General features: G+C 66.5%; 205 protein-coding genes, 4 tRNA genes, 2 pseudogenes and 1 riboswitch (1 of these 212 running past the window's edge). Of the genes and pseudogenes, 109 read left to right on the plus strand and 102 right to left on the minus strand.

The features are described 5' to 3' along the window. On the minus strand, positions 1 to 301 hold the 5' portion of the coding sequence (locus tag AC2FAN_RS03615; RefSeq protein WP_485172738.1) for an ATP-binding protein. Its footprint begins 1,409 nt before the window's first position; the window shows 301 of its 1,710 coding nt (coding positions 1-301); its start codon is at positions 299 to 301; its stop codon lies beyond the left edge, outside the window. Positions 302 to 528: 227 nt separating this feature from the next. Between AC2FAN_RS03615 and AC2FAN_RS03620 the strand changes: the two genes are divergently transcribed. Further along, positions 529 to 1,281, plus strand: a complete 753-nt coding sequence (locus tag AC2FAN_RS03620; protein WP_485172739.1) for a pyridoxine 5'-phosphate synthase — start codon at positions 529 to 531, stop codon at positions 1,279 to 1,281. Positions 1,282 to 1,343: 62 nt separating this feature from the next. Beyond that, the gene (acpS, locus tag AC2FAN_RS03625) at positions 1,344 to 1,760 is read left to right on the plus strand and encodes a holo-ACP synthase (RefSeq protein WP_265052790.1); all 417 of its coding nucleotides are present in this window, start codon (positions 1,344 to 1,346) and stop codon (positions 1,758 to 1,760) included. Positions 1,761 to 1,835: 75 nt separating this feature from the next. Here acpS and aqpZ read toward each other — a convergent pair whose 3' ends face one another. Then, the gene (aqpZ, locus tag AC2FAN_RS03630) at positions 1,836 to 2,561 is read right to left on the minus strand and encodes an aquaporin Z (protein ID WP_485172740.1); all 726 of its coding nucleotides are present in this window, start codon (positions 2,559 to 2,561) and stop codon (positions 1,836 to 1,838) included. Between the two features lie 231 nt (positions 2,562 to 2,792). Here aqpZ and lepB point away from each other — a divergent pair, with 231 nt between their 5' ends. From lepB to AC2FAN_RS03655, 5 genes are all read left to right on the plus strand, one after another. After that, the gene (gene lepB, locus AC2FAN_RS03635) at positions 2,793 to 3,560 is read left to right on the plus strand and encodes a signal peptidase I (protein WP_485172741.1); all 768 of its coding nucleotides are present in this window, start codon (positions 2,793 to 2,795) and stop codon (positions 3,558 to 3,560) included. Further along, on the plus strand, positions 3,557 to 4,288 hold the full coding sequence (gene rnc, locus AC2FAN_RS03640; protein ID WP_265052787.1) for a ribonuclease III: 732 nt from the start codon (positions 3,557 to 3,559) through the stop codon (positions 4,286 to 4,288). The genes lepB and rnc overlap by 4 nt, the downstream gene beginning before the upstream one ends. Next, the gene (era, locus tag AC2FAN_RS03645) at positions 4,281 to 5,198 is read left to right on the plus strand and encodes a GTPase Era (RefSeq protein ID WP_265052786.1); all 918 of its coding nucleotides are present in this window, start codon (positions 4,281 to 4,283) and stop codon (positions 5,196 to 5,198) included. Before rnc ends, era begins: the two co-directional genes overlap by 8 nt. A gap of 18 nt (positions 5,199 to 5,216) precedes the next feature. Beyond that, complete coding sequence (locus tag AC2FAN_RS03650) at positions 5,217 to 5,789, plus strand: sugar O-acetyltransferase (RefSeq protein ID WP_485172742.1); 573 nt, start codon at positions 5,217 to 5,219, stop codon at positions 5,787 to 5,789. A 176-nt stretch (positions 5,790 to 5,965) separates the two neighbouring features. Further along, positions 5,966 to 6,598 (plus strand): LabA-like NYN domain-containing protein, encoded by a 633-nt coding sequence (locus tag AC2FAN_RS03655; protein ID WP_265052784.1) that lies wholly within the window; start codon positions 5,966 to 5,968, stop codon positions 6,596 to 6,598. 11 nt (positions 6,599 to 6,609) lie between these two features. Here the strand turns inward: AC2FAN_RS03655 and smpB are convergent, their stop codons facing one another. Genes smpB through dapA form a run of 3 tightly spaced genes read right to left on the minus strand, consistent with a single transcriptional unit; the run spans position 6,610 to position 8,675 of the window. Beyond that, a complete protein-coding gene (gene smpB, locus AC2FAN_RS03660) occupies positions 6,610 to 7,083 on the minus strand; it encodes an SsrA-binding protein SmpB (RefSeq protein WP_265052783.1) in 474 nt (157 codons plus the stop codon). Further along, positions 7,080 to 7,727, minus strand: coding sequence for an FMN-binding negative transcriptional regulator (locus AC2FAN_RS03665; RefSeq protein WP_485172743.1), 648 nt, complete (start codon positions 7,725 to 7,727; stop codon positions 7,080 to 7,082). Before AC2FAN_RS03665 ends, smpB begins: the two co-directional genes overlap by 4 nt. Positions 7,728 to 7,781: 54 nt before the next feature. Then, positions 7,782 to 8,675 carry a 4-hydroxy-tetrahydrodipicolinate synthase gene (gene dapA / locus AC2FAN_RS03670; protein WP_485172744.1) on the minus strand — a complete coding sequence of 298 codons (894 nt, stop codon included), beginning with the start codon at positions 8,673 to 8,675 and terminating at the stop codon, positions 7,782 to 7,784. 169 nt (positions 8,676 to 8,844) lie between these two features. On the opposite strand from dapA, the gene AC2FAN_RS03675 reads away from it, so the two are divergent. The 5 genes from AC2FAN_RS03675 (at position 8,845) to AC2FAN_RS03695 (ending at position 15,036) form a co-directional block, all read left to right on the plus strand. Continuing rightward, positions 8,845 to 10,923 carry a lytic transglycosylase domain-containing protein gene (locus AC2FAN_RS03675; protein WP_485172745.1) on the plus strand — a complete coding sequence of 693 codons (2,079 nt, stop codon included), beginning with the start codon at positions 8,845 to 8,847 and terminating at the stop codon, positions 10,921 to 10,923. A gap of 254 nt (positions 10,924 to 11,177) precedes the next feature. Continuing rightward, a complete protein-coding gene (locus AC2FAN_RS03680; protein WP_485172746.1) occupies positions 11,178 to 12,332 on the plus strand; it encodes an amidohydrolase in 1,155 nt (384 codons plus the stop codon). Beyond that, on the plus strand, positions 12,329 to 13,624 hold the full coding sequence (locus AC2FAN_RS03685; protein ID WP_485172747.1) for an MFS transporter: 1,296 nt from the start codon (positions 12,329 to 12,331) through the stop codon (positions 13,622 to 13,624). The genes AC2FAN_RS03680 and AC2FAN_RS03685 overlap by 4 nt, the downstream gene beginning before the upstream one ends. A gap of 11 nt (positions 13,625 to 13,635) precedes the next feature. Beyond that, positions 13,636 to 14,061, plus strand: a complete 426-nt coding sequence (locus AC2FAN_RS03690; RefSeq protein ID WP_476806762.1) for a MarR family winged helix-turn-helix transcriptional regulator — start codon at positions 13,636 to 13,638, stop codon at positions 14,059 to 14,061. An 81-nt stretch (positions 14,062 to 14,142) separates the two neighbouring features. Continuing rightward, entirely contained in the window at positions 14,143 to 15,036 is an 894-nt protein-coding gene (locus AC2FAN_RS03695; protein ID WP_476806763.1) for an alpha/beta fold hydrolase, read from the plus strand. 79 nt (positions 15,037 to 15,115) lie between these two features. Here AC2FAN_RS03695 and AC2FAN_RS03700 read toward each other — a convergent pair whose 3' ends face one another. The 5 genes from AC2FAN_RS03700 to AC2FAN_RS03720 all read right to left on the minus strand — a co-directional run bounded on the left by AC2FAN_RS03700 (position 15,116) and on the right by AC2FAN_RS03720 (position 26,686). Then, positions 15,116 to 15,820: a hypothetical protein gene (locus AC2FAN_RS03700; RefSeq protein WP_476806764.1), complete on the minus strand. Its 705-nt coding sequence runs from the start codon at positions 15,818 to 15,820 to the stop codon at positions 15,116 to 15,118. A 9-nt stretch (positions 15,821 to 15,829) separates the two neighbouring features. Then, positions 15,830 to 18,175: an OmpA family protein gene (locus tag AC2FAN_RS03705; RefSeq protein ID WP_485172748.1), complete on the minus strand. Its 2,346-nt coding sequence runs from the start codon at positions 18,173 to 18,175 to the stop codon at positions 15,830 to 15,832. Between the two features lie 274 nt (positions 18,176 to 18,449). Then, complete coding sequence (locus tag AC2FAN_RS03710) at positions 18,450 to 19,823, minus strand: porin (RefSeq protein ID WP_485172749.1); 1,374 nt, start codon at positions 19,821 to 19,823, stop codon at positions 18,450 to 18,452. A gap of 405 nt (positions 19,824 to 20,228) precedes the next feature. Next, positions 20,229 to 24,518: a translocation/assembly module TamB domain-containing protein gene (locus tag AC2FAN_RS03715; RefSeq protein ID WP_485172750.1), complete on the minus strand. Its 4,290-nt coding sequence runs from the start codon at positions 24,516 to 24,518 to the stop codon at positions 20,229 to 20,231. Positions 24,519 to 24,673: 155 nt separating this feature from the next. Next, positions 24,674 to 26,686 (minus strand): autotransporter assembly complex protein TamA, encoded by a 2,013-nt coding sequence (locus AC2FAN_RS03720; RefSeq protein ID WP_485172751.1) that lies wholly within the window; start codon positions 26,684 to 26,686, stop codon positions 24,674 to 24,676. A gap of 239 nt (positions 26,687 to 26,925) precedes the next feature. On the opposite strand from AC2FAN_RS03720, the gene AC2FAN_RS03725 reads away from it, so the two are divergent. After that, a complete protein-coding gene (locus AC2FAN_RS03725; RefSeq protein ID WP_265052770.1) occupies positions 26,926 to 28,194 on the plus strand; it encodes a GGDEF domain-containing protein in 1,269 nt (422 codons plus the stop codon). Positions 28,195 to 28,243: 49 nt separating this feature from the next. On the opposite strand, the gene AC2FAN_RS03730 is transcribed toward AC2FAN_RS03725, so the two are convergent. Further along, positions 28,244 to 28,999: a hypothetical protein gene (locus AC2FAN_RS03730; RefSeq protein ID WP_485172752.1), complete on the minus strand. Its 756-nt coding sequence runs from the start codon at positions 28,997 to 28,999 to the stop codon at positions 28,244 to 28,246. Positions 29,000 to 29,168: 169 nt separating this feature from the next. Between AC2FAN_RS03730 and AC2FAN_RS03735 the strand changes: the two genes are divergently transcribed. The 3 genes from AC2FAN_RS03735 to AC2FAN_RS03745 all read left to right on the plus strand — a co-directional run bounded on the left by AC2FAN_RS03735 (position 29,169) and on the right by AC2FAN_RS03745 (position 30,665). Then, a complete protein-coding gene (locus AC2FAN_RS03735) occupies positions 29,169 to 29,657 on the plus strand; it encodes a DUF4142 domain-containing protein (RefSeq protein WP_265052768.1) in 489 nt (162 codons plus the stop codon). Positions 29,658 to 29,757: 100 nt separating this feature from the next. Beyond that, entirely contained in the window at positions 29,758 to 30,006 is a 249-nt protein-coding gene (locus AC2FAN_RS03740) for a hypothetical protein (RefSeq protein ID WP_485172753.1), read from the plus strand. Positions 30,007 to 30,026: 20 nt separating this feature from the next. Continuing rightward, the gene (locus tag AC2FAN_RS03745; protein ID WP_485172754.1) at positions 30,027 to 30,665 is read left to right on the plus strand and encodes a VOC family protein; all 639 of its coding nucleotides are present in this window, start codon (positions 30,027 to 30,029) and stop codon (positions 30,663 to 30,665) included. Positions 30,666 to 30,711: 46 nt separating this feature from the next. Here AC2FAN_RS03745 and AC2FAN_RS03750 read toward each other — a convergent pair whose 3' ends face one another. Continuing rightward, positions 30,712 to 30,942 (minus strand): hypothetical protein, encoded by a 231-nt coding sequence (locus AC2FAN_RS03750; protein WP_485172755.1) that lies wholly within the window; start codon positions 30,940 to 30,942, stop codon positions 30,712 to 30,714. 450 nt (positions 30,943 to 31,392) lie between these two features. Between AC2FAN_RS03750 and AC2FAN_RS03755 the strand changes: the two genes are divergently transcribed. The 6 genes from AC2FAN_RS03755 (at position 31,393) to AC2FAN_RS03780 (ending at position 37,480) form a co-directional block, all read left to right on the plus strand. Beyond that, a complete protein-coding gene (locus AC2FAN_RS03755) occupies positions 31,393 to 32,529 on the plus strand; it encodes an ABC transporter substrate-binding protein (RefSeq protein ID WP_265052767.1) in 1,137 nt (378 codons plus the stop codon). A gap of 162 nt (positions 32,530 to 32,691) precedes the next feature. Next, positions 32,692 to 33,570 (plus strand): branched-chain amino acid ABC transporter permease, encoded by an 879-nt coding sequence (locus AC2FAN_RS03760; protein WP_485172756.1) that lies wholly within the window; start codon positions 32,692 to 32,694, stop codon positions 33,568 to 33,570. Beyond that, on the plus strand, positions 33,567 to 34,574 hold the full coding sequence (locus tag AC2FAN_RS03765; protein ID WP_485172757.1) for a branched-chain amino acid ABC transporter permease: 1,008 nt from the start codon (positions 33,567 to 33,569) through the stop codon (positions 34,572 to 34,574). Before AC2FAN_RS03760 ends, AC2FAN_RS03765 begins: the two co-directional genes overlap by 4 nt. Further along, positions 34,571 to 35,314, plus strand: a complete 744-nt coding sequence (locus AC2FAN_RS03770; RefSeq protein ID WP_485172758.1) for an ABC transporter ATP-binding protein — start codon at positions 34,571 to 34,573, stop codon at positions 35,312 to 35,314. The genes AC2FAN_RS03765 and AC2FAN_RS03770 overlap by 4 nt, the downstream gene beginning before the upstream one ends. A gap of 100 nt (positions 35,315 to 35,414) precedes the next feature. Then, a complete protein-coding gene (locus AC2FAN_RS03775; protein WP_485172759.1) occupies positions 35,415 to 36,152 on the plus strand; it encodes an ABC transporter ATP-binding protein in 738 nt (245 codons plus the stop codon). Positions 36,153 to 36,355: 203 nt separating this feature from the next. Next, a complete protein-coding gene (locus AC2FAN_RS03780) occupies positions 36,356 to 37,480 on the plus strand; it encodes a zinc-dependent alcohol dehydrogenase family protein (RefSeq protein ID WP_485172760.1) in 1,125 nt (374 codons plus the stop codon). Between the two features lie 162 nt (positions 37,481 to 37,642). Here AC2FAN_RS03780 and AC2FAN_RS03785 read toward each other — a convergent pair whose 3' ends face one another. Beyond that, positions 37,643 to 39,076, minus strand: coding sequence for an aldehyde dehydrogenase family protein (locus AC2FAN_RS03785; protein WP_485172761.1), 1,434 nt, complete (start codon positions 39,074 to 39,076; stop codon positions 37,643 to 37,645). A 204-nt stretch (positions 39,077 to 39,280) separates the two neighbouring features. Here AC2FAN_RS03785 and AC2FAN_RS03790 point away from each other — a divergent pair, with 204 nt between their 5' ends. After that, positions 39,281 to 40,426 carry a CaiB/BaiF CoA transferase family protein gene (locus AC2FAN_RS03790; RefSeq protein ID WP_485172762.1) on the plus strand — a complete coding sequence of 382 codons (1,146 nt, stop codon included), beginning with the start codon at positions 39,281 to 39,283 and terminating at the stop codon, positions 40,424 to 40,426. Between the two features lie 10 nt (positions 40,427 to 40,436). Here AC2FAN_RS03790 and AC2FAN_RS03795 read toward each other — a convergent pair whose 3' ends face one another. Next, on the minus strand, positions 40,437 to 41,063 hold the full coding sequence (locus tag AC2FAN_RS03795; protein WP_485172763.1) for a glutathione S-transferase family protein: 627 nt from the start codon (positions 41,061 to 41,063) through the stop codon (positions 40,437 to 40,439). Positions 41,064 to 41,177: 114 nt separating this feature from the next. Here AC2FAN_RS03795 and AC2FAN_RS03800 point away from each other — a divergent pair, with 114 nt between their 5' ends. The 4 genes from AC2FAN_RS03800 to AC2FAN_RS03815 all read left to right on the plus strand — a co-directional run bounded on the left by AC2FAN_RS03800 (position 41,178) and on the right by AC2FAN_RS03815 (position 47,246). After that, a complete protein-coding gene (locus AC2FAN_RS03800) occupies positions 41,178 to 43,148 on the plus strand; it encodes a bifunctional 2',3'-cyclic-nucleotide 2'-phosphodiesterase/3'-nucleotidase (protein WP_485172764.1) in 1,971 nt (656 codons plus the stop codon). A 154-nt stretch (positions 43,149 to 43,302) separates the two neighbouring features. Beyond that, entirely contained in the window at positions 43,303 to 45,219 is a 1,917-nt protein-coding gene (locus AC2FAN_RS03805) for a putative bifunctional diguanylate cyclase/phosphodiesterase (RefSeq protein WP_476807037.1), read from the plus strand. Between the two features lie 42 nt (positions 45,220 to 45,261). Beyond that, entirely contained in the window at positions 45,262 to 46,302 is a 1,041-nt protein-coding gene (locus AC2FAN_RS03810) for an aspartate carbamoyltransferase (protein ID WP_265052756.1), read from the plus strand. Beyond that, the gene (locus AC2FAN_RS03815; RefSeq protein WP_265052755.1) at positions 46,299 to 47,246 is read left to right on the plus strand and encodes a hypothetical protein; all 948 of its coding nucleotides are present in this window, start codon (positions 46,299 to 46,301) and stop codon (positions 47,244 to 47,246) included. Before AC2FAN_RS03810 ends, AC2FAN_RS03815 begins: the two co-directional genes overlap by 4 nt. On the opposite strand, the gene AC2FAN_RS03820 is transcribed toward AC2FAN_RS03815, so the two are convergent. The 5 genes from AC2FAN_RS03820 to ccrA all read right to left on the minus strand — a co-directional run bounded on the left by AC2FAN_RS03820 (position 47,218) and on the right by ccrA (position 52,844). Next, positions 47,218 to 47,958, minus strand: a complete 741-nt coding sequence (locus AC2FAN_RS03820) for an SIMPL domain-containing protein (protein WP_265052754.1) — start codon at positions 47,956 to 47,958, stop codon at positions 47,218 to 47,220. The two genes, AC2FAN_RS03815 and AC2FAN_RS03820, sit on opposite strands and share 29 nt — an antisense overlap. A gap of 134 nt (positions 47,959 to 48,092) precedes the next feature. Further along, the gene (locus tag AC2FAN_RS03825) at positions 48,093 to 49,781 is read right to left on the minus strand and encodes an acyl-CoA dehydrogenase family protein (RefSeq protein WP_485172765.1); all 1,689 of its coding nucleotides are present in this window, start codon (positions 49,779 to 49,781) and stop codon (positions 48,093 to 48,095) included. A 77-nt stretch (positions 49,782 to 49,858) separates the two neighbouring features. Further along, positions 49,859 to 50,740, minus strand: coding sequence for a DMT family transporter (locus AC2FAN_RS03830; RefSeq protein WP_485172766.1), 882 nt, complete (start codon positions 50,738 to 50,740; stop codon positions 49,859 to 49,861). A 104-nt stretch (positions 50,741 to 50,844) separates the two neighbouring features. Next, positions 50,845 to 51,504: a glutathione S-transferase family protein gene (locus tag AC2FAN_RS03835; protein ID WP_485172767.1), complete on the minus strand. Its 660-nt coding sequence runs from the start codon at positions 51,502 to 51,504 to the stop codon at positions 50,845 to 50,847. Positions 51,505 to 51,572: 68 nt separating this feature from the next. Then, positions 51,573 to 52,844: a crotonyl-CoA carboxylase/reductase gene (gene ccrA, locus AC2FAN_RS03840; protein ID WP_485172768.1), complete on the minus strand. Its 1,272-nt coding sequence runs from the start codon at positions 52,842 to 52,844 to the stop codon at positions 51,573 to 51,575. A gap of 204 nt (positions 52,845 to 53,048) precedes the next feature. On the opposite strand from ccrA, the gene AC2FAN_RS03845 reads away from it, so the two are divergent. After that, entirely contained in the window at positions 53,049 to 53,351 is a 303-nt protein-coding gene (locus AC2FAN_RS03845; protein WP_485172769.1) for a hypothetical protein, read from the plus strand. Between the two features lie 43 nt (positions 53,352 to 53,394). Here AC2FAN_RS03845 and ubiG read toward each other — a convergent pair whose 3' ends face one another. Beyond that, the gene (ubiG, locus tag AC2FAN_RS03850; protein WP_485172770.1) at positions 53,395 to 54,150 is read right to left on the minus strand and encodes a bifunctional 2-polyprenyl-6-hydroxyphenol methylase/3-demethylubiquinol 3-O-methyltransferase UbiG; all 756 of its coding nucleotides are present in this window, start codon (positions 54,148 to 54,150) and stop codon (positions 53,395 to 53,397) included. A gap of 143 nt (positions 54,151 to 54,293) precedes the next feature. Between ubiG and AC2FAN_RS03855 the strand changes: the two genes are divergently transcribed. From AC2FAN_RS03855 to AC2FAN_RS03865, 3 genes are all read left to right on the plus strand, one after another. Then, the gene (locus AC2FAN_RS03855; protein ID WP_265052747.1) at positions 54,294 to 55,532 is read left to right on the plus strand and encodes an aspartate kinase; all 1,239 of its coding nucleotides are present in this window, start codon (positions 54,294 to 54,296) and stop codon (positions 55,530 to 55,532) included. Positions 55,533 to 55,643: 111 nt separating this feature from the next. Continuing rightward, on the plus strand, positions 55,644 to 56,054 hold the full coding sequence (locus AC2FAN_RS03860) for a thiol-disulfide oxidoreductase DCC family protein (protein ID WP_485172771.1): 411 nt from the start codon (positions 55,644 to 55,646) through the stop codon (positions 56,052 to 56,054). After that, positions 56,054 to 57,730 (plus strand): saccharopine dehydrogenase family protein, encoded by a 1,677-nt coding sequence (locus tag AC2FAN_RS03865; RefSeq protein WP_265052745.1) that lies wholly within the window; start codon positions 56,054 to 56,056, stop codon positions 57,728 to 57,730. The genes AC2FAN_RS03860 and AC2FAN_RS03865 overlap by 1 nt, the downstream gene beginning before the upstream one ends. 9 nt (positions 57,731 to 57,739) lie before the next feature. Here AC2FAN_RS03865 and AC2FAN_RS03870 read toward each other — a convergent pair whose 3' ends face one another. The 3 genes from AC2FAN_RS03870 to AC2FAN_RS03880 are packed head-to-tail and all read right to left on the minus strand — an operon-like array spanning position 57,740 to position 62,559. After that, the gene (locus AC2FAN_RS03870; protein ID WP_485172772.1) at positions 57,740 to 60,874 is read right to left on the minus strand and encodes an efflux RND transporter permease subunit; all 3,135 of its coding nucleotides are present in this window, start codon (positions 60,872 to 60,874) and stop codon (positions 57,740 to 57,742) included. Then, positions 60,871 to 62,067 carry an efflux RND transporter periplasmic adaptor subunit gene (locus AC2FAN_RS03875; RefSeq protein ID WP_485172773.1) on the minus strand — a complete coding sequence of 399 codons (1,197 nt, stop codon included), beginning with the start codon at positions 62,065 to 62,067 and terminating at the stop codon, positions 60,871 to 60,873. The genes AC2FAN_RS03870 and AC2FAN_RS03875 overlap by 4 nt, the downstream gene beginning before the upstream one ends. Positions 62,068 to 62,082: 15 nt before the next feature. After that, positions 62,083 to 62,559, minus strand: coding sequence for a MarR family winged helix-turn-helix transcriptional regulator (locus AC2FAN_RS03880; RefSeq protein ID WP_485172774.1), 477 nt, complete (start codon positions 62,557 to 62,559; stop codon positions 62,083 to 62,085). 200 nt (positions 62,560 to 62,759) lie between these two features. Between AC2FAN_RS03880 and AC2FAN_RS03885 the strand changes: the two genes are divergently transcribed. From AC2FAN_RS03885 to AC2FAN_RS03895, 3 genes are all read left to right on the plus strand, one after another. Continuing rightward, positions 62,760 to 63,851 carry an NADH:flavin oxidoreductase/NADH oxidase gene (locus AC2FAN_RS03885; RefSeq protein WP_485172775.1) on the plus strand — a complete coding sequence of 364 codons (1,092 nt, stop codon included), beginning with the start codon at positions 62,760 to 62,762 and terminating at the stop codon, positions 63,849 to 63,851. A gap of 169 nt (positions 63,852 to 64,020) precedes the next feature. Continuing rightward, positions 64,021 to 65,514 (plus strand): carboxypeptidase M32, encoded by a 1,494-nt coding sequence (locus tag AC2FAN_RS03890; RefSeq protein ID WP_485172776.1) that lies wholly within the window; start codon positions 64,021 to 64,023, stop codon positions 65,512 to 65,514. A 133-nt stretch (positions 65,515 to 65,647) separates the two neighbouring features. Then, positions 65,648 to 65,962: an Rdx family protein gene (locus tag AC2FAN_RS03895; protein WP_265052739.1), complete on the plus strand. Its 315-nt coding sequence runs from the start codon at positions 65,648 to 65,650 to the stop codon at positions 65,960 to 65,962. A 165-nt stretch (positions 65,963 to 66,127) separates the two neighbouring features. Here AC2FAN_RS03895 and AC2FAN_RS03900 read toward each other — a convergent pair whose 3' ends face one another. Genes AC2FAN_RS03900 through thiO form a run of 4 tightly spaced genes read right to left on the minus strand, consistent with a single transcriptional unit; the run spans position 66,128 to position 68,702 of the window. Beyond that, entirely contained in the window at positions 66,128 to 66,736 is a 609-nt protein-coding gene (locus AC2FAN_RS03900) for a thiamine phosphate synthase (protein ID WP_485173047.1), read from the minus strand. 14 nt (positions 66,737 to 66,750) lie between these two features. After that, on the minus strand, positions 66,751 to 67,524 hold the full coding sequence (locus tag AC2FAN_RS03905; RefSeq protein WP_485172777.1) for a thiazole synthase: 774 nt from the start codon (positions 67,522 to 67,524) through the stop codon (positions 66,751 to 66,753). Position 67,525: 1 nt separating this feature from the next. Continuing rightward, on the minus strand, positions 67,526 to 67,723 hold the full coding sequence (gene thiS / locus AC2FAN_RS03910) for a sulfur carrier protein ThiS (protein ID WP_265052737.1): 198 nt from the start codon (positions 67,721 to 67,723) through the stop codon (positions 67,526 to 67,528). Then, positions 67,707 to 68,702 carry a glycine oxidase ThiO gene (thiO, locus tag AC2FAN_RS03915; RefSeq protein ID WP_485173048.1) on the minus strand — a complete coding sequence of 332 codons (996 nt, stop codon included), beginning with the start codon at positions 68,700 to 68,702 and terminating at the stop codon, positions 67,707 to 67,709. Before thiO ends, thiS begins: the two co-directional genes overlap by 17 nt. 82 nt (positions 68,703 to 68,784) lie before the next feature. After that, positions 68,785 to 68,886: riboswitch (TPP riboswitch) on the minus strand. Between the two features lie 210 nt (positions 68,887 to 69,096). Between thiO and AC2FAN_RS03920 the strand changes: the two genes are divergently transcribed. Both AC2FAN_RS03920 and AC2FAN_RS03925 read left to right on the plus strand, forming a co-directional pair. After that, positions 69,097 to 69,187 (plus strand) — tRNA-Ser (locus tag AC2FAN_RS03920). Positions 69,188 to 69,601: 414 nt separating this feature from the next. Beyond that, positions 69,602 to 69,886, plus strand: a complete 285-nt coding sequence (locus AC2FAN_RS03925) for a hypothetical protein (RefSeq protein WP_485172778.1) — start codon at positions 69,602 to 69,604, stop codon at positions 69,884 to 69,886. Between the two features lie 129 nt (positions 69,887 to 70,015). Here AC2FAN_RS03925 and cls read toward each other — a convergent pair whose 3' ends face one another. The 4 genes from cls to AC2FAN_RS03945 all read right to left on the minus strand — a co-directional run bounded on the left by cls (position 70,016) and on the right by AC2FAN_RS03945 (position 74,438). Then, on the minus strand, positions 70,016 to 71,350 hold the full coding sequence (gene cls, locus AC2FAN_RS03930; RefSeq protein ID WP_485172779.1) for a cardiolipin synthase: 1,335 nt from the start codon (positions 71,348 to 71,350) through the stop codon (positions 70,016 to 70,018). A gap of 541 nt (positions 71,351 to 71,891) precedes the next feature. Then, complete coding sequence (locus AC2FAN_RS03935; RefSeq protein ID WP_485172780.1) at positions 71,892 to 72,170, minus strand: hypothetical protein; 279 nt, start codon at positions 72,168 to 72,170, stop codon at positions 71,892 to 71,894. Positions 72,171 to 72,244: 74 nt separating this feature from the next. Then, positions 72,245 to 72,670 (minus strand): DUF1236 domain-containing protein, encoded by a 426-nt coding sequence (locus AC2FAN_RS03940; RefSeq protein WP_265052713.1) that lies wholly within the window; start codon positions 72,668 to 72,670, stop codon positions 72,245 to 72,247. Between the two features lie 496 nt (positions 72,671 to 73,166). Continuing rightward, the gene (locus tag AC2FAN_RS03945) at positions 73,167 to 74,438 is read right to left on the minus strand and encodes an NAD(P)/FAD-dependent oxidoreductase (protein ID WP_485173049.1); all 1,272 of its coding nucleotides are present in this window, start codon (positions 74,436 to 74,438) and stop codon (positions 73,167 to 73,169) included. A 144-nt stretch (positions 74,439 to 74,582) separates the two neighbouring features. Here AC2FAN_RS03945 and AC2FAN_RS03950 point away from each other — a divergent pair, with 144 nt between their 5' ends. The 5 genes from AC2FAN_RS03950 (at position 74,583) to AC2FAN_RS03970 (ending at position 80,532) form a co-directional block, all read left to right on the plus strand. Beyond that, on the plus strand, positions 74,583 to 75,461 hold the full coding sequence (locus tag AC2FAN_RS03950) for a MurR/RpiR family transcriptional regulator (RefSeq protein ID WP_265052711.1): 879 nt from the start codon (positions 74,583 to 74,585) through the stop codon (positions 75,459 to 75,461). 53 nt (positions 75,462 to 75,514) lie between these two features. Further along, the gene (locus AC2FAN_RS03955; protein WP_485172781.1) at positions 75,515 to 77,083 is read left to right on the plus strand and encodes an ABC transporter substrate-binding protein; all 1,569 of its coding nucleotides are present in this window, start codon (positions 75,515 to 75,517) and stop codon (positions 77,081 to 77,083) included. A gap of 135 nt (positions 77,084 to 77,218) precedes the next feature. Further along, complete coding sequence (locus tag AC2FAN_RS03960) at positions 77,219 to 78,151, plus strand: ABC transporter permease (protein ID WP_485172782.1); 933 nt, start codon at positions 77,219 to 77,221, stop codon at positions 78,149 to 78,151. Positions 78,152 to 78,161: 10 nt separating this feature from the next. Continuing rightward, on the plus strand, positions 78,162 to 79,007 hold the full coding sequence (locus AC2FAN_RS03965) for an ABC transporter permease (protein ID WP_485172783.1): 846 nt from the start codon (positions 78,162 to 78,164) through the stop codon (positions 79,005 to 79,007). A gap of 43 nt (positions 79,008 to 79,050) precedes the next feature. Next, positions 79,051 to 80,532 carry a M81 family metallopeptidase gene (locus tag AC2FAN_RS03970; RefSeq protein WP_485172784.1) on the plus strand — a complete coding sequence of 494 codons (1,482 nt, stop codon included), beginning with the start codon at positions 79,051 to 79,053 and terminating at the stop codon, positions 80,530 to 80,532. A 62-nt stretch (positions 80,533 to 80,594) separates the two neighbouring features. Here the strand turns inward: AC2FAN_RS03970 and AC2FAN_RS03975 are convergent, their stop codons facing one another. From AC2FAN_RS03975 to AC2FAN_RS03990, 4 genes are read right to left on the minus strand one after another with little or no spacing between them, the layout of a single operon-like run. Continuing rightward, positions 80,595 to 81,236 carry a CDP-alcohol phosphatidyltransferase family protein gene (locus AC2FAN_RS03975; RefSeq protein WP_485172785.1) on the minus strand — a complete coding sequence of 214 codons (642 nt, stop codon included), beginning with the start codon at positions 81,234 to 81,236 and terminating at the stop codon, positions 80,595 to 80,597. Positions 81,237 to 81,239: 3 nt separating this feature from the next. Next, complete coding sequence (locus AC2FAN_RS03980; protein ID WP_485172786.1) at positions 81,240 to 81,641, minus strand: hypothetical protein; 402 nt, start codon at positions 81,639 to 81,641, stop codon at positions 81,240 to 81,242. Then, the gene (locus tag AC2FAN_RS03985) at positions 81,626 to 82,576 is read right to left on the minus strand and encodes a phosphatidate cytidylyltransferase (RefSeq protein ID WP_485172787.1); all 951 of its coding nucleotides are present in this window, start codon (positions 82,574 to 82,576) and stop codon (positions 81,626 to 81,628) included. The genes AC2FAN_RS03980 and AC2FAN_RS03985 overlap by 16 nt, the downstream gene beginning before the upstream one ends. Next, entirely contained in the window at positions 82,573 to 83,211 is a 639-nt protein-coding gene (locus AC2FAN_RS03990; RefSeq protein ID WP_476806852.1) for a lysophospholipid acyltransferase family protein, read from the minus strand. Before AC2FAN_RS03990 ends, AC2FAN_RS03985 begins: the two co-directional genes overlap by 4 nt. A gap of 579 nt (positions 83,212 to 83,790) precedes the next feature. Between AC2FAN_RS03990 and AC2FAN_RS03995 the strand changes: the two genes are divergently transcribed. The 3 genes from AC2FAN_RS03995 (at position 83,791) to glgX (AC2FAN_RS04005) (ending at position 89,451) form a co-directional block, all read left to right on the plus strand. After that, complete coding sequence (locus AC2FAN_RS03995; protein WP_476806816.1) at positions 83,791 to 84,540, plus strand: SDR family NAD(P)-dependent oxidoreductase; 750 nt, start codon at positions 83,791 to 83,793, stop codon at positions 84,538 to 84,540. Between the two features lie 423 nt (positions 84,541 to 84,963). Continuing rightward, entirely contained in the window at positions 84,964 to 87,435 is a 2,472-nt protein-coding gene (locus AC2FAN_RS04000; protein ID WP_485172788.1) for a glycogen/starch/alpha-glucan phosphorylase, read from the plus strand. Between the two features lie 60 nt (positions 87,436 to 87,495). Next, positions 87,496 to 89,451, plus strand: a complete 1,956-nt coding sequence (glgX, locus tag AC2FAN_RS04005; protein ID WP_485172789.1) for a glycogen debranching protein GlgX — start codon at positions 87,496 to 87,498, stop codon at positions 89,449 to 89,451. Positions 89,452 to 89,674: 223 nt separating this feature from the next. Here the strand turns inward: glgX (AC2FAN_RS04005) and glgX (AC2FAN_RS04010) are convergent, their stop codons facing one another. Then, entirely contained in the window at positions 89,675 to 91,762 is a 2,088-nt protein-coding gene (gene glgX / locus AC2FAN_RS04010; RefSeq protein WP_485172790.1) for a glycogen debranching protein GlgX, read from the minus strand. A gap of 220 nt (positions 91,763 to 91,982) precedes the next feature. Here glgX (AC2FAN_RS04010) and glgA point away from each other — a divergent pair, with 220 nt between their 5' ends. Continuing rightward, positions 91,983 to 93,515: a glycogen synthase GlgA gene (gene glgA / locus AC2FAN_RS04015; RefSeq protein WP_485172791.1), complete on the plus strand. Its 1,533-nt coding sequence runs from the start codon at positions 91,983 to 91,985 to the stop codon at positions 93,513 to 93,515. A 95-nt stretch (positions 93,516 to 93,610) separates the two neighbouring features. Here glgA and AC2FAN_RS04020 read toward each other — a convergent pair whose 3' ends face one another. Beyond that, a complete protein-coding gene (locus AC2FAN_RS04020) occupies positions 93,611 to 93,871 on the minus strand; it encodes a DUF2934 domain-containing protein (protein WP_485172792.1) in 261 nt (86 codons plus the stop codon). Positions 93,872 to 94,059: 188 nt separating this feature from the next. Between AC2FAN_RS04020 and glgB the strand changes: the two genes are divergently transcribed. After that, entirely contained in the window at positions 94,060 to 96,276 is a 2,217-nt protein-coding gene (glgB, locus tag AC2FAN_RS04025; protein WP_485172793.1) for a 1,4-alpha-glucan branching protein GlgB, read from the plus strand. A gap of 15 nt (positions 96,277 to 96,291) precedes the next feature. After that, positions 96,292 to 98,340 (plus strand): 4-alpha-glucanotransferase, encoded by a 2,049-nt coding sequence (malQ, locus tag AC2FAN_RS04030; protein ID WP_265052696.1) that lies wholly within the window; start codon positions 96,292 to 96,294, stop codon positions 98,338 to 98,340. 114 nt (positions 98,341 to 98,454) lie between these two features. On the opposite strand, the gene AC2FAN_RS04035 is transcribed toward malQ, so the two are convergent. Both AC2FAN_RS04035 and AC2FAN_RS04040 read right to left on the minus strand, forming a co-directional pair. Then, complete coding sequence (locus AC2FAN_RS04035; protein WP_476806824.1) at positions 98,455 to 99,480, minus strand: ABC transporter substrate-binding protein; 1,026 nt, start codon at positions 99,478 to 99,480, stop codon at positions 98,455 to 98,457. 177 nt (positions 99,481 to 99,657) lie between these two features. After that, positions 99,658 to 100,323 (minus strand): TetR/AcrR family transcriptional regulator, encoded by a 666-nt coding sequence (locus AC2FAN_RS04040; protein WP_485172794.1) that lies wholly within the window; start codon positions 100,321 to 100,323, stop codon positions 99,658 to 99,660. Positions 100,324 to 100,455: 132 nt separating this feature from the next. Between AC2FAN_RS04040 and AC2FAN_RS04045 the strand changes: the two genes are divergently transcribed. The 4 genes from AC2FAN_RS04045 to AC2FAN_RS04060 are packed head-to-tail and all read left to right on the plus strand — an operon-like array spanning position 100,456 to position 104,478. Beyond that, positions 100,456 to 101,238: a cyclase family protein gene (locus tag AC2FAN_RS04045; protein WP_485172795.1), complete on the plus strand. Its 783-nt coding sequence runs from the start codon at positions 100,456 to 100,458 to the stop codon at positions 101,236 to 101,238. Positions 101,239 to 101,261: 23 nt separating this feature from the next. Beyond that, positions 101,262 to 102,188, plus strand: a complete 927-nt coding sequence (kce, locus tag AC2FAN_RS04050) for a 3,5-dioxohexanoate:acetyl-CoA acetone transferase (protein ID WP_485172796.1) — start codon at positions 101,262 to 101,264, stop codon at positions 102,186 to 102,188. Positions 102,189 to 102,196: 8 nt separating this feature from the next. Continuing rightward, entirely contained in the window at positions 102,197 to 103,216 is a 1,020-nt protein-coding gene (locus tag AC2FAN_RS04055) for an SMP-30/gluconolactonase/LRE family protein (protein ID WP_485172797.1), read from the plus strand. Between the two features lie 53 nt (positions 103,217 to 103,269). Continuing rightward, positions 103,270 to 104,478: an ABC transporter substrate-binding protein gene (locus AC2FAN_RS04060; RefSeq protein WP_485172798.1), complete on the plus strand. Its 1,209-nt coding sequence runs from the start codon at positions 103,270 to 103,272 to the stop codon at positions 104,476 to 104,478. 42 nt (positions 104,479 to 104,520) lie between these two features. On the opposite strand, the gene AC2FAN_RS04065 is transcribed toward AC2FAN_RS04060, so the two are convergent. Then, positions 104,521 to 105,531: a LysR substrate-binding domain-containing protein gene (locus AC2FAN_RS04065; protein WP_485172799.1), complete on the minus strand. Its 1,011-nt coding sequence runs from the start codon at positions 105,529 to 105,531 to the stop codon at positions 104,521 to 104,523. Positions 105,532 to 105,689: 158 nt separating this feature from the next. On the opposite strand from AC2FAN_RS04065, the gene AC2FAN_RS04070 reads away from it, so the two are divergent. The 7 genes from AC2FAN_RS04070 to AC2FAN_RS04100 are packed head-to-tail and all read left to right on the plus strand — an operon-like array spanning position 105,690 to position 112,281. Further along, complete coding sequence (locus AC2FAN_RS04070) at positions 105,690 to 106,271, plus strand: VOC family protein (RefSeq protein WP_265052688.1); 582 nt, start codon at positions 105,690 to 105,692, stop codon at positions 106,269 to 106,271. A 24-nt stretch (positions 106,272 to 106,295) separates the two neighbouring features. Continuing rightward, positions 106,296 to 106,718, plus strand: a complete 423-nt coding sequence (locus tag AC2FAN_RS04075; protein ID WP_485172800.1) for a nuclear transport factor 2 family protein — start codon at positions 106,296 to 106,298, stop codon at positions 106,716 to 106,718. A 59-nt stretch (positions 106,719 to 106,777) separates the two neighbouring features. Next, positions 106,778 to 107,662 (plus strand): fumarylacetoacetate hydrolase family protein, encoded by an 885-nt coding sequence (locus tag AC2FAN_RS04080; RefSeq protein WP_485172801.1) that lies wholly within the window; start codon positions 106,778 to 106,780, stop codon positions 107,660 to 107,662. Between the two features lie 40 nt (positions 107,663 to 107,702). Beyond that, positions 107,703 to 109,364 carry an FAD-dependent monooxygenase gene (locus AC2FAN_RS04085; protein WP_485172802.1) on the plus strand — a complete coding sequence of 554 codons (1,662 nt, stop codon included), beginning with the start codon at positions 107,703 to 107,705 and terminating at the stop codon, positions 109,362 to 109,364. Positions 109,365 to 109,409: 45 nt separating this feature from the next. Beyond that, positions 109,410 to 110,438 (plus strand): TRAP transporter substrate-binding protein, encoded by a 1,029-nt coding sequence (locus AC2FAN_RS04090; protein ID WP_485172803.1) that lies wholly within the window; start codon positions 109,410 to 109,412, stop codon positions 110,436 to 110,438. Further along, positions 110,435 to 110,977 (plus strand): TRAP transporter small permease, encoded by a 543-nt coding sequence (locus tag AC2FAN_RS04095; protein ID WP_265052683.1) that lies wholly within the window; start codon positions 110,435 to 110,437, stop codon positions 110,975 to 110,977. Before AC2FAN_RS04090 ends, AC2FAN_RS04095 begins: the two co-directional genes overlap by 4 nt. Next, positions 110,974 to 112,281, plus strand: coding sequence for a TRAP transporter large permease (locus AC2FAN_RS04100; RefSeq protein ID WP_476806831.1), 1,308 nt, complete (start codon positions 110,974 to 110,976; stop codon positions 112,279 to 112,281). Before AC2FAN_RS04095 ends, AC2FAN_RS04100 begins: the two co-directional genes overlap by 4 nt. A 60-nt stretch (positions 112,282 to 112,341) precedes the next feature. On the opposite strand, the gene AC2FAN_RS04105 is transcribed toward AC2FAN_RS04100, so the two are convergent. The 4 genes from AC2FAN_RS04105 to AC2FAN_RS04120 form a co-directional block, all read right to left on the minus strand. Continuing rightward, positions 112,342 to 113,142 (minus strand): amino acid ABC transporter ATP-binding protein, encoded by an 801-nt coding sequence (locus AC2FAN_RS04105; protein ID WP_485172804.1) that lies wholly within the window; start codon positions 113,140 to 113,142, stop codon positions 112,342 to 112,344. Further along, a complete protein-coding gene (locus AC2FAN_RS04110) occupies positions 113,139 to 114,053 on the minus strand; it encodes an amino acid ABC transporter permease (protein ID WP_485172805.1) in 915 nt (304 codons plus the stop codon). Before AC2FAN_RS04110 ends, AC2FAN_RS04105 begins: the two co-directional genes overlap by 4 nt. 14 nt (positions 114,054 to 114,067) lie before the next feature. Further along, positions 114,068 to 114,913, minus strand: a complete 846-nt coding sequence (locus AC2FAN_RS04115) for an ABC transporter substrate-binding protein (RefSeq protein WP_485173050.1) — start codon at positions 114,911 to 114,913, stop codon at positions 114,068 to 114,070. Between the two features lie 96 nt (positions 114,914 to 115,009). After that, entirely contained in the window at positions 115,010 to 115,990 is a 981-nt protein-coding gene (locus AC2FAN_RS04120; protein ID WP_485172806.1) for a substrate-binding domain-containing protein, read from the minus strand. A 97-nt stretch (positions 115,991 to 116,087) separates the two neighbouring features. Here AC2FAN_RS04120 and AC2FAN_RS04125 point away from each other — a divergent pair, with 97 nt between their 5' ends. Next, positions 116,088 to 117,419 carry an aminotransferase-like domain-containing protein gene (locus tag AC2FAN_RS04125; RefSeq protein WP_485172807.1) on the plus strand — a complete coding sequence of 444 codons (1,332 nt, stop codon included), beginning with the start codon at positions 116,088 to 116,090 and terminating at the stop codon, positions 117,417 to 117,419. A gap of 42 nt (positions 117,420 to 117,461) precedes the next feature. Here AC2FAN_RS04125 and AC2FAN_RS04130 read toward each other — a convergent pair whose 3' ends face one another. The 5 genes from AC2FAN_RS04130 to AC2FAN_RS04150 all read right to left on the minus strand — a co-directional run bounded on the left by AC2FAN_RS04130 (position 117,462) and on the right by AC2FAN_RS04150 (position 124,381). Continuing rightward, the gene (locus tag AC2FAN_RS04130) at positions 117,462 to 119,759 is read right to left on the minus strand and encodes a glycoside hydrolase family 31 protein (RefSeq protein ID WP_265052677.1); all 2,298 of its coding nucleotides are present in this window, start codon (positions 119,757 to 119,759) and stop codon (positions 117,462 to 117,464) included. 188 nt (positions 119,760 to 119,947) lie between these two features. Further along, the gene (locus AC2FAN_RS04135; protein WP_485173051.1) at positions 119,948 to 121,030 is read right to left on the minus strand and encodes an ABC transporter ATP-binding protein; all 1,083 of its coding nucleotides are present in this window, start codon (positions 121,028 to 121,030) and stop codon (positions 119,948 to 119,950) included. Continuing rightward, positions 121,027 to 122,079, minus strand: coding sequence for a carbohydrate ABC transporter permease (locus AC2FAN_RS04140; protein ID WP_476806837.1), 1,053 nt, complete (start codon positions 122,077 to 122,079; stop codon positions 121,027 to 121,029). The genes AC2FAN_RS04135 and AC2FAN_RS04140 overlap by 4 nt, the downstream gene beginning before the upstream one ends. After that, complete coding sequence (locus tag AC2FAN_RS04145) at positions 122,076 to 123,098, minus strand: carbohydrate ABC transporter permease (RefSeq protein WP_485172808.1); 1,023 nt, start codon at positions 123,096 to 123,098, stop codon at positions 122,076 to 122,078. Before AC2FAN_RS04145 ends, AC2FAN_RS04140 begins: the two co-directional genes overlap by 4 nt. Before the next feature lie 5 nt (positions 123,099 to 123,103). Further along, positions 123,104 to 124,381: an ABC transporter substrate-binding protein gene (locus AC2FAN_RS04150; protein WP_485172809.1), complete on the minus strand. Its 1,278-nt coding sequence runs from the start codon at positions 124,379 to 124,381 to the stop codon at positions 123,104 to 123,106. Between the two features lie 167 nt (positions 124,382 to 124,548). On the opposite strand from AC2FAN_RS04150, the gene AC2FAN_RS04155 reads away from it, so the two are divergent. Beyond that, positions 124,549 to 125,595 carry a LacI family DNA-binding transcriptional regulator gene (locus AC2FAN_RS04155; RefSeq protein ID WP_485172810.1) on the plus strand — a complete coding sequence of 349 codons (1,047 nt, stop codon included), beginning with the start codon at positions 124,549 to 124,551 and terminating at the stop codon, positions 125,593 to 125,595. A gap of 19 nt (positions 125,596 to 125,614) precedes the next feature. Here the strand turns inward: AC2FAN_RS04155 and AC2FAN_RS04160 are convergent, their stop codons facing one another. Further along, the gene (locus tag AC2FAN_RS04160; protein WP_485172811.1) at positions 125,615 to 126,457 is read right to left on the minus strand and encodes a hypothetical protein; all 843 of its coding nucleotides are present in this window, start codon (positions 126,455 to 126,457) and stop codon (positions 125,615 to 125,617) included. Between the two features lie 377 nt (positions 126,458 to 126,834). On the opposite strand from AC2FAN_RS04160, the gene fdnG reads away from it, so the two are divergent. From fdnG to AC2FAN_RS04210, 10 genes and pseudogenes are all read left to right on the plus strand, one after another. Next, on the plus strand, positions 126,835 to 129,918 hold the full coding sequence (gene fdnG / locus AC2FAN_RS04165) for a formate dehydrogenase-N subunit alpha (RefSeq protein ID WP_485172812.1): 3,084 nt from the start codon (positions 126,835 to 126,837) through the stop codon (positions 129,916 to 129,918). A 10-nt stretch (positions 129,919 to 129,928) separates the two neighbouring features. Continuing rightward, a complete protein-coding gene (gene fdxH, locus AC2FAN_RS04170; RefSeq protein ID WP_265052669.1) occupies positions 129,929 to 130,849 on the plus strand; it encodes a formate dehydrogenase subunit beta in 921 nt (306 codons plus the stop codon). Then, positions 130,833 to 131,528, plus strand: coding sequence for a formate dehydrogenase subunit gamma (locus AC2FAN_RS04175; RefSeq protein ID WP_485172813.1), 696 nt, complete (start codon positions 130,833 to 130,835; stop codon positions 131,526 to 131,528). The genes fdxH and AC2FAN_RS04175 overlap by 17 nt, the downstream gene beginning before the upstream one ends. A 65-nt stretch (positions 131,529 to 131,593) precedes the next feature. Further along, positions 131,594 to 132,514 carry a formate dehydrogenase accessory protein FdhE gene (fdhE, locus tag AC2FAN_RS04180; RefSeq protein WP_485172814.1) on the plus strand — a complete coding sequence of 307 codons (921 nt, stop codon included), beginning with the start codon at positions 131,594 to 131,596 and terminating at the stop codon, positions 132,512 to 132,514. Between the two features lie 174 nt (positions 132,515 to 132,688). After that, the gene (selA, locus tag AC2FAN_RS04185; RefSeq protein WP_485172815.1) at positions 132,689 to 134,095 is read left to right on the plus strand and encodes an L-seryl-tRNA(Sec) selenium transferase; all 1,407 of its coding nucleotides are present in this window, start codon (positions 132,689 to 132,691) and stop codon (positions 134,093 to 134,095) included. A gap of 49 nt (positions 134,096 to 134,144) precedes the next feature. Continuing rightward, a complete protein-coding gene (locus AC2FAN_RS04190; protein WP_485173052.1) occupies positions 134,145 to 134,822 on the plus strand; it encodes a tetratricopeptide repeat protein in 678 nt (225 codons plus the stop codon). Between the two features lie 3 nt (positions 134,823 to 134,825). Continuing rightward, positions 134,826 to 136,643, plus strand: a pseudogene (gene selB, locus AC2FAN_RS04195) (selenocysteine-specific translation elongation factor); the annotation flags it as partial. A gap of 105 nt (positions 136,644 to 136,748) precedes the next feature. Continuing rightward, a tRNA-Sec gene (locus AC2FAN_RS04200) sits at positions 136,749 to 136,844 on the plus strand. 15 nt (positions 136,845 to 136,859) lie between these two features. After that, a complete protein-coding gene (locus tag AC2FAN_RS04205) occupies positions 136,860 to 137,327 on the plus strand; it encodes a hypothetical protein (protein ID WP_485172816.1) in 468 nt (155 codons plus the stop codon). After that, complete coding sequence (locus AC2FAN_RS04210) at positions 137,314 to 137,694, plus strand: hypothetical protein (protein ID WP_485172817.1); 381 nt, start codon at positions 137,314 to 137,316, stop codon at positions 137,692 to 137,694. Before AC2FAN_RS04205 ends, AC2FAN_RS04210 begins: the two co-directional genes overlap by 14 nt. Before the next feature lie 140 nt (positions 137,695 to 137,834). Here the strand turns inward: AC2FAN_RS04210 and selD are convergent, their stop codons facing one another. From selD to AC2FAN_RS04225, 3 genes are read right to left on the minus strand one after another with little or no spacing between them, the layout of a single operon-like run. Continuing rightward, complete coding sequence (gene selD / locus AC2FAN_RS04215) at positions 137,835 to 138,911, minus strand: selenide, water dikinase SelD (protein ID WP_485172818.1); 1,077 nt, start codon at positions 138,909 to 138,911, stop codon at positions 137,835 to 137,837. Between the two features lie 55 nt (positions 138,912 to 138,966). Then, the gene (locus tag AC2FAN_RS04220; RefSeq protein WP_485173053.1) at positions 138,967 to 140,061 is read right to left on the minus strand and encodes a transglutaminase-like domain-containing protein; all 1,095 of its coding nucleotides are present in this window, start codon (positions 140,059 to 140,061) and stop codon (positions 138,967 to 138,969) included. Between the two features lie 31 nt (positions 140,062 to 140,092). Beyond that, positions 140,093 to 140,578, minus strand: a complete 486-nt coding sequence (locus tag AC2FAN_RS04225; protein ID WP_485172819.1) for a TlpA disulfide reductase family protein — start codon at positions 140,576 to 140,578, stop codon at positions 140,093 to 140,095. A 251-nt stretch (positions 140,579 to 140,829) separates the two neighbouring features. Between AC2FAN_RS04225 and AC2FAN_RS04230 the strand changes: the two genes are divergently transcribed. From AC2FAN_RS04230 to AC2FAN_RS04240, 3 genes are all read left to right on the plus strand, one after another. Continuing rightward, positions 140,830 to 141,027 (plus strand): hypothetical protein, encoded by a 198-nt coding sequence (locus tag AC2FAN_RS04230; RefSeq protein WP_485172820.1) that lies wholly within the window; start codon positions 140,830 to 140,832, stop codon positions 141,025 to 141,027. Further along, the gene (locus AC2FAN_RS04235; protein WP_485172821.1) at positions 141,027 to 141,527 is read left to right on the plus strand and encodes a hypothetical protein; all 501 of its coding nucleotides are present in this window, start codon (positions 141,027 to 141,029) and stop codon (positions 141,525 to 141,527) included. Before AC2FAN_RS04230 ends, AC2FAN_RS04235 begins: the two co-directional genes overlap by 1 nt. Positions 141,528 to 141,681: 154 nt before the next feature. Beyond that, positions 141,682 to 141,757, plus strand: a tRNA-Phe gene (locus tag AC2FAN_RS04240). 609 nt (positions 141,758 to 142,366) lie between these two features. Here the strand turns inward: AC2FAN_RS04240 and AC2FAN_RS04245 are convergent. The 5 genes from AC2FAN_RS04245 to AC2FAN_RS04265 form a co-directional block, all read right to left on the minus strand. Next, on the minus strand, positions 142,367 to 142,651 hold the full coding sequence (locus AC2FAN_RS04245) for a hypothetical protein (RefSeq protein ID WP_485172822.1): 285 nt from the start codon (positions 142,649 to 142,651) through the stop codon (positions 142,367 to 142,369). A 12-nt stretch (positions 142,652 to 142,663) separates the two neighbouring features. Then, positions 142,664 to 142,930 (minus strand): hypothetical protein, encoded by a 267-nt coding sequence (locus AC2FAN_RS04250; protein WP_265052650.1) that lies wholly within the window; start codon positions 142,928 to 142,930, stop codon positions 142,664 to 142,666. A 55-nt stretch (positions 142,931 to 142,985) separates the two neighbouring features. After that, positions 142,986 to 143,189: a DNA gyrase inhibitor YacG gene (gene yacG / locus AC2FAN_RS04255; protein ID WP_485172823.1), complete on the minus strand. Its 204-nt coding sequence runs from the start codon at positions 143,187 to 143,189 to the stop codon at positions 142,986 to 142,988. Next, positions 143,182 to 144,003 (minus strand): SDR family NAD(P)-dependent oxidoreductase, encoded by an 822-nt coding sequence (locus AC2FAN_RS04260; RefSeq protein ID WP_265052648.1) that lies wholly within the window; start codon positions 144,001 to 144,003, stop codon positions 143,182 to 143,184. The genes yacG and AC2FAN_RS04260 overlap by 8 nt, the downstream gene beginning before the upstream one ends. 94 nt (positions 144,004 to 144,097) lie before the next feature. Beyond that, positions 144,098 to 144,706: a Maf-like protein gene (locus tag AC2FAN_RS04265; RefSeq protein ID WP_265055056.1), complete on the minus strand. Its 609-nt coding sequence runs from the start codon at positions 144,704 to 144,706 to the stop codon at positions 144,098 to 144,100. Positions 144,707 to 145,006: 300 nt separating this feature from the next. Between AC2FAN_RS04265 and AC2FAN_RS04270 the strand changes: the two genes are divergently transcribed. Continuing rightward, on the plus strand, positions 145,007 to 145,390 hold the full coding sequence (locus AC2FAN_RS04270) for a hypothetical protein (RefSeq protein ID WP_265052647.1): 384 nt from the start codon (positions 145,007 to 145,009) through the stop codon (positions 145,388 to 145,390). Between the two features lie 36 nt (positions 145,391 to 145,426). On the opposite strand, the gene AC2FAN_RS04275 is transcribed toward AC2FAN_RS04270, so the two are convergent. Together AC2FAN_RS04275 and AC2FAN_RS04280 are read right to left on the minus strand one after the other, a co-directional pair. Further along, a complete protein-coding gene (locus AC2FAN_RS04275) occupies positions 145,427 to 146,272 on the minus strand; it encodes a CDP-alcohol phosphatidyltransferase family protein (RefSeq protein WP_485172824.1) in 846 nt (281 codons plus the stop codon). 79 nt (positions 146,273 to 146,351) lie between these two features. Then, positions 146,352 to 147,095: a phosphatidylserine decarboxylase gene (locus AC2FAN_RS04280; protein ID WP_265052645.1), complete on the minus strand. Its 744-nt coding sequence runs from the start codon at positions 147,093 to 147,095 to the stop codon at positions 146,352 to 146,354. Between the two features lie 188 nt (positions 147,096 to 147,283). Here AC2FAN_RS04280 and AC2FAN_RS04285 point away from each other — a divergent pair, with 188 nt between their 5' ends. Then, positions 147,284 to 148,273, plus strand: coding sequence for an SDR family oxidoreductase (locus AC2FAN_RS04285; protein WP_485172825.1), 990 nt, complete (start codon positions 147,284 to 147,286; stop codon positions 148,271 to 148,273). A gap of 24 nt (positions 148,274 to 148,297) precedes the next feature. Here the strand turns inward: AC2FAN_RS04285 and AC2FAN_RS04290 are convergent, their stop codons facing one another. Beyond that, complete coding sequence (locus tag AC2FAN_RS04290; RefSeq protein WP_265052643.1) at positions 148,298 to 148,786, minus strand: hypothetical protein; 489 nt, start codon at positions 148,784 to 148,786, stop codon at positions 148,298 to 148,300. Positions 148,787 to 148,909: 123 nt separating this feature from the next. Next, on the minus strand, positions 148,910 to 150,823 hold the full coding sequence (locus tag AC2FAN_RS04295) for an ABCB family ABC transporter ATP-binding protein/permease (RefSeq protein WP_485172826.1): 1,914 nt from the start codon (positions 150,821 to 150,823) through the stop codon (positions 148,910 to 148,912). A gap of 174 nt (positions 150,824 to 150,997) precedes the next feature. Here AC2FAN_RS04295 and AC2FAN_RS04300 point away from each other — a divergent pair, with 174 nt between their 5' ends. Next, positions 150,998 to 151,339 carry a hypothetical protein gene (locus AC2FAN_RS04300; RefSeq protein WP_265052641.1) on the plus strand — a complete coding sequence of 114 codons (342 nt, stop codon included), beginning with the start codon at positions 150,998 to 151,000 and terminating at the stop codon, positions 151,337 to 151,339. 123 nt (positions 151,340 to 151,462) lie between these two features. On the opposite strand, the gene cimA is transcribed toward AC2FAN_RS04300, so the two are convergent. Further along, positions 151,463 to 153,061: a citramalate synthase gene (cimA, locus tag AC2FAN_RS04305; protein ID WP_265052640.1), complete on the minus strand. Its 1,599-nt coding sequence runs from the start codon at positions 153,059 to 153,061 to the stop codon at positions 151,463 to 151,465. Between the two features lie 103 nt (positions 153,062 to 153,164). Next, positions 153,165 to 154,628 (minus strand): cysteine--tRNA ligase, encoded by a 1,464-nt coding sequence (cysS, locus tag AC2FAN_RS04310; RefSeq protein WP_485172827.1) that lies wholly within the window; start codon positions 154,626 to 154,628, stop codon positions 153,165 to 153,167. Positions 154,629 to 154,957: 329 nt separating this feature from the next. Between cysS and AC2FAN_RS04315 the strand changes: the two genes are divergently transcribed. Beyond that, complete coding sequence (locus AC2FAN_RS04315; RefSeq protein WP_265052638.1) at positions 154,958 to 155,287, plus strand: hypothetical protein; 330 nt, start codon at positions 154,958 to 154,960, stop codon at positions 155,285 to 155,287. A gap of 12 nt (positions 155,288 to 155,299) precedes the next feature. Here AC2FAN_RS04315 and AC2FAN_RS04320 read toward each other — a convergent pair whose 3' ends face one another. Next, positions 155,300 to 155,815 (minus strand): CreA family protein, encoded by a 516-nt coding sequence (locus AC2FAN_RS04320; RefSeq protein WP_485172828.1) that lies wholly within the window; start codon positions 155,813 to 155,815, stop codon positions 155,300 to 155,302. A 130-nt stretch (positions 155,816 to 155,945) separates the two neighbouring features. On the opposite strand from AC2FAN_RS04320, the gene AC2FAN_RS04325 reads away from it, so the two are divergent. Beyond that, positions 155,946 to 156,497, plus strand: a complete 552-nt coding sequence (locus tag AC2FAN_RS04325; protein ID WP_485172829.1) for a GNAT family N-acetyltransferase — start codon at positions 155,946 to 155,948, stop codon at positions 156,495 to 156,497. Here AC2FAN_RS04325 and AC2FAN_RS04330 read toward each other — a convergent pair. The 3 genes from AC2FAN_RS04330 to AC2FAN_RS04340 all read right to left on the minus strand — a co-directional run bounded on the left by AC2FAN_RS04330 (position 156,478) and on the right by AC2FAN_RS04340 (position 158,703). Further along, entirely contained in the window at positions 156,478 to 157,011 is a 534-nt protein-coding gene (locus AC2FAN_RS04330) for a hypothetical protein (protein WP_485172830.1), read from the minus strand. The two genes, AC2FAN_RS04325 and AC2FAN_RS04330, sit on opposite strands and share 20 nt — an antisense overlap. Positions 157,012 to 157,105: 94 nt before the next feature. Next, on the minus strand, positions 157,106 to 157,684 hold the full coding sequence (locus tag AC2FAN_RS04335; protein ID WP_265052635.1) for a DinB family protein: 579 nt from the start codon (positions 157,682 to 157,684) through the stop codon (positions 157,106 to 157,108). Positions 157,685 to 157,692: 8 nt separating this feature from the next. Then, positions 157,693 to 158,703, minus strand: coding sequence for a fumarylacetoacetate hydrolase family protein (locus tag AC2FAN_RS04340; RefSeq protein WP_485172831.1), 1,011 nt, complete (start codon positions 158,701 to 158,703; stop codon positions 157,693 to 157,695). A gap of 62 nt (positions 158,704 to 158,765) precedes the next feature. Between AC2FAN_RS04340 and AC2FAN_RS04345 the strand changes: the two genes are divergently transcribed. Together AC2FAN_RS04345 and AC2FAN_RS04350 are read left to right on the plus strand one after the other, a co-directional pair. Then, a complete protein-coding gene (locus tag AC2FAN_RS04345) occupies positions 158,766 to 159,851 on the plus strand; it encodes a TRAP transporter substrate-binding protein (RefSeq protein WP_265052633.1) in 1,086 nt (361 codons plus the stop codon). A 19-nt stretch (positions 159,852 to 159,870) separates the two neighbouring features. After that, the gene (locus tag AC2FAN_RS04350) at positions 159,871 to 160,371 is read left to right on the plus strand and encodes a MarR family winged helix-turn-helix transcriptional regulator (protein ID WP_485172832.1); all 501 of its coding nucleotides are present in this window, start codon (positions 159,871 to 159,873) and stop codon (positions 160,369 to 160,371) included. A 134-nt stretch (positions 160,372 to 160,505) separates the two neighbouring features. Here the strand turns inward: AC2FAN_RS04350 and AC2FAN_RS04355 are convergent, their stop codons facing one another. Then, a complete protein-coding gene (locus AC2FAN_RS04355; protein ID WP_485172833.1) occupies positions 160,506 to 161,456 on the minus strand; it encodes a phosphoribosylaminoimidazolesuccinocarboxamide synthase in 951 nt (316 codons plus the stop codon). A gap of 277 nt (positions 161,457 to 161,733) precedes the next feature. Here AC2FAN_RS04355 and AC2FAN_RS04360 point away from each other — a divergent pair, with 277 nt between their 5' ends. Together AC2FAN_RS04360 and AC2FAN_RS04365 are read left to right on the plus strand one after the other, a co-directional pair. After that, entirely contained in the window at positions 161,734 to 162,888 is a 1,155-nt protein-coding gene (locus AC2FAN_RS04360) for a DUF2865 domain-containing protein (RefSeq protein WP_485172834.1), read from the plus strand. A gap of 189 nt (positions 162,889 to 163,077) precedes the next feature. Further along, positions 163,078 to 164,400 carry an MFS transporter gene (locus AC2FAN_RS04365; protein ID WP_265052629.1) on the plus strand — a complete coding sequence of 441 codons (1,323 nt, stop codon included), beginning with the start codon at positions 163,078 to 163,080 and terminating at the stop codon, positions 164,398 to 164,400. Between the two features lie 119 nt (positions 164,401 to 164,519). On the opposite strand, the gene gltX is transcribed toward AC2FAN_RS04365, so the two are convergent. Beyond that, positions 164,520 to 165,872, minus strand: coding sequence for a glutamate--tRNA ligase (gene gltX, locus AC2FAN_RS04370; RefSeq protein ID WP_485172835.1), 1,353 nt, complete (start codon positions 165,870 to 165,872; stop codon positions 164,520 to 164,522). Positions 165,873 to 166,024: 152 nt separating this feature from the next. Between gltX and AC2FAN_RS04375 the strand changes: the two genes are divergently transcribed. Further along, complete coding sequence (locus tag AC2FAN_RS04375) at positions 166,025 to 166,855, plus strand: outer membrane protein (RefSeq protein WP_265052627.1); 831 nt, start codon at positions 166,025 to 166,027, stop codon at positions 166,853 to 166,855. Between the two features lie 70 nt (positions 166,856 to 166,925). Here the strand turns inward: AC2FAN_RS04375 and AC2FAN_RS04380 are convergent, their stop codons facing one another. From AC2FAN_RS04380 to AC2FAN_RS04390, 3 genes are all read right to left on the minus strand, one after another. Continuing rightward, positions 166,926 to 168,311, minus strand: a complete 1,386-nt coding sequence (locus AC2FAN_RS04380) for a class II 3-deoxy-7-phosphoheptulonate synthase (RefSeq protein WP_265052626.1) — start codon at positions 168,309 to 168,311, stop codon at positions 166,926 to 166,928. Between the two features lie 248 nt (positions 168,312 to 168,559). Beyond that, on the minus strand, positions 168,560 to 169,930 hold the full coding sequence (gene gor / locus AC2FAN_RS04385) for a glutathione-disulfide reductase (protein ID WP_485172836.1): 1,371 nt from the start codon (positions 169,928 to 169,930) through the stop codon (positions 168,560 to 168,562). 9 nt (positions 169,931 to 169,939) lie between these two features. Then, positions 169,940 to 171,199, minus strand: coding sequence for an O-antigen ligase family protein (locus AC2FAN_RS04390; RefSeq protein ID WP_485172837.1), 1,260 nt, complete (start codon positions 171,197 to 171,199; stop codon positions 169,940 to 169,942). Between the two features lie 226 nt (positions 171,200 to 171,425). On the opposite strand from AC2FAN_RS04390, the gene AC2FAN_RS04395 reads away from it, so the two are divergent. From AC2FAN_RS04395 to AC2FAN_RS04405, 3 genes are all read left to right on the plus strand, one after another. Further along, positions 171,426 to 172,391: a Bug family tripartite tricarboxylate transporter substrate binding protein gene (locus AC2FAN_RS04395; RefSeq protein ID WP_485172838.1), complete on the plus strand. Its 966-nt coding sequence runs from the start codon at positions 171,426 to 171,428 to the stop codon at positions 172,389 to 172,391. 100 nt (positions 172,392 to 172,491) lie between these two features. After that, positions 172,492 to 172,971, plus strand: coding sequence for a tripartite tricarboxylate transporter TctB family protein (locus tag AC2FAN_RS04400; RefSeq protein ID WP_485172839.1), 480 nt, complete (start codon positions 172,492 to 172,494; stop codon positions 172,969 to 172,971). Positions 172,972 to 172,987: 16 nt separating this feature from the next. Continuing rightward, positions 172,988 to 174,487 (plus strand): tripartite tricarboxylate transporter permease, encoded by a 1,500-nt coding sequence (locus AC2FAN_RS04405; protein WP_265052621.1) that lies wholly within the window; start codon positions 172,988 to 172,990, stop codon positions 174,485 to 174,487. Here the strand turns inward: AC2FAN_RS04405 and AC2FAN_RS04410 are convergent. After that, a complete protein-coding gene (locus tag AC2FAN_RS04410; RefSeq protein ID WP_485172840.1) occupies positions 174,468 to 175,511 on the minus strand; it encodes an SDR family oxidoreductase in 1,044 nt (347 codons plus the stop codon). The genes AC2FAN_RS04405 and AC2FAN_RS04410 overlap by 20 nt on opposite strands. A 170-nt stretch (positions 175,512 to 175,681) precedes the next feature. On the opposite strand from AC2FAN_RS04410, the gene AC2FAN_RS04415 reads away from it, so the two are divergent. Further along, positions 175,682 to 177,112: an APC family permease gene (locus AC2FAN_RS04415; RefSeq protein ID WP_265052619.1), complete on the plus strand. Its 1,431-nt coding sequence runs from the start codon at positions 175,682 to 175,684 to the stop codon at positions 177,110 to 177,112. A gap of 81 nt (positions 177,113 to 177,193) precedes the next feature. Here AC2FAN_RS04415 and AC2FAN_RS04420 read toward each other — a convergent pair whose 3' ends face one another. The 3 genes from AC2FAN_RS04420 to AC2FAN_RS04430 form a co-directional block, all read right to left on the minus strand. Next, a complete protein-coding gene (locus tag AC2FAN_RS04420) occupies positions 177,194 to 177,691 on the minus strand; it encodes a DUF2059 domain-containing protein (RefSeq protein ID WP_265052618.1) in 498 nt (165 codons plus the stop codon). 117 nt (positions 177,692 to 177,808) lie between these two features. Next, on the minus strand, positions 177,809 to 178,510 hold the full coding sequence (gene rpiA, locus AC2FAN_RS04425; protein WP_485172841.1) for a ribose-5-phosphate isomerase RpiA: 702 nt from the start codon (positions 178,508 to 178,510) through the stop codon (positions 177,809 to 177,811). 108 nt (positions 178,511 to 178,618) lie between these two features. Beyond that, positions 178,619 to 179,005, minus strand: coding sequence for a hypothetical protein (locus AC2FAN_RS04430; protein ID WP_485172842.1), 387 nt, complete (start codon positions 179,003 to 179,005; stop codon positions 178,619 to 178,621). A 167-nt stretch (positions 179,006 to 179,172) separates the two neighbouring features. Between AC2FAN_RS04430 and gph the strand changes: the two genes are divergently transcribed. Together gph and AC2FAN_RS04440 are read left to right on the plus strand one after the other, a co-directional pair. Beyond that, positions 179,173 to 179,862, plus strand: a complete 690-nt coding sequence (gene gph / locus AC2FAN_RS04435; RefSeq protein ID WP_485172843.1) for a phosphoglycolate phosphatase — start codon at positions 179,173 to 179,175, stop codon at positions 179,860 to 179,862. A gap of 36 nt (positions 179,863 to 179,898) precedes the next feature. Next, positions 179,899 to 179,973: transfer RNA gene (locus tag AC2FAN_RS04440), tRNA-Val, on the plus strand. Between the two features lie 14 nt (positions 179,974 to 179,987). On the opposite strand, the gene AC2FAN_RS04445 is transcribed toward AC2FAN_RS04440, so the two are convergent. Next, positions 179,988 to 181,046 (minus strand): hypothetical protein, encoded by a 1,059-nt coding sequence (locus tag AC2FAN_RS04445; RefSeq protein ID WP_485172844.1) that lies wholly within the window; start codon positions 181,044 to 181,046, stop codon positions 179,988 to 179,990. A 138-nt stretch (positions 181,047 to 181,184) separates the two neighbouring features. On the opposite strand from AC2FAN_RS04445, the gene AC2FAN_RS04450 reads away from it, so the two are divergent. Both AC2FAN_RS04450 and AC2FAN_RS04455 read left to right on the plus strand, forming a co-directional pair. Continuing rightward, positions 181,185 to 182,114, plus strand: a complete 930-nt coding sequence (locus AC2FAN_RS04450; RefSeq protein WP_485172845.1) for a lytic transglycosylase domain-containing protein — start codon at positions 181,185 to 181,187, stop codon at positions 182,112 to 182,114. 176 nt (positions 182,115 to 182,290) lie between these two features. Beyond that, positions 182,291 to 182,869: a L,D-transpeptidase gene (locus AC2FAN_RS04455; RefSeq protein WP_265052612.1), complete on the plus strand. Its 579-nt coding sequence runs from the start codon at positions 182,291 to 182,293 to the stop codon at positions 182,867 to 182,869. Between the two features lie 435 nt (positions 182,870 to 183,304). Here the strand turns inward: AC2FAN_RS04455 and AC2FAN_RS04460 are convergent, their stop codons facing one another. Continuing rightward, complete coding sequence (locus AC2FAN_RS04460; protein WP_265052611.1) at positions 183,305 to 183,769, minus strand: Lrp/AsnC family transcriptional regulator; 465 nt, start codon at positions 183,767 to 183,769, stop codon at positions 183,305 to 183,307. A 142-nt stretch (positions 183,770 to 183,911) separates the two neighbouring features. On the opposite strand from AC2FAN_RS04460, the gene AC2FAN_RS04465 reads away from it, so the two are divergent. Then, the gene (locus tag AC2FAN_RS04465; protein WP_485172846.1) at positions 183,912 to 185,066 is read left to right on the plus strand and encodes a trans-sulfuration enzyme family protein; all 1,155 of its coding nucleotides are present in this window, start codon (positions 183,912 to 183,914) and stop codon (positions 185,064 to 185,066) included. A 14-nt stretch (positions 185,067 to 185,080) separates the two neighbouring features. Then, complete coding sequence (locus AC2FAN_RS04470) at positions 185,081 to 185,983, plus strand: DMT family transporter (protein ID WP_485173054.1); 903 nt, start codon at positions 185,081 to 185,083, stop codon at positions 185,981 to 185,983. A gap of 40 nt (positions 185,984 to 186,023) precedes the next feature. On the opposite strand, the gene AC2FAN_RS04475 is transcribed toward AC2FAN_RS04470, so the two are convergent. Next, positions 186,024 to 186,386: a gamma-butyrobetaine hydroxylase family protein gene (locus AC2FAN_RS04475; RefSeq protein ID WP_485172847.1), complete on the minus strand. Its 363-nt coding sequence runs from the start codon at positions 186,384 to 186,386 to the stop codon at positions 186,024 to 186,026. Between the two features lie 145 nt (positions 186,387 to 186,531). On the opposite strand from AC2FAN_RS04475, the gene moaA reads away from it, so the two are divergent. The 4 genes from moaA to AC2FAN_RS04495 all read left to right on the plus strand — a co-directional run bounded on the left by moaA (position 186,532) and on the right by AC2FAN_RS04495 (position 190,457). Next, on the plus strand, positions 186,532 to 187,545 hold the full coding sequence (gene moaA, locus AC2FAN_RS04480; RefSeq protein WP_485173055.1) for a GTP 3',8-cyclase MoaA: 1,014 nt from the start codon (positions 186,532 to 186,534) through the stop codon (positions 187,543 to 187,545). Positions 187,546 to 187,686: 141 nt separating this feature from the next. Next, the gene (locus tag AC2FAN_RS04485) at positions 187,687 to 188,223 is read left to right on the plus strand and encodes a hypothetical protein (protein ID WP_485172848.1); all 537 of its coding nucleotides are present in this window, start codon (positions 187,687 to 187,689) and stop codon (positions 188,221 to 188,223) included. After that, positions 188,213 to 189,682: a hypothetical protein gene (locus AC2FAN_RS04490; RefSeq protein WP_476807053.1), complete on the plus strand. Its 1,470-nt coding sequence runs from the start codon at positions 188,213 to 188,215 to the stop codon at positions 189,680 to 189,682. Before AC2FAN_RS04485 ends, AC2FAN_RS04490 begins: the two co-directional genes overlap by 11 nt. Before the next feature lie 10 nt (positions 189,683 to 189,692). Further along, positions 189,693 to 190,457: a hypothetical protein gene (locus tag AC2FAN_RS04495; protein ID WP_265052607.1), complete on the plus strand. Its 765-nt coding sequence runs from the start codon at positions 189,693 to 189,695 to the stop codon at positions 190,455 to 190,457. A 39-nt stretch (positions 190,458 to 190,496) separates the two neighbouring features. On the opposite strand, the gene AC2FAN_RS04500 is transcribed toward AC2FAN_RS04495, so the two are convergent. Further along, positions 190,497 to 192,221, minus strand: coding sequence for a methyl-accepting chemotaxis protein (locus AC2FAN_RS04500; RefSeq protein WP_485172849.1), 1,725 nt, complete (start codon positions 192,219 to 192,221; stop codon positions 190,497 to 190,499). A 206-nt stretch (positions 192,222 to 192,427) separates the two neighbouring features. Between AC2FAN_RS04500 and solA the strand changes: the two genes are divergently transcribed. From solA to AC2FAN_RS04515, 3 genes are read left to right on the plus strand one after another with little or no spacing between them, the layout of a single operon-like run. Further along, the gene (gene solA / locus AC2FAN_RS04505) at positions 192,428 to 193,567 is read left to right on the plus strand and encodes an N-methyl-L-tryptophan oxidase (protein WP_485172850.1); all 1,140 of its coding nucleotides are present in this window, start codon (positions 192,428 to 192,430) and stop codon (positions 193,565 to 193,567) included. A gap of 21 nt (positions 193,568 to 193,588) precedes the next feature. Next, the gene (locus AC2FAN_RS04510) at positions 193,589 to 194,491 is read left to right on the plus strand and encodes a DMT family transporter (RefSeq protein WP_265052604.1); all 903 of its coding nucleotides are present in this window, start codon (positions 193,589 to 193,591) and stop codon (positions 194,489 to 194,491) included. After that, positions 194,488 to 195,678, plus strand: a complete 1,191-nt coding sequence (locus AC2FAN_RS04515; RefSeq protein ID WP_485172851.1) for a multidrug effflux MFS transporter — start codon at positions 194,488 to 194,490, stop codon at positions 195,676 to 195,678. The genes AC2FAN_RS04510 and AC2FAN_RS04515 overlap by 4 nt, the downstream gene beginning before the upstream one ends. A gap of 52 nt (positions 195,679 to 195,730) precedes the next feature. Here AC2FAN_RS04515 and AC2FAN_RS04520 read toward each other — a convergent pair. Continuing rightward, a pseudogene (locus tag AC2FAN_RS04520) lies at positions 195,731 to 196,606 on the minus strand (NAD(P)-dependent oxidoreductase); the annotation flags it as partial. Positions 196,607 to 196,727: 121 nt separating this feature from the next. Between AC2FAN_RS04520 and map the strand changes: the two are divergent. Next, on the plus strand, positions 196,728 to 197,480 hold the full coding sequence (map, locus tag AC2FAN_RS04525) for a type I methionyl aminopeptidase (protein ID WP_485172852.1): 753 nt from the start codon (positions 196,728 to 196,730) through the stop codon (positions 197,478 to 197,480). A gap of 19 nt (positions 197,481 to 197,499) precedes the next feature. Here map and AC2FAN_RS04530 read toward each other — a convergent pair whose 3' ends face one another. The 4 genes from AC2FAN_RS04530 to AC2FAN_RS04545 all read right to left on the minus strand — a co-directional run bounded on the left by AC2FAN_RS04530 (position 197,500) and on the right by AC2FAN_RS04545 (position 201,190). Next, on the minus strand, positions 197,500 to 198,216 hold the full coding sequence (locus AC2FAN_RS04530) for an ABC transporter permease (protein WP_265052601.1): 717 nt from the start codon (positions 198,214 to 198,216) through the stop codon (positions 197,500 to 197,502). Then, positions 198,213 to 198,923: an ABC transporter permease gene (locus AC2FAN_RS04535; protein ID WP_265052600.1), complete on the minus strand. Its 711-nt coding sequence runs from the start codon at positions 198,921 to 198,923 to the stop codon at positions 198,213 to 198,215. Before AC2FAN_RS04535 ends, AC2FAN_RS04530 begins: the two co-directional genes overlap by 4 nt. Positions 198,924 to 198,998: 75 nt before the next feature. Beyond that, a complete protein-coding gene (locus AC2FAN_RS04540; protein WP_265052599.1) occupies positions 198,999 to 199,772 on the minus strand; it encodes a transporter substrate-binding domain-containing protein in 774 nt (257 codons plus the stop codon). Positions 199,773 to 199,987: 215 nt separating this feature from the next. After that, positions 199,988 to 201,190, minus strand: coding sequence for an MFS transporter (locus AC2FAN_RS04545; RefSeq protein ID WP_485172853.1), 1,203 nt, complete (start codon positions 201,188 to 201,190; stop codon positions 199,988 to 199,990). 178 nt (positions 201,191 to 201,368) lie between these two features. Here AC2FAN_RS04545 and AC2FAN_RS04550 point away from each other — a divergent pair, with 178 nt between their 5' ends. Beyond that, positions 201,369 to 202,043, plus strand: a complete 675-nt coding sequence (locus AC2FAN_RS04550) for a polyamine aminopropyltransferase (RefSeq protein ID WP_265052597.1) — start codon at positions 201,369 to 201,371, stop codon at positions 202,041 to 202,043. A 10-nt stretch (positions 202,044 to 202,053) separates the two neighbouring features. On the opposite strand, the gene AC2FAN_RS04555 is transcribed toward AC2FAN_RS04550, so the two are convergent. Genes AC2FAN_RS04555 through AC2FAN_RS04565 form a run of 3 tightly spaced genes read right to left on the minus strand, consistent with a single transcriptional unit; the run spans position 202,054 to position 204,414 of the window. Then, positions 202,054 to 202,827, minus strand: a complete 774-nt coding sequence (locus tag AC2FAN_RS04555) for a hypothetical protein (protein WP_485172854.1) — start codon at positions 202,825 to 202,827, stop codon at positions 202,054 to 202,056. Next, positions 202,824 to 203,876 (minus strand): agmatinase, encoded by a 1,053-nt coding sequence (gene speB, locus AC2FAN_RS04560; protein ID WP_485172855.1) that lies wholly within the window; start codon positions 203,874 to 203,876, stop codon positions 202,824 to 202,826. The genes AC2FAN_RS04555 and speB overlap by 4 nt, the downstream gene beginning before the upstream one ends. Positions 203,877 to 203,901: 25 nt before the next feature. Then, positions 203,902 to 204,414 (minus strand): GNAT family N-acetyltransferase, encoded by a 513-nt coding sequence (locus AC2FAN_RS04565; protein WP_485172856.1) that lies wholly within the window; start codon positions 204,412 to 204,414, stop codon positions 203,902 to 203,904. 187 nt (positions 204,415 to 204,601) lie between these two features. On the opposite strand from AC2FAN_RS04565, the gene AC2FAN_RS04570 reads away from it, so the two are divergent. Then, complete coding sequence (locus AC2FAN_RS04570) at positions 204,602 to 205,690, plus strand: TRAP transporter substrate-binding protein (RefSeq protein ID WP_265052593.1); 1,089 nt, start codon at positions 204,602 to 204,604, stop codon at positions 205,688 to 205,690. Between the two features lie 387 nt (positions 205,691 to 206,077). Continuing rightward, the gene (locus AC2FAN_RS04575; protein ID WP_476807067.1) at positions 206,078 to 206,461 is read left to right on the plus strand and encodes a hypothetical protein; all 384 of its coding nucleotides are present in this window, start codon (positions 206,078 to 206,080) and stop codon (positions 206,459 to 206,461) included. On the opposite strand, the gene AC2FAN_RS04580 is transcribed toward AC2FAN_RS04575, so the two are convergent. The 5 genes from AC2FAN_RS04580 to AC2FAN_RS04600 all read right to left on the minus strand — a co-directional run bounded on the left by AC2FAN_RS04580 (position 206,455) and on the right by AC2FAN_RS04600 (position 209,252). Further along, a complete protein-coding gene (locus tag AC2FAN_RS04580) occupies positions 206,455 to 207,099 on the minus strand; it encodes a uracil-DNA glycosylase family protein (RefSeq protein WP_485172857.1) in 645 nt (214 codons plus the stop codon). The genes AC2FAN_RS04575 and AC2FAN_RS04580 overlap by 7 nt on opposite strands. After that, on the minus strand, positions 207,096 to 207,563 hold the full coding sequence (locus AC2FAN_RS04585) for a hypothetical protein (protein WP_485172858.1): 468 nt from the start codon (positions 207,561 to 207,563) through the stop codon (positions 207,096 to 207,098). The genes AC2FAN_RS04580 and AC2FAN_RS04585 overlap by 4 nt, the downstream gene beginning before the upstream one ends. Then, a complete protein-coding gene (locus AC2FAN_RS04590) occupies positions 207,563 to 208,030 on the minus strand; it encodes a hypothetical protein (protein ID WP_265052589.1) in 468 nt (155 codons plus the stop codon). The genes AC2FAN_RS04585 and AC2FAN_RS04590 overlap by 1 nt, the downstream gene beginning before the upstream one ends. Further along, complete coding sequence (locus AC2FAN_RS04595) at positions 208,030 to 208,641, minus strand: glutathione S-transferase family protein (RefSeq protein ID WP_265052588.1); 612 nt, start codon at positions 208,639 to 208,641, stop codon at positions 208,030 to 208,032. The genes AC2FAN_RS04590 and AC2FAN_RS04595 overlap by 1 nt, the downstream gene beginning before the upstream one ends. 122 nt (positions 208,642 to 208,763) lie before the next feature. After that, positions 208,764 to 209,252, minus strand: a complete 489-nt coding sequence (locus AC2FAN_RS04600; protein WP_485172859.1) for a thermonuclease family protein — start codon at positions 209,250 to 209,252, stop codon at positions 208,764 to 208,766. A gap of 148 nt (positions 209,253 to 209,400) precedes the next feature. Here AC2FAN_RS04600 and AC2FAN_RS04605 point away from each other — a divergent pair, with 148 nt between their 5' ends. Continuing rightward, positions 209,401 to 210,918: a sensor histidine kinase gene (locus AC2FAN_RS04605; RefSeq protein WP_485172860.1), complete on the plus strand. Its 1,518-nt coding sequence runs from the start codon at positions 209,401 to 209,403 to the stop codon at positions 210,916 to 210,918. A 91-nt stretch (positions 210,919 to 211,009) separates the two neighbouring features. Next, on the plus strand, positions 211,010 to 212,128 hold the full coding sequence (locus AC2FAN_RS04610; protein WP_485172861.1) for a D-alanine--D-alanine ligase family protein: 1,119 nt from the start codon (positions 211,010 to 211,012) through the stop codon (positions 212,126 to 212,128). A gap of 189 nt (positions 212,129 to 212,317) precedes the next feature. Here AC2FAN_RS04610 and cobT read toward each other — a convergent pair whose 3' ends face one another. Then, complete coding sequence (cobT, locus tag AC2FAN_RS04615) at positions 212,318 to 213,337, minus strand: nicotinate-nucleotide--dimethylbenzimidazole phosphoribosyltransferase (protein ID WP_485172862.1); 1,020 nt, start codon at positions 213,335 to 213,337, stop codon at positions 212,318 to 212,320. Between the two features lie 115 nt (positions 213,338 to 213,452). Between cobT and AC2FAN_RS04620 the strand changes: the two genes are divergently transcribed. Beyond that, complete coding sequence (locus tag AC2FAN_RS04620) at positions 213,453 to 214,298, plus strand: adenosylcobinamide-GDP ribazoletransferase (RefSeq protein ID WP_485172863.1); 846 nt, start codon at positions 213,453 to 213,455, stop codon at positions 214,296 to 214,298. Continuing rightward, entirely contained in the window at positions 214,295 to 214,468 is a 174-nt protein-coding gene (locus AC2FAN_RS04625) for a DUF1289 domain-containing protein (RefSeq protein ID WP_476807075.1), read from the plus strand. The genes AC2FAN_RS04620 and AC2FAN_RS04625 overlap by 4 nt, the downstream gene beginning before the upstream one ends. A gap of 218 nt (positions 214,469 to 214,686) precedes the next feature. On the opposite strand, the gene AC2FAN_RS04630 is transcribed toward AC2FAN_RS04625, so the two are convergent. Beyond that, the gene (locus tag AC2FAN_RS04630; protein ID WP_485172864.1) at positions 214,687 to 215,160 is read right to left on the minus strand and encodes a GNAT family N-acetyltransferase; all 474 of its coding nucleotides are present in this window, start codon (positions 215,158 to 215,160) and stop codon (positions 214,687 to 214,689) included. Positions 215,161 to 215,174: 14 nt separating this feature from the next. Further along, positions 215,175 to 216,008 (minus strand): sulfite exporter TauE/SafE family protein, encoded by an 834-nt coding sequence (locus tag AC2FAN_RS04635; protein ID WP_476807077.1) that lies wholly within the window; start codon positions 216,006 to 216,008, stop codon positions 215,175 to 215,177. Positions 216,009 to 216,289: 281 nt separating this feature from the next. Between AC2FAN_RS04635 and AC2FAN_RS04640 the strand changes: the two genes are divergently transcribed. After that, on the plus strand, positions 216,290 to 217,537 hold the full coding sequence (locus AC2FAN_RS04640; protein WP_485172865.1) for an SMP-30/gluconolactonase/LRE family protein: 1,248 nt from the start codon (positions 216,290 to 216,292) through the stop codon (positions 217,535 to 217,537). 66 nt (positions 217,538 to 217,603) lie between these two features. Here AC2FAN_RS04640 and AC2FAN_RS04645 read toward each other — a convergent pair whose 3' ends face one another. The 5 genes from AC2FAN_RS04645 to AC2FAN_RS04665 all read right to left on the minus strand — a co-directional run bounded on the left by AC2FAN_RS04645 (position 217,604) and on the right by AC2FAN_RS04665 (position 221,318). Next, a complete protein-coding gene (locus tag AC2FAN_RS04645) occupies positions 217,604 to 218,320 on the minus strand; it encodes a DUF1428 domain-containing protein (RefSeq protein ID WP_265052578.1) in 717 nt (238 codons plus the stop codon). A gap of 94 nt (positions 218,321 to 218,414) precedes the next feature. Continuing rightward, positions 218,415 to 219,167, minus strand: coding sequence for a DUF899 domain-containing protein (locus AC2FAN_RS04650; RefSeq protein WP_265052577.1), 753 nt, complete (start codon positions 219,165 to 219,167; stop codon positions 218,415 to 218,417). An 83-nt stretch (positions 219,168 to 219,250) separates the two neighbouring features. After that, positions 219,251 to 219,685, minus strand: a complete 435-nt coding sequence (locus tag AC2FAN_RS04655) for an SRPBCC family protein (protein ID WP_485172866.1) — start codon at positions 219,683 to 219,685, stop codon at positions 219,251 to 219,253. A gap of 16 nt (positions 219,686 to 219,701) precedes the next feature. Then, entirely contained in the window at positions 219,702 to 220,046 is a 345-nt protein-coding gene (locus tag AC2FAN_RS04660; protein ID WP_476807082.1) for an ArsR/SmtB family transcription factor, read from the minus strand. 867 nt (positions 220,047 to 220,913) lie between these two features. After that, positions 220,914 to 221,318, minus strand: coding sequence for a RidA family protein (locus tag AC2FAN_RS04665; RefSeq protein ID WP_485172867.1), 405 nt, complete (start codon positions 221,316 to 221,318; stop codon positions 220,914 to 220,916). Between the last annotated feature and the right edge of the window lie 28 nt (positions 221,319 to 221,346).

The raw sequence follows: 221,346 nt of genomic DNA on the forward strand, positions 1-221,346 counted from the left end.
CCAGGAACTCGACCTCGACCTGGATCGGATTGTCGCCATCGCTCCATGCCGCCTCGACCGCATGCAGCTTGTAGACAAGCGCCACGATCCGGCTTTGGCCGAGATTGATCGAGATCATCCGGCCGATCGCCCAGGCGTCGCCCGCCAGCCAGTTGCCGGTCGAGACCGCGCTGAGGATGGTGGCGCGCGAACCGTCGCAGGCGATCACCCGCCCCAGCGCCCGTTCCGGCGGCTGGTCGGCGTCGCGCCGGTCCGGCGCGATATCGGTGTGGAAGGCCGCATTCTTCAACGGGAGTTGCATAAGCCCCGACCGTTCGACTCTGAATTTAGCGAAGTGATCTCTTGACGTTACAAGCGGCCGGTTACGATTACCTTCACAGATAACCGACAAGCATTCGCGGTTATCAAATCGCAAATCGCCTCGTCGCCGCACCGATCACAAATCGTGAGGCCGCCATCACAATCCTGCATTGAGCCGATGGCGCAGTTTCGTCTAAGCACGGCGCAGTTACCAAGGGGGCTTGCACCATGGCCGAACGGCTGCGTCTGGGCGTGAATATCGACCATGTCGCCACTGTGCGAAATGCGCGCGGCGGCGCCCTGCCCGATCCGGTTCGGGCGGCCCATCTCGCCATCGCCGCCGGCGCGGACGGAATCACCGCCCATCTGCGCGAGGATCGCCGCCATATCCGCGATGCCGACATGGTCCGCCTCGCCAACGAGCTGACGAAGCCGCTCAACTTCGAGATGGCGGCCACCGACGAAATGATCGCTCTCGCCGAACGGCTGAAGCCGCATGCGGCCTGCCTCGTGCCGGAGAAGCGCGAGGAGCGCACCACCGAAGGAGGCCTCGACGTCGTCGGGCAGGAAACCCAGCTCGCGCCGCGCATCGCCCAGTTGAAAGCGGCTGGCTGCCGCGTCTCGCTCTTCATAGAGCCGGACGAGGCGCCGATCGCGATGGCGGCCAAGCTCGGCGCGCCGGTCGTCGAACTGCACACCGGAAGCTGGTGCCACGCCGTAGCGGATGGCGAGACGGCGAAGGCGGAGGCCGAATTCCGGCGGCTGGCGAATGGCGCGGCCTATGCGGCCAAGATGGGCCTCGAGGTCCATGCCGGACATGGGCTCGACTACGAGACAGCCCGCAAGCTCGCCGCTGTCCCGGCGTTCGTCGAGTTCAACATCGGCCATTTCCTGATAGGCGAAGCGATCTTCATCGGGCTGGAAGCCGCCATCCGCCAGATGCGGCAGGCCATGGACGAAGGCCGCGCAGCAGCGCCTTGAACGCATCGGCCTTGCCGGAAAACCGGTTTCCACTTTCCGGGCCGATGCTCTAAATCCCGAGCATGATCCTCGGCATCGGCTCCGACCTCTGCGACATCCGGCGCATCGAACGTTCGCTCGAACGCTTCGGCGAGCGCTTCACCCACCGCGTCTTTACCGAGGGCGAACGGGTGAAATCCGACCGCCGCGCGACGCGCGCGGCTTCCTACGCCCGCCGTTTCGCCGCCAAAGAGGCCTGCTCGAAAGCGCTCGGCACCGGCATGCGGGCCGGGGTGTTCTGGCGCGACATGGAGGTCGTCAACCTGCCGAGCGGGCGCCCGACGATGAAGCTGACGGGCGGCGCGCTGGAGCGGGTGCAAGCCATGACCCCGCCCGGCTTCGAGGCGATCGTCCATGTTTCGCTGACGGACGATCCGCCACTGGCGCAGGCCTTCGTCGTGATCGAGGCCCGGCCTATCAACGGCGAGAGACCGGCGTAGAACGAGCGCGACAGAACAAAAAAGCCGGCGCTGAAAGCGCCGGTCTTGGTTTTCGTCGGAGAAGATCGAGCCGGCTTATTCGGCCGGCTGCGTGCCGCTGACGACACCCCGCGGCTCTTCGCTCAGCCAGCGATAGATCACGCCGCCGAGCGCGCCGCCGATCAGCGGAGCAAGCCAGAACAGCCAGAGCTGGCCAAGCGCCCAGCCGCCGACGAACAGGGCCGGCCCGGTGCTGCGCGCCGGGTTCACCGAAGTGTTCGTCACGGGAATGCTGACGAGATGGATCAGGCAGAGGCCCAGGCCGATGGCGAGCGGCGCGAAGCCGGCCGGTGCCTTGCCGTGCGTCGAGCCCATGATGATGAAGAGGAACATCATCGTCATGACGACTTCCATGAGGAAGGCGGAGACGAGGTTATATTTTCCGGGCGAATGCTCGCCATAGCCGTTCGAGGCGAAGCCATTGGCCAGATCGAAGCCCGGAGCGCCGCGCGCGATGACGTAGAGGAGGCCGGCCGCGACGACCGCGCCGACCACCTGTGCGACGATGTAGGGGACGACCTGATTGCCCGGAAACCGGCCGCCGGCAGCAAGACCGACCGTCACGGCCGGGTTGAGGTGACAGCCGGAAATATGGCCGATCGCATAGGCCATCGTCACGACGGTCAAGCCAAAGGCGAGCGAAACACCGAGCAACCCGATGCCGACATTCGGAAAACCCGCAGCAATGACCGCGCTGCCGCAACCCGCAAACGTCAACCAGAATGTGCCGATGGCTTCGGCGACATATTTCTTCGTGCTCATCGCGATTCCCTCAGAGGTTGAACGGTCGCGATGCTGTTCTCGAAACACGATATCGTCAACTTGCCGAGACCGGTAATCGTAGCTTTTTCTTGCCGTTTTCTCAGACTGGAATTGTTCTGGTCATGTATTCGCCACCCGGCAGCGTCATCCCCCCAGACTGCTCTTGCGCGTTGTCGCAGACGCGATAGTCGGCTAGACCGCGCGCTGGATCGCAGTCTCAGGAGCGCCCGGGTGGCCAACGACGTCGACAGCAAAAGCAAGGCGGCCAAGGAAGAAGGCGGCGTGTTCGAGACCATCAAGGTCGTCGTTCAGGCCCTTCTCATTGCGCTCGTCATCCGCACCCTGCTGTTCCAGCCCTTCAACATCCCCTCCGGCTCGCTGATCCCGACTCTGCTGATCGGCGATTATCTGTTCGTGTCGAAATACACCTACGGCTATTCCAAGCACTCGATCCCATTCAGCCCGCCGCTGTTCTCGGGACGCGTCTGGGCGGCAGAGCCCAAGCGCGGCGACATCGCCGTCTTCAAGCTGCCGACCGACAATTCGACCGACTACATCAAGCGCGTCATCGGCCTGCCCGGCGACCGCATCCAGATGATCGACGGCATCCTCCACATCAACAACCAGCCGGTGAAGCGCGAGCGCATCGCGGATTACGTGACCAGCGACAACTGGGGCCGCAGCGTCCCGGTGATCCGCTATCGCGAGACGCTGCCGAACGGCGTCAGCCACGAGATCATCGAGCGCGAAGGCGATACCGGCACCTTCGACAACACCCAGGTGTTCCAGGTGCCGCCCGGCCACTTCTTCATGATGGGCGACAACCGCGACAACTCGCTCGACTCGCGCGACCGCAGCGTCGGCTTCGTGCCGTTCGAGAATTTCGTCGGGCGCGCCGAGATCATCTTCTTCTCGATCGAGGACGGCGCTTCGGCCTGGAGGATCTGGGAATGGCCCTACACGGTTCGCTGGAACCGTCTGTTCAGCACCATCAAGTGAACAAGGCCAGCGAAGCCGCGCGCAAGGCGCCCGACACCGCGCGGCTCGAGGTCACGCTCGGGCACCGCTTCAACGACAAGGCACTCCTGGCCACCGCGCTCACTCATATGAGCGCCGAGGATTCGCGGCTGGCGAGCTACCAGCGCCTCGAATTCCTGGGGGACCGGGTCCTGGGCCTGTCGATCGCCGATCTGCTGTTCCGGCATTATCCGCAATCGGAAGAAGGCAATCTCTCGCGCCGCCTCGCCGATCTCGTGCGCAAGGAGACCTGCGCCGAGGTCGCGCAAAGCTGGAACCTCGGCCAGTTCATGCGGCTGGGCGAAGGCGAGATTCAGGGCGGGGCGCGGAAGAACAAGGCGATCCTGGCCGATGCCTGCGAGGCGATCATCGGTGCGGTCTTCATCGACGGCGGCTATGATGCGGCCCGCGGGCTGGTCGAGCGTGCCTTCGGCGAGCGGATGATGAAGCCGGTCCGGCCGTTGCGCGATGCCAAGACTGCCCTGCAGGAATGGGCGCAGGGTAAGGGTTACGTGACGCCGACCTATAGCGAGCGCGGCCGCTCGGGCCCGGACCATGCGCCGGTCTTCGTCGTGGCGGCGAAAATCAACGGGCTCGCCGACGCCGAGGCGCGCGGCCCCTCCAAGCGGCTGGCCGAACAGGCAGCAGCCGAAGCGTTCCTGAGGCGCGAAGGCCTGTGGAACGACAACCCGGAAGGCGAGAATGTCTGAATCCGATCAACCCACGCGCTGCGGCTTCGTCGCGCTGATCGGCGCGCCGAACGCCGGCAAGTCGACGCTGCTCAACCAGTTCGTCGGCGCCAAGGTCTCGATCGTCTCGCGCAAGGTGCAGACGACGCGGACGCAGGTGCGCGGCATCGCGCTATCGGGCGCGGCGCAGGTCATCTTCGTCGACACGCCCGGCATCTTCGCGCCCAAGCGCCGGCTCGACCGCGCGATGGTGACGAGTGCCTGGGGCGGAGCGACCGATGCCGACCTGATCGGCGTGCTCGTCGATGTCGCCCGCTTCGAGCATGAGGAGAACACGGCGCTGCTGGAGAAGCTCGCCGAGCTGAAGCAGCCGAAGTTCCTGATCCTCAACAAGATCGACACGGTGCCGAAGGAGAAGCTGCTCGAGGTCACCGCCAAGGTGAACGAGCGCACGCAGTTCGAAGCGACCTTCATGGTCGCGGCGCTGACCGGCTATGGCGTCAAGGACATTCTGACCTGGCTGGAGACGCGGCTGCCGCTCGGACCCTGGCTCTACCCGGAAGACCAGATCTCGGACGCTCCCTTGCGCTTCCTCGCCGCCGAGATCACTCGCGAGAAGATCTTCGAGCGGTTGCACGACGAACTGCCCTATCGCTCCACCGTCGAGACCGAGAGCTGGGAGCAGAGGCCGGACGGCTCCGTCCGCATCGAGCAGACGATCTATGTCGAGCGCGAGGGCCAGCGGAAGATCGTGCTCGGCGAAGGCGGCCAGACCATCAAGGCGATCGGCCAGAAGGCTCGCATCGAGATCGCCGAAGCGGCCGAGGCCAAGGTCCATCTCTTCCTGTTCGTGAAGGTGCGCGAGAACTGGAGCGACGATCCGGAGCGCTATCGCGAGATGGGGCTGGAGTTTCCCAAGGGCAAAGGCTGAGGCGCGCCGGGAACCGCGATGCGCAGCGAGAAGGACAAGATGCTGGCCGGCGAGCTCTATCGTGCCGACAGCCCTGAACTCATCGCCGATAATCGCCGCATCAGCGGCTGGATGGAGCGCTTCAACGCAACCACGGCCACGCCCGAGCAACGGCCGGCGCTCATGAAGGAGGCGTTCGGCCATGTCGGGCGCGACGTCACGATCCGCCCGCCCTTCCATTGCGACTATGGCTACAACATCAGCCTGGGCGATGGCGTCTTCCTGAACTTCAACTGCGCCGTTCTCGATGTGGTGGCCGTGACCATCGGCGACGGCACGCAGATCGGCCCCGGCGTCCAGATCCTCACCGCGGATCATCCGCGCGATCCCGTTCAGCGCCGGCAGATGCTCGAATTCGGCCGCCCGGTTCGCATCGGGCGCAATGTCTGGATCGGCGGCGGCGCGATCATCCTGCCGGGCGTCACGATCGGGGATGATGCGATCATCGGAGCGGGCAGCGTGGTCACGCGCGATGTGCCCGAAGGCCGCACGGCGGTCGGCAATCCCGCGCGGCTGCGTCCGCTTTCCGGAGACGACAAGTCCGAGAGCTAGGTCGCGGCATCAGCGCGGCGAACCCGGCGACACCGCGACTTCGGCAGTGTGGTGCCGCGTCAAGACGCCACGCCGTCTCTTTGAAACTTGTCAAAATTCATTCATGAAAGACATTGTTCGAACGCGTTTCGTTTCCATCTTTGTTACTTGAAGACATTTCAGCAGGAGTGATTGCAATGAACGGCGCACCGCGCATCGCGCTTTTCATCGATGGCGCCAATCTCTACGCCACCTCGAAGCAGCTCGGCTTCGACATGGATTATCGGCGCCTGCTGCGAGAGTTCCAGGGCCGTGGCAACCTGATCCGCGCCTTCTATTTCACGACGCTCGTCGAGAGCGAGGAGTATTCCTCGATCCGTCCGCTCGTCGACTGGCTCGACTACAACGGCTACCGCGTCATCACCAAGGCGGCCAAGGAATTCACCGACGCCACCGGCCGGCGCCGCGTGAAGGGCAACATGGATATTGAGCTGGCGATCGAGATGCTCGAGCTCGCGTCGCATCTCGACCAGATCTATCTGTTCTCCGGCGATGGCGACTTCCGCCCGCTGGTCGAGGCGGTGCAGCGCAAGGGCGTCAAGGTCTCGGTCGTCTCGACGATCTCGACCAATCCGCCGATGGTCTCGGACGAGCTGCGCCGGCAATGCGACGAGTTCCTGGACCTCGCCCAGCTGATGCAGAAAATCGGCCGCGATCCCTCCGAGCGCGCGAGCCGTGCGGGCGGCCAGGGCGCGCCCGGCACTCCGGGCAACCCGGCGCTGGAGCGGCGCTACGGCATCCGCCAGGGCGACGAACCCGTCGAGAGCTGATCCGGAGCGGCTCAGCCGCCCGATTTCAGAAGTCTCTGCTTGTCGCGATTCCAGTCGCGCTCTTTCTCGGTCTCGCGCTTGTCGTGCAGCTTCTTGCCCTTTCCGAGGCCGAGCTCGACCTTCGCCCTGCCCTTGTCGTTGAAATAGACCTTGAGCGGGATCAGGGCCATGCCCTCGCGCTGGATCGCGCCCATCAGCTGGTTGATCTGGCGGCGATGCAGCAGCAGCTTCCGCGGCCGGCGGACCTCATGGTTGAAGCGGTTGGCTTCGAGATATTCCGGGATGTGGGCATTGAACAGGTAAAGCTCGGTCCCCATCGGGCCCGCATAGCTTTCGCCGATCGTCGCCTTGCCGCCGCGCAACGACTTGATCTCGGTGCCCTGCAAGGCGATGCCCGCCTCCAGGGTCTCCTTGATCTCGTAGTTGAAGCGCGCCTTGCGATTATCGGCGGCCAGTCTGTAGCGCTCGGGATCGGGTTTCTTCATGCGTTGCCGCCGAATCCATGTTCCTTGACGAGCGCTGCCATCGCCTGCGATTCCGATTCAGGATTGGCGCTCAAGCCGTTGAGAACGCCGAGCTTGTCGTCCTCCCGCCGGTTCTGGCTGAGCTTGAACTTGCCGATGATCGAAGCGATCTCGATCTCGATTCCAACGATGCCGCGCGTCTGCGCTGCGATGAAAGGTTCGGGCGCGTCGCTCACCGCCCAGGGCTCGGCGCGCGGCGCCTCCTGCTGGCGCGTCAGCGACTCGAGCTGGGCGCGCAGCCAGACGGCGTCGTCGATCGTGCGGGCCGGGCCACGCACCTGCACCGTGACGTAGTTCCAGGTCGGCACGACCTTGCCCGTCTCCTGCTTGGTCGCATACCAGGCCGGCGTCACGTAGCGCTCCACGCCTGTGAAGATCACCAGCGTCTCGGCACCCGCCGAGATCGCTTTCCATTGCGCATTGGGGCGCGCGAGATGGGCGCGCAGAACGCCGTTCTCGCCCTCATCGGCATGCAGGACGAAGGGCACGGGATTGGCGATCAGCCCGCCCTCGCCCACTGTCACCAGCGTGGCGAGCGGATGCTGGCGGATGACCGCGTCGAGCTGCGCGCGATCCTCGACCTTGAAATGACTGGGCTCGTACATCCCGGCTCTTCTCCCTGGCGTCGGCCGGGACGACCGGACGAGCGCAATCCCTACTTAGGCATTCAACAGCCCGGCGAACACCATCGCCTCGCGAATGACTTTGCCGGTCGCCGGCGTCACCGGCATCAGCGGCAGGCGAACCTCCTCCTCGATGCGACCGAGCAGAGCGAGGCCGTGCTTGGCGCCGGCGAGGCCAGGCTCCTTGAAAGTCGCGTCATGGAGCGGCACGAGCCGATCCTGAACCTTCAGCGCGGTGGCGTAATCGCCCTTGAGCGCGGCCTCCATGAGATCGGCGCAGAGGCGCGGCGCGACATTGGCGACCACCGAGATGCAGCCATGGCCGCCGGCCGCCATATAGGCGAGCGCGGTCATGTCCTCACCCGAAAGCTGGATGAAATCCGGCCCCATGGCGTGGCGCTGCTGCGAGACGCGGGCGAGGTTGGCCGTGGCGTCCTTCACCCCGGCGATGTGCTTGAGCTCGTAGAGCCGCGCCATCGTCTCGACCGACATGTCGACGACCGAACGCGGGGGGATGTTGTAGATGATGATCGGAATTCCGACCGCGTCGTTCACCGCCTTGAAGTGCTGGTACATGCCTTCCTGGGTCGGCTTGTTGTAGTAGGGCGTGACCACGAGCACGGCATCGGCGCGAGCCTTCTCGGCATGCTTTGCAAGGTCGATCGCCTCGATCGTGTTGTTGGAGCCGGCGCCCGCGATGACCGGAACGCGGCCCTTGGCCTGCTCCACGACGATCTCGACGACGCGCTTGTGCTCGTCATGGCTGAGCGTCGGGCTCTCGCCGGTGGTGCCGACCGGAACGAGGCCGGTGGAGCCATTGCCGATCTGCCAGTCGACCAGCGCGCGCAGTGCCTCTTCGTCGACCTTGCCGGCTTTGAACGGCGTGACCAGAGCGGGCATCGAGCCGGTAAAGGCAATGTGCTTGGTCATGAGGACGATCCTGAAGCGAAAACGTGGATGATAGGGCCGCCACACATAAACCGTCGTTCCGCCAAGGCAAAGCCGGCAACCCATGAAAATGCGTGGCCTCATAGTTAAACCTTCATAAACCCCCTTCACCGACCATCGACCAATGCCTGCTACAGGATGGAGACCCGCCATGGCCTCGCCTGCCGCCGCGCGGAGACTGCTCGGCCTGCTGCTGCCTGCCCTGCTCTGCGCCTCATCGACGCGAGCGGGCGACGACGGCATGCTTGTGAGCCAGCGCAAACTCGCCATGATCGGCGACATCGAGATCACGGGCGCCCTGCCGTCCTATCCACCCGCCGTCATGCGCGACGAGGATGCGATCAATCCGGATGCCGTGAAGGCGGCCGTCGCCGCCTATCGCCGCGGCGCGCTCGGAGAGGGCGACGATCTCGCTGCGCGGATCGACGACCGCGCGGCGCGCACGCTGCTCGAATGGGTGGCGATCCACGCCAATGCGGGCTCCGTGTCCTTCTCGCGGATCGACGCCTTCCTCCGCGAGCATCCGAATTATCCGGCCACGACCCGTTTTCGACGACGCGCCGAAGAGGCGCTGATCGCCGAGAAGAAGAGTCCCCTGGTCGTGCGCACCTTCTTCCATGGCCAGCAGCCGGTCTCGCCGGCCGGAAGGATTGCCCTCGCTCTGGCTCTCAAGGACGAGGGACGCGCGGACGAAGCGACCGCTCTCGCACGCAAGAGCTGGCGCACCGATCCGTTCGGGCAGGCGCTCGAGAAGATCGTCCTGAAGGAGTTCGAGACGGCGCTGACGAAAGACGACCATCGCCTGCGCACCGAGCGCTTCCTTTTCAAGGAGAGCGGCGAGGCGGCGCTGCGCAATGCCGCTCGCGTCTCGGCCGATTATGTCGTGCTGGCCAGAGCGCGCCTCGCCAGCGCGAAGGCGCGCCAGCCGATCTCCGACAAGCTGATCGCGGCCGTGCCGGCCTCGCTCCGCAGCGATGTCTCCTTCGCCTTCCTGCAGGCGCAGCAGGCCCGCCGCGGCGACAAGCTCGACGATGCGGTGAAGGCGCTCGCCAACATCCCGCGCGATCCGGCGCTGCTCGGGGATGGCGACGGCTGGTGGGAAGAGCGGCGCATCATCTCGCGCAAGCTCATCGATGCCGGCCAGCCGGCAAAAGCCTATGAGGTTTCCGCCGGCCATGGCGCCGAGGATGCGGCCGAGCGGATCGAAGCGGAATGGCATGCCGGCTTCGTCGCGCTTCGCTTCCTCAAGAAGGCCGATGTCGCGCTAAAGCATTTCGACGCGGCGGCGGCCATCGCCGAGACACCGATCTCGGCCTCGCGCGCCGCCTATTGGCGGGGCCGTGCCTATGAGGAACTGGGCAAGACCGAGGAGGCAAAGGCCTCCTACGGCAAGGCCGCCGAGCAACCGATCGCCTATTACGGACAACTCGCGCGGGCCAAGCTGGGCTTGGCCGGCCTGCCGCTGAGGAGTTCGGCCGCAGCCGGGCTCGAGGCGCTGCCTGGCCATCGCGGCGTCCGTTTGCTCTACCGCATCGGCGAGCGCGACCTCGCCACCGCGATGCTGAACGACCTGGCGCAGCGCCTTCACACCACCGAGGCGCTGGAGGCGGTCGCGGCCATCGCCCGTCGCGAGGCGGATGCGCGGGCGCTCGTCGGCATCGGCAAGGCCGCGCTGCAGCGCGGTTTCCCACTCGATATGGCCGCCTATCCGACCAACGGCATCCCGGAGTTCGACGTGCTCGGCGACCCGATGGAGAGGGCGATCGTTCACGCCATCGCCCGGCAGGAGAGCGCCTTCGAGCCGACCGCGATGTCGCAAGCCGGTGCGCGCGGCCTGATGCAGATGATGCCGGCGACGGCGCGCGAGACGGCGCGGCGCGCCGGCCTGCCCTTCGACTGGCAGAAGCTCGGACAGGATCCGCTCTACGCGGCGCGGATGGGCGCGGCCCATCTCAACGACCTGCTGAAGGAATGGCGCGGCTCCTACATCCTGAGCTTCGCCGCTTACAACGCCGGCTCGCCGAACGTGAAGAAATGGATCGCCGCCTATGGCGACCCGCGCGATCCGGAGGTCGACGCCGTCGATTGGGTCGAGCGCATCCCGTTCTCCGAGACGCGCAACTACGTCCAGCGCGTGATGGAGAATTTGCAGGTGTATCGCGAGCGGCTGAACCAGCGGACAGCCTATCTGATCGACTACGATTTGAAGCGCGGCGGCAAGCGCGACTGAGGACCTGAAACCGCGTGTCATCCCGGACAAGCGGCTTTCAGCCGCGCCGATCCGGGATCCATGGCTGGACCTTTCCAGCAAACGCTCGGGCATGGATCCCGGGCCGCCGCTTCGCTGCGCCCGGGATGACGGCGGGGTTCCCGCCGTACGTCCAATTCACACCGGAGATTTGCCGGCGCCCCGCAACGATCTTTCCTGCCCATTGCAATATTTGAAACTTTCAAATACCTCTTGCGGACAGCGGAGGAATTTCGATGCTGCAGGATATTGCCGATTTCGCGCCGACACTTCAGGCGTGGCGCCGTGACCTTCACGCCCATCCCGAAATCGCCTTCCAGGAGTTTCGAACCTCGGACTTCGTCGCGCGGACGCTGGAATCGTTCGGTATCGAGGTGCATCGCGGGCTGGGCGGCACCGGCCTCGTCGGCGTCATCAAGGGCGCGGCCGAGGGGCCGACCATCGGGCTGCGGGCCGATATGGACGCCCTGCCGATGGATGAGGAGACCGGGCTCGGCTACAGCTCGAAGACGGAGAAGACATTCCACGGTTGCGGCCATGACGGCCATACGGTGATGCTGCTCGCGGCGGCGCGCCATCTCGCCGCCAACCCGCCCAAGCGCGGCAAGGTGCATCTGATCTTCCAGCCGGCCGAGGAGGTCGGACAGGGCGCCGAGCGCATGATCGCCGATGGGCTATTCGAGCGCTTCCCCTGCTCCGAGATCTACGCGCTGCACACCATCCCGCTCTACGAGGAAGGAACGGCCGCTGTCCGGTCCGGCCCGACGCTGAGCGGCACCACCGTCTTCGAGATCAAGGTCAAGGGCGTGGGCGGCCACGGCGCGGCACCGCACACCACCGTCGATCCGCTTCAGGTCGCGGCGCGGCTCGCGACCGAGATCTCCTCGATCGTCGGACGCCATGTCGACCCGATGGAGCCGGCCGTCATCAGCCTCGGCAGGCTCTCGGCCGGCACCGCCCCGAATGTCATCCCGGATACCGCCGAGCTCGGCGGCACGATCCGCACCTATGACCCGGCGACCGAAGCCCGCATCGTCGACAAGCTCGATGCGATCTGCCGCGGCGTCGCGCTGATGTCGGGCTGCACCATCACCTGGACGAAGAAGGCGGGTTGCCCGCCCTGCCTCAACGATCCGCGTGCGGCGGAAGCGGCTGCGGCCGCCGCCGGCACTGTGCTCGGCGAGGCCAATGTGAAGGTCGATCTCAAGCCCCTGCCCTTCTCGGACGACTTCGCGCTGATGCTGCGCGAGTGGCCCGGCGCCTATATCTTCCTCGGGCAGCCCGGCGCGATGTGCCACCACCCGACCTTCGATTTCGATGACCGCCTGCTCCCGATCGGCGCCAGCATCCTCTGCCGTCTCGTCGAGCGCCAGACGGGAGCCAACGCATGACCGCCGCCACCATCCAGATCGGGCAATCGCGCTCTCCCGCGATGGTCCGGCGCGCCGTGATCTCCTCGGTGATCGGCAACGGCCTCGAATGGTACGACTTCCTGGTCTACGGCTTCTTCGCCACCATCATCGCGCAGGTCTTCTTCCCGAGCTCGGACCCGCTCGTCTCGGCGCTGCTGACGGCAGCGACCTTCGCGATCTCCTTCCTGGTCCGGCCGATCGGCGGCGTTCTGCTCTCGACCTATGCCGACCGCTTCGGCCGCAAGCCGATCCTGACGGTGATGATCCTCATCATGGGGTTCTCGACCGTGCTGATCGGGCTGACGCCGAGCTATGCGACGATCGGCATCCTCGCGCCTATCCTCGTCATCGTCGCCCGCATCCTGCAGGGCATCTCTGTCGGTGCCGAATTCGCCTCCGCCACGGCGATGCTGGTGGAATACGCGCCGCCCGGCCGCAAGATGACCTTCGGCAGCTTCCAGATGTGCTCGCAGGCACTGGCGCTCGCGCTCGCGGCCTTTTCCGGCTATGCGCTGGCGACGCTGCTGTCACCCGAGGCACTCCAGAGCTGGGGCTGGCGCATCCCCTTCCTGCTGGGATCGCTGATCACGCCGCTCGGCTTCTACATCCGCCGCTTCGTCGACGAATCTCCCGAATATGAGAGCGAGGGCGGCAAAAGTGCCAGCCGGACGCCGTTCCGCGCCGTGCTGGCCGAGCACCGCAACGCGCTGCTGCGCTGCTTCGGCATCATGATCCCCGGCACGGCCTCGAACTATGTCTGGTTCATCTTCCTGCCGGGCTATGTGGTGCGGCAGCTCAAGCTGCCCTTCACCAGCGCGATGCTGAGCTCGCTGATCGGCGGCATCCTGCTGTTCATCTTCGTGCCGATCATGGGCCATCTCGCCGACCGGTGGAGCGCCTTCCGCGTCTGGCTGTTGGGCATGCTGAGCTTCGCGCTGCTGTCCTATCCGCTGTTGGCCTATGTCGTGGCTGTACCGAGCTTCGAACGCCTGCTCATCGCACAGGCGATCTGCGCGCTGTCGATCGCGGCGATCTGGGCGCCGACGCCCGGCCTGCTCGCCGGCATGTTCCCGACCGATGTGCGCTCGACCGGCATGTCGATCGCCTACAATGTCGTGGTGCTGCTGTTCGGCGGGCTCGCGCCCTTCACCCTGACCTGGCTGGTGGCGAAGACGGGCTCGGACATGGTTCCGTCCTACTATCTCCTTGCCTGCACCGCGCTGTCGCTGATTGCGCTCGGGCTGGCGAGCCGGACAAGCAGCCCTCGCTAGCCCCGCCGGCGATGCCCCTCGAACCCTTCCTGACCTTTCGGCTCGACCAGTTGAGCCAGACCGCGATGGCGAAGGCCTCGCGGGTCTACAAGGAGCGGCTCGGCCTCAATATCCGCGAGCTGCGCGTGATGCGCGTGATCGGCGACACTCCGGGCCTGTCGTCCCGCGCGCTGTCGGACGGGGCCCTTATCGAACAGACGCTTGTTTCCAAGCATCTGCGCAAGCTGGTGGATCAAGGCTACGTCCAGCGCGAGCTCGAAAGCGCCGATGCTCGCCGCGTCGCGCTCCGACTGACGGCAAAGGGGACCGCCATCCGTCAGGAGGCCGACCGGCTGGGCGAGGAACTGGAGCGCGATTTCCTCGCCGTGCTCACGCCGGAAGAACTCGACAGCCTCAATCGCTGCCTCGCCAAGCTGAAAGGCTGGGGCGCATCCTGACGGCCGGCAGTCCAAGCCGGCTTTCGTAGCCGGCGCCACCGTGATTAGGTGCGGATCCGCCTTGCCCTTTCCGAGTCCTGCATGACATCCGAGCCCGGTTTCATTTCCCGCTTCGTCAGCGCCCGCGACGGACTCAAGCTGCATCTGCGCGATTACGGCCCGCTCGAAGCACCCGCGCTGCCCATTATCTGCCTACCCGGTTTCGCGCGCACGGCGGCCGATTTCCACGAACTGGCCCTGGCTTTTGCCCAGGACGACGCCAAGCCGCGCCGCGTGCTGGCGCTCGACTATCGCGGCCGCGGGCTCTCCGACTACGACCGCGACTGGAAGAACTACGACATCCGCATCGAGCTCGACGACCTGATGCAGGTGCTGGTGGCGATGGGGGTCGAACAGGCCGTCTTCGTCGGCACCTCGCGCGGCGGGCTTCTGACCATGGCGCTGGCGGCCGCACGCCCCGCCGTGATCCGCGGCGCCGTCCTCAACGATGTCGGCCCGGTGATCGACGCGCGCGGCCTGCTGCGCATCCGCGGCTATGTCGGCAAGCTGCCGATGCCGCGCAGCTTTTCGGAAGGGGCCGAGATCCTGAAAAGGCTCTCCGACCAGCATTTCCCGGTGCTGAGTGAAGCCGAATGGGAGGTGATGGCCCGCCGGACCTGGACGGATCGCGACGGCGCGCTCAGGCCGGACTACGACACCAAGCTGATGAAGGTCCTCGAAGAGCTCGACCTCGAGACGCCGCTGCCGGTGTTGTGGACCTATTTCGACGGCCTCAAGGCCGTGCCGTTGCTGGCGATCCGCGGTGCCAATTCCGACCTTCTGGCAGAAAAGACATTGCAGGACATGGCCGAGCGCCATTCCGACTGCGAGATCTATACCGCCCCCGGTCAGGGCCACGCCCCGCTGCTCGGCTCGAAGGAGATGATCCGGCGCATCGGCAAGCTGATTGCCCGGGCCGAGCGGTGCGCGGCCTGAACCGGTTCAGGATTTCGAGGGTCCGGCCTTGGTTTCGCCCTCGAGCAAGGCCGCAACGTTGTCCAGGCCGGCGGAGCCGTCATCCCGTGAGGTCTCGACCAGCCCCCGCCTTGGCGCGGGTGGCGAATTCCGGCTCCCCGCCTGCCGCAAGCACCTTTGCTTGGCCGACCCAGTCCTCGCGCTCGATGCGGCCGGGAAAGGCGAGATAACTGCCGACCCATTCGACGTTCTCAGCGGTCCAGGCGGCGATCTGCTCGAAATGCCAGATGCCGAGGCCATGCAGCCGACCCTCGTTCTGGCGGCCGACACCCTTGATCAACTTGAGATCGTCGGCCTTGTCGTTGCGGGCCGTCGGGAGGCCTGACGGGCGCTGGCCGGGCAGTTCTGCCTCGTTCGGAACCGGCGCAAGCGCGCCGGCAGGCTTCGCAACGGATGGCTCGGCCACAGCGGCTGACGGTGGGATCGGCAACGATGGCATCGATTTCTGTGCAGCCACTGGAGCAGTCTCTGCAGCCATCCTCCTGGGAACGAGGCTGGCGCAGACGCAGCCGATCCAATACGCCGCTACGAACAGCAAGGCGGACTCGACCCACGTCGCCGCCATGCCGTTCAGCCACTGGAACCATGTCAGGGCAGCACCGCCCGCCCAGAGCAGAGCGAGGACGGTCCAGGCGCCGCTCCACAGGCGCGGCTTTCCGCCATCGTTGCTGATCCAGCCCATGGCCAGCCCCAGCCCGAAGGCGGCGAGCAGGAACCAGACGAACTGGCTGGCGAGATAGAGCATGTCCGCCTCCTACTTCGCCACGGTGAACTGCACGCGGCGGTTCATCGTCTTGGCTTCCGACGTGTCATAGGACACCAGCGGACGCGCGCTGCCATAGGCCTTGACCGTGAGCTGGCCCGGATCGATGCCGCGCCGCGTCAGCTCCTCGCGCACGCGCAATGCTCGCCGCAGCGACAGATCCTGATTGTCGAAGCCGCGCCGCTCGCCGTCGCGGTTGGCGTGTCCTTCGATGGTGACCGGAGCGCCCGGGCATTTCTTGAGGATGGCCGCCGCCTCGCCGATCACCCGCTCCGTCGTCGTGTCGAGCTCGACGACGGATGTGCCCTGCCCGAACAGGACCGTGTTTTGCCTGGTCAGATTGTCGAGATCATTCTGGCAGCTCGCCGGTGGATCGACCACGCAGCCAGTCTGGCGCAGACCGATCACGGCATCGGCCTTGAAGCCCGGCGGCAGACCTGAGGACGCGCTGGTCTCGACCTCGCTCTTGACCAGTTCGCGGCAGGTCAGGCCGCGGATGGCGATCCGCTCATCCTCGATAGACGCCGAGCCGAGATCGAGACGCAGCAGATCTGTGAGAACCGTTCGTATGGCGGCCCCGAAACCGGGCGGAGCTCCCGGCACGACAACCGCTGTGTCTTCGAGCCGGTCCTTGAGCGGGGAATCCGCGATAAGTCCACGCAGGGCCGCCCGCATTGCCTCGTCCGGCAGATAGCCGGACAGTCGCATGCCGGTGCGGTCCATGGACAGCGCCAGGCCATAGGGCCGCACCACGATACTATCCGGCAAAGAAGACGGCACGCTGAGGCCTGCCGGAGCCCCTCGGGCAAGGATGTCGCGCAGCGCGGCGCGCCCCGCAGCGTCCGCAACCTCGCCCGCCATGACGAAAGCCTTGTCGCGAACCGACACCGAGCCGGATTTCAGCTTCGACAGCACGTCGAGCGCGAAAGACAGCGATGCCGGGATGTCGAGTTCGGAGCGCAGCGCAGGCGCGACAGCCATGAGGTCGTCGATCGCCGTTTCCGCGAACAGGCGGCGCGCAGCGGTAAGGACGCCGGTCCGAACCGGCTCGCTGGGCAGCGCTCCCTCCAGAGCGATGTGACCATCGGTGCGCCTCGCGGTCCAATCGAGCGGGACCGCAACCGACGGCGCGGTTGCCGGCGCACCGGCTACCGCGCCGGAGGCCATCGGTGGCGCAGCAGTGCCAGAGGCCGAAAGCCCAGGCCCGGCGGTGTCACGAGGTGCGGGCGCGGCGGGCAGCACATCGTCCAGGATCAAGCCCGGCACCTCAGGCAAGGGCACGACCACAGGGACCGGCGGCGGCTCCGGTGGGCAATCGACCGCGACACGCGCGACCGAATCCGGCCCATCCATCTGGGCGATCTGCAGGCGCAGGGCCTGGCAGGCGTCGTAGCTGTCCGGGCCTTTGCCGGAGAGCGTGTAGACGTCGCCAGTGATCTCGGCCCTGCCCTCGCGGAGGCGGGCGAGATCTACGGCAGCGCGGGCAACCTTCTCGGGGAACGCCGACGGCGCACCGGCGCCCGGCTGCAATTCGTCGCGCAGGGGGACGGCTGCTCCAAAGGCGCGTTTCACCGAGTCGAGAAGCTGCCTGCGCACCTCCTCATTCGGATAGAAACCACGCAGGACGAGCGCGTTGCCGGCGCTGCGCTCGGCGCTCCAGCGATAAGGCGCGATGGTCGGCGGCTCGAGATCGCACGTCACGGCCCGGAATCCGGAATGAGCTGGCTGCGCCGCGGCAGCCTCGAGCGCGCGGAACGCGTCGGGACTCGCGGCTTTGCCTTCGATGCAGAAGCGGCCATCGTCGAGCGCGATCCGGCCCGAGGCCAATCTGGGCAATTCAGCGATCATGGAGGCGGTCATCGCGGCGAAGCCTTCGGGCGCTCCGAAGGCGACGATCTGGCGGTCGTCGATGCGCAGCCCCGGCAGCGCGCGCCCGGCAGCGGCGAGATTGGCCGAGGCCGTGTCGAGATCCGGAACGAAGCCGCCGAGCGCGAGATTGTCCGCAGAGCGCGCGGCGAACCAGGAGTAAGGCTTCTGTGCCACGACCTGGGACAGTCCTCCGAACGCACGGCGGACGCCGAATTCGCTTCGAAGCTGCGACATCGCCTTATTGGCGCCGTCGGTGGAGAGAACCTCGCCGCCTATGGTGACGTCCCGGCCCTCGACCTGAGCCACGACCGGGCGAGCGCCCGGCGTCTTGCCGGCAACCGCAGCCACGGCCTGCACGGCCCGGGCACCGACGTCGCGCTCGATCGCATCGTCCAGTCCGAGATTTCCCGCGCCCCATAGCAGAGCCAGCGGAATCAGCCCCCAGATCCAGCGCGCCGGCTGCGACATGTCTTGCCCCCTACCCCTGCGTCCGCTCAGCGTGGGCGCAGGCATCCGATGATCGCGACCGCCCTACCTTATCAATGGCTTACCAGGCGACCCGTAGATATCGATCCAACCGCCGCCTTGCTCCACGTGTTCTTTGAGACTGCTAGCAAGAACGGCGCATACGCTAGATCAGGCCCGACGACGCGCGCTCGTCAACCGCGAAGCCTCGGCAACCCACAGACAATAAAAAAAGCCCCGGGTTTCCCCGGGGCTTCCGACTGAGATCGGAGACCGATCAGAAGTCGCGCTGGATGCGCAGGCGGCCGGAGATCGAGTCTTCCGACTTGATGCCGAGCACGCCGCTGCGGACGTTGGCGTTGCTGACGACACCGACCGGCGCACGGACGTCAAGGTGCGAGTAGAGCACTTCGACACCGATATCCAGGCCGGAAACCGGCGACCAGATCAGGTTGGCAGCAACCAGGAACTCCTTGGGGTCCAGCGAGCGCGACACAGCGAAGAGCTGCGAGTTGTCGTTGTAGCCAAGCTTGAGTTCCGAGTACGACGCGCTGATCTCGGTGCGGATGGTCGGGGTCCAGAAGTGGCGGAACGCCGCGACGAGCGACCAGCCGGTCGAGTTATCGATGCTGCCGGTGATCGGGTTGATCGAGGCGTCAGCCAGGCTCAGGCGGCCGAGACGGCCGAGGCCGAAGCTGCCACCGGACCAGCCGAGGTAGCCGAGAGCGCCGTCCGCATAAGCGGCCTGCAGCCACAGGGCATCGCCAGCGGCGAGCGACGGCAGGTTGATCTTGACGCCGCCCTGGATGGCCCAGGCAAATTCGTCACCATTAACTGCAGTGACGTTCGAAGCCGTGGCGTAATTGCGCTGGCCGACGGCGCCCGACAGCTGAGCGGAGCCCCAACCCTGATCGACGCGCAGCGAGGCGATGAGATCCGGGTAGTCCTGACCCTGGGTGACAGCAGTGCCGCCGTTCACGAACAGAATCGGATCCTGGATGATGCCGCCGAGCTCACGACCAACCGTGCCCGAGGTGCGGTCTTCGAGCGACACCGTCGCCGAGAAGCCCGAACCGAAGGTGGCGGTGTAGGCCAACAGGTTGACGCGCGAGTCTGCCGTACGGATCGAAGCGAAGTTCAGGTCCGAAGCGTAGAAGTCGAAGAACGACTGAGCGCGACCAGCGGTGATCGGGCCGAACTGGATGAAGGCCAGATCGAGGAGCGAGGTGGTGGAGGTCGACGAAGCGCCACGGACCAGACCCGGAACGGCTGCGCCAACGTTGAACGGACCGGTGCCGGCGTTGTAGATGCCGGTGTTGTTGGTCAGCTCATAGCGGATGAAGGTGCGCAGCGTGCCGTAGGCGGTCTGCGTACGGACGTCGACGTTCAGGCGGCCACGAGCACGAGTGCCGTAAGCATCCTGGAAGTCGCTGTAACGCTCGCCGACGGCGTACTCGGCGCGGACGCGGCCCGAGATGCGCAGGCAGGAGTCGGTGCCGGGGATGTAGAAGAAGCCAGCGCCGTAAGCGGTGCAGACGCGAACGTATTCGACCGGAGCGGCCTTCCGCGAGGGAAGGTCGGCGGCCTGAGCCCCGGCGACCGCGGCGATGCCGGCGGCGGAACCGAGGAGGAGGCTCTTGACGAGCTTCATTTGGTAACCTCCAAAAGAGTTTCGAGACCCTCGGGCTTCAGCCTGCCCCCCGCCCCAGACTTTCAGCCTGATCGCAGAACCTGCCTGTTCCCGGTCTTTCGCCTGCGTCACCGACCTATTTCGGTGGCGAAGACGAAAAACAGCGACCGGGAACGTCCCGACGCATCACCACCATACGAATGCGGCCTCGCCGATCAACCACGATCCGCCTGTCAGACCTGTGTATGGGGTGCTTTGAAATCCGGTGTTGCAGGCGAGCCACGCTTTGACGCTCGAAATTTACGAAGCATTAACCTCAAAGGCTCGCGACGGCCCGTTTTGAAGCCGTCCAAACGGGAATCGGATGCGCTCCGCGTGTCCTAAGCCGCGAATCCCGTTGGATAGCGATTCTCAACCGGCTCCGGTTCAGTATTCCCACTCGGCGCCGATCCCGACTGCGGCGCTGCCGTCTGCCCCGGTCTCCGCCTGGAGCTTCAGGCGCTTCGTCACATCGATGCTGACCGAGACGCCGCTATCCTCGGGCTTGGAGCCGACCTTCACGCCAACGGAGACGTTGTCGCTGATGTAACGCGACGCTCCGACGGTCGGACCGCCCTCTCCCATCTGGATGTCGAGATTGTCGACGCCGAGCGACTTGCGCAGCCGCTCGAAGGTGTCGTCCCCGCCACCACCGGCGAATTGCGCGGCAGCCTGGGCGAGCTGAAGGGCCTGGAAGGCCGAAAGCGAGCCGGAGGCACGGGCGAACAGCAGCCGCGACAGCACTTCGTCCTGTGGCAATTCAGGCTGGGAGGTGAAGGCGAAGCTGGGCTGGTCGGCCGGGCCGCTGACGATGACCTTGGCTGTCACGTCACCGGCGCTCGTCTCGGCAACGAAGTCCAGTTCGGGGATCAACCCACCGGCGAAGGTGAGCCGGCCGCGGCTGAAGTCGAGGCGCTGGGTCAACACGCTGAGGCGGCCGCGACGCAGTTCGAAGCCGCCATTCAGCACCGGGGCGGACGAGGTGCCGGCAATGCGGATCTCGCCGCCGAGCTCGGCATCGATGCCGCGGCCGCGGATGAAGACGCGGCTCGGCGCCGAAACCGTCAGGGCGAGCGTCGCGTCGAATGCCGGGGCAGCGCGACCACGGCCGCGAGCCTGGCGCGCCTTGCGCTCGGCAGCGAGGCGGGCGGCAGCGGTACCGCGGGCATTGATGTGCTTGATGCCGTCGACGGGCCGGAGCGAGGCGGGCAGCCGGTCGGGAACGGAAACCTCGAGCGAGACGATGTCGATGCGCCCGCCGATCCGCGGGCGCTGGGCGAGCGGCCCGCTGATTTCGAGATCCAGCCCCGCGACGGCCGTGACAAGTCCGCTTGAGACGAGCTGTGCGCGCTCGCCCCGGATGCGGATATTGCCGGGGAAGCCGGCGGCCGGATCGAATTTGACCTGACCGCTGCCCGAGATCGTGCCGCCATTCGGCGCGCGGGCCGAAGCGCGCTCGATCGTCAGATTGTCCCCATTGGCGGCGATGCGGGCTTCGATGGCGTTGAGCCGGATGCCCTGCAGCGCATCGGTGAAGCTGCCGTTCGACAGCGTCGCGTTGCCGCTCAGGCGCGGCGCGGACGCGGTCCCGCCAGCGCGCATATCGATGGCGACATTTCCGGTGACGCGCTGGCCGTTTACGGCGAGCATCGTATTGGCGATCGCGGCGTCGATACGACCCTGCGCAGAGAGATCGAGCGGCCCCGTGGCGTTGAGCGGCGCCGTGCCTCGCAGCGTCAGGCTGGCGCCACGGCCGGCATTCACGGTGGCGGAAACGCTGGTGGCGTCGCCCTTGAAGGCGCCCTCTCCGGTGATCTCGACCGGCGGCAAGCCGGCTTGCCGGGTTTCGGGCGTGACGAGTTGCGCGATCCGCAGCTTCCACGGGCCGGAGAGATCGCCTGGCTTGCCCTTGATCTGCGCCTCGGCATTCAGGGTGCCCGACAGGTTCAGGTTCGGCGAAGCGATACGGGCGGCCGAGAGCGGCACGTTGCGGGCGGCGAAGCGCAGATCGAGCGTCTCGCCGGCGCGACCATCGAGCGTCACCCTTCCCTTGTCGATCATCAGGGCGAGGTTGGCGATCTCGACGCCGGAGGCCGGGAAGCTCAGCGAGGCCGGATTCGCGAGCGTGATCGCGCGGCCGTCACGGCGAGCGTCGAAGGAGGCGATCTCCAGCTTCAGCGGCTCGCCGGGCACCAGCCGGCCGGCGCCCTTGAGCGCAAAGCCGCGCGCGCTCGCGCTCAGCGTGAAGGCGCTGGCATCGGGCGCGCCTTTCGAATCGAAGCGGATCGCGCTGATCATCTCGCCGGCGGCAACAGCGCGGTCGATGGCGATGGCCGCATCGAGCATCGGGCGGCCATGGATGTCGCGGGCGCCGACCTTGGCATCGAGCTTGTCGATCGAGACCGACGGACCGGCGAGGCGCGATCCACGCGCGGTCAGGTCGATGTCCTGCCGCCCGTCCGGCGTCGCCAGCACAATATCGGCATCGAGCTGACCGCCGAGCTTGGTGAGCGCCAGCGCCGAGAGATCGTCGAGATTGCGCGCGGCCAGCGTCAGGCGGCCGGCGGCGCGGCTCGCGGGATCGAGGGTGAGCCCGCCATTCAGCCGGACCGAGCCGATGGCGAGATCGAGCGTGGAGAGATTCCAGCCGTCATCCGGCTGGCGCGCGAGCTGGATCGTACCTGTCGCCGGCTTCGAATCCACCTCGCCGGCCAGATTGACGCGCGCATCGAGCGCGCCCTGCAGGTCCTTCACCACGGCATCGATGCCAAGGCGCTGGATCGGGCGGCCCAGCGCGGTGGCATTGGCGAGGGCTATGCGGGCCGTGGCATCGAGCCGGTTCTGCGGGCCGGTGAGTTGCGCAGTAATGTTGCCGCGGCCGGAAAGACGAGGATCGGCGCGCTTGAGATCAGGCAGGGCGAGCGCGAGCTTGAGATCGGATTGCTGCCGGCCGATCGAGCCATCGGCCGTGAAGGCCGCATGCTGGCCGGCGACGCGCAGGCCACTCACCGTGTAGTCGCCGGCAAGCGCATTGACCCGCCCGGCGAGTGTCAGGCTGCCGGCGAGAAGCCGGTCCACGGCGGCCGTCCCGGTGGCGAGGCGCTCGGCCTTGCCGTCCAGTATCGCCGTATAATCGTTGAGGCGCGGGGTCGCATCGAGATCGGCCGTGACCTCCGCCCTGCCCCCGAGCGGACGCTCGGCGAGATCGCTCAGCCGGGCGAGATCGGGGAGCACCGCCGTGAGCTGGCCGAGGATGCGGGCCTGGCCGAGCTTGCCCTTGTAGTCGAGCTCGACGCCGGAAAGGGCGAGCTTCAAGGTCTCGAAATCGGCCGTGCCGTCATCCTGCCCGGTGCCGCGCAGGGTGAAGGTCACCTTGTCGCCGACCGCGCGCGCAAGTGCCTTGTCGGCCAGCGCGATCCCGCTGGCCTCGCCGTCCGAGGTCAACGTGATCCGGGTGCCGGGCTCCCCGATAATGCCGCTCGGCGTGGCATTGAAGGTGAGTGCGACCTTGCCGAAGCGACCGGTCGGCAGGTTTGCATCCTGCGCGTTGAAGGTCGCCACGACGGTTGGGCCGGCGACGGGCCCGCGGATCGTCGCATCGAAGGCGAGCTTGCCGATCTCCGCGCCCGAGGCGACCGTACGACCATCGGCATTCGGCCGGGACGCGGCGCTGACACGCATGTCCAGCGTCTTGTCGGCATTGTAGCGGCCGAGCACGTCGAGGCGGGCCAGGGCGGAAACCAAGGCGAGGTTGCGGATGTCGACGCCGCCGTCATCGCGGAAGCCGACCGAGCCGTCGAGCCGGGTCGAGCCGGCGAAAACCGGCGCAACCGGCGGCGGCATCAGCCCTTCGATGCGCGCGTCGAGCGCAAGCGCGAGCTGACGCTCGGCGCCCGCCCGCGCGAGCGTCGCGGAGCCCTCGGCCCCGATGGTCGGGCCGGCCGTGAAGGTCAGGTTCGAGCGGAAGGAATCGAGCGGGCCGTCGCCATTGAGGTCGAGCTTCACCGGCGGCTCGCCCGGCAGGCCCGCGACCTTCGAGATCAAGCCGCCGGCAGGCTCGTCGAGCTTGGCGGCGAGTTGCAGGCGCGTCGACTGCGGCACGAAGGCCAGGTTGACGTTGAAGGTGCCGCCCATATCGAGACGGCGCGCCTCGAGCTTGAGGTCGAGCCCCTCGCTCGGCGGGCCGAGCGAGGCCGAACCGGTGGCGCCGAGGCGTGCGGCGACGCCAAGGACGGGCTGGCCCAAAGCGAGCTCGTTGAGCTGGAAGGCGCGGAAGATGACCTTGAGCGGCAGTTCCGGCAGGATCGGCTCGTTGCTCGGCGCCGTCGTGCCGGCCGGCTGCGGGGCCGGCTTGCGCAGCACTTCAAGCTTGCCGATCTCGAGGCGGTCGACATCGAGCCGGCGCAGCAGCAGGGCGCTGCGGGTCCAGATCAGTCGGACACGGTCGAGACGCAGCCAGGCGCCGTCGCGATCGGAGAGGACGATGTCGCGGATCTCGACATCGGAAGAAAGCGCGCCATTGACCTCGCCGATCGAGACCTGGCTAGTGTCGCTGGACAGCGCCTTCGAGATGAGATCGGCGACGATGCCGCGGTCGGTCTGGGCATTCTGTGCAAAGCCGCCGAAATGGGCCGAGGCGAGGAAACCCGCCATGAGCAGAGCGAAAAGCCCCGCCACCCTGCGAGCCCTCATTCGGAGGAGCGGCGAAGCGGCGTCTCGCAGGATGTTCCAGGAGGTTCCAAAACCCGCTGGAGCGCCCTTCGAGACGCGCCTTGCGGCGCTCCTCAGGACGAGGGCTTTCATCTTGGCGAAGTCGGTGAGGAGGCGGCGCATCAGAAGGCCTGCCCGATGCTGACATAGAGGGCGACCGGCTTGTCGCCCTTGCGCGGGTTGAGCGGTGCGGCGACGTCGACGCGGATCGGCCCGATGCCGGTATAGTAGCGCAGGCCGAGGCCGGCGGCCATCTGCAGCTTCTGCTTGCCGTCCGGGAAGCTCGATTCGAAGGCCGTGCCGGCGTCAAAGAAGGGTACTATGCCGATTGTGTCGGTGATCTTGATGCGCGCTTCCGCCGAGAGCTCCAGCAGGCTGCGTCCGCCGATAAGTTGGCCGTAGGGACCGAGCGGCGCCAGGCTGCGATAGGCATAGCCGCGCACGGAGCCGCCGCCGCCGGCATAGAAGCGCCGCGTCGCCGGGATCTCGTCGAGGCTCGCGCCCGAGATCGAACCGAAGCCGACCCGGCCGGCCAGCACGTAGCGAGCGTCCTCGTCGAGCGCATAATAGGCCGAGACTGCGCCCTTGGTCTGGTAGATGCCGACGGTCGAGCCGAGGAAGGTCGGATAGGGTGTGAAGGATGCGATCGCCCGGAAACCGCGCGTGGGATCGAGCAGGCTGTCGGTCGAATCGTATCTCACCGAGAGCGGGATGCCGACCAGCGTGTAGTCGATCTCGCCGAGCACGTCGCTGGTCTGGCCACGCTCGACCTCGATGCCGGCCTGAACCGAGAAGGTGTCGCTGAAGCGGTGGCGGATCGCGGTGGTGACGTTGGCGTAGCGGGCGGTATAGCCGCCATAGCGGTTGGTGCCGACCCGCTCGCGCGTCGCGACACCGTCGAGCAGCCAGTCGTAACGGCTCCCGCCCAGCGCCGGCTTGATAAAGCTGAAGCCGAAACGGGCGCCGATGTCGGATTCGTTGAAATCGCCGAAGCTCTGGATCTTGGTGCCGTCGATGCGCGGCGCCAGGAAGATGCTGCCTTCGAGCCGCAGCCGCTCGGCGCCGCCGAACAGGTTACGATGCTCCCAGTAGGTCTTCACTGCCGGGCCGTCGATCGTCGAGTAGCGGGCCGAGAAGCCGAGCAGGCGCTTCGGCCGTTCGGTGACCTCGACGAAGATCGGCAGGTTGCCGGCGCTGTCGAGCTTGTCGCCCTCGCGGATGCGGACCGAGCCCACGGCGGGAATCGTCGCGATCGAGCGGCGCGTATCGGCCAGCGCCTTGGGCGAATAGGGATCGCCGGGCTCTAGATAGATGAAGGAGCGCACGACCTCGGGCGGAATCTCGTCGGTCTGGCCGATGGTGATGTCGCCGAATCCTGCGAGCGGGCCGGGATCGAGGACATAGGTCACGTCCATGATGCCGGTGGCGTGGTCGACGACCGGCCGGAGCTCGACCATCTTGGCGAGCGGACGCGACTGGGCGCGCATATAGTCGACCAGCGCGGCCTGCGCGCTGCGCAGCGCCGCCGACGTCGCCGGGTCGCCCTCCTTCAATTTCGAGACCTTGAGCGGATCGGCGATCGCCGGCGGGCCGGGCTCGTCGCGCTCGACCACATCGATCTTGCGCAGGCCGAAGACCTTGCCGGGGCGGACCTTCACGATGATCGGCACCGCGTCGCGGTTGCGATGTGCCTCCAGCGCCCGGATCAGGGTGGCGTTCGGCTCGACCGCGACCGTCAGCGAGACCCCGTCGACGACCAGGGCGACATCGGCATTGAAATAGCCCTGCGACCAGAGGGCATCGATGAGCGGGTTGAAATCGGCCGCCATGCGACGCGCCAGCGTCTCGCCATCGGGCGGCGCATCCTGCCGCAGGCGATAGAGCAGCGAAGCATCCTGCAGCGTGCGGGTCAGCGCCTTCGCGCCCTCGGCATCGCCGAGATCGAAGTCGAGCTTGTAGGGCAAAGTCGTGGCGCTCGGCGCCGGCGGCTCGTCCTTCTTGGTGAAGAGGCCGAAGACATCGAGCGACGACAGATCGAAAGCCCGGGCAGCGTCAGCCTGCAGGCCCAGCAGTGTGGCAAACGCACAGCCGCCGCTCAGAGCGACGGCATGCCCTGCCCTACGCCAAAACCGCATCCGCCCTCCAAGCCACCCCGCCACACACAATCGAAACAGCGTCCGATACCCGCCGCCATCATAGGGCGGGAGCCGGCATGCGCAATGCTCAAGGACCCAGCGAGCCTCCGCGGCGTTCCTGAGATCGAGGACAGCCTTGTTCCGAAAAGCCTAACCATTGGTTGTCAGCGGCCATGCCAACCGGGCAGGACAAGATGATGTTGACCCCTCGTTAGAACGATTTGAGCTAAGACGCCCCCATGTCCGGCACCATCCTGCTGCTCACGCAAGCTCTGATCTATTTCGGCGTCATGGCCATGCTGTTCCGGCTGCGCCACCTCATGGGGCTCGGCGCCTTCCTCTGCGCGCTCGGCGTGATGCACTTCCTCGAGACCTATCTGGCTGCGGTCTTCTTCATCGAATTGCCCTTCGGCCTGCTCTCGCCGGGTTCGACCGTGCTGTTCTCGGGCAAGCTCGCGATCATCCTGCTGTTCTACATCCGCGAAGACGCCGAGACGGTCCGGCAGCCGATCTACGGGCTGCTGATCGGCAACTTCCTGATGGTCGCGCTGGTGGCGACGCTCAGGCTCTACGGCGCGCCCGTCACCCTGCCCGGCTACAACCCCGATCTCGTGCTGATCGACCAGATGGGCGCGCTGATGGTGTGGGGCACGACGCTGCTCTTCATCGATTCCATCGCGCTGATCCTGCTCTACGAGAAGCTGCGCCTCCTGCTCCCGCGTTCGCTCGTCCTGCGCGCCTGTATCAGCTTGGCGATCATCCTGACCTTCGATCAGGTCGGCTTCTTCATCGGGCTGCATCTGGTGACCGGCACGCCGCTGAGCGCGCTCTTCGGCGGCTGGGTGGCGAAGATGGGCGCGGCCGCCACCTATGCCGCGCTCATGGGCCTCTACCTCAACCTGTTCGAGCGCAGGACATCGGAACTCGCGCCCCAGCCGCTCTCGGATGTGTTCCACAAGCTGACCTACCGACACAAATACGAGGAACTGCTCGGCAAGAGCGGCCAGGACGCGCTGACCGGCGCCCTGACCAGGGAGCGGTTCGAGACCCTCGGCCAGGCCATTCTCGCGCGGAGCGCCGCGACGAAACGGCCGATCAGCCTCGCGATCCTCGATGTCGACCACTTCAAGAGCATCAATGACCGCTACGGGCACGTCACCGGCGACGAGGTGCTGCGGCGGGTCGTCGAGTGCCTGCGCGCGGAAATCCGCAGCGACGATCGCATCTTCCGCTATGGCGGCGAGGAGTTCGTCGTGCTGTGCGAGAACATGCCCCATGACGCGGCGCTCGCCTCAGCCGATCGCATGCGGCTTGCCGTACACGGCACGCTGGCGCAGGAGTTCGCGGCCGCCCCGACAGTCAGCATCGGCGTCGCGACGTTTCCCGATGACGCCAAGGACATCCGCGGCCTCGTCGCCCATGCCGACGCGCATCTCTACGAGGCCAAGCGACAGGGGCGCGACCGGGTCGTCGGCAACCAGGCCACACCGCAACAACAGGCCAGCTAGGGCTCCTTCGCGAGAAACGAAGCGGCGCCCGATCCGGGGTTCGGCCGCCTTACCGAAGCGTCAGCGCGACCGTCGCCAGCGGCGAGAGCTTCGTCACGACCTCGCCCTTGCCGGGCGAGAGCACGCCGCCGCAGAGGCTGCCGGTGGTGATGATCTGGCCCGCGCTCAGGCTGCCGAGATTGTCGTGCTTGCGATTGGCCCAGGCCAGGAACGGCACCATCGGATCGCCGTTGCCGTGGACGGCGGGCTGATCGTAGATCGTCACGCCGTTGAGCGAGATGAAGCAGCCGAGCCCGCTGAGATCGTCGAGCGTCTTGATGTCGATCTCCGAGCCGAGGATGTAGCCGCCATGGCCGAGCGCATCGGCAAGCCAGAGCGGAAACGCGACCTTGCCGTGCCAGTTGGCGAGGCGGCTCTCGACGATCTCGATGCCCAGATAGGCCTTGTCGCAGCAGGCGAGCAGCTCGGCGCGCGAATAGGGCTGCGCCGGGCGGAAGGGGACGTCGCGCGACAGCCGGAGCGCGAGCTCGATCTCGATGCGCAATTCCGCGCCGATCGCACCCTCGTAGACATCGCCGGAAGCGAGATAAGGGCCGGGCATCAGGCCTGCGATCGGCGTGCCGTCCTCGGCGATGCCGACCTTCCAGCCGGCCTCGGGCAAATCGAGTGCGCGGCCGACGGCAGCCTGTGTCGCCAGCCCATCGGCGATCGACTCCGGCACCGGCAGGCTAGCCGTCTCGATCAGCGAGCGGTCGCGGCGGGCCTGCACGAGCGCATCGCGCACGGTCTCGACGGTGGTCGGCATGGAATTCCCTCTGCATCCGAACAAGGCGGAGCGCCACGCCTCTGCTAGCGCAGCGCTCCGGGTGCGACAAGGCGCGCAGCCGAGCTCCGGCCATGCGGATGGAACCTCCCGGTCGTTTTTTGGTTGCCCGAACATGACCCGAAATCACCCCCGCTTCCGAAGGGCGCTTGTGCACGGCTTCGCCGCGCTTGCGCTGTTCGTCGCCGCCAGCGCTCAGGCGCAGGCGCCCGTCCCCGCGCAGGATTTCGTCAGCCAGACCGCCGTCGCCAACATGTTCGGCGTCGAATCGGCGACGCTGGCGCTGCACAAGACCACGTCTCCGGCCATCAAGGACTTTGCCCATCGCCTCGCCGACGAGCATGCGGCAGCGACGAGCAGCCTGCGCCGCATCATCGCCAAGCGCTCCGACATCGCCCTGCCCGACCGGCCCGACGGCAAGCACCTCGACCTGCTGCGGGATCTCGCCGACAAGCACGGCGCCGATTTCGACCGGGCCTATGTCGACGCCCAGCGCGACGCCCATCGTCAGGCGGCAGAGCTGATGCAGCGTTATGCCAGCGCGGGAGACGACCCAGAGCTGAAGACCTTCGCGGAACGGTCCTTGCCGGTGTTCCGGGAGCTCGACCAGAAAGCCCGGGATCTGCCGCGCTCGCCTTAGCCGAGAATACTACAACTTCTGCAAGCAGAAAGCTGCCCCACCCATGGACTTCGATGCAGCGGCGTGGAACGCTGGGCTGCGGCATGTTGGGGGGAACAGCATGAAGAACAACTGGTTTTGGGGGATCGCCTTTCTCGGCGCGATGGCCGCGGGGCCGGCCGAGTCGGCTGGGATACGATCCGAGTGCCGAGGCATGGGGAATGTGCAGGCTTGCAGCTGCGCGCTGGACAATGGTGGTTACGTTTCGCCCGATCCGCATAAGCCGGGCCGCATGCGCTGGCGCTCGGCCAAGGTGGGGACACCAGCGCATATGGCTTTCATGAACTGTACGGGCACCGCGACGCGCTGACCTCGACCTCTCCGAACGCCATGCTCAAGCTCGACCATCTCTCCGTCATTGCCCCGACCCTGGCGGAGGGGGTTTCGCATGTCCGGGCATGCCTCGATCTCGATGTGCCGTTCGGACAGCGCCACGGCTATATGGGCACGTACAATCACCTGCTTCAGCTCGGCGATACGGTCTATCTGGAGATCGTGGCGGTAGATCCCGACGCCGAAAGGCCGGGCCGGGCGCGCTGGTTCGGCCTGGACGATCGGGCGTCCGTCAGGGCTCACTGGGATGCGGGCCGCCGTCTGCGAGGCTGGGTCGCCAGGACGGATGCGATCGATACCGTTCTGGCCGGGCGCGAGAATATCTTCGGACAGAAGGTTTCCCTGCCCTGGACCGATCCGTCGATGGACTTTTCGATTCCGGAGGACGGCTCCCTGCCTCTCGGCGGCGCAGCCCCATCCATCATCGACAGGCGCGGCAAGCCGCGCTCGATGGCGACGATGGCGGATCTGGGCGCAAGGCTCAGTTCGTTCACGCTCCAGCACCCCGACGCGGCCGCGATCCGTGAATTCTATCGGACGCTGGTTCTCGACCGCCCGCCGGCCATCATCGAAGGCAACGTCACTCGCTATTCGGCGCAGATCGAGACGCCCGGCGGTATGAAGGAGTTGTTCTGAGCCTTTTCGGAGGTTCGGGATTGCCGGGAGCTGTGCCTTTCAACAGCTACATCATGGTGCCGCGACGCAGACGGCTCCAGTGCGCAACTCCACGCATCGAGGCTGAAAGCCTGTCCGTCAGCCGCTTGAAGACAGAGCGTGTGGGCGGCACCGAGGCGACAGCCATAAAGGGTCCGTGAACCTCGTAGAGGTAGTCTTCACGCAGAATCTGCCCGATCGCCAGACCAACCCAGAGACGTTCGGTGGAGTGAAGAAATCCGCGGTTCGGCGAGTGCATCTTGCGCTCCCACTGATGGAGTCACGACCTTGATCGGCCTTGGCCCGGTCTTGGTGCGGGATTGCGCGATCAGCGTCTGTGACGGGCGTCACATGGTCGAGGCACGCCCAATACGCAGGGACCGCTGCGGCAACCCTTGCCGGTCCAGGACGCCCTGCAAGCCTGCATCAAAGACGGCGTTTCAAGCAGCCGCGGCAGGCTATCGACCCCTCTCAGCAGTTTGCCACGAAGGCCCGCTACCAGCTGCCATCACCACCCCCGCAAGTCGGCGAAATCCCCAGCCATTGCAGAGCCTCGCAATGGAGGCCCTGTATCCTCTGGACATCCCGCCCCAAAGCCGCGCAAGAAGCAGACGGTCGCTGCGGCAACGTCCGCGCATGCCTGCATTCCCGCTTTCGCCAGACAGCGCGAGGCGGGCAAACAAGAAAACAGTCTGGGAGGAGTCAGGGAATGAAATCGCTTTGGGTCATGGCCGCCGCGCTCGGCGCCGCCCTCAGCCTGCCCGCGCAGGCGCAGGACAAGGTCAAGCTCGTCGACGTGATCGAGCTCTCGGGTGCCGGCGCCGCCGCCGGCACCAACTGGAAGAACGGCGCAGACCTCGCCGCTGCCGACATCAACGCCAAAGGCGGCATCCTCGGCAAGCAGGTCGAGATCGTCCATTACGACACGCAGACCAATCCGGGTAACACGCGCGCCGCCGTACAGCGCGGCATCGACGAAGGCGCCTACGCCATCCTCGGCCCGATCTTCTCCGGCCCGATCGGCGCCTCCATGCAGATCTCGCAGCGCGCGGAAGTCGCCCAGATCGTCGGCGGCGAGGCGGCCGGCTTCACCCGCCAGGGCAACCCCTACATCTTCCGCACTTCGATCAGCCAGGCGGCTGCGATGCCGAAGATCGCCAAATACATGAAGGAGACGCTGAAGGCGGGCTCCATCGCCGTGGTCTGGGTCAACAACGACTTCGGCAAGGGCGGGCGCGACACCATCCTGCCCGAGCTGGAAAAGGCCGGCATCAAGGTCGCCGTCGACGTCTCGACCGAGCAGGGCCAGGCCGATTTCACCGCCGACGCGATCAAGGTAAAGAACGCCAATGCCGATGCCGTCTTCGTCTATCTGAACGAGGAGGAGAGCGCCCGCTTCCTACGCGCCGCCAAGCAGCAGGGCATCACCAAGCCGATGATCGGCGAGACCACCCTGCTCGGCGCCAAGGTGCTGGAGCTCGCGGGCGACGCCGCCAACGGCGCCAAGGGTCATGTCGGCCTCTCGACCGACGCGCCGATCCCGGCGCTGCAGGAATTCGGCAAGCGCTACCGCGAGAAATACGGCTTCGCTTCCGACCATAACGGCGTGAAGGGCTACATGGCCGTCTTCATGGTGAAATGGGCGACCGAGAAGCAGAAGAAGCTCGACAAGAAGGGCCTCGCCGACACGCTGCGCGGCGCGACCATCAAGGCGAGCGAGGAGCCGGGCATCCTGATGGATACGGTCATTGAGCAGAACGGCGACCTCGACCGCGAGAGCTTCCTCGCCGAAGTCGTCAACGGCAAGCAGGTGATCAACACCACCCTGCCGAAGATCAAGCCGTAAACAGCCAGCCCATCCGCGACGTCATCCCGGGCGAGCAGCGCTCGACCCGGGATCCATCGAAGGGCGTCGCGGCTGCATGGATCCCGAATCTCCGCTTCGCTTCGTCCGGGATGACGCGCGCGAATTGAACACGAAACGCTCTCCAACCGAGCGCATATCGCCATGGCCGAATTCATCGCCTATCTCATCGCCGGCATCGCCACGGGCGCGATCTACGCGCTCGCCGCGATCGGCTTCACGCTGGTCTGGCAGACATCGCAGACGATCAACTTCGCCCAGGGCGAGTTCGTCATGCTGCCGGCGGTGCTGATCCTGCTCGCGGTCAAGCTCTTCGGCCTGCCGCTCTGGGCTGGCGGCCTCCTCGGCATCGCGGTCTTTCTGCTGGTCTTCGGCGCGGGCTTCAAGCTCGTCGTGGTCGACCCGATGATCAAGCACGGGGTGCTGCCGCTCGCCATCGCCACCATGGCGCTGTCGATCATCATGAAGGAAGGCGCCAAGGACGGCTTCTCGGCGGAAGCGCAGAGCTTTCCCTCGCTGGTGCCGACCGACATGATCACCCTGCTGGGCGCATCGATCTCGCTACAGCATCTCGCGATCATCATCGTCGCCTTCGCGGCCATCGGCCTGCTGCAATGGTTCGTCGGCGGGACGAAGCTCGGCCGGCAGATGCAGGCGACAGCGCAGAACCCGACCGTCGCGCGCATCCTCGGCATCCCCGTGGAGCGGATGGTGCTGCTCACCTTCCTGCTCAATGCGGCGCTCGCCGTGGTGGCTTCGCTGCTGATCTCGCCGATCTACCTGGCGAAGTTCTCCAACGGCGAGACCATCGGCCTCTTCGCCTTCATCGCGGCCATCGTCGGCGGCTTCAACCAGGTGCGCGGCGCGCTCGTCGGCGGTTTGCTGATCGGCGTCGCAGACTCGCTTGCCGCGGCCTATGTCTCGTCGCAGTACCGGCTCGCCGTGCCGCTGGTGCTCCTCGTCGCCATCATCCTGATCAAGCCGGAAGGGCTGATGGGCCGCAAGGAGGAGCGCCGCGTATGAGCGCCCCCGCCCTGCAGAATCCTGCCGCCGCGCCGCGCCGCCCGGCCCGCCGGATCGACGCCGCGCTGATCGCGCTCGTGCTCGGCGCCGTCATCCTCTGGTTCGCGCCAGTGGGGATGGGCCGCTACGGCACCTATGTCCTCTCGCTCTGGCTCGTCATGAGCATCGGCGTGATGGGGCTGAACCTCACGCTCGGTTATGCCGGCCAGACTTCGCTGGCGCAGGCCGCCTTCATGGGTCTCGGCGCCTATGCCACCGCGATCCTGACCACGAAATACGGAGTGAGCTGGTATGCCGCCTTCGGCCTCTCGGGGTTGCTGACCTTCGCCGTGGGCATCCTGCTCGGCTTTCCGGCCCTGCGCGTGAGGACGCATTACCTTGCCTTCGTGACGCTCGCCTTCTCGACGCTGATCTGGCTCGTCCTGCGCAACGAGCAATGGCTGACCGGCGGCGTCTTCGGCATCTCCAACATCAACCGGCCCGACTTCCTCGGGATCAAGCTGTTCGGCGCGCTGGAATTCCACCGTTTCGTCGTCGTCGTGACGTTGATCCTGTCGCTGGCTTTGTGGTGGCTGATCCGCAGCCCCTGGGGACGCGCCTTCACGGCTTTGCGCGAGAACCCGGTACGGGCCGCGAGCCTCGGCATCGACACGCGCGCCTATACGCTGCTCGCCTTCGCGATCGGCTCGGCCTATGGCGGCTTTGCCGGCTCGCTCTATGCGCCGCTGGTCGAGTTCATCGACCCCTCCCCGTTCTCGCTGTCGCAGAGCCTGTTTCTGCTGCTGATGGTGGTGGCGGGTGGTGCCGGCTATCTCTTCGGCCCCTTCATCGGCGCGCTGCTCGGCGTCGTGCTGCCGGAATGGCTGCGCTTCGCCGGCTCGCTCTACCTCGTCATCTTCGCCACGATCGTTCTGGCGCTGCTGATCGTCTGCCCGCAGGGCGTGAGCGGGCTGTTCGAGCGCGGCTGGAATGCCCTCCGGCAAAAGACGGGAGGCGCGCGATGAGCCCGGTCCTCGAAGTCCACGACCTGCATAAGGCCTTCGGCGGCATCAAGGCGGTGAACGGCGTCTCGTTCTCGGTGAAGGAGGGCGAGATCCTCGGCATCATCGGGCCGAATGGTTGCGGCAAGTCGACCTTGTTCAATTGCATCCTCGGCCAGCTCGAACCGACGCAAGGTGCGGTCAAGCTGGACGGCCGCGATGTCACCAATATGCGCCCTTCCGATCTCAACCGGCTCGGCGTCAGCCGCACCTTCCAGCTGCTGCAGGTCTTCCCCGAATTGTCGGTGCGCGAGAACCTCATCCTTGCGGGCCAAGAGCATCAGGGCTCAATGCTCGGCCGGCTGTTCGGCGCGCGCGATGCGGGCCTGTCCGACAAGGCCGAGCAGATGATCGGCTTCTTCAAGCTCGGCCATCTCGCAGATGCCAAGGCGGGTGGGCTGTCCTATGGCCAGCAGAAGCTGCTGGATGCGGCGATGGCGTTCATGGCCGGCCCGCGCCTCGTGCTGCTCGACGAGCCGGCGGGCGGCGTCAACCTGACCATGCTGGGCGACCTCAAGGAACGACTACGCGCCATCAACGCCGAGCAGGGCGCGACCTTCGTCGTGATCGAGCACAACATGGATTTCGTGATGAGCCTGTGCTCGCGCGTGATCGTGCTGGCCGAGGGCAAGGTGCTGGCCGAGGGCACGCCGGCCGAGGTTCGTGCCGATCCGGCGGTGATCGAAGCCTATCTGGGGCACTAGCGCACGTCATGCTCGGGCTTGACCCGAGCATCTCCTGCAAGAGATTCTCGGGTCTGCGCTTCGCTCCGCCCGAGAATGACGCGGAAGGGAATGAAGACGAATGACCACACCCATCCTCGAACTCGACGGCGTGGTCGGCGGCTATGGCGCCATGACCATCCTGAACGGCACCAGCTTCGCCGTGAAGCGCGGCGCGATCACCACCGTCATCGGACCGAACGGCGCCGGCAAGTCGACCGTGTTCAAGGCGATCTTCGGGCTGCTCAAGCTGCGCGAGGGCAGCATCCGCTTCGACGGGCGCGACATCACCGGCTGGAACCAGCGCAAGCTGCTCGAAGCCGGCATCTGCTATGTCCCGCAGGGGCGCAACATCTTCCCCGAGCTGTCCGTGCGCCACAATATCGAGCTCGGCACGGTCGCCGCCGGCTCCGGCATCACCGACATGCCGCAGCGGATCGAAGCGGCGCTCGACCGTTTTCCCGCGCTGCGGCGGAAGGCCGACGCGCAGGCCTCGACGCTGTCGGGCGGCGAGCAGAAGCAGCTCGAGATCGTGCGCGGGCTCCTGCTCGATCCCAGGCTCGTGCTGATCGACGAGCCCTCGATCGGGCTTTCGCCGCTGCTGGTGCAGGAGACCTTCGGCATTCTGCAGGACCTGCGTGCCAAGGGCGTCTCGATCCTGATGGTCGAGCAGAACGCCCGCTCGGCGCTGGAGATTTCCGACGAGGGGCTGGTGCTCGAACTCGGGCGCACCCGCATGCAGGGTCCGGCAGCGGACATCCTGGCCGATCCGCGCATCGGCCAGCTCTTCCTCGGCGGTACGCTGACCGACGCCGCCTGATAAAACCTCCGTCGTCATTCCGGACAAGCCGCAAAGCGGCGCCGATCCGGAATCCATCAAAGGGCGGTGCGCTCTACGATGGATTCCGGGTCTCCGCTTCGCTGCGCCCGGAATGACGGAAGAGGGCTAGCCATTCCGCTTTGACAGCGACGCCCTCACCTGTCGGGATGGCGTGGGATTACGAGACCGGAGCCTCAAGCCCCATGAAGATTCGCGCCGCCGTCCTGAACGCAAGCCCTGTTGCGGCTCCTTATGCGCAGAGCCGCCCGCTCCGGATCGAGGAGCTCGATCTCGCCCCGCCCGGCCGCGATGAGGTTCTCGTCAGGGTTCGGGCGGCGGGCCTGTGCCATTCAGACCTCTCGGTCATCGACGGCAACCGCCCTCGCCCGGTGCCGATGGTGCTCGGCCATGAGGCGGCGGGCGAAGTCATCGAAACCGGCGAAGGCGTCGATGACCTCAAGCCCGGCGACCGGGTGGTGATGGTGTTCGTGCCGTCCTGCGGCCATTGCGCGCCTTGCGCCGAAGGCCGCCCTGCCCTGTGCGAACCGGGCAATGCCGCCAATGGGCGTGGCGAGATGCTCGGCGGCGGGCGGCGGCTCTCCGTCGACGGCCAGCCGGTGCATCACCATATCGGCGTATCCGCCTTCGCCGAGCACGCCGTCATCTCGCGCCGCTCGCTGGTCAAGATCGAAGCCGATATCCCCCACGAGATCGCGGCGCTATTCGGCTGCGCCGTGCTGACCGGCGTCGGCGCGGCGGTGAACACCGCTCGGATCAAGGCCGGCGAAACGGTTGCGGTGGTCGGGCTCGGCGGCGTCGGGCTTTCGGCTTTGCTCGGGGCGGTCGCCTGCGGCGCCTCGCGCGTGATCGCCGTCGACCTCGCCGACGACAAACTCGAACTGGCGCGGGCGCTGGGCGCGACCGATGTCTTCAACGCCGGCACTCCTGACGTCATCGAGGCGATCAAGCAGGCGACGAAGGGCGGCGTCGATCACGGGCTGGAGATGGCCGGTTCGGTCAAGGCGCTCGACCTCGCCTACCAGATCACCCGGCGCGGCGGCACGACGACGACGGCAGGCCTCGCCAATCCCGCCCATACGCTCTCGCTTTCGCCGGTGAGGCTCGTCGCCGAGGAGCGGACGCTGAAGGGCTCCTATGTCGGCTCCTGCGTGCCCTCGCGCGACATCCCGCGCTTCGTCGAGCTCTACCAGCGCGGACGGCTCGCCGTGGACAAGCTCTGGACCAGCTCGGGCAGCCTCGACGAGATCAACGAGGGCTTCGACGCACTGAACGAAGGCCGCACGATCCGGCACATCGTCAGGATGTAGTCCCGGTCCTTCCGTTCACGCCGTCATCCCGGGCGACCGGAGGGAGACCCGGGATCCATGCCTGAGCGCTTCCGAAGAAGGTTCAGGCATGGATCCCGGGTCGGCGCCGCGGACGCGGCTTATCCGGGATGACAGGGTGGAGCGGTGAAGACCCTCCTGCCCTCAACCGTGCTTGTGCACGATCGTCTTGGTCACCGCGAACTCTTCCAGCGCGATGAAGCCCTTCTCGCGGCCGTGACCGCTCTTGCCGGTGCCGCCGAAGGGCAGTTCGATGCCGCCGCCGGCGCCATAGCCGTTGATGAAGACCTGGCCGGCGCGCACGCGCTTCGAGACGCGCTGCTGGCGCCCGCCGTCCTTGGTCCAGACGGCGGCGACGAGGCCATAATCGGTGCCGTTGGCGGCCTTGATCGCGTCGTCCTCGTCCTCGAAGGGGAAGGCGGCGAGGACGGGGCCGAAGACCTCCTCCTGCTCCAGCCGGTTGCCGCGCGGCACGGGGCCGAACAGCGTCGGCGTGACGTAGAAGCCGCCATTCGGCACGCCCTGCGCGATCTGGCCCTGCGCGATCACCGGGATACCCGCCTCGCGGGTCTGGTCGATGAAGCTCTGGACGCGGCCGCGCTGCTTGGCGTTGATCACCGGGCCGCAATCGAGATCCATCTCCGGCGTGCCGGCCTGCAGCTTGGAGAACTCCTTGGCGACGGCCGAGACGACATCGTCATAGATGCTCTTCTGGACGAGCAGGCGGCTGCCGGCCGAGCAGGTCTGCCCGGTGTTCTGGACGATCGCCTTGCAGGCGATGGGCACGAGCGCATCGAGATCGGCATCCTCGAAGACGATCTGCGGCGACTTGCCGCCAAGTTCCAGCGTGCAGGGAATGAGATGCTCGGCGCAGGCGTGCTGCACCATCTTGCCGACCTCGGGCGAGCCGGTGAAGGACATGAAGCCGATACCGTGATGGGATGAGAGCGCCGCGCCCGCCTCATGGCCGCGGCCGGCGACGATATTGATCGCGCCGTCGGGGAAGCCGACTTCGGTTGCGAGCTCGGCAAGGCGGAAGGCGGTGGCGCTGGCATCCTCGGCCGGCTTCAGCACCACGGCGTTGCCCATGGCAAGCGAGGCGGTGAGCGAGCGGCCGAACATCTGTGCCGGGTAGTTCCAGGGCAGGATATGGCCGGTGACGCCATGCGGCTCGTGGATCACGCTGACGCTGTAGCCGTTGAGGAACGGGATGACATGGCCGTGCACCTTGTCGGCCGCGCCGCCATAGAACTCGAAATAGCGGACGGTGGCGTCGATATCGGCACGGGCTTGGCCCATCGGCTTGCCGGTATCGCGCGCTTCGAGCCTGGCGAGTTCGTCGTGGTGATCCTGGACCTTGAGCGCGAGCCTGGCGATCAGGCGCCCGCGCTCGGCCGCCGTCAGCCTGCCCCAGGCACCGTCGAAGACGGCGCGGGCGGCCTTGACCGCGACATCGATGTCGGCTGCGTTACCACAGGCGATGCGGGCGAATTCCTCGCCGGTGGCGGGGTTGAGCTTGGCGATGGTTTCGCCTGTCTGGCCAGGCACATAGCGGCCGTTGATGAAATGTTGATTCATGTTGGCTCCGATCGCTCTGGCCGGCGGCGCGGCCCCGGCGGAATCGCGCGGCAGGCTGCCGGCTGGGGGACCTCGGCGCAAGCTCGCGGCAGGCCGTGGCGCCCCGCAACAGGCGCAGGGCCGGCCGGCCAGCGCCTGTTTGACAGGCACGACGCGGCCCCGTTTTGCTGAAGACAGGATTACAGGAGAGGATCTGGACCGCCAATGACTGGGGCGCTTGAAGGAATCGTCGTTGTCGCGCTGGAGCAGGCCGTGGCCGCACCCACGGCCACCTGCAAACTCGCCGATGCCGGTGCGCGCGTGATCAAGCTCGAGCGGCCGGAAGGCGATTTCGCACGCGGCTATGACGGCTTCGCCAAGGGGCAGTCGTCCTATTTCGTGTGGATCAATCGCGGCAAGGAATCCTGTCGCGTGGACCTGCGCCGGCCGGGGGACCTGGCTCTCGTCGAGGCGATGATCGCTTCGGCCGATGTCTTCATCCAGAACCTCGCGCCGGGCGCGGCCGGGCGCCTCGGCCTGGGCAGCGCGACGCTGCGGCAGCGCCATCAGCGCCTCATCACCTGCGACATCTCCGGCTATGCGCCCGGCACGCCGCATTATCGACGCAAGGCCTATGACCTGCTGATCCAGGCCGAATCCGGCCTGGCGGCCATCACAGGCACAGCTGATTCCGGCCCCTCCCGCATCGGCGTCTCGATCGCGGATGTCGCCACCGGTCAAGCCGCCTATGCCGCGATCCTGGAGGCTCTGCTGCGGCGGGCGCGCACCGGCGAAGGCTCGGCGATCGCGCTCTCGCTGTTCGACACGCTCGCCGAGCTGATGAACGTGCCCTACATCACCCGTCGGCATGGCGGCGTCGAGCCGGCACGCATCGGCCTCGCCCATCCCTCGATCGCGCCCTATGGCGTGTTCAGGCTGCTCGATGGCGAGGTGCTGGTCTCGATCCAGAGCGAGCGGGAGTGGCAGGTCTTCGCCCGCGAGGTGCTGGAGAGCCCGGAACTGGCTGATGATCCGCGCTATGCTTCAAATGTGCTGCGCGTGGCGGCCCGTGCCGCGCTCGACAGCGCGGTGCAGGCGCGGCTTGGCCAGCGCCGCTTCACGGAGGTCACCGCGGCGCTCGATCGTCATTCCATCGCCTATGGCACGGTCTCGACGGTCGGCGATCTGATCGACCACCCGGCCGCCACCGCCCTGCCCGTACCGACACCGCGGGGGCCGATCGAGGTGCTGGCGCCGCCAGTCATCGTCGACGGCCAGCGCGTTACGATGCGGCCGGTGCCCGCGCTCGGCGAGCACGATGCCGCGCTGCGAACGGAATTCGCGGTCACTGTGGCTGCAAACCGCGCCTGAGGCGGCGGCCTCAAGCCGGGGCGACGAAGGGCTGCGAGATCTCGTGGAAGACGGGCAGCGCTTCGAGTGCAGCAGCATGCGCTGCCAGCGCCGGGATGTCCGCCTCGGCGACCAGACCCGGATGTGCCTCCCTGATGAAACGCAGCGCTACAGCCGCAGCGATGTCGGCGTGACTGATCGTATCGCCGAACCAATAGGGGCTCGTCCGGGCGGCGCGGTCGCGTTCGAGGGCGGCGAGCGTCGAGAGAATCTGGCTGCTGCAGCGCTCCGCCCAGACGGCGGACACCTCCTTGTGAAGCCGCAACTCATAGAACAGGCTGACGGCCTTCTCCGCTGCGCCCATGGCGAGTGCGGCGACGGCAAGAACATGGCGACGCATCGGGCCGGTGCGCGGACAGAGCGCGCGTTCCTCGCCAACGAGATCGTCGAGACAATCGATCATGCTGAAGCTGTCGAACAGGACTTCGCCGTCGTCGAGCACCAGCGTCGGCACCCGCATCAACGGGTTGAAGGCCCGGACGTGCTCGCCGTCGCCGAAGATCGACCAGGGGCGGTGCTCGAAAGCCAGGCCGTAGAGCGCCAGCGCGATGCCGACCCGGCGCACGAAGGGCGAGTCGTACTGGCCGATCAGGATCATCGCAGAGCCTCGTTCATCATGGTCTGAAAGAGTCACGGTTGACTCATCTTTCCCCTGTCATGGGCTCGCCGCAATGCTACCGTCCTGCTCCGGTGCGCAAAGCTGGAGCTGAACATGGCACACGGTCATCGGGCGCGGGGTCATCATCTCAACCGGCGCGAGACGCTGAAGGCCGGAGCCGTCATGGCCGCCAGCGCCGCCCTCCCTGCAGCGGCCCAGGCGCCGGCACGGCTGAAGCTGCGCGTGCTCGAAACCACCGACCTCCACGTCAACGTCGTGCCATACGACTATTTCCGCGACACGTCCGACGACACGGTCGGCCTCGCCAAGACCGCGAGCCTGATCAAGACGGCGCAGGGCGAGGCGAAGAACAGCCTGCTGTTCGACAATGGCGACTTCCTGCAAGGCTCCTCGCTGGGCGACTACATCGCGTACAAGAAGGGGCTGAAGGCCGGCGAGACCCATCCGATGCTCGCGGCCATGAACGCCCTGCCCTATCTCTGCGGCACGCTGGGCAATCACGAGTTCAACTACGGGCTCGAATTCCTCGACCACGGCCTCGCCAAGGCGGAGTTCCCGCTGGTCTGCGCCAATGTCGAACGCGTCGGCGGCGGCGCGCTGGTCGATGCCTGGCGGCTGTTCGAGCAGAGCTTCGAGGACGAGGCCGGGAAACGGCATGTCCTCCAGATCGGCGTGATCGGCTTCGTGCCGCCGCAGATCATGCAGTGGGACAAGGCGAACATCGACGGCAAGCTCGTCGCGACCGACATCGTCGACGCGGCCGAGAAGCACTTGCCGGACCTGCTCGATGCCCAGCCCGATCTCATCATCGCGCTCTGCCATTCCGGCATCGCCGGGGGTGATCGGCGCGGCATGGAGGAGAACGCGGCGCTGCATCTCTCGAAGATCGAGGGGATCGACGTCATCCTGACCGGCCATCAGCATCTGGTCTTTCCCGGCGGCAAGGCCTTCGACGGCATCCCCGGCGTCGACAACGTCAAGGGTGCGCTCAATGGCAAGCCGGCCTGCCAGCCCGGCTTCTGGGGCTCACATCTCGGCATCGTCGATCTGGAGCTGGAAAAGCGCGGCGAGCGCTGGCGCATCGCCGATTTCAAGGTCGAGGCCAAACCGATCTACGAGCGCACGCCCGATCGCAAGATCGTGCCGAAAGCTGCGGCCGAGCCGGCGATCCTCGCCGCCGTGAAGGCCGACCACGAGGCGACGCTGACCTATATGCGCGAACCGGTCGGCAGCACGGCATCGCCGATCAACTCCTATTTCGCGCTGGTGACGGACGATCCTTCGATCCAGATCGTCTCGGAGGCGCAGATCGCCTATGCCAAGCCGCTGATGGCGCAGACGCGCTGGAAGGATCTGCCGATCCTTTCGGCGGCAGCGCCGTTCAAATCCGGCGGGCGCGCCGGCCCGTCCTTCTACACCGATATCCCGGCCGGGCCGCTGGCACTGAAGAACATCGCGGACATCTATCTCTACCCGAACACCGTGCAGATCGTGAAAGTCACCGGTGCGGAAATCCGGGAATGGCTGGAGCGCTCGGCCGGAATCTTCAACCGCATCGATCTGGCGAAAACCGAAGAGCAGCCGCTGATCAACCAGGGCTTCCCGGCCTTCAACTTCGACGTCATCGACGGGGTGAGCTACCGGATCGACGTCACCCAGGCCTCACGCTACGACGGCGACGGCAAGCTCGTCGCCCCTGAAGCGCACCGCATCCGCGATCTTTCCTTCGAAGGGCAGCCGATCGACGAGCAGGCCAATTTCCTCGTCGTCACCAACAATTACCGCGCCTCTGGCGGCGGCAATTTTCCGGGCACGCGGACGACGATCGTGCTGGAAGCACCCGACCTCAACCGCGACGTCATCGTCCGTCACATCGTCGGCCAGAAGGCGATCGAGCCGAAGGCGGACGGCAACTGGTCGCTTGCGCCGTTGCCCCCGGGCATCAACGTCACTTTCGTCACCTCGCCGGCAGCGGCCGACAAGTTGCCGGCCAGCCTGAAGGCCGCCCCCGCAGGCGAAGCGCCGGAAGGTTTCATGAAGTACCGGCTCGCAGCAAAACTCTGAAATACTAGGAAAAACTCACACAAATTGCCGGCGAAACTACAGCTTCCACATACCGTTCCTTAATAGATTTTTATCGAGAATGGAGCGTTCGTCGGGTCAATCCAGACCCGACGACAGGGTGCTCCTCATGATCGTTGATGTTCACGAAAACGACATGACGATGAAATCGGAACTGGTGGCCGCACTTTATGCGACGCCCGGCACGATCCTCATCGGCACCGTGACCGTAACCGCGGTCATGATCGCGGCCGGACTGCTGACAGGCAACGACCCGCTCTTCTATGCGATGGCCGCCGGCATGATCGCGATCGGCGGCTTTCGCTACGCCTCGCATCGTCACTACAAATCCATCCGCCTCCCTTCCGCCACCGCGAACGACATCAGCCGGATCGAAAATCTCGCCATGGCGGGAGCCTGGTCGACGGCCGTGCTGATCGCCGCCTTCGGCTCCTACGCAATCCTGCGCTACACCTACGAACCCGTCGTCGTGCTCGCGGTCGCTCAGACGATCGGCTATCTCGCGGGCATATCTGGTCGCAACAGCTCGCGTCCGATGATCACGCGGGTGCAGGTCCTGGCCGCCGCGGCACCGTTCACGCTGGCTCTGCTCTGGACGCGAGACCCCGCCTATCTCGTCATCGCGCTGTCGGTGGCGCTGACCGCCGTGCTGACCTTTTCCAGCGCGCAGGTGATCCACCAGATCTTCCTGGCGCGCCTGCGCTCGATGCGGGAGCTGGAGCATCTCGCCGTCAACGACACGATCACCAGCCTCTACAATCGCCGCGGCTTCATGCGCGAGATCCGGGCCATGTCGGCCGCAGGCCGGCCGGTGACGCTGATCTCGATCGACATCGACCGGTTCAAGGGCATCAACGACAGCCTCGGCCACGATGTCGGCGATGCGCTGCTGAAAGCGGTCAGCGAGACGCTGATCACGGAAGTCGACGCCGGCGACATCGCCGCCCGGACCGGCGGCGACGAGTTCATGGTCGCCACCACCCGCAATGCCGAGCAGGCGTCTGCGCTCGCGGCCCGTCTCGTCATGTTGCTGGCGAGCCAGCGCATCATCGGCGGGCGGCATGTCATCGCCACTGCGAGCATGGGAATCGCGCCGGCCGGCTGCGCCCCCTCGATCGAAGAGGCGCTGAAATGCGTCGACATCGCGCTCTATCGCGCCAAGCTCGACGGACGGAACCGCTTCGTCCTGTATACCTCCGCCATTCGCGACGACCACGAGGACACCCTGGCGCTCGAAACCGAACTGCGCGAGGGGCTGCGCCGCGGCGAGTTCGAGCTGTATTTCCAGCCGATCTACAACCCGCGCTCGGGCACGGCGACGCTGGCCGAGGCTCTCCTGCGCTGGAACCATCCGCGCCGCGGCATGGTGAACCCGAAGGTCTTCATCCCCCTGGCCGAGCGGACCGGGCTCATCACCGTGCTGGGTTCCTGGGCACTGGGAGAGGCGATCCGGACCGCACTGACATGGCCCACCCATGTCGGCGTCAGCGTCAATGTCTCGGCGCGCCAGTTCGACCACGGCCATGACCTCGTCGGCACGGTCGAGGCGCTGATCCGGATGAGCGGCATCGAGCCGGAGCGGCTGACGATCGAGATCACCGAGAGCTCGCTGATCGACGATCCCGACCATGTCGTCTCGCGCCTGGTCGCGTTGCGTGCGCTCGGCGTGCGCATCGCGCTCGACGATTTCGGCACAGGGTACTCCTCGCTGAGCTATCTCGCGCATCTGCCGATCGACACGATCAAGATCGACCAGGCCTTCACCCAGGAGGTGGGGACCTCGCGCAAGGCCGATTCGCTGATGAATGTCATTACCCAGCTCGCCCACGACCTCGAGCTGCGCCTGATCGTCGAGGGCGTGGAAACGCGGGAGCAGCTCGAGATCATTAAAAAGCACGCAGTTCATGGCATTCAGGGTTTTGTTTTCGCTCGGCCGATGACAGCGGAGGAATTGCTGCCCATGATCGGCACTCGTGTAGCGACGGGACGGACGAGGGCGGCACGCCCGCGCTCCGGCTGGCGCAAGTCGGATCGCTTCAGCCAAGTTGCCTGAAACGCTCCGGCTGCAGACGCCCGCGCGAGCCGGAGGCCTTGGATGCAGCGCCCGAACTATCCGAGCGGGAAGGATCTGCTGAGCGCCGATGCCGTTTCGCGCTTCGACCTCGACGACATCATCGAACGGGCCGAGCGGTATCTGCGCGAGGAAGACATGGAGAAAGCCGGGCTTCCCCTTCCCGAGCAGCCGCCTGCGCCGCGCCGGCGGCCGAAGGTGATCGCGACGCTGTTCGACCAGCGCAGCACGCGCACGCGGCTCGGCTTCCAGGCCGCGGCCGCCCGGCTCGGCCACCAGTCGATCGATGCCTACGACACCGACCGCAGCCGCATCGGCAGCGCGACGGGCGAGTCCATCGAGGACCACATCCATACCGTCGAGCTCTACAGCGATCTGATCGTGGTCCGCTCGCATATGGAAGACATGCCCTACCGCGTCGGACGGCTGAGCTATCTGCCGGTCATCAACGCCGGCAACGGCGCCGACGAACACCCGACCCAGGCCCTGATCGACATCTTCGCCATCCGGCAGATGCGCGGTGAAATCGAGACCCTCAGCATCGCCCTTTCCAGCGACACGCGGGCGCGCTTCGCCGTCTCCTTCGTCAAGATGCTCAGACTCTGCCCGCCGAAGCGCTTCACGCTGTGCTGCCTGCCCGACGTGCCGATCAACCCGGTGATGCGCGAGGCCATGGCCGTCCTCGCCGATCTCGGCAGCACCGTCGGCGTCGTGCACGACATCCGGCAAACGCTCGACCACGATGTTCTCAGCATCCAGATGCAGGACATGAGCAGGTTCGCGCATGCCGCGCTCGGCAACGAGGCCGTCGACAAGGAAAAGGAAAGCGAACCCTTCACCCTCACCGCCCGCAAAATCCTGGATGCCCGGTCAGACACGCTGATCCTCAACCCCCTTCCGCGCTTCTCGGAGCTCGACACCTCATGCGACAGCCTTCCGAACGCAGGCTATTTCCGCCAGGTTCAGCTCTCGGTGCCGACACGGATGGCCATACTGGACCGCATGCTGTCGGGCATCCCGTGGACCGGACAGGCCGACAGTTTCCGGCGTTCCTCGGGTGGATGAGCGCCTACCTCGCTTCCTACCTCGCCATCGCCCTCTCGATCCGCCTCCTGGCGGGCTATCTCACCATCATCGAAATCGGCCTTCTGCGCTCGATCGGCAGCCTCGCCATTGCCAGCTCCATCGTCTGGGCGAGCGGCGCCGGGCGTCTGCGGAGCTTCCTGCCCACAAGGCTGCGCGACGACATCATCCGCAGCGTGCTGCATCTTGTCGGCTCGCTGGCGCTGATCTGGAGCCTGTCGCATCTGCCGCTGACGCTGGTCACCACCATCGAGTTCACCGGCCCGCTTGTCGCTGCGATCCTGCTGTTCCTGACGTTGCGCCGGAGGCCCGGCGCCGTCCCCGCGCTCGGCCTGGCTCTTCTCGCGATCGGCATCGGCCTGCTGCTCCTCAAGCTGAACGCCGTGCCCAACAGCGATATCGCGATCGCAGTCGGCGCGGTCGCCGTCCTGACGACGACCAATCTCATGCTGGCCGGCCTGGCCATGCATCGCAGCACATTGTCCATCGTGGTGCTGATGCATGCGATCCAGCTGCCGCTCTACCTGCTGCTCTGGTTTGCCGTGCCGGAGCAGTGGTCGCCGCCCCCGCAGCCTTACCGCCTCGCCTTTCCGGCGCCCGAGCTTGCCGTGATCGGCGGAGCGGTTCTGGCGCTGATCGTCGGCGGTTTCGTCTCGCAGGCAGCGCTGGCCAATGCCTCGCGCCACGCTACGCCGCTCCAGCTTTGCAGCGCGGACACGCTGCGCGTGCCATTGATCACTCTGGCGGCCTATCTGGTCCTGGCGGAGCTGCCGCCGATGGACCTGCTGCTGCCCGGGCTTGTCGTCCTGTGCGGCGTCGTCGTCGCCAGCCTGCCGCAGCAGGCCGGCTCCAGAGTTCGGCAGCGGCCGGCAGACAAGCCCGGCCGGCTGCCCGGGGTCAGTTCGCGATCTCGAAGACCACGTTGACCTGCGTGCGATAGGTGTTCTCGCCGCTCGCCAGCGGAACCGAAGCGTCGCTCGCCGCCATCCGCATCGGCCCTCCATAAGGCATCGGACGCGGCAGGTTCGACTGCTCCTCGATCGCCAGGATCCGGCCGAGCTTGATGTCGGCGGCCTCGGCCAGGGTCTTGGCCCGGGCGATGGCATCGGCGACCGCGAGCTTGCGTGCCTCCGTCAGGGTCGGCTTGAGGTCGTCCTTGACGAAGACGATGCCGCCACCCTGGTTGACTCCGAGGCTGACCGCCTTGTCGAGGATGGCGCCGGCATCGGCGAGCTTGCGGACACGGACCGTCACGCCGTTGCTGACGGTGTAGCCGTTGATCTTCGGCTCGACATTGCGCTCCTTGCCGGGCTGGGCAAAGCGCGGCTGGATGCTCAGGCCAGAGGTCTGCAGGTCGCGTTCGGCAACCCCGGCTTCCTTGAGCGCCGCCAGCACCTGCTTCATCGCGTCATTATTGGCGGTCAGCGCGGCACGCGCCGTCTCGCCCTCGCGCAGCACGGACAGGTTGAGGATCGCCATGTCGGGCGCGACAGCAACCTCTCCCTCGCCGGTCACACTGATGCGCGGCGCGGGCTGCGGGCCGGCCAGGTTCTGCTGGGCCATCGCGGAGGCGGAAAACAGCGCGGCAGCGCTGACGAGGACGGTTCCGGCCAAAGCGAAGGCAAGGCGATTCGACATGATGACTCCTGATGCTCCCGGCATTCGATCGGCCGGGCAGCTCATCCGAGCAGGGACATCTTGTCGAAATTATCACGGCATGCCCTGAAAAGCGGCGCCCGCGGGCCGATGCCACGCGGCGCCGCCGGCCGAGCCTATTCCTCCACCAGACGGCGCGCGATCACCTGCGCCTGGATTTCGGCCGCGCCCTCGAAGATGTTGAGGATGCGGGCGTCGCAGAGCACGCGGCTCACCGGGTATTCCAGCGCGAAACCGTTGCCGCCATGGATCTGCAGGGCATTGTCCGCCGCCGCCCAGGCGACGCGGGCGCCGAGCAGCTTGGCCATGCCGGCCTCGAGGTCGCAGCGCCGATCGGCATCCTTCTCGCGCGCGGCGAAATAGGTGAGTTGCCGGGCGATCAGGATTTCGGCCGCCATCATCGCGAGCTTGTCGGCGACACGCGGGAAGGCGATCAGCGGCTTGCCGAACTGGATGCGCTCCTGCGCGTAGCGCAAGCCGAGGTCGAAGGCCGACTGCGCCACGCCGATGGCGCGGGCGGCCGTCTGAATGCGCGCGGCCTCGAAGGTCTGCATGAGCTGCTTGAAGCCCTGCCCCGGCACGCCGCCGAGCAGGTTCTCGGCCTTGACCGCGAAACCGTCGAAGGCGAGCTCGTATTCCTTCATGCCGCGATAACCGAGCACCTCGATCTCGCCGCCGGTCAGACCCGCCACCGGGAAGGGGTCCTCATCGGTGCCGCGCGGCTTTTCCGCGATCAGCATCGAGAGGCCCTTGTAGCCCGGCTCCGACGGATCGGTGCGGACCAGCAGCGTCATGATGTCGGCGCGGACAGGATGGGTGATCCAGGTCTTGTTGCCATGGACCTTCCAGACCGCGTCCTCCCCCTCGCCTTCCTTCACCGCCCTGGTGCGGAGCGAGGCGAGGTCGGAGCCGGTGTTCGGCTCTGTGAAGACGGCGGTCGGCAGGACCTCGCCCGACGCGAGCTTGGGCAGCCATTTTTCCTTCTGCTCGGGCGTACCGCCGCAGAGGATGAGTTCGGCCGCGATCTCGGAACGGGTGCCGAGCGAGCCGACGCCGATATAGCCGCGCGACAGCTCCTCCGAGACGACGCACATCGAGACCTTCGACAGCCCCATGCCGCCGAATTCCTCAGGGATCGTCAGGCCGAAGACGCCGAGCTCGGCCATCTTCTCGACGACCGGCATCGGGATGTATTCGTTGGCGAGGTGCCATTCATGGGCATGGGGCGTCACCTCCGCAGCGCAGAAGCGGCGCATCTCCGAGCGGATAGCCTCCAGCGTCTCGTCGAGGCCGGGATCGCCGACGCTGGCCGCGCCCTGATCCTGGCTGAACAGCGCAACGAAGCGGGCGCGGTTCTCCGGCGTGTTGCCCTCCGCGATCAGAGCCTCGGCCGCATCCGAGTGGGCGGTGGCAATGGCCTTCTGCGATAGGCCGAGCGCCGGCAGGCGGACGATCTCGCCCTGGCTCATCGGAATGCCGCCGAAGATCTGCGCGGCATATTCACCCGCGCCGATCCGCAGCGCGTAGTCCTCGACGGCACCGTAGCGCCCGTCGCCCTGCAGCCGCTCGCCATAGGCCTTGAGCTCGCGCAACGCCGCGACATAGGTCGCGAGCCAGGACAGGCCGTGCGCCGCATGCTGCTCCGCCTCGAGCCGCGCCGAGGAGATGCGGCCGTCGACGAGCACCTTCTGCCGGACCGACGCGACCGCTTCCTGGAACAGCGTCTCGAAACCCGGCAATGCCGCTTCGATCAGCTCGATCGCATTGGCCCGGCTTTCCGGCTTGGTGGCGATGCTGGCGCCCATGATTTCGACCTCCCCTTTGTTGCGGCGCAGCATAAGGGGAGTTCAAGCGAAACCGAAATCCTCCTTTTTGGGGAGGGCTATTTCCGGCTCGCCAGGACGACGCCGAGGATGGTGACGGCCATGCCGCCGACCTGCAGCGGCGAGAGCGTCTCGCCGAAGAGAATCCAGGCCTCCACGGCGACCAGCGCGGGCACGAGATAGAGGAAGGTCGCGATGCGCGAGACCTCGCCGCGGCGGATCATGAAGAAGTAGAGCCCGATGCTGCCGAGCGAGAGCACGACGGCAGACCATGCCAGCACCAGCAGCATGGTCAGGTTCCATTCGATGTGCATCGGCTCGAACGCAAAGGCGAAGGGCAGCACGACGAGGCAGGCGGCGACATACTGGATCGCCGTCACCGTCCGCAGGTCGCCGGAAGAGACGTGCGCCTTCTGATAGAAGGAACCCAAGGTCACGGAGAACATGCCGATCACGTTGATCAGGATCGGCCCGAGGATGCCCCACAGCGCGGCGGGCTGGACACCGGCGAGCTGGGGCTCCAGCACGATCGCGATGCCGGCGAAGCCGCAGAGGATGCCGAGCCAGCGGACGCCCGAGATACGCTCCCCCAGCATCACCGGAGCGAACAATGCCGTCAGCACCGGCTGCAGGCCGGCGATGAGCCCGGAGATGCCCGCCGGAAGCCCGTGGCGCACCGCCCACCAGAGGCAGCCGAGATAGATACCGTGCAGCAGGATGCCGGAGATCGCCGCGTCGCGCAGCGCGCGCCAGCTGCGCGGCCAGGGTGCGCCCATCGCCAGAGCCAGCAGCGAGACGAGCAGCGCCGCGCTGGCGAAGCGCACGGCGAGAAAGGTCAATGCATCGGCATAGCGTGCCGAATAGCCGGCGACGATCCAGCCCGTCGACCAGAGGAAGGTGAAGACCAGCGGTATCGCGCGCAGGATGAAGGGCGAGGACATTGAAACCTGGGACCGCGGGACCTCGGCGTCTCTATCGCCGATGCGCCCACCGATACAGAGCGCCAGCGCGCCTGGCCCATGTCCCTGCCGAGGGGCAAGGCCTCTCAGTCGCGGTCGGGAGCGCCGGGCGGAAACAGCTTGCGGAAGGGCCGGGCTTCGTCGACCGCCCGCGCGAATGATGGCCTCGCCAGCAACCGGGCACGGTAGGCGCGGACATGGCCGAATGCGGTATCGATCCGGTGAACCCAATCGGCATAGAACAGCGACGGCGCGGCCGCGCAATCGGCCAGGGTGAAGTCGTCGCCACAGGCCCAATGGCGCTGGGCGAGCGCCCCGTCGAGCCAGCGATAGGCCTCGTCCAGCTGCTCGCGCGCCCTGGCGACGCCATAGGGGTCGCGTTCCCCGGCGGGCCGCAGATGGTCGAAGACGATCGCCTGCATTGGCGTCATGACGTAGTTATCGAAGAAGCGATCCATCATGCGGACGGCGAGCGCGGCTTTCGGATCGGCCGGCAGCAGCCGCACCTGTCCGGGATGGAACAAGGCGAGATGCTCGATGATGACTGTCGATTCCAGCACCGTCGTGCCGCCATCGACCAGAACCGGCATGCGCTTCATCGGCCACAGGGCAGCCCATTCGGCGCCGGCCTCCGGATCCTCGGGGCCGAGCACGCGATAGGTGAAGGGCGTGTCGTTCTCGTAAAGCGCGATCAGCACCTTCTGGCTGTAGGACGAGAAGGGATGGGCATAGAGCGTCAGCGACACGGCTTCCTCCTGACTGATCTCATTTTGCAATCAGTCAATACGGAAACCGATCCTGTTTTGCAATCGGATTATCTGCCGAGCGCCTCGGCCACATCCTCATAGGTCCTGAGGCCGGTGCGCGGCGCATAGACGAGCACGGCCATGTTGCCCGGCGCGTGCTGGTTCTTCCACATCTTGTGATGGGCGAGCGGGATCTTGTCCCAGGGGAAGACCTCGGACATGCAGGGGTCGATGCGCCGGTCCAGCACGAACTGGTTGGCGGCGCTCGCCTGCTTGAGATGGGCGAAATGCGAGCCCTGGACGCGCTTCTGCCGCATCCAGACATAGCGGGCGTCGAAGGTGATGTTGAAGCCCGAGGTCCCCGCGCAGAACACCACCATGCCGCCGCGCTTGGCGACGAGGCAGGAAACCGGGAAGGTCGCCTCGCCGGGATGCTCGAAGACGATGTCGACGTCCTTCTTGCCCGTGATGTCCCAGATCGCCTTGCCGAACTTGCGGGCTTCCTTGGTCCACTCCGCGTATTCCGGCGAATTGACCGTGGGCATCTGGCCCCAGCAGTTGAAATCCTTGCGGTTGATCACGCCCTTGGCGCCGAGGCCCAGGACGTAATCGCGCTTGGTCTCGTCGGAGATGACGCCGATGGCGTTGGCGCCCGACGCCGCACAGAGCTGGACGCCGAAGACGCCGAGACCGCCGGAGGCGCCCCAGACGAGCACGTTGTCGCCCGGCTTGATGGTGTGCGGGGCGTGGCCGAAAAGCATGCGGTAGGCGGTCGCCAGCGTCAGCGTGTAGCAGGCGGACTCCTCCCAGGAGAGGTGCCTCGGCTTCAGCATGAGCTGGCGCGACTGCACCCGGCAGAACTGCGCGAAGGAGCCGTCCGGCGTCTCGTAGCCCCAGATGCGCTGGGAGGGGGAGAACATCGGGTCGCCGCCATTGCACTCCTCGTCGTCGCCGTCATCCTGGTTGCAGTGGACGATGACCTCGTCCCCGACCTTCCAGCGCTTCACCTTGGAGCCGACGGCCCAGACGATGCCGGAGGCATCGGAGCCGGCGACATGCAGCGAACCCTTGTGGACGTCGAAGGGCGAGATCGGCTGGCCGAGCCCGGCCCAGATGCCGTTGTAGTTGACGCCACCGGCCATCACGAGGAGCAGAACCTCCTCCTCGCCGATCGACCAGGTCGGCACGACCTCGACCTGAAAGCTCTCCTGCGGCGGCCCGTGACGCTCGCGCCGGATCGCCCAGGCGTACATCTTCTCCGGGACATGGCCGAGCGGCGGCAACTCGTCGAGTTCGTAGAGGTCCTTCAACGATTTCACGGCAGCCTGCGACTTCGACATGGTCGTCTCCCCTGCTCTGATCCGTCCGTCGCGAAGCCTAGGACATCGCGGGCGGGATTATCCGCCGATCATGCATCATATGCTGCGCTGCGCCATTCATCTAAGGAATCACGCCGCAACGCAAAATCCAACTCCACCGGGCGCTTGCGGTTTCTTCACCGTTGAGCCCCATCCTGCGCGCTGGCACGACACGGAGGGGAAGCGATGCGCAGTCTGCTGATGATGATCGGCCTGCCCGACCTGCCGCTCCTGTCGATCCTCATCGTCGTGACGATGATCGTGCTGACAGCGCTCCTGTTCGGCTGGATTTCCGACATGCTGCTCGGAAACGCCGGCTTCGGCATCATGTTCAACGCCGGGTTCATCCTGATCGGCGCCTACGCCGGCGCATGGCTTTGGCACCGTTTTGGCATTCCGACGCGCATCGATGCCAACGCATTGCGCGCGGCGATCGCGGTCGGATCGGGGCTTGTCCTGTTGGTCGTTGCCGCGGTCGTCCGGCCGTGAGGGTCAATCCCGAAGCGCGATTGCGATGCCCCCGCGCAGCGGTTCAACCGCTCCGGCTGGCGGCGAGCATGTAGTTCACGTCCATGTCGCGCGCGGCGCTCCAACGGCCGGTCAGCGGATTGTAGACCACGCCCGTCCGCGTCCCGAGCATGAAGCCGTTGGCTTCGATCGCTTCGCCGAGTTCGTCCGGCGTCACGAACCTCTCCCAGTCATGGGTTCCCTTCGGCAGCCAGCGCAGCACGTATTCGGCACCGACGATGGCGAGCGCATAGGATTTCAGCGTGCGATTGATCGTCGCCATCACCAGCAGCCCATCGGGCTTCACAGCCGCGCAGCAGGCGGCGACGAAGGCCTCGACATCGGCGACATGCTCGACGACCTCCATCGCCAGCACGATGTCGAAGCGCTTGCCGGATTCCACGACCGCCTCGATCGTCTCCTCGCGATAGTCGATGGCGAGACCGGCCTTCTCGGCATGGGCGCTGGCGACGGCGATATTGGTCGGGGCCGGGTCGAGGCCCGTCACCTCGGCGCCGAGCCTTGCCAGCGGCTCTGACAGCACGCCGCCGCCGCAGCCAATATCGACGAGGCTCAGGCCCGAAAGCGCCCGCATCTGCTTCGTGTCGCGGCCGAAATGAGCGCAGGCCTCGTCGCGCACGAAGGCCAGCCGGACTGGATTGAACTTGTGCAGGACGGCCATCGGCCCCTTCGGATCCCACCAGTCGCGCGCGATCGCATCGAAGCGCGCGACCTCGGCCGGGTCTATCGTCGAGCCTGTGCGCTCACTCGCAGCCGCCATGATCCGGTCCTTCGTTTATGCGATGCCGCATTGACACCGCGCCTGCCGCCCGTCATCTACACCCGCCCCGCCGCCAGTGCGAGGGCGAGTTTTCGACCCGGCCTTACCGTCGGGGGCAGCTATCGAGAGCCGAAAAGACCGTCATGGCCCGTCTGGTGATGAAATTCGGTGGCACCTCAGTCGCCACTGTCGAGCGCATCAAGAACGCGGCGCGGCACGTCAAACGCGAGTTCGAGGCCGGCAACGAGGTCGCGATCGTCGTCTCGGCGATGTCGGGCAAGACCAACGAACTCGTCGCCTGGTGCAAGGAAGCGTCGCCGCTCTACGACCACGCCGAGTACGACACCGTCGTCGCCTCGGGCGAGCAGGTCACCTCCGGGCTGATGGCGATCGTGCTGCAGGAGATGGGTCTACCTGCCCGCTCCTGGCAGGGCTGGCAGATTCCGCTCTACGGCTCCGACGCGCATGGCTCGGCCCGGATCGAGGGCGTCGACGGCGCCGGCATCCTCGCCGGCTTCGACCGCAACCGCGAGATCGCCGTCTGCTCCGGCTTCCAGGGCGTCAATCCGCGCACGCACCGTATCGTCACGCTCGGCCGCGGCGGCTCGGACACCAGCGCGGTGGCGCTCGCCGCCGGCCTCAAGGCCGATCGCTGCGACATCTACACCGATGTCGACGGCGTCTACACCACCGATCCGCGCATCGTCCCCAAGGCCAAGCGCATGGACAGGGTCTCCTTCGAGGAAATGCTCGAAATGGCCTCGCTCGGCTCCAAGGTACTGCAGGTGCGCTCGGTCGAAATCGCGATGCTGCATCGCGTGCCGACCTATGTGCGCTCCTCCTTCGACGACCCCGAAAACCCCAATCCTGGCACCCTCATCTGCGACGAGGACGACATCGTGGAACAGCAGATCGTCACCGGCATCGCCTTCTCCCGGGACGAAGCCCAGATCACGCTTCGGCGCGTGGCCGACAAGCCCGGCGTCGCCGCCGCGATCTTCGGCCCGCTCGCCGATGCCAACATCAATGTCGACATGATCATCCAGGTCGTCTCGGACGACCAGGCGACGACCGACATCACCTTCACCGTGCCGACGGCCGATTACGAGCGCGCCAAGACACTGCTCGAGAGCAAGCACGACGTGATTGCCTATCAGGAGATCCAGGGCGCCACCGACGTGGTGAAGATCTCGGCGATCGGCGTCGGCATGCGCTCGCATGCGGGCGTCGCGGCCCGCGCCTTCCGGGCGCTCGCCGAGAAGGGCATCAACATCCGCGCCATCACCACCTCCGAGATCAAGTTCTCGGTCCTGATCGACGCGGCCTATACCGAACTCGCGGTGCGCACGCTGCACTCGCTCTACGGCCTCGACGCCGCCTGAGGCCGCAGCGAACTGCACGTCTTCCGGACTCAACCCGGAATTCACAGAGCACCCTCGTCCGACCTCTAGGAGCTTGATCTACCAGAGCGGCCGCTACCGGGATCAGCACATATGAGCGCCGCGCCGATCTGGCTCTATGACGGCGTCTGCGTGCTTTGTTCCGGCGGGGTGCGTTACACGCTGAAGCATGAGCGCGACCATGCGATCCGCTTCGTTGCGATCCAGTCGCGCGAGGGGCGAGCGCTGGCACTGGCGCACGGCATCGACCCCGATACGCCTGAAAGCTTCCTCTTCATCGAAAACGGCCGGGCGCTCGCGAAATCCGCTGGGGTGCTGGCGCTGCTCGACCATCTCGATGGGCCGGCGCGGCTGCTATTGGCGGGGCGCCTCTTGCCGAAACCCTTGCGGGACTGGCTCTACGACCGTGTCGCGCGCAACCGCTACCGCCTCTTCGGGCAAAAGACCGCCTGCGAGATGCCCGATCCGGCCCAGCGCCATCGGTTCACCCTGCCGGAGACATGATGGGCCGGCGGCGCGTGCTCCTGATCGGTGGGACCGGCGTTTTCGGCCGTCGGCTCGCACATCATCTCGCCCGGACGGAAGGGCTTGATCTCATCGTGACCTCGCGCGACGCCGACAAGGCTCAGGCCGCGGCGCGGGCCATCCGCGCCGCGCCGGGGACGACGGTCTCCGGGATCGGGCTCGATCATCGAAACGGCCTTGCCGATCGCCTCACCGAGATCGCGCCGTGGCTGGTCATCGACGCCTCAGGGCCGTTCCAGGGCGCCAGCTACGACGTGCCGCGTGCCGCGCTCGAAGCCGGCGCCCATGTCGTCGACCTCGCCGATGCGCGAGACTACATCCTCGGCTATGGCCCGGTGCTCGACGAAATCGCGCGCTCGCGCGGGCTGGTGGCGCTTGCCGGAGCAAGTTCGACTCCGGCCCTGTCCACCGCCGCAGTCGCGGCGATCACAGGCGGCTGGAAGCGGATCGATGCGATCGACATCGCGATCACACCGGGCGGGCGCAGCGAAGTCGGCGAGGCGGTCATTGCGGCGATCCTGAGCTACGCAGGGCGACCGGTTCCGGTCTGGCGCGAAGGCGAGTTGCAGGAGACGACAGGCTGGCTCGACAGCCGGGTTATCGCCATGCCCCGGCTGCGGCGGCAGCGTGTGGCGGCGGTCGAGACGGTCGATGTGCAATGGCTCGGCCCACGACTCGGCGTCGCCTCGCGGATCGGATTTCATGCCGGCCTTGAGTCGCATATCGAGCAATGGGGGCTGATGGCGCTGGCGTGGTTGCGTCGGACAGGACTCATCAGATCCCTCGACGGGTTGATCCCTGCCCTCCTGGCTGCGCGCAGGCTGACGCAGGCCACGACATCCAATCGTGGCGGCATGCTGGTCACGGTGACCGGGCTCGATGACGACGGCATTCTGCGCCAGGCGCGCTGGTCATTGCTGGCCGAACAGGGCGACGGGCCTCAGGTCCCGACGCTAGCTGCGGCTGCGGCGTTGCGCGCGCTCATGCGGGGGGCGCTCGAAGCGGGGGCTCGCCCGGCGGCCGGAGCACTGACGCTCAGGGAGATCGAGGCCGAACTGGCTCCCTATGCGATCACGACGCACATCGAAAGCAAAGCGCATGGCCCCGCGCTGCTGCAGCGGGCATTGGACACCGCCACCTTCTCTGCACTGCCTGGGCCTTTGCAGGCCTTCCACGGCGCCGAGGGCTATCCCGTCTGGCGAGGTCGCGCCCGGGTGGAGAACGGCAAGAGTCCGGTCGCCTGGCTGCTGCGGCGCATCATCGGCTTGCCCGAAGCCACAGACGACGTGCCGGTGACTGTCAGTGTCGAGCGCACCGCCATGGAAGGCGGCGCGGCGGAGATCTGGACCCGCAATTTCGGCGGCTGTCGCTTCTCGTCCCGTCTCGACCTCGACCTCGACCGGGGCGGCTGTTTGCGTGAGCGCTTTGGCCCCGTGAGCTTCCGCCTCGATGTCACGGCCGGGAACGGCGAACTCAGGCTCCCCGTCGCCGCCGCTCGGATGCTGGGTCTACCCCTGCCCCGCTTCCTGCTGCCGCGATCGGAGGCGACCGAGAGTGTGGATACGCAGGGCCGCTTCCATTTCGACGTGAAGTTGACGCTGCCGATCTTCGGTCTGCTCGTGCGCTATGTCGGCTGGCTCACGCCCAGGGCATGAGCCGGTTTTTCACTCAGCCGGATGGGTGATCTGCGCCGGATCCTGCTTGCTGCCCCGCAGCCAGCCACCGAGCCGGAGGAGCCCGTTCGACAGCCTGTCCATGTAGAGGAACAGGACGGGCGTGATGAACAGCGTCAGCACCTGCGAGATCATCAGGCCGCCGACCACCGCGATGCCCAGCGGCTGGCGCAGCTCCGCGCTGGCGCCGGCGCCGAGCGCTATCGGCAGCGTGCCCATCAACGCCGCCAGCGTCGTCATCAGGATCGGCCGGAAGCGCATCACGCAGGCCTGATGGATCGCCTCCTGCGCACTCTTGCCCTCCCGCAGGAGCACGAGGGCGACGTCGATCATCATGATCGCGTTCTTCTTGACGATGCCGATCAGCATGAGCAGGCCGATGATGGCGATCACCGAGAGATCCATGTCGAAGAGCCTGAGCGCCCCGAGCGCGCCGATCGCGGCGGATGGCAGGCCGGTCAGGATCGTCAGCGGGTGGATGAAGCTCTCGTAGAGGATGCCGAGCACGATGTAGATCGTCAGGATCGCGCCCGCGATCAGCAGCCCCTGGTTCGCCAGCGAATCCTGGAAGGTCTTGGCGGTGCCGGCGAGCGTGGTCGAAAGCGACTTCGGCAGGCCGATCTGCTCCTTGAGCGCATTGATGCGGTTGACGCTGTCGCCGAGCGCGACGCCGGGCGGCAGGTTGTAGGAGATCGTCACCGCCGGGAGCTGGCCGAGCTGGTTGACCGTGAGCTGGCCTGCCGTGCGCTCGATCCGGGCGAAGGCGCCGAACGGCACCAGATTGCCGTTCTTGGTGCGAACGCGAATCGCGTTCAGCCGCTCCGGCGTCCAGTGTTCGTTCGGATTGAACTCCACGACGACGTTGTAGTTGTCGCCAGTCGTATAGATCGTCGAGACCTGCCGGACGCCGAAGCCCGAATAGAGCGTCGAGCGCAGGATGTCGGCACCGATGCCCAGCGCATTGGCCTTGTCGCGGTCGACCGTGAGCGTGGCCTGCAAAGCATTGTTCTGCAGATCGGTGGTGACGTCGGCGAAAACCTCCCGGTCACGGCTCATGGCGTCAGCCAACCGCAGGGACCAGTCGTTCATCAGCGCCTGGTCGAGCCCCTGCACGACGAGCTGATACTGGCTCTTCGAGGAGCGCGCACCGATGTTCAGGTTCTGCACCGGCACCATGTAGGTGTTGATGCCCGCGACCTGGGCGAGGTCACGACGGAGCGAGGTGAGAACCTGCGCGAGCTTGGGACGCTCGTCCAGCGGCTTCAGCTCGACGAAGAGGCGCCCGGAGTTCAGCGCGCTTCCGCCGCCGCCATTGCCGCCCACCGACGAAGCCACATGCGCGACATAGGGCGACTTGCGGAAGATGTCGGCGACCTCGGCCTGCAGCTTCAGCATCGCATCGAAGGAGATGTCCTGCCGGGCTTCGGTCGAGACCTGGAGCTGGCCGATATCCTCCTGCGGGAAGAAGCCCTTCGGTGCGGTCTGCAGCAGCCAGACCGTGCCGGCCATGGTCAAGAAGAAGGCCAGCAGCATCAGCGGCTGGAAGCGCAGGCAGAACTTCAGCCCGCGATCATAGCCCGCGAGGATCGCGTCGAAGCCTTTCTCGAGCCAGCGGCCGAGCGCGTTCTCCTGATGATGCTCGGAGTAGCCCGAGAGCAGGCGCGAGCACAGCATCGGCGTCAGCGTCAGCGAGACGAAGGCGGAGGCGAGGATCGACACCGTCACCACCACGGCGAACTCGTTGAAGATGCGGCCGATGACGCCGCCCATGAGCAGCACGGGAATGAAGACCGCGACCAGGGAGAGCGAGATCGAGATGATGGTGAAGCCGATCTCGCTCGCGCCCTTCAGCGATGCCTCATAGGCCGAGAGCCCGTCCTCCTCCATATGCCGGACGATGTTCTCCAGCATGACGATGGCGTCGTCGACGACGAGGCCGACCGATAGCGTGAGGCCGAGGAGCGAGATGTTGTCGATCGAGAAATCGAGGAGATACATCGCCGCCAGCGTCGCGATGATGGAGATCGGAACTGCCACCGCCGGGATGAAGGTTGCGGCGACGCGGCGCAGGAAGGCGAAGATCACCATGATCACCAGGGCGATGGTGAGCAGCAGGGTGAGCTGCACATCGTCCACGGCCTGGCGGATCGAGGTCGAGCGGTCGTTGAGCAGCGAAAGCGAGGCAGCGGCCGGCAGTTGCTCCTCGAAAGCCGGGATCATCGCCTTGACGCGGTCGACGACTTCCACGGTGTTGGCGTCGGGTTGACGCTGCACCGCCAGCACGATCGCCGGCACGCCGTCATAGGTGCTGCGCGTCTGGGTATTCTCGACGGAGTCGATCACCTTGGCGACATCGCCGAGCCTGACCGGCTTGCCCGCGCGCGTCGCGATGATGACGTTGGAGAACTGGGCGGCGTTGGCGAGCTGGGTCTGCGCCTGGATGGTGAGTTGCTGGGCCGTGTTCTGGATCGTGCCGACCGGCGTATTGGCATTGGTCGCGGTGATCGCGAGCTGCAATTCATCGAGGCCGATGCCGCGCGCGGCCAGCGCGGTCGGATCGATCTGGATGCGCACCGCGTATTTCTGGCTGCCCCAGATCAGGACCTGGGCGACGCCGTCGACCGTGGAGAGCGCCGGCGAGATCACCTGCTGGGCGAAGGCGTCGAGCTGCGAGAGCGGCACCACATCGCTCTTCAGCGCCATCAGGATGATCGGCGCATCGGCCGGGTTCACCTTGCGGTAGCTCGGCGGCGTCGTCATCTCGATCGGCAATTGCCGCTGGGTGCGAGTGATCGCGGCCTGCACGTCGGCGGCCGCGGCGTCGATGTCGCGGTTCAGCACGAACTGGATCGCGATCGAGGTCGAACCCTGCGAGTTCGTGGTCGAGATCGAGTCGATGCCGGCGATGGTGCCGAACTGCTTGACCAGCGGCGTCGCGACAGAGGTCGCCATGGTGTCCGGCGAGGCGCCGGGCAATTGGGCGGAGACGTTGACGACCGGGAACTCGGCACGCGGCAAGGCGGCCACCGGCAGGAAGCGCCAGGCGAAGAGCCCCGCCAGCACCAGCGAGACCGACATCAGGATGGTGGCGACGGGGTGCTTGATGCAGAAGGCCGAGATGTTCATGAGCGTGCGCCTTCCGCCACCGGCGTGCTTTGCGGCGGCTTCTCGCTCGTCGCGGCACGCTCCCGCACCCGCGTGCCCTGCTTCAGGCGCATCTGTCCGTCGGTGACGACCCGCTCGCCCGGCGCGATGCCCTCGGTCAACGCCGTCTTGTCGCCGTCGCTGAGCGCGACCTTGATCTGGCGCAGGTCGACGGTCGAATCCGGCTTGATGACAAAGGCGTAGGGCCCCTGCTGCCCGGTCTGGACCGCGACGGTGGGGATCACGGTGACGCCGGTCAGCGTTTCCGGAATGATCTCGACGTCGACATACTGGCCGGGCCAGAGCGTGAGGTCGTCATTGGTGAAGGCGGCCTTGGCGGTGATGGTTCCAGAGGTGATGTCGACCGTCGAATCGACGAAATTGAGCCTGCCCTCCACCGGCGGGCGGCCCGAATTCGGCACGCGGGCCGTCACCGGCACGGGCTTGGCGGCGGCCAGCGCACCGTGCAGGGTCGGCAGCTCATTCTCCGGCATGGCGAAGGAGACGCGCAGCGGCTTCATCTGCGTGATCGTCAGCAGGCCGGTGGCGCCGCTGCTGTTGCTGGCATTGGCGCTGACCAGGTTGCCCGGCGTGACCTGGACCGCGCCGATGCGGCCCTCGATCGGTGCCGTGATCCGCGTATAGCCGAGCTTGAGCCGGTCGGCATCGAGCGTGGCATGGTCGCCCTGGATGCTGGCCGCGGAGCTGCGCTCGTCCGCGGTCGCCTGATCGACCTGCGCCTGCGTGCCGGCATTGCGGATGAAGAGCTGCTTGTAGCGCTCGAGATCGGCGACGTTGCGGGTATGGGTCGCCTCGTCGCGCGCGAGCATCGCCTCGTCCTTGGCGATCTGAGCCTTGATGTCGCGGTCGTCGAGGGTGAAGAGCAGGTCGCCGGCCTTGACGAACTGCCCGTCGGTGACGTGCTGGGCCATGATCTGGCTGTCGATGCGCGAGCGCACCACGACGCTCGCCGGCGTCTCGACGAAGCCGATCGCGCGCTTGCGCACCGGGAAGTCAGCCTGGACGGCAGCGGCGGAGACGATCGCGACAGCCGCGCCGTCACCGCGATTGCGGGCCGTCTGCGCGCCTTCGGGCGCGCGTGAACGCACATACCAGACGCCCGCGGCAACAGCCGCGACCAGAACCAGACCGACGATAAATCCTGAACGCTTCATGTTCTCTCCACTCGTTCAGGCGGTCTGGCCGGCGACAGCCGGCACCTGCAGCTTGTCTTCCCGCTGGGGGCGGGTCTGCTCGCGGATGGCGGCCAACGCCTCCAGCGCCGCAAGAATCGAACTCTCCTCGACGCTGCCCAGCACCTCCTGCGCGATCGCGGTGCGCACCTGATCGAGATCGTCGACCAGCGCGCGGCCTTCCGGGGTAAGGTAGAGCCGATAGGCACGCCGGTCGGCGGGGTCCTCGCGGCGCTCGATCAGGTTCTGCCCCTGCAGGCGATCGAGCAGGCGCGCGAGTGAAATCGGCTGCAAATCCATCTGCTCGGCGAGAGCCGCCTGATTCAGCCCCTCCTGCCGTCGCAAACGAGCCATCACGCCCCATTGCGCCCGTGTCGTGCCGTGCTGGCGGGCACGCTGATCGACATAGGTCCGCAGCAGACGGGAGGTTTCGACGAGCTGGAACATGAATTCCCGCCGCAAGGGTCGCTTCATACACCGATCTCCAAGAACGTAAGCCTGCTTATAGTATGTCAGATTACGGCGATTTCGCGGTTGCACAATAAGAAGCGCGGAATCGTGAGGAGCGCCGCCCTGAGCGCGCATCGCTTTTGCGCGCGCGCCTCTGGCTTCGCACGGGCAAGCGCTTCTAGACTGCGCCCGAAAACGCGCCCTCTTCGAGAAGTTCTCCCGACATGAGTCAGCTCTTCAGCCCCTATCAGCTTGGCGGCCTCACGCTCGCCAACCGCATCATCATCGCGCCGATGTGCCAGTATTCGGCGCAGGATGGCTGCGCCACGGACTGGCACACCATCCATCTCGGCCACCTCGCACTGTCAGGCGCCGCGCTCCTCGTCATCGAGGCCACGGCCGTCGAGCCGGACGGACGCATCAGCCCCTTCGATCTCGGCCTGTGGTCGGACGAGACGGAGGCGGCCTTGGGCAAGGCGCTGCAATCCGCCCGCGCCTGGTCGGACATGCCGATCGCGATCCAATTGGCGCATGCGGGGCGCAAGGCCTCCGTCGCGCAGCCCTGGAACGGCGGCGGCCAGCTCGGCCTCGACGAGGGCGGTTGGACGGTACATGCACCTTCAACGATCGGCTTCGAGACCTATCCGCGGCCGCCGCGTGCGCTCACCAAGGACGACATCGCGCGGCTCTGCGAGGCCTTCGCGGATTCGGCACGACGGAGCGTCCGGCTCGGTCTGGCAGCCATCGAACTGCACGGCGCGCACGGCTATCTGATGCACCAGTTCCTCTCGCCGCTCTCGAACAGGCGCGAGGACGAATATGGCGGCTCGCTCGAGAACCGCATGCGCTTCCCGCTGGAAGTCCTGGACGCGGTGCGCGCGGTGGTGCCGGCGGGTTTCCCGGTCGGCTTCCGCATCTCCGGCACCGACTGGGTCGAAGGCGGCTGGAATATCGAGGATAGCATCACCTTCTCCGAGGCAGCCAAGGCGCGCGGCGCCGACTTCATCCATGTCTCCAGCGGCGGGCTCTCGGCGGCCCAGAAGATCCCGCTCGGCCCGAGCTACCAGGTTCCGCTCGCGCGGGCCGTGAAGCAGGCAACGGGAATCACCACGATCGCCGTCGGCCTGATCACCGACCCGGAGCAGGCCGAGGCGATCGTCGGCACCGGCGAAGCCGATCTCATCGGGCTGGCGCGCGGCATCCTCTACAATCCGCGCTGGCCCTGGCATGCGGCGGCAGAGCTCGGCGCCAGCGTCAAGGCGCCGAACCAGTATCTGCGCTCTCAGCCGCGACAGTATTCCAAGCTGTTCGCCTGAGTTCGTCTTGCTGCTCCCGGTCATCCCGGACGGAGCGAAACGCAGATCCGGGATCCATGCCTAAAGCTTCTTCGGAAGCACTCCGGCATGGACCCCGGGTCTCCCTCCGGTCGCCCGGGGTGACCGCGTGCGATATCAAGCCCCGTAGAATCGCGAGAAACGCCGAGACATGACCGCCTATTCCGACCTCGCCGCCCATTTCGGCCGCATCGCCGCGCTCTCCAACGCCGTCGGCATCCTGCAATGGGACAATGACACGATGATGCCGAAAGGCGCCGCCGAGACGCGGGCCGAAAGCATGGCGCTGCTGCATGTGATGCGCCACGGCCTGGCGACAGACGCCCGCATCGGCGGCTGGCTCGCGGAGGCCGAAAACGACGGCGGTCTCGGCGCCTGGGAGAAGGCCAACCTGCGCGAGATCCGGCGCGTCTGGACGGTCGACACCGCGCTGCCCGCCGATCTCGTCGAGGCATCGAGCAAGGCGGTCTCGGCCTGCGAGATGCGCTGGCGGCAAGCGCGGGTCGATTCCGATTTCGCGGGGTTGCTGCCCTATCTCGCCGAGGTGCTGAACCTCCAGCGCCAGATCGGCAAGGCCAAGGGCGAGAAGCTCGGCGTCTCGCCCTACGACGCGTTGCTCAACGATTATGAGCCAGGCGGCAGCTCGGCAAAGATCGACGGGCTCTTCGACGATCTCGCCGCCTTCCTGCCCGGCTTCACACAGGAAGCGATGGCGGTGCAGGCGCGCCGGCCGGCACTGCCGGCGCTCGAAGGTCCGTTCGCGACCGAGACACAGCGCGCGCTCGGCCTGCGCCTGATGGCAGCGCTAGGCTACGATTTCGAGCGCGGGCGGCTCGACATCTCGACCCATCCCTTCTGCGGCGGTGCCGACAACGATGTGCGCATCACCACGCGCTACGACGAGGCCGACTTCACCAAGGCGCTGATGGGCGTGCTGCACGAGACCGGCCATGCGCTCTACGAGCAGGGCCGGCCACAGGGCCATATGAACCAGCCGGTCGGCGCCGCGCGCGGCATGAGTATCCATGAAAGCCAGTCGCTGCTGATGGAGATGCAGGCCTGTCGCTCGCGCCAGTTCCTCGCCTTCGCCGCGCCGCTGATGCGCGAGAGCTTCGGTGGCGCCGGCCCCGCCTGGGAGACCGAGGCGATGTGGCACCGTTATACGCGCGTCGAGCCCGGCTTCATCCGCGTCGATGCCGACGAGGTGACCTATCCGGCCCATGTCATCCTGCGCTACCGGCTGGAGAAGGCGCTGATCGCCAACGAGATGCCGCTCGCCGAACTGCCTGCCGCCTGGAACGCCGGGATGAAATCCCTGCTCGGCGTCACCGTGCCCGACGACCGGGTCGGTTGCCTGCAGGATATCCACTGGCCCTCCGGCGGCTGGGGCTATTTCCCGACCTATACGCTCGGCGCGATGACGGCGGCGCAGATCTTCGACGCCGCCTGCCGGGCCGAGCCAGGCATCCTGCCCGGCATCGGCAAGGGCGATTTCAGCCCGCTGGTCGGCTGGCTGCGCGCCAACATCCACGGCAAGGGCTCTCTGCTCCCGACCGACGATCTGCTCACCGAAGCGACGGGCCGGCCGCTCGACGCCTCCGTGTTCAAGGCGCATCTGCGCCGCCGTTATATCGAAGAGGCTTGATCTTTCTGATTTTATTTATTCGAAACAAAGACTTGTCCGCGGCTTCATGCTGATCCGCCATGCCGCTTTCGGGCTTGCATCAAGGGGCCGGAAGCGGGATGTCGGAAACGACCTCCCGCTTCGGTGACCGATCATGACCCAGACCAAGCCCGCCCCCCGCATCGCCATCACCTATTGCTCGATGTGCAACTGGATGCTGCGCTCGGCCTGGCTGGGGCAGGAGTTGCTCTCCACCTTCGGGCAGGATCTCGGCGAGGTCGCGCTGATCCCGCGCACGGGCGGCATCTTCCAGATCACCTATGACGGCGAGCTGATCTGGGACCGCAAGACCGATGGCGGATTCCCGGATTCCAAGGTGCTGAAGCAGCGCGTGCGCGACCGGCTCGACCCCGAGCGCAGCCTCGGCCATGTCGACGGGCACACGATGTCGACGGAAGCGGAGAGCTGAGACTTAGGAATTACGTCGTCATCCCGGCTGCAGCAAAGCGGAGCGCCGGGATCCATCGTAGGGCTCCGCGCTCTACGATGGATCCCGGATCTGCGCTGCTTCGCAGCTTGTCCGGGATGACCGAGTGGTTCCGTGCCATATCCGGAGGCGCAACGGCGCGCCTCTTCAGACCGCGTGCTTCCGCGTCGCCGCCACCCAGGATTTCAACCGCTCCTCGGGATCGGCGTTCAGCGTGATGTCGGTCACGGCTGCCACGATGTCGGCGCCGGCGTCGAAAACGCCCGGCGCGCGTTCCAGCGAAATGCCGCCGATGCCGACCAGCGGCAGGTCGCCGATGCGGCGCTTCCACTCGCCAAGCCGCTCCAGCCCTTGCGGGCCGAAGCGCATCTGCTTGAGGATTGTCGGATAGACCGGGCCGAGCGCGACATAATCCGGCTCCGTCGCCAGCGCGCGCTCCAGCTCGGCCTCGTCATGGCTGCTGACGCCGAGCTTGAGGCCAGCCTTGCGGATCGCGCCGAGATCGGCGGTGTCGAGATCCTCCTGACCGAGATGGAGGAAATCGCAGCCCTCCGCGATGGCGAGCTTCCAGTAGTCGTTGACGACGAGCACGCAGCCAGCTGCCGCGCAGAGCCGCTTGGCGCGAGCGATCTCGCGGGCAACCTCGATTTCGGGCCGATCCTTGACGCGCAATTGCACCAGCTTCACGCCGAGCGGCAGCATCCGCTCCAGCCAGTCGGCGCTGTCGAAGATGGGATAGAACGGATCGAGCTTCATGCGAGACAGGTCTTTCATGCCAGGAAGGCCTTGCCCATGACGGGCGTGGAGGGAGCTGCCATGTCGCGCGCCTCGATCGGCTGCGCCTCGAAAGCGAGCCGGCCTGCGCGGATGGCGAGCGCGAAGGCCTCCGCCATCGCGGCCGGGTCCCCTGCCCTGGCGACGGCCGTGTTGAGCAGGATGCCGTCATAGCCCAGCTCCATCGCCTGCGCGGCATGGGAGGGCAGGCCGATGCCGGCGTCGACGACGAGTGGAATATCCGGGAAATGCTGGCGCATGGTCCGCAGCCCGTACGGGTTGTTGAGCCCCCTGCCCGATCCGATCGGCGCGCCCCAGGGCATCAGCACCTCGCAGCCGGCGTCGAGCAGGCGCCCGCCGATGACGATGTCCTCTGTCGTGTAGGGGAAGACCTTGAAGCCGTCATCGGCGAGGATGCGGGCGGCTTCGACCAGCGCGATCACATCCGGCTGAAGCGTGTCGTCCTCGCCGATGACCTCGAGCTTGATCCAGTCGGTGCCGAAGACCTCGCGGGCCATCTGCGCCGTGGTCACCGCCTCTTTCACCGTGTGGCAGCCCGCTGTGTTCGGCAGCACCTTGACGCCGAGCTCGCGGATGAGCGCCCAGAACGCCTGCCCCGCCGCGCCACCGGACGATTCCCGGCGCAGCGAAACGGTGACGACCTCGACGCCGGAGCGCTTCACCGCCTCGGCGAGGATGGCGGGCGACGGATATTGCGCCGTGCCGAGGAAAAGCGGGTTTTGCGGCTCGAAGCCATAGAAGGATGCCATCTCAGCCTCCCTGCATCGGGGCGACGACCTCGATGCGGTCGCCGTCGTTCAAGATCACTTCAGCGCGCTTGCGAGCCGGCACGAAATCGCCGTTCACCGCCGTCGCGACGATGCGGCCGGCATAGCCGAGCTCGGCCAGCGCCTCGGCCAGCGTCTTCGCGGCGATCTCCTGCGGCGCGCCGTTAAGCAGCAAGGTCATGCAGCATCTCCGGTCGTGATTGCGGGTTCATCACGGCATCCGCCGCCATCCGCGCCATGGCGGGGCTGAGCAGGAAGCCGTGACGGTAGAGCCCGTTGACATGGATCACCCGGCCGCGGCGCGTCAGCCGCGGCAGGTTGTCGGGGAAGGCCGGGCGCGCATCGGTCCCGATCTCGACGACCTCCGCCTCACCGAAGGCGGGATGCAGCGCATAGGCCGCGCCGAGCAGCTCCAGCATCGAGCGGGCCGAGATGCGGCTGCGCTCGCCGCTCTCGATCATCGTCGCGCCGACCATGAAGATGCCGCCGGCCCGCGGAACGATGTAGAGCGGGATGCGCGGATGCAGCAGCCTTACGGGGCGCGACAAGCGGACCTCGTCGCTCTTCAGCAACAGCATCTCGCCCTTGACGCCGCGCAGATCAGGCAGGACGTCGCGCGCCGAAAGCCCCCGACAGTCGAGGACGATCTCGGCATCGAGATCGGCCGGTTCGACCGCGCTGTCGAAATGCACCGCCACGCCCTTTGCAAGGAGGCGTTCGGCCAAGGCCGCGATCGCCTTGCGCGGATCGAGATGCGCCTCGTCAGCGAAGAACAGCCCGCGCGAAAAGCGCCCGGCGAGATCGGGCTCCAGCCCAGCGATCGCCTCGCCATCGATCTCCTCGAAATGGCTGGTGCGCTGGCCGAAGCGGCGCAGCTCCGAGCGATCACGGCTCGGCGCGACGACGAGCGTGCCCCGGCGAACCACCCCGTCCGCGTGCCGCTCCCACCAGCCCGCTGCCTCATGGCCCAGCCGGATCACCGGCTCCTCGGCGCTTTCGCCCTCGCACCAAGGGGCGAGCATGCCGCCGGCATACCATGAGCAGGCTGCGGCACCGATGCGCGGGCCGCGCTCATGGATGGTGACCTGCGCCCCGCGCGCGACCAGTTCGGTGGCGCAGGCAAGGCCAACGACACCGGCGCCGACCACCGCGACGTTCATGTTCCGATAAGGGCTGGATGCAGCCGCCATGCTTTTCCCTGCTCCCGGGAAGGCAGCGGCCAAAGGCGCGAGCAGCTTTGTCTGCGAGCCGAAGACCGTTCCCTTCGCCGGCATTACCCGGATCAGGTGCGATGGGTTGGCGCGACGCGCACCTCTCAGCCTTTCGGCACCCCAACGGACAGACGCAATCTAATAAGCGGATCACCCCGGGGCAAGGCAAACCGACGCAAGACGCCGTTGCAACGAGCGCCGCCTGGAGGGGCGCCGCCCACCTAGCGCTCCCGTGCGAAGGAGTGCTCTGCGCCCTCTGCTGCCAACATGCACAGCGAACCCGAAGGAAGTTGTCGGCAAGGCTTGTCAAAGGGCGCTGCAATCGGGCATAGAGCCTCTCGCCGGAGACGTGGCCGAGAGGCTGAAGGCACTCGTTTGCTAAATGAGCATACCCCACAAGGGTATCGAGGGTTCGAATCCCTCCGTCTCCGCCACTCCCTCTCTAACATCCTGAAATCGCGTATTTACTTCCCGAGTCGCGACGGTTCTAACAAAACTGTCTCACAAAGCGCGCAACGGCCGGCTTTGGAACATCAGGGGCTGCTCGACAGAAAGTCGATGGTCCTGCGTCGTCAATTGATATTGATTCGATAGCCCGACCCGTCGAGCCAAGGTGTGTGATAGAGGCGAAACAGTTCGACGCTGGGCGATCAGCGCAGCAAGCGTTACGAGCTGCATGACAGGCCGCCGGACGGGCGGGTCACACACGCCACGACATTCGCGAGCACTCTCCCCAGAGCCGGACGTCGAGGCGGCTAAAATTCATGGCGACACATCGCTAGTCGCGAGCTAACTTAAAATCATTCCAATGAGAGACCCCTTTCCTCATCGAGCAGCAAACGAGACCCATGCCACTTCGTTCCCTTGTCGAGCCTGAAGAATTCGCCGTGTTGGAAGCAGGTTTCGAAGAGGCGTGGAGCGCGATTGGCAGCGATTCCATCTCGGATCCGCTCATGGTTTCCGCTCAGCGGGAACGTTTGGCTCACATCATCATCGGCCTTTGGAAGTCGGGCACGAGCGACCGAGCTGCACTGGTGTCGGGCGCAGTGCAGCAGTTCTTGGCCGTCGCCGAAGACACGCCGACCCCGTTGGATATTCGCGTCGATGTAACCGAAGATAAGCAAGAACATTGACCGCATGATGTCTCGCCTGCGGCAATAGCCCAAACCGGGTATCAATCGAGAACCCCTCGCCCCTTCAAGTGCCGGTGGGTTGGCCAGCGCGATGAGCGGGCACCTGCTATGATCCACCCTTGCCGCCGCCTAAATCTGTGTGCGCAGAAGGCCTGCCAGCCAGTCGGAGAATCTCTCGCTCATGGGTCTCTGTCGCCATTTGGTTATCGTGTAGGGTGTCGAGCGCTTCAGATCGGACAAGAACATCGCGATCTGATGGCGTGCGAACTCCCGATCGTAGAAATTGATGTTCGCCTCGTCGTTCAGGCGAAGGGCGCGCTCGTCGATGTTGGTGGAGCCTACCGAGGTCCAGACGTCGTCGACGATCACGAGCTTGCAGTGATACATCGTTGGCTCGAATTCATGGATCTTGATGCCGGCCTCGAGCAATTCTCCCCAAAAATGCCGCGATGCTTTCTGGACAAGGCGCGCATCGGTCCTCTCGCCCGGCACGATGATTTCGATGTCCACGCCGCGCTTTCTCGCCTCCAGCAATTGCTGTCGCGTGATCGCGTCAGGAACGAAATAAGGGGTGCCGATCCGGATGCTCTTTTGAGCCGCGGCAAGCGCCGTCATCAGCATGAGATGCATGACGTTGCGTTGATGAGTCGAGCTGACGACGACTTGGGCATCCAGCTGTCCATCGGGTTTGATGGACGGGAAGAACCGGTCTCCCATCAATAACTCGCCTGTTGCCTCGATCCAGTGTTCGGCGAACGCGGCCTGCAATTCCGAAACCGCGGGTCCTTCGAGCCGATAGTGATTGTCGCGCCACTCGGCCGCAGTCCTGGCATCGCCATTCCATTCGTCACCGATACCGACGCCGCCGGTGAACCCGATCCGGCCGTCGACGATGAGGAGCTTCCGGTGTGTCCGGTTGTTGATCCGGTCCAGCGTGCTCCATTTGACGGGACGAAATTTGACCACCTCCACGCCGGCCGTCTGCATTCGCTCTATGAGCCTCTCCTCCATCGGGATGCTGCCAACCCAGTCGAGAAGAACCTTCACGCTCACTCCATCGCGGGCCTTCTGAGACAGCACATCGGCGAATTGGTCCGCGATATCGCCTCGCCAGTAGATGTAGGTCTCGAACGTGATCGTGTTCTTGGCGCCGCGAATGGCACGAAGCATGGAAGGGAAAATCTCGTTCCCATTGACGAGCGTCTCGACCTTGTTGCCGGGGATGGCGTTGGAGCCGAAAAGTGCTCCCATCGAGGTCCTGAACTGATCGTCGGAAGATGCGAGATGGTGAGGCAGCGGCTGCTGCAGGTCCCTCCGCTCAGGCATAAGGTTGGCGACGATCAGGCATCCGATGACGCCGGCCGCAGCTGATAGAACGGCAATGGCAAAAGGGTATTTTGCGAACTTCATGCGGCCCCCCGCCAGTACGGCAACGAAGTTCTCGAATTCAACGAAGATCGGCATCAGGTATAAGCAACCTGCGAGACGATAGGTGTCGTAGCCAACACAGCGCTGCCCCAGCCAGAGAAGACCACCCACCCCAAGCACCCGAAACCGTTTCAGCGTCTTGGTTTGCTGCTGTCGGTTTCAGGTGCGCAACTGGGCGAAATGCGTTCTATCGCGGCCGGCGCTCTCAGGCTTACCAATAGCGATAATAGCCGAAGTCGCGAGCTCGCCTGCCATAGGCGCGAGCATGCGGAGGCGGCCCCCCATAATAGCGACCGTAGCCATGTCCATGGTGCCAATGGCGCGAACCGTGCCAACCCTTGTGGCCTTTGTACCCGTGGCCACCATTCTTTATCTGTTGGATATGGCCAGGCGCCTCCAGGCTCGTCAGACCTGCCACAGGGGCGGCTTGGGACGTCGATGGCGAGCCGAAGCTCAGCATGGCTGCTGCAACGAAGATTAACTTTCGCATCGGTTCCTCCTCAAAGAAGCATCGCGATAATCACATGCCAAGCAGCGGGCTCTGGAAATCAACACACCCGCTGCACGGCGCCAGACGTCAGTCGCAGATGCGCATACGGCGCTCGACAACCTCGCCATAGCGATTGACCCGACGCTTTATGACGATACGGCAATCGTCATCGTCGTCATCGAGCACAGCGGGCCCCTGGAAGCCACGCCGCTCCCCAGCAAAGCGGTAGCCACGGGGCTCGTGATAGCGCGGGCCGTCATATCCCGGCCGGTCGATTCCGAACTCGAACTGGACCTGCGCCTGGGCAGGAGCGCTGAAGGCGGCGGTGGCCGCGACAGCAGCGGCGATCAGGATTGGCCGTAACATGGCGTTGTCTCCTTGGTTGATCAGGGTGAACCCGATCGAAGGAGCCCACCCGGTCACGAGTGGGCTCCCGTTGATCATTCGATGATCTGAACGATCTTGCGTGTCTTTGGCTCGACCAGGACGGTCTGGTCGTTGATCACCGTGTAGCGATATTCGGTCTTGCCATAGCGGGTCGGAACCTCACGATAGGTGACCGTGTCGGGCAAGGTTGCGCCGACGACCACCTTCTCGCGGTAAGCCACCGACGGCATCTTCTGTTCCCTCACATAAGTGCGGAACTCGGTGCGCTGGTCGGCCGCGATTCCGCCGACAATCGCGCCCGCAGCAGCACCGCCGACCGCACCCACGGCCGCCCCGGCCGGTCCGCCGACGATCGCGCCGCCGACCGCACCTGTGGCCGCGCCGCTTGCGGCTCCACCGGCCGCGCCAGAATTAGACTGCGAGAACGCGGTCGCCGGAACGATGGCCAGCGCGGCGACCACAACAAGATTCTTGATCATGGTACTTCTCCCTTTGATGGCTCCCCCGCCGCTTAGCAAAACGGCTGGCCGGATTGCGTGTTCCATGAATAACCGTTCATAATGAGAGGCTTAGCGCGAGCGCTTGCTCAAGGTTGTGCCGCCGCCGCTTCCATTTCTGCCTGGGCGTTTGCGCAAACCTTTGCGTGCCCGGCGGAAACCCTGGCGTGACAACGACGCATCGATTGAAACCGGCGTACATTCGGGAGGCCGCAATGATTGGCATTTGCAGCGCTGGTCATTCCGAGCACGGTCTTCCTGGCTAAACCACGCACAGCCCGATGCGGACACGACCGACGTCTGCAAGTTCGAGGTCGGTGTGATCGTGGTCGATCAGCCACAGGCCACGGATCGAGCTGCTGTTCAGATCGACGGCGAGGCGCGGGCCCTACATTCTGGACCGGCGAACTTTGCCTTGTCTCCGTTAGCCGAAGCAGCGCAAGCGAGCGCCACCTGTTCCTCGGAAGTCGATACGCACCTAGAAGCGATCGGCCGCGAAGGGCTCGAGGTCACAGAATGTTGGCAAGCCTGTCATCGCTTCCGCCAGAAGCCGCCCGGTGGCCGGCCCCAGCGTGAAGCCGTGATGGGCATGGCCGAACGCAAACCACAGGTTGCGATGCCGGGGAGCGCGACCGATGACCGGCAGCATGTCGGGCAGGCAGGGGCGCGCGCCGCGCCAGGGCTCGGCGTCGAGGCGCCGGCCGAGCGGCATGATCCGCCGCGCGATCTGCTCCGCCCTGTCGAGCTGCCAGGAATCCGACGGCTCGTCGCGGCCGGCGAGCTCGATGCCGGTGGTCAGGCGAATGCCGCGCCGCATCTGGCTCAACACGAAACCGGCCTGCGCGTCGCAAAGCGGATGCTGCGGCGTCGCCTCGTCCACGGCCTCGTAATGCATGTGATAGCCGCGCTTGAAGCCGATCGGGAAGCGATACCCGAAACGCTCGCAGAAATCGCCCGACCAAGGCCCCAGCGCGACGACGAGTTCCGGTGCCTGCCAGTTTCCGGCATCGGTCGGCAGGCGCCATTCCGTGCCTTCGTGACGCAAGGCGAAAGCGTCAGCCTTCGTCAGCGCGCCGCCACGCGCGCAGAAAAGCTCGGCATAGGCGCGCGTCACCGCGCCTGGATCGCTGACGGTGACGGGGTCGCGCCAATGCAACGCACCGGCCACGGCGCCGGACAGCAAAGCAGGCTCGCGGCTGCGTAACGCGCCCAGCTCGAGCACATCATAGGTGAGCCCGTAGCGCTGCAGCTCAGTCGCAGTACGGACCGCCTGCTCAAGGGCGCGAGGGTTGCGGTAGAGCTCGATCCACCCCTCCCCCCGCATCAGCGCTTCGGTGCCGGCGGCTTTCGTCCAGTGCCGGTGTTCCGAGATACTGCGCTCGATCAGCGGCAGGATGGCGCGGCCCAACCTGTCGAGCCGGTCCGGTGCCGAATTCCACCAGTAGCGCGCCAGCCAGGGCGCCATCCGCAGCACAGTCGCCGGCCGGTAGCGCACGGCGATGGATCGGTTCGAGGCGAAGGCGGCGAGCGTCGCGAGATCTCGGGGGAAAGCGTAGGGAACGACGGAGGAACGCTCGATCAGCCCGGCATTGCCATGGCTGGTTTCCGCTCCCGGCTCGCCGCGATCGACCAGCAGGACGGTGCGGCCGCGTTCCTGCAGATGCAGGGCGACGCTGACGCCGATGATGCCGGCCCCGAGCACGATCACGTCCGCCTGCCGTGTTTGGGCCTGTCGTGTTGCAGTCGTCATCGCGCCGGGCAGACCCGTCCCCACCTCGCCCGACAAGGGGCATAGCCGAAGACGAGCCTCAAACCGAAGCGATTTGCAAGAAAATAAAAATCCTTTGACACTCTGAAAGAAAAATTTCTTGATGAGGCATCGCAGGGATTTTCGATGTCGCAGACTCTCCGCCAGAGATTGCAGGCTTGCCTCGCCAACGGCTCCAGGGCCGACAAGGCGCTGGCGAGCTACATGCTGGCGCAGATGCCGAGCCTGCCCTTCGAGACCGCGGCCAGCCTGGCGGAGAAGGTCTCGCTCAGCGAGCCGACGGTCGGGCGCTTCTGCCGGACGCTCGGCTACAAGAGCCTGAAGGACCTCAAGTCGAGCCTCGCCGAGGAGATCGGCGACAGGCCCTGGCTGATCAGCGACCGGCTGCGGGATTTCCAGCAGCGCAGCCTCGCAGGCGACGACCAGCTCGCGCGCAGCCTGCAGCTCGAGATCGCCGGCCTCGTCAGGCTCTACGAACTCGCCCAGAGCGAGGAATGGAAGCGCGTGGCGCGCCGGCTGGCGACCTCGCCGTCGGTCTACGTCACCGGCTTTCAGACCGAGCGCGGGCTCGCGCAGTATCTCGCCAATCAGCTCCAATACCTGCGCGACGGCGTGCATCTGGTCGACCTCGCCGCCGGCAATTTCTCGGAGTTGCTGCTCTCCGGCGAGGCTGGTCGCTGCCTCGTCATCTTCGAGGCGCGGCGCTACTCGCGCATGGCCAAGCTACTGGCGCAGGAAGCGAAGGCCGCAGGCATCGCGACCACCCTCGTCACCGATTCCTTTTGCGACTGGGGGCGCGAACTGGTCGACGAGATGCTGGTCGTCTCGACCGAGTTCAACCTGTTCTGGGATTCGACCGCCCATATGGCGAGCCTGAGCAACCTCATGATCAACGCCGTCTTCGTCGAGCTCGGCCCGCAGGTCGAGCAACGGCTGAACCGCATGGCGGAACTCTACGGCCGCTTCACCGGCCATGTCGGCGACAACTCCGGCCCGCTCGGCTGACGGTCGCTGCCATCCACGCCTTCGCAGCATCTCGAAACAAAAGGGGAAACGGGATGAAGACGATGATGAAAGGGAGCCTGCTGGCGCTGGGTCTCGCTACCCTCGCCGCAACCGTGGCGTCGGCACAGGAGGCGACGTTCGTGATGACCGCGCGTCTCGTCGGCGCGCCGACCTACAACCCGACCAAGGCGACCAAGCTCAACACGGCGACGACGCTGATCTTCGACCGTCTCGTCGTGCAGGACGCCGACCAGAGCTTCCATGGCCAGCTCGCATCCTCATGGGAATCGAGCCCCGACGGCATGCAGTGGACCTTCAAGCTGAAGCCCGGCGTGAAATTCCATAACGGCGAGCCGTTCAACGCCAAGACGATCGAGTGGTGGGTGCCCCAGTTCAAGGGCACCGAGAACGCCTTCACCGTCGAGGCGATCGAGCGCGTCGAGGTCGTCGACGACCTGACCGTGCGCTTCCACATGAAGCACCCGGATCCAAACCTGCTGTTCAACCTCGCCACATCGTTCATGTGCGTTCCCGAGCCGAAGGCCTTCGAGGCGCTCGGCGACAAGTTCGGCGTGACGGAGGCGATCGGCACCGGCCCCTACAAGATGCAGCAGTTCACCGTCGGCCAGCAGACCGTTCTGATCCGCAACGACGACTACGCCTGGGCTTCCGACCTGTCGGCCAACAAGGGGCCCGCCAAGTTCAAGAAGCTGACCTTCCGCGAGATCGGGGAGGAATCGACGGCCTATCTCGAGCTGAAGACGGGCGGCGCCGACATGCTGGTCAACGTCCCGACCGACTTCCTGCCGCGCATCCAGGCCGACAAGGCAGTGAAGCTCGTGACCATTCCCGGCAACGAGCTGGTCTACATGCCGATCAACACCAGCGTAGAGCCGTTCACCGACATCAAGGTGCGCGAGGGGACCGCTTTCGCCGTCAACCAGAAGGAAATCCTGAACAGCCTTTACGGCGGCAACGGCGCGGCTGCGGACACCTTCCTGATTTCCTCGCTCAGGGAGTCGCAGGTCGATCCGAAGGCCAGGATTTCCTACGATCCGGAGCGCTCGAAGAAGCTGTTCGATGAAGCCGGCTGGAAGGCAGGCCCCGACGGTATCCGCGTCAAGGACGGCAAGCGCCTCGAGGTGAAGCTCTGGACCCAGAACGGCACCGAGTTCAAGCGCCTCGTCGAGATCGTCCAGGCGCAGCTCAAGGCCGTCGGCATGCAGGCTGATATCAGCATCGTCGACGCCGGGTCGATCAATGCCCAGTATCGCAAGAAGACCGAGCACCAGCTCGCGATCCGCTCCTATCAGTGGACCAATGCCGACATCGTCGACTGGTTCTTCGCTGCGAAGCGGGCAGGCTATCCCAACGTCTCGATGTTCAACGACCCGGAAGCGGAGCGGCTGAACGACATCGCCATGAACAAGTCGAAGACCTGGGACGAGCGCGTCGCGAACTTCACCAGGTATCATGAGTACGTGCTGTCGCAGTACCCGTTCGCACCGATCTACCAGCCGGCGCAGAGCCTCGCCTATGGCAAGCGCATCGTGATGCCGGAGAAGATCCGCGGGACCGGGCTCTACGGGCCGACGATGCTCGACATCGCTCCGGCGAACTGAGCCTAGATCGCTGCGCGTCCGATAGGACGCGACAACGGCGATCTATCTTTCTGTTGCCGCATCGGATTCTTCCGAAAAGTGGATCCCACTTTTCGGTCCGATGCTCTAGGCCATGGCCGCACACGGGAGAGATCCTTGCTGCGCTTTGCGATCCGCCGGTTCGCCATGCTGGTGCCGGTGTTCCTCGCCGTCTCGCTGGTGATCTTCATGATCATCCATCTCGTGCCGGGCGACCCGCTGGAGCATCTGATCCAGGTCGGCTCGTCGCCCGAGCAGCGAGCGCAGATGATCGCCCGCTACGGCCTCGACCAGCCGCTCCTCGTCCAGTACGGGCGCTGGCTCGCCAAGATCGTCACCGGCGATCTTGGCGACGCCATCGTGATGCGCCAGCCCGTCGCGCGGCTGATCGCGGAGAACATGCCGCACAGCCTCGCGCTCGGCGGCGCGGCTCTCCTCTTCTCGACGACGGTCGGGATCGTGACCGGCGTGCTCGCCGCCTCCTTCCGCGACAGCCTGTTCGACCGGACCGTGATGGGCTTCATCCTGCTCGGCTCGACGCTGCCGAGCTTCTGGCTGGCGCTCTTGATGATCCTGATGTTCGCCGTGCAGTTCGAGTGGTTTCCGGTCTCGGGCGCGCGCAGCTGGGATGCGCTGGTCCTGCCGGCGCTGACCATCGGCATCGGCGGCACCGCGCTGATCGCCCGCGTGACCCGCGCAGCGATGATCGAGATCGCCGGCCGCGACTTCGTGCGCGTGCTTCAGGCCAAGGGCGTACCGTTCTGGCGCATCCAGCTCCGCCATGTGCTCCAGCAGGCGATGCTGCCGGTGATGACCATTCTCGGCCTGCGGATCGGCTGGATTCTCGGCGGCGCCGTCACCGTGGAATACGTTTTCGCCCGGCCGGGCCTGGGCTCCCTGCTGATCACGGCGCTCGGGCAGCGCGATTATCCGCTGGTGCAGGGCTGCCTGCTGATGCTCGCCATAGCGGTGATGCTCGGCACGCTGCTCGGCGACCTGGCCCAGGCGGCACTCGATCCGCGCCTGCGCGAAGCCATGGGTGCAAGATGATGGGTGCAAGATGAGCCGTCCGTCCCTTGCAGGCCGCCTGGCCCGTTCGCCGCGCGGCGCCATCTGCGCGCTCTTCCTGCTCGCGCTCGTGCTCTGCGCGATCTTCGCGCCCTGGATCGCGCCCTATGACTATGCCGCGCAGAAACTCTCCATCGCCAACACGCCACCCTCGGCAGCGCATTGGCTCGGCACGGATGAGTTCGGGCGCGATCTGCTCTCGCGGATCATCCAGGGCGCGCGCACCTCGCTCAGCGTCAGTGTGCTCTCCATCGCACTCTCGGTGATCGCAGGCGCGACGCTCGGCGCCGCAGCCGGTTATTTCGGCGGCGTCTTCGACCGGGTCGTCACCGTCATCGTCGACCTGACCTGGTCCTTCCCGGAAATCCTGCTGGCACTGATCCTGATCGCGATCCTCGGGCCGGGGCTGCATTCCACCGCGATCGCCATCGCCATTGCCTATCTCGCGCAATTCACCCGGCTGACGCGGGCGCAGGTGATGGCGCTCCGGGGCGAACTCTTCGTCGATGCGGCGGTGACGGCTGGCGCGGGGCCTGGGCGCGTGCTGTTCGCCCATCTTCTGCCCAACGCGATGACGCCTGTCATCGTCGCCGGGATGCTCGCGACGGGCGATGCCATCGTACTCGAGGCGACGCTCGGCTTCTTCGGGCTCGGCGCGCAGCCGCCGGTCCCGAGCTGGGGGGCGATGATGAGTTCCGGTACGGCGCAGATCTTCATCGCGCCCTGGATCATCATCTTCCCCGGCCTCGTGATCGCCACCACCGTCATCGCCATCAACCTGTTCGGCGACGCGCTGATCGAGGCGCTCGATATCCGCCGGCCGCTGCGCGACGGCTGACGACCACCATCGGACAGAAAAAAGAGAGACCGCAGGGAACGCCATGACCTTCACCGTGCTGACCGCCGAGTTCTCGCATGAGAGCAACACCTTCAGCCGCTGCCCGGCCGATTATGCCGCCTTCACGGATCGCGGCATCCGGCTTGGCGACGAGGCGATCACGGAGCGTGGGGAGGCGAATACCCCGATCGCCGGATTCCTCGACATCGGCCGCCCGGCCGGCTGGCGGGTAATCCATGCGATCAGCGCCGCCGCCCAGCCCTCGGGCCCGGTGACGCGCGATGCCTTCGATCGCATCGCCGACGTGATCGTCAATGCGGCCAAAGCCCATGCCTGGACGATCGACGGCGTGCTGCTCGGCCTGCACGGCGCGATGGTGACGGAGTTCTGCGAGGATGGCGAAGGCGAATTGCTGGAGCGGCTGCGCGCTGTTCTCGGCCCCGACGTGCCGATCGGCATCACGCTCGATCCCCACGCAAACGTCACCCGGAAGATGACCGAGCTGGCTGATATCGTCGTCTCCTACAAGACCTATCCGCATGTCGACGTCCGCGAGACCGGGCGGCTGGCCGCCGACATCATGCAGCGCACGATGGCGGGCGAGATCAGGCCGGTGACCTTGCGTGCCGAACGGCCGATGTTGGAGGAGGTCAATGGCGGGCGCACCGATATCGGCCCGATGGTCGAGCGCATCGCCAAGGCAAAGGCCTACGAGAAGCAGACGGATGTCTTCGCCGTCAGCGTCAATGGCGGCTTCGGCAATGCCGATATCGAAGAGGTCGGCCCCACCGTCCTCGTGACCTGCCAGGGCGATCTCGACCGGCATCGCGGCTTCGCCGAGGCGCTGGTCGATGACATGTGGCAGTGCCGCTTCGAGATGGTGACGCCCTTCCTCTCGGTGGACGACGCCGTCGCGGAGGCGGCCGCCTATGTCGCGACATCCGGCCCGCTGATCATCGCGGACTATGCCGACAATCCCGGCGGCGGGGGCTATGGCGATGCGACAGGGCTGCTCGAAGGCATGATCGCGGCCGATCTCAAGGATGCCTGCTTCGGCCCGATCGTCGATCCGGAGACTGCTGCCGAACTGCACCGGGCACAGCCAGGCACGGCAGTGTCCGTCAGGCTCGGCGGCAAGGTCGATCCCGAGATCGGCGGCGGGCCGCTTTCCGTCACCGGCACGCTCGTCAGCCTGAGCGACGGTGACTATGTCGGGGACGGGCCGATGATGGGCGGGCTGCACGCGAGCTGGGGGCCCTGCGCCGTGCTGCGCGTCGGCGACATTGAAATCCTCGTCACCACGATCCGCGCGCAGATGAACGACCTGCAGCAGTTCCGCGCCTTCGGTATCGATCCAGCAGCGAAGCGCATCGTCGGGCTGAAGTCGATGCAGCATTTCCGGGCCGCCTTCGAGCCGATCGCCGGCAAGGTGATCGTCTGCGACAGTGGCGCGCTCTGCACGCCGGACCTGACCAAGCTGCCCTATCGCCGCGCCCGCCGGCCGATCTTCCCGCTTGATAAATGACAGCGGACGTCAGCTCGAGGGGCGTGCATATTCCGCCTTTACCGCGCCGAGCGCGCGGCAGCTCAGCGCGCGCGCAACCCCCGTGCGGCATTCATTGCTCGCCTGAGAGCGGTTAAAGCGGCCCCTGCGGCGATGATCCAGAGAGCGATAATCAGCACCTCGTTGTGGCCGCGCCAAAGCGGCTCCAACAGTGACAGGAGGGCCGCCATGGTGATCACCGCCATACGGTGCTGCTTGGCCATCGGGCCGGAGAAATCGGCCGGCAGCCCGCAGGCGCGACCGAGTTCACGCGTGTAAGCGGTCAGGACTGCAAAACCGGCAGCCGCCCAACCCAAGGCTGGAATGCCAACCCCGTAACCGGCGCCGACAAGGATCAGGATATCGGCAACGCGATCGGGGAACTCGTTCCAGAACGGCCCATCGGGCGCCTGCTTACCCCCTTCGATCGCCACCATTCCGTCGAAGAGATTGCAGAGCAGCCTGAACTGGCAGAACAGCGCAGCCGCCAGAAGAAGGGCCACGCGGGTGCCTGCCCCGGCCGTACCCGCCTGCCAAAACGCCACGCCGGCGAAGGCGGCCATCACCATGCTTGCCATCGAGATCTGGTTCGGCGTCACTGCAGCAGCGCTCAGCCTGCGGGCGATGGCGCGCGCCCAGCCGGAATCGCGGCTGGCGAGCGGGCGTCGATTCTCGTCCTTCGCCATGGTTCAGGCCTTCCGGATGCGCCAGAGCGAATAATTGTAGAGCGCGGCGTAGCTCGTCGCGACGGTGAGCGGCACGGCGATGGTGCGGAGGATCTCGGGCGTGCCGCCGATCGTGTGGAGGATCGTCAGCAGGCTCGCCGAGACGAGGCCGGCGATCACCGGCGGCCCCAGCAATGCGGCCACGCCGGAGAAGCGGCTGGCGAGATATTCGATGCAGCGCTTCAGGACCAGCGTGATCGAAGCCGAGATCGCGCCCTGCAACAGGCCCGCATGGAGCGGCGCCGGCATTGGATGGGCGCGGTTGGCGAAGGCCGCCCAGCTGCCCATCGCGACGAAAGCGAAGGCGACATGGACGACGCTGCTGCGCATCAGGCGTGCGAGCGGCCAGGTCATACGGCCGACCATCCGTAGCGGACCAGATGGAAGAAGATCGGAGCGGAGAAAACAACGGAATCGAGCCGGTCGATGAAGCCGCCATGGCCAGCGATCAGATGGCCCCAATCCTTGACGCCGCGATCGCGCTTGATCGCCGACATGACGAGCCCGCCGAAGAAGCCCAGGAGGACGATGACCAGCGAGAGGAAGGCGGCCTGGAGCGGCGTGAACGGCGTCATCCAGGACAGGCCGGCACCGACGGCGGTGGCGCTGAGCGCGCCGCCGACGAAACCCTCGACCGTCTTCGAGGGCGAGAGCTTCGGCGCGATCTTGGTGCGGCCGAGCAGCTTGCCCCAGACATATTGCAGGACGTCGCTGATCTGCACGACGATGACGAGGAAGGCGATCAGCAGGACGTTGCGTCCCTGGTAGCCGGCGATGTCGAGGCTCAACAGCGCCGGCACATGCGAGGTGCTGAAGACGCAGATCATCAGTGCCCACTGCACTTCGGCGATGCGCATGAGGAAATGGTCGGTGTCGCCGCGCAAGGCGGCGATGATCGGCATGAGCAGGAAGGCGTAGACGGGGATGAAGATCGAGTAGAGCCCGTACCACTCGATCCAGATCAGGTAGTACTGCACCGGCAGCACGATGAAGAAGGCCGCCGCCAGCGCCCAGTGGTCCGCCCGGCGCGTATCGGTCAGCGTAATGAACTCACGCAGGGCTGCGAAGGAGCAGAACGCGAAGAGCAGCGTTACGCCGGTCTTGCCGCCGATCAGCGCCAGCCCCATCAGCACAACCATGACCCACCAGGCCCGGATGCGGTCGTTCAGGTTCTCCACCACAGCATGCGACCCGTCGGGCGACAGCCTGCGCTGCAGCGCGTAGCCGACGACGGAAGCCGCGATCAGGACGACGAGCAGGCCGGCCAGCACAGCGACCAGATCGGGATGCGGCATGGTCATGACATGTTCGACTTCGGTGACAGGGCGAGCAGGGCCGCCTCCGACCTGGCCAGGAAATCCTGCTTGGTCTCCGCTTCGGCAAGCCGGAGCGGCGCGCCGAAAGTGACGGTGCAGATCAGCGGGATGGGCACGAACTCGCCCTTCGGCATGACCCGGTTGAGGTTGTCGATCCAGGTCGGCACGAGGGCGACGTTCGGACGCGCCTTCGCAAGATGGAACAGGCCACTTTTGAACGGCAGGAGCGGAGCCTGCGTCATATTTCGCGTGCCTTCGGGGAAGACGATCAGGGACGAGCCGGCATCCAGCGCTTCTGTCATCTGGACGATCGGATCACGTGTCCGGCTGGCGCGATCGCGATCGATCAAAACCGCGTTGAAGACATCACAACCGATGAAGCGCCTCATGCGGCTTTTCAGCCAGTAATCGCTGCCCGCGACTGGCCTGGTCGCAAATCGCATCCGACGCGGCAAAACGGTCCAGATCAGGACGAAGTCGCCATGGCTCGCATGATTGGCGTAATAGATCTGCTGCTCGGCGGCCGGCGCCACGCCTTCCCACCGCCCACGGACAGCAGTCAGGAAGCGGGCAAAGAACAGGATCAGCGTGCCCGCCAATCTGACCAACGCTCCCCGCATATCCCCGCCCCGCTTGTCGCCCATCGCTGAGGTAGCGTTCAATTCCGACGCTGTCGATATTGTTTTGGAGTCCGAATTGGTTTCGGAGGGCTGGATCAACGCCGCGAAGATCCGCATTCGCGGGGATGCCGAACGTTGTTCCGCCGGTCGATGGCCCAAATCGTCAAGATGAGACTGAAATTGAGGCTCTCCGGCCCGTAAGGGGCGATAGAGAATCTGAACCGAACCTTCGGCGCGGCAGTGCCATTACCGAATAGCTTCTCATCTGTCGGAAACTGGTCATATTGAATTCACCGCCAGGGAATTGCGTTGCACATGTCGTGCTTGCCGATCCCGGTGAGATTATTCCGAAGCGGCACCGGATCGCACCATTTCCGAACATCGAGTGGCGTCCGGAGGGCGGGCTCTCCAGCAGGTGAGCGTCACAATTCCGGTTGCTCCGGCCCAGCGTCAGATGAGCCAGAGCTGAAAACTGCCCATCCGCCTTTACACGACTCCGCGCGCCATGTTGAAGGGCCTTCAAACCGAGTCCTTCGGCACCGCCAAAGGTGCCGTCAGGCGATCAGGAGGAGTGCCCGCATGGTCAAGGAATTCACCGGCAAACGAGTGATCGTGATGGGCGGCAGCCGCGGCATCGGGCGCTCCATCGCGCTGAGGTTCGCGGCCGGCGGCGCGTCCGTCTCGATCTGTGCGCGGGGCGCCGGACCGCTCGAGGCAACGCGCAGGGAAATCGCGGCGCTCGGCGTCACGGCTCACGGGGCCAGCGTCGATCTCGCCGACGCAAGCGCGATCGAGGCCTATGTGCCCGAGGCGGTGAAGGCTCTTGGCGGGCTGGACGTCCTCGTCAACAACGCCTCCGGCTTCGGCCATTCGGACGATGAGGAGGGCTGGGCCGCCTCGCTCAACGTCGACATGATGGCTATTGTCCGCGGTAGCCATGCGGCGATCCCCCATATGAAGCCGGGCTCGTCGATCGTGAACATCTCGTCGATCTCGGCCTTGCGTGCCTCATCGCGTGCGGCGCCCTACGGCGCCATCAAGGCGGCGGTGATGCATTACACCGCGAGCCAGGCGAAGATGCTGTCGCGCAAGGGTATCCGGGTGAATGGTGTCGCGCCCGGTTCGATCGAGTTCCCGGGCGGCTCGTGGGAGGATCGGAAGACGTCGAACCCCGAACTCTATCAAGCGACGTTGGCCAGCATCCCCTTCGGCCGGATGGGCAAGCCCGAGGAAGTCGCCGAGGTCGTGCTCTTCCTCGCTTCCAACAAGGCCAGCTGGGTCACCGCCCAGACCATCGTCGTCGACGGCGGGCAACTCGTAGGACCCTGATCTCGGTTCGTCGACGCAGCGGTAATGGCTCCGTCGCGAACACGCCGGTTGCATTTGCTCGGCAGAAGCTGCGGATCAGGCAGGTGCGGCTCGATGGCCACGCGAAGTTTCATGGCGCATATGCCGGGAAGCCCCCCGCCACCGGGCGGGCTTCCTGTAGCCCTCGATGTCATGGCTGCGGCGGTCACGCTGCATCGATGGCGTGTCCCATTCGCTTGGCGAACGTGCATCGCCGTTCCATTCGCTGCCGGGAGCGAAGCGGCTTCCGGCCGGATTTCCTGTGTGAAGGAAAGTCTCGAAAAATGATCACTGGCGCGCTTTTGACCGGCTGCGTCAGGGTCTGAGTCTACCCTTGAGGCAACGCGACCTTGATGTGGCCGCAGCATTAGGAGATCGTGGCATCTCCTTTGGCAGCAACGAGCTTTGTCCTTGAGCGCGACCTCCTCCCAGTCCTCCGTGCACTATGAGCCCGACGAACAGGTCGAGCGCATCAAGGCAGAGGTGGTGCGCAAGCTCACCTATTCGCTCGGGAAAAACCCGGCTGTCGCTCAACCGCATGACTGGCTGACGGCGGGTATCCTCGCCGCACGCGACCATGTCGTCGACGTCTGGCAGAATTCGACGAAGGAGAGCTACGCCACCGGGCGCAAGCGGGTCTACTACCTCTCGCTGGAGTTCCTGATCGGCCGATCGCTCGCCGACACGCTGAACAATCTCGGGCTGACCGGCGCGATGGCGCAGGCCATGCACGAGTTGGGCGTCGACCTCAACGACATCGAAACCATCGAGCCCGATGCCGCCCTGGGCAATGGCGGCCTCGGCCGGCTCGCCGCCTGCTACATGGAGGCGATGGCATCGACCGGCGTCGCCGCGCTCGGCTACGGCATCCGGTACGATCACGGCCTGTTCAAGCAGCGCATCGACGGCGGCAAGCAAGTCGAAGTGCCGGAAGACTGGCTCTCCTTCCGCAATCCGTGGGAGTTCGAACGGCGCGAGAGCGCCTACAAGATCGGCTTCGGCGGCTCGGTCACCGGCACTGCCAAGCCCGGCGAGGTCTTCTGGGCTCCGGAAGAAACGGTCTTCGCCGTCGCCTACGACACGCCGATCGTCGGCTGGCGCGGCCGGGACGCCACCACGCTGCGGCTGTGGCGCGCCCGCGCGATGCACCCGCTTTCGCTCGACGCCTTCAACCAGGGCGACCTGATCGGCGCTGTGGCGGAGCGGAACCGCGCCGAGGCCATCTCGAAGGTGCTCTATCCAAACGATTCCACGCCGGTCGGCCAGGAATTGCGGTTGCGGCAGGAGTTCTTCTTCACCTCCGCATCGTTGCAGGACCTCGTCCGGCGGCATTATCGACAGTTCGGCAAGCTGGACGATCTCGCCGAGAAGGCGTCGATCCAGCTCAACGACACGCACCCTGCGCTCGCCGTGGCGGAGCTGATGCGGCTGCTGATCGACCAGCACAAGATGGAATGGGAGCAGGCCTGGGCAGTCACCAACGCCACGATCTCCTACACCAACCACACGCTCCTGCCGGAGGCCCTGGAGACCTGGCCGGTGGCGCTGATGGAGCGGCTGCTGCCGCGCCACATGCAGATCATCTTCGGTATCAACGCCCGCTTCCTCGACAGCGTGCGCCGCGACGCGCCCGAGGCCGACCTCGCCGCGCTTTCGCTGATCGACGAGCATCACGGCCGCCGCGTGCGCATGGCCCATCTCGCCTTCGTCGGCTCGCACAAGGTGAACGGCGTCTCGGCGCTGCATTCCAGCCTGATGAAGGAGACGGTCTTCGCGCCGCTCAACGGCGTCTTTCCGGATCGCATCACCAACGTCACCAACGGGATCACGCCGCGCCGCTGGCTGTTCGGCGCCAACCCCGGATTGACGAAGCTGCTTGAAGAGACGTGCGGAGAAGCGGTCACCGACGATATCGGCCTCATCCGCCGGTTCGGCGCCCATGCGGGCGACAAGGCCGTCCATGAGCGCCTCATCGCCATTCGCCGCGAGAACAAGCTGAAGCTGGCCAAGATCATCCGCCAGGATTGCGGGGTCACGGTCGATCCCGATGCGCTATTCGACGTCCAGATCAAGCGCATCCACGAATACAAGCGCCAGTTGCTCAACATCCTCGAGACGATCGCGCTTTACGATGCGATCCGCTCCGAGCCCTATCGAGACTGGGCGCCGCGCGTGAAGATCTTCGCCGGCAAGGCGGCGTCGAACTACGCCACCGCCAAGTCGATCATCAACCTGATCAACGACGTCGCCGCCGTGGTGAACAACGACATCACCACGCGCGACCGACTCAAGGTCGTCTTCCTGCCGAACTACAATGTCAGCCTGGCCGAGATGATCATTCCGGCCGCCGACCTCTCGGAGCAGATCTCCACCGCCGGCATGGAGGCCTCCGGCACCGGCAACATGAAGTTCGCGCTGAACGGCGCCGTCACCATCGGCACGCTCGACGGCGCCAATATCGAGATCGGCGAGCGCGTCGGCGAAGACAACATCGTCATCTTCGGCATGACGGCGGAACAGGTCGAAGCGGCCAAGCGCAACCCGCGCCCGACAGCCGATGTCATCCGGGAGGCACCGCACCTCGAAGGGGTGCTGGATGCCGTCGCCAGCGGCGCCTATTCGCCGCGCGATCGCGACCGCTATCTCGGCCTCGTCGAGGGCCTGCGCGCCAATGACTGGTTCATGGTGCTGAACGACTTCGAGAGCTACCGCCAGGCACAGAGGCGGGTCGATGCGCTCTGGGGCGATCCCGCGCAATGGTGGCGTATGGCCGTGACCAACACCGCCCATTGCGCCTGGTTCAGCGCCGACCGCGCCATCCGCGAATATGCCGATCGGATCTGGAACGTGCCGGCCGGCTACGCTCCCAAGGGCTGAGATCTTGGCCGGACATCGCCCGTTCGAGTCTACACGCCGCACGCAACGTCTCGTGCTCCGATGACCCGCTGGTCCGTCGTCCGCAGCGCCTGCCCGGCGGAGCTGGGGGCGACGCCGACGCGGGATGGCGTGGCTTTCGCCGTCTTCTCCCGGCACGGCGAGCGCGTGCATCTATGCCTGTTCGACGAGGGCGGCGAAACGGAGGTCGCGCGGCAGCCCCTGCCAGTCCGCAGCGGCGACATCCATCATGGCTTCGTGCCGGGCGCGCGGCCGGGATTGCGCTATGGCTTGCGGGTCGAGGGTCCCTGCCAGCCCGAGCAGGGCCATCGCTTCGATGCATCGAAGCTGCTCGTCGACCCTTATGCGAAATCGGTCGATCGCCCGTTCCGATGGGACCCGCGCCTCGTGCAGCGTGGCGTGGATTCGGCCGGGCTCGTACCCCTGGGCATCGTCACCGCCGACGATGCTGCACAGGTCGTCGCTCCGCGATCGCCGGGTTTCATCTATGAGCTGTCCGTCAGGGCGTTCAGCATGCACCAGCCGGCTGCGCCGGAAGCGCTACGCGGCACGCTGGCGGCGCTGACCGAGCCGGCACTGATCGCGCATCTCAAGAAGCTCGGTGTCAGCCATGTCGAGTTGATGCCCGTTGCCGCCTGGATGGATGAGCGGCACCTGCCGCCTCTCGGGCTGCGCAATGCCTGGGGCTACAACCCCGTCAACTTCTTCGCGCTCGATCCGCGATTGGCTCCGAACGGGGCGGCCGATCTCGCAGCGCTGTGCGCGACCTATGACCGCGCCGGCATCGGCGTGATCCTGGACGTCGTCTTCAACCACACGGCCGAAAGCGACGAACACGGCGCCACCATCTCGCTGCGCGGCCTCGATAACGCGGTGTATTATCGCCATGCCGAGGACGATCCCGGCCGGCTGATCAACGACACCGGCTGCGGCCACACCATCGCGCTCGATAGCGCGCCGGTCGTGCGCCTGGCGATGGACGCGTTGCGCCATTGGCGCCGCCTCGGCGTCTCCGGCTTCCGCTTCGACCTCGGCACCGTGCTCGGGCGCACCGCCACAGGTTTCTCGCCGGACGCGCCCTTCTTCTCCGCCCTCCTCCAGGATCCGGACCTCTCGCAGTCGATCCTGATCGCCGAGCCCTGGGACATCGGGCCTGGCGGCTATCGCCTGGGCGAATTCCCCGCCCCCTTCGCCGAATGGAACGGCCGCTATCGCGACGATGTCCGCCGCTTCTGGCGTGGCGACAGCGGCATGGCCGGCGCGTTGGCGACGCGGCTTGCCGGCTCCTCCGACCTCTTCGCCGCCCGCCATCGCGGCCCGCAGGCGAGCGTCAACTTCGTCACGGCCCATGACGGCTTCACCCTCGCCGATCTCGTCAGCTACGCCGCCAAGCACAACGAGGCGAACGGCGAAGGCAATCGGGACGGCGACAATGACAGCCACAGCTGGAACGACGGCGTCGAAGGTCCAAGCGGCGATCCCGCAATCGAGGCGACGCGGCGACGCGACGCCCGCGCCCTGCTGGCGACGCTTTTCCTATCGCGTGGCGTCCCGATGCTGACGGCCGGCGATGAATTCGGACGGACCCAACGCGGCAACAACAATGCCTATGCCCAGGACAACGACATCACCTGGCTCGATTGGGCGTCAGTCGACGGGGCCCTGATCGACTTCGTCGCGGAACTGATGCGCCTGCGCCGTGCCCATCCCGTTCTCGGACAGCACAGCTTCCTCACCGGCAATGGCGATCCGCCCGACGGGCTCTGGCTGAAGCCGGACGGCCAGCGCGTGGCCGACGGCGAATGGTCGAAGCTGGATGCCTTCTGCCTCCAGCTCAACGACGCAGAGGAGAGCCTCCTGATCGCCATCAACCGTGGACGTGAAGCCATGCCGTTGTCGTTCTCTACGGGAGCTTGGACCAGGCTGCTCGCATCGAACGAGGGTGCAGCCGGCGAATTGCCGCCCCGCAGCGTCAGCCTCTGGCGCCGCACGGCCTAGAGCACATTGATTTTGCACGGAACCACGCCGTCATTCCGGGGCGGGCCGCAGGCCCGAGCCCGGAACCCATGAACACGACGGCCCATCCAAAAGCGCGCCGATCCGACGGGTCTTCTCGTTTGACCCCGTGTTCATGGATTCCGGACTCTTCGCTGACGCGAAGCCCCGGAATGACGCCGTGGTTCCGTCAACACTCCTGAGCTCTAGCGAACGCCGAGCCTCGTCACATCAGGACGATCAGCGAGCGGGGCGACAGCGTGATCTCCTGATCGGCCTTCACCCTCTTGCGGCCTTCGTCCGAGTTCGGGCCGGTCTCTGTATCCAGCACCACTGCCCAGGAGCCCGGCTTCACCCGCGCCGGGATCTTGAACACGACCTCGCCGTCGAAGGCGTTGAACAGGATCAGCGCCTCGTCGCCACTGGCCTCGACATCGGGCCTATGCATCAGCAGACCGATCGCGAGCACGCCCGGGTCATCCCAGTGCTCCTCCTGCTGGTCGCCGCCGGCCGGATTGACCCAGCGCAGCACGCAACCGTCGCGGAAGGATGCCCGGCGGAAGATCGGATGCTCCGTCCGCAGCGCGATCACGCGCTTCACGAAGTTGGCAAGCGCCTCGTCGCGAGCGGTGATCTCGTCCCAGCGCATCCAGGCCGTATCATTGTCCTGAGCGTAGACGTTGTTGTTGCCGCGGTTGGAATGGCCGTGCTCGTCGCCGGAGAGCAGCATCGGCGTGCCGTGGGAGAGGAGCAGCGTCGCCAGCAGATTGCGCTTTTGCCGCTCGCGCACGGCAATGATGCCCTCGTCTTCTGTCGGCCCTTCGGTGCCATAGTTGAAGGACAGATTGTGGCCGTGGCCGTCCTTGTTGTCCTCGCCGTTCGCCTCGTTGTGCTTGTCGTTGTAGGAAACGAGATCGTTGAGCGTGAAGCCGTCATGCGCGGTCAGGAAGTTGACCCCGGCCCAGGGCCTGCGGCCGCGCTGGTCGTAGATGTCGCCGGAGCCGGTGATCCGCGCGGCCAAGTCGCGGATGATGCCTTCCTCGCCCTTCCAATAAGCCCGCACGGTATCGCGGTACTTGTCGTTCCATTCGGCCCAGCCGGGCGGGAAGCTGCCGACCTGATAGCCGCCGGGGCCGATATCCCAGGGCTCGCCGACCAGCTTGACCTTGCGCAGCACCGGGTCCTGCCCGATCGCGTCGAAGAAGCCGCCGCGCGGGTCGAAGCCATGCGGCTCGCGGCCGAGGATCGTGCCGAGATCGAAGCGGAAACCGTCGACTTCCATGACCTCGACCCAGTAGCGCAGCGAATCCATCACCATCTGCAGTACACGCGGATGGGATGTGTTGACCGTGTTCCCGGTGCCGGTGTCGTTGATGTAGAAGCGCGGCTCCTTCGGCATCGTCCGATAGTAGGAAAAGTTGTCGATGCCCTTGAAAGAGAGCGTCGGTCCGAGTTCGTTGCCTTCTGCGGTGTGGTTGTAGACCACGTCCAGCACGACCTCGAGCCCGGCATCGTGGAACTTGCGGACCATGTCGCGGAATGAGGACAGGCCGGCCCGGCCGAGATAGCGCGCCATCGGCGCGAAGAAGCCGATGCTATTGTAGCCCCAATAGTTCGACAGGCCCTTGGCGACGAGGTGATGGTCGTCGAGATAGGCATGCACCGGCAGAAGCTCGACCGTGGTGACGCCGAGTGCCTTGATATAGTCGATCACCGCCTTCTCGCCGAGGCCGTCGAAGGTGCCGCGCTTGTCCTCCGGCACCGCCGGGTGCAGCTGGGTGAAGCCGCGTACATGCGCCTCGTAGAAGATCGTCCGGTCCCATTCGACCGCCGGCGCTGCGGGGCGCTTCGCATCGGCCTTCCAGTCCACGACCACGCATTTCGGCGTGAACGGGGCGCTGTCCAACTCGCTGAAGCTGAGGTCCCGGTCCTTTCCAGCCCCGATCTCGTAGCCGTAATGCGCATCGTTCCAGTCGAGGGCGCCCGAGAACTCCCTGGCATAGGGATCGAGCAGCAGCTTGTTGGGGTTGAACCGGTGCCCCTCCTCTGGCGCGAAGCGGCCATGGACGCGATAGCCATAGCGCTGACCCGGGCCGACGCCGGGCAAGTTACCGTGAAAGACCTCGTCGGTGTATTCCGGCAAGGTGATGCGTGCCGTCTCGGTCTTGCCGCTCTCGTCGAAAAGGCAGAGCTCGACCCGTTCGGCATGGGCCGAGAACAGCGCGAAGTTGGTGCCCTCCCCGTCGGGGGTCGCCCCGAGTTCGCTGATATGCCCAGGCTTGATCTCGCTCGGATCGATGGAAGTCCGCGCCATGCCGCTCTCGCCTCATCCTTTGAGGCGGGAACGGGCAACGGCATCGCGCCACGACCCTGTCATCTCCGCCCGTCATGCTGGTCGTGAAGGCTGCAACGTCGCGCATGCCGCGCGGTTCCGGCGGAACGGTCCCGATCTTGCATAATGATTTTGCAACGCAACATGGAACTATGATGACTCCGCTGGGTTTCTCGATGGGCGACGTGCCGAGGACGTGACGATGGCCGATGTGCTGAAGCAGGCTGAGACCGAGACCGTCTCGTCCACGTCAGGCCACGCCCTCACCTATGCCCCGGCCGTCAGGCATGAACCCGCCGAAGCGCCTTCGCCCATAGCGGCTGCGACCAAACTCCTCTTCGTCACCTCCGAAATGGGGGATTTCATCAAGGCCGGCGGGCTCGGCGAGGTCTCCACGGCGCTGCCGCGTCAACTGCGCGCATTTTGCGACGTCCGCGTTCTGATCCCCGGGTTCCGCCAGGTGCGGGCCGCCAGGCCGGCCATGGACATCGTGCGGACGATGCCACGCACGGCGAGCCTGCCGCCCTGGTCGCTCGGGCGCTTCGCCACCCCGGACGGCCTCACGATCTATGCCGTGCTCTGCGATGAACTCTATGATCGCGAAGGATCGCCCTACGGGCCTTTCGGCGGCGGGGATTTCGGCGACAACGACGTCCGTTTCGGCCGGCTGTCGCTCGCGGCCGCGGAAATCGCCGCCGGTGAAGCCGATCCGAACTGGAAGCCGGACATCATCCACGTCAACGACTGGCCGTCCGCGCTCGCGGCCGGGTATCTGCGCTGGAAGGGATTGGCTACCCCGTCGATCCTGACGATCCACAACCTCGCCTATCAGGGCCTCTACCAGCCGCAGCGCATGGCTGCGCTCGGCATCCCCGACCTCGCCTTCCACGTCAACGGCGCCGAATTCCACGGCAAGATCTCGTTCTTGAAGAGCGGCATCTTCTACGGCTCCCACGTCACCACGGTCAGCGAAACCTACGCCCAGGAAATCACCACGCCGGAACATGGCTGCGGCCTCGAAGGGCTCCTGAAGACGCGCATGGACGAGGGCCGCCTCACCGGCATCGTCAACGGCATCGACGATAGCTGGAACGCGCTGATCGAAGGCGGCAAGACCAGCGAGCAGATCATCCGGCAGTGGAAGCGGCGCAATGCCGCCGAAATCCGCAAGGTCTTCGAACTGCCCGACTCGCGCGGCCCGCTGTTCTCCATCGTCTCGCGCCTCGTCCATCAGAAGGGCATCGACCTGTCGCTGGAAGCGGCGGAGACTATCGTCAGGCAAGGCGGCCAGCTCGTCGTCACCGGACGTGGCGAGCCGCGCATCGAGGAGGCGGTCGAGAAGCTGGCGCGGCAGTACCCCCGCTCGGTCGCCGCTCGCATCGGCTTCGACGATGGCGAGGCCCGCCGCCTCTTCGCGGCGAGCGATTTCCTGCTGATGCCCTCGCGCTTCGAACCCTGCGGTCTGAGCCAGATGTACGCGCAGCGCTCCGGCGCCCTGCCGATCGCCTATCGTACCGGCGGGCTCGTCGATACGATCGAGGACGGTCTTTCGGGCTTCCTGTTCTCGTCGCTGACCGGGGCGGGGCTTACCGGCGCCGTCACGCGCGCCCTCGAAGCCTATCGCTCGAAGCGCGACTTCCGGCAGATGCGCGAGCACGCGATGGCCAAGCGCTTCGACTGGCGCCGCCCGACCTTCCGCTATGCCGATGTCTACGCTCGGGCCCTGGCTGCTTGAACAGCGTGGCACGCGGCTTCTGGACGCAAAAAAAGCCGCTCCATAGAGAGCGGCTGTTGGCGGCCCGGAGAGTTCGACCGGTCGAGCCGGCGACCTCAGGCTTTCTTCGTCGATGCGGCTTTGCCGGGCGCGGCTTTCGTCGCAGCGGCCTTGAGGGGCGCCTGCGCCTTCGGCTTGCCATCGGCGTCAGGCGTGACCTTGCCCTTCACAGGCGCTTTCGCTTTGGGGGCTTTGTCGACGCTCGCGGCGACGCGCTGCTCGGCCTGACGCCAATGCTCGGTATCGCGCCCCTCCGGCTTGCCCTCCGCCTCCCAGATCGCATAGGCGGTATCGCGGACGATCTGCTCCCGGCTCATCGACAATCTCCTTGCCTCAAGGCTAAAATCCGGTTGAACAACCGCAGCCACAGCGCCCGGTTCCGGGCAGGATCTGACGAAATATGCGGCATCTTGAAGCCGGAACGCAAAGCATCTCTGCTGCGTTGCATCATGAATGATTCCCCGGCTGCGGTGGAGTCCCTCTCGCGCCGCGACAAGGGCGACTGATGCGCCAGACTTTGCCTCCCCTGCCCAGCTTGTCCTTGCATGAGGTCGATCTCCTCGAGCAGGCGCGGCATCCCGACCCCTTCGCCGTGCTCGGCCGACACGCCTTCGAGGGTGGCCATTTCGTGCGGGCCTTCCTGCCGGGCACCAACTATGTTGAGCTCGTCACCGGAGAGGGCGACGATCGCAAATCCGTTGCCATGATCGGCCTGGGCAACAGCATATTCCAGGCCATCGCGCCGGCTGACGAGCCCTATCGGCTCCGGATTTCCTGGCCGGACGGCATCGTCGAGGCCGCCGATCCCTACGCCTTCGGCCTGCTGCTCTCGGAGGAGGACATCTACCTCTTCGCCGAGGGACGGCATTTCGATCTGTCGACCCGGCTCGGCGCCAATCCGCGCAGCTTCGACGGCGTCGACGGCGTCCTCTTCGCCGTCTGGGCGCCGAACGCCTCTCATGTCTCGGTCGTCGGCGACTTCAACGGCTGGGATGCCCGCCGTCATGCGATGCGCCGCCGCCTCGGCCCCGGCATCTGGGAACTGTTCATCCCCGGCATCGGCCCCGGCGCTGTCTACAAATATGCGATCACCGGCTCCCATGGCGAACAATTGCCCTGGAAGGCCGATCCGCTCGGCCGGCGGCACGAGCTTCCGCCGCGCACCGGCTCGATCGTCGCAACGGCTCCCGCATTCACCTGGACAGACGCCGGATGGCTGAAGCATCGCGAAAACGCCACTCCGATGAACGAGCCGCTTGCGGCCTATGAGGTCCATGTCGGCTCATGGCTGCGGACGGAATGGGGCCAGCTCGGCAGCTGGGAGGAGGCGACGGACAGGCTGATCCCCTATCTGCAGTATATGGGCTTCACCCATGTCGAATTGCTGCCGATCACGGAGCACCCGTTCGGAGGCTCCTGGGGCTACCAGCCGCTCGGGCTGTTCGCGCCGACCGCCCGGCTCGGCTCTCCGGAGGATTTCGCCCGCTTCGTCGATCGCTGCCACGCCGCCGGCATCGGGGTGATCCTCGATTGGGTGCCGGCGCATTTTCCATCGGACGATCACGGCATTGCCCGTTTCGACGGCACCGCGCTCTATGAGCACGAGGACCCGCGACAGGGCTTCCACCGCGACTGGAACACGCTGATCTACAATGTCGGCCGGCGCGAGGTGCGCGGCTTCCTGATCGCCTCGGCGCTGTGGTGGCTGGAGACCTTCCATCTCGATGGCCTGCGCGTCGATGCCGTCGCGTCCATGCTCTATCGCGACTACAGCCGCCTGCCCGGCGAATGGGTGCCCAACCATCTCGGCGGACGCGAGAATTTCGAGGCGATCTCGTTCTTCCAGGAGCTCAACACGCTGGTGGGCGCCCGCAGCCGCGGCGCCATCACCATCGCCGAGGAATCGACGGCATGGCCCGGCGTGACCTCTCCCGTCCACCATGGCGGGCTCGGGTTCCACTTCAAATGGAACATGGGCTGGATGCACGACACCCTGCGCTATTTCGCGCGTGATCCGATCCATCGCGGCTTTCACGGCGACGACGTCACCTTCGGGCTAATCTACGCCTTCTCCGAGAACTTCGTGCTGCCGATCTCCCATGACGAGGTCGTCCACGGCAAAGGATCGCTGCTCGGCCGCATGCCCGGCGACGATTGGCAGCGCTTCGCGAATTTGCGCCTGTGCCTCGCGCTGATGTGGACGCATCCGGGCAAGAAGCTGCTCTTCATGGGGTGCGAGTTCGGCCAGGAAGACGAGTGGAACGTCGATGCGCCCTTCCCCTGGCCCTCCGATGACGACGTCCGGCGTCGCGGCGCGATGCAGCTGATGCGCGATCTCAATGCGCTCTATCGCGCGACCCCGGCGCTCTATCGCCTGGACCACAGCCCCGATGGCTTCGACTGGGTCATCGCGGACGACAACGTCAACGCCATCTTCGCCTTCGCGCGATCTGCCGGGGACGATCGGCCGCCCCTGCTCGTCGTCGCGAACATGACGCCGGTCCCGCGCCACGATTATCGCGTCGGCGTCCCCGCTTCAGGCCTTTGGGCGGAACGGCTCAACAGCGACGCGGCCGCCTATGGCGGCTCGGACCTGGGCAATGGCGGGCAGGTTGTGGCTGAGCCCGTGGCCGCGCATGGGCAGACGCAATCATTGTCATTGACCCTGCCGCCGCTGTCTCTGGTCGTGCTGGAACATGCCGGCCCGGCGCGCAAGATCTGAGCTTCGGAGCGAGCGATGACCGACGACATCCTGCGCCAGCTCGCCATGCGCGCCGGCATCGCGCCCGAATGGACCGACCAGACCGGCACGCTGCGCCAGGTCTCGCCGGACAGCCTGCGCGCCATCCTGCTGGCGCTTGGTCTGCCCACGGCTGGCGACGAGGCCCTGCGCAACTCGCTCGCTGCCATCGAAGCCAACCCGCTCTCGGGTTCGGCGAATTTCGTGACCGCCCGTGTCGGCCGACCGGTCGACCTGCCGGTGGCAGGCGAAGCCGGCATGACTGTCGAGACGGTTCGGGAGGACGGAACGCGCCGCACCGTCACGGCCGACAGATCGGGAGATCGCCTGTCCCTGCCCGCCTTCGACGAGCCGGGCTACCACAGCATCCAGCTCGACAGCGGGACCATCACAGTTGCGGTCGCCCCGGCGCGCTGCATCACCTTCCCGGATCTGTCGGGCGGGCGCGCCGGCTGGGGGCTGGCCGCCCAGATCTATTCCCTGCGCAGCGACAATGACGGCGGCATCGGCAATTTCGCCGGGGTTGCCGCGCTCGGGCGCGCCGCCGCCGCCCAGGGCGCCGACACCTTGGCGATCAGCCCCGTCCACGCGCTCTACGGCGCCCTGCCCGCCCAGTTCAGCCCTTACTCCCCTTCGACACGGCTCTTCTACAACCCTCTTCATGCCGATCCCGTCGCGGCGCTGCCGGACGGCCTGATCCGCGATGTCATCGCGCGCCAAGGACTCGCGGAGGAGATGGAGCGGCTCTCCGGCCTCGGCCAGATCGACTGGCTTGCCGCGACCCCACTGAAACAGCGCTTCCTGCGGGGGCTGTTCGATGGGTTGCTCGGCGCTGACAGCGGCAGCGAGGCCGGCGTGGCCTTTCAGCGCTTTGCCGACGAGGCCTCCCCCTTGCTGCGCTCTCACGCGATCTTCGAGGTGCTGCACGCAGCTGAGCTGGCGCGCGACCCGACATTGCGGAGCTGGCGCGATTGGCTCCCGGGCTATCGCGACCCCGACGGTGCCGAGGTCGGTGCGTTCGCCGGGGCCCATGCGAGCGATGTGAACTACCAGATCTTCCTGCAATGGCTCACGAGCTGCTCCTACGCGGGAGCCCAGCGCGCGTGCCGGGATGCCGGCATGACGGTCGGCCTCATCGCCGATCTGGCCATCGGCATGGACGGGTCCGGCAGCCATGCCTGGAGCCGTCAGGACGAGATCCTGCACGGGCTCAGCATCGGCGCGCCGCCCGACTACTACGCCGCCGACGGCCAGAACTGGGCCTTGACCACCTTCTCCCCGCGCGGCCTCGCGGCAAGCGGCTACGCGCCTTTCATCGAAACCCTGCGCGCGAGCCTGCGCCATGTCGGCGGCATCCGCATCGACCACGTCATGGGCATGAGCCGCCTCTGGCTCATCCCCGAGGGTGCGGGCGCACTCGACGGCGCCTATGTCAGCTTTCCCTCGGAAACGCTGTTCCGGCTGATCGCGCTCGAATCCTGGCGGCACCGTGCCATCGTCATCGGGGAGGATCTGGGCACCCTGCCCTACGGCTTCCGCGACTATCTGCGCGAGCAGGGCGTCGCCGGCCTGCGCGTATTGCGCTTCGAGCGCACCGAGCATGGCTATGTCCGGCCCTGGGACTGGGATCCGCAGGCGGTCGCTTTGACGAGCACGCATGATCTCGTGCCGACTGCAGGTTGGTGGGCAGGCTCGGATATCGATCCGGCCGATGGCGCCGAACCGGAAAATGCCCGTGCATGGGAGCGCGGTGTGCTTTGGGGTGCCTTTCAGGATGCCGGACTGGCCGAGGGCGAGCGCCCTGCTCCCGATGACACCGCTCCGGTGGTGGACGCGGCGATCCGTTATATCGCCGCGACACCCTGCACGCTGAAGATCGTGCCGATAGAGGATGCGCTCGGCCTGCGCGTGCAGCCCAACGTCCCCGGCACGACGATCGAGAAGCCCAATTGGCGCCACCGGCTGGATGGCGATGCCGGGAATCTGCTCGACGACGAAGGCGTGCGCCGCAGGCTCGCCCTGCTCGGCCCTGCCCAATCCGCTTGAGGCGGAAAACGGAGGCCAGCTATCCGGGCGCTCAGCGTTGCGCCTGTGACGCTGGTAGCTGATCGATAGCGTTGCGCAGCGCGACCCTATCCAGCCCGTTTTGAGGCACGCCGCTCAGCGCGCTGCGGTCCGCACGCCGCGTTCGTAGAGAGCCTGATCGAACAGGCCGTCGAGCGCCGGGGCCTGGGGGAAGTCGCCGAGTTCCACCTGATAGGCGAGCAGCTCCTCGGTTGCCCCGCGAATCCTGCCGGGGTCGTTGACGAAGCTCACTGCCGGCGAGGTCAGGGCTCGCGCGATCGTGCCCTCCTCGACCAGGCCGCCGCCGAGAACGGCGAGCACGAGCGGCGCCGCCTTGGCCGGCTCGCTGCGAATCTGCTCGGTCGCTCGATGGAAGAGGCCGACGAAACGCTCGGCCAGATCGGGCCGGTTCTTGAGGAGGTCGCCCGATGCCGCGACGACGACACCTGGAATGTTCGGGAACATGTCCGGCGAATTGACGATGCGCTTGATGCGCGGGTCCCGCTCGGAAACAAGCGTGACCGAAGGCTCGAGCAGCGTGCCGCCATCGATGGCGCCCGTCAGCATGGCCTGTTGCACCACCTCGATGCCCATATTGGCGATCTCGACGTCGGATCGCTCGACCTTGCCGACTTTCCAGAGCCAATGGTGAAGGGCGACCGTCGGCACGCCGCCGGGCGGCAGTGTGCCCAACTTGGCCTTGCGGCCCGTCGCAGCCTTGAAGGCGGCAAAGGCCTTGGCCGGGTCGTTGCCATTTTCGGCGAAGGCCTTGGCCAGGGTGGGACCCGCCATGAAGGCGGCACCGCCGACGGCAGCGGCAGTGATGATCGCGGTGTCGAGTCCGCGGGCGCGGGCGACGGCCACCGGAGCGACGCCGATGACCAGGATGTCGATCGTCCCGGAGGCGAAGGCCTGGATGGCGTTCGGGCCGGAGTCGAACTTGCTGAGCTTGAGGTCGAGGCCGGCATCTCGTGCCGATCCGTCTCCTGCGACGACGAACAGGGCGCTCGCTCCGATGACCGGCACATAGCCGATGCGCAGCGTCGTGCTTTGAGCGAAGCCCTGACCGATCCCGGCCACGGTACCGGCCGCCAGAGCCAGCAGAGTTCTGCGGTCGATCATATCAAGCTCCGTTCGGCCGCATGACAGACGCGGCCGAGCGGCGTTATGGCACTGCTCGGATAGAAAATACCTTCGAATTTCTGCTTGGAGAGAGATTGAAGCCTGCGTTCTGCAGTCGTGCAATGGGCAATCCATCTTTGACGATCATAATCGGTTTCGCCGGGTCGCCGAAGGCAATCAGGCCCCGGTCGATCCGCCGTTCCTTCTCGCCAGCAACCCGACAATTCCGGCAGCGCAGAATGTGATGAGATGTTCGAGCAATAGCTCGGTGTTCTCGCCTGGGGGGGCATCCCGGCGCTCCTGGTCGAGCCGCGCGGCACGGTCGCCGGAGGCCATCGTCATGACCAGCGCTCCAACCATGAAAAGATAGGCATCGACGCGGCAAGCGGGGGATGAACCCGGGTAGAGCCGCGCAAATGCCGCCAGGAAATCGCTGGCCGTGGGGTCGAAATGCTCGGCCAATACGCCGCGCGCGGCCTCGCGCGGATCGACCGCCTCGCGGGCCGTCAGCTGCGCGAACGCCGCCCCTTGAACGCCTTCCGCGAAACGCTGGCGCACCGAAGGGCCGATGAAGGCTTCGACCACCGCACGAATATCGGGCGCGGGCACGGCCATCGCCACGCCGAGCGCCGTGCCGCGTGCCAGGGCCAGCGCATCGGCCCGGCGGGCGAAGACGGCCCGATACAGCGCCTCTTTCGAGCCGAAATAATAGCTGAGCTGCGAGAGCCGGACGTCAGCCGCGGCCGCGAGATCCCGCATAGAAGCGCCATCGGCGCCGCCACGTTCCGCGAATGTCCGCTCTGCAGCGTCGAGAATGCGCTCGCGCGTCGACGCCCCTGACATCGAATCCCTTTCCTTCGCAACGCCGCCGCGCTGCGCGATTTCCTCTTACCAGAAAGCGCATCTTACGCTATTGGTCGGACGTTCGTCCAAATTATGCCGAGAAGAGCACATCGGGACGGGAAGGAAACCAGCATGATGCCGACCGGGCGCCTCGTCGATCTCTCGATCCCGCTCGAAAACGATGTCCCCGCCGATCCGCCTTTCCAGAAGGTCAGGATCGACTACCGCACCCATGAGGGCACCGCGAAAGACATCGCTGCGGCTTTTCCCGGCCTGAAGCCCGAGCAACTGCCGGACGGAATGGGCTGGGCCGTCGAGCTTGCGACGATCTCGACGCATAACGGCACCCATGTCGACGCGCCCTGGCATTATCACCCGACGCAGGATGGCGGCGCCCCTGCCCTGAAGATCGACGAATGCCCGCTGGAGTGGTTCCTGCAGCCGGGCGTGAAGCTCGATTTCCGCCATCTTCCGGATGGTCACGTCGTCACCCCCGCCGAGATCGACGCCGAGCTGGAGCGGATCGGCCATCGCCTCAGCCCGCTCGAAATCGTGGTGGTCAACACCCGCGCCGGAAGCCGCTACGGACAGGCCGATTATATCGACTCCGGCTGCGGCTTCGGCCGAGAGGCCACGCTGCATCTCGTCCGCCAAGGGATCAAGGTCGTCGGCACCGATGGCTGGAGCTGGGATGCCCCGTTCAGCCATACCGCCCGGCGTTTCGCCGAGACAGGCGACGCCTCGCTGATCTGGGAGGGCCACAAGGCCGGGCGCGAGGCCGGCTACTGCCAGATCGAGAAGCTGCATAATCTCGAAGCGCTGCCGGCAACCGGCTTCATGGTCAGTTGCCTGCCGGTGAAGGTCCGCAACGGGTCCGCCGGCTGGACACGCGCCGTCGCCATCCTGCCCGCCTGAAACGAAAAGCAAGGGAGACGCCCATGAGCAAGGTCATCATCACCTGCGCCGTCACCGGCGGCATCCATACGCCGACCATGTCCGAGCATCTGCCGATCACGCCCGACCAGATCGCGGAACAGGCCATCGCCGCCGCCGAAGCCGGCGCGGCCATCCTGCATCTGCACGCCCGCGACCCCAAGGACGGCCGCCCGACGCCGGACCCCGCCGTGTTCATGGAGTTTCTGCCGCGCATCAAGCAGGCGACGGACGCGGTGGTGAACATCACCACCGGCGGCGGCCTGACCATGACGGTGGATGAGCGCCTCGCGGCGCCGCTCAAGGCCGCGCCCGAGATGTGCTCGCTCAACATGGGCTCGATGAATTTCGCGCTGCACCCGCTGGCGGAGAAGTACAGCGACTGGAAACACCCCTGGGAACAGCCCTATCTCGCCGGCACCAAGGACTTCATCTTCCGCAACACCTTCGGCGATATCGAGCGCATCTACAAATTGCTCGGCGAGGGGCACGGCACCAAGTTCGAGCACGAGTGCTACGATGTCGGCCACCTCTACAATCTCGCGCATTGCCTCGATCGCGGCTGGTTCAAGCCCCCGGTCTTCCTGCAGTTGATCTTCGGCATTTTGGGCGGCATCGGTGCCGACCCTGAGAATCTGATGTTCATGAAGCGCACTGCCGACAAGCTGTTCGGCAAGGACTATCACTGGTCTGTTCTTGCGGCTGGCCGTCATCAGATGGCGTTCTGCACGCAGGCCGCGATGATGGGCGGCAATGTCCGCGTCGGCCTGGAGGACAGCCTGTTCATCGGCAGGGGCAAGCTCGCCACCTCCAATGCCGAGCAGGTCGCCAAGATCCGCCGCATCGTCGAAGAACTCGGCTACGAGATCGCCACCCCGGAGGAGGCCCGCGCCACGCTCGGCCTCAAGGGCGGCGACCGAGTGAATTTCTGAGGCCACCGATGTCGCGCAGCCCCAATCCGCTCGATGGCTTCACGGTCGATCCTGCGGTGATCCGCTATGTCGGCGAAGGCCTGCAACGGCCAGAATGCATCCTCGCGGAGCGCGACGGCTCGCTATGGAGCGCCGATGCGCGCGGTGGCGTCGTGCATATCCGGCCCGACGGCACGCAGCGCCTGATTACCCAGACGGCCAGCCGCCGCTTCACCGACGCGGCTGACGAGGAAGCGCGCTTCGTTTCCGGTACGCTGCCGAACGGCCTCGCCTTCGCGGGCAATGGCGACATCCTCATCTCCAATTTCGGCACCGACCGTCTGGAATTGATGACGCGCGGCGGCGAGACTCGCGTGCTGGTCGACACCATCGACGGGCAGCCCATCGGCAAGGTAAATTTCGTGCTGCGCGACAGCCGCGACCGCATCTGGATGACGATCTCGACGCGGACACAGAACTGGATGCGGGCGATGAGCCCGACGATCCGCGACGGCTATGTCGCCCTTTATGATGGCGGACGCCTGCGGATCGTCGCCGACGGCTTCGCCTTCACCAACGAGATCAGGCTCGATGCCCGCGAGGAATGGCTCTATGTCGCCGAGACCTGCGCCTGCCGGGTGACGCGGCTGCGCGTCCAGCCCGATGGCAGGCTGACCGACCGCGAGATATTCGGTCCCGGCAATCACGGCGCCTTCATCGACGGCATCGCCTTCGATGCCCACGGCAATCTCTGGGGCACCCATGTGATGGTCGACCGGGTCTTCGCGATCACGCCCGATGGCGATCTGCGCATCCTGCTCGACGACGACCGCGGCAGCGACGCCGGCAAGGCGCTGATGGCCGCCTTTGCCCGCGACGAAGTCACCTCCGAGCTGATGCTCGCCTGCGGAGGCACGATCGCACCCTGGTTCGCCAGCATCACCTTCGGCGGCCCCGATCTCGCCACGGCCTATGTCGGCAGCCTGCGGGCCTCGCGCATTCCATATTTCCGCTCACCCGTCGCCGGGCTGCCCATGGCGCATTGGTAGTCGCCGCGACATCACGCACCGCATTGCAATCAAAAAAGGACCTGGGAGGGACCATGAAACGCTTCATCGCAGCATTGGCCGGCGTATCCGCGCTGTGCCTCGCCGTCGCGGCCCGCGCCGAGATTTCGGGAGGCTCCGTCAAGATCGGCGTGCTCACCGACATGTCGGGCGTCTACTCGGACATCACCGGCAAGGGCTCCATCGTCGCGACGCAGATGGCCGTCGATGACTGCATGAAGGCCGAATGCGCCGGCATGAAGATCGAGGTTGTCTCGGCCGACCATCAGAACAAGCCCGATATCGGTTCGACCATCGCACGCGAATGGATCGACCGGCAGGGTGTCGACGTCCTCGCCGACATGTCGAACGCCTCGCTGCAGCTCGCGATTCCGCCGCTGCTCAAGGACAAGAACCGGGTCGGCCTGTTCCCCGGCGGCACGGCGCGCCTCACCGGCGATGCCTGCCAGCCCGACCATATCGTGCAGTGGATGTGGGACACCTACGTCCAGGTCGCCGGTGTCGCGAACTACCTGACCAAGCCCGGCACCAAATGGTTCCTCGTCACGGCCGATTATGCGCTCGGCCACCAGCTCGAGGCCGACGCGAAGACTCTGGTGACGGCCAAGGGCGGCACCTATGTCGGGTCGATCCGGCATGCCTTTCCCGCGGTGGATCTCTCGTCGCAGTTGCTGACCGCGCAGGGCTCGGGCGCGGACTTCATCGCGCTCGCCAACGCAGGGGGCGACACGGTCGCCGGCATCAAGACCGCGCGCGATTTCGGCATCGGGCAGGACAAGCAGAAGCTCGTCGCCTTCTTTCTCACCGCGATGGACGTCAAGAGCGTCGGCCTCGCCTCGGCGCAGGGCACCGTGCTGACCGAAGGCTTCTATTGGAACCTCGACGAGCGCACCCGCGCCTTCTCCGAGCGCTTCAAGGCCGCGCATGGCGCCGTGCCGTCGGCGATCCAGGCCGGCATCTATTCGTCGGTCCGGCACTATCTGAAGGCTGTCGCCGCCGCGAAGTCCGACGAGGCGAAGACCGTGATCGCCAAGATGCGCGAGCTGCCGATCGAGGACGACGTCGTGCGCAACGCGAAGCTGCGCGCGGACGGCCGCATGGTCCATGACTTCTACGTCTTCCGCGCCAAGCAGCCCTCGGAGTCGAAAAGCGAGTGGGATCTCTACGATGTCCTCGCGACGATTCCGGGCGACCAGGCGTTCCGGCCGCTGAGCGAAAGCGCCTGTCCTGCTCTCAAGCGCTAAGTCGAAAAACAAGGTGTATCATTGAGTTACAGCCGAATTCGATCAGATTGATTCAACCTGATCGGATCCGGCTTCAGAACGACCGGCCGGCGTCGCCTTACCGCCGGCCGTCACGGCGTTCTGCAGTTGGGGTTCCGGCGGAGGGCGGCTGCCGGGCGTTGCGAGCCGCGACTTCGCCCGCCGCATCAGATCGAGAAGATAGAGTGCCGCCGGCGTCAGCGGCAGATCGGCCCGGCGCACGACGACGAGCGCTGGCGCGGTCAGCTCCTCCACGATCTTGATCGTGGTCAGGGCTTGCCCCGTCATTTCGAAATCCTGCCACTGGCTCGGCACCATCGCGAGCAGGTCGCTATTGGCGAGGCATGTCAGCAAGGTCAGCGCGGACTGGCTACGCACGGCCAGATGCGGCGCCGGCAGCTCGTGGCCGGCAAAGAACGCGTTGATCTCGGCGCTGTCGTCCGCCGTGATCGACGTCGTGACCCAGTCCTGTCCGACGAGTTCGCGCAACGATGTCGCGCGCGCAAGCGGATGCCCTGCCCGGCAGAGCACGACGCGGCGGTTCTGGAAGAGCACTTCGAGGCTGAGTTCAGGCACGGCCTGCGCCCCGCCCTCCGGGCCGATGTAGAAATCGACCGAGCCGTCCCGCAGTCGCGTTTCGAGGGTGGGATAGAAGCCCTCGATGATATGCAGCTTGATGTTCGGGTAGCGCGCCCGGAAGGGCCGCAGGCTCGACGGCAGCAGCGCGAGATGCGCAGCGATCGAAAGGCCGACCGTCACGGTGCCCGTGCCGGCTCCGCGCAGCTGCTCCATCTCCTCGCGCGTGCGGCGAATCTCCGACAGGATCGAGCGAGCACGGGCGATGAAGGCCTGGCCGAAGGGCGTGCAGACGACGCCGCGGGCGCGCCGCTCAAACAATGGCGCCCCCAATTCACGCTCGAGCATGGCGAGGCTGCGCGTCAGCGCGGGCTGCGCGATCCGCAAATGGCGGGAGGCCGCCCTGACACTGCCACGCTCGGCGATCGCGACGACTTCCTCGAAGTGATGAAGCTTCATGATCCGGCCTCGCGCCCAGCGCACCGGAGCGATATCAAAATGCTATCGCTCCGGCATTCTTGTCATCTATTCAGGTATATGCTCGTCCGCTAGCTCTGTTCCACCGAAAACGCAGGCGCCGCGCCCTCCCGGGAAGAATGGCGCCGCAGGAGGAACGCATGGACATCATCAAGCCCGCCTTCCATCACGTCACGTTCAAGACCAGCCGCCTCGCGGAGATGGTCGCCTGGTACGGCCGGGTGGTCGGCTCCACGCCGAATTTCCAGGACGCGAACAATGCCTGGACCACGAATGACGCTGCCAATCACCGCGTCGCCTTCCTGTCAGCGCCCGGTCTCGGCGACGATCCCGACAAGCGCAGCCACAACGGCATGCACCACAGCGCGTTCGAATATGAGAGCTTCGCCGACCTGATGTCGTCCTATGCCCGGCTGCGGGACGAGGGCATCCTGCCGGCCTTCTGCCTCGACCACGGCATGACGATCTCGATCTACTATCGCGATCCCGAGGGCAATTTCGTCGAGCTGCAATGCGACAGCTATGGCGACTGGGCGCAATCCAGCGAATGGATGCGGACGTCGCCGGATTTCAGGGAAAACCCGATCGGGACCTTCTTCGACCCCGAGCGCGTCTACCAGGCTCATAAAGGCGGGGCCGGCTTCGAAGCGCTGCATACGGGCATGCGCAAGGGGGACTACGAACCGGCTGGCGCGCCGCCCGATCTCGGCCTGCCGATCTGACGGCCGGGCGGAGGTTGGTCAGCGATGACAGCCCGACTGAACCCTGAGGATCGCGCGGCGATCGAGGATCTGATCCAGCGCCATGCCTGGCTGATCGACCATGGCGAGTCGGATTGCATAGGCGAGCTCTTCACCACGGATGCCACGCTCTATGGCGTCGGCCCCGACAAGGTCGGGCGCTCGGCCATCGCCGCCTGGGGTGCGGAGCGCGCGGCCATGCGCGAGAGGCGCTCGCGGCACGTCCAGAGCAACATCCTGATCGAGCCCGTTTCGCTCGACACCGCGCGAGGCTTCGTCGTGCTGACGCTCTATCGCCATGACGGCGCCGGGCCGGGCTCGGCCACGCCCTTCCTGATCTGCGAATACGCCGACCGCTACCGCAAGGAGCCGGATGGGGAATGGCGCTTCGCGGAGCGGCGCCTGTCCGTGCTGTTCGGCCAAGCCTGACATCGATCGGAGCCGGCTGGATAGCTGGCACCTGAGCTCAATCCGAAGGAGTGCCTTCAATGCGTCTCGCCACCATCTCCCGCAACGGCAAGGCCCGGCTGGCGGCCTATCGCGGCCAGGATCTCGTCGATCTCTCGGCGGTCGGCACCGGCCTGCCGGAAAGCATGCTCGCCTTCATCGAGGGCGGGCCTGCGGCACGGGGGGCCGTCGCCGCCGCGCTCGACAAGGCCCCGGCCTCTGCAGTGGTTGACCCGGAGCGGGCGACCTTCCTGCCGGTATTGCCGCGTCCCGGCAAGATCATCTGCGTCGGCCTGAACTATGCCGATCATTCGGCGGAGAGCGGTTTCAAGCAGCCGGACTATCCGACGCTCTTCGGCCGCTTCTCGACGACGCTGATCGGTCATCGGGCGCCGATGATCCGGCCCAATCTCTCGGACCAGCTCGACTATGAGGGCGAGATCGCGGCGGTGATCGGCCGGCACGGTAAGCATGTGCCGAAGGCCGCCGCACTCGATCTCGTCGCCGGCTACGCCGTGTTCAACGAGGGCTCGGTGCGCGAGTACCAGTTCAAGTCGCCGCAATGGACGGTCGGCAAGAATTTCGACGGCACCGGCGCCTTCGGCCCGGCGCTGGTCACTGCGGACGAACTGCCTCCGGGCGCGAAGGGGCTGAAGCTCGAGACCCGCCTCAACGGCCAGACCGTCCAAAGCGCCTCGACCGACACCATGGTGTTCGATGTCGCGAGCCTGATCGCGATCATCAGCGAGGCGATCACCCTGGAACCGGGCGATGTCATCGTCACCGGCACGCCGGCCGGTGTCGGCGGCGCGCGCAAGCCGCCGCTCTTCATGAAGCCCGGCGATGTCTGCGAAGTCGAGGTCGAGGGCATCGGCCTGCTGATCAATCCCATTGCTCAGGAAGCAGCCGCACAGACCGCCGCGTGACCGGGCGGGCATCGTTGAGCAGGACGGAAGGGGACATGCGGTGAAGGATAGCGGCAACGAGATCGACGTGCTGATCGCCGGCGCCGGCCCGGTGGGGCTAGCCGCCGCCATCGAACTCGGCAGCCGCGGCGTGCGCTGCCTCGTGGTCGAGCGCAACGACCGGGTCGGCTACGCGCCGCGCGCAAAGACGACGAATGTCCGCACGCGCGAGCATCTGCGCCGCTGGGGCATCGCCGACAGGCTGCGCGAGGTCTCGCCGATCCCGCGCGACTATCCCTCCAACGTCGTCTTCGCCACGCGGATGACCGGGCCCAGGCTCGCGCGCTTCGAGAACGCGCTGAACGGCAGCCCGGCGCGCAACGACCTCTATTCGGAATCCGCCCAGTGGGTGCCGCAATATGTGCTGGAGGAGGTGCTGCGCGAACATGCGGCCTCGCTGCCGGGCGTGAGCATCAGCTTCAGCACCGAACTCGCCTCCTTCAAGCAGGATGGCGGCGGCGTCACCAGCGAACTCAAGGACCTTTCGACGGGCAAGGTCGAGCAGGTCAGGAGCGCCTACCTCATCGGCGCCGACGGCGCGCGCAGCCTGGTGCGTGACGCCATCGGCGCGACGATGACCGGCGACAGGGCTTATTCGCGCAACTACAACATCATCTTCCGCGCGCCCGACCTCGCCAGCCGCCATGCGCATGGCGAGGCGATCATGTACTGGATGATCAACGAGGAGCTGCCCTCGCTGCTCGGGCCGATGGATGGGCAGGGGCTGTGGTTCTTCATGGTCACCAAGCTCGCCAACGACATCGATCCCGCGAGCGTCGACCCCGTCGCCCTGATCCGCCAGGGCACCGGCCTGCACGACCTCGAGATCGAGATCGTCGGCAAGGACCCCTGGGTCGCACACAAGCTGGTTGCCGATCATTACGAGCAGGGGCGCGTCTTCCTTGCTGGCGACGCCTGCCATCTCCACCCGCCCTTCGGCGGCTTCGGCATGAATATGGGCATCGGCGATGCGGTCGATCTCGGGTGGAAGCTCGCCGCCGCGCTCCAGGGCTGGGGCGGGCCGGAACTGCTGGCGAGCTACGAGGCGGAGCGGCGCCAGGTGCATGAGCGCACCATCGCGGAAGCGGTGATCAATTACGGCGTGCTCGGCAATCAGCTCGTCCGGCCGGGGCTGGAAGATCCCGGGCCGCTCGGCGAGGCGACGCGCCGCGAGGTCGGCGAGATCATCGAGGCGACCAAGCTGCGCGAATTCAGGACGCTCGGCATCGTGCTGGGCTCGCGTTACGCGGATTCGCCGGTCATCGTGCCGGATGGCAGCGAGCCGCCGCCGGAGCATTTCATGCTCTATGTGCCCTCGGCCCATCCCGGCTGCCTCGCGCCGCATCTGTGGCTGAACGACGGCTCGTCGCTCTACGACCATTTCGGCTCCGGCTTCACGCTGCTCGTCACGGCGGGCGAGACGCAGCAGGCGGCAGGCTTCGCAGCAGTGGCCGAGCGCCTCGGAATACCGCTGACGGTTCTCGCTCCGGGGGACCGGCGCTTGCCTGCGCGTTACGCTGCGCGGTTCGCGCTGATCCGGCCGGACCAGCACGTCGCCTGGCGCGGCGACGCCCTGCCGGCAGATGCGGCGGAACTGCTCGCACGCGTCACCGGGGCCATCGAAAAGGGAGCGGTCGCACCGGTATCTGCCACGGCCGCATAGAAGACCAACGACAAAACAATCGGGGAGGAAACGATGATACGAGGAATGGCGGGCGCCTTGGTGGGCGCCCTGTTCGGCCTGTCTCTCTCAGCGGCAGGTGCGCTCGCGCAGACCATCGAGCTCAAGGTCTCGCATTACCTGCCTCCCAACCACCAGCTTCACAAGAAGCTCGAAGAGTGGGGCGACGATCTTGCCAAGCGCTCGGGCGGGCGGCTCAAGCTGACGATCTTCCCCGCCGCGCAGATGGGGCCGATGCCGCGGCAATACGATCTCGCCCGCACCGGCGTCGCCGATATCGCCTTCTTCCTGCACGGCGCGCTGCCGGGGCGCTTCCCGCTGACGGAGCTGACCCAGATCCCCTACATCTTCAATCGCGGTGAAGGCGCCGCCTCCAAGGCGATCAGCACTGCCGAAGCCTCCGCGATCGTGACCGGGATGGCCGCCGATCTCGCCGCCGAGCATGAAGGCACGAAGCTGCTCTATTTCATCGCGACGCCGACGGTGAGCCTGTTCTTCAACCGCGGCGCGGTGCGCGACCCTGCCGCGATGCGCGGCCTGCGCATCAGGCACAACGGGCCGATCGCGTCCGCGATGATCGAGGCCTGGGGCGGCAGCCCGGCGGCCGTCACGCCGGCAGAGCTTTCAGACGCACTGGCCAAGGGCACCATCACCGGCATGCTGTTCAACTACGAGGCGGCAAAGTCCTTCCAGATGGCCGAGAGCATGAAATCGGTGACGCCGGTAAAGGCGTCCGCCGGCACCTTCGCGCTGGTCATGAATGCCGAGCGCTACAAATCCCTCCCGGAAGACCTGCGCAAGATCATCGACGAGACCACGGGACCCGAGGCCGCGCGCAAGATCGGCGCGCTCTACGACGCGGCCGAGGATGACGGCGAGAAGTATCTGCGCGCCGCCAATGTCGAGATCGTCGATCTGACACCCGCCGAACGGGCCGCCTTCGAGGAGAAGACCAAGCCCATCGCCGCCGCCTTCCTGCCCAAGGCCGAGGCGAAGAACCCCAAGGCGCGCGACTTCTACGAGCGGCTGCGGGCAGCCGTGGGCAGGGCGCAATGACCGGCGGCGGCGCAGGACATCGCTTCGATCCGGCGCGTCTTCTGACAGCTTGCGGAGCGATCGCGCTGGCCGTGATGCTGCTCTGGACGATGCTCGACATCGGCGGGCGGCTCGCCTTCAACCATCCGATCCACGGCACGCTCGATCTCGTCGAGGTCACGCTGGTTCTCGTCGCCTTCCTCGCGCTGCCGGATTGCTTCCGCCGGGACGAGCAGATCAAGGTCGACATCTTCGACGCGGCGGCGGGGCCGCGTGGGCTCGCGATGCTGATCCTGATCGGCGAGATCGCGACGCTTGCCTTCCTCGGGCTGCTGGCCGCCACGCTCCTGCAGCCGCTCATGGACGCCTATCGCTTCGGCGACCAGAAGCCCGATCTTCCGGTGCCGATCTGGACGCTCCTGTTGACGATCGAAGTCGCCCTCATCGTTTCCATGATCGTCGTCCTGGGCCGCGTCATCACGCAGGTCAGGATGTTTCCGCGGGGCGAGAACAAGCCGAAAGCGGCCGCACTGCATCGCCAGGAGGAGGCCACGCCATGAGCACGACCACCATTGGCCTCCTCGGCATGGCGACGCTCGTCGGCATGATCCTGGCCCGCATTCCGGTCGCCGTGGCGCTCGGCCTCGTCGGCTTCGTCGGCTATGCCGCCATCGACGGCTTCGCCAAGGCCAGGCTCGTCTTCGGCGCGGTGCCGCTCGAATTATCTTCCGCTTATTCGCTCTCGGTGCTGCCGTTGTTCACGCTGATGGGGGCGCTCGCGACGATGGCCGGCCTATCCGGCGATCTGTTCCGCGCGAGCAACGGCATCTTCGCCGGCATCCGCGGCTCGCTCGCCATGGCGGCGGTCGGCGCCTCGGCGGCCTTCGGCGCCGTCTGCGGCTCGTCGCTGGCGACGGCGGCGACGATGAGCCGGATCTCGATTCCGCAGATGCTGAAGGCCGGATATTCGCCGGCGCTGGCGGCGGGTGTGGTCGCCGCCGGCGGCACGCTCGGCATCCTGATCCCGCCTTCGCTGATCCTGATGATCTACGGCATCATCGCCCAGCTCTCGATCATCAAGCTGTTTGCGGCAGCGCTGATCCCGGGTCTTCTGCTCACCGCCCTCTACCTCGCGACCGTGGCGCTCTGGGTCTGGCTGCGACCCGAAGCGGCGCCGAAGCTGCCGGCGGAGAGCCGGGCCCAGACCTTCCGCCTGGTGCTGTCGATCTGGGATGTCGCGCTGCTTTTCGCAGTCACTTTCGGCGGCATCTATCTCGGCTGGTTCAGCCCGACCGAGGCGGCCGCGGTCGGCGCCTTCGGCGCCCTCCTGCTGGGGCTCCTGCGCGGCGGCTTCAAGCGCGGAGACGTCGCCACCGCCTTCACCGAGACGACGCGGATCACCGCCAATCTCGTCCTGATCGTGCTGGGATCGACGATCTTCTCCTATTTCGTCGTGCAGACCGGCATGGCCCAGTCCGTGGTCAGGAGCATCGATGCGGTCGGCCTGCCGCCGCTTGCGGTGATGCTGCTGCTCGTCGCCTTCTACGTCTTCCTCGGCTGCTTCCTCGAAGGGATCGGCATGGTGCTGGTGACGGTGCCGGTGCTGCTGCCGCTCGTGCTGTCGACGGGCTACGATCCGATCTGGTTCGGCGTGCTCCTGGTGATCGTCGTCGAGATCGGGCTGATCCATCCGCCGGTCGGCATGAACCTCTTCGTCATCCGTACCCAGGCGCCCGAGATCAGCCTGGGCGCGATGTATCGCGGGGTGCTGCCCTTCCTGGTCGCGCCCTTCGTGCTGATCGCCATGCTGCTCGCCTGGCCGGACCTCGCGCTATGGCTGCCGCGCCATCTTGGAGGCATGTGAAGGCGGCGCGCGGTCGGCCCGTCAGGCCTTTGGAAGCTGGCGGGGCCGTCCGATCGAAGTTCAGGCCGCTTCGCGAATGAAGCGGCTGAGGAAGAGGCGGGTCCGCGGATGCTGTGGATTGGCCAGCACCTCTTCCGGGCGCCCCTGCTCCACCACGAGCCCGCCATCCATGAACACGACGCGATCGGCCGCCTCCCGTGCGAAGCCGATCTCATGGGTGACGACGATCATCGTCAGCCCCTGCACGGCCAGATCGCGCATCGTCGCCAGCACCTCGCCGACCAGCTCGGGATCGAGCGCCGAAGTAGGCTCGTCGAACAGCATCAGCCTCGGGCGGATGGCGAGCGCACGAGCGATGGCGACGCGCTGCTGCTGGCCGCCGGAGAGCTGGCGCGGATAGGCATTGGCCTTCTCGGTCAGCCCGATGCGGCCCAGCAGTTCCATCGCGTAGTCGGTCGCGGCCTTGCGGCCGTGCCCGTGCACGCCGACCGGCGCCTCGACGATGTTCTCCAGCGCCGTCATGTGCGGATAGAGGTTGAACTGCTGGAAGACCATGCCGATCTGGCGGCGCTGCGCCGCGATCGCCCGGTTCGACAGCTTGATCAGCCGCTCGCCGGCGAGCCGGTAGCCGATCTGCTCGCCTGCGACCATGATCGAGCCGCGATCGATCGCTTCGAGATGGTTGATGCAGCGCAGGAAGGTCGACTTGCCCGAGCCTGAAGGCCCGAGGATCACGACGACCTCCCCGGACGCGACATCGAGATCGATGCCCTTCAGCACCTCGTTGGAGCCGAAGGATTTGTGGACGTTGCGGGCGCTGACCAGCGGCACGGCTCCGGCGTCGGTTGCGTTGCGGATCATGGGGTGGGCTCCGCGATGACGACGGGCGCCGCCTGGGTCGAGCCGCGCTCGCCGCGGGCGTAGTAGCGCTCGATAAAGCCTTGCCCGACGTTCAGGACCGAGGTGATGGCGAGATACCAGATCACCGCGACCATCAGCATCGGGATGACCTCGAAGGTGCGGTTGTAGACCGCCTGCACCGAGTAAAGCAGGTCGGCCATGGCGATGACGCTGACCAGCGAGGTCGCCTTGATCATGCTGATGAGCTGGTTGCCGGTTGGCGGCACGATCGAGCGCATCGCCTGGGGAATGATGACCCGGCGCAGTGCCCGCGAGCGCGTCATGCCGAAGGCGTCGGTCGCCTCGACCTGCCCCTTGTCGACCGAAAGCAGCCCGCCCCGGATGATCTCGGCCATATAGGCCGCCTCGTTCAGCGAGAGGCCGGCGATGGCCGCCGTCATCGGCGTGATCAGGTCGTTGGTGTGCCAGCTGACCAGCGTCGGGCCGAAGGGGATGGAGATCGAGATTTCGGGAAAGAGCGTCGAGAGATTGTACCAGAAGATGAGCTGCACCAGCAGCGGCGTGCCGCGGAAGAACCAGATGTAGAGGCCGGCGAGGCCGCTCAGCAGCCGGTCGTCCGAGAGCCGGGCGACCGCGAGCAGCAAACCTATGGCGACGCCGATCACCATCGCGACGACCGTCAGCCCGAGCGTGACGTAGAGCCCGCGCAGGATCGACTCGGCGGTGAACCACTGCGCCACGACCGGCCAGCCGAAGTTCGGGTTCCAGGCGACGATCCAGGCGAAGTTGGCCGCGACGGCGAGCACGAACGCCCAGATCAGCCAGCGCCCCCATTCGACCGGGCGGTGGGCGGTGGCGACGTCGCGCAACGTCGCCTGCCGATCGCCCGCCATGTCAGCTGCGGTGCTCATCGTTCGGCCGCCGCTCAGTTCGTCGACCGGTTGATGCCAGGCTCGTCGATCATGTTGTTCTCGAGCCCCCATTTCTTGAAGATCGCGGCATAGGTGCCGTTCGCCTTCAGCGCCTTGATGCCGTCGAGCAGGGCGGCGCCGAGCGGCGAGCCCTTGGGCACCACGGCGCCCTGGAACAGGTCCTGGAAGCCGTTCGCCTTGCCGATCGCGGCGAGTTCGAGATCGCCCTTCGCCTGCTGGACGAAATAGCTGAGCGGCGCCTGCGACGAGAAGAACGCGTCGGACCGGCGCGAGCGCACGGACAGGATCGAGGTCGGCTGGTCGGTGAAGGACATCACCTCGAGCGCCGGCTTGCCCTCGGCCGCGCATTTCTCGGCCTGTGCCTTGATGACCTTCTCGGCCGAACCGGCGGACATCACCGCGATCTTCTTGCCGCAGCTGTCCTCAAGGCTGGTGATACCCTTCGGATTGCCCTTCTGCACCGCGAAGATCACGAATTCGCGGACGTAGTCGACGAAGTCGTTCGCCTCCTGGCGCGTCTTGAAATCGCCGATCGGCCCCATGGCGAACTGGAAGCGCCCGGCCGCGATGCCGCTCAGCGACGAGGCGAGGCCGTTGACCGTCGCATGCTCGATCTTGACGCCGAAGAGCTCACCCAGCGCCTCGGCCAGATCGGCGCTGGCGCCGATCATCTTGTTGGTGTCCGTCACGATCTCGTAGGGCGGGAAGGAGCCGTTGTTGACCGAGGTCATCTTGCCGGCGCTGCGGATGGCTTCCGGCAGCTTGGCACGCAGGGTCTCATCCACCTTCTGCTTCGGGATCTGAATGGATTGGTCTTGCGCCTGGGCCGCCCCCTGCATGAGCGCTACGGAGAGCGCAACGGCACCGGCCAATTTCACGATCGTCTTCATGGCGACATTCCCCTCGTCGTTATGTCTTTGATCAGATGGCGCCGCTCAGGCGACGCGCTCCGGCTCGGCCAGCTCGCCGGCGGCCGGGAACAGCGTCTCTGGCGTCAGATCGGTCTCCGCGAGCTCCTGGATCCGCAGCTGATCGAGAAACGCGGCAATCATCACCCGGTTCGGGCCGAGACCGCTAGCGTTCCAATCCGCCGGGAGATCATGTCCGCTGCGCACCAGTTCATCGATCAGCCAGGGCGTGGTGTCGGCGTAACGGCGGCGCTTCTCCAACCAGACACGCTGGCTCTCGTCGAGCAGATCGCTGAGCGCCTGCGGCAGCCAGGGATCGCGCGCCGCGACCTCGGGCTTGAGCCCGATGATGTGCATGCCCGGCACGTAACCGACCTTGTCGAAATACCCCTTCTCGGCCGCGCGGATATCAGGCAGCAGGGCGCGGAACGGCGAACCGGGCGAGAAGAAACCCTTGGGCATGAACGGCATCAGGACGGCGTCGATCTCGCCCGCCGTGAGCAGGTCGAGCAGCGGCGGCTGGCCCGGCAGCGCCTCGATCCGGCCGGGCCGCGCATAGCGCCCGACACGGTCGGTGATCGGATGGTCCGCGCCAAGGCGGCTGACCGCCCAGAAGGCGTCCTCGATGCCGACGCCGGATTCGGCCAAGGCGGCCCGCGTCCAGGTGTTGCCGGAATCCTGCCAGCCGGCGATGCCGATGCGCCTGCCGCGCAGATCCTCGAAACGCTTCAGCGGGCTCGCCGCCGTGGTGACCACGCAGCGATGCCGGAAACCGCGCATGATGAAGTTCGGAATGCCGAAGACGCCGGTCTCGCCGCGTGCCTTGCCCGTGGTGTAGCGGCTGAACGAGATTTCCGAGGCGTCGAAGCGCGGATCGCTGGCGAAATCGTCCGGCAGGGCTGCCAGCCGCTCGATCTTCAGTTCGAATTTTTCGGGGACGAGATCGCCGAGCAGCAGCGGCGTGATGAAGTCCCAGTCGCGCAGGGCCAGCCGGATAACAGGTTTCAACACACACCTCGTTCCAAGCCTTGAATATGGCGAGATTAAATGTTCACTTTACCTGATCAATCGATATTACGTTCCTGAACATTCTTTTCTGAATCTGATGACCAGCGAAACCGACGCAACCTGGCTGGCAAGCCGCCTGACGCAACGCACAGCACGCGGGCTCGCGCTGGAGGTCAGCGGCCTGATCCGCTCGGGCGCCCTCCCCGTGGGCCTCCGGCTGCCGACCGTGCGTGACCTTGCCTTCCGGCTCGGCGTGAGTCCCGGCACGATCTCCGAGGCCTGGAGCGAGCTGAAGCGGCAGAAGATCGTCTCGGGCCGCGGCCGCGGCGGCGCCTGGGTCAGCGGCGACAGTGCCACTCCGCGCCCTTCCCGCATGGGCAGCGTCGCGCATTTCGCGCCTGATGTGCTCGACCTCTCATTTGCCATTCCCGATGCCGGCCTGCTGCCGCCGCTGCGCGAGGCGCTGTCGCATGCGGCCGGGGCCGAGAACCTGAACAGCTACGAGCGCACGCCGATCCTGCCCGCGCTGCGGGGCGCGGTCCTGCCGCAATGGCCCTATGCCCCCGACGCCTTCCTCGCCACCAATGGCGGCTACAACGCGGTCTACTCGGTTCTCCATGCGACCGTGCTGTCGGGGGCTTGCGTGGCGATCGAAGACCCCACCGCGATGCGGCTCCTCGACATCATCGAGGATCTCGGCGCGGAAATCCTGCCGATCGGCTGCGATGCGGAAGGCCCCCTGCCCGATCAGCTGGCGGCGGCGCTGGCGCGGCGTCCTGCCGCCTTCATCTTCCAGCCGCGCACGCATTCCGTGACCGGCCGGCATGTCAGCGGCGGGCGCCTGCAGGAACTGGCTGCAGTGCTGGCCGGCAGCGAAACCCTGGTGATCGAGGATGATGGCGTCGGCGATGTTTCGGTTCACCCGCCGATCAGCTTGGGAACGACCATGCCGGAGCGGGTCGTCCATATCCGCTCGTTCTCGAAGTCGCTCGGGCCCGATCTCAGGATCGCCGTGCTGTCGGCGCCAACCAACATCATCCGGCAGATCCAGTCCTATCGCAGCTTCTCGTCGGGCTGGACGAGCCGGCTGCTGCAGGCCGCGACCGCCTGGCTGATCGAGGATGCGGCGACGGCGCAACACGTCGCCAAAGCCCGCGCGATCTATGCCGAGCGTCGGCGGACATTGCTGGCCGGCCTGGCGGAGCATGGCGTCGCCATGCCGGAGACCGATGGGCTCTGCATCTGGATCCCCGTCGAATCCGAGCAATACGCGCTGGTGACTCTGGCTGCCCATGGCATCGCCGTCCTGCCGGGCAGCAAATGCTCGCTGCGGCCGACCGAGCATGTCCGGCTGGCCACGGCGATTTTGGCTGATGGGCATGAGCGGGTCGCGGCCGCTGTGGCGCGCGCTGCGCGCCGCAGCGATTGAGGCCGGCCGGCGCAAGCCAACCGACCCTACACCCCAACTGGCTCAGGCGCCGGGCTTGGTCCCGTCAGTCGCGATATGCCGGATCGCGATGCGGTCGAACCGGGGCTCGGTCTCGCCCTGCTGATGGGTCTCGATCTCGCCATCGCGCACGCTGAAGCGGAGCACGGCCCCGCCGGCCCCACGCCAGTCACTGGTCTCGCCGTCATCCTCGTAGAGTTCGCCGCTGGCGCCCTCGACGACACCGCAGACGAGGATCTCGCGGAGATCGTCGATGCCCTCGGGATTGCCGAGCGGGATCAGGGCCCCGGCCCGGGCGAAGACCGGCAGGCGGCCGAGCGGGGCCGCGACCGTCACGACCGCGCCGCCCGCGAAATGCTTGCCGGTATGCCAGTCGTACCAGCCGCCATCATGGACCGGCAGGTAGACGCTGCGCTCGCGGGCGCCTTCCTCCAGCACCGGCGCGACCAGCACATCCGGGCCGAGCATGAAGGCATCGTCGGTCTTCACGGCCGTCGCATCCTGCGGGAAGTCCCAGAGCAGCGGGCGGATCGCCGGCGTGCCATCGCGGCTCGCCCGCCACATCAGCGTGTAGAGATAGGGCATCAGCCGATAGCGCAGCGAGATGGCCTCGCGCACCTGCGGCACCATCTCCGGGTACATCCAGGGCAGGTTGACGACGCCGTCATCGTTCCAGGAGTTCATGACCATGCGCGGCCATAAGGAGCAGAACTCGTTGAAGCGCACGAAGAGCTCGGGGCCGGGCGTCGGGCCGTGGAAGCCGCCGACATCGTGGCCGATGCTGAATAGGCCCGACAGGCTCATGTTGAGCCCCTGAGTTAGATTGTAGCGCAGCGTCTTCCAGGCGGTCTCGTTGTCGCCCGACCAGGTCTGGGCGTAGCGCGAGATGCCGGCGCAGCCGCCACGCGTGATCGCATATTGCCGCTTGCCGGGCTGGCGCTCGGCCTGCGCCTCGTAGGAGAGCTTGGTCATCAATAGCGGCTGCGCCGGGCGCGCCAGCGCCTGCCGGAAGGGGCGGCCGTCGCCGTCGCAGACGGCGTCCTCGTCCCAGATCTCGTATTCGTTGTTGTCGTTCCAGACCGTGGTGAAGCCGTAATCGAGCAGCGCCGTCTCGATGCCGTTCCGCCACCAGGCCCGGCCCTTGGGGCTGGTGTAGTCGAGGTGGAAGCCCAGCCCGTCCCAGAACTGTGCGACGGCCGGCTCACCGGTCTTGCCGTCCTTCACGAGGAAGCCGTCGTCCAAAGCCTCCTGCAGGCGGGGGTGGTCGTCGAGCAGGCAGGGCTTGAGATTGGCGACGGTGAAGATGCCGACATCGTTCAGGCGCTGCATCGTCGCCTTCGGATCAGGGAACTTCTGCCGGTTCCAGTTGAAGGCGTAGCGGCGATGGCCGATCTGGGTATAGCCCGAACCGAAGTGGAAGCTGTCGCAGGGGATGCGATGCGCCTCCAGCTTGCCGATGAAGTCGCTGATGCGGGCATCGGCGTCGGGTGCGTCGGCGATCGCCATCGAAGTCACACCGAAGCCGAAGGACCAGAGCGGCGCGAAGGCCTGCCCGCCGGTCAGCCAGGAGAAGCGCCTGACCACGTCCGGCACGGTCGGGCCGGCCATCACGTAATAGTCGAGGTCGCCATCGTCGCCTTTCCAGGAGCGGAACAGGCCGTGGTAATTGTCGAGCGTGCAGCCGAGATCGACGCTGCCGGTCGAGAGGTTGTCGTAGAAGATGCCGTGCGCGCCGACCGGCCCGTCGACGATGAAGAAAGGCAGCATCTTGTAGAGCGGGTCCGACAGCTCCGCGTCGAAGCCGCAGGGATCGACCGCATCAATGGCGAAACGGCGACCGGTGCGATCGAGCGGGCCGGCCTTGTCACCGAGGCCGTAATGTCGCTCCGCATAATCGCGCGCCATGAAATGTGCGAGCGCGCCGGTGCGCGGCGAAACCAGATAGGCCTGCGTCGTCCGGTCCTGCAGGAAAGGCTTGTCCTCGCCGTCACGACGCCAGGCGATGCCGAAGGGCGCAAGCGTGACCTCGGCCGTCAGCCCGCCGGCCGAGAGAACCACCCAGCCCTCGCCGGTGCTGACCTTGGCGCTCGGGCAAGTGAAACCGGAGAGATCGTCGCGCGGACGGCCCTCATAGGCCGGCTCCAGCCCGCCGGGCGCGATCGACCAGCCACGGTCGAGCCGGTAGCCGTCCTGCGGCTTCAGGGTGACACGGCCGATATCGCCTTCGAGGATGCGGACGGCGAGCGTGTGGCCGAGCCCGACATCGAACAGGGCGGCTTCGCCATCGCGGCCGAGATAGCGGCCTTGCGTGAGGGCTTTCATGGAATGGTCTCCGAATACCTTGATCTCACCCGCGCCGTCATTCCGGGGCTTCGCATAGCGAAGAGCCCGGAACCCAGAACCGACATCGGCGCCGCAACTGTCGATCGGTCCGATCCTCTCCCGAGAGGGATCGGTTCTGGGTTCCGGGCTCAGGCCTTCGGCCTGCCCCGGAATGACGGAGCAAATCTTCAAACCCTGACCGCTTTTCCCGCCTCGTCGAACAGGTGCAGCTTCTGCTGAGGGAAGGCGAGCGGGACCGTATGGCCGCGCTCGTGCTCGCTCTGGCCGTCGAGCTTGAGCGTGATCTGGGGCAGGCCGGCAGCCAAGCCATAGAGATAGCTCTCGCCGCCAAGCCGCTCGACGAGCTCGATGGCGAGCGGCAGGCCCTGCCCTTCCGGCGCCAGCGCGAGATGCTCGGGCCTGATGCCGGCCGTCACGGCTGCGCCGGCGGTAAGGCCGCCGGTCGCGCAGGCGATCTCATATCCATTCCCTTGGCCGTCCTCGCCGAGCGCGACCCTGCCGGCCGCGGTCACGCGGCCCGGCAGCAGGTTCATGCGCGGCGAGCCGATGAAGCCGGCGACGAAGAGATTGTCGGGCCGGTTGTAGAGTTCGAGCGGCGTGCCGACCTGCTCGATCCTGCCGCCATGGAGCACGACGATGCGATTGGCGAGCGTCATCGCCTCGACCTGGTCGTGAGTGACGTAGATCATCGTGCCGCCGATCTCGGCGTGGAGGCCGGCGAGTTCCTTGCGGGTGGCGACGCGGAGTTCCGCGTCGAGATTTGAGAGCGGCTCGTCGAAGAGGAAGATCTTCGGATCGCGCACGATGGCGCGGCCGATGGCGACGCGCTGGCGCTGGCCGCCGGAAAGCGCCCTGGGCTTGCGCTCGAGATAGTCGGTGAGGCGCAGCATCGCGGCAGCGCGCCTGACCCGCTTGTCGATCTCGTCGCGCTTGAAGCCCATATTCTCCAGCGCGAAGGCCATGTTCGCGTAGACGCTCATATGCGGATAGAGCGCATAGGACTGGAACACCATCGCAAGGCCGCGCTCGGACGCCGGCAGACCGGTGACGTCGGCGCCGTCGATCGCGATCGTGCCGCCGGTAATCTCCTCCAGCCCCGCGATCGAGCGCAGCAGCGTCGATTTTCCGCAGCCGGAGGGGCCTACGAAGACGACGAACTCGCCGTCGGCGACGTCGAGGTCGATGCTGTGCAGCACCGTCGTCGCGCCATACGCCTTGCGGACGCCGGAGAGGCTCAGTCCCGCCATTATTTCATTCCCGTATTGGCGATGCCGGTGGTGATGAAGCGCTGCAGGAAGACGAAGACGAGCGCGACCGGCAGCAGCGTCACCACGGTCATCGCCAGCAGGTAGTGCCACTGCGTCTGCAACTCGCCCTGGAAGGCGTTGAGGCCGATCTGCAGCGTGTAGGCCTCGGTCTTGGTCAGCACCGCGAGCGGCCAGAGAAACTCGTTCCAGCGCCACATGATCGAGAAGATCGCGAGCACGGCCAGAGCCGGCATGGCGAGCGGCATGACGATGCGCCAGTAGATCTGCCACTCCGAAGCCTTGTCCATGCGCGCCGCCTCGATCAGGTCGCGCGGCAGGGTGAGCATGTACTGGCGCAGCAGGAAGACGCCGGTCGGCGTCGCCGCGCCGGGCAGGATCACGGCCCAGAGCGAATTGACGAGGCCGAGCTTTGTGATGACGAGATAGACCGGCACGAGGATGATCGTGATCGGGATCATCAGCGTGCCCACCACCATCAGCATCACCGCCGTCTTGCCACGGAATTCGTAGATCGAGAGCGCATAGGCCGCCATCGAGTTGATGATCAGCGTGATGATCGTCGCGACGACCGTGACGAAGACCGAGTTCCACAGGAAGCGCGTGAAGGCGAAGCGCTCCAGCGGCTCGGTGTAGTTCTCCGTGGCGAGCTTGAATTCGCGCACCGGAGTGCGCTTGTCGATCGGCACGCGGATCGTCTCGCCCGGATTGGCCGGGTCGACCATCTGCGCCTGAATGCCGATGCGGCGCACCTGCGCCAGCACGCGCTTGCTGCCATCGGGCATCTCGACCTCGAAGAGCGGCAGCCTCTGAGTCTGGCCGGGCACCACGACCTCCTTCTGCGACATCGGCAGCAGCGAGGGCGGGAATTCGAGGAGGCCGGCCTGCGTCTTGAACGAGGACATGCCGAGCCAGAGCACGGGGCCGAACATCAGCACGACGCCGAAAGCGAGGTAGGCATAGGCCGCGATATCGGTCCAATGCCAGCGGCCCGGCTTGCGGCGGGCGGTGGCCAAGCGGGTCACAAGACTCATGCGGCCCCCTTGCGGCGGCTTGCCGCGAGCTGGGCCAGCGTCAGCGCGAAGAGCACGACGCCGAGCACGACGGAGGCCGCCGCCGCCAGGCCGAAATTCTGGACCTGATTGGCGAAGGCCGTCTCGTAGATGTAGTGCACCACCATCAGCGTCGCGGTGCCCGGCCCGCCGCCCGTCAGCACGAAGACCTCGTCGAAGGTCTGCACGCCGCGGATCAGCGCCAGCACGATGACGACGATCATGTTGGGCCAGAGCAGCGGCAAGGTGATGCGCCAGAACATGCGCCAGCGCGGCGTCGCATCCATCTCTGCGGCTTCGTAGAGATCGGCCGGGATTGCCTGCAGGCCGGCAAGCAGGATCAGCGTGTAGAAGCCCATATGGGCCCAGATCGAGACGAAGACGATCCAGAACATCGCCCAGCTCGGATCGACCAGGAAGAGGATGCGCTCGCCGCCGAGCGAGGTGATGCCGGCGTTGAGCAGTCCGTCGCGCTGCAGAATCCATTTCCAGGTCAGCGCGACCACCACCGGCGAGAGCAGAACGGGAAAGAAGTAGACCGCCCGGAAGAAGCCGCGCGCCCTGATCTTCATGTTCAGCACCACCGCCGTCAGCAGCGAGAACAGCACCATCGCCGTGACCTGGAAGGCGGTGAAGCGGGCGGTGTTGTAGACGCCGCGCCAGAAATGGTCCTCGCGGCAGGAGCTGGGGTCGAGGAAGGAGCCGCAGTCGAAGAGATAGGCGTATTGCTGCGCCCCGACGAAAGGGCGCTCGGAGGGGAAGAGCCCCGCCCCGCCCGTCACCGAGAAGATGAAGTTGATGACGAGCGGCAGGAAGACGAAGAGCGAGAAGAAGGCGAGGTTCGGCAGGAGGAAGACATAGGCCATCCGCCGCTCGCCGATCGCGCGCTGGAGCGCGCGCATCGGCCAGTCGACGAAGCGCATCAGCAGCGCGAGCGGCGCGGCAAAGATGCCAGCGGCGCCCGCGCCACCCTGGCGCGGGTTCGGATCGGCGGAGGCCATCCGTCTTACTTCTTGCGCTCGGCGATCTGCTGGGCGATGTCGGATTCGATCCGCTTGAAGGCGTCGTCGAGGCTGCCTTCACCCGAGATCGCCTGGCCGAGACGGCTGATCACCGCGTTGAAGATGACGCGGTTGTTGACGTAGCCCTGCAGCTTGTAGGCGACCGGCGAAAGCTGCGCGACCTGATCCGAGAAGACCTTCAGCGCGGCCTTGGCCTGCGGCTTGGCATCCTTGTAGTCGAGGCCCTTGGCGGCGATGCCGAGATGGCCGGGAACGAAGAGCGAGCGGGCGTAGAACTCGCTCAGCACCGGCTCGCTCGCCAGATAATCCATCACCTTGGCGACCGCTTCCGGACTCTTCGTCGTCTTGATCGCGACGAGGCCGGCGCCGCCCGGCATGCCCGAGCAGTTCGCCGCGCCGCAGGGCGAGGGAACCGCGACCCAGTCGAAGGCATCGCCGACCGTCTTGTCGAACTGGGCGATCTGCCAGGAGCCTGAGTGGTACATCACCACCTGGGCGTTCTTGAACTCGTCGTTGGCGCCGCGATAGGCCGTGCCGGAAACCGAGCCCCAGAGCTCCTTCTTCATCACGCCGTTATTGTGCCAGTCATAGACCAGCTTGGCGGCGCGCTTGAAGCCGTCGTCGATCACGGCCGGCTCGCCCTTGTCGTCGAAGACCTTGGCGCCTTCCGAAACCGCGACCGAGAAGAAGCGGTGGCCCGAGCGGTCCATCGCCAGCGGGAACGGCGCCTGCACCTTGGCGGCGACATCCTTCACCGCCTTGCCCCAGTCCTCCCAGGTCGCCTTGGCGCCGGGCATCGCGATGCCCGCCTGCTCGAACAGCGTCTTGTTGACGAAGGGGCCGGTGACTGTGAGCTGCGTCATGAAGCCGGTGATCGCGCTGGAATCGCCCTCGGGGCGCATCCAGGGCAGGAACGGCCCGAAATTCTTCTCCCAGTAGGAGGCGTCCTTCAGATAGGGGCGCATGTCGAGCGCGTAGCGGGCGATGCCGCCGAGATCGACGACGCGGGCGATGTCGGGCCCCTGCCCCGAGGCGAGCTGGACCGGAAGGTTCTCGGTGATCGCCTTGTAGGGCACCTGGTCGAGCACGACCTTGATGTCCTTGTTCTCAGCCTCGAAGCGCTTCAGCAGATCGGAGACGACCTCGCCCTCGTTGCCGTCGGAATACCAGGCGATGCGCACCGTGGTCTGGGCGAAGGCCCCGCTGCCGGCGACGAGGCCGACCGTCAGCGCGAGCGCGGAAATCCAGTGCTTCCTCTGCATCTGCGTTCCATCCCTGAATGATCGCGACGCCTCAACGAGCGTCTTGACAACCACTAAGGCAAACGTTTGCCTTGCTTGTCAACGGGCGAAGCGCACGCCATTGCTGCGCTCATTGGCCGATGCCACCTGCCAGTGAAAACCACCGCGCGTATGGACTGGGGAGGATAATGACGGCGAAGGCCGCAAGACCGCAGCAGGCAAGACCGGGGCAAGGCGGGATTTCGCTCGCCACCGTCGCGCGCGACACCGGCGTCTCGGTCGCGACGGTTTCCCGTATCGTCAACGGCAAGAGCGGGCGGGCCTCGGCCGACACCATCGTTCGCGTCGAGGAAGCGATCGCGCGGCTGGGCTATCGACCCAACCCGGTCGGGCGTGCACTCAAGCGCCGGGCCAGCCGCGTCGTGGCTATGCTCGCGCCCAATCTCGACAACCCCGCCATGGCCGCGATCGCGGTCTCGACGGAGGCCGCGCTGCGCGATGCCGGCTTCGTCATGATCCTCTGCGACACGCATGATCGCGCCGATCTGCAGGATGACTACCTGCGGGCGATGCGCGACCAGTTCGTCGCGGGCTACGTCATGGTCAGTGCGGTGCGCAGCCCGGGCCTCTCCGATGCGTTGAAGCGCGGCGACCCGATGGTCTTCGTCGCACGCCGAAACCCGCTGGGCGGCGGGGCTTATGTCGGCATCGACAACCGCGCCGCCGGCGCGGATGCAGCCGACTATCTGCTCGCGCGCGGCATCGAGAGCACGGCCGTGCTGATGGCCGCAGAGAATGCGTCCAGCACCGCAGAGCGGGCAGCCGGCTTCATCGACAGGCTCCTCGCGCGCGGCTTTGCCGCCGACAGGATTCGCCGGGCGAGCGCGCCCGGGCTGTCGCATATCGAGATCGGCTACGCCGCCGCAAAGAACATGGTGGATGAAGGCGGCTGGCCGGACAGCGCGCTGTGCGTCAGCGACATGATCGCCTATGGCGCCTATCGACTGGCAGCCGAAAGTAGCGTCGCCATTCCCGAGCGCTGCGCGCTGATCGGGATCGACGGGAATGCGATCAATCGCTGGATCGCGCCCTGGCTGACGTCGATCCGGATTCCCTATGAGCACTTCGGTCAATATGTCGTGGCGCAGCTGAGGTCATTGTGGAGCGGCGCGCCGACGCAGGAGGTCAACGTGCCCCATGATCCGCCGCTCGTGATCGAAAGCCCCGGCGTCTAATACTCGGGTCGCCGTGCACTCACGGCAGCGGGCGGAGCGCGACCAGCGGCTCTTCCGCCGTTCCGCCGAGGATCAGCGCCGCGAAGGGCACCTCTCGCGTCGACCCACCATCAGCCAGCACGACCATGCCGACGTTGCGGCCATCGAAGCGCACATCCTTCACCCGCACGCCGTCGCGTTGCCCGCGCACTTTCGCTCCGACAATCTTGCCGATGCGCCAGTGCTGACCGCCGGATGCCGATCCCGCCGACGGGTCCGCAGCAGCCTCGCTCCGGTCGGAGGCGCCGCCGGCTGCGGCCTGGTTTGTCTGGGCTGCCGGCGTCATGTCACGTCCGTATTCTTGATTGAGCGACGGTCCGGCGCCTGGAGCGGGAGACGGGGCCGCGGCCACGGCAGGGTCGGCCCTGGATGGTGTCGCTCCCGAACCCGTTCCCTGCTGCGGCGCCATGCCGGTCGAACCCGAACCCGTCTCCGCCTTTTCGGCAGCATCGGATGTCTTGCCGGCGGCACGGCTTTGCTCCGCTTCCTGCGCAGTATCCAGCGACGGGCGGGTCGCCGGCTGCTGATCCGGGCGTGGCTGCTCGGGCCTGCCGGAAGCAGGCGGTGTGCTCGGTGAAACCGGAATCAGGCTGCTCGCGGTTTGCCCCGCCTGCTGATTCGCGCCTGAGACTGGCGGCGCGCCGGGCATCGGTGCCGGCCGCGGCGCCTCGGGATGGTATTCGCGCAGCTTCTCCAGAACAGCTTCCCTGTCGCCGAGCTGGATAGCTCCGTCGCGCGGCGGCGGCACCTCGCCCAAATCGACCACGTTCAGCTTCTGCCCCAGCCCGAGAACCCCGCCCCGGCCGACGATGATCTGCGCCAATCGGCCATCCGAGGTCACGATCACGTCATGCAGCGTGCCGATCTCGGCCTTACCGGCCAAGATCTTGAAGTCCTTGATCTCCGTGAAGGAGACCGAGGGTGCTTGAGCCCATGCTGGCGGAGCGACAGCTATCGCAGCGCTTCCAAGAATCGCGAGATATTTCAGCATGATGGCCTCCTCATCGGGCGACGACCGCCTCGCACGGAGGACTCGACGGGAAACGCACCGCCAGCCGCGCTGTTCCGACGGCGAAGGCGTACGCCCAAAGTCTAGCGCCGCGACACTTTGCCCAATGAAGCGGCAGCTTGACGGCCTTCCGGCAGGGTTTCACTATTCTAAACAGGAACAAGGCGTTCTTGTTCGCCTGGGAGGTTGAGATGCTGCATGAGCTCTCGCGCCGCCAGTTTCTGAAAGCCGCAGGTGCGGGTCTGGGCGGCTCTGCCGTCGCCGCGCTCGGGTTTGGTGGTGCCGAGGAGGCACTCGCCCAGGCCGTGCGGCCCTTCAAGCTGGCGCGCACCACGGAAACACGAAACACCTGTCCGTACTGCTCCGTCGCCTGCGGCGTGATCATGTACAGCCTGGGCGACAAGTCCAAGAACGCCCACCCGGCGGTCATCCATATCGAAGGCGACCCGGACCACCCCACCAATCGCGGCACGCTCTGCCCGAAGGGTTCCGCCCTCCTCGATTTCGTCCATTCCGAGACGCGCACCAAGTTCCCGCAATATCGCGGCCCCGGCGAGCGCCAATTCCGGCAGGTCAGCTGGGGCGAGGCGCTCGACCGCATCGCGCGGCTGATGAAAGACGACCGCGACAAGAACTTCATCGCCACCAACCAGGACGGCGTGACCGTCAACCGCTGGCTGTCCACCGGTTTCCTGGCGGCGTCGGCGACAACCAACGAAACGGCGTTCCTGACCTACAAGGTCGTGCGAAGTCTTGGGGTCCTGGCGTTCGACAACCAGGCGCGCGTTTGACACGGACCGACGGTGGCCAGTCTGGCCCCAACATTCGGTCGCGGTGCAATGACGAACTCCTGGACGGACATCAAGAACACCGACCTCGTCATCATCATGGGCGGCAATGCCGCCGAGGCGCATCCGTGCGGGTTCAAATGGGTCACTGAGGCGAAAGCCCAGCGTGGCGCCAAGCTGATCGTCGTCGACCCGCGCTTCACGCGCTCGGCCTCGGTCGCGGATTTCTACGCGCCGATCCGGCAAGGCACTGACATCGCCTTCCTGCTCGGGGCGATGAAGTACTGCATCGACAACGACAAGATCCAGCATGACTACGTGCGCGCCTTCACCAACGCGCCCTATATCGTGAAGGAGGGCTTCGGTTATCAGGACGGGCTGTTCACCGGCTATGACGAGGCCAAGCGCGACTACGATCGCTCGAGCTGGGAATACGAGCTCGGGCCGGACGGCTATGTCCAGATCGACGAGACGCTGCAGCACCCGCGCTCGGTGTACCAGCTGCTGAAGAAGCACATCGCGGTGTATACGCCGGAGATGGTGGAGCGCATCTGCGGCACGCCGAAGGACAAGTTCCTGGCGATCTGCAAGATGATCGCGGAGTGCTCGGCGCGCGACAAGACGATGACGTCGATGTACGCGCTCGGCTGGACGCAGCACTCCAAGGGCTCGCAGAACATCCGCTCGATGGCGATGCTGCAGCTCCTGCTCGGCAATATCGGCGTGCGCGGCGGCGGCATGAACGCCCTGCGCGGGCACTCCAACATCCAGGGACTGACCGATATCGGCCTGATGTCGAATCTCGTCCCGGGCTACCTCACGCTGGGGACCGACAAGGAGGTCGATTTTTCGACCTACATGTCGACGCGAGGCTTCAAGCCGCTCAGGCCCAACCAGATGAGCTACTGGCAGAACTACAAGAAGTTCATGGTGAGCTTCCTGAAGTCGATGTGGGGCCCGGCGGCGACGCCGGAAAACGAGTTCGCCTATCAGTGGCTGCCCAAGCTCGACGTGCCCGGCTACGACGTGCTGCGCACCTTCGAGCTGATGAACCAGGGCAAGGTGAACGGCTATTTCTGCCAGGGCTTCAACCCGCTGCTGTCCTTCCCCAACCGGGGCAAGATCACGGCTTCGCTGTCGAAGCTGAAGTTCCTGGTGGTGATGGACCCGCTGCAGACGGAGACATCGCGGTTCTGGAAGGATGAGGGCGTCCATAACGACGTCAAGCCGGAGTCGATCCAGACCGAGGTCTTCGAGCTGCCGACGACCTGCTTCGCCGAGGACGAGGGCTCGCTGGTCAATTCCGGCCGCTGGCTGCAATGGCACTGGCCGGGACAGGAACCTCCGGGCGAAGCCAAGCCCGACACCTGGATCATGGCGCAGATCCATATGCGCCTGCGCGCGCTCTACCAGAAGGAGGGCGGGGCCTTCCCCGACCCGATCCTCAACCTGCACTGGCCCTATCGCGATCCGCAGGACCCGCAGCCGGACGAGATGGCCAAGGAGATGAACGGCTACGTCGTCTCGACCGTCACCGACCCGGTCGATCCGACCAAGGTGGTGCTGGAGAAGGGCAAGCTGCTCGACACCTTCGGCCAGCTGCGCGACGACGGCTCGACGGCCTGTGGCTGCTGGATCTATTCCGGCAGCTGGACCGAGCGGGGCAACATGATGGCCCGGCGCGACACCAGCGACCCCGGCAATACCGGCGCCTATTCGAACTGGGCTTTCGCGTGGCCGGCCAACCGGCGCATCCTCTACAACCGCGCCTCGGCCGATATCGACGGCAAGGCCTGGGATCCCACGCGCAAGCTGATCGAATGGAACGGCACGGCCTGGACCGGCTACGACGTGCCGGACATCGCGCCGACCGCCAAGCCGCGGGATGTCGGCCCGTTCATCATGAACCCGGAGGGAACGGCCCGCCTGTTCTCGCGCGGCATGATGAAGGACGGCCCCTTCCCGGCCCATTACGAGCCGTTCGAAAGCCCGATCGCCAACGTGCTCGCCCCGAAGATCCGCGGTAATCCCGCCGCGCGCATCTTCAAGGACGACCTCGCCGCGCTCGGGACCTCGGACAAGTTCCCCTATGCGGCGACCTCCTACCGGCTGACCGAGCACTTCCACTTCTGGACCAAGCATGTCTGGGTCAATGCGGTGCTGCAGCCTGAATTCTTCGTCGAAATCAGCGAACAGCTGGCAGCGGAGAAGAACATCAAGGTCGGCGGCTGGGTGAAGGTCTCCTCGGCGCGCGGCGAGGTCTATGCCAAGGCCGTGGTGACCAAACGCATCAAGCCGCTGATCTGCGACGGCAAGACCGTGCATGTCGTCGGCATCCCGCTCCATTGGGGCTTCACCGGTGCGGCCAGGAAGGGCTTCGGCCCCAACAGCCTCACCCCGTTCGTCGGCGACGCCAACATCGAGACGCCCGAATTCAAGGCGTTCCTGGTGAATGTCGAGCCGTCCAACGGGCCGGCCGTGAGCTAGGGAGGGTCCGATGGCAGGATTGCAAAGTCAGGACTTCGCCCGCATCTCGGCGACCACGTTCAGGCCGCCGGATGTCCGCCATGATTTCGAGGTGGCGAAGCTCATCGACGTCTCGAAATGCATCGGCTGCAAGGCGTGCCAGGCGGCCTGCCTCGAGTGGAACAATCTGCGCGAGGAGGTCGGCTACAACCGCGGCGTCTATGACAATCCGCATGACCTGACGCCGAACACCTGGACGCTGATGCGGTTCACCGAATGGGAGAACCCGGAGAGCGGCAATCTCGAATGGCTGATCCGCAAGGACGGCTGCATGCACTGCGCCGACCCCGGCTGCCTCAAGGCCTGCCCCTCTCCCGGCGCGATCGTGCAGTACAACAACGGCATCGTCGACTTCGTCTCGGAGAACTGCATCGGCTGCGGCTACTGCGTGAAGGGCTGCCCGTTCAACATCCCGCGCATCAGCCAGACCGACCACAAGGCCTACAAGTGCACGCTCTGCTCGGACCGGGTCTCGGTCGGCCAGGCGCCGGCCTGTGCCAAGGCCTGCCCCACCGGCGCCATCGTCTTCGGCACCAAGCAGGCGATGCTGGATTATGCGCAGACGCGATTGACGGATCTGAAGTCCCGCGGCTTCAAGAATGCCGGCATCTACGACCCGCCGGGCGTCGGCGGCACGCATGTGATGTATGTGCTGCACCATGCCGACAAGCCGCAGCTCTACGCCAACCTGCCGCAGAACCCGCGGATCAGCCAGGTCGTCGAGCTCTGGAAGGGGCTGACCAAATATGCCGGCATGGCAGCCATCGGCTTTGCCGCCACCTTCGCCTTCGTCCATGGCATCGTGGCACGACGCAACGATGTCAGCCGCGCGGAGGATCGAGAGGCCGAGCATCTGATCGACGAGGAGGCTGCCCGTGGTCGTGAGGCGTGAAGAGGAGCGCACGACAGTCGATCGCTATCCCGGCCGCGTGCGCGTCAACCACTGGGTCACCGCGATCTCGCTGATCCTGCTCGCGATCAGCGGTGCCGCGCTGTTCCATCCTTCGCTGTTCTTCCTGTCGAGCTTCTTCGGCGGCGGCTCCAACACGCGGGCGCTGCATCCCTGGATCGGCGTCGTGCTGCTCGCCAGCTTCGCCATCCTCTTCGTCCAGATGGTCAGATACAATTTCTGGACGAAGGTCGACACGCAGTGGATGCGCCATATCGGCGACGTGATGTCCGGCCATGAGGAGAACCTGCCGGAAATCGGCAAGTACAACGGCGCACAGAAGATCGTCTTCTGGCTGATGACGCTCCTGATCCTCGTCCTGTTCGGGACGGGTATCATGATCTGGTACGAATATTTCGGCGCGACCTTCACCATCGAGCAGCAGCGCTTCGGCCATATTCTGCATGCGCTGGCGGCGATCGCGATGCTGCTGGTCGTCATCGTCCATATCTATGCCGGCTTCTATGTGCGCGGCACCATGAACGCGATGACCGAAGGCAAGGTGACGGGCGGCTGGGCCTTCCGCCACCACAGGCTCTGGCTGCGCAAGGAAGCGCGCGAAGGCGTGATCGACGAGCGACAGGTGCCGCCGCGCCGCCACAGCCCCGGCGCGGCCGAATAAGACCCGTTGCGGCGCGGCTCAGGCCGCTCCGCCTCCCGTGACCCGTGCGGTTCGAGAGGACCAGGATGAGCAATGTTCCGGGCTTCGATGCCCTCGAAAATGTCGGCATCGCCGAGCGCGACAAGCCTCCCTTCGTCAGATTGCCGAAGCCCGAAACCCTGTTCGGCCTGAGAGCCATGCGCTTCGCGGCGCTGGCGCCAGGGCACCAGCTCGAAGCCTACCTCGCCTTCCTCGCCGAACTGTCGAAGATGCAGGACAGGGTGGTGCATGAACTCCCGTCCCCTGCCCTGCCGCCCCTGACCGAGATGCGCCAGCGCGCCGGCCACGCCATGCCGATCCTGCCGCGCGAGGGGCTCGCCGACGAACCGGCCGCCTCGGAGAGCTTGGCACGACTTACCGCGCTGCTTGCCGATGTGGCGATGCCGGACCTGGCCCGCGCCGCGCTCGAACGTGCCCGTAATGCGACCGGTGAAGAGCGTCAGGCGATGTTCGCCGCGGTGCTGGCGGACGCCGTGCCGGTCGAGACGGTGGCCGAGCATATCTTCGCCGCCGCAGCTCTTCAGGTCGTTGCCGCCCGGCGCGCGGCGCAGCTCAATCCGCTGCTGCCGCAGCCGGTCGCGGACGGGGTCTGCCCGTGCTGCGGCGGACCGCCCGTCACCAGCACGGTGGTCGGCGACGCCAATATCGAGGGCGTGCGCTATGTCCAGTGCTCGCTCTGTGCCACGCAATGGAACCATGTCCGGGTGAAATGCGTCTCATGCGGATCGACAAAGGGCATCGCCTATCAAGCGATCGAGGGCATTGCCGACACGATCAAGGCGGAAACCTGCGACGAGTGCCGGACCTATGTGAAGATCCTCGAGCAGCGCAAGGATATGGAGCTGGAACCGGTCGCGGACGATGTCGCGAGCCTCGGCCTCGACCTGTTGGTGACCGAGGCCGGCTGGCGACGCGCAGGGGTGAACCCGTTCCTGCTGGGATACTGATTTGTTGGTCTGCCGTGGAACCACTGCCGTCATCCCGGACGGAGCAAAGCGGAGATCCGGGATCCATCGTCGGGCTCCGCAGCCCTTCGATGGATCCCGAGGCAAGCCCGGGATGACGGTCGTGTTTCATCGCAACACGAGCAGAGTAATCAAGCGTCTCCCGGAGGGAGCCTGATGAACAAACCCGAACGCTTCCGTCCGCCATCGGTCGATACCGTGCTGCGCAGCGCTGGTGGCGAGCTCGCCATCGCAAGCCATGGGCGGATGTCCGCAACCGATGCCGTGCGGCAGGTGCTGGACCGGCTGCGTGCCGGTGGCCAGCCGATTGGGGGATCTGTCGAGCAGATCGGCCGCATGGCGCTGGACTTTCTGGAAGAGCGCGGTCGGCCCTCGCAACGCCCGGTCATCAACCTGACCGGCACGGTGCTGCACACCAATCTCGGCCGCGCGCTGCTGGCGGAGGAGGCGATCGAGGCTGTCGTCGCCGCGATGCGCGCGCCAACCAACCTCGAATACGAGATCGAGGCCGGACAGCGCGGCGAGCGCGACGCGCATGTGCGCGGTCTCATCCAGGAACTGACCGGCGCGGAGGACGCGATCCTCGTCAACAACAACGCCTCGGCCGTGCTGCTGGTGCTGAACACGCTCGCCCGCGAGCGCGAGGCCATCGTCTCGCGCGGCGAGCTGATCGAGATCGGCGGCGCCTTCCGCATGCCCGATATCATGGCCCGCGCGGGGGCCGTGCTGCGCGAGGTCGGCACGACCAACCGCACACATCCCAGGGACTATGCCGAGGCCATCGGCCCGCAGACCGGGCTGCTGATGAAGGTCCACACCTCCAACTATGTGGTGCAGGGCTTCACGGCCGAGGTCGAGCCGGCCGAACTCGCCAAGCTCGCGCGCCAGCATGGCCTGCCCTTCGTCGACGATCTCGGTTCCGGCACGCTGATCGACCTGTCCCGCTGGGGCCTGCGCCGCGAGAAGACCGTGCAGGATGCGCTGAAGGGCGGCGCCGATCTCGTGACCTTCTCGGGCGACAAGCTGCTCGGCGGGCCGCAGGCCGGCATCGTCGCCGGCCGCAAGGACCTCATCGCCAGGCTGGCGAAGAACCCGCTGAAGCGGGCGCTGCGCCTCGACAAGCTCCGGCTCGCTGCGCTGGAGGCGACGCTCAGGCTCTATCGCGATCCCGACAGGCTGGCGGAGCGGCTGCCGACGCTGAGACTGTTCACGCGAACAGCTGCGGATCTGCGTGCTTTGGCGGAACAGCTGCAGCCGCAAGTCGCGGGTGCGCTTGGCCCAGGCTGGGTTGTCGACATCATCGATTGCGCCAGCCAGATCGGCTCCGGCGCGCTGCCGCTGGAGACTTTGCCCAGCGCCGGGCTCGCGATCCGCCCGGCCGGCAAGGCTGCCGGCTCCGCCGTCGAGAAACTGGCGGCCGGCTTTCGGGCCGTGCCGGTGCCGGTCATCGGCCGGATCGCGCAGGGCGCCCTCGTCTTCGACCTCCGCTGCCTGGAGGACGAGGCGCTGTTTGGCGCGCAGATCAGTGCCCTCAAGCTCGAGGGTGGCGATGGGCTGGCTTGACCGACTGCTCGGGAAGGCGCCGGCCGGCGGTGACAACGTCGCTGCCGCGATGGCGCGTGCCACCGAGGCGGTCGGGCGCGGCGACCATCGGGCCGCGCTCGCGATCTGGGGGCCGCTCGCGCATGCCGGCGTCGGGCGCGCGCAGAACAATATCGGAGCCTGCTTCGCCGAGGGGCTCGGCATCGAGCGCGATCCGGCACTGGCCGTGCGCTGGCTGACGCTTGCGGCCGAGGGCGGCGACCCGGTCGGGCAGCGCAACCTGGCGGCCCTCCATTTCAAGGGCGAGGGCGTCGCGCAGAGCGATGACGAGGCCCTGCGGCTCTATCGCCTCGCCGCCGAGCAGGGCGACGCGCCGGCGCAGGACATGCTGTCCTGGATGTTGCTGGAAGGCGGCCAGATAGCCGATCGCGACGAAGCGCTGCGCTGGGCCAAGGCGGCGGCCGAAGCTGGCATCGCCACCAGCATGACCCGGCTCGGCATGATGCATCACGATGCGCTCGGCGTGGAGCGCGATCCAGGCCTCGCCGCGCATTGGTGGCAGCGCGGCATGGCGGCGGGCGATCCGGATTCCGAGGCAATGCTCGGCGCCGCCACTCTGCTCGGCCAGGGCGTGGCGCAGGATGCGGAACGCGCGCTCGCCCTGCTGCTCTCGGCCGAGGGCAAGGGCAGCCTGCTCGCGGCGCCCTTCATCAAGGCTGCGCGCGCCGCCTCCCCGGCGGAGGCCTGAGCAATGATCATCGGCACGGCCGGCCATATCGACCATGGCAAGACCTCGCTGGTCAGGCGGCTGACCGGCGTCGATACCGACCGACTGAAGGAAGAGAAGGCACGCGGCATCAGCATCGCGCTGGGCTTCGCCTATTGGCCGCAAGCCGACGGGTCCGTCATTGGGTTCATCGACGTGCCCGGCCATGAGAAGTTCGTGCATACGATGCTGGCGGGAGCCTCCGGCATCGACCTCCTGCTCCTCGTCGTCGCGGCCGATGATGGGGTGATGCCGCAGACGCGCGAGCATGTCGCCATCGCCCGGCTGCTCGGCATCGGACAGGCCGTGGTGGCGCTGACCAAGGCGGATCTGGCCGATGCGGAGAGGCTGGCCGAGGTCGAGACGGAGATCGCTGGCCTGCTGGCCGATACGCCCTTTGCCGGGGCGCCAATCCTGCCCGTCTCGACGGTGAACGGGGCGGGCTTGCCGGAACTGTCCGCACTCCTTGCTGCCAATGCGCGCGAAACCCAGGCCCGGCGCAACGACGGCGCCTTCCGCCTCGCCGTCGACCGCTGCTTCACCTTGCAAGGCACCGGCACGGTCGTGACCGGCACGGTGCTCTCCGGCAACGTCGCGTCCGGCGACGGCGTCATCATCTCGCCGACCGGAATTCCCGCCCGGATACGCTCGATCCATGCCCAGAACCGCCCTGCCGAACGCGGCCAGGCCGGCGATCGCTGCGCGCTGAACCTCGCGGGACCGGGTATCACCAAGGATGCCATCCGGCATGGCGACATGGTCGTGGCGCCGCCTCTGCATATGCCGGCGATGCGGATAGACGCCGAGGTGACTGTCCTGGCGTCGGAGACGAAGCCGCTGACGATGTGGCAGCCTGTCCGCCTGCATCATGCCGCGACGGAGGTGGGCGCGCGCCTCGTGCTTCTCGGCGACGAGATCGCACCCGGTACGACCGCACTCGCCCAGCTCGTCCTTGACGATCCTCTGGCCGCGGCAGCACTCGATCGCTTCGTGCTGCGCGACACCAGCGCCCAGCGCACGATCGGGGGTGGGCGCTTCCTCGATCTGCGTGCGCCGGAGCGCCGGCGCCGCGCGCCCGAACGGGTTGCGCAATTGGCCGCGCTCTGCCTTGCCGATCCTACCGACGCGCTGAACGCGCTGCTGCGGGTGCCGCCTCATCATGCCGATTTCGACGGCTTCGTGCGCGACCGTGCGCTCGGCGCGGAGGCCGTGCATGAGCTGACCACGCGCCTCGGCCTCGTCAGGACCGGCGCATTGGCGATGCTGCCGGAGCATTGGCAGGCGCTGGCGCAAGCCACCGTCGACCGGCTGGACGCCTGGCATGGCGAGCATCCCGACCTGCCGGGCATGGGGCTGGAGCGCCTGCGCCTCGCCGTCGCTCCGCGTCTGCCGGCGCCTCTCTTCCGAACCGTTCTGGCGCGGCTGGCAGAGGACGGCGCGGTCGTTGCCGCCGGCTCATGGATGCGCCGGCCCGGCCACGAGGTTCGGCTTTCGCCGGAGGACGAGGTGCTCTGGGCCCGGATCGCACCGCTGATCGACGGAGAGGAGCGTTTCCGGCCGCCGCGTGTGCGCGATATCGGCCAGACGCTGGGCCGCCATGAAGAGGATATCCGCCGGCTGTTCCGGCTCGCCGGGCGGCGCGGGGATGTCCACGAAGTCGCGCTCGACCATTTCTTCCTGCGCGCGACGCTCGCCGAGATGATCGGAATCGCGACCGGGCTTGCCGGCGACCATCCCGCCGGCTTCAATGCGGCGCAATTCCGCGACAAGCTCGACAACGGCCGAAAGGTCGCTATCCAGATTCTCGAATTCTTCGATCGCCACGGCCTCACCATCCGTCGCGGCGATCTCAGGCGCATCAACCGGCAAAGGCTCGACCTGTTCGGGCCGCAGCCGGCGATGCCCGATGGAGGAGAAGCGTCCCCGGTGGGGCGTCCGGACTTCAAATCCGGGAGGGGCCGTCAGACGGTCTCTGGTGGGTTCGACTCCCATTCTCTTCCGCCAGTTCACTGAGGCAGAATGACGGACGCGGACGCCCCTGCCCTCGACCTGATCGCGCGCTTCGAGCGTGCCGCGGAAGCGGCGCGGCACACCGAGGACGGCTATCGCAAGGAAGCTGCGACGCGGATCGCCGCGCTGGCGCATGACCGCAGCGGTGCCTTCCGGCGGCTCAATCTGGTCCGCAGCGCGGTCGCAGCCATCGCGGATGCCGAAGACCCCGAAAAAGCGGTAGCGCGCGCTCGCTTCATCGTGGCGCAATCGCTCGGCTGGGAGGAGATCGGCCCTCCACAGGAGCGCGTGCTGGACCGGCTTGTGCCCTTCCTCGAAGCCTTGCGGGCCGGGATGGCCGATGGGGATGCCCTACGCGCTGATGACGCAGAACACGCGCTGCGCAGCTTCGAGGAGTGGTACCGCACCGAAACCGGCAGCGATTTCTACGCCCTGTTCGATCGCTACATGCCAGAGACGCCGCGTGTCGACTTCTAGAGGGCTCGGGACCGACTTCGACCGCTGGCTCGGGAAGCTCTTTCGCAAGGGGCCTTTCACCGCGCTGATCGTGCTGGTGAAGATCGCCGATCCCAGGGTCGAACCGCTGCGCTCGACCTTCGTCCACATCGTCGGCGACGAGATCGACTGGGGCGATATCGTCATGATGCTGCGGGGCGCGGGCGTGAACTGGGATGGCGCTGCGTTCTTCCCGACGCGCGACGACAATGGCGGACTGGTGCCCGACGAGATCGCCCGCGCCCGGCTGCGCGAGCTCGAGGGCGCCTTGCGCGAGGACCGGCTGGTCCTCAACAAGGGCGCTTTCTTCGATGTCTGGGGGCGGAACCTGGAGGTTCAGGAGGCTTGAGCAGTTCCCGCCGTCATGGAGAATTGCGTCATGCTCGGGCTTGCCCCGAGCCTCTCATGACACGGAGGCTCCTGCTCCTCTTCCGACGAGAGCTTCTCAGGTCGCCGGGGAGCGGCGCCCGAGAGTGACGGCGGGGCTTTTCAGACCACCACCACCCGACCCGGTCCTGCCTCGACCGAACCGATGATCCCCGCCGCCGGATAGCCGGCGCTCTTGACCTGCGCCAGCAGATCCGACGCCCGCTCCGCCTTGCAGGAGACCAGCAGCCCGCCCGAGGTCTGTGGATCGGTCAGCAGATGGCGTTGCCAGTCGGGCAGCTCGGCCGGCAGCGCGACGCCCTCGCCATAGCTCGCCCAGTTGCGGTGGGAGGCTCCGGTAACCCGCCCTTCCTGCGCCAATCGCTCGGCCTGCGACAGGAACGGCAGATCGGCGAGATTCAGCTTCAGCGTCGCGCCCGAGCCGCGCGCCATCTCCAGCCCATGGCCGAGGATGCCGAAACCGGTGACGTCGGTGATGGCGTGGACGTCGTCGTCCTTCGCGAGTTCGGCACCGATGCGGTTGAGCAGCGTCACCGATGCCAGCATCTCGTCATAGGCGGCCGGAGAAAGCTGCTCCTTCTTGAACGCAGCCGAATAGATGCCGACGCCGAGCGCCTTGGTCAGGATCAGCGCATCGCCGGGCTTGGCTCCGCTGTTGCGGCGCAAATTCCGCGGCTTCACCAAGCCGATCACGGCGAGGCCGTAGATCGGCTCGGGCGCATCGATCGAATGGCCGCCGGCGACCGGGATGCCGGCCTCGGCGCAGATCAAGGCGCCGCCCTTCAGGATTTCGCGGGTCGTCTCGATCGGAAGCTTGTCGAGCGGCATGCCGAGGATCGCCAGCGCCATGATCGGCTTGCCGCCCATGGCGTAGACGTCCGAAATCGCATTGGTCGCGGCGATGCGGCCGAAATCATGGGGATCGTCGACCATCGGCATGAAGAAGTCGGTTGTCGCGACGACGCAGGTCTCGTCGTCGACCTGCCAGACAGCGGCGTCGTCGCCGGTCTCGGTGCCGACGAGCAGTTGCTTGTAAGGCCCTGCGGCCGGATGCTCGGCCAGAAGCTGCTGCAGCACGGAAGGCGCCAGCTTGCAGCCGCAGCCGCCGCCATGCGCCAGGCTGGTCAGCCTCGGAGCGGCCGTCCGTTCTGGCGCCTCGCGCTCGATCATTTCACTCATCATCGGTCTCCGGGGCAAAGCCGGCCGGACACGGCGCGTGTCCGGCCGAGGCGTTTCAGGCGGTGATCTCGGCCGCCTTGATCGTGTATTTGAAGGTGTCGGGATCAAGGCAATCGAGCAGGGCGCCCGCTACCTCCGCCTGCGGATACATCAGGAAGCCGACCTTGTGCTTCGAGCCCGGCAGTTCGAGGTCATGCGCCATGTTGTAGCCGAGCCAGTTGCCCTCCCAGGCGCCGAACAGGACGCCGCGCGCCGCCACCACCTTCGGATTGTCGATCGCGTTGTTGCCGGGCGGCTCCTCAAGCACGACCTTGCGGACATCGGCCGGATCGGTAGCGACCCAGCCAAGGCCTTCGAGCCAGACCTCGGCGCGGCAATGCCGCGCCTTGGTGATGACCTCCGAGCCGGCGCCCAGGCTCTTGTAGCCGAACTGCGAGGGCGCGACGCGAATGCCGTAGATGTCCCGCGCCGGAATGCCGGCTGCGCGCACCAGCGCGACATAGAGCGCGTTCAGATCGGCGCATTTGCCGCCGAGATTGCCGGTGCGCAGCATCGAGGCGACATCGCCCGTGCCGCAACCGCGCGTCTTCGCGTCGCGGAACGTGTTCTCGACGACCCATTGGTAGATCGCGCGCGCCTTCTCAACATCGCTCGCCTTGCCAGCGCTCGCCTTGTCGGCAGTTTCCTTGACGATGCCGTCGGTCGGCATCAGCTCGGTCGCCCCCAGATAGAGCTTGCGATCCGCCGGGCTCAGCACGGCCTTCTGGCCCGCGGCGAAGTCCTCCGCGCGATCACGCAGCGAGAAGCGGCTCCTGACCTCGACGGAGGGAGCTGCCTCACCTTCCTTGAAGACGACATGCAGCATCGGAGCGCCGTACTTCGGATCGCGCACAACCTCCGCAGAACCTGCATTGCTCTGCCAATCGTTGCGACCGGGCTTGATCCATTCGGCCTCGGCGACGGAAGGCAGCGGAATCCAGGCCTGCGTCTTCCCCTGCCCTGCGAGATCGAGCCGCGTCACCACCTCGAAATCGCGCCATTTGCCGTGCTTGGGGGCGAAGGGGACCGCCTGCGCGAAGCCCTCGCGCGGCAGCAGAAGCGCCGTCCCCGCGGCGGCACCGGTCCTGAGCATGTCGCGTCGGCTGATCATCATGGGCTCCCTCCCCTGTTGTCGTTGGTGGTCATTGCGTTTGGCTTCGCAGCGCCAAGGCCCCCAGCGCTGCCAGCACCTTCGGGCTGGTCCAGTCGAGCGGTTCAGCGGTCATCAGTGCGGGCCGCTGCTCACGATCGAGCACGAAGCTCGTCGGCAACCCTTCCACTTGCCAGCGCTTCATCACCGCCCGGTCGCGGTCAAGCAGGATCGGGAAGCGCACGGGGCGGTCGCGGAAGAAGTTGCGCACACGCGCGTCGACCTCGCCGACATTGACGGCGAGGATCGTCAACGATCCATCGGCGCGTGCCGCCAGCGCATCGAGCGAGGCCATCTCCTCGATGCAGGGCGCGCACCATGTCGCGAAGAAATGGACGATGACCGGGCGGCTCCGAAAATCGGCGAGATCGCGCAGCGGACCGTCGAGCTGGTCGAGCGCAAGCGGCGGCGGGACCTGTGCAGGCCACGCGGTGAGATTACCGGCGAGGAGGTCGGTGGCCGCCAGACATGTCGCCAAGACCGAGAGCGCTCCGGCAAGGAAGCGCCTTCGCTGGAGACCGCATCGGTGAGCGCCCCGACACGCGGGAGCTGCGACGGCAAGCACACGCCATCCTTTCCCGCGCTGGCGATGGCGTCAACCGGTTCTTTGGCAGGGTGCAAGCGCCCTGCGGCGCAGTTTTACGCGCCTGGGGCTTGTGGTGTGGAAACCGAAATCTGGCTGCTTTCGCGTGGCCTTGCCCGCAGTTCGAAGCAGGGTCATTGTTCGCCATGATGAAGTTCCTGCTCATCATCGGAATCGCCGTGAGCTGCGGTCTGGCGATCTGGCTGGCACTGGAGGGAAACGCCGTCATGGCGCTCCCGCTGGTCATCGTCGTGGCTGCCCTGATCCGAACGCTCGTTCGCCTCATCAACGGCAAGTATTTCCGGCCAGCAGAGACGCCGATAGCGCAGGATTCCGAGGATTGATGGGCGGCGTGCCGGAACGGCTTCCGGTCTCACGAGGCGTTTCAGGCAATCTCGATATCTCTCGTAGAGAACTGGCTAACCAAACGTCAGGCTTCGCGCTGATCCCCGCTGTCTTCGGTGCTATTTTCGATCTGGCCGACATAACGATCTCCTCAACGGGGGGCACCATGGCTGAGCGGGTGAAGGAGCTGCTGGCGCGCGACGTCGAGACCCTGCGCGCGGATTTGCTCAAGGCGGGGGTTCTCACCGCGAAGGCCTTGCAGGAAAGCGCCGAGAGCCATGTGGCGCATCTGAATGCGGTCTTGCGCGAAACGCAGGCTCTGCAGGACGCATCGTTCTCGGTCGTGAATCGTGTCATCGCCTTCGCCAAACTCCTGTACGCTCAGGCTGCGATCATCGAATCGGAACAAGCCCGGCGCGACGCACTGGCAGCGGTCGATGGCCTGGCGGCGGTGATCGACCATGCCGAATGGCGGGAAGAGAGCTGGCTCCCGGTTTGAGCGTGCCGCTGTCCCGTCCTTCCAGCACAATCCGACCGGTTTCCGCTCCGTCCGAACACGGACTGTAGAAAGCCGGCTGAAGTGACTGGACAGCCCTGACGACAGCCTCTATATCGCCCCAACCAACACGGACGGCGCTTCGCGCTCCCGGGGCGCCCAGGTAGCTCAGTTGGTAGAGCATGCGACTGAAAATCGCAGTGTCGGTGGTTCGATTCCGCCCCTGGGCACCATTTCTTTTCCTAAGCGTCTAGATCGCCGTCTCTCTTTGGCTGATGCGGCCCGTATTCCGAACGGTCTGTCGGAGAGGGAGCAACGCCTTCTCCCAGAGACGTGCCCCCTCTCCGCCGGCGCTGGCGCCAGTCTCACCTTCGAGCGCCATGTTGGCTGGCGCATTCCAAAGACGAGCGATTACGCTCCTAGAGGGCGCCGGGACGCTCGGCGGTTACGGCTGGATTAAATCGGCGTCAGGCTCGTGGACTATCGCACCAGGGCCATCGGCAGCACGACGGCCGCAAAGATGGCGGCGACGATTGCCGTCCTCGTCCAGATTGCGAGGACACGACTGCTCGGCAGCATGTGGGCCTCCCTGCATTTCTTGTTCGTGGGAGGACACCAGCACAGGATGGATACTGCGGCAACCAGGGTTTCGATGTCGAATTCTTACCCTGACCCGGCTCGGCCGAGCCTGCCCGAAAGCGACGGGCGCCGCGTCGATCCGTTCGGAAAAAGCCGCTCGCCAGGGCGAGATCCAAAGATCCCGCGACCCGTCATCCACTGATCGCCGCGGAAGCCGTGCGGGCCTATCGTCGGCCTGGTCCGGCGTCTGTCGCGCCAGAACCCTAGCCCAAGCGCCTGTCGAGCATGTCGTCGATCCGCTCGACGATTCCTTGATGCTCCACCAGCAGTTGCTGAAGCGGCCCCAGCGGCCTGAAGGCGGCCAGGTCCTGCTGCTCCTCGCCCTCGGTGCGCCAGGCCTCGATCGCGGCGCCTGCCGCAGCGAGGGCCTCTTCGGACGGGCCGCCTTCGGAGGAAGCGCCGGCCTCTTCGGCGATACGGGTCGCGATCTGCCGGCGAAGCCGCTGCTCATGGGCGACGACGGCGTCGAGCTCATCGGTGTAGGCCATGCCCGAGGCCGCTCAGTGCACCGTCGCGAGGTCGTCGTCATCGGGGTCGATCAGCTTCGCCAGGCCGAGCTGCTCGACGCCGTCCGTGAACTCCGCGAAAGCCTCGGCATCCGTGGCGAAACTGTCCTGCCAGACCGTCGAGCCGCCGTCTTCGTCGACGAGCTCGAGCGTCCAGCCATCGGTGCCACCGATCCTGTAGATCTCGACCTGAACGGTCACGCCATCGTCGGTGAAGCTCTGCGACAGGGGCGAACGAATGATGTCAGGAAAATCAGTCATTCCCGCAGCCTAGCAAATCGAAGTCTGGCTTGCAGCAAGGGATCGCACCCGTCGCTCAGTCGTCGCTATCGCGTGGCGCCGGCGTTTCCTCGGCTTCCTCGACCGGCTCGCCCGGAATCACATAGCTGCCCTTCAGCCAGCGGCCGAGGTCGATGTCGGCGCAGCGCTTCGAGCAGAACGGCCGATAAAGGGCGAGCGCGGGCTTGCCGCAGATCGGACAAGGCTTCGCAGCCGGCACAGGCGTGTCGGTTTCAGTCATATTTGAGCGTGATGCCTCCATCGACGATGAGCTCGATGCCGGTGACATAGCGCGCTTCGTCGCTGGCAAGGAAGAGGGCGGCGTTGGCCACGTCCCAGGCCTCGCCCATGTGCCCCATCGGCACCTGCGCCGCGCGCGCCGCCCACATCGCCTCGACATCCCCGTCGCCATAGGCCTGCGCGAGGCCGGCCGAATGCTCGACCATCGGGGTCTTCATCAGCCCAGGCAGAATCGCGTTCACGCGGACCATCTGCGGCGCGAATTGCGCCGCGGTCGTGCGGGTCAGCTGGTTCAGCGCCGCCTTGGTCGCCGAATAGCTGGCATAGGGCACGCCGGTGTGGCGGATCGAGGCGATCGACGAGATGTTGATGATCGAGCCGCCCTCGCCCGTCTCCTCGAACTGGCGCTGCATCACCGGGATGACGTGCTTCATGGCCAGGAAGGCGCCGGTGAGGTTGACCTTGAAGACCCGGTCCCAGACCTCCTCCGGCAGATCGACGACGCTACCGACCTCGGCGATGCCGACATTGTTGTCGAGGATGTCGATGCGGCCGTAGCGGCCGAGCGCGCGGCCGACGAGATCGGCCACCTGATCGGCTCTGGTGACGTCGGCCTGGACGGCAAAAGCCTGCCCGCCTTCATTCTGGATGATGGCGGCGGTTTCCTCGGCGGCGTCGCGGTTGATGTCGGCGCAGATCACCTTCGCGCCCTCGCGGGCGAAGATCGTGGCGGTCGCCTTGCCATTGCCCCAGCCCGGGCCGATCGACCCCGCCCCGGCCACGATCGCGACCTTGCCTCTCAGACGTCCGGTCATTGCGTGTCATCCTCCGTCGCGCGCCTTGTCAGCCCGGCGCTTTGCCCCGTGAGGATCGGGCGTCGATCGCGAACAGGCAACCCCTGCCCTGCGATCAGGCTGCGTTCATCCAGCCGAAGCGGATCGGGAAGCCCTCGCCGCCGAGCAGATTGACCGTCTCGTAGAGCGGCAGGCCGACGACGCCGGTGTAGGAGCCCACCAGCTTGATCACGAAGGAGCCGGCGATGCCCTGGACGGCGTAGCCGCCGGCCTTGCCGCGCCACTCGCCCGAAGCGAGGTAGTTCTCGATATCCTCGGTGGAGAGGCGCTTGAAACGCAGCCGCGTCTCGACGATCCGATCCCGGATCGCGCCCGACGGCGTCACCAGCGCCACGCCGGTGTAGACGCGGTGCGCCCGGCCCGAGAGCAGGCGCAGGCAGGCGGCAGCTTCGTCGACGATCTCGGCCTTGGGCAGGATGCGCCGGCCGACGGCGACCACCGTATCGGCGGCGACGATGTAGCAACCCTCGAGATCGGCCCGCGCCTTGGCGCCCTCGCGCGCAGCTTCCGCCTTCTCGCGGGCCAGGCGGCGGGCGAGATCGCGAGGCCGCTCGCCCTTGTGCGGCGTCTCGTCGAGATCGGCCGGCAGCAGCGCATCCGGCTTCAGTCCCGCTTGCTCGAGCAAGGCGAGACGGCGCGGCGAAGCCGAGGCGAGCACCAGCATCGGCCGCCAGCCGGGATGTTTGGGAGAGGAGAACAGGCTCAAAAGGCTTCCCGACGCATTTCAGACGCCGAGACGACCGGCGCGGCATCAGCCTTAGAACATTTCGACGGCGCGATAAATCGGCAACCGAAACGCGTAAGATGCATGTCAGCCGCTTCTGCAATCGCTGGTTCTGCGCGTGGTGTATAAAAGCTGGGCGGGAGAACTGGTATACCACGGGTTGCCAAGCCCGCCTGCGGGCGGCAGACTCCATCCCCCTCGGCGTCAAGCCGTTCATGACTGTGTTTCCGGAGTTCGCCCATGCCGAGTTCGCGCAAGCCATCGCGCTCCGCCGTCGCGGCTGGAGCGGATGCACAGGTGCTTGCCGCGCGTGTGATGGCCATGCAGGCGGAAGCCGGTATCACCATCGCCATGCGGATGCCGATCCTGCTGAAGGGCGCCTTCGGCGACAGCCGCGGCCAGCACGAGGCGACGAACGCCGTCATGGAGAAGCTCTCGGCCATGGTCGAGAGCAGCCTCGCCGCAACGCAGGCCGCCACGGCCTTCTGGTGGGGGCTTGCCCTCAACCCGCCCGGTCAGTTCGACATGGCTGCGGCAGCGGTCCGGGCTGCAGACAGCACGCTCGAACCCTTCGCACGACGTACCCGCGCCAATGCCGCCAGGCTCAGCGGCAGCCGCCGCTAGCCCAATCGGGCGCGGCGACTTCTCGACGGAAGCGCTTCAGACCGTATCTTGCGGTGCAGGCTCGGCGGCCCCGGCAGCCGGCGCCGGCAGGCTGTGCTCGCGCTCGAGCTTGCGATAGCGCGCAACGCTCAACGGGATGAGTGCGAGATAGGCCACGACCACGAGGGACAGCACCTCGAAGGGATAGGCGAAGAGCAGCCCCGCCACGATCACCACGGCCACGAAGATCGGCAGGACCCGGTCGCGCGGGACCCGGGTGCCCAGCGTCTTGCCGGCATAGCAGGGGATGCGCGAGATCGTCAGGAAGGCGATGAACAGGATGTAGATGCCGACGAAGGGCGCGCCATAGTCCTGAACCGGCACGCCGATCGCCTGCAGATAGACCGGCAGCATCGCCGTGATCGCACCCGCGGGCGCCGGCATCCCGACGAAGAAGTTCTTCTGCCAGTCCGGCCGGTCCGGGTCGTCGATCATGACGTTGAAGCGCGCGAGCCTGAGCGCCATGGCGCAGGCGAGCGTCAGCACGATGATCCAGCCGAACGACTTCAGATCGTGCAGGACGAAGATCCACAGCACATAGCCGGTGGCGACGCCGAAATTGACGAAATCGGAGAGCGAATCGAGCTCGGCGCCGAAGCGCGAGGTGCCCTTGAGCATGCGCGCCAGACGGCCGTCGACGCCGTCCAGGGCCGCAGCGATCAGGATGCAGATCGTCGCGGTCTCGAGCTTGCCTTCGACCACGAGGCGCATCGCCGTGAGCCCGAGGCAGAGCGCCAGCAGCGTGACGACATTCGGCGCCAGCAGCCGGAACGGGATCGGCTTGAAGCGGGCGCGCCTGGACTCGACGCGCTCGGGTTCGAAGGGGGGAAACAGATCGCTCATGCGAGCCGAAATACGCGGTTTCGCGAGCGGGCGCTAGCGCGGGGCAAAGCGATGGGGCACGCCGTCCCCACCCTGCCTCTCAGATATCGCGGAAGCTGCGCGCGACCGGCTCGTTGCCGCTCATGTCGGCCAGCACCGTCTCACCTGCGATCGCGGTCTGGCCTTCGCCGACCAGCGGCACGACATGCGCCGGCAGATAGACGTCGACGCGCGAGCCGAAGCGGATGAGGCCGAAGCGCTCGCCGGTCGCAAGCGTGTCGCCCTGCTTGACGAACGGGACGATGCGGCGAGCGATCAGGCCGGCGATCTGCACGACGCCGACGATGCCTGAGGAGGTCTCGATCGCCAGCGCGTTGCGCTCGTTGTCGTCACTCGCCTTGTCGAGCTCGGCATTGAGGAACAGGCCCGGCGTATAGGCGATCTTGGCGATACGGCCCGGAACCGGCGCGCGGTTCACATGGCAGTCGAAGACATTCATGAAGATCGAGACGCGGGTCATCGGCTCGGCCGGCAATTCGAGCTCCGGCGGCGGCAGGGCCGAGGCGATCTGGCTGATCCGGCCATCGGCCGGGGAGATCACGAGACCTTCGCGCTGGGGCGTGACCCGGACGGGGTCGCGGAAGAAATAGCAGATCCAGACCGTTATGATCGCGCCGATCCAGCCGAAGGGCGACCAGAGATTGGCGAGCACGATGGTCGCGACCAGCCCGATGGCGATGAAGACATAGCCCTCCTTGTGGATGGGCACGATCACCTTGCGGACGGAATCGACGAGGGACATGAGGCGGGTTTCCGTTAGGCTGTCGGCGCGCCGGGCGCACATCAATGGCATTGCCGCAGCGGCGGTGCCGGCCGCGGCGTTGCGCTGATTTAGGGCGTTCCGGCCCTCAGGGAAAGCCCGGAAACTGCGACATCGCGACAGATGCACCGTTCAAAAGGCGCAAAAGCCGGAACCGTCCCAGCCCGCACCCGTTCACCAGCCAGGGAAAGCCATCCAGACAGGAGCGAGCCATGGCGAAGGCAACGGCCAAAACCGGGACGACCAAACGGGTTGCAGCAGCCGTCCAGCAACAGCGGCGAATCCAGAAGCAGGTCGCGCAGGCCGAACGCGCGCGGCCGAAGCAAAAGACCGAGGCGATGCAGGCCGGCGCCCGCGCCTATCCCGTTCCGCCGTTCAGGAAACAGCATCAGGCCAAGCCGGGCAGCGAAGCGCAGCTCGACCCGGCGCCGATGTACGACGCCCCGTTCTACAAGGGCTCGGGCAAGCTCGAAGGCCAGGTCGCGCTCATCACCGGTGGCGACTCGGGTATCGGGCGCGCTGTCGCCGTGCTGTTCGCGCGCGAGGGTGCGGATGTCGCGATCCTGCATCTCGACGAGACGCTGGATGCCGCCGCGACGGTCGAAGCTATCGTTTCAGAGGGGCGCAAGGCGATCGCGATCAAGGGCGACGTACGTGATCCCGCCTTCTGCCGAAAGGCGACCAAGGAGGTGGTCAAGCGATTGGGCAAGCTCGACATCCTCGTCAACAACGCGGCTTTCCAGGTTCATGCCGCCAATTTCGAAGATCTCACGGAAGAGCATTTCGACACGACGCTGAAGACCAATCTCTATGGCTACTTCCACATGGCCAAGGCCGCGGTGGAGCACCTGCCGCATGGCGGCGCGATCGTGAACACGGGTTCCGTCACCGGGCTCGACGGCAGCAAGGACCTGATCGACTACGCCACGACAAAGGGCGGCATCCATGCCTTCACGCGTTCGCTTGCGGCGCATCTGGTAGCGCGTGGCATCAGGGTCAATGCGGTGGCGCCCGGGCCGGTATGGAGCCCGCTCAACCCCTCGGACAAGACGGCCGAGGACGTCGCCCAGTTCGGCGCCAAGGTCCCGATGAAGCGGCCGGCCCAGCCGGAGGAGATCGCTCCGGCCTATGTCTTCCTCGCCTCGCGCCAGTGCTCCAGCTACATCACCGGCGAGGTGCTGCCGATCATCGGCGGGTACTGAACTGCCGGACAGCCGTGGTTCGCGCTAGGCGAGCCTCGGCATCTGGACAAACCGCACGGCCGCCTTCCAGGTGACGAAGCCGAACACGAACAGCACGAAGCTCTCGGCGATGGCGAAGGGCGGCTCGGACTGGGTCGGCGCCAGCGCCCGCAGCGCAGGAATCTTGGCGAACATCTGCGCCACCAGCACGAAGACCAGCAGGTAGAAGGTCAGCATCGCCGTGATCGCGTAGGTCCGGCGCCAGGGCCCTTCCAGCCTGCGCCCATACAGCGCGAAGCCGGCGATCGCGACGAGCACGAGCGAGATCGCGCCGACGATGTGGGACGGCAGGATGCCGTTGAACGGAAAGCCGAAACCGGTCGCGCTGGTCGCGAAGGCGGTGGACAGGAACACGCCGGTCCAGCCCGGCCGCGTATGCCCCTGCAACAGCCCGGCCGCGACCGGGAATCCGGCGACGATGGCGATCAGGCTGAGCCAGGTATGAAAACCTACAAATGTCGTCGGATCGAACACAGTCGCCTTCCCCCGATGGCTTGGTCTGCCGGCGGAGCATGCAGGAAAGGCGATGAAGTTGCGAGAGGTTTTAAACTAGCCGGGAGGCCGCCGCGCCGCTTTCGAACGCAGCCGCTGTGATGCTCAGGACGTCAGGCTCACCCTGACGCTTTCGCCCTCGGCCTCGTTGGCACGCTGGAGCGTGGCCTTGGCCTCGTCGACCTCACGCTGGCGGTTCCACATGGCCGCATAGACGCCGTCCGCCGCGAGCAGGTCGCGATGGTTGCCGCGCTCGACGATGATGCCCTTGTCGAGCACGATGATCTCGTCGGCATTGACCACCGTGGAGAGCCGGTGCGCGATGACGAGCGTGGTGCGGCCTTCGCTGACGCGGTCGAGCGCGTCCTGGATCTCCTTCTCGGTGAAGGAATCCAGCGCCGAGGTCGCCTCGTCGAGGACGAGGACCGGCGGGCCCTTCAGGATGGTGCGGGCGATGGCGACGCGCTGCTTCTCGCCGCCCGAAAGCTTCAGGCCGCGCTCGCCGACCGAGGTGGCGTAGCCTTCCGGCAACAGACGGATGAAGCGGTCGATCTGGGCGAGCCGCGCAGCTTCCGCGACCTCTTCCATCGTCGCCTCGGGGCGACCGTAGAGGATGTTGTATTCGATGGTGTCGTTGAACAGCACCGTATCCTGCGGGACCATGCCGATGGCGGCGCGCAGGCTGACCTGCTGAATATCCACGATCGGCTGGCCGTCAATCAGGATGCGGCCCTCCTGAGGCTCGTAGAACCGGAACAGCAGCCGCGAGATCGTCGACTTGCCGGCGCCGGACGGGCCGACGATGGCGACCGTCTGCCCCGGCAGGACCTTGAACGAGACGCCGCGCAGGATCGGCCGCTCCGGTACATAGGCGAAGTGGACATCCTCGAACGCGACCTCTCCGGCCCGTACATCCAGGGGCAACGCGCCGGGCTTGTCCTGGATCTCGGGGTCGCGGCCGATCAGCGAGAACATCTGGGCGATGTCGAGCGTCGCCTGCTTGATCTCGCGATAGACGGTGCCCATGAAATTCAGCGGCAGGTAGAGCTGAATCAGCATCGAGTTGATCAGGATGAGATCGCCGACCGTGTTCGTGCCGGCCTGGAAGCCGCGCACCGCCATCACCATCGAGAGCGTCAGCCCCACGGCGAAGATCGCGGCCTGGCCGAAATTCAGCCAGGCAAGCGAGGTGTAGGACTTGATCGAGTTGCGCTCGTAGCGCGCCATCGACTGATCGTAGCGCGCGGTCTCGCGGGCTTCCGCGCCGAAATACTTCACGGTCTCGTAGTTGAGCAGCGAGTCGATCGCCTTGGCGTTCGCGTCCGTGTCCGACTCGTTCATCGCCGAGCGGATGGCGATGCGCCATTCGGTCGCCTTGATGGTGTAGGTCATGTAGGCCGTGACCATCGTGACCAGAACGACGACGTAGCGCCAGTCGAATAGATAAAGCAGCACGGCGATGATCAGCACGACCTCGATGATCACCGGCACGAGCTGGTTGAGGCCGAGGCGCACCATCTCCTCGATGCCGTTGCGGCCGCGCTCCAGCACGCGGGTCAGGCCGCCGGTCTTGCGCTCCAAGTGGAAGCGCAGCGAGAGATGGTGGAGATGGCCGAAGGTCTGCAGCGCGAGCGTCCGCACCGCATGCATGAACACGGGCGCAAAGATGGCGTCGCGCAGTTGCACGAAGGCGGCCGAGCCGACGCGGGCGAGGCCGTAGAGGACCGTCAGCGCCAGCGGCGCGCCGACCAGCCAGGGCAGCCAGCTCTCCAGATTCGAATAGGTGCCGGCCAGGGCGTCGGTTACCCATTTGAAGCTGAACGGCACCCCCATCAGCACCAGGCGGCCCGCCACCATCAGGGCGAAGGCGGCAACGACGCGACCGCGCAGATCGGCGCGTTCCGCCGGCCAGAGATAGGGCCAGAGCGCGCGGAAGGTGGCGAAGAAGCCGGAACCCGGTTGGAGGATCGCGGAACGGGAGAAGCTCGGCGCCGGAGGCGGCGCTGACGGCAGGGACATTTTCAAACGATTCCAGTTGGTGCGCTCATATAGGCGCAATCGGACGCCAATGCATGGGGGAACGCGGTGCCATCTGCGCGCCCTTGCCCGAAAGCCGCCTTGCTCTCGCCGAAAGCCCGGTGTCTGATCCGGCTCAGAGCGCAAGGACGCTCACGACCGGGGACAGAAACAACCATGAGAGATCAGCATCTTATCGCCATGGGGCTCGGCGCCGCCGCCGCTCTCGTTCTGGCCACGCTGCCCGCCGCCGCGCAGGCCGGCAAGCCGCATGCGCAGGTCACCATCACCAATCAGCGCACCGTGCCGCTGACGAGTTTCGAGATCGCCACCGCCGGCGAGCAACCCCGTCTCGTCGCCAAGCTCGCCAAGCCGCTGGCGCCCGGCAAGAGCGTCGCGCTCAAGCTCAACAAGCCGCAGGGCTGTGCCTATACGGTGCAGGGGAAATTCGACGACGAGGCTGCCAGCGACGCCGACATGGATCTGTGCCGGGACCGCGTCATCCGCCTGACGGAGTGAGGCGACGAGCGCGTCATTCTCGGGCGGAGCGAAGCGCAGACCCGAGAGTGACGGGACGAAGAGGTAGGAGCCTTCTTCCGCAAGAGATGCCCGGGGCAAGCCCGGGCATGACGTTTCGGCGCCTCACGCCGTGGCGCCGGCCTTCACCAGCTTATAGGTGATCGAGTCGACCAGCGCCTGAAACGAGGCGTCGATGATGTTGGCGCTGACGCCGACCGTGGTCCAGCGCTCGCCCGTCTCGTCGCCAGATTCAATCAGCACGCGGGTGACTGCATCGGTACCACCCTGGAAGATACGGACCTTGTAGTCGACGAGGCGCAGGCCCCCGATCAGCGACTGGTAGCGGCCGAGATCCTTGCGCAGGGCGATGTCGAGCGCATTGACCGGGCCGGCATCGCCTTCGGCGGCCGAGATCAGCACGTCGTCACCGACCTTCACCTTCACGATCGCCTCGGAAAAGGTGACGAGCTCGCCCAGCGCATTGTAGCGGCGCTCGACATTTACCGCGAAGCGCTCGACCGCGAAATAATCCGGCACCTCGCCGAGGATGCGCTTCACCAGCAGGAAGAACGAGGCATCGGCTCCCTCGAAGGCGTAGCCTTGTGCCTCCTTGTCCTTGACCTCCTGCAGCACCCGGTTCAGTCGCGGGTCGTCGCGGCCGAGCGTGACGCCGATGCGCTCGAGTTCGGCGACGAGGTTCGACTTGCCGCCCTGATCGGAAACCAGGACCTTCCGGGTGTTGCCGGTCGCCTCGGGGGCGACATGCTCGTAGGTGCGCGGGTCCTTCAGCACCGCCGAGGCGTGGATGCCAGCCTTGGTGGCGAAGGCCGAGGCGCCAACGAAGGGCGCGTGGCGATTCGGCGCCCGGTTCAGCATCTCGTCGAGGGCGCGCGAGACATGGGCGAGGTCGGCGAGCTGCGCATCGCTGACGCCGAGTTCAAAACGGTCGCGATAGCGCTCCTTCAGCTTCAGCGCGCCGATCAGCGTGACGAGATTGGCGTTGCCGCAGCGCTCTCCCAAGCCGTTGAGCGTGCCCTGGATCTGGCGTGCGCCGGCCTCGATGGCCGCCAGCGAATTGGCGACGGCGCAGCCGCAATCATCATGCGCGTGGATACCGAGATTGTCGCCCGGCACGGTGTTCGTCACCTCGCGGACGATGGCGCCGACCTCGTCCGGCAGCGTGCCGCCATTGGTGTCGCAGAGCACGACCCAGCGGGCGCCGGCCTCATAGGCCGTGCGGGCGCAGGCGAGCGCATAATCGGGATTGGCCTTGTAGCCATCGAAGAAATGCTCGCAGTCGAGCATCACCTCGCGGCCGGCCGCCTTCGCCGCCTCCACGCTCTCGCGGATGCCGGCGAGGTTCTCCTCCAGCGAGATCTCGAGCGCGACATGGACGTGGTAGTCCCAACTCTTGGCGACGAAGACGATGGCGTCGGCCTTCGCCTCCAGCAGCGCCGCGATGCCGGGGTCGTTCGCCGCCGAGCGCCCTGCCCGCTTGGTCATGCCGAAGGCGGCGAACTTCGCCTGCTTCGTCGGCTTGTGCTCGAAGAAGGCGGTATCGAGCGGGTTGGCGCCGGGATAGCCGCCCTCGACATAATCGACGCCAAGCCGATCGAGCAGGGCGGCGACGGCGCGCTTGTCGTCGAGCGAGAAATCGACGCCGGTGGTCTGGGCGCCGTCGCGCAGCGTCGTGTCGAAGAGCTGGACGCGAGCGCCCGTCATCGCTCGCGCCGGAGCTTGAAGCGAACGACGCGCGGCACGACCATCGCCAGCATGACCAGCTTGATGGCGAAGGAAAGCGAGCCGGCAGGGCGGATCTTCGGGCTCATCGCTTCACCTCCCAGGTGGTCGTCGGCTCGCCAGTTGTGGCTTCCTTACCGTCCTTCAGCGCGATGCCCATGACGGCAAGTTCGTCGCGGATGCGATCGGATTCGGCGAAGTTCTTCGCGCGGCGGGCTTCGAGGCGAGCGGCGATCAGCCCCTCGACCTCCGATGCGACGGCAGTGCTGACAGCCGCCACCTCCGGCAATCGGATGCCGAGCAGATCAAGTCCAGCCAGCAACGCCGGCAGGTCGTCAGCCTTACGTAGCGCATGGAGCTCAGCGAGAACACGGGCCGTGTTGAGATCATCGGCCAGTGCATCGAGCAGTTCCTCAGAGGGCTTGGACGCCTCGGTGTCCTGTGCCATCTCGGCCCAGTCCTGCAAGGTCCGCTCCGCCTCCTCCAACGCCCTCACCGTCCAATCGATCGGCTGGCGGTAATGCGTCTTCAACATCGCGAGGCGCAGCACTTCGCCCGGCCATGCCCGGCCGCCGAAGGTCTCGGTCGCCAGCAGTTCGTTGATGGTGACGAAGTTGCCGAGGGACTTCGACATCTTCTCGCCTTCGACCTGCAGGAAGCCGTTATGCATCCAGATATTGGCCATGCGGGCTGAGCCCTCCCCGCCGCCGAAGGCGCAGCAGGACTGGGCGATCTCGTTCTCGTGGTGCGGGAAGACGAGATCGATGCCGCCACCATGGATGTCGAAGACGTTCTTGGCCGGGTCGTCGCAAGCAAGCCCGCCGCCGAAGGGCGTCAGCAGCTTCGCCATCGACATGGCCGAGCACTCGATATGCCAGCCGGGGCGGCCGGGCGTGGCGATGCCGGCCGGGGACGGCCAGCCGGGGTCGATGCCATCACGGCTCGGCTTCCACAGCACAAAATCCATCGAGTCGCGCTTGTAGGGCGCGACGTCCACCCGCGCGCCGGCCAGCATCTCGTCGAGCGAGCGGCGGGCGAGCGTGCCGTATTTCGGCGCCTTCGTCAGATGGGAGACCGCGGGCACATGGAACAGCACATGCTCTTCGGCGACATAGGCGACGCCGCGCGCGATCAGGCGCTCGATGATCGCCTTCATCTCCTCGATATGCTCGGTCGCCCGTGGCTCGCTCGTTGGGCGCAGGTTGCCGAGCCCATCCACATCGGCGTGGAACTGCGCCGTCGTGGTCTCGGTGACCTTCGCGATCGCCTCGTTCAGCGGCAGGCCGGGGAAATCGCGGGCGGCGCGCGCATTGATCTTGTCGTCGACGTCCGTGAGGTTGCGGGCATAGGTGACGTGATCCGGCCCATAGATGTGCCGCAGCAGCCGGTAGAGCACGTCGAAGACGATGACCGGGCGGGCATTGCCGATATGGGCGTAGTCGTAGACCGTCGGGCCGCAGACATACATCCGCACATTCGACGGATCGATCGGCGCGAAGTCCTGCTTCGTCCGCGTCAGCGTGTTGTAGAGCCTCAGGGTCGGCGACATCGGGGCTAAATCCTGAAAACGAACGAAACGGCGAAAAGCAAAAAACGACCTGGCCGCTGGCCGGGGCGCTTTTGTCGGTTCGTTTTCAGGACGAGGACGTGAGCAGCCGGCCAGCGAAAGCTAGCGGCAAATAATGCAAGGGCTGTTGATGGCGGCTCGCGTCATGGGAAGAACTGATTGCCTTTCCGCAAGCTTTCCGTCAAGAGGGCGGCCGATTGCTGCAATGCAGCATTGCACCAAGGTTGCCGCGCTTCATTCAAATTTAACCGGCCGGAACCATCATCCCGATTCGCGGGTTCTCCGCCGGTCGTCACCAGGAAACTCAATTCATGCGCCGCGCCGTGGCCTTCGTCGGACTGCTGGGGATCGTTGCCGCCGGCATCTCGCTCTCGGTGATGCCGTCCAGCCGCTCGGTGGCCGCCGCCAACGAGCCGCGCACCTTCCTGATCCCGGCCAGCGACGGCTACGGCGTCGCCGACTGCATCTCCACCAAGGCGGAATGCGGCAAGATCGTCGCCACCGCCTGGTGCGAATCCCAGGGCTTCGGCAAGGCGGTCGCCTTCGGCGTCGCCGACCGCGAGGATTTCACGGGCACGGTCGCGCGGCCGAGCCCGACGCAGGTGGCCGAGCAGCCGCTCAGCATCACCTGCAGCGATTGATCGCCCTTCCGCTCACTTGATCCACTCCGAGCATTTCGGCGGTTCGCCGGATGCGCCCCAGGGCATGATCGGCACGGTCGAGGTCGAGTTCTGCGGCGAGCCGTCGATCAGCTTGTCGGTATAGACCAGATAGACCAGCACGTTGCGCTTGGCGTCGCAGCCGCGCACGATCTGCATCTTCTTCCAGACCAGCGAGCGGCGCTCGCGGAAGACGACATCGCCCTGCTCCGCCTTCTCCTTGAACTTGATCGGGCCGACCTGGCGGCAGGCGAGCGAGACCTCGGAAACTTCCTCGGCCACGCCGAACATGCCGGAAACGCCGCCCTTCTCGGGCACGGTGTAGTGGCAGGCGACGCCATCGATGATCGGATCGTCGACGCCGTAGACGGCGAGCTTGTCGTTCGGGGTCAGCATCTTCCAGACCGTCGACTTGCGGAAGATCAGATCCTCCTGCGCCGTGGCCGGCGACAGCATCATTCCTGATAGGGTGAGGGCCAGCACGGCCAGGACCCAACGACGAAGCAGCATTCCCATTCTCCCGGCGCGTTCCAGCTCGGCGCCCGGCAGGATATGGGAAGCCCGCAGGCACTGCACCAGAGTTCTGCTGCACCAGAGTTCTGAGGGTGTGCGCTGTCGCCTCATCGAGAAGGATCGCTTCGTGCTGCCAGAACTGGAAAGCGAGAGACTGCTGCTGCGCCCGCGCCGGCTCGACGACATCGATACTATCGCCCGCATGAACGCCGATCCGCAGGTGATGCGCCATATCGCGGCTATCGGCGATCCGGCGATGGGGCGAGACGCGGTGGCGGCACGCAGCTTCAGCCATGTCGCGCAGGGGCTCGGCTACTGGTCGGTCTTCGCCAGGGCGGACCCGGCCGAGTTCACCGGCTATGTCGGCCTCATTCCGGATGGCGAGCCCGTGGACGATGTCCAGCTCAGCTATCGCTTCGAAGTGCGCCACTGGGGCAAGGGCTATGCCGGGGAAGCAGCGATATGCCTGCTGCACCATGCGTTCGGCACGCTCGGTTTCCCGGCGATCGCCATCACGACCCATCCGCTCAACAGCGCCTCGCTGCGTCTGGCGGAGCGGCTCGGCTTCGAAGCCGAGCCGTCCGACCCCGATATCCTCATCGGCGAACCGGCGGTGCCTGCCGCCCGTCTCAAGCTCACGCTTGGCGATTGGTTGAAGCTCAGCTCGCCAGAGGCTTGAAGACGAGATAGGCCGCGACGAGCGCGCCGACGACGCCGAGCGCGAAGAGGACGAGCTTCAGCCGCGTCATCGCGCTGGCGAAGGCGACATTGCCGCCATCGACCTGGGGGTAACGGTCGAGCAGGCGCGCCACAGCGAAGTTCTCGGCGACATCGCAGAGCCCACCGAGCAGCCAGCCCCCGCCGCAGAGCGCCGCCACCCACCAGGGCTGCCCGCGCATGCCGAGCCCGACGATCAGCAGCGCGCCGACGATCGCATAGGTGAAGGCGCAGGCGACATCGGCCGGCAGCACGCGGTTGCGGTAGCGGGCGCGAATTTTCTCGCCATAGAGCGAGAACAGCTTCTCGACATCGGCGACGTTGTAGCCATCCCAGTCGCTCTCCAGCATGCGCGGCACGCCCTGCCGGTTCGACCAGAAGCCGACCGCCCAGAACAGCACCACCACCAGCACCGGGCCCCAGATGAAGAAGGCGAGCGGTATGGTGGTCGAAAAGAACGGCACGGTCTCGGTCATGGCATCTCGGCTCTCGCGGCAGACATCGGCGCTTCCGGATCAGGTTATCCGGCGCGCGGGCCGCCGCCAAGCACGGCAAGCCCGCCTTCCCGGCTCAGAGCAACTCTTCCGGTGGAAGCAGGTCGAGGCGGCGCAGCTCGACGCGCGTCTGCTGCGAGTCGAACAGCAGGAAATACTCGTCGAGCTGCGGCGGAGGGACTTCGGTGCCGGCCAGCATCGCATGGGCCTGGCCACGATGGTGGATCTGATGCTGGAAGAGATGCGCCAGCAGGTCGTCGATCCGCTCCTCGATCGCGCCATGCTCGCCGCGGTCGGTGGCGACGGTGGAGCTGAAAGTGGCGTCCGTGAACCCGTCGCAGACGGCGATCAGGCGGCGGTCGGCCACGGTCTGCGCCTGGAACAGCCCGCTCAAGTCGAAGGGTCGGAAGCGCTCGAACACCTGCCGGCCAAGCCCGCCGCGTTCGAGCGCGTCGATGTAATAGAGATCGACCATCAGGTTGTGGTTCAGCGTCTCATGCAGCGAGGGGAAGAAGCTCGTGCGCGTCGCCGTGAACGCCTCGTCGCCGAGCCGCATGCAGGCCGAGAGCAGCCGCCAGTTCGCCCAGGCGTTGTTATGCGCCATCTTGCGGAAATGGGCGCTCAACGGCCCATGGCGGCCCGCGCTCTCAGACATCGCGCGGCTTAGACATGAGGCAGGATCTCCTGTTCGATCGCGCCGAAGATCGAATGCCCGGCGGCATCCTTCATCTCGATGCGGACCGTGTCGCCGAAGCGCAGGAACGGCGTCTTCGGCTCGCCCTGGTGAATCGTCTCGACCATGCGCTGCTCGGCGATGCAGGCATAGCCCAGCCCGCCCTCCGCCGCTGGCCGGCCGGGGCCGCCATCGGAATCGCGATTCGAAACCGTGCCGGAGCCGATGATCGTCCCGGCCGAGAGGCGCCGCGTCGCGGCGGCGTGGGCGACGAGCGTGCCGAAATCGAAGGTCATGTCGACACCGGCATCGGGCTTGCCGAAGAGCGTGCCGTTGACCTGCGCCAGCAGCGGCAGGCCGAGCTTGCCGTCCTGCCAGGAGGAGCCGAGTTCGTCCGGCGTGACCGCGACCGGCGAGAAGGCCGAGGACGGCTTTGACTGAACGAATCCAAAGCCTTTCGCCAATTCGCCGGGAATCCGATTCCGCAGGCTCACATCGTTTGCGAGCATGATGAGCCGGATGTGCCCGAGCGCCTCGGCGCGGCTCGCACCCATCGGCACATCACCGGTCACGACCGCGATCTCGGCCTCGAAATCGATGCCGTCCTCCTCGCTGCGTGCCAGCACCGGCTGGCGCGGGCCGAGCGTGACGTCGCTGCCACCCTGGTACATCAATGGGTCGGTCCAGAAGCTCTCCGGCATGGCCGCGCCGCGCGCCTTCCGGACGAGATCGACGTGGTTCACATAGGCCGAGCCGTCGAGCCACTGATAGGCGCGCGGCAGCGGCGCCGCGCAATGGTGCTCATGAAAGCGGAAGGACGGCACCGAGCCGTGCTCCAGACTCTCGGCAAGGTCTGCCAGACGCGGAGCATGGCGCCCCCAGTCGTCCAGTGCCGCCTGCAAGGTCGCGACGACGGGAAAGGCGTCGGTCGCCCGCGTCAGGTCCCGCGAGACGACGACGAGGCGGCCATCACGGCCATGCGAGAGCGAGGCAAGCTTCATCTCTTTTCATTCCTTCGCGGACGCGCCAATAAGGACGCAACAAGCCTTCGGGAGGAGACCATATGGAACGTCGCAGCTTTTTGAAAACGGGGGCGCTCGCCGCCGCGGCGACTTCGGTCGCGATGCCGGCGATCGCGCAGTCCCAGCCCGAGGTGAAATGGCGGTTGACCTCGAGCTTCCCGAAGTCGCTCGACACGATCTTCGGCACCGCGCAGCAGTTCTCGAAATACGTATCCGAGGCGACCGACGGCAAGTTCGACATCCAGGTCTTCGCACCCGGCGAGATCGTGCCCGGCCTGCAGGCGCTCGATGCCGTCTCCTCCGGCACGGTCGAATGCGCGCATTCCCCCACCTATTTCTACATCGGCAAGGACCCGACGCTCGGGCTCGGCACCGGCATCCCCTTCGGCCTCAATGCCCGCCAGCAGCATAGCTGGTGGTATTTCGGCGGCGGCGAGCAGATCGTGAACGGCGTGCTCGACCGCTTCAATGCCTATTCGATCCCCTGCGGCAATTCCGGCTGCCAGATGGGCGGCTTCTTCCGCAAGGAACTCACTGGTCTCGACGACCTCAAGGGGCTGAAGTTCCGCATCGGCGGCATGGGCGGCGCGGTTCTCGCCAAGCTCGGCGTGGTGCCGACGCAGATCGCGCCCGGCGACGTCTATCCGGCGCTGGAGCGCGGCACGATCGACGCGGCCGAGTTCGTCGGCCCCTATGACGACGAGAAGCTCGGCTTCATCCGCGTCGCGAAATATTACTACTACCCCGGCTGGTGGGAGGGCGGCGCGATGCTGCACCTGATCATCGGCAAGGATGCCTGGGCCAAGCTGCCGAAGCACTACCAGGCCATCGTCCAGAACGCCTGCGAAGCGGCCAACAACTGGATGCTGGCGAAGTACGACTTCGTGAACCCCGGCGGCCTGCGCCGGCTGGTCTCGCAGGGCGCGCAGCTGCGCGGCTTCCCGCTGCCGGTCATGGAAGCGGCGCTCAAGGCGGCCGAGGAGTATTACGCCGAAACCAGCGCCAAGAGCCCGGACTTCAAGAAGGGCTACGATTCGATGGTCGCCTTCCGTGGCGAGAACCTGCTCTGGTGGCAAGTCGCGGAGCTGTCCTACGACTCGTTCATGAACAGGCTGAAGGCGCGCTGAGGCGCGCCTGCTCACCGCCATGACAACGAAACCGCCAGCATCCGAGCCGGAAAACCAGGCGCTCCATCTGGAGCGCTTCCTGCCCTATCGCCTCAACGTCGTGGGCACGCTGGGCGGCCGCGCGCTCGGGCGCATCTATGGCGAGCATTTCGGCATCGGCATCCCGGAATGGCGGGTGGTGGCGCAGCTCGGCGAGTTCGGCAAGCTGACCTCGCGCGACATCGGCGAGCTCGCCCAGATGCATAAGACCAAGGTCTCGCGCGCGGTCACCGAGCTGGAGAAACGCGGCCTCGTCTCGCGTGCGGAGAACCGGCAGGACCGGCGCGAATCCTTCGCGACGCTGACTGCCGCCGGCCGACGCATCTACAACCAGATCGTGCCGCTGGCGCTCGGCTTCGAGGCGCGCTGGCTCGAGGGCATCGCGCCCGACGAGCTCAAGGTGTTCGAGCGCGTGCTCTCGACGCTGACAGAGCGCGGCCGCCACCTCGCCGGCAACTATCGTGACGAGGACGGGGCGTAGCGGCTGCGATGAACCACGTGGGCGCCGTCATGCTCGGGCTTGACCCGAGCATCTCGTGACGCCGAGGCTCCTCGCCGCTCTCGGCTGAGATTCTCGGGTCAAGCCCGAGAACGGCGCGCATTCCCGCCGCGCCCTCAAAAATACCGGGCGAGATTCTTCCTGATCCGCGGCAACGGGTCTTCGCCCTTCGGGGGATAAGCGAAAGCCGTCCCCGTGATCGTCTCGTAGGCGCGGACATAAACCGCCGAGGTCTGGTCGATCAGCTCCTGCGGGATCGGCGGCAGCTCTTCCTTGTAGGGGTCACAGCGGGCCACGACCCAGTTGCGGACGAAATCCTTGTCGAAGGATTCGGGCTTCTCGCCGGCAGCGAAGCGGGCCGGGAAGCTTTCGGCGAACCAATAGCGGCTCGAATCCGGCGTATGGATCTCGTCGGCCAGGATGATGCGCCCCTCGGCATCCGTGCCGAACTCGTATTTGGTGTCGGCGAGGATCAGGCCACGCTCGCGGGCGAGCTTCTGGCCGCGCGCGAAGAGCGCGAGCGCGTAGCCTGAAACCGTGTCCCACTGCTCCTGCGTCAGCAGCCCGCCCTCGACGATCTGGCGCTGCGACAGCGGCTCGTCATGCCCGCCGTCGAAGGCCTTGCTCGTCGGCGTGATGATCGGCTGCGGCAATTCCTGATTGTCGCGCAGGCCGTCCGGCAGGGTGATGCCGTACATCTCGCGCTGGCCCTGCTTGTAGAGCGTCAGGATCGAGGTGCCGGTCGTGCCGGCCAGATAGCCGCGGACCACGATCTCGACGGGCAGGATCTCGAGGCGCCTGCCGACCACGACATTCGGATCCGGATATTCCAGCACATGGTTGGGGCAGATATCGGCGGTCTGCTCGAACCAGTAGCGCGCCGTCTGGGTCAGGACCTGGCCCTTCAGGGGAATCGAGGCGATCGCACGGTCGAAGGCGGAGAGCCGATCGGTCGAGATCAGGATGCGACGCTCGCCCGGGAGATCGTAGTTCTCGCGGACCTTGCCGCGATAGTAGTTCGGCAGCTCGGGGATGACGGCTTCGTGAAGAGGCAGATAGTCGGACATGGGCGGGCTTGCCTCATTGGCGGAACACGAGGACGGGCGCCGGCAGCGCCGTTCAGGCTGCCCTTCTAGCGAAAGCGGGAGTTTTCCACCACCGCGCCGCCGCGCCCGTCCCCGGATTGCTGCCACGGCCCGAATATGGCATGCGAAGCCTCCAACAGGAGCCAAGTCCGCGGCGCCCCGACGCAGGCCGCTCCATAGTTCCGTCGTGTTTGGCGGGTGTTCTTGGACAGAGTCGGCTTGCCGGCTTTCGACAATGGATGGCGTGACCCGACCTGCGATGATTCTGCGACTTTCCAGACGTTTCGGTATGGCGCTGCTGGCGCTGGCGGCTCTGAGCGGGCCTGCCGCGGCGCAATCGCCGTCCTGCGACGCCTGGCGCTCGGAACTCGAAAGCCTGCAGGGCCGCAGCGGCGGCGATCCGCGCGCCGCACAGGCGGCCCAGCGCGTGGGCGCCCAGCTTTCGCAGCTCACCGGCCAGTATCGCGCCATGGGCTGCGAGCGCGCGTTCGGCATTTTCGATTCGGGCCCGCCGCAATGCGGGGGGATTCGCGCTCAGCTCGGCCAGTTGCAGTCACAGTATACGGCGCTGCAGCGCCAGGCCCAGGGCGGCGGCGTCGAACAGCGGCGCGCCCAGCTCGCCGCCGCGATCAACAACAACTGCCGGGCCCAGCCGCGCGGCTTCTTCGACACGATCTTCGGGATCGAGCCGCGCCGCGGCGAAATCGATTCGACCCTGCCGGAGCTCGACCCGGAGCAGCCTGTCGAGCCCGAGAAGCCGCGCCTCGGCGGCCCGCAGACGGTTTGCGTCCGGACCTGCGACGGCTTTTTCTTCCCGCTGACCAACAACACCGGCAATGCCGACGAGATGTGCCAGGCGCTCTGCCCCGGCGTCGAGACGACGGCTTTCGGCATGAGCACCGGCGGCGATATCCAGAACGCGGCCTCGCGCTCGACCGGGCAACCCTATTCCTCGCTGGCGAATGCCGGAAAATACACGCGTAGCTTCGATGCCGCCTGCACCTGCCGGGGCCAGGGCGAAAGCTGGTCGGCCGCTCTCAAGAACGCCGAGTACCTGCTCGACAAGCGCAAGGGCGACGTGATCCTCAGCGAGCAGCGCGCCGCCGAGCTCTCCCGTCCGAAGCTCGACCCGAAAGCCGATGCGAAGCGGCGGGCCGGCACCCAGCCGGCACCGGCGGCGCAACCGGGCGCCACGCCGGATGCCGCCGAGGACAAGCCGATGCCCTCCGAGAATTCGCCGACGGCGGGCACCGAGTCCGCCGGCGTCGGCCCGAGCATCGTCGACGAAAAGGTGCTCGACAAGAAGGACGGATTGAAGAGCGAATCCCGCAGCGTCACCGGCGAGCGGCGCTCGGTGCGCATCGTCGCGCCCAACCTCGCACCGAACCTCAGCCCGCAGCTCGTTCGGCCCTGAACCGACAAAGTTCCATGCGCCAAACGCAATTGCGGACGCATCGCGACGGCGTGCCGGCCGCTGGACGCATGCCGAAAACGGACGCATAAAAGGGCTCCCAAGCCGCCCTTCGGGAGGCCGCCAGACCGCCTCCACGGCCTTTCGGGTCGCGCGCTCGCCTCTGACGCTCCCCAGCTGCAGAAGGCCGCCATGTCCGATACGACCACCACGCCACATCCCCATCCGATCGAGATCGACGATGCGAAAAGACGCCTCAAGGCGATCTTCATCGGCTCCGTCGGCAACCTCGTCGAATGGTACGATTTCTACGCCTACACCGCCTTCGCGCTGTATTTCGCGCCGCATTTCTTCCCCTCGCACGATCCGGTCGTGCAGCAGCTGAACGCCGCGACGCTGTTCGCCGCCGGCTTCATCGTGCGGCCGATCGGCGGCTGGCTGTTCGGGCATCTGGCTGATCGTTACGGGCGGCGGCTGTCGCTGATGGTGTCGGTCCTGATGATGTGCTTTGGCTCGCTGATCATCGCCTTCACGCCGACCTATGCGACGATCGGCTTCGCCGCCCCGGTCCTGCTGGCCCTGGCGCGCATCATCGAGGGCCTCAGCCTCGGCGGCGAGTATGGGGCGAGCGCCACCTACCTCACCGAGATCGCGGACCCGGAGCATCGCGGATTCTATTCGAGCTTCCAGTACGTCACGCTGATCGGCGGACAGCTCACCGCCATCCTCGTGCTGCTGCTGCTCCAGAACGTCTTCCTGACGCATGAGCAGCTCGTCGCCTGGGGTTGGCGCATCCCCTTCGTCATCGGCGCGTTGCTCGCCGTGACCGCGATGTTCATGCGGCGGCATATGCAGGAGACCGAAGCCTTCGAGGCGGCCAAGGGCACGATGAAGCGCGAGAGCTCGCTCAAGGGCCTGATGAAATATCCGCGCGAGGTCGCTATCGTGGTCGGCCTCACCGCCGGTGGAACGGCCGCCTTCTACACCTTCACGACCTATATGCAGACCTTCGTCAGACAAACTGTCGGGCTCTCCGACATCGTGACGACCTATGTCATCGCCGGCTCGCTGATCTTCGCGGCGATCCTGCAGCCGATCTACGGCCTGATCTCCGACAGGATCGGCCGCAAGCCGATGCTGATGTTCTTCGGCCTCGCCGGCACGCTCCTCACCGTGCCGATCCTGACCACGCTCGCCGGCACGAAATCGGCGTGGATGGCTTTCCTGCTGATCTGCGGCGCCTGGATCTTCACCGCCGGTTACACCTCGATCAACGCGGTGGTGAAAGCCGAGCTGTTCCCGACCGCGATCCGCGCCACCGGCGTCGCCGTGCCCTATGCGGTGACGGTCTCGATCTTCGGCGGCACGGCGCCGGCCATCGCGCTGTTCTTCAAGCAGCAGGGCCATGAGGAGTGGTTCTACTACTACCTCGCGGGCGTCATCTTCCTGTCGTTCCTGGTCTATTCGACCATGCGCGACACCAAGCACAGCTCCGCGATGCACCGCCACGAGTGAGGGAATGCGGGAACGTCATGCTCGGGCTTGACCCGAGCATCTCGGAAACCAGTGCCTCTCCTGCATGAGATTCTCGGGTCGCCGCTGCGCGGCGCCCGAGAATGAGGGTCGGAGGGTCCTCAGGCGCTCTCGCCGGCGAGCCGCTGCAGCGCCTTCTCGCGCCCGATCAGCGGCAGCAGCGCGGCCAGCTCCGGGCCGTGGTCCAGCCCTGTGAGGGCCTGCCGCAGCGGCATGAACAGCGCCTTGCCCTTGGCGCCGGTCGCGGCGGCTACGGCCTGCGTCCAGCTCTTCCAAGTCGTGGCATCGAAGGGCTCCTGCGGCAGCAAGCCGGCCGCCGTGGCCGCGAAGGGCTGATCCGCGATCACGGGCGTCGCCGGTCCCTGGACGACCTGCCACCACTGGCCGGCTTCATCGAGCTTCGCAAGATTGCCCCGCACCGCCAGCCAGAAGGCCTCGCCGTCGATACCGAGCGCCGCCAACCGCCCCGCCACGGCGGCGAATGGAAGCTGGTGGAGCGTGCGGGCGCTCAGCACCGCCAGCTCGTTCTCGTCGAACTTAGCCGGCGCGCGCGAGACATGGGAGAGCTCGACGAGGCCCGCGAGTTCGTCGAGGCTCGACACCGGGCGCACCGCGTCGGAGGTACCGACCATCGTAGCCAGCGCCGCGACGGCCAGGGCCTCGACACCGCCGTCGCGCAGGCCGCGCAGGGAAAGGTGACCAAGGCGCTTGGACAGCCCCTCGCCGCTCGCGGTCGTCAATAGGTTGACGTGTGCCATGGTCGGCAGCCCAGCACCGAGCGCTTCGAACATCTGGATGTGCATCGCCGTGTTGGTCACATGGTCCTCACCGCGGACGATGTGCGTGACACCCGTCTCGATGTCGTCGACGACAGACGGCAGGTGATAGAGGTAGCTGCCGTCCTCGCGCACCAGCACCGGGTCCGAGAGCGAGGCGCAATCGACATGAGCGGCGCCGCGCACGAGATCGTCCCAGGTAACCTCACGCGCCTCCAGCAGGAAGCGCCAGTGCGGCTTGCGCCCCTCGGCTTCGAAGGCCGCCTTCTGCTCGGCAGTGAGCTTCAGCGCAGCGCGGTCGTAGATCGGCGGCAGGCCGCGGGCGAGCTGGCGCTTGCGGCGGCGGTCCAATTCGTCGGCGCTCTCGTAGCAGGCATAGAGACGACCGGCTTGGCGCAAACGCTCTGCTGCCGCCTCGTAGATCGGGAGGCGCTCCGACTGCCTGATGACGAGATCGGGCACGATGCCGAGCCAGCCGAGATCCTCGGCGATGGCATCGGCATATTCCGGCTTCGAACGGGCGACGTCGGTGTCGTCGTAACGCAGCAGGAAACGCCCGCCATGCCGGCGGGCGAACAGCCAGTTGAACAGCGCCGGCCGGGCGTTGCCGATATGGAGATAGCCGGTGGGCGACGGCGCGAAGCGAACCAGGGGCGATGTGGCGACGAGCGATGTCATGAGGCGGCTTATGGCGCGTTTGCAGGCAGGCGACAATCGCGTCGTTTGCCCGGCTTCCGCACCGTTAACCCGGTATTAGGGTTACCAAGGCATGAATCATCGCCGAGCAGGGTGAAACGGATGGAACCGGACCGCTGCTCGGGGAGATCAGGATGCGTATCCGTTCCATCGCGCCTGCATGCGCGGCCGCTGCCCTCGCGACAGGTGTTCTCACAGCCCCTGCCCTTGCGGCTGATTATCCGGTGCTGCGCGGCTCTCAGATCGAGGATGCCCCGCCAGCGCCCGATCTCGGCATCAACTGGTCGGGCTTTTACTTCGGCGGATTCGGCGGGCTGAGCGAGACTCGCTTCCGTACGGACAAAGGCGTCCTCGACATCGCCAACGGCAACTTCAACGGCACAGTCGTGCTCGGCGAGATGGACCCCGGCCAGCTGGTATTGACGCCGGCACGGAACGATCGCGGACCGACCTATGGTGTGTTCGCGGGTTATAACTATGCATTTGGCGATGTCATCCTCGGTTTCGAGGCCGAATATTCCCGAGTCGATCAGGAAACGACGGCGTCCACGCTCGAGGGTCGTCGACTATCTTCGGGCGATGTTTATATCGCCTCTGTACAAAACGCCCGGCTGAACGATTATTTCAACGCTCGCCTCCGCTTCGGCTATGCCTACGGGCGATTGATGCCGTACTTCACGATCGGCGCGGCAGCCGGACGCTTCGACACCAACATCGCCGTCGCTTCCGACTGGCGCACACCGGCTTCCAACTACACGACGAGCTATTTTGGCTGGCCCCGCGTAATCGGGGGCGCAAAGAAAGACGTCTGGGGGTATGGCTGGTCTGTCGGCGGCGGCCTCGAAGCCGCACTCACAGAAAACCTGATCGTACGCGGCGAATATCTCTTCACCAGCTTCAATGACGTCGAAGGCGTGACCGTGAACGTCAACACCGCCCGCGTCGCAGCCGCCATCAAATTCTGACTTGTTTCTCCAACGAAAAAGGGCCGGTGCGATCCGCACCGGCCCTTTTTCGTTTCAGCCTGGCTTCAGTTCACTCGGCGGCCTCGACCTCCGGCCGGGCGCGGCCGGAACGCTCGCGTTTGACCAGCTCGGCCACCAGGAAGGCCAGCTCAAGCGCCTGCTCGGCATTGAGGCGGGGATCGCAGACCGTGTGATAGCGGTCGTTGAGATCCGCATCGGTCATGCCGCGCGCGCCGCCGGTGCATTCGGTGACGTTCTTGCCGGTCATCTCCAGATGCAGGCCGCCGGCATGGGTGCCTTCGGCCTGATGGACGGCGAAGAAGTTCTTCACCTCGGTCATGATCAGGTCGAAGGGACGCGTCTTGTAGCCACTCGCGGCCTTGACCGTGTTGCCGTGCATCGGATCGCAGGACCAGACGACATTGCGCCCTTCCCGCTTGGTGGCGCGCACCAGGGCCGGCAGGTTGTCGAACACCTTGTCGGCACCGAAGCGGGCGATCAGCGTCAGGCGGCCCGGCTGGTTCTGCGGATCGAGCACCTCGATCAGCTTGAGCAGGCCGTCGACCGTGGTCGAAGGACCGCATTTCAGGCCGATCGGGTTCTTGATGCCGCGGAAGAACTCGACATGGGCGTGGTCGAGCTGGCGCGTACGGTCGCCGATCCAGACCATGTGGCCGGAGGTGTCGTACCACTCGCCGGTGGTCGAATCCGTGCGCGTCATCGCCTGCTCGTAACCGAGCAGCAGCGCCTCGTGGCTGGTGTAGAAGTCGGTCGTGCGCATCTCCGGATGGGTTTCCGGATCGATGCCGATGGCGCGCATGAAGTCGAGCGCCTCGGTGATGCGCTCGGCCACTTCCTGGTAGCGATGCGAGGACGGGCTGTCCTTGACGAAGCCGAGCATCCAGCGATGCGCGTTGTCGAGATTGGCATAGCCGCCCGTCGCGAAGGCGCGGATCAGGTTCAGCGTCGCCGCCGACTGCCTGTAGGCCTCGAGCTGGCGGCGCGGATCGGGGATGCGCGCATCGGCCGTGAAGGCGATGTCGTTGACGATGTCGCCCTTGTAGCTGGGAAGCTCGACGTCGCCGATCTTCTCGTTCGGCGCGGACCGCGGCTTCGCGAACTGGCCCGCGATGCGCCCGACCTTCACCACCGGCGAGCCACCGGCAAAGGTCAGCACCACGGCCATCTGGAGAAAGAGCCGGAAGAAATCGCGGATATTGTCGGCCGAATGCTCGGCGAAGCTCTCGGCGCAGTCGCCGCCCTGCAGGAGGAAGGCCTCACCGGCCGCGACCTTGCCCAACGCCCGTTTGAGCTTGCGCGCCTCGCCTGCAAAAACGAGCGGCGGAAAGCCGGCGAGCTGCTGCTCAACCGCCTTCAAGGCTGCCTGGTCCGGATATTCCGGAATCTGCTGGGCGGGCATGGCCCTCCAGCTCTCTGGCGTCCACCGCTCGGACATGGGACTACGTGCTCCTGCTCATTGAAATCGCGCGTGGTTACCTCTTCGTGGCGCGAACGCGCGGCTATACACCCATGGCGCCGGAATAGCCACAGTCCGGTCAGCGCGCGAAACGGGCGCGATCCGACTCTATCGGATATCGAAAAGTCGATTCAATTCAGCGAGATGCCATCAGTCGTTGATGTTGCGGAAGAGCAGCCTCGCAGATTGATTCAACGCTGCCGAAACCGGCAGCGCCCTGCCCCGCGCTAGCCGGCGCGCGGCGTGCGCATCGTCACGAGTTCCTCGGCCGCGCTCGGATGCAGGGCGACGGTGCGGTCGAAATCCGCCTTGGTCGCGCCCATCGTCACGGCGATGGCGACAGCTTGGACGATCTCTCCGGCGTCGTGACCGAGGATGTGAACGCCGAGCACCCGGTCGGTCTTCACATCGACGACGAGCTTCATATAGATGCGCTCCTGCCGGCCGGAGATCGTCGCCTTCATCGGACGGAAGCCGGACTCGAAGATCCTGACGTCGTGCCCGGCGGCCATAGCCTGTCCTTCCGACAAACCGACCGTCCCGACCTCCGGCGTGGTGAAGACCGCCGAGGCGATGGTGGCGTGGTCGACTATCCAGCGTTTGCTGCCAAAGATGCTGTCGGCGAAGGAATGACCCTCGCGGATGGCGACGGGCGTCAGGTTGACGCGGTTGGTGACGTCACCGACCGCGTGGATCGACGGCACACTGCTGGCGGAGGCCGCGTCGACGACGATCTCGCCGAGCGGGCCGAGCTCGACCCCTGCCTGCTCCAGGCCAAGGCCCTTCGTGTTAGGCCGGCGTCCGGTCGCGACCAGGACGACGTCGGCGTCGATCGGCGTACCGCTGGCGCAATGGGCGCGGCGCGTTCCGTCCGCCAGTGCCTCGATGCGCTCGATCGTGCAGCCGAGGCGGAAGGTGATGCCGGCATGGGCGAGCGCATCGCGCAGCCGCGTGCGGATGTCCTCGTCGAAGCCGCGCAGGATGTTGTCGCCGCGATGGAGCAGCGTGACCGCAACGCCGAGCCGGGCAAAGAGGCTGGCGAATTCGAGCGCGATATAGCCGCCGCCGACCACGAGCATCCGCTTGGGCAAGACCGGCAGGTGGAAGACCTCGTTCGAGGAGATGCCGAGTTCGCCGCCGGGGATCGGCGGATCGAAGGAAGGCCAGCCTCCGGTCGCGACGAGGATGTGGCGGGCGCGGATGATCTGGCCGCTCTTGGCCAGCCGCACGCTGTGCGGCCCCTCGACGACAGCGCGCTCCTCGCGAATCTCGACCTTCGCCCCTTCCAAGCCCTTTCGATAGAGGCCGGAAAGCCGCGTGACCTCGTTGGCCACTGCATCGCGCAGGGTCGGCCAGTCGAAGGACGGCCTGGTGCCCAGCGTCCAGCCGAAACCCGCCGCATCCTCGAAATCCTCGGCGAAGCGGCTGGCATAGACGAAAAGCTTCTTGGGCACGCAGCCGCGGATCACGCAGGTGCCGCCGATCCGATCCTCCTCCGCGATCATCACCCGGGCGCCGTGGCCCGATGCGATGCGTGCTGCCCGCGTGCCGCCGGAACCGGCACCGATGACGAAGAGATCGACGTCGAAATCAGCCATGATATCCTCTCAGCCGTCGCTGCCTTCGGAGGGCAAGCCATAGGTCAGCCAGACGGCCGCCAGCGCGAGCGCGGCAACCCACCAGCCTTGCCAGGCGCCGTGCGCCACCGTCGCCACCCCGAAGGCCGAGGCGACCAGCGCCAGGCGCGGCGCGAGGTCGCGTGCGGCGAGATGCCTGAGGCGCCACAGGAAAGCGAGGCCGGCAAGGGTCAGCAGGATCGCACCGACGACGCCCGTCTCGACCCAGGCCTGGACCGGCGCGCTATGCGGATGCCCGACTGCGAGCAATTGGCGGCGCGGCGGCGAAACTTCAAGCGCCACGGGGTGGCGATCCAGCGTCGGCGAGGTGCCGAAGCCCGAGCCCAGCAGCGGCCGCGCCCTGATCGCCTCGCCAAAGCTCAGCCAGATATCGACACGGTCTCGCGAATGGGAATTGGCGAGCCGCTCGTGCAGCGAGGCCGGAAGAGCCTCGTCGCCGAGCCGACCGAGCACGGGGGCGACCGCCATCGTCGCGACGAAGCCGAGAGCGACTGCGGCAAGGGTCAGACGCGGCAGGAGCCGGGCCGCGATCCAGGCCAGGGCCAGCAGAAGGAAACCGAGCCCGGCGGCGCCGCTCTCCGAGTCGAAGGAAATGCTCGCCACGACGAGGACCATGACCGCGCAAAGCAGCCAGTCGAAGACCGCCCTGCCCCTGCCGAGAAGCAGACCGGCTGCGGCAACGGGCAGCAGGACGAGGCAGGTCAGCACCGGACGGTTGAAGATATAGGTGACCTGCCTGCCGATATCGAGCGCGATGCGGAGCGAGAGCCCGGTCGCAAGTTCCGCGATCATGAAGATCGCTGCGGCGGCGATAGCGACGGCAAGGGCGCGGCTCTCCAACCGGCCGGGCCGGAAGCGCCCGCTCGCGGCAATCACAAGGCCGCTCGCCAGCGGGATCGCCAGTTCGCCCCACATCGCGAGGCTTGTGGCCTGCCGGTGGCTCCACAGGATCGTCACGAGCGACCACACCATGAACGCGCCGAGCGCCAGCCCCACCGGCGTCCGCAGCACATCGCGCAGGCGCCGCAGGAGGTCAGCCACTCCCCGATCAGCCAGGGCGGAGCACAGGAAACAGAGGGCGGCCAATCCCAGGACCAGCGGCGACGAGCGATTGGCGAGCCACATCGCCAGCGGCAGCGCGACCAACAGGGCGTAGCCGGCGCGGGCAAGACGCTGCGAAAGGACCGAGGGAGCCGGCACGGAAGCACCGGGGATAATCGAGGAACTCATGGCCCTGCGATTACGCGATCGCAGAGTTTCCGGCCAGAGGCTTCGATCAGCAGGCACGTGCGGGTCGTAGAACGAAAGGTATAGAAGATGCGACGGAAGCTGCCTGCCGTCGAAAATTCTTGACTTCCGATTATGCAATCAGGCGCAATTGACGACCGGCGCGGCAAGGTGCCACAGGCGAAGCCGCCTCAAGAAACCCGCGGCAAAGCCGCAAGCGGAGGAATCCATGCTCACAACCATCCTGAAGCGCACGGCCCTGACGGCGGTGGCGCTCGCGGCTCTCTCGGCGGCGGCCTTCGCCCAAGTCAGCGAGCTCAAGATCATGGCTCCCGCCGCGCCCGGCGGCGGCTGGGACGGCACGGCGCGCTCGATGCAGCAGGCACTGACCGCTTCCGGCCTCGTCAAGAGCGTGCAGGTCAACAACGTGACCGGCGCCGGCGGCACCATCGGCCTCGCCCAGCTCATCGGCGCGAAGGGCGATGGCCACCAGCTGATGGTCAACGGCTTCGTCATGGTCGGCGCGATCCTGCTCAACAAATCGCCGGTCAACCTGACGCAGGTGACGCCGATCGCGCGCCTCACCGCCGAGGCCGAGGTCATCGTCGTCCCGACCGAATCCCCGCTCAAGACCGCCAAGGATCTGGCCGAGCGCCTGAAGGCCGATCCGGCCAAGGTGACCTGGGCCGGCGGCTCGGCCGGCGGCACCGACCACATCCTGGCGGCGCTGTTCGCGCAGGCGGTCGGCGCCGATGCCAAGAAGATCAACTACATCCCGTTCTCGGGTGGCGGCGAGGCTCTCGCAGCCATGCTCGGCGGGCGCGTCACGGCCGGCGTCTCCGGCTATGGCGAGTTCGAGGGCCAGATTAAGGCCGGCAAGCTGCGCGTGCTCGCCGTCTCCGCCGGCAAGCGCCTGGAGAATGCGCCGGACGCCCCGACGCTGAAGGAGCAGGGCATCGATCTCGAGCTGCTGAACTGGCGCTCGGTCGTCGCTCCTCCCGGCCTCTCGGCCGATCAGGAGAAGGCTCTGCAGGAGACCGTCGCCAAGCTCGTCAAGACGAAGGAATGGGGCGAGATCCTCAAGGCACGCGGCTGGGACGACGCCTTCCTCGGCGGCGCGGAATTCGCCGCCTTCCAGAAGGCCGAGATCGAGCGTGTCGGCAAGGTGATGACCGAAGTCGGCCTGGTGAAGTAAGCCGCCGAAAAAGCCAAAATCAGCAGGGGCCGGGAAACCGGCCCCTTTTCTCACCGCCAGAAGCGCTGCGAAGGCGCCGGCCACCACCCGCGGGAACGCCATGACGAACGAGACTCGCACGCAAGGTGCCAACAAGCCGGCCCTGATCGTGGGCGTTCTGCTCCTGATCGTCGCCGCGCTGGTCGGCTACGACGCCTCCCAGCAAACCATCACCTCGACCTATGGCGTCGGCCCGACAGCCATGCCCTATGTGGTGGCGAGCGGGCTCGTCATCCTCGGCCTGGCGCATTTCTTCGTCGCCTTCCGCGAGGGGCTGCCGGAACCGGAAGAGGCCGATCGCAATGCGCTCTTGTGGATCGCGGGCGGGCTCGTCTTCCTGATCGCCTGCATCGGGCTCGGCGGCGGCTTCAGCATCGCCATCGCGGTCGTGTTCGCCTGCACCGCGCGCGGCATGGGCCGGCAGGCCCTGCTCGTCGACGCCGCGATCGGCCTCGTGCTGGGCCTCGCGATCTTTCTCGTCTTCGCCAAGCTCCTGACGCTGATCCTGCCGTCGGGCCCGCTCGAGCGTCTTTTCCTCTGAGGCGGAGCTGAACCCCATGGATACTCTGCTCTCGCTGCTCCACGGCTTCACCGTCGCCCTCGAGCCCTCCAAGCTGGTCTTCTGCCTGATCGGCGTCTTCCTCGGCACCGCCGTCGGCGTGCTGCCGGGCATCGGCCCGGCGCTCACGGTCGCGCTGTTGCTGCCGGTCACCTTCAAGCTCGATCCGGCGGGCTCCCTGATCATGTTCGCCGGCATCTACTACGGCGGCATGTATGGCGGCTCGACCACCGCGATCCTGCTCAACGCACCCGGCGAAAGCGCCTCGCTCGCCACCGCGCTCGAAGGCTCGAAGATGGCCAAGGCCGGGCGCGGCGGACCTGCTCTCGCGACCTCGGCGATCGGCTCCTTCGTCGCAGGCCTGATCGCGACGATCGGCCTCGCCTTCCTGGCGCCGTGGCTGGTCGAGATCGCGGTGAAGTTCGGCCCTTGGGACTATTTCGCGCTGATGATCGTCGCCTTCGTCACGGTTTCGGCGACCTTTGGCGACTCGCCCTTGCGCGGCCTCACCAGCCTGTTCCTCGGCATCACGCTGGGGCTCGTCGGCATCGACAAGCTGACCGGCCAGGCGCGGCTGACATTCGGCGTGCCGGAACTGCTCAACGGCGTCGAGGTCACGACACTTGCCGTCGGCCTCTTCGCCGTGGGCGAGGCCTTCTATGTCGCCTCCAAGCGCTTCCGCGATCCCGAGGAGATCATTCCGATCAAGGGCTCGCTGTGGATGACCAAGGAGGACTGGAAGCGCTCCTGGGCGCCCTGGCTGCGCGGCACCGCCTTCGGCTTCCCGATCGGCGCGCTGCCGGCCGGCGGCGCCGAGGTGCCGACCTTCCTCAGCTATTCGACCGAGAAGAAGCTCTGCAAGTACCCCGACGAATTCGGCAAGGGCGCGATCGAGGGCGTCGCCGGGCCGGAGGCCGCCAACAACGCGTCGGCCGCCGGCACGCTGGTGCCGCTGCTGACGCTCGGCCTGCCGACCTCGGCGACGGCGGCGATCATGCTCGCCGGCTTCCAGCAATACGGGCTGAACCCCGGGCCGCTGCTCTTCGCCGAGAAGCCGGACCTAGTCTGGGGCCTGATCGCCTCGCTGTTCATCGCCAACGTCATGCTGGTGATCCTGAACCTGCCGCTGATCGGTCTCTGGGTCCGTCTGCTGGCGATCCCGCAGCCCTGGCTCTATGCCGGCATCCTCGTCTTCGCGACGATGGGCACGCTCGCGGTCAACGGCTCGCCGGTCGAGCTCGCCATGCTCTTCGCCTTCGGCTTCCTCGGCTATCTGATGCGCCGCTACGACTATCCGGTCGCGCCGATGGTGGTCGGGCTCATCCTCGGGCCGATGGCGGAGCAACAATTGCGCCGCGCCTTGCAGATCAGCCTCGGCGACCCGATGATCCTGCTGGAAAACCCGATCTCGGCGACGCTGCTCGGCATCGCCTTGCTTGCCCTGGTCGCGCCCTTCGCGATGCAGGGGCTGAACCGGTTCAAGGCCGCGGAGGACTGACGAGGCCGAGCCGGAGCAGGCTCTCGCCGGTCGCGACGAGAGCCTCCGCAGCCGGGCGTGGCTGCCAGCCCAGCATGGCCTGAGCCTTGGCGCTGGTCGCGGTCTTGACGCGGCCGAGCTCGGGGGTAGCAGCCTGACGCGCGGTCGCGCTGAAGCGTGCGGCGAAGCGCACCAGCCAGTCCGGCAGCACGCGCGTGGAAACACCGGCAGCAAGCTCGCCGAGGCCGTCCTTCAGCGCCTGGGCAATGGCCTGCATCGTCATGAAGTCGCCGGCAGTGGCGAGGAAGCGCTCACCGGCCGCGGCCGGATCGGTCATCGCGCGCAGATGCAGATCGGCAACGTCGCGCACGTCGACGACGCCGAACATCAGGCGGGGAACGGCCCAGAGCTTCCCTTCCAGCATGGTCTTGACCAGCAGGATCGAGGCCGAGAGATCCGGTCCCAGCAAAGGGCCGAAGATGCCGACAGGATTGACCACGGCAAGCTCGAGCCCCTGCCCTTCCCCATCGACGAAATCCCAGGCCGCCCGCTCTGCCAGCGCCTTCGATTTCGGATAGGCCGCCAGGCCGGGCGCCAACGGGTCGGTCCAGTCGCGCTCGTCATAAGGGCGCTTCAGCGCGCGTCCGTAGCCGATGGCCGCGAAGGACGAGGTCAGAACCACGCGCTTCACACCGGCCCGATGCGCGGCGCGCAGGACGCGCAGGGTGCCTTCGCGCGCCGGGCGGATCAGCTGGTCCTCATCCTTGGGAACGGCGGCAGCCAGCGGCGAGGCGACGTGCAGCACATGGGAGCAACCCGAAGCCGCCTCGTCCCAGCCCTCGTCCAGCATCAAATCGGCAATCGCGATCTGCAGTCGTTCGCCCGCATCGATCCCGGCCAGCCTCAAGGCGTCCCTCAGCCCGCTCTCCCGTGCCGGCGAGCGCAGCGTGGCCCGGACGTCATAACCGGCCTGGAGCAGCGCCAGGATGCAGTGACCGGCGAGGAAGCCGGAGCCTCCGGTCACGAGGACGAGATCGCGGGTCATGATCCGGGCTCCGGCGCAGCAGCAGCGAGAGCACGCAGATAGGCCGGGCTTACGACAAACGCCAGCGGCCAGCCCCTCCGTCTCGCCACCTGCGCGTGAACAAATACGGCGGAACTGTGTTGTCCCAAGGCCGGCATCGCGCTCGATGCCGCGGCAGAGGGAGACTATCGATGAGCGACATCTCGCTTGGCGCGCAGGCCGAGAAGGGCCAGCCCGCCACCGCGGAGCCCAGCCTGCACCGCGTCATGGGCCCTTGGCTCCTGCTTCTCTTTATCGTCGGCGACATCCTCGGCACGGGCATCTATGCCCTGACCGGGCAGGTGGCGAACCAGGTCGGCGGCGTCGTCTGGCTGCCGTTCCTCGTGGCCTTCGCCGTGGCGATGGTGACAGCCTTCAGCTATCTCGAACTCGTCACGAAATATCCCAAGGCCGCCGGCGCCGCGCTCTACACGCACAAGGCCTTCGGCATCCATTTCGTCACCTTCATCGTCGCTTTCGCGGTGATGTGCTCGGGCATCACCTCCGCCTCGACGGCCTCGCGCGCCTTCGCCGCGAACATGTCGAACGCCCTGGGCCTCGGGCTCTCCGGCGGCATCGGCATCACGCTGATCGGGCTCGGCTTCATGGCGATCGTCGCCGTGGTCAACCTGCGCGGCGTCGGCGAGAGCGTGAAGGCCAATGTGGTGCTGACCTGCGTCGAGCTGACCGGCCTGCTGATCATCATCACCATCGGCCTGATGGCTATCGCCGCCGGCCAGGGCGACGTCTCGCGCGTGATGCAGTTCAAGACCACCGCCGATGGCGGCATGTTCTGGCCGGTCATCGCGGCCACGACGCTCGCCTTCTTCGCCATGGTCGGCTTCGAGGACTCGGTCAACATGGCCGAGGAGACCAAGGATCCGAGTCGCATCTTCCCGCGCATCCTGCTCGCCGGCCTCGCGATCACCGGCGTGATCTATGTGCTGGTCTCGATCTCGGCGATCACGCTCGTCCCGCCGGAGCAACTCGGCGAGGGCGAGACGCCGCTGCTCAAGGTGGTGCAGGCCGGCGCGCCGAACTTCCCGCTCTGGATCTTCGGCTTCATTACCATGTTCGCGGTCGCCAACAGCGCGCTGATCAACATGCTGATGGCGAGCCGGCTGGTCTACGGCATGAGCCGCGAGCACGTGCTGCCGCCCATTCTGGGCAAGGTCCATGAGACCCGGCGGACGCCCTATGTCGCGATCGGCTTCACCAGCCTGCTGGCCTTCGCGCTGATCACCTTCGTCGGCGAAGTGCCGGCGCTGGGCGGCACGACGGCGCTGCTGCTGCTCTGCGTCTTCACCGTGGTCAACGTCGCCGTGCTCGTCCTGCGCAAGGACACGGTCGACCATGACCATTTCCGGACGCCAACCTTCCTGCCGATCGTCGGCGCGATCTCCTGCGCCTTCCTGGCCGGGCCGTGGACCGGGCGGGCCTCGGTGCAATACACGATCGCCGGCGTGCTGCTCGGCATCGGCGTGCTGCTGTGGGTCGTGACCGTCATGGTCAACCGCAGGACCGGCACGCATCCGGGCGACCCGCTGATGGAAGACATAGGCGGCGCCGGCCCGGTCAACTGAGCCGCGAAAAAGAAAACGCCTCCCCTTCCGACGGAAAGGGAGGCGTCCATGAGATGATCCGGTCTTGGATCGCAGGCAGCGTCAGAGCGTATGGCCGCGCTTGCGCATCTCCTGCGAGAACCGGTCGAAGAGATAGTTGCTGGTCTGCACGCTCCAGGGCTGAAGCAGCGGAATGATATCCTTCATCGCCTCGGTCCGCAGGCTGGTGTAGCGCTGCCCGACCGGCGACTTGAAGAAAGCCGTGATCTCCTTGAGATCGGCTTCCGTCATCTTGCTGGCAAATACGGCGGCAGAGGTCCTGAGCATCTCGTCGGTGCGCTTGTCCGCCTCCGGCTTCAGCTCGTTGATGACGGCTTCCATGTCCTTCGTGGCTTCGGGCCGGGTCGAGACCAGCTGCTTCGCGCTGTCCTGGAACTCCAGATAGATGTTGTTCACGTTCTGCGTGACGCCGGTCAGATCCATGACCTCGCGGGCGAGCTGGAGGTGGCTCGGCGTCAATGTCGGCGCCTGGGCAGAAGCCGGCGCGGCACCGAGAAGCACGAGGCCGAGGGCCAGGCTGGCGAGAGTATGGCGGATCATGCGGTCAAAACCCCTTCATCTTGGACGGACCGGGCGATGAGCCCGGCAGCGCCACCGGCCCGTGCCGAGCCGACCGTTGTTCGCGCGTTCCTTAGCGTGGATCGCGCAGGAATGGAATCAGTCGATCCGACCGAGGATCTTCAACCCGTCCGCCCCGGCCAGGATCGCGCCGGTGGCAAGCCCGATGAACAGGCCGTGCTCCATCACGCCCGGCACCGCGTTGAGAGCCTGAGCCAATAATTCCGGCCGCTCTATGGCGCCGAGATGGGCGTCGAGGATGAAATGCCCGCCATCGGTGACGAGCGTCGTGCCGTCCGCCCGCTGGCGCAGCGAAAGCGCGCCGGCAGCTCCAGACGCGGCAATGGCCTCCGCCACCGCGCGGCGCGTCGCCTCCAGGCCGAAGGGCACGACCTCGATCGGCAGCGGGTAGCGGCCGAGCGTCTGCACCAGCTTGCCGTCATCGGCGATCACGATCATGCGCGCGGAGGCCGCGGCGACGATCTTCTCGCGCAGCAGCGCCGCCCCGCCGCCCTTGATCAGGCGAAGCTGCGGATCGAGTTCGTCGGCACCGTCGACCGTCAGATCGAGCGCGGGCGTCTCGTCGAGCGTCGACATCGGAATGCCGAGCGATACGGCCTGCGCCTGCGTAACCTCGGAGGTGGCGACGCAGAGGATATCGAAACCGGAAGCGACCTTCACACCGAGCAGGTCGACGAAGTGCTTCGCCGTGGAGCCCGTACCGAGGCCCAGCCGCATGCCGGGCCGCACGAGTTCAAGGGCGCGGGCGGCAGCCTGCTTCTTCAGATCATCGGCGTTCATGGCACTGCCTGGGTCGAATTGCGGAAACCGGCCGCCATCCGCAGCGGATAGCGCCGCTCTCCTGCCGCGCCGGATGCCCCATGTCCAGCATCCCAGCGGCGCAAAACCTCATTTCGTCTGCGGCGTGCACACCGTCTTGTCGTCGAAGACGTAGCAGATGCTCATCTCGCCGGTGCGGATATTGACGCGGAAGATGCCGCCTTCGCGCTCGTGCCGGGACGGCATCAGCCCATAGTCGCTCGGCGCCTGCGGGCCGGCGCCCTCTCCCGCCGGGAAGCAGACGGTGACGCCGACGCCGCCCTCCTTGAGCTGGAACTGACAGGCGCCGACCTCGCCGGTCGCCTTGTCGATGCGGTAGACGCGGTTGAGGTCGTTCTGCGGCGCCGGGGCGAACTCGAACGGCCCTGCCAGGGCAGAGCCCGCGCACAGCAGAGAGAGCCCGGCTCCGAGCGCCAGCCGCGCCACGCCGGCCGGTGTTGCGATGATCTTCGACATGACACTTTCCCTGCCGCCGAGGGTGCGACGAATCGCGCGAACGATACCATCATGCGCGGCGAATTTGGGGAGGTGGTCGAGAAGTGCTTGCCAGCAGGCCCGCGAACTCCTTTAAGCCAGCCATCTGATAAGCGAGCCATCCGCCGCCCTGCCCTGAAGGTCATGTCATGAGCCTGCCCCCGATCGTCGTGTTCGATCTCGACGGAACGCTCGCAGAGACCGCGCCCGACATCATGCGGGTGCTGAACGTCATCCTGGTGCGTGAGGGTCTGACGGCACTGCCGCTGGAGCGCGCGCGCGAACTCGTCGGCGCCGGCGCACGCGCGCTGATCGAACGCGGCTTCAAGGTGTCGGGACGGCCGCTCACGGCCGATACGCTGGAACGGCTGTTCGAGGATTTCCTGCTGATCTACGCCGAGGATGTCGCATCGCAGAGCCATCTCTTCGACGGCGTGCTCGGCGCCCTCGATGCGCTTGCCGGTGAAGGCTATGCGCTTGCGGTCTGCACCAACAAGCCGATCCTGCACACCCGCCTGATCCTCGACCATTTCGGCATCAGCGAGCGCTTCGCCTCCGTCGCCGGGCGCGACAGCTTCCCCTTCTTCAAGCCGGATCCGCGCCACCTCACCCTGACCATCGAGGCGGCAAAGGCCGATCCGGCGCGCGCCGTGATGATCGGCGATTCGCGCACGGACATCGCCACGGCACGCGCGGCCGGCATTCCTTCGATCTGCGTGCCCTTCGGCTATACCGACGTGCCGATCGAGACGCTGGAGCCTGATTTCATCATCCAGCATTTCGGCGAGCTGCCCGAAGCTGTGGATCGCGCGCTCAATCTGGTGCCCGCACGTCCTTGACGGCATGAGATGCGCCGACTAGGAGAGGGCCGGTCCGGGCGATTAGCTCAGCGGTAGAGCACTCCCTTCACACGGGAGGGGTCACAGGTTCGATCCCTGTATCGCCCACCATTTTCCCGACATCGTCAGCGCAAGACGCGCGCCGCGCGATCCACGAGCGGCGGATTTCCCTTCGCGATTGCCACTAGTTCGTCGCCGAACCGTACAGCGATCGGCAGACGGAAATGCAGCGGGTCCCAGTAGTTCGCATCCTCCGCCGTGATGGGTGACGCGTGGGCGTAGTCGACGACGGTCGCGCCATGGCGGTGGGCCAAGGCGGCGATCCCGGCCTTGCAGGCGGCATAGCGCTGCCCGCCCGCGGAGCCCTCGCGCGGATAGGCCATCAGATGGGCCGGCGGCAGGACGAGCATCACCTGTGTTTCCTTCGGGAAGGCGGCGATCGCCCCCTCCAGCCAGGCCAGCGCCGGGAAGCGCCAGCCGGCACGCTCCGTCTCCGGGACTGCCGCCGGAACCGCGAGGGGTTCCAGGTCGACCGGCTTGCCGCCGCTGCCGGCATAGATGTGGCTCCGCGCCCGGGCGAGATCGTAGCTCGCCTCCGGCGGCGTGAAGACCTCGTAGCCATCGCCCCGGATGCGCTCCCGCGACCAGCCGAGACGATAGGCCATCAGCCGGCCGGCGATCTCGATATTTGTAAGGTTGAGGAGCTTGGGCCAATCGGTCCAGCGCACGTCGCGCGAGAGCCAGGCCGGCACGGGCCGCGGCGTCAGGCGCTTTGCCGGATCGGTGGCGTCGGGTTCGCACCAGGTCGTATCGAAGCCCCAGATGATTCGCTTGGGCGCCCGGACCTGATCCCGGAACAGCCCGGCCATCTGGAGCTGCTCCCAGGGCGTCGCGGCATTCATCGCGAGATTGACGAAACGAGCGTCGAGCCCGCGCGACAGCGTCTGCGGATCGAGGAGCCGCATCGTCGAGGTGCCGAGCACCGCCGCGTCGAAGCGGCCGGAGCGCACGAGCTGCGGGTACATGAAGCGCTGGTTGATATCCATGATCGGCCGCGCCGCCTGCCCTGCGACAACCCGTAAGCCGAAGGGATCGAGCACGGCGATGAACGCGAACAGCAGGCCGGCGCAGCCTGCGGCCGCTACCAGGAACCATCGCGACCAGATGACCCAGGCCTTCGCCATTGCGGCCGTGCACTCCCAATTCCCGCAGCACCGACCGACGCGCCGGCGCGGCGCCCTCTTCGCACAGGCGGCGCCCCGGCCACAACCGAAAGCCGCCCCCCGCTGGCAGCCGGGGCGCGAACATGCGAGAGAAACCGCATGATCTCCGGCGCCCTCCGCCGCCTGGCCAGTCCTGCGAAACGGCTCGCCGCGATGTTGCTCGCGTTCAGTCTGCTGCCCGGCTCGGGCCAGGCTGCCGAGGAGCCCTTGCCGCCATCCTCTGGCATCCAGGATGCGCTCTGCCGGCTGATCGATGACGCCGCGCGGACGCATTCGGTACCTCCAGCCTTCCTGACCCGCCTGATCTTCCAGGAATCGAGTTTCCGCCCACATGTCACCAGCCCGGCCGGTGCGCAGGGCGTGGCGCAGTTCATGCCCGGCACGGCGCGCGAGCGCGGCCTTGTCGATCCGTTCGACCCCGAGCAGGCCGTGCCCAAGGCGGCGCATTTCCTGGCCGATCTGCGGGATCGCTTCGGCAATTGGGGGCTCGCGGCCGCCGCGTATAATGGGGGTCCGAACCGCCTCGCCGGCTGGCTCGCCGCCCGCGCCGCCGGGCAATCCCGCTTTCTCCCGATGGAGACGGAGAACTATGTCCTGCTGATCACCGGCGCCTCGGTCGAGGATTGGGCGGAGGAGGCGCGCAATGTCGCCAACGGCGACGGGCGCTCTCCGCCGCCTCGACCGGCGACGCGTGATCCACAGACCGCATGCGCGCCGACGCTGATCGCCATCCGGCAATCGCGCCCGGCCCTGCCCATGATCGCGGAGGCGCCCTTCGCGCCCTGGGGCGTGCAGCTCGCCGGCAACTTCTCGAAGGCGCGCGCGCTCGCCAGCTTCCAACGCGCCGGCGCGCGCCACCGGGCGATCATCGGCGAGCTCCAGCCGATGGTGATCGGCACGCGGCTGCGCAGCCGGGGCACACGCGCCTTCTACCGGGTGCGGCTGCCGGCCGCGACACGCGCCGAGGCCAGCGCGCTCTGCCGGCGCATCCAGGCCGATCGCGGCGCCTGCGTGGTTCTGCGGAGCTGAGATGCCGGCCGCATGTTGCTTGCGCGCAACGCAGAACGGCAAAGCTCGAAAGCTCTCAGCGTTGTGATTGGAGTCCGATTGCCGGGGGCCGGCGAAGCTGACAGGACATTGAGGAGACGTTGACTTTTCCATGTCAACTTCATGTCCAACGCCGTCCCGACCGTCCGAGGTTCTCGATGATCCGCTCCATCCGTCTGGCCATGCTCGCCGGCCTTGGCCTGCTCGCCCTCGGCTCCGCCGCCCGGGCCGAAATCGATCCGTTGACCCGCCAGCCGCTGGTCCAGTACGTCGACCCCGCCAAGGCGCAGGCCACCGCCATTCCGCGCGAGATCGTCAGCTATCAGACGAACCAGCGGCCGGGCACGATCGTGATCAATTCCGCCGAGCGACGCCTCTATTTCGTGATGCCCGACGGCAAGGCCGTGCGCTACGGCGTTGGCGTCGGCCGCCCCGGCTTCGACTGGGCCGGCAGCCAGACCATTACCCGCAAGGCCGAGTGGCCGAGCTGGACACCGCCGTCGCAGATGCTGAAGCGCCGCCCCGATTTGCCGCGCCACATGACCGGCGGCCCGGACAACCCGCTCGGCGCCCGCGCCATGTATCTCGGCTCGACCCTCTACCGCATCCACGGCTCGAACGAGCCGGAGACGATCGGCCAGGCCGTCTCCTCCGGCTGCATCCGCATGCTGAACGAGGACGTGATCGACCTCTACGAGCGCGCCAAGGTCGGCACCCGCGTCGTCGTCGCCCGCTGAGCGGACGCAAGGAACTGAAATAAGAAGGGCCGGCGGAAACGCCGGCCCTTTTTCGTGGCCGGTATCCCCACTGCGCTCGCGATGGGAATCTCCCCGACGCCATCTTCCGCGTCATGCTCGGGCTTGACCCGAGCATCTCTGGTCGAAGGAGGCTCCCGCGCCCTGCCCTGCTTGAGATCCCCGGGTCTCCCTGCGGTCGCCCGAGGATGACGCAGAGGCCTTTTATCGGCCTGGGGCTTGCTGGGTTTTGACGGAACCGCGGGGTCATTCCGGGGCTTCGCGTCAGCGAAGAGCCCGGAACCCATGAACACGAGGTCAGACGAGAAGATTTGTCAGATCGGCGGCCTTTTGACGGGCTGTCGTGTTCATGGGTTCCGGGCTCGGGCCTACGGCCCGCCCCGGAATGACGGCGTGGTTGTATCGAAGGGTGTCGTTCTATCGCTTCGATGCCGGGCCGACGACTTCGCGCATGGCGACGTAGGTGTGGTATTCGGAGACGTTGGGGTCGTCGTGGAAGACCTCGCGGGCAAAGGCCGCATAGGCTGCCATGCTCTCGACCTGCAGGTGCACGACGAAATCCGCGCCTCCCGTCACATAGGAGGCCTGCCGGACTTCCGGGCGCGCCTGCAGCTTGCGGGAAAACTCGCCATAGGTTCGCGATCCCCGCTCGATCGAGACGAGCACATGCACCGTGACGGGCACGCCGAGGGTTTCCGGGCTGACGATCGAGACATCGGCCATGATGACCTGTTCGGCACGCAGACGGCGCAAGCGCCGAAGCACCGCACTCTGTGACAGGCCGACCCGCTCCGCCAGAACGCGCGCCGGAGTCTGATTGTCGATCTGCATCTCCCTGAGAAGAGCATGATCGAACCGATCGAGTTCGACTGTTTTTGCCATGGAGCCCATTCAGAACGGCGAAATTCGTCACCATCTAACTAAATCCCGCGAAAATGACCATGCGTTTCCGAGCAGGATGACGGACAGCCCAGTCAGCGAGGACCGGATCGGCCGGCCCCGGAGAGGGCGTCGGAAATGCGTCATGGGACTGAAGACTTGGACGAAGCGCTCCCTTGCCGCGCAGGCTCTGGGCAAGGTCGATCCTGTGACGAAGGGGGTGGTGCCGCCGATCCATGTCGCGACGACCTATCTGCGTGACCCGGACAATGGCTACTCCTCCGGCTTCATCTATGGCCGGCCGGACAACGAGACGGTGCATGAGGCGCAGGCCGTGCTCGCCATGCTGGAGGAGGCCAGGGCCGGGGCGCTGCTGTTCGGCTCGGGCATGGCGGCGGCGACGGCGGTGTTCCAGGCGCTCTCGCCCGGCGACCATGTCGTCGCCTCCAAGGTGATGTACTGGGCGCTGCGGGCCTGGCTCCTGACTGAAGCGACGCGCTGGGGCCTGAGCGTCGAGTTCGTCGAGACCGACGATCTCGCCGCGCTGAAGGCCGCGGTGAAGCCCGGCGTGACCAAGCTCATCTGGGTCGAGACGCCGTCGAACCCGCTCTGGACCATCACCGACATCGCTGGCGCGGCCGAGATCGCGCACCAGGCCGGCGCCAGGCTCGCGGTCGATTCGACCTGCGCCTCGCCGGTCCACACCCGCCCGCTGACGCTCGGCGCCGACATCGTGATGCATGCGGCGACGAAGGTGCTGAACGGCCATTCCGACGTCGTCGCCGGGGCGCTCTGCGCCCGCGAGGACGACGAGTTCTGGAGCCGGATCAAGACGGTGCGCAAGGGCCAGGGCGGCATCCTCGGCCCGTTCGAGGCCTATCTGCTGATGCGCGGGATGCGCACGCTGCATCTGCGGCAGGAGCGGCAGGCGGCCTCGGCGCTGGAGCTGGCGCAGCGGCTCTCCGCGCATCCGATGGTGGCGCGCGTGCTCTATCCCGGCCTGCCGCAGCATCCCGGCCACGACATCGCGGCGCGGCAGATGGAGCACGGCTTCGGCTACATGCTCTCGGTGCAGGTCACCGGCGGCGAGGCGGCGGCGATCGCCACGGCGGCGCAGGTCGAGCTGTACAAGCGCGCGACCTCGCTCGGCGGCGTCGAGAGCCTGATCGAGCATCGCGCCTCGATCGAGGGCGCGGGCTCGCCCTGCCCGACCGACCTGCTACGCCTCTCGACCGGCATCGAGGATGTCGGCGACCTCTACGACGATCTCGACCACGCGCTGACGGCAGCGCACCGCTGAGCCGGCCCGTGGCTATGGGCTGCGAGGCAGCGGCATCGGTCGAAACCGCCCATCAGCGGTCCGGCCAGATCCTTCTTATGATCACGGCCATGGGCTGGGGGCTGAACTGGGCTGTGCTCAAATTCGTCCTTCAGGACTGGCCGCCCCTGTTCGCGCGCGGCACCGCCGGGCTGCTGGGTGCGATCGGGCTGGCCGCCCTCGCCTGGCTGCGCAGCGAACGTTTTGCAGTCCCACGCGACGCCCGCCTGCGGCTTGCCGCGTCGGCCGGCATCAACGTCTTCGCCTGGATGGGCTTCACCGCCCTGTCGCTGAACTGGCTGAAAGTCTCGGAAGGCGCCCTGATCGCCTATTCCATGCCGATATGGGCGGTGCTGATCGCATGGCCCCTGCTCGGCGAGAGGCCGAACCGGCAGAGCCTGCTGGCGCTCGCCCTGGGCATTGCTGGTATCGCCGTGCTGATGGGCGGTCCCGACCTCGCCGGCGGCAAATGGCCGGGTATCCTGTTCGCGCTCGCCGCGGCCATGCTGTTCGCCCTCGGCACGGTCACGGCTCGCAAGCCCATACCGATGCCTCCCACGGTACTGGCCGCCTGGCAGGTGGCACTGGGCTGCCTGCCGATGGTGATCCTCGGCCTGCTGCTGGAACAGCCGCGCGTCCTAGCACTCTCGGCGCCGGGCCTCGCCGGCCTGGTCTATATGGCGGTGGGCCCGATGGCCCTGTGCTACCTGACCTGGTTCGGCGCCCTCAGACGGCTGCCCGCCTCCGCTGCCGCAACCGGCATGCTGCTCGTGCCGATCATCGGGACGCTCGCAGCCGCCCTGCTGCTGGGCGATTCCCTGGGCGTCCGTGAGCTCGTCGCCATGGCCCTTACCCTGACCGGTGTCGGGCTGGCGCTCCGAAGAGCCTCCCGATCATAGCCTTCAGAAGGCCGCGACCGTGCCAGGGCCCAAGCTGCGCCTAGCCGCGCCGCTCCCGCGACAATCCCTTTTCGGCCAGCGCAGCTTCGTAGGCGCGCATCTTCTCGCCGGCCTGCTCGCCAAGCTCGCGCAGATAGTCCCAGGCGTAGATGCCGGTCTCGTGCATGTCGTCGAAGCCGAGCCTGACGGCATAGTGGCCGACAGGCTCGATCCGCAGGATCTCGACGGCCGCCTTGCCGGGAACGATCGTCTTCTGGCTGGGGTGGTGGCCCTGGACCTCGGCGGAGGGGCTTTCGACGCGCAGCAGCTCGGCCGGCAACGCGAAGCTCGCGCCGTCCTCGAAGGCGACATGCAGGGTCCGGCGATCCTTCGACAGGCGGATTTCGGTCGGCCAGGATGACATGATCGTGTAAGCCCTTCGCAGCGGGTAGCAGCCATGCGCTTGACCTTGGCCGCATCGATGCCAATGTCTCGCTATAGCAATGTGAAAACCTGTTCGCATCCTGTGCGGTGCGTTTGGAGTTGAGGCAGACGTGCTGCTCGACGACATGAAACCGCTGACCCGGTCGCCGCTGGTCGATCCGTTCGGCCGGACGATTTCCTATCTGCGCATCTCGGTGACGGATCGCTGCGATTTCCGCTGCGTCTATTGCATGGCGGAGAACATGCAGTTCCTGCCGCGCAAGGAACTGCTGACGCTTGAAGAGCTCGACCGGATCGCCACCGCCTTCGTGACGCGCGGCACGCGCAAGCTGCGACTCACCGGCGGCGAACCGCTGGTGCGCCGCGACATCATGAGCCTGTTCCGCTCGCTCTCGCGCCACCTCACCTCCGGCGCGCTCGATGAGCTGACGCTGACCACCAACGGCTCGCTGCTGCATCGCTATGCCGACGAACTGGCCGGCTACGGCGTCCGTCGCATCAACGTCTCGCTCGACACGCTCGATGCCGACAAGTTCCGCGAGATCACCCGCCGGGGCGACCTGAATGTCGTGCTCGCTGGCATCGACGCCGCGCGCAAGGCCGGCATGCGGGTCAAGATCAACGCGGTCGCGCTGAAGGGCGTCAACGACGACGAGATCGAGGAGCTGATGCTGTGGTCGCACGGCCTCGGCATGGACCTCACGCTGATCGAAGTCATGCCGATGGGCGAGATCGAGGCCGGGCGCATCGATCAGTACCTGCCGCTCTCGGTGGTGCGCGGACGGCTGATGGACAAGTACACGCTCGTCGACGATCCCTATCGCACCGGCGGGCCGGCGCGCTATGTCCGCGTCAAGGAGACCGGGGGGCTCGTCGGCTTCATCACGCCGCTCACCCATAATTTCTGCGAGAGCTGCAACCGCGTGCGCCTGACCTGCACCGGCACGCTCTACATGTGCCTCGGCCAGGAGGATGCGGCCGATCTGCGTGCCGCCGTGCGCAGCTCGCAGGACGATGCGCTGCTCTATCGCGCCATGGACGAGGCCATTGCCCGCAAGCCCAAGGGCCACGACTTCATCATCGACCGGCGCCATGCGCGCCCGGCCGTCGGCCGGCATATGAGCGTCACCGGCGGCTGATCGGCCTGGACGGAGGCCGCCGCTCGCTTGACCGGCCCGGAGAATGCGGTCACCGTCGTTGGACGGGTGGAGTTGCTGCGGGTCATGTTCAAAGCGATCGCAGGCCGCGTGAGAGCGGCCGCAAGCGCAATCGATGACGCCGTGAGGCAGACCCACGCGGCGCGGCTCGCCATCATGGCGGCGCGGTTGCGGCGTTCCCTCCCGCTTCTCGCCATTCTCATCGCTGCCGCGCTGCTCTTCTGCCTTTACCTGGCCTGGTCTTCCGCGCGCGGGGTGTTCACGGTGCTCGCCCCCGCCTCGCCGACCGGGATCGGAGCCGGCATGGCAGCGGTGATCGCCGGGCTCGTCGTGCTCGAGCTCTGCGCGGCCCTCGCCGTCACGATGATGACCGCCGCGCTGCAACTCGCCTACGACACCGGCCGCCACCGCGTTCGCGCACTACTCGTCATTGCGAGCACCATCGTGCTGGCTGGCCTCGGCTGGCGGCTGGCGGAGCTCGATGCGGCTTCCCTCTCTGCCGCCACTGTCCTGCCGATCCTGGGCAGCGCCGCCTTGATCGCGCTGACGCTCTGGTTCGAACGGGCCTATCTGCGGCCTTCCTATCCCGGCTTCCGCGACTTCTGGGTCGATGTGGTCGAAGCCCGGCTTTTCCTGACGCGAGCCGCCCATGGCGAATGAGAATGGCGGCGTTGGCTCGCTGCGTGGCACCAGCCCTGCGGTGACCGCGCATCACCTGGCGGAATCCGTCAAGGCCGGCCATAACGGCGCGAGCGATGCGGTGGACAATCTGCCGCCGGCCGATGCGACGATGCTGTCCCAGACCGAACAGACTCTGATCGCCCGGGCACGCGAGCATTACGCGACGCTGCGGCAGGACGCTGCGGCGAGCCTCAACGCCATCCAGGCCGAGGTCGCGAGCCGCCGCGAGCTGTTCACGCAGCAACGTTTCGAAGGTCGCGTGCGCGGCGTCGAGGCCACGATGCGCGCGATGCTGAATAAGCACGGCAGCGAGCTGGAGCAGCGCGTCTACGACGCGCTCAGGGCCAAGCGCGAATACGCGTTCTTCAACTACGAGAACAAGCGGCGCGCCGACCCCAAACTCGACAAGTGGCAGTTCATCCTGTTCTTTCTGGTCGTGCCGCTGGTGATCGAGAGCCTGCTCAACGGCAATTTCTTCGCCGAGGCGAGCGATTTCGGCCTGGTCGGCGGCGCGGCCACGGCCGTCATCATCTCGGCGCTCAACATCGCGCTCGGCTTCTTCATGGGGGTCGGGCCGGCGCGATACTGCCAGCATGTGAAGAGCTCGCACCTGTTCTGGGCCCTGCCCGCCTATGCCGGCATGATCGCGCTGATCGTGTTGTTCAATCTCGCGGTCGGGCATTACCGCGAGATGCTGATCGCGAGCCCGGATACGCGTTCCTTCCAGGTCATGCCGCGCATGCTGGAGAACCCCTTCGCGATCTACGACATCAAATCGGTCGCTCTGGTCATTATCGGCTGCCTCGTCGCCTTCGTCTCGGCGACGAAGGGCTATACGGCCTTCGGCACCTATCCGGGCCATGCGGCCGCCTACAAGCGCTGGCGCCAGCGCTGGGGCGCGGTCGAGGAGGAGCGGCGCCGGCTCGATGTCGAGCTGCTGCCGGAGCTGGAGGCGATCCGCACCCAGATCGACGGTTTCCGCGAGGATTGCCGCGACGAGCTCGGCAAGCTGCAGGGCGTGAAGGCCGCGGCGGAGAAGGCGCGAGACCTGTTTATGTCCCGCCTCGGGCAATTGCGCGCGGCCAAGGACGCCGCGATGATGCAATATCGCGAGGCCAATCTGCGGGTCCGCACCGATCTGCCGCCCGCCTATTTCTCGCAGTCGCTCAACCTGGCCGAGATCGACCAGCCGGGGGAACTGCCGGAATATGTTGCGGCCCGCCGCCAGATCGAGGATTTCGAGCAGCAGCTCGCGAGCATGCCCGCCCTGATCGAAGCCAAGCTGAAGGACAGGCTGATCCTGCTGCGCGGGGTCGACCTCGCCGGCGAGATCGAGCAGGTCAAGCTGCGCGCGGCGAAGGCCGGCCGCGAGGCCTTCGAGAGCGACGAGGCGGCGCAGAAGCAGGCGGCCGAGGATTTCGCCGCAATGCCGCGCTAGAGAGCGACAGATGAAGACCGAGAACCTGGCCATCGTCGCTTCCGTGCTCGCCGGCGTTGCGCTCGTCGGGTTCTTCGCGGCCCCTTCCCTGCTGCGCGGCCCGCCGCGCGACCAGGAGACGCTGTGCCCGAAGAGCGGGCCGGTCGGGCATACGCTCATCCTGGTCGACAAGAGCGATCCCTGGAGCGAGGTGCAGGCCGGGCGGCTGAAGAAGCTGGTCAAGCAGATCGGCGACGAATTGCCGGCCGAGCGGATGCTGTCGATCTACGTTTTCAACGACGTGTTCGAGCCTGGCTTCCCCTCGCTGATCTCGCTGTGCAACCCGGGCAAGACGGCGAGCGAGCTGATCGGCAACCCGCGCCGCGAATATGTGAAATGGGTCGAGAAGTTCGGCCGCCCGCTCGACGATGCTCTCACCGTCCTGACCCAGCCGGCGAAGGGCAACCAGTCGCCGATCGTGGAAGCCATCGGCGACGTCGTCTCCCGGCGCGAGAACCGCGTGGCGAACGGCGATCGCTCGCTCGTCCTCGTCTCGGACATGCTCCAGAATTCGGGCCAGTTCACCGTCTTCGGCAACGCGGCCGGCGCGCGCGATCCGGAGCGCCTGCGGCGCCTGCTCGACAAGGTCTGGCAGGATTCGGGCGCCAAGAGCTGGGCGCTGAGCATCCATCAGGTCCAGGGCGTCTACGACCAAGCCCGGCTCGAACAAGCCGCATCGCTGTGGAAGCAGGCGTTCCAGAAGCTGAGCATCACGGTGAACTGGGACAGGCTGTAGCGCCGCTGCCGTCGTTGCGGCCGGTGCGAACCGCGATCGTCAGAGCCTGTAGGCCATCCGCACGCCGCCCCAGTGGCGGCCGCGCACCCGCAACGGCGCATTGATCTCGCTCAAGGCCTCGATCCGGCCGTCTCCGAGGTCGTGATGGCAGAGCTGGACCAGGAACGGGCGGACCGAGCGGCTCGCGCTGATCCCGGAGCGGCTGTCGAGAATACGGCGGTTGCAGGCATGGGCCGCGTTCCAGTCCGGATCATGGCTGCGCTGGGGCTGCGACGTCTCGGCATGATGCACCGGCATGTAGCCGTTGCGATCGCTCGGCACGGCGAAGACCAGACGTGGATCGCTCGCGAGCGTCTTCCTGAGCAATGGCGGCAGCACGGCCTCCAGAGCCTGCAGGCTCGGGCTCAGATATTGCAGCGGCTCGCTCTCGGGAACCGGCGTATAGCTCGCCTCGAACAGATCCTCCTCGGCTATCAGACCTTTCTCGATGGCCGTTTCCATGGCTGCGGCGATTTCGTTCGCGAAATCCTGGGCGCGCTCGATGAAGGGGCGATAGGAGCGCTCGATATCCTCGATCATCAGCGCCAATGCGCCGCTGCCGGCGGCAGCATCCGCATCGAAGGCGAGATGCAACCCGCGCTCGCTGTGACCCGTCATCCGGCAGGGGAGCGGCGGCAGGCCGTCGATGGTGATCGTGCCGTCGCCGCCGCCGAACCGGATGGCCTGCGCATCGGCCAGAAGCGCTCCGCCGCGACCGACATCGACGATGCGGCTCGACAGGTCGATGCCGCCGATCCTCAGCTGCGCGCGCCGCGCGGTCGGGAAACGGTCGAAGCGCCGCCGGTCGGCGAAGGCGGAGTGCCGCAGGACGGGCTTGAAGCGGCGCAACATGCGGCCGACGAGCCGGCTGCCCTTCTCCGAGGCCCGGCGCGCGCGCTCGCTCTCGGCGACCGTGGCATGAGCGATGCGATCGATTTCATCCGCGCGGCGCGCAACGCCCTCGACGAAGAGCGCGGCTTCGCGGGCATTGCGGGACAATTCCGCCGTCGACGCCGCCTGCTCCTGCGAAGCCTGGCTGATCGTCGTCATAAGCGGGTTGACGTCCCGCACGATCTGCAGCGCCTCGTTGACGATGCCCGTCGAACTCTGGGCCGCATGCGTGAGCCGGTCGACCCGGCTGCGGATATGCTCGACGGCTTCGCTCACCTCGACCGAGAGCGACTTGACCTCGTAGGCGACGACGCCGAAGCCACGGCCCGCCTCTCCGGCGCGGGCCGCCTCGATCGCGGCGTTGAGCGCAAGCAGGTTCGTCTGGCGGGCGATCTCCGCAATGGAATCGACGATGCCGCGGATTTCGCCTGTCGCCTCGCTGAGGCCGTCCAACATCAAGGTGGCCTGCCCCGCATGCTCCACAGCAGCATCGAGCCGGTCGCGGACGCTTGCCATGGCGCTGTCGACCTGCTCGGCCGACTGGGAAACCTGCTGCGTCGCCGCAGCCAGGACGGAGGCGTTCTCGCTCGCCGCGCCGACGGCCATGCGCATGCTGCCGGCACTTTCCAGAATGGTGCGGGAGCCGCTTTCGGAATCGGCTGAGAGCTTCTCGACCTCGCCCAGTTCCTTCGTGAGCCGATTCATCGCGAACAGAATGTCGCGCTCGATATCATCAACAGCATCGCGGACGGACAGGTCGTTGGAAGCGATCGCCACGATGGGGGCTTCTGCGACCTCGATCGGCGCCGGTTCGGTCGGGGCTTCGCTACCCATGGGAGTTCGGGCGCCCAGCCAGCGTCGAATCCTGCCCTTCATCCCAAGCCCAGTCTCACCTAAGGTCAGCCCTGCCTGCGGTTATGGGCGGCGTCCGTTAACAAAAGCTTCCTCCGCACCTGCACGGCGCCTGTGCCGCAGAAGCATTGGACCACCTCTTGCGCGGCCTGTATGGCTGGGGTTTCCACGTCGCACGGGCACGAGCCATGAGCCAGCACAGCTATGACGTCATCGTCGCCGGCGTCGGCGCCATGGGGTCGGCCGCCTGCTGGCACCTCGCCAAGCGCGGGCTCAAGGTTCTCGGCCTCGAGCGCTTCGAGCTCGGCCATGCGATGGGCTCCTCGCACGGCCTGACGCGGATCATCCGCCTCGCCTATTTCGAAGGCTCGCACTACGTCCCGATCGTGCGGCGTGCGCATGAGCTCTGGGCGGAAACCGGCGAACAGGCCGGCATGAAGCTGCTCCATGTCACCGGCTCGCTCGACCTCGCGCCAAAAGGCGGCGGACCGGTCGAATCCTCCCTGCAATCCTGTCTCGACCACGGGTTGACGCATGAGGTTCTGGAGGGAGCCGAGGTGATGCGCCGCTTCCCCGGCTTCCAGCTCCCGGCCGGGCATGTCGGCCTGTGGCAGCCGGATGGCGGTTTCGTCGCCTCGGAAAAGGCGATCTACGCTCATGTCGGGCTGGCGCAATCGCGCGGGGCCGACATCCGTACCAACGAACCGCTGCTGGATTGGACGCCGACGGCGCAGGGCGGTGTCGTCGTCCGCACCGAACGCGGCACCTACTCGGCCGGCCGCCTGGTCATCACCTCGGGTGGCTGGATCGCCGACGCGGTGCCGGCCCTGTCGGAACGGGTCAGCACCGTGAAGCAGGCGATCGGCTGGTTCACCACGCGGCGGCCCGAACTCTTCCGCGAGGGTGCCTTCCCCGTCTTCATCCTCAGCGTCGAGGAAGGCAATTTCTACGGTTTCCCACTCTACGAGCATCCGGGCTTCAAGCTCGGCGGGCCGCATTTCGGGCGCGAGCCCATGGACCCGCGCGAACCGGACCGGACGCCGAGCGAGAGCCAGGTCCAGCGCATCCGCGAGTGCCTCGCGCGCTATATTCCCGATGCGGCCGGCGAGCCTCTGACGGTGAAGGGCTGCGTCTACAGCGTTTCGCCCGACGAAGGCTTCATCATCGACACCGTGCCGGGCGTGCCGCAGGCCGTCTTCGCCTCGGCCTGCTCGGGCCACGGCTTCAAATTCGCCAGCGCGATCGGCGAAATCCTGGCCGATCTTTCGACCGCCGGCCAGTCGCCCTTCGATCTGACACCGTTCTCGCTTTCCCGCTTCGCGGCCTAAGCCTTTCCCGCAGGATACCTCTTGGCCAGCGCAGCCGAAAATCGCCGCGGCGTCGTCTTCATGCTCGCGGCCATGTCGCTCTTCGTCGTCAACGACACGCTGATGAAGCTGGCACGCGAGACCTATCCGGCCGGACAGGCGATCGCGCTGAGGACCGTCTTCGCGGTCGTCGTCGGCTTCGCGCTCGTCTTCGCAGCACGCGAGAGCGACCGCCTCGCCACGGCCTTCCGGCCACGCGTGTTGCTGCGCGGCCTGCTCGAAGCCTTGAGCGCGTTGACCTTCGGCTGGTCGCTCGGCCTGTTGCCGCTCGCCAACATGACGGCGATCAACATGGCCTCCCCCCTGCTCATCGTCGCTCTCGCGGTCGTGCTGCGGATCGAGCGCGTCGGCTGGCGACGGGCGCTGGCACTCACCGTCGGCTTCATCGGCGTGCTGTTCATCGTGCGGCCGGGTGCGGCCTCCTTCAACGCGGCCGCCCTCGTTGCCCTGCTCAGCACCTTCCTCGTCGCCTGCCGCGACCTGACGACCCGCAGCATCGGCGACGACGTTCCCTCGACTGTCATCTCGCTGACCACGACGGTCGTCGTCGGCCTCGTCGCGTTCGGCTACGGCTTGACCGAGCAATGGCTGCCGGTCTGGCGGATCGAGAGCGTCTATGTGGCGCTGGCGGCCGTCCTGGTCACGGTCGGGACCTTCTTCATCATCAGTGCCTTCCGCCGCACCGATGTCGCCGTGATCTCGCAGTATCGCTATGCCGTCATCGTCTTCGCCACGCTGCTCGGCTATCTCGTCTGGGGCGACGTGCCCGATCTCTTTGCCTTCCTCGGCATCGGGCTGATCGTCGGCAGCGGACTCTATACGATGCACCGGCAGCGCGTGCGGCCCGATTCGAACCTCAAACTGACCCGAAAGCCGACGGCGTGACGGCTGGATCGGCCAAGCCGACGCTGGCGATCCTGGTCGCGATCTCCGCGCTCCAGCCGATCGCGCTCAACCTGCTGGCTCCGGCGACGCCGGCCTTGACCCGCCACTTCGCATCGAACTACGCCACGATCCAGCTCACGCTGACGCTGTTCCTGGTCTCGGTCGCCCTGACGCAGCTCGTCATCGGGCCCTTGTCGGACCGCTTCGGCCGCCGCCCCTGCGTCAATGCCGGGGTCGCCTTGTTCGTGCTGGGCTCGGTGCTGGGAGCGTTGGCGCCTTCGACCGAAATCCTGCTGACGGCGCGCATACTGGAAGGTGCAGGCTCGGGCGCCGTCTTCGCGCTGTCGCGGGCGATCATCCGCGACAGCGCCAATCGCGACGAGGCCGCGAGCCAGATCGCCAGCGTGACGATGGTGATGGTGGTGGCGCCGATGCTCGCGCCCTGGCTCGGCGGCCAGATCGAGACCGCGCTCGGCTGGCGCACCATCTTCTGGTTCATGACCCTGTTCGGCACCTGCGTGCTCGCGCTCACCGTCCTGCGACTGCCGGAGACGGCGCCCCATATCGGCGCGCAGAGCTCCCTGCTCGGGGTGTTTCGTGCCTTTCCGGAGCTCGTGCGCAACCGGGGTTTCCTGCTGAACGTCGCGGCCGGAACCAGCGCTGTGTCGGCCTTCTTCGTCTTCATCGCCGCGACGCCGTTCATCGTCGTCGAGACGATGGGGCACGGCTCCGACGCCTATGGCAGCTACTTCATCCTCAATGCGCTCGGCTACATGCTCGGCAACTTCGCCATGTCGCGGCTGGCAGTGCGGGTCGGCACGCCGAAGATGGTGCGGCTCGGCCTCGTGATCTCGTTCATCGGAACGGGCGCGGCGCTTGCCCTGTCGTTCTCACCCTGGTGGTCGCCGCTGACCCTGTTCCTGCCGCTGGCCGTGAACGCCATCGGCAATGGCCTGACGATACCCGGTGCCACAGCCGACGCGCTCTCCGCACGTCCCGAACTTGCCGGCTCCGCCGCGGGACTGCTGGGCGCGATCCAGCTCGGGATCAGCGCCGGGCTGACCGTGCTGATCAGCTGGCTGGTGACCCTGTGGCCGCAATCCATGAACGTGCTGGTCTGGCTGCTGATCGCGCTCGGCCTCGTCGCGGTCGGCTTAGCCCGCAAAGGACGTGGCCCGGCGATCTGAGCCGGGCCGTCCATCATTTGTCGGAGCGTCGTGTGCATCCGACGCCCGAGCCTCAGCCCTCGAGGCGGGCGATCAGGCTGGAGGTGTCCCAGCGCTTGCCGCCCATCTTCTGGACCTCGGCATAGAACTGGTCGACCAGCGCGGTCACCGGCAGCTGCGCGCCGTTGGTCCGGGCCTCGTCGAGGACGATGCCGAGGTCCTTGCGCATCCAGTCGACGGCGAAGCCGAAATCGAACTTGTTCTGGTTCATCGTCTTGCCGCGGTTCTCCATCTGCCAGGAGCCGGCAGCCCCCTTGGAGATCACCTCCAGCATGGCCTCGACGTCGAGCCCGGCGCGCTTGGCGAAATGCACGCCTTCCGACAGGCCCTGAACCAGGCCGGCGATGCAGATCTGGTTGACCATCTTGGTGAGCTGGCCGGAGCCGGCAGGCCCCATCAGCCGGCACATCCGGGCGAAGCTGACGATGACGGGCTCGGCGCGGGCATAGGTCTCGGGCTCACCGCCGCACATTACGGTCAGCACGCCGTTCTCGGCGCCGGCCTGCCCGCCGGAAACGGGCGCATCGACGAAGCCGAAACCGCCCTGCCGCGCCGCCTCGTAGAGCTCGCGCGCGACATTGGCGGAGGCGGTGGTGTGATCGACGAAGACCGAGCCTTTCTCCATGCCGGCGAAGGCGCCGTTCTCGCCGATCGTGACCGAGCGCAGATCGTCGTCGTTGCCGACGCAGGCGAAGACGAACTCCTGCCCCTTGGCAGCGTCGGCCGGCGTTGCCGCCGAAAGCCCGCCATGCTGGGCGACCCAGGCCTGAGCCTTCGTCGGGTTGCGGTTGTAGACGGTGACGTCATGGCCCTTGGCCTTGAGATGGCCGGCCATGGGATATCCCATCACGCCGAGACCGAGGAATGCGACTTTGGCCATGAACAGCTCCCGCGTTACGAAGACCTTGGCGCTTTAGCGCGGGGCCGGCGGGCTGGGAAGCCGGAAGAGCGTGAGCCGCCCATGCGGTTTTCCCGTTGCAGCCGGGACGCCGGCGGCTTAGCTCAGGTCCATGACCATATCCAACGACGATGAATTGCGCGCGCTCGGCGAGATCGGCCGGATCGTGGCGCGCACCCTGGCTGCCATGGGCAAGGCGCTCGAGCCCGGCATGACCACCGCGGAGCTCGATGCGATCGGGCGCGATTTCCTCGAACGCCACGGCGCGCGCCCGGCCCCGGAACTCGCCTATGACTTCCCCGGCGCGACCTGCATCAGCGTCAACGAGGAGATCGCGCACGGCATCCCCGGCGAGCGGCGCATCCTCGCGGGGGACCTCGTCAATATCGACGTCTCCGCGGAGAAGGACGGCTTTTTCTCCGACACCGGCGCTTCCTTCGCCGTGCCGCCGGTCAAGCCGAAGCTGGAGCGGCTGTGCCGCGACGGCCGGCGCGCGCTCTGGGCCGGTATCGCGCAGGTCGGCGCAGGCAAGCCGCTGGCCGGCATCGGCCAGGCTGTGGGACGCTTCGCCGACAAGAACGGCTATACGCTCGTGCGCAATCTCGCGAGCCACGGCGTCGGTCGCTCGCTCCATGAGGAGCCGACGGAGATCGCGACCTGGCCCGACCGGCGCGAACGCCGGACGATGACGAATGGGCTCGTCTTCACCGTCGAGCCGTTCCTGTCGCTGGGAGCGGACTGGGCGGAACAGGGGGACGATGATCGCTGGACGCTCTACAGCGAGCCTTGCGCGCCCACCGTGCAGTACGAGCACACCGTCGTCGCGACCCCGCGCGGCGCCGTCGTCCTGACCCTGCCGGGCTGATATCGGGCTACCGACCGGATCAGCGCAGGGCCAGGTGGCGGCTCAACCTGAGTTCGAGACGATCCCAGACGCGGCGGATGATCTCGACCAAAACCAGATAGATCAGCGCCGCATAGAGATAGATCGACAGGTCGAAGGAGCGGGCGAAGGCGAGCCGCGTCGCGCCCATCAAGTCGAACAGCGTCACCAGCGAGACGATCGCGCTGGACTTGATCATCACGATCAGCTCGTTGCCGAGCGGGCGCAACGCCAAGATCATCGCCTGGGGCAGCACGACGCGGCGCAGCGTCGCCCAGCGATGCAGGCCAAGCGAGAGCGCACCCTCGAACTGCCCGCGCGGGATCGCCTGGATGGCGCCGCGCAGGATCTCTGCCTGGTAGGCGGCGGTGTTGATGGTGAAGGTGAAGGCCGCGCAATAGAACGGCTCGCGGAAGAACCACCACAGGCCGACATCCTGCCAGAACTCGCGGAACTGGCCGAGGCCATAATACACCAGGAAAAGCTGGCAGAGCAGCGGCGTGCCGCGCAGGAAGGTGGTGTAGCCGCTGACCGCCATCCGCGCCCAGCGCGGACCATAGAGCCTGGTAATGGCGAGGCCGAGCGCGAGCACGAAGCCGATGGCGACCGACACCGCCACGAGCTCGAAAGTGACCCAGAGGCCGCTCGCCATCCGGCAACCATAGTTCTGCAGAACCTCGCTGCCGACCCAGGAACCGGGATATTCGCACCAGTTCATCGCGTCGCTCCGCCGAAAGCGGCCTGGCCGCGTTGGGTGCGTTGTTCCAGCCTGTCGATGCCCCAGGCGGAAACCAGCGAGAAGAAGAAATAGAGCAGCATCGCCGTGCCGAAGAACAGGAACGGCTCCTTGGTCACGACATTGGCCCGCGTCGCGATGAACATGATGTCCTGCAGCGTGATGACCGATATCAGCGAGGTTTCCTTCAGCAGCACCATCCAGTTGTTGCCGAGCCCCGGCAGCGCCACGCGGATCAGTTGCGGGAAGACGACGAGCCGGAAGGCCTGCGCCTTCGACAGCCCCAGCGCCGAGGCAGCCTCGCGCTGGCCCTTCTGGATCGAATTCAGCGCGCCAACCCAGACCTCGCTGGAGAAGGCCGCGAGCACCAGGCCGAGCGCGACCATGCCGGCGACGAAGGGCGGTATCGAGAAACCGGTCCAGACGCGCTGCACCAGGACCTGGATGCCGAAATAGATGATGTAGAGCGTCAGAAGCTCCGGCACGCCGCGGAACACGGTGGCGTAGATCGTCGCCAGCCCCCGCAGAATCACGTGGTCGGAGCGCTTGCACAGCGCGATGACGAGGCCGAGCGCCAGGCCGAACGGCAGGGTCGCGAGCGCGACCGAGATGGTGTTGGCAGCGCCTTGCAGCAGGGCCCAGCCCCAGCCGCCGGGACCGAAGCCGAGCAGAGCAAGTTTATCGAACATGGGATGGCCGGCGCGCGAGGAACTGAAACCCGCCGGCCTGAAATGGCCGGCGGGTGAGCGTCAGCAGGCGTCAGGTCACTCGTACTTGAACCACTTGTCCTCGAGCTTCTTGTGCGAGCCGTCGGCCATCGTCTCGGCGATGGCCTTGCTGATCATGTCCTTCAGGGCCGTGTCCGACTTGCGGACCGCACCGGCGACACCGGCGCCGTGGATGGCGTCGTCGCGCTTCACCTCGGCGATCTTCTTGCAGCAGTCCTTGCCCTTCCCCTTGAGGAAGTCGGCGAGGGCGAGCGCGTCGGCGACGATATAGTCGAGGCGACCGTTGAGCAGATCGAGATTGGCCTCTTCCTGGGTGGGATAGAGGCGCGCGGTCGAATCCTTGTAGAATTTCTCGACATAGTTCGCGTGGATCGTCGAGCCCTGCGCGCCGATCGACTTGCCCTTGAGAGCGGCAGGCGAAATGTCGTCCGACTTGGTGCTCTTGGGCCCGATCACCCAGATCGGGGTCTTGCTGTAGACCGACGTGAAGTCGACCTGCTTCTTGCGCTCATCGGTCGCGTTCATGCCGGCGAAGATGACGTCGTACTTGTTGGCCTGCAGCGCCGGGATGATGCCGTCCCAGTCCTGCACCACCCAGGTGCATTTCACCTTCATCTTCTCGCAGAGCAGGTTGCCGTAGTCGATCTCGAAGCCTTCCAGCTCCTTCTTGGCGTTCAGGTTGTTGTAGGGCGGATAGGCGCCTTCCGTGCCGATCCGAATCTCCTTCCACTCCTTGGCCTGGGCGAGAGCGCCTGTCGCACCAGCCAGCGTCAACGCCGCAGCCGCGACGAACCGAACGAAACTTTTCATGGGACCTCCCGCAGTTTCGGAGCCGCCGGACTTGCATTCGTCCCGGTTCGGCTCCGTCGCGACAGATTGGGCGCAGTTTCGCGCCACCCGCAAGAGGGGCTCGCGCAGCTTTTCGCAGCCTACCCCGCTCAAAGGGCCGGCAGCGGGCGCGATCCTGCCAAAGGAGAAGCCATCAAGCGCTGGGGTCGACCGTGCGAGAGCAGCGCCCTGCCCGCTCAGCGGCGGGCGTCGATAACCGCCACGATCCAGATCGCGAGGCCGCCGAGCGCCAGCGCCGCGCCGACCCAGCCGGTCGAGGTCCAGCCGTAGCCGGCGGCGATCGCCATGCCGCCGAGCCAGGGGCCGAGCGCATTGGCGGTGTTGAAGGCGCTGTGGTTGAGCGCGGCGGCGAGCGTCTGCGCATCGTCGGCCACGTCCATCAGGCGGGTCTGCAGCATGGCGCCAAGGCCACCACCGGCGCCGATCATGAAGACGACCAGCGAGACCGCCCAGATATTGCCGGCGGCGAAGGGGAAGGCGGCGAGCCAGAACGCGCTCCAGAGCAGCATGCCGGCCGTGGCGGGAACCAGCGCCCGGTCGGCCGCCCAGCCGGCGAAGAGCGTGCCGAGCGTCAGCCCCAATCCGAAGACGGCGAGCACGACGGGCACGAGCGCGGGCGAAACGCCGGTGACAGCCACCAATGTCGAAGCCAGATAGGCGTAGACCGCGAAGAGCCCGCCGAAGCCGATCGCACCGGTGGCGAGCGTCAGCCAGACCTGCCGGCGCTTCAGCGCGCCAAGCTCGCGCAAGGGGCTCGCACCGGGCTGAACCCTGTCGCGCGGTGCGAAGAGCCCGATCAGCAGCGCCGTCAGAAGGGCGAGAACCGCGACGATGGCGAAGCCCGAGCGCCAGCCCAGCACTTGCCCCATCCAGCTCGCGGCGGGAACGCCGAGGATCGTCGCGATCGTCAGGCCCAGCATGACCCGCGCCACCGATTGCGCGCGCCGGTTCGGTGCCGAGAGCGAGGCGGCCACCAGTGCCGCGACGCCGAAATAGGCGCCATGCGGCAAGCCGCTGAGAAAGCGGAAGGCGAGCATCCAGTGGTAGTTCGGCGCCAGCGCGCTCAGGCCGTTTCCGATCGCGAAGACGCCCATAAGGCCGATCAGGAGTGTGCGGCGCGGCAACCGCGCAGCGAGCACGGCGATGAGCGGCGCCCCGACGACCACGCCGAGCGCGTAGATGCTGATGACGTGTCCCCCGGTGGGCTCGTCGATTCCCAGCCCGGCCGAGAAATAGGGCAGCAGGCTCATCGCCGCGAATTCGGTGGTCCCTATCGCAAATCCGCCCATGGCCAGCGCAAACAGCACCAGCCCGACCGGCGTCGAACTGACGGCGGACGTGTCCGCGTTCAGGCTGCGATCATGCGCGGCGAGGGTCATAAGTCGCTTTCAAGAGATTGTCGGCATGCTGCGCCGCAACATGAAATAGCCATTCCACTGACGCCGATACAAGAGCGTAAATGGCGATATTTCATGCATCATGCGCATATCGATACGCCAGCCGGACGGATCCGCCGGATCCGGCTATAAGGCCGCTTCCGACACAGGCGACAACGACGTGATTCCCTGGACCGTACTCGATACCGCAGCGCTGCCGGATGGCAGCGGCGACCTCAGGCTCAAGCAGCGCGGCAGCGAATTCTCGATCATGCTGGGCAGCAACGAGCTGATGAACAGCCGCCTCAGCGGCTCGGAAGAGGCCCTTGCAAAGCTGGTCTGCGAGCGGCTGGTTCAGCGCGCCCAACCGAGCATCCTGATCGGTGGATTGGGAATGGGCTTCACCCTGCGGGCCGCGCTCGCCAACCTGCCGCCGGATGCACATGTCGAGGTCGCCGAACTCATACCGGCAGTCGTGGCATGGGCGCGCGGGCCGATGACCGCTGTCTTCGCAGGCTGTCTCGACGACCCCCGCGTGCAATTGACCGTCGCCGACGTGGCAAGCGTCATCGCTACGGGCAAGGGCGGTTACGACGCCATCCTTCTCGATGTCGACAACGGCCCGGAGGGGCTGACCATCGCGGGCAATGACAGCCTGTACGCGGCGGAGGGACTGGCTGCCGCCAAGGCGGCACTGCGGCCGGGCGGCATCCTCGCGGTCTGGTCTTCAGGGCCGGACCATGGCTTCACCCGTCGCCTGCGCAACGCCGGCTTCGCCACCGAGGAGGTGACGGCGCGCGCCCGCCGGACCGGCGGCGGCGCGCGCCATGTGATCTGGCTGGCGGCACGCCGCTAGCGCGGCTGCCTCAGTTGAGCCGGCAGAGACCGTCGCAGGATGCAGCCGAGACGGTCTGGATGAACTCCGAGATCGCCTTCTTCGCATCCGGCTTCAAGGCGGGCTGGGCCGCCTGCAAGGCCGCGATCAGCGCCTGCCGGTCGGGAGGCGCGGTGCCCGCGGCGAGAGCGGCCGCGTTCTCGGCGAGACTGCGTGCGATCAGAAGCTGGTTCGCCGGGCGCAGCGCCGGAATGCGCAGGGCCAGCGCCGCCCCAGCCACGATTTCCTGCAATCCCAGGCGCATCTGGCGAATTCCCTGGAAGCGAGCCTCCGTCTTCTCCTCGACCTTGAGATGCGCGCCAAAGCTGTTGATCGCCTCCAGGGATGCGGCAACGGCCTTCAGCAGGAAGACATGCGTGCGCGTCAGCTCGTCCTGAAACTCGACCGTATTCCTGGCCGTATCGGGCGCCTTCCGGTCCGGCGAGAACAGCGTGTAGGCCTTCAGGATCAGGGTCTGCTTCTGGACGATGGCGAGCAAGGCCGGAATGTCGGCCTCGGCATAGGGCGCCTTGCCGAGAATGGCCGCCTCGTTCCAGACATCCTCGATCACCTTGCCTTCGACCGGATCCGCCAGGCGTGGGAGGGTCGGCTTGCCCTGGGAGGCCTTGATCAGCGTGTCGACCGAGGCGAATGCGGCGTCCATGTAGCCCGGGCCGTTTGCCGGCACTTCGGCACGCGCGACCGTCCCCAAGATGCAGAGCGCGCCGAGAGCGGCGAACCGTGCAATCGAACCAAACCTCGTCATGGTCTTCCTTTTCCTGCGGCGCGGGCCTCCGCCAGAAGGCAGAGTTCCGTGAACAGCACTTGCGCCGCGCATTGAGCGGTGTTGCTCGTGGCATCGTATTGCGGCGCAACCTCTACGACATCCGCTGCAACGATGTCGCGCCCCTTGAGCGCGCGCAAAATCGCCAGCGCCTCGCGCGGCGTCAAGCCGCCGACCTCCGGGGTCCCGGTGCCGGGCGCGAATCCGGGATCGAGCGAGTCGACGTCGAAGGACACGTAAGTCGGCCCCTCCCCGATCACCGCCAGGGCCTTGGCGATCACGGCATCGAGGCCGAGCTCGTCCACCTCGTTGGCGTGGATCACGGTCATGCCGGACTCGAAGGAGAACTCCCAGAGATATTCGGCGCCGCCGCGGATGCCGATCTGGATGACGCGCTCGGGGTCGAGCACACCGTCGAGCACCGCCTGGCGGAACGGCCCGCCGTGATGGAACTTCGAGCCTTCATACGGGCCGGACGTGTCGCAATGGGCATCGATATGCACCATGCCGACCGGCCGCTTCGCGCCGACGGCCTTCAGGATCGAATAGGTGATCGAATGGTCGCCACCGACGGCGAGCGGCGAGACGCCGGCTTCGACGATCGTGCGGAACGTCGCCTCGATGTCCTCATGGCAGTTTTCGAGCGAGAAGCGCGAGCGGAACGGCACATCGCCGATATCGGCGGCCTTGACCATGGTGAGGGGCGCGGTGCCGAGCACATGGTCCATCGGGCCCATGCGCTCGATGGCGCGGACGGCGCGGGGGCCGAGGCGCGCACCCGCCCTGTTGGTGACGCCCAGATCCATCGGCACACCGATGATCGCGACATCCAGCCCACCGAGATCGGGCTTGGTCAGCGCCTCCGGCCGGTAAGGTGTGCCGAGGAAGGTCGCGACGTCCGCAAACGGCCATTTGCGCTTGTCGCCGGTGAATTGGCCTGCAGCCACCCTGGCGAAGCGCGGATCGTGGATGTCGCCGCCGCCGGCGCCGGCATAGCGCTGCCGCAGCTTGGTGAGCTTGTCCTGATCCATGCCTGATCTCCTCGGCGGCGAGCTGTCAAAACGGAATGCGTTCGAGCATCGTCACAGGCCCGCCCTGATAATCGACCTGTCCGAAGCTCTTGTAGCCGAGCTTCTGCGCGACGCGTAGGGATGCGAGGTTGTCGGGCGCTATGATGCAGACGCTGCGCTGCTCGCCATGCGTCTGCGCAAACCAGCGATGGGCGGCAATGGCAGCCTCGATCGCATAGCCTTTGCCATGGGCCTCAGCCGCCAAGATCCATCCCGTCTCCGGCGCATTGTCGAAATCCGGAGACAAGCCCCTGTAACCGTCGAACAGGCCGACCTCGCCGATGACGCGTCCGCTCGCCTTCGCGACCACGATGAACATGCCGTAGCCCCGGAGCGCCCAATGACCCGTGAGGCGGGTCAGCCGGTGCCATGCCTCCTCGCGATTGAGGGGCTTGCCGCCGAGGTGGCGTATGACGGCGGGATCGCGGCGCATGGCGTGGATCGCATCGAGATCCTCCGTCACGGGGCGACGCAAATTCAGGTTTTCGGTCTCGATCATCGCCGCTTTAAGCACCGCCGCAGGAGCCAGCCAAGGCATGTGCCGGAACTAGCCGAAAGTCGCAAGAATCGGCGATAAAATCCCTCGCACTTCGAAAATCCATTCGGTACAAGGCGATTCTGAACGTCGAGCGACAGAACTGGTTCGAAACGCTCGCACCCGCCAAACGTCCGAGGAGAATCGCTAGATGAAGCGTCGTCAGTTTATCCAGACCGCAGCGGCTGGCGCCGCCGCCACCGCTGCCGTGGCCATGCCGGCTGTCGCGCAGTCCAATCCGGAGGTGAAGTGGCGTCTGGCTTCCAGCTTCCCGAAGTCGCTCGATACGATCTATGCCGGCGCCGAAATCATGGCCAAGATGGTCTCCGAGCTGACCGACGGCAAGTTCCAGATCCAGGTCTTCGCGGCGGGTGAAATCGTGCCGGCGCTGCAGGCTGCTGACGCGGTCAGCAACAACACCGTCGAGATGTGCCATACCGTTTCGTATTACTATGTCGGCAAGGACCCGACCTTCGCGGTCGCCGCCTCGGTCCCGTTCGGGCTCAACGCCCGCCAGCAAAACGCCTGGCTGTTCCAAAACGGCGGCAACGAGCTGTTCAACGAGTTCTACAAGAAGTTCAACATTTACGGTCTGCCCTGCGGCAACACCGGCGCCCAGATGGGCGGCTGGTTCCGCAAGGAGATCAAGTCGGTCGCCGACATCCAGGGCCTGAAGATGCGCATCGGCGGCATCGCCGGCTCTGTGCTGCAGAAGCTCGGCCTCGTGCCGCAGCAGCTCGGCGGCGGCGACATCTATCCGGCGCTCGAAAAGGGCACGATCGACGGCGCCGAGTGGGTCGGCCCCTATGACGACGAGAAGCTCGGCTTCGCCAAGGTCGCGCCGTACTACTATTACCCGGGCTTCTGGGAAGGCGGGCCGACGGTCCATGCCTTCGTCAACCTGGAGAAGTGGAACGCGCTGCCCAAGGCTTACCAGGCCGCTCTGACAGCTGCCTGCACCTATGCCAACACCCAGATGGCGGCGAAGTACGACGTAGTGAACCCGCCGGCGCTGAAGCGCCTCGTCGCGGCCGGCACGCAGCTGCGCCCCTTCCCGCAGGACGTGATGGAAGCCTGCCTGAAGGCCTCCAACGAGCTCTATGGCGAAATCTCGGCCAAGAACCCGGACTTCAAGAAGGCGATCGAGACCATGGCCGCCTTCCGCTCGGACCAGTATCTCTGGTGGCAGGTCGCGGAACTCAGCTTCGACGTCTTCCAGGTTCGTACGCGGGCGCGCTGAGCTCCCCGAGCGATTGGATCAACGTTTCAGGGCCCGGCTTCGCCGGGCCCTTTTTTGTGACGCGGAGCCTACCCGTTCTGACACACAGCATGACGCAGCCGGGCAGCGCCACGATAACCCATGACAAAATTGCATGCTCGACATGCAAAAACCTCTTGCTTACGTCTCCAAATCTGCTTTTCTGGATTCTCGAAATTATCGCGTTTCCAATCCGCTCGCGCTTTCGAACCGATCCCGATCCAACGGGGCCGCAGCGCGAGGGGAACTTACCCCGGCGCGAGCCGGGGTTTTTCATGAGCACCATCCGGCAGCCGTGTTACGATGACGTCGATCGTCATAACCGCGCCTCGTTTCAGGGCCACCAAGCCTGATCGCTCGGATACCGCCATGCCTCGCTCAATTCTCGCTTTGCTCCTGACCTGCCTCGCGACGGCGGCTGCAGCGCAATCGATCGGCGAGCCCCTGCCCGGACGCGCCGCCCCCCGCGAATCCTTCAGCAAGCCGGCTCCCGCTGCTGGTCGTGGCGCCCGGCCCTGCCCCGAGTACGGGGCGGGCTTCGTCCGGCTCGAAGGCTCGTCCTTCTGCGTCCGGGCCGGCGGCGCGGTGCGTGCAGAATTCGGCAAGAGCTCGCGCAGCGGTTATGGCAGCCGCGCCGATGGCATGGTCTATCTCGAAAGCCGCGGCGAAAGCGCATTCGGCCCGGTCCGCTCGGTACTCAGTGTTCGCGGCGGGGTCGATCGCGGGCTGGATTCCGGCCCGTTCCGCTACTGAGTATCGCTCGGCGTCGCAAACAGCCGGGCGACCTCGGCCTGAAGCACCGGAACCAGCTCCGCCTCGAACCAGGGATTGCGCTTGAGCCAGGCGTTGTTGCGCCAGGACGGGTGCGGCAGCGGCAGCACGCGCGGATGGGTCGGGCGCTCCAGGATCTCCCGCCAGTTCGCGACCGTCGCCGAGAGGTTGGCGGCCTCCTTGGCACCGAGATGCCAGTTCTGGGCGTAGCGCCCGATCGCGAGCACGAGCTCGATTCGCGGCAACGCCGCGAAGACGCGCTCGCGCCAGGTCGGCGCGCATTCGCGCCGCGGTGGCTTGTCGCCGCCCTTGGAATCCAGGCCGGGAAAGCAATGGCCCATCGGCACGACCGCGACCTTCGCCGCATCGTAGAAGATCGTCTCGTCGATGCCGAGCCAGCGGCGCAGGCGCACGCCCGAGGGATCGGTGAACGGGCGGCCGCTGGCATGGACCCGCGTGCCGGGCGCCTGGCCGGCGATGCAGAGCCGCGCCGTGGCGGAGGCCTGGATGACCGGTCGCGGCTGATGCGGCAGCGGCGGCAGATAGAGCGGCGTGTCGCGGCAGATCCGGCAGGCGCGCAATTCCGCCAGCACGGTATCGAGCGCTTCCGCCTCGCTCATCGCCTTGCCAGCCTGGAACGCCCGGGCGCTTGCGAGATCAGGCCGTCGCAGGCCCATTCTGGCTGCTTCTGCGCATAATCATGCGGATCGCCCTTCTCGATGCGGGCGAAGCCATTGATGCGCCCGCTGGGCCGGCTGCGGATGACATAGAGATCGCCGCTGGTCTCGATGGTGAAGCAGTAGGTACGGCGCGTCTCATGCGGGCCGTAATAATAGCAGACGGCATCCTGTGTCGTGGTCCAGCAGGCATCCTTGTTGGGCACGCCGCGATTGTGGCCGCTCGCCCGGCCATCGGGGTGGTGATACTCGCTGAACGGCAGGTTGCTGCCGGAATAGAGGCCGGTCACGGTGTTGCCTTCGAAGACACGCCGGATCTGCTCGCCGTTAAGTCGCTCGGCGGCACCCACACCGGTCGCGACGACGAGGCCGAGGGCCAGAGCGATGACGGGCGCGCCTCGGCTCATCAGCGTTGCGCCAGCTTGCGGCTCATGGGCGGCGCGGGCGCGCGCGAGATCAGCCCGTCGCAATACCAGGACGTGCCGTTGTCGCCGTGATTGCGCGGATTGCCGAGCTCGACCTTGGCCAGCGCATTGACCATGCCGTTGCCGGTGTTGCGCAGCACATAGAGCTCGCCGCTCATCTCGACGGAGAAGCAATGCACCGTCCGGTCGCTCTGCGGGCCGTAATAGTAGCAGATGCGGTCAGGCTTGGTGATCCAGCAAGCGTCGGTATTGGGCTGCCAGCCGTTATGGCCGAGCGCCCGCCCGTCGGGGTCATGGTACTCGGTGAAGAAGCCGCCATTGGTATAGCGACCAGACACCGTGTTGCCGCGAAAGGCCCGCTCGATCGCCTCTCCGCTCAGCCGCTCGGCAGCTTGCAGCGCGACCGTCGACGTCAACAGGGCAAGCAGGGCGAGAAAACGCCGGCGCATCACGCCTTCCAGCTCGGGCGCGTCGAGAGCTGGCCGTGCCAGCGGCGGATGTTGACGAAATCCTCCGGCAATGGAATGCGCGACGGCTTCATGAAGTCGATGGCGATGCCGGCGGTGATGTCCGCCACGGTCAGCGCCTCGCCGCAGATGAAGCCGCTGCTCGCGAGCTGAAGCTCCAGCAGCCAGAGATGATCGTCGACCTGCTCGCGATTGGCCTCGGCCCATTCGGGAACCTGCTCTTCCAGCTCAGCCATCGAGGGATGGCTGTGGCGGAAGACGGCGGCCACGCTGGCGAACAGGCCAAGCTCGACGCGCCGGTTCCACATCTCGATGGTGCCCTGCTCCTTGGCATCCCGGCCGAAGAGCGGCGGCTGTGGGTGAAGGGCCTCGATATAGCGGCAGATGGCGATCGTCTCGGCCAGGGCCGTCCCGTCGTCGAGTTCGAGCACCGGGAGGCGCTGCGCCGGGTTGATCTTCGTGAAGGCTTCGGACCTGTGTTCCTTCTTGGCCATGTCGATCGGCACCAGCTCCGGCAGCGACACGCCCTTCTCCGCGAAGAAGATGCGAACCCGTCGCGGATTCGGCGCCCGCCCGCCATCATAGAGCTTCATCAGATACTCTCCGTCTCCGGCCGCACCGGATCACGGCCCGCGCCGGAAGGTCAACCACATGCTGGCGTTTCGTGACGCGAACATGGCGAGGTGATGCCGCAATCGGCAGGCTCCTTGCGGTCTCAACGCGGATGGGACCGCCGCCAGGCTTCGGGCCGTTCGAACTGCAGCGCCCAGAGCCCGCGCCCGGCCGCCCGCGCTTCATCCTCCTCGGAGCGATAGGCGCCATAGGACACCGCATGGCCGTCGCGGACCAACCTGGCGTTGATGTCGGTTTCGCCCAGTCGGCACCGGGCCAATCCGCGACCGTAGCGGTCGGCCTTGCCGATCTCGCAGGACACCAGGCCGCTCGCGAGCATCCCCTGCAGGGCACGGCGTGCTTCACGGCCGCAGGCGACCTGGCGGCCGCCGGGCCCGGCGCAGCTCTGGCGATATTCCGGGGCGTCGATCCCTTCCAGCCTCAATTCTTCGCCCAGCAGCCGCAATGAATCGCCGTCGATCGCCTGCGCTGGCCCGACGAGTGTCCGGGCCGCGCCGAGGCGGTATTGCAGGATCGCGCCGGCGAGCGCGAGAAAGCCCAAAAGCCCGAGCGCCACGACGAAATCAGCCATGCGGCCGACGCGGCGCCAGCCGAAAGGTCCGTAGCGGGAAGAGCCGAATCCGAAGGGAGCCATCAGGAAGAGCTTAACGATTTGGTGTCCATGATGGCGAGCCGTCCGTGCATGCCGCACGGCGGAACGAGGATACACGCTCCCGACCATGGCGGAAGTGACGGCCGAACAGGTGCAGCGCGGGCGCGGACCCGACCCTTCCGCAATGGCGCGCCGCAAGGTCGTTTCGCGCGAGGTCAAATCCGTGCGCGAGCGGCTGACCTCCTCGACCGGGCTCGAACGGGCTTTCGATTCAGAACTGCTGCGGGTCTTCGCGCAGTACCGCCTTTCGGGCTCCGTCGGCACATTGGTGCTGGTCACCGGCATCGCCGCTGCCGCCTGCCTCTGGCTGCCGACGTCGCGTGTCGCGCTGTGGAGCAGCGCGGTGCTGCTGAGCACGCTCATCGTCGTCGCCCTGTCGCGCCGCTATCTGGGCAAGCCCGCCGATACGGTCCGACTGAAGCGCTGGCGCCGGCTCTTCACCTTAGCGGAAGGCCTGCACGGCCTGTCCTGGGCGCTGCTCCTGCTGCTGTTCGCGCCGGTCGAGGCGGCTGGCGCGAAGGTCTTCGTGACCACGGCGCTGCTGATCGTCAGCGCGCTCACCGTCATGCTCTCCGCCACGATCCCGATGGCTGTTTATGCCGGGCTGACGCCGATCATCGCCGGCATCATGGCGTTCTTCTGGGAACGCCGCGACATCGACAGCGTCACCATGGCGCTCATGGCGGCCTCGGCGCAGCTCTTCTTCATCTTTCTCGCCAACCGGCTCTACGCAAGCTCGGTGGATTCGATCGGTTTCCGGGCCGAGAAGGACGCGCTGATTGCCGAACTCGAAACCGCCAACGCGAATTCCGACGAGGCCCGGCGCAAGGCGGAAGAGGCCAATCTCGCGAAGTCCCGCTTTCTCGCGACGATGAGCCACGAGCTGCGCACGCCGCTCAATGCCATCCTCGGCTTCTCCGAGGTGATGAAGAACGAGATCTTCGGCGTGCACGCCAACGCCGCCTACAAGGAATATTCGGGCGACATCCACGGCTCGGGCCAGCATCTCCTCAACCTCATCAACGAGATCCTCGATCTGTCGCGCATCGAGGCCGGCAAGTACGAGCTGAACGAGGAGGCGCTGTCGCTCGCCGGCATCGTCGACGACTGCCAGCACATGCTCGCGATGCGCGCCAAGGCGAAGGGCCAGAGCATCCGGGCGCTCGCCGAGCCCGAGCTGCCACGGGTCTGGGCCGACGAGCGCGCCATCCGGCAGGTCGTACTCAACGTGCTGTCCAACGCGATCAAGTTCACGCCGCAGGGTGGCGAGATCACGATCAAGGTCGGCTGGACGGCGACAGGCGGGCAATATGTCTCGGTCGCCGATACCGGCCCCGGCATCCCCGAGAACGAAATCCCGATCGTGATGCAGAGCTTCGGGCGCGGCTCTCTCGCCATCAAGACGGCCGAGCAGGGTTCGGGGCTAGGCCTGCCGATCGTCAAGGGCCTGATCGACCTGCATGGCGGCGGCTTCAGCCTGAAGTCGCGGCCGCGTGCCGGCACGGAGGTGACGATCACCCTGCCCGCCGAGCGCGTGATGGATACGCTTGCGGCCCTGCCGGAGCCGAAGTCGCGGGCGGCGTGAAGCCCATCGCCCGAATCTCGCCCCACAGTTGAGAAACATCTTTGCCTCCCCACCCGGCGGCGCCTGCCCTCTCTCCTCGGACTATCGGACCATGAACCGGAAAACGCGCGTCGCCGTGCTCTACGGCGGAAAATCGGGCGAGCACGAGGTCTCGCTGAAATCGGCGGCCTCCGTCCTGCGCTATCTCGACCGCGAGCGGTTCGAGCCCGTTCCGATCAGCATCGACAAGCAGGGCCGCTGGCAGTGCCACGATCTGCGCCGCATCGAGGCCGCGAATACCGAGAGCCTGCCGATTCCGGCCGACTCGCCCGCGATCCGGCTGGAGCCGCAGGGCGATCTCACCGCGATCCTTCCCTCCGACAGCGCCGCGCCGCCCATTCCGCCGGTGGACGTGGTGTTTCCCGTGATCCACGGCCCGCTCTGCGAGGACGGCGCGATGCAGGGCCTGCTCGAGCTTGCGGGTGCGGCCTATGTCGGATCGGGCGTGCTCGCTTCCGCCGTCGGTATGCACAAGGACATCGCCAAGCGCCTCGCCGCGCTCGCCGGATTGCCGGTCGCGCCCTATCTCGCCCTGTCGCGGCGCGATTACCGACGCGACCCGGAAGGCGCGGCAAAGGCAGCGCGCGAGGCGCTGGCACTGCCCGTCTTCGTCAAGCCCTGCAACATGGGCTCCAGCGTCGGCGTCCATAAGGTGAAGCGCTGGGAGGACCTCGACGCCGCACTCGCCGATGCGTTCCAGTACGATCTCAAGGTGCTGGTCGAGCAGGGCATCGACGCCCGCGAAATCGAGATCGCGGTGCTCGACGGCAATCCGCCCGTCGCCAGCGTCGCGAGCGAGCTCAACCCCGGCCCGCAACACGAGTTCTACTCCTACGAGGCCAAGTACATCGACCAGGACGGCGCCACCGTCGACCTGCCGGCGAGGCTCGATGCCGCGCAGATGGAGCGCGTGCGCAAGCTGGCGAACGACGCCTTCGTCGCGCTGGAATGCAGCGGGCTGGCGCGGGTCGATTTCTTCCTCGACCGGCAGAGCGGCGCCTTCTACTTCAACGAGATCAATACGCTGCCGGGCTTCACCGCGATCAGCATGTATCCGAAGATGATGGAGGCCTCCGGCCTGCCCTACCCGGCGCTGCTGACGCGCCTGATCGAACTGGCGCAGGAGCGTCATGCCGAGCGGGCGGGGTTGAAGACGGATTACGAGGGATAGCGTTCGCAGGAACCGCTGCCGTCATTCCGGGGCGCGCCAAAGGCGCGAGCCCGGAACCCAGAGCCGATGCGGATGATTGATGGGCGAACCGGACGGTCGCCCTTTCGAGAACACTCATCGGTTCTGGGTTTCAGGCTCATTGCTGCGCAATGCCCCGGAATGACGGCGGTGGTTCCGCCGAAAGCCGAACTACCCCTTCCGCGCCACCTGCGCCTGCTCGAACGTCGCCATGCCGGAATGGACGGCCGCGGCGGCCTTGACGATGCCGGCGGCGAGCGCTGCACCCGTGCCTTCGCCAAGGCGCATGTCGAGCGCCAGCAGTGGCACCTTGCCGAGGCGTGCGAGCACGTCGGCATGGGCGCCTTCGACCGAGAGATGGCCGGCGATGCAATGGTCGATGGTCGAGGGTTCGATCGCATGCAGGATCGCAGCAGCAGCCGTGACGACATAGCCGTCGAGGATCACCGGGATGCGCTGCGAGCGCGCGGCGATGATGGCGCCGCAGATCGCCGCGACCTCGCGCCCGCCGAGACGGCGCAGCACTTCAAGCGGATCCTTGAGATGTGCACGATGCAGCGCCAGCCCGGCTTCCACCGCAGCGACCTTGCGCTTCAGCCCCTCATCGTCGACGCCGGTGCCGCGGCCGCACCAATGCGCCGCGTCGCCGCCATAGAGCGCCGCATAGATCGCCGCCGCCGAGGTCGTGTTGCCGATGCCCATCTCGCCGAGGCAAAGCAGGTCGGTGCCGCCGACGAGCGCTTCCATCCCGAAGGCCATGGTGGCGACGCAGGCGCGCTCGTCCAGCGCATCGGTCTGGGTGAAGTCGCCGGTCGGCAGGTCGAGGGCGAGGTCGAAGACCTTGAAGCCGAGATCATAGGCCGCGCAGATCTGGTTGATCGCGGCGCCGCCGGCCGCGAAGTTCTCCAGCATCTGGCGCGTCACGGATTGCGGATAGGCGGACACGCCCTGCGCCACCACGCCGTGATTGCCGGCGAAGACGCAGACCAGCGGCCGGTCGACCGTAGGCTTCGCCTTGCCCTGCCAGGCAGCGAGCCATTCGGCGATTTCCTCCATGCGGCCGAGGCTGCCGGCCGGCTTGGTGAGGTTGGCGTCGCGGGCGCGCACGGCATTCGCGGCCGCCATGTCGGGGCCGGGCATCGCGGCGATGAGTTCGCGGATATCGTCGAAGGGCAATCCGGAGGCGGCCATGGCTGTTCCGTCGGGCAAAGGGCTTGGCACCACACGCTAGGCGTGGCGGCGCGGTCTGCGCTGCTGCTATAGGCTCGAGCGTGTGAAGACAATCGAGCGGAGCGGCGCAGCAGGCATGGCGGAGGTCGACACGACGACGGAGACGCCCCCGCCAAGCTGGCCGGGCTGGCCGATCGCGACCGCGATCTGCCTGCGCTTCTATTCGCGCCTGCCCGTGCCGCAGTTGCCGGGCGAGGCCGACAGCCACGCCATTCCCGATTTCCGGACCGTGCCGCGTGCCCTGCCCTTCGCCGCGCTGGTCATCGCCCTCCCGGCGGCGCTCGTCGCGCTTGCAGCTGGGCTTGCGGGCCTGAGCGGAATGGTCGTCGCGGGGCTGGCGCTGACGGCGCTGGCGCTGACCACCGGCGCCTTCCATGAGGACGGGCTGGCCGACACCGCAGACGGGCTGTTCGGCGGCCATACGCCGGAGCGCCGGCTGGAGATCATGAAGGACAGTCGCGTCGGCTCCTATGGCGCGCTGGCGCTGGGCCTGTCGCTGCTGTTGCGGGCGAGCCTGCTCGCGATGATCCTCGACCGCTCCGGCGCCTGGGCTGCGTCGGCAGCGGTGCTTGTCGCCGCGCCCTGGTCGCGCGCCGAGGGCCTTTTCCTGCTCGCGACGCAGCCCGCGGCACGCAGCGGCGGCGCTTCGGCTTCGGTCGGTCAGCCGACAGACCTGACGGCGCGGATCGCGCTGGCCTTGAGCCTGCTGCTGGCGAGCGGGATCACGCTGGCGGCGCATCTTCCGGTCACCGGGCTGCTTCTCGGCTTCGCGCTGGCGCATGGCGTGGCGGCTGTTCTTTCGCGGCTGGCGCGGCGGCTGATCGGCGGCCAGACGGGCGACATCCTCGGCGCGGCCCAGCAACTCGCCGAGATCGCGATCTATCTCGGTCTGGCGCTCGCCCTGGGATGGGCAGGACGGTGACCACCGCCTCGACGCCCTGCATCAAGGTCTGCGTCATCGACCCGGCGAGCAAGCTCTGCGAGGGCTGCGGGCGGACGCTGGCCGAGATCGCGCAATGGGGCCGATTGAGCGAGGCCGAGCGGCTGAAAATCATGGCCGAGCTGCCGGAGCGGCTGCGGGAGAAGCCATAGGGGCCCTACGTCATGCTCGGGCTTGACCAAAAATGCCACGGCGAGACCTGGCGAGCGCCGGAAGCGCAAGCTGCCCCCTCTCCCCTTGCGGGAGAGGGTTGGGGTGAGGGGTCGCGCCGCCCTCGCCGGACATCTCGCGAGACCCCTCATCCGTCAGCGCTGACGCGCTGCCACCTTCTCCCGCAAGGGGAGAAGGAAAGGAGGCAGAGAATGACGGCCTATGTCTTCGCCGCCGCTGCCAGCGCCTCGCCTGTGAGTCGATAGAAGACCTTCTTCGTCTGTGCGACCGCGCCGAGGCCTTCATAGAAGCGCAGCAACGGTGCATCGTCCGCATCCGCAGTCCAGTCGATGCGCTTATGGCCGCGCTCGATGGCGAGCTCGGCCAATGCCCTCATCAGCGCGCGGCCGAGGCCCGCGCCACGAGCGGCGTCGGCAACGTAGATCTCCTTCAGGAAGAAGCCGGATTTCAGCCCCGGTCCCGGATAGAGATTGCAGGCCGAGGCGAAGCCGAGGATCGGCTGCCCTTTCGCCGCGACCAGGATATCGACACCTGCCGGCAGGGCCGCGAGGCCGGCCCTGATCTCATCGGGCGGCGGGCATGGCACCGCGTAATGGCCCTGCATCTCGGCCATCAGCGCGGCCAGCGCCGGGTGGTCTGCGAGCTGAAGCAGGCGGATGACCGTTTCGCTCATCGTCCGGCACCCGCTCAGTGCAGCAGCGACCAGATGAACCGGCTGGCGACGAACAGCAGGAACACGCCGAAGGCGACTTCGAGGCGCCGTTTCGAGAGCCGGTGCGCCATGCGTGCGCCGATCGGCGCCGTCCAGATCGAGGTCGGGATGAACAGGATCATGCCGATCAGCGAGACATAGCCGAGCGAGAGCGGCGGAAGGATGTCCATCTTCGGCCAGCCGGCATAGATGAAGCCGAGCGCGCCGGGGATCGAGATCAGCACGCCCAGCCCCGAGGAGGTCGCGACCGCCTGATGGATCGGGCGGCCATAGAAGGTCATGAACAGGCTGGAAAGCTGCCCCCCGCCGATACCCATCAGCGCCGAAAGCACGCCGATGACGCCGCCATAAGCGACCATCAGCGGCTTGCCGGGCATCTCCTCGCCGAATTTCCAGCGGTCGGCCGCGAAGAGCAGGCGGATCGCAGAAATCAGCGCGACGACGACGAAGATGATCTTGAACAGGTCGGCAGGCGCATAGCGGGCGATCCAGCTGCCGACGATGACGCCGAGCACGACCGGCACGGCCCAGACCTTGAGAATGGAGAGATCGACGAGCCCCTTGGCGCGATGCGCATTGAACGAGCGGATCGAGGTAGGGATGATGACGGCCAGCGAGGTGCCGACCGCGAGCGGCATGCGCACCTCATCGGCGACGCCGATGACACGGAAGACCTCGTACAGCACGGGGACGATAACCGCGCCGCCGCCGACGCCGAAGACGCCGGCGAGCAGGCCGGTGGCCGCGCCGGCAAGCACCAGCGACACGGCGAGGAAGGCGAGATCGCCGAGGGGAATGCCTGCAAACATGGGGGAGTATCCGGTGGGGCTGCCCGATCTCTCGGTCATTTGGCGGGCGCGGGCAAGATGCCGCCCCTGCATGGCGGCCGCGAGAAATCGAGCCGCGTCGGGCGATGCGTCACCTTTACGCCTTGCGCCTTGCGCAGGATAGTTCTGCGCGAAGCAGGGCTCGACCCGGCCAAGCGATCCTGCTGACCTTGCTTGCCCTTCGAAAAGGAGAACCGAGCGACCGAGAACTTCGACCTTTCTGCAAATTTAAATCGTTTCAACCATAAAATCAGGAGGACACGATGTCAGAGGGCCACCGTTCGACGCATGATAATTCAAATCCCGTCTCATCCACGCAGCGGCTCTCTCGCCGCAGGCTGATCCAGGCCGCAGGCGCAAGCGCCTTCGCCGCCGCTTCCGCGCCCGTCTTCGCGCAATCCCCCACCGACCGGGCAAGCCCGCCCACCACCATCACCACGCCGCCGCGCGATTTCAGCCGCCGCGGCGCGCCGACGACCTATTTCTGGGACCCGGACGTCATCGCGGTCGATCCCTCCTTCAACGGCCTCGCCCAACCCAACGCCGCGATCCAGCGGCTCTGGACCGGCGGGCTCTGGCTCGAGGGCCCGGCCTGGAATGCGCAGGGGCGCTATCTGGTCTGGAGCGACATCCCGCGCAACCGGCAGATGCGCTGGCTCGATGACGACGGCAATGTCAGCGTATTCCGGATGCCCTCGGGCTACAGCAACGGCAACAGCTTCGACTTCCAGGGCCGGCAGCTCTCCTGCGAGCATCTGAACCGGCGCGTCGTGCGCTACGAGCTCGACGGCTCGGCGACGGTGCTGGCTGACGCCTTCGAAGGCAAGAAGCTCAATTCGCCCAACGACATCGTCGCCCATACGGACGGCAGCTACTGGTTCACCGACCCGCCCTATGGCGGGCAGCTCTATGAAGGGGCGCCGGACGCAGCCGGCGGCCCGAGCAATGCCAATGGCAAGATCAATCCCCGCCTCGGCCAACCGCCCGGCATCGGCCTCGCCAAGCGCGAACTGCCGACGAATGTCTACCGGATCGACCCGAGCGGGCGGCTCGACCTCGTCATCCGCGAAGAACAGGTTCCGGACCCGAACGGGCTGTGCTTCTCGCCCGATTTCAAGAAGCTCTATGTCGCCTCGACCGGCAAGGGACCGGGCGACACCGGCCCCGGCGGCAAGGGCGACATCCATGTCTTCGATGTCGGTGCCGACAACAAGCTGTCTAACGGGAAGGTCTTCTCGGACTGCATGATCGACGGCATCAATTGCGGGCCGGACGGCCTGCGCTGCGATGTCGAGGGCAATCTCTGGGCGTCGAGCAATGCCGGCCGGAATGTCGGCTACAACGGCGTGACCGTGTTCAACCCGGCCGGCAAGGTGATCGGCCGCATCCGGCTGCCGGAGGTCTGCGGCAACATCTGCTTCGGCGGGCCGAAGCGGAACCGCCTGTTCATGGCGGCGAGCCAGTCGATCTTTGCGCTCTACCTGGCGACGCAGGGCGCCGGGCCGGGCTGAGCACGCCGGACCAGCCCGACTCCGTCACTCCGGTTCAAGCCCGGAATGACGGAGTCGTATTGCGCATCACACGTCCAGCAGCGGCGCGAAGCCGCCATAGACGACGCGCTTGCCGTCGAAGGGCATCTTGAGCGCCCCCATGCGCGGGTCTTCCATCATCTTGCCCCAGGCGGCGGCGCGCACCGCCTTGGACGGCCACTCGACCCAGCTGAAGACCACCGTCTCGCCGGCCTGCGCCTTCACAGCGCCCTTGAAATCGGTGACCTTGCCGTCCGGTACGTCATCGCCCCAGGCATCGACGACGCGGCGGGCGCCATGCTCCTTGAACAGCGCAGCGTGCTTGACGGCGAAGCTGCGATAATCGTCCATGCGGTCATTGGGCACGGCGACGAGGACGCCGTCGAGATAGCCCATCGCGCCGCCCTCCCCTTCGTCCAGCAGCGAGGCGAAGCCGCCATAGATCATGCGCTTGCCGTCGAAGGGCATGTCCTGGCCCATCATCTCCTTCATGCGTGGGTCGCTCATGATCTTTTCGTTGGCGGCGTCGCGCGTCTCCCGGTCGGGATACTCGAACCAGGAGAAGACCACGACCTCGTCGGGCGTCGCCTTCACCGCCCCCTTGAAGTCCGTGACCTTGCCGTCCGGGACGTCGTCGCCCCAGGCCTCGACGTGGCGCCTGACGCCGAATTCCTTGAAGAGCGGCGCCGCATCGGCCGCGTGCTTGCGGTAGATGTCCTTGTTCGCGGCCGGCACAGCCACGACGAAACCATCGACATAAGCCATTTCGTTCTCCCTCACGCGCAGCCGTCAGTGCAGCCGCGCTTCAAACGTTGATATCGACCCGGAACGCTTCGCGCGCACGCGCGAAGCCCGGTATTCAGCCGCAGCAGGAGCCCACGGCAGCCAGGGGCAGGACGCTCGCGGCACCGTCGGGCTTCTCGTCGTAGCGGTCGTGATGACGCATCCAGTTCATGATCGTCTCCTCGTTGCGGCCCTTGGGCGTCATGTCGAGGAAGTTGTAGGCGCCGATCAGCAGGTCGCCGCCGCGCGCATAGGTCGAGTAGGTGTGGAAGATCTCGCCCGCCTCGTTGCGGTGGAAGATGCTGAAGCCCGGCATCTCGCCGCCTTCGCCCTCATGCATCTCGTAATTGTATTCATAGCTCCCGGCCGCCTTCTCGGCCGGGCTCGGCGAGACGTGGAAGTCGTGGTTGAAGTCGCTGCCGGCCGAGGAAACCCAGGGGAACTCCCAGCCCATGCGGCGCCGGAACGGCTGGAACTCGCCATAAGACGCCCGCGAGACCACGACCAGGCTGACGTCGTGATGCTTCAGGTGCAGGTTGGCACCGTCGAAATGATCGGCGAGGAAGGAGCAGCCTTCGCAGCCTTCCTTGGCGCCCGGCCCGAACATGAAGTGATAGACGATCAGCTGGCTGTTGCCGTTGAACAGATCGGCCAGCGACAGCCGACCCTTCGGCCCCTCGAAGGCATAGTCCTTGTCGACCCTGACCCAGGGCAGTTCGCGCCGCTCGGCCGAGAGCGCATCGCGCCGGCGGGTGAACTCCTTCTCATGGGCGAGATGCGCCTTGCGGGCGGCAAGCCACTCCGCACGGGATACGATCCTGTGTTCCATCGTCTCCGCTCCTGTGCTTCCGCCGGCGCCGTGCCGGCGGCCGTTCAAATGCGTGCCCGAACAGGGCAGCGCTACGCTCCGCCTCAGGCGAAGTAGGCCTCGAGCTTGACCATGGTTCCGGTCCAGCCATGGGTGTGGCCGCGCACGGCCGCGTCGTCGAACAGCTTCTCGTGCAGCAGGGTCAGGATCGTGCCCTCGCCATCGGGCTTCAATGTGACGGTGACGCGCGAGACGCGCTCCGGCGTCGTCACCCAGGACCAGCTGAAGACGAGGCGCTCGTTCTCGACCACCTCCAGATAGCGCCCCGACACCTCATGGCGCTCGCCATTGTCTTCCCGCATCACGACGCGATAGACGCCATCGACGCGCGGATCGATCTCGGCCTCCTGGGCCACGACGTTCTCGGGCCCGAACCAGCGGACGAGCAGCTCCGGATCAGTCCATGCCCTGTAGACCTCGGCAGGCGACGCATTGAGGCGCCGCTTCATCGTGAGGCTCGGTGTCACCTGTTGATGCATCGGCCCGTTCCTCTCCTCAGCCTTCGCTTTTGCGCCGCGCTTCCAGCAGCGCCTCCAGCGCATCGAGCCGCTCGGTCCAGAACCGCTGATAGTGCGCCAGCCAGCCCATCGCCTCCTCCATCGGCTCCGCATTCAAACGGCAGGACACCGTGCGCCCCGCCTTCGTCCGCGTGACCAGTCCGGCATCCGAGAGCACGTCGAGATGCTTCATGATCGCCGGCAGCGAGACCGGAAACGGCTTGGCCAGTTCGCTGACGGACAGTCCGTCCTCCCGCTCCAGCCGCGCCAGCAAGGCCCTCCGCGTCGGGTCCGCCAGCGCGGAAAATGTCCGATCGAGCTGCGTCTCTTGAAACTTAACCATTGAGTTAAGTTTAGGCCCAAGCTCCGGGGCCCGTCAAGCCCCTAGGCTTCAGGCGTATCGCGGGCGATGTAGGGAAAGGCGAAGTTTGCCGCAGTGCAAGAAGGCGACCGCAATCCACTGGTACGCGCCGGCATCTGTCAAATGTGCAACTCCTGTGAATCCACGCCGCGTTGGTGAAGTCGCTCCCGAAACTCTAATTGAAGAGAGAGGCATAGTGTTGCCGCGATTGTCGGTCGAGTTCCGCAATCTGACATGCGACGCCGGCTTTGCCGGCGTCGCTCAGTTTCCCGCAGCAGGGTTCTGTCGACCAGAGCATTCAGCTCGACGTGTGCAAGCGCGCCAGTTCAGCTAAGAACCTGCCGGAAAACGAGTGGCTCTGTGCCGGTCGGCTAACTTAGCACAGCGGCTCCCCCCTCCCCGCAGGCCGTCCATCGGACTTCGCGGGCGGACGAGGCGATGGGCGCGCGAATTCCCAAACGCGGAGCTTCCGGAGTTGGCCCTTTTCAGGCTCCGAAGACGTCCGGTTTCAGGCAGCCGGGCTGATCGCTCCCATGGAGGGCCGAGGTTGGCCCTAGCTCGAAGCGACGTGGCCATGTCCCGAGAGCTTTCGTGGTTCGAGCGCTACCCTTGCGGTCCGGCACATTGAGCCATCATTGCTGGCCTCAATGCCTAGGCAGTCAAACCTGGTGGCTTGGTAGGCGGGTGCGGCCGACGCGGCCATCTCGGCAAAGACCTTGTTCAGGTCCGACATGTCGCGGACCGCACCACCGGGAAAATCGATCTCGATGGCGCCGGGACTACCGTTGGGTTGCAATGCCGCGACTCCTGAGCTCCTTCGCAGCGTTCGCCAACTACAGATGGCCCAGATCAATCATCGCCGATGACGGCAATGACGTCGATCTCCACGAGACAGTCTCGTGCGAGCATGCCCGTCTGCACGCGCGTCCGAACCGGGAAATTGCGCTTGAAGAACCGGGAGTAGATCTCGTTGAAATTGTTCCCAGTGCGATAATCTGCGTCGCCATTTCGAGCGTCTGCCACGAAGACGACAACCTTGACGACATCGTCGATCGTGGCGCCGGCGGCCTTGAGCGCTCTCTCCATGTTTTGGAGAGCAAGCTCGGCCTGCTTTTCGAAACCTTCGGCCCAAACGCCATGCTCATCCCAGCCGACCTGGCCGGCGAGGAAGACGAATGTCCCCTTCGCTTTGACCACATCAGAGAAGCAGGGCCATTTTTCGGGATGCCCTGGCAGGGTAATCGATTCGCGCATTTTCAGTCTCCTGTACAAAAATGTTTCT

It is taken from the genome of Allobosea sp. RIT-PG3_2 (assembly GCF_057321085.1).

Excerpts from the sequence above, each read along its gene's own strand:
- AC2FAN_RS03620 (WP_485172739.1), top strand. The coding sequence starts at position 529 with ATGGCCGAACGGCTGCGTCTGGGCGTGAATATCGACCATGTCGCCACT.
- acpS (WP_265052790.1), top strand. The coding sequence starts at position 1,344 with ATGATCCTCGGCATCGGCTCCGACCTCTGCGACATCCGGCGCATCGAA.
- aqpZ (WP_485172740.1), bottom strand. The coding sequence starts at position 2,561 with ATGAGCACGAAGAAATATGTCGCCGAAGCCATCGGCACATTCTGGTTG.
- era (WP_265052786.1), top strand. The coding sequence starts at position 4,281 with ATGTCTGAATCCGATCAACCCACGCGCTGCGGCTTCGTCGCGCTGATC.
- AC2FAN_RS03650 (WP_485172742.1), top strand. The coding sequence starts at position 5,217 with ATGCGCAGCGAGAAGGACAAGATGCTGGCCGGCGAGCTCTATCGTGCC.
- AC2FAN_RS03655 (WP_265052784.1), top strand. The coding sequence starts at position 5,966 with ATGAACGGCGCACCGCGCATCGCGCTTTTCATCGATGGCGCCAATCTC.
- smpB (WP_265052783.1), bottom strand. The coding sequence starts at position 7,083 with ATGAAGAAACCCGATCCCGAGCGCTACAGACTGGCCGCCGATAATCGC.
- AC2FAN_RS03665 (WP_485172743.1), bottom strand. The coding sequence starts at position 7,727 with ATGTACGAGCCCAGTCATTTCAAGGTCGAGGATCGCGCGCAGCTCGAC.
- dapA (WP_485172744.1), bottom strand. The coding sequence starts at position 8,675 with ATGACCAAGCACATTGCCTTTACCGGCTCGATGCCCGCTCTGGTCACG.
- AC2FAN_RS03675 (WP_485172745.1), top strand. The coding sequence starts at position 8,845 with ATGGCCTCGCCTGCCGCCGCGCGGAGACTGCTCGGCCTGCTGCTGCCT.
- AC2FAN_RS03680 (WP_485172746.1), top strand. The coding sequence starts at position 11,178 with ATGCTGCAGGATATTGCCGATTTCGCGCCGACACTTCAGGCGTGGCGC.
- AC2FAN_RS03685 (WP_485172747.1), top strand. The coding sequence starts at position 12,329 with ATGACCGCCGCCACCATCCAGATCGGGCAATCGCGCTCTCCCGCGATG.
- AC2FAN_RS03690 (WP_476806762.1), top strand. The coding sequence starts at position 13,636 with ATGCCCCTCGAACCCTTCCTGACCTTTCGGCTCGACCAGTTGAGCCAG.
- AC2FAN_RS03695 (WP_476806763.1), top strand. The coding sequence starts at position 14,143 with ATGACATCCGAGCCCGGTTTCATTTCCCGCTTCGTCAGCGCCCGCGAC.
- AC2FAN_RS03700 (WP_476806764.1), bottom strand. The coding sequence starts at position 15,820 with ATGCTCTATCTCGCCAGCCAGTTCGTCTGGTTCCTGCTCGCCGCCTTC.
- AC2FAN_RS03705 (WP_485172748.1), bottom strand. The coding sequence starts at position 18,175 with ATGTCGCAGCCGGCGCGCTGGATCTGGGGGCTGATTCCGCTGGCTCTG.
- AC2FAN_RS03710 (WP_485172749.1), bottom strand. The coding sequence starts at position 19,823 with ATGAAGCTCGTCAAGAGCCTCCTCCTCGGTTCCGCCGCCGGCATCGCC.
- AC2FAN_RS03720 (WP_485172751.1), bottom strand. The coding sequence starts at position 26,686 with ATGCGGTTTTGGCGTAGGGCAGGGCATGCCGTCGCTCTGAGCGGCGGC.
- AC2FAN_RS03725 (WP_265052770.1), top strand. The coding sequence starts at position 26,926 with ATGTCCGGCACCATCCTGCTGCTCACGCAAGCTCTGATCTATTTCGGC.
- AC2FAN_RS03730 (WP_485172752.1), bottom strand. The coding sequence starts at position 28,999 with ATGCCGACCACCGTCGAGACCGTGCGCGATGCGCTCGTGCAGGCCCGC.
- AC2FAN_RS03740 (WP_485172753.1), top strand. The coding sequence starts at position 29,758 with ATGAAGAACAACTGGTTTTGGGGGATCGCCTTTCTCGGCGCGATGGCC.
- AC2FAN_RS03745 (WP_485172754.1), top strand. The coding sequence starts at position 30,027 with ATGCTCAAGCTCGACCATCTCTCCGTCATTGCCCCGACCCTGGCGGAG.
- AC2FAN_RS03750 (WP_485172755.1), bottom strand. The coding sequence starts at position 30,942 with ATGCACTCGCCGAACCGCGGATTTCTTCACTCCACCGAACGTCTCTGG.
- AC2FAN_RS03755 (WP_265052767.1), top strand. The coding sequence starts at position 31,393 with ATGAAATCGCTTTGGGTCATGGCCGCCGCGCTCGGCGCCGCCCTCAGC.
- AC2FAN_RS03760 (WP_485172756.1), top strand. The coding sequence starts at position 32,692 with ATGGCCGAATTCATCGCCTATCTCATCGCCGGCATCGCCACGGGCGCG.
- AC2FAN_RS03765 (WP_485172757.1), top strand. The coding sequence starts at position 33,567 with ATGAGCGCCCCCGCCCTGCAGAATCCTGCCGCCGCGCCGCGCCGCCCG.
- AC2FAN_RS03770 (WP_485172758.1), top strand. The coding sequence starts at position 34,571 with ATGAGCCCGGTCCTCGAAGTCCACGACCTGCATAAGGCCTTCGGCGGC.
- AC2FAN_RS03775 (WP_485172759.1), top strand. The coding sequence starts at position 35,415 with ATGACCACACCCATCCTCGAACTCGACGGCGTGGTCGGCGGCTATGGC.
- AC2FAN_RS03780 (WP_485172760.1), top strand. The coding sequence starts at position 36,356 with ATGAAGATTCGCGCCGCCGTCCTGAACGCAAGCCCTGTTGCGGCTCCT.
- AC2FAN_RS03785 (WP_485172761.1), bottom strand. The coding sequence starts at position 39,076 with ATGAATCAACATTTCATCAACGGCCGCTATGTGCCTGGCCAGACAGGC.
- AC2FAN_RS03790 (WP_485172762.1), top strand. The coding sequence starts at position 39,281 with ATGACTGGGGCGCTTGAAGGAATCGTCGTTGTCGCGCTGGAGCAGGCC.
- AC2FAN_RS03795 (WP_485172763.1), bottom strand. The coding sequence starts at position 41,063 with ATGATCCTGATCGGCCAGTACGACTCGCCCTTCGTGCGCCGGGTCGGC.
- AC2FAN_RS03800 (WP_485172764.1), top strand. The coding sequence starts at position 41,178 with ATGGCACACGGTCATCGGGCGCGGGGTCATCATCTCAACCGGCGCGAG.
- AC2FAN_RS03805 (WP_476807037.1), top strand. The coding sequence starts at position 43,303 with ATGACGATGAAATCGGAACTGGTGGCCGCACTTTATGCGACGCCCGGC.
- AC2FAN_RS03810 (WP_265052756.1), top strand. The coding sequence starts at position 45,262 with ATGCAGCGCCCGAACTATCCGAGCGGGAAGGATCTGCTGAGCGCCGAT.
- AC2FAN_RS03815 (WP_265052755.1), top strand. The coding sequence starts at position 46,299 with ATGAGCGCCTACCTCGCTTCCTACCTCGCCATCGCCCTCTCGATCCGC.
- AC2FAN_RS03820 (WP_265052754.1), bottom strand. The coding sequence starts at position 47,958 with ATGTCGAATCGCCTTGCCTTCGCTTTGGCCGGAACCGTCCTCGTCAGC.
- AC2FAN_RS03825 (WP_485172765.1), bottom strand. The coding sequence starts at position 49,781 with ATGGGCGCCAGCATCGCCACCAAGCCGGAAAGCCGGGCCAATGCGATC.
- AC2FAN_RS03830 (WP_485172766.1), bottom strand. The coding sequence starts at position 50,740 with ATGTCCTCGCCCTTCATCCTGCGCGCGATACCGCTGGTCTTCACCTTC.
- ccrA (WP_485172768.1), bottom strand. The coding sequence starts at position 52,844 with ATGTCGAAGTCGCAGGCTGCCGTGAAATCGTTGAAGGACCTCTACGAA.
- AC2FAN_RS03845 (WP_485172769.1), top strand. The coding sequence starts at position 53,049 with ATGCGCAGTCTGCTGATGATGATCGGCCTGCCCGACCTGCCGCTCCTG.
- ubiG (WP_485172770.1), bottom strand. The coding sequence starts at position 54,150 with ATGGCGGCTGCGAGTGAGCGCACAGGCTCGACGATAGACCCGGCCGAG.
- AC2FAN_RS03855 (WP_265052747.1), top strand. The coding sequence starts at position 54,294 with ATGGCCCGTCTGGTGATGAAATTCGGTGGCACCTCAGTCGCCACTGTC.
- AC2FAN_RS03860 (WP_485172771.1), top strand. The coding sequence starts at position 55,644 with ATGAGCGCCGCGCCGATCTGGCTCTATGACGGCGTCTGCGTGCTTTGT.
- AC2FAN_RS03865 (WP_265052745.1), top strand. The coding sequence starts at position 56,054 with ATGGGCCGGCGGCGCGTGCTCCTGATCGGTGGGACCGGCGTTTTCGGC.
- AC2FAN_RS03870 (WP_485172772.1), bottom strand. The coding sequence starts at position 60,874 with ATGAACATCTCGGCCTTCTGCATCAAGCACCCCGTCGCCACCATCCTG.
- AC2FAN_RS03875 (WP_485172773.1), bottom strand. The coding sequence starts at position 62,067 with ATGAAGCGTTCAGGATTTATCGTCGGTCTGGTTCTGGTCGCGGCTGTT.
- AC2FAN_RS03880 (WP_485172774.1), bottom strand. The coding sequence starts at position 62,559 with ATGAAGCGACCCTTGCGGCGGGAATTCATGTTCCAGCTCGTCGAAACC.
- AC2FAN_RS03885 (WP_485172775.1), top strand. The coding sequence starts at position 62,760 with ATGAGTCAGCTCTTCAGCCCCTATCAGCTTGGCGGCCTCACGCTCGCC.
- AC2FAN_RS03890 (WP_485172776.1), top strand. The coding sequence starts at position 64,021 with ATGACCGCCTATTCCGACCTCGCCGCCCATTTCGGCCGCATCGCCGCG.
- AC2FAN_RS03895 (WP_265052739.1), top strand. The coding sequence starts at position 65,648 with ATGACCCAGACCAAGCCCGCCCCCCGCATCGCCATCACCTATTGCTCG.
- AC2FAN_RS03900 (WP_485173047.1), bottom strand. The coding sequence starts at position 66,736 with ATGAAGCTCGATCCGTTCTATCCCATCTTCGACAGCGCCGACTGGCTG.
- AC2FAN_RS03905 (WP_485172777.1), bottom strand. The coding sequence starts at position 67,524 with ATGGCATCCTTCTATGGCTTCGAGCCGCAAAACCCGCTTTTCCTCGGC.
- thiS (WP_265052737.1), bottom strand. The coding sequence starts at position 67,723 with ATGACCTTGCTGCTTAACGGCGCGCCGCAGGAGATCGCCGCGAAGACG.
- thiO (WP_485173048.1), bottom strand. The coding sequence starts at position 68,702 with ATGAACGTCGCGGTGGTCGGCGCCGGTGTCGTTGGCCTTGCCTGCGCC.
- AC2FAN_RS03925 (WP_485172778.1), top strand. The coding sequence starts at position 69,602 with ATGCCACTTCGTTCCCTTGTCGAGCCTGAAGAATTCGCCGTGTTGGAA.
- cls (WP_485172779.1), bottom strand. The coding sequence starts at position 71,350 with ATGCCGATCTTCGTTGAATTCGAGAACTTCGTTGCCGTACTGGCGGGG.
- AC2FAN_RS03935 (WP_485172780.1), bottom strand. The coding sequence starts at position 72,170 with ATGTTACGGCCAATCCTGATCGCCGCTGCTGTCGCGGCCACCGCCGCC.
- AC2FAN_RS03940 (WP_265052713.1), bottom strand. The coding sequence starts at position 72,670 with ATGATCAAGAATCTTGTTGTGGTCGCCGCGCTGGCCATCGTTCCGGCG.
- AC2FAN_RS03945 (WP_485173049.1), bottom strand. The coding sequence starts at position 74,438 with ATGACGACTGCAACACGACAGGCCCAAACACGGCAGGCGGACGTGATC.
- AC2FAN_RS03950 (WP_265052711.1), top strand. The coding sequence starts at position 74,583 with ATGTCGCAGACTCTCCGCCAGAGATTGCAGGCTTGCCTCGCCAACGGC.
- AC2FAN_RS03955 (WP_485172781.1), top strand. The coding sequence starts at position 75,515 with ATGAAGACGATGATGAAAGGGAGCCTGCTGGCGCTGGGTCTCGCTACC.
- AC2FAN_RS03965 (WP_485172783.1), top strand. The coding sequence starts at position 78,162 with ATGAGCCGTCCGTCCCTTGCAGGCCGCCTGGCCCGTTCGCCGCGCGGC.
- AC2FAN_RS03970 (WP_485172784.1), top strand. The coding sequence starts at position 79,051 with ATGACCTTCACCGTGCTGACCGCCGAGTTCTCGCATGAGAGCAACACC.
- AC2FAN_RS03975 (WP_485172785.1), bottom strand. The coding sequence starts at position 81,236 with ATGGCGAAGGACGAGAATCGACGCCCGCTCGCCAGCCGCGATTCCGGC.
- AC2FAN_RS03980 (WP_485172786.1), bottom strand. The coding sequence starts at position 81,641 with ATGGTCGGCCGTATGACCTGGCCGCTCGCACGCCTGATGCGCAGCAGC.
- AC2FAN_RS03985 (WP_485172787.1), bottom strand. The coding sequence starts at position 82,576 with ATGACCATGCCGCATCCCGATCTGGTCGCTGTGCTGGCCGGCCTGCTC.
- AC2FAN_RS03990 (WP_476806852.1), bottom strand. The coding sequence starts at position 83,211 with ATGCGGGGAGCGTTGGTCAGATTGGCGGGCACGCTGATCCTGTTCTTT.
- AC2FAN_RS03995 (WP_476806816.1), top strand. The coding sequence starts at position 83,791 with ATGGTCAAGGAATTCACCGGCAAACGAGTGATCGTGATGGGCGGCAGC.
- glgX (WP_485172789.1), top strand. The coding sequence starts at position 87,496 with ATGACCCGCTGGTCCGTCGTCCGCAGCGCCTGCCCGGCGGAGCTGGGG.
- glgX (WP_485172790.1), bottom strand. The coding sequence starts at position 91,762 with ATGGCGCGGACTTCCATCGATCCGAGCGAGATCAAGCCTGGGCATATC.
- glgA (WP_485172791.1), top strand. The coding sequence starts at position 91,983 with ATGGCCGATGTGCTGAAGCAGGCTGAGACCGAGACCGTCTCGTCCACG.
- AC2FAN_RS04020 (WP_485172792.1), bottom strand. The coding sequence starts at position 93,871 with ATGAGCCGGGAGCAGATCGTCCGCGATACCGCCTATGCGATCTGGGAG.
- glgB (WP_485172793.1), top strand. The coding sequence starts at position 94,060 with ATGCGCCAGACTTTGCCTCCCCTGCCCAGCTTGTCCTTGCATGAGGTC.
- malQ (WP_265052696.1), top strand. The coding sequence starts at position 96,292 with ATGACCGACGACATCCTGCGCCAGCTCGCCATGCGCGCCGGCATCGCG.
- AC2FAN_RS04035 (WP_476806824.1), bottom strand. The coding sequence starts at position 99,480 with ATGATCGACCGCAGAACTCTGCTGGCTCTGGCGGCCGGTACCGTGGCC.
- AC2FAN_RS04040 (WP_485172794.1), bottom strand. The coding sequence starts at position 100,323 with ATGTCAGGGGCGTCGACGCGCGAGCGCATTCTCGACGCTGCAGAGCGG.
- AC2FAN_RS04045 (WP_485172795.1), top strand. The coding sequence starts at position 100,456 with ATGATGCCGACCGGGCGCCTCGTCGATCTCTCGATCCCGCTCGAAAAC.
- kce (WP_485172796.1), top strand. The coding sequence starts at position 101,262 with ATGAGCAAGGTCATCATCACCTGCGCCGTCACCGGCGGCATCCATACG.
- AC2FAN_RS04055 (WP_485172797.1), top strand. The coding sequence starts at position 102,197 with ATGTCGCGCAGCCCCAATCCGCTCGATGGCTTCACGGTCGATCCTGCG.
- AC2FAN_RS04060 (WP_485172798.1), top strand. The coding sequence starts at position 103,270 with ATGAAACGCTTCATCGCAGCATTGGCCGGCGTATCCGCGCTGTGCCTC.
- AC2FAN_RS04065 (WP_485172799.1), bottom strand. The coding sequence starts at position 105,531 with ATGAAGCTTCATCACTTCGAGGAAGTCGTCGCGATCGCCGAGCGTGGC.
- AC2FAN_RS04070 (WP_265052688.1), top strand. The coding sequence starts at position 105,690 with ATGGACATCATCAAGCCCGCCTTCCATCACGTCACGTTCAAGACCAGC.
- AC2FAN_RS04075 (WP_485172800.1), top strand. The coding sequence starts at position 106,296 with ATGACAGCCCGACTGAACCCTGAGGATCGCGCGGCGATCGAGGATCTG.
- AC2FAN_RS04080 (WP_485172801.1), top strand. The coding sequence starts at position 106,778 with ATGCGTCTCGCCACCATCTCCCGCAACGGCAAGGCCCGGCTGGCGGCC.
- AC2FAN_RS04090 (WP_485172803.1), top strand. The coding sequence starts at position 109,410 with ATGGCGGGCGCCTTGGTGGGCGCCCTGTTCGGCCTGTCTCTCTCAGCG.
- AC2FAN_RS04095 (WP_265052683.1), top strand. The coding sequence starts at position 110,435 with ATGACCGGCGGCGGCGCAGGACATCGCTTCGATCCGGCGCGTCTTCTG.
- AC2FAN_RS04100 (WP_476806831.1), top strand. The coding sequence starts at position 110,974 with ATGAGCACGACCACCATTGGCCTCCTCGGCATGGCGACGCTCGTCGGC.
- AC2FAN_RS04105 (WP_485172804.1), bottom strand. The coding sequence starts at position 113,142 with ATGATCCGCAACGCAACCGACGCCGGAGCCGTGCCGCTGGTCAGCGCC.
- AC2FAN_RS04110 (WP_485172805.1), bottom strand. The coding sequence starts at position 114,053 with ATGAGCACCGCAGCTGACATGGCGGGCGATCGGCAGGCGACGTTGCGC.
- AC2FAN_RS04115 (WP_485173050.1), bottom strand. The coding sequence starts at position 114,913 with ATGCAGGGGGCGGCCCAGGCGCAAGACCAATCCATTCAGATCCCGAAG.
- AC2FAN_RS04125 (WP_485172807.1), top strand. The coding sequence starts at position 116,088 with ATGACCAGCGAAACCGACGCAACCTGGCTGGCAAGCCGCCTGACGCAA.
- AC2FAN_RS04130 (WP_265052677.1), bottom strand. The coding sequence starts at position 119,759 with ATGAAAGCCCTCACGCAAGGCCGCTATCTCGGCCGCGATGGCGAAGCC.
- AC2FAN_RS04140 (WP_476806837.1), bottom strand. The coding sequence starts at position 122,079 with ATGAGTCTTGTGACCCGCTTGGCCACCGCCCGCCGCAAGCCGGGCCGC.
- AC2FAN_RS04145 (WP_485172808.1), bottom strand. The coding sequence starts at position 123,098 with ATGGCCTCCGCCGATCCGAACCCGCGCCAGGGTGGCGCGGGCGCCGCT.
- AC2FAN_RS04150 (WP_485172809.1), bottom strand. The coding sequence starts at position 124,381 with ATGCAGAGGAAGCACTGGATTTCCGCGCTCGCGCTGACGGTCGGCCTC.
- AC2FAN_RS04155 (WP_485172810.1), top strand. The coding sequence starts at position 124,549 with ATGACGGCGAAGGCCGCAAGACCGCAGCAGGCAAGACCGGGGCAAGGC.
- fdxH (WP_265052669.1), top strand. The coding sequence starts at position 129,929 with ATGGCAGGATTGCAAAGTCAGGACTTCGCCCGCATCTCGGCGACCACG.
- fdhE (WP_485172814.1), top strand. The coding sequence starts at position 131,594 with ATGAGCAATGTTCCGGGCTTCGATGCCCTCGAAAATGTCGGCATCGCC.
- selA (WP_485172815.1), top strand. The coding sequence starts at position 132,689 with ATGAACAAACCCGAACGCTTCCGTCCGCCATCGGTCGATACCGTGCTG.
- AC2FAN_RS04190 (WP_485173052.1), top strand. The coding sequence starts at position 134,145 with ATGGCGCGTGCCACCGAGGCGGTCGGGCGCGGCGACCATCGGGCCGCG.
- AC2FAN_RS04205 (WP_485172816.1), top strand. The coding sequence starts at position 136,860 with ATGACGGACGCGGACGCCCCTGCCCTCGACCTGATCGCGCGCTTCGAG.
- selD (WP_485172818.1), bottom strand. The coding sequence starts at position 138,911 with ATGAGTGAAATGATCGAGCGCGAGGCGCCAGAACGGACGGCCGCTCCG.
- AC2FAN_RS04220 (WP_485173053.1), bottom strand. The coding sequence starts at position 140,061 with ATGATCAGCCGACGCGACATGCTCAGGACCGGTGCCGCCGCGGGGACG.
- AC2FAN_RS04230 (WP_485172820.1), top strand. The coding sequence starts at position 140,830 with ATGATGAAGTTCCTGCTCATCATCGGAATCGCCGTGAGCTGCGGTCTG.
- AC2FAN_RS04235 (WP_485172821.1), top strand. The coding sequence starts at position 141,027 with ATGGGCGGCGTGCCGGAACGGCTTCCGGTCTCACGAGGCGTTTCAGGC.
- AC2FAN_RS04245 (WP_485172822.1), bottom strand. The coding sequence starts at position 142,651 with ATGGCCTACACCGATGAGCTCGACGCCGTCGTCGCCCATGAGCAGCGG.
- AC2FAN_RS04250 (WP_265052650.1), bottom strand. The coding sequence starts at position 142,930 with ATGACTGATTTTCCTGACATCATTCGTTCGCCCCTGTCGCAGAGCTTC.
- yacG (WP_485172823.1), bottom strand. The coding sequence starts at position 143,189 with ATGACTGAAACCGACACGCCTGTGCCGGCTGCGAAGCCTTGTCCGATC.
- AC2FAN_RS04260 (WP_265052648.1), bottom strand. The coding sequence starts at position 144,003 with ATGACCGGACGTCTGAGAGGCAAGGTCGCGATCGTGGCCGGGGCGGGG.
- AC2FAN_RS04265 (WP_265055056.1), bottom strand. The coding sequence starts at position 144,706 with ATGCTGGTGCTCGCCTCGGCTTCGCCGCGCCGTCTCGCCTTGCTCGAG.
- AC2FAN_RS04270 (WP_265052647.1), top strand. The coding sequence starts at position 145,007 with ATGCCGAGTTCGCGCAAGCCATCGCGCTCCGCCGTCGCGGCTGGAGCG.
- AC2FAN_RS04275 (WP_485172824.1), bottom strand. The coding sequence starts at position 146,272 with ATGAGCGATCTGTTTCCCCCCTTCGAACCCGAGCGCGTCGAGTCCAGG.
- AC2FAN_RS04280 (WP_265052645.1), bottom strand. The coding sequence starts at position 147,095 with ATGTGCGCCCGGCGCGCCGACAGCCTAACGGAAACCCGCCTCATGTCC.
- AC2FAN_RS04285 (WP_485172825.1), top strand. The coding sequence starts at position 147,284 with ATGGCGAAGGCAACGGCCAAAACCGGGACGACCAAACGGGTTGCAGCA.
- AC2FAN_RS04295 (WP_485172826.1), bottom strand. The coding sequence starts at position 150,823 with ATGTCCCTGCCGTCAGCGCCGCCTCCGGCGCCGAGCTTCTCCCGTTCC.
- AC2FAN_RS04300 (WP_265052641.1), top strand. The coding sequence starts at position 150,998 with ATGAGAGATCAGCATCTTATCGCCATGGGGCTCGGCGCCGCCGCCGCT.
- cimA (WP_265052640.1), bottom strand. The coding sequence starts at position 153,061 with ATGACGGGCGCTCGCGTCCAGCTCTTCGACACGACGCTGCGCGACGGC.
- cysS (WP_485172827.1), bottom strand. The coding sequence starts at position 154,628 with ATGTCGCCGACCCTGAGGCTCTACAACACGCTGACGCGGACGAAGCAG.
- AC2FAN_RS04315 (WP_265052638.1), top strand. The coding sequence starts at position 154,958 with ATGCGCCGCGCCGTGGCCTTCGTCGGACTGCTGGGGATCGTTGCCGCC.
- AC2FAN_RS04320 (WP_485172828.1), bottom strand. The coding sequence starts at position 155,815 with ATGCTGCTTCGTCGTTGGGTCCTGGCCGTGCTGGCCCTCACCCTATCA.
- AC2FAN_RS04330 (WP_485172830.1), bottom strand. The coding sequence starts at position 157,011 with ATGACCGAGACCGTGCCGTTCTTTTCGACCACCATACCGCTCGCCTTC.
- AC2FAN_RS04335 (WP_265052635.1), bottom strand. The coding sequence starts at position 157,684 with ATGTCTGAGAGCGCGGGCCGCCATGGGCCGTTGAGCGCCCATTTCCGC.
- AC2FAN_RS04340 (WP_485172831.1), bottom strand. The coding sequence starts at position 158,703 with ATGAAGCTTGCCTCGCTCTCGCATGGCCGTGATGGCCGCCTCGTCGTC.
- AC2FAN_RS04345 (WP_265052633.1), top strand. The coding sequence starts at position 158,766 with ATGGAACGTCGCAGCTTTTTGAAAACGGGGGCGCTCGCCGCCGCGGCG.
- AC2FAN_RS04350 (WP_485172832.1), top strand. The coding sequence starts at position 159,871 with ATGACAACGAAACCGCCAGCATCCGAGCCGGAAAACCAGGCGCTCCAT.
- AC2FAN_RS04355 (WP_485172833.1), bottom strand. The coding sequence starts at position 161,456 with ATGTCCGACTATCTGCCTCTTCACGAAGCCGTCATCCCCGAGCTGCCG.
- AC2FAN_RS04360 (WP_485172834.1), top strand. The coding sequence starts at position 161,734 with ATGATTCTGCGACTTTCCAGACGTTTCGGTATGGCGCTGCTGGCGCTG.
- AC2FAN_RS04365 (WP_265052629.1), top strand. The coding sequence starts at position 163,078 with ATGTCCGATACGACCACCACGCCACATCCCCATCCGATCGAGATCGAC.
- gltX (WP_485172835.1), bottom strand. The coding sequence starts at position 165,872 with ATGACATCGCTCGTCGCCACATCGCCCCTGGTTCGCTTCGCGCCGTCG.
- AC2FAN_RS04375 (WP_265052627.1), top strand. The coding sequence starts at position 166,025 with ATGCGTATCCGTTCCATCGCGCCTGCATGCGCGGCCGCTGCCCTCGCG.
- AC2FAN_RS04380 (WP_265052626.1), bottom strand. The coding sequence starts at position 168,311 with ATGTCCGAGCGGTGGACGCCAGAGAGCTGGAGGGCCATGCCCGCCCAG.
- gor (WP_485172836.1), bottom strand. The coding sequence starts at position 169,930 with ATGGCTGATTTCGACGTCGATCTCTTCGTCATCGGTGCCGGTTCCGGC.
- AC2FAN_RS04390 (WP_485172837.1), bottom strand. The coding sequence starts at position 171,199 with ATGAGTTCCTCGATTATCCCCGGTGCTTCCGTGCCGGCTCCCTCGGTC.
- AC2FAN_RS04395 (WP_485172838.1), top strand. The coding sequence starts at position 171,426 with ATGCTCACAACCATCCTGAAGCGCACGGCCCTGACGGCGGTGGCGCTC.
- AC2FAN_RS04400 (WP_485172839.1), top strand. The coding sequence starts at position 172,492 with ATGACGAACGAGACTCGCACGCAAGGTGCCAACAAGCCGGCCCTGATC.
- AC2FAN_RS04405 (WP_265052621.1), top strand. The coding sequence starts at position 172,988 with ATGGATACTCTGCTCTCGCTGCTCCACGGCTTCACCGTCGCCCTCGAG.
- AC2FAN_RS04410 (WP_485172840.1), bottom strand. The coding sequence starts at position 175,511 with ATGACCCGCGATCTCGTCCTCGTGACCGGAGGCTCCGGCTTCCTCGCC.
- AC2FAN_RS04415 (WP_265052619.1), top strand. The coding sequence starts at position 175,682 with ATGAGCGACATCTCGCTTGGCGCGCAGGCCGAGAAGGGCCAGCCCGCC.
- AC2FAN_RS04420 (WP_265052618.1), bottom strand. The coding sequence starts at position 177,691 with ATGATCCGCCATACTCTCGCCAGCCTGGCCCTCGGCCTCGTGCTTCTC.
- rpiA (WP_485172841.1), bottom strand. The coding sequence starts at position 178,510 with ATGAACGCCGATGATCTGAAGAAGCAGGCTGCCGCCCGCGCCCTTGAA.
- AC2FAN_RS04430 (WP_485172842.1), bottom strand. The coding sequence starts at position 179,005 with ATGTCGAAGATCATCGCAACACCGGCCGGCGTGGCGCGGCTGGCGCTC.
- gph (WP_485172843.1), top strand. The coding sequence starts at position 179,173 with ATGAGCCTGCCCCCGATCGTCGTGTTCGATCTCGACGGAACGCTCGCA.
- AC2FAN_RS04445 (WP_485172844.1), bottom strand. The coding sequence starts at position 181,046 with ATGGCGAAGGCCTGGGTCATCTGGTCGCGATGGTTCCTGGTAGCGGCC.
- AC2FAN_RS04450 (WP_485172845.1), top strand. The coding sequence starts at position 181,185 with ATGATCTCCGGCGCCCTCCGCCGCCTGGCCAGTCCTGCGAAACGGCTC.
- AC2FAN_RS04455 (WP_265052612.1), top strand. The coding sequence starts at position 182,291 with ATGATCCGCTCCATCCGTCTGGCCATGCTCGCCGGCCTTGGCCTGCTC.
- AC2FAN_RS04460 (WP_265052611.1), bottom strand. The coding sequence starts at position 183,769 with ATGGCAAAAACAGTCGAACTCGATCGGTTCGATCATGCTCTTCTCAGG.
- AC2FAN_RS04465 (WP_485172846.1), top strand. The coding sequence starts at position 183,912 with ATGGGACTGAAGACTTGGACGAAGCGCTCCCTTGCCGCGCAGGCTCTG.
- AC2FAN_RS04470 (WP_485173054.1), top strand. The coding sequence starts at position 185,081 with ATGGGCTGCGAGGCAGCGGCATCGGTCGAAACCGCCCATCAGCGGTCC.
- AC2FAN_RS04475 (WP_485172847.1), bottom strand. The coding sequence starts at position 186,386 with ATGTCATCCTGGCCGACCGAAATCCGCCTGTCGAAGGATCGCCGGACC.
- moaA (WP_485173055.1), top strand. The coding sequence starts at position 186,532 with ATGAAACCGCTGACCCGGTCGCCGCTGGTCGATCCGTTCGGCCGGACG.
- AC2FAN_RS04490 (WP_476807053.1), top strand. The coding sequence starts at position 188,213 with ATGGCGAATGAGAATGGCGGCGTTGGCTCGCTGCGTGGCACCAGCCCT.
- AC2FAN_RS04495 (WP_265052607.1), top strand. The coding sequence starts at position 189,693 with ATGAAGACCGAGAACCTGGCCATCGTCGCTTCCGTGCTCGCCGGCGTT.
- AC2FAN_RS04500 (WP_485172849.1), bottom strand. The coding sequence starts at position 192,221 with ATGGGTAGCGAAGCCCCGACCGAACCGGCGCCGATCGAGGTCGCAGAA.
- solA (WP_485172850.1), top strand. The coding sequence starts at position 192,428 with ATGAGCCAGCACAGCTATGACGTCATCGTCGCCGGCGTCGGCGCCATG.
- map (WP_485172852.1), top strand. The coding sequence starts at position 196,728 with ATGACCATATCCAACGACGATGAATTGCGCGCGCTCGGCGAGATCGGC.
- AC2FAN_RS04530 (WP_265052601.1), bottom strand. The coding sequence starts at position 198,216 with ATGAACTGGTGCGAATATCCCGGTTCCTGGGTCGGCAGCGAGGTTCTG.
- AC2FAN_RS04535 (WP_265052600.1), bottom strand. The coding sequence starts at position 198,923 with ATGTTCGATAAACTTGCTCTGCTCGGCTTCGGTCCCGGCGGCTGGGGC.
- AC2FAN_RS04540 (WP_265052599.1), bottom strand. The coding sequence starts at position 199,772 with ATGAAAAGTTTCGTTCGGTTCGTCGCGGCTGCGGCGTTGACGCTGGCT.
- AC2FAN_RS04545 (WP_485172853.1), bottom strand. The coding sequence starts at position 201,190 with ATGACCCTCGCCGCGCATGATCGCAGCCTGAACGCGGACACGTCCGCC.
- AC2FAN_RS04555 (WP_485172854.1), bottom strand. The coding sequence starts at position 202,827 with ATGACGAGGTTTGGTTCGATTGCACGGTTCGCCGCTCTCGGCGCGCTC.
- speB (WP_485172855.1), bottom strand. The coding sequence starts at position 203,876 with ATGGATCAGGACAAGCTCACCAAGCTGCGGCAGCGCTATGCCGGCGCC.
- AC2FAN_RS04565 (WP_485172856.1), bottom strand. The coding sequence starts at position 204,414 with ATGATCGAGACCGAAAACCTGAATTTGCGTCGCCCCGTGACGGAGGAT.
- AC2FAN_RS04570 (WP_265052593.1), top strand. The coding sequence starts at position 204,602 with ATGAAGCGTCGTCAGTTTATCCAGACCGCAGCGGCTGGCGCCGCCGCC.
- AC2FAN_RS04575 (WP_476807067.1), top strand. The coding sequence starts at position 206,078 with ATGCCTCGCTCAATTCTCGCTTTGCTCCTGACCTGCCTCGCGACGGCG.
- AC2FAN_RS04580 (WP_485172857.1), bottom strand. The coding sequence starts at position 207,099 with ATGAGCGAGGCGGAAGCGCTCGATACCGTGCTGGCGGAATTGCGCGCC.
- AC2FAN_RS04585 (WP_485172858.1), bottom strand. The coding sequence starts at position 207,563 with ATGAGCCGAGGCGCGCCCGTCATCGCTCTGGCCCTCGGCCTCGTCGTC.
- AC2FAN_RS04590 (WP_265052589.1), bottom strand. The coding sequence starts at position 208,030 with ATGCGCCGGCGTTTTCTCGCCCTGCTTGCCCTGTTGACGTCGACGGTC.
- AC2FAN_RS04595 (WP_265052588.1), bottom strand. The coding sequence starts at position 208,641 with ATGAAGCTCTATGATGGCGGGCGGGCGCCGAATCCGCGACGGGTTCGC.
- AC2FAN_RS04600 (WP_485172859.1), bottom strand. The coding sequence starts at position 209,252 with ATGGCTGATTTCGTCGTGGCGCTCGGGCTTTTGGGCTTTCTCGCGCTC.
- AC2FAN_RS04605 (WP_485172860.1), top strand. The coding sequence starts at position 209,401 with ATGGCGGAAGTGACGGCCGAACAGGTGCAGCGCGGGCGCGGACCCGAC.
- AC2FAN_RS04610 (WP_485172861.1), top strand. The coding sequence starts at position 211,010 with ATGAACCGGAAAACGCGCGTCGCCGTGCTCTACGGCGGAAAATCGGGC.
- cobT (WP_485172862.1), bottom strand. The coding sequence starts at position 213,337 with ATGGCCGCCTCCGGATTGCCCTTCGACGATATCCGCGAACTCATCGCC.
- AC2FAN_RS04620 (WP_485172863.1), top strand. The coding sequence starts at position 213,453 with ATGGCGGAGGTCGACACGACGACGGAGACGCCCCCGCCAAGCTGGCCG.
- AC2FAN_RS04630 (WP_485172864.1), bottom strand. The coding sequence starts at position 215,160 with ATGAGCGAAACGGTCATCCGCCTGCTTCAGCTCGCAGACCACCCGGCG.
- AC2FAN_RS04635 (WP_476807077.1), bottom strand. The coding sequence starts at position 216,008 with ATGTTTGCAGGCATTCCCCTCGGCGATCTCGCCTTCCTCGCCGTGTCG.
- AC2FAN_RS04640 (WP_485172865.1), top strand. The coding sequence starts at position 216,290 with ATGTCAGAGGGCCACCGTTCGACGCATGATAATTCAAATCCCGTCTCA.
- AC2FAN_RS04645 (WP_265052578.1), bottom strand. The coding sequence starts at position 218,320 with ATGGCTTATGTCGATGGTTTCGTCGTGGCTGTGCCGGCCGCGAACAAG.
- AC2FAN_RS04650 (WP_265052577.1), bottom strand. The coding sequence starts at position 219,167 with ATGGAACACAGGATCGTATCCCGTGCGGAGTGGCTTGCCGCCCGCAAG.
- AC2FAN_RS04655 (WP_485172866.1), bottom strand. The coding sequence starts at position 219,685 with ATGCATCAACAGGTGACACCGAGCCTCACGATGAAGCGGCGCCTCAAT.
- AC2FAN_RS04660 (WP_476807082.1), bottom strand. The coding sequence starts at position 220,046 with ATGGTTAAGTTTCAAGAGACGCAGCTCGATCGGACATTTTCCGCGCTG.
- AC2FAN_RS04665 (WP_485172867.1), bottom strand. The coding sequence starts at position 221,318 with ATGCGCGAATCGATTACCCTGCCAGGGCATCCCGAAAAATGGCCCTGC.